Source organism: Hominimerdicola alba 8 (assembly GCF_000178155.2).
In the GTDB taxonomy this organism is placed as follows: Bacteria; Bacillota; Clostridia; order Oscillospirales; family Ruminococcaceae; genus Hominimerdicola; species Hominimerdicola alba_C.
Window position 1 is genome coordinate 1 of record NZ_ADKM02000134.1, and the last position, 187709, is coordinate 187709.

Annotated in this window: 155 protein-coding genes, 5 tRNA genes, 1 riboswitch and 1 other annotated feature; of the genes, 114 read left to right on the forward strand and 46 right to left on the reverse strand. The window is 48.3% G+C overall.

Annotation, left to right across the window (positions count from 1 at the left end; translation table 11 throughout):
• Nucleotides 1–500: 500 nt before the first annotated feature.
• The 3 genes from CUS_RS17265 to CUS_RS18890 form a co-directional block, all read right to left on the reverse strand.
• Nucleotides 501–3527: a glycoside hydrolase family 9 protein gene (locus CUS_RS17265; protein WP_002853199.1), complete on the reverse strand. Its 3027-nt coding sequence runs from the start codon at nucleotides 3525–3527 to the stop codon at nucleotides 501–503.
• 624 nt (nucleotides 3528–4151) lie between these two features.
• A complete protein-coding gene (locus tag CUS_RS17270) occupies nucleotides 4152–6611 on the reverse strand; it encodes a glycoside hydrolase family 9 protein (RefSeq protein ID WP_002853289.1) in 2460 nt (819 codons plus the stop codon).
• Nucleotides 6612–7145: 534 nt separating this feature from the next.
• Nucleotides 7146–12812 (reverse strand): leucine-rich repeat protein, encoded by a 5667-nt coding sequence (locus CUS_RS18890; protein WP_050792258.1) that lies wholly within the window; start codon nucleotides 12810–12812, stop codon nucleotides 7146–7148.
• A 565-nt stretch (nucleotides 12813–13377) separates the two neighbouring features.
• On the opposite strand from CUS_RS18890, the gene CUS_RS17285 reads away from it, so the two are divergent.
• The gene (locus CUS_RS17285) at nucleotides 13378–14001 is read left to right on the forward strand and encodes a sporulation protein YunB (protein ID WP_002853225.1); all 624 of its coding nucleotides are present in this window, start codon (nucleotides 13378–13380) and stop codon (nucleotides 13999–14001) included.
• A gap of 86 nt (nucleotides 14002–14087) precedes the next feature.
• Complete coding sequence (ligA, locus tag CUS_RS17290; RefSeq protein WP_037277920.1) at nucleotides 14088–16067, forward strand: NAD-dependent DNA ligase LigA; 1980 nt, start codon at nucleotides 14088–14090, stop codon at nucleotides 16065–16067.
• Nucleotides 16068–16120: 53 nt separating this feature from the next.
• On the opposite strand, the gene CUS_RS17295 is transcribed toward ligA, so the two are convergent.
• From CUS_RS17295 to CUS_RS17305, 3 genes are all read right to left on the reverse strand, one after another.
• On the reverse strand, nucleotides 16121–17314 hold the full coding sequence (locus tag CUS_RS17295) for an ATP-binding protein (RefSeq protein WP_002853380.1): 1194 nt from the start codon (nucleotides 17312–17314) through the stop codon (nucleotides 16121–16123).
• A 573-nt stretch (nucleotides 17315–17887) separates the two neighbouring features.
• The gene (locus CUS_RS17300; RefSeq protein WP_002853309.1) at nucleotides 17888–18247 is read right to left on the reverse strand and encodes a hypothetical protein; all 360 of its coding nucleotides are present in this window, start codon (nucleotides 18245–18247) and stop codon (nucleotides 17888–17890) included.
• Nucleotides 18244–18519: a hypothetical protein gene (locus CUS_RS17305; protein ID WP_002853459.1), complete on the reverse strand. Its 276-nt coding sequence runs from the start codon at nucleotides 18517–18519 to the stop codon at nucleotides 18244–18246. Before CUS_RS17305 ends, CUS_RS17300 begins: the two co-directional genes overlap by 4 nt.
• A gap of 357 nt (nucleotides 18520–18876) precedes the next feature.
• Here CUS_RS17305 and CUS_RS17310 point away from each other — a divergent pair, with 357 nt between their 5' ends.
• The 24 genes from CUS_RS17310 to CUS_RS17425 all read left to right on the forward strand — a co-directional run bounded on the left by CUS_RS17310 (nucleotide 18877) and on the right by CUS_RS17425 (nucleotide 44579).
• Nucleotides 18877–22590, forward strand: coding sequence for a phosphoribosylformylglycinamidine synthase (locus tag CUS_RS17310; protein WP_037277952.1), 3714 nt, complete (start codon nucleotides 18877–18879; stop codon nucleotides 22588–22590).
• A 207-nt stretch (nucleotides 22591–22797) separates the two neighbouring features.
• Nucleotides 22798–23454: a CatB-related O-acetyltransferase gene (locus CUS_RS17315; RefSeq protein ID WP_002853183.1), complete on the forward strand. Its 657-nt coding sequence runs from the start codon at nucleotides 22798–22800 to the stop codon at nucleotides 23452–23454.
• 28 nt (nucleotides 23455–23482) lie between these two features.
• Entirely contained in the window at nucleotides 23483–23962 is a 480-nt protein-coding gene (locus tag CUS_RS17320; protein WP_002853483.1) for an Lrp/AsnC family transcriptional regulator, read from the forward strand.
• The gene (locus tag CUS_RS17325) at nucleotides 23959–25143 is read left to right on the forward strand and encodes an aminotransferase class I/II-fold pyridoxal phosphate-dependent enzyme (RefSeq protein WP_002853240.1); all 1185 of its coding nucleotides are present in this window, start codon (nucleotides 23959–23961) and stop codon (nucleotides 25141–25143) included. The genes CUS_RS17320 and CUS_RS17325 overlap by 4 nt, the downstream gene beginning before the upstream one ends.
• Nucleotides 25127–26026: a 4-(cytidine 5'-diphospho)-2-C-methyl-D-erythritol kinase gene (gene ispE / locus CUS_RS17330; protein ID WP_002853388.1), complete on the forward strand. Its 900-nt coding sequence runs from the start codon at nucleotides 25127–25129 to the stop codon at nucleotides 26024–26026. Before CUS_RS17325 ends, ispE begins: the two co-directional genes overlap by 17 nt.
• Before the next feature lie 21 nt (nucleotides 26027–26047).
• A complete protein-coding gene (locus CUS_RS17335; RefSeq protein WP_002853390.1) occupies nucleotides 26048–27013 on the forward strand; it encodes a hypothetical protein in 966 nt (321 codons plus the stop codon).
• Between the two features lie 2 nt (nucleotides 27014–27015).
• The gene (locus CUS_RS17340) at nucleotides 27016–27915 is read left to right on the forward strand and encodes a radical SAM protein (protein ID WP_321576464.1); all 900 of its coding nucleotides are present in this window, start codon (nucleotides 27016–27018) and stop codon (nucleotides 27913–27915) included.
• 737 nt (nucleotides 27916–28652) lie between these two features.
• Nucleotides 28653–29987: a hypothetical protein gene (locus CUS_RS17345; protein ID WP_227945352.1), complete on the forward strand. Its 1335-nt coding sequence runs from the start codon at nucleotides 28653–28655 to the stop codon at nucleotides 29985–29987.
• A 79-nt stretch (nucleotides 29988–30066) separates the two neighbouring features.
• Nucleotides 30067–30771 (forward strand): response regulator transcription factor, encoded by a 705-nt coding sequence (locus CUS_RS17350; protein WP_002853197.1) that lies wholly within the window; start codon nucleotides 30067–30069, stop codon nucleotides 30769–30771.
• A 14-nt stretch (nucleotides 30772–30785) separates the two neighbouring features.
• The gene (locus tag CUS_RS17355; RefSeq protein ID WP_002853318.1) at nucleotides 30786–32312 is read left to right on the forward strand and encodes a HAMP domain-containing sensor histidine kinase; all 1527 of its coding nucleotides are present in this window, start codon (nucleotides 30786–30788) and stop codon (nucleotides 32310–32312) included.
• Complete coding sequence (locus CUS_RS17360; RefSeq protein ID WP_002853244.1) at nucleotides 32302–33279, forward strand: DUF1385 domain-containing protein; 978 nt, start codon at nucleotides 32302–32304, stop codon at nucleotides 33277–33279. The genes CUS_RS17355 and CUS_RS17360 overlap by 11 nt, the downstream gene beginning before the upstream one ends.
• Nucleotides 33273–34151 (forward strand): peptide chain release factor N(5)-glutamine methyltransferase, encoded by an 879-nt coding sequence (prmC, locus tag CUS_RS17365; protein WP_002853433.1) that lies wholly within the window; start codon nucleotides 33273–33275, stop codon nucleotides 34149–34151. The genes CUS_RS17360 and prmC overlap by 7 nt, the downstream gene beginning before the upstream one ends.
• Before the next feature lie 4 nt (nucleotides 34152–34155).
• On the forward strand, nucleotides 34156–34704 hold the full coding sequence (locus tag CUS_RS17370; protein ID WP_002853382.1) for a histidine phosphatase family protein: 549 nt from the start codon (nucleotides 34156–34158) through the stop codon (nucleotides 34702–34704).
• A gap of 19 nt (nucleotides 34705–34723) precedes the next feature.
• Nucleotides 34724–35101, forward strand: a complete 378-nt coding sequence (locus CUS_RS17375; RefSeq protein WP_431767929.1) for a hypothetical protein — start codon at nucleotides 34724–34726, stop codon at nucleotides 35099–35101.
• A gap of 143 nt (nucleotides 35102–35244) precedes the next feature.
• The gene (recA, locus tag CUS_RS17380; RefSeq protein WP_002853276.1) at nucleotides 35245–36444 is read left to right on the forward strand and encodes a recombinase RecA; all 1200 of its coding nucleotides are present in this window, start codon (nucleotides 35245–35247) and stop codon (nucleotides 36442–36444) included.
• A gap of 3 nt (nucleotides 36445–36447) precedes the next feature.
• On the forward strand, nucleotides 36448–37083 hold the full coding sequence (locus CUS_RS17385; protein WP_002853456.1) for a regulatory protein RecX: 636 nt from the start codon (nucleotides 36448–36450) through the stop codon (nucleotides 37081–37083).
• A gap of 3 nt (nucleotides 37084–37086) precedes the next feature.
• Entirely contained in the window at nucleotides 37087–37491 is a 405-nt protein-coding gene (locus CUS_RS17390) for a hypothetical protein (RefSeq protein ID WP_002853473.1), read from the forward strand.
• A gap of 92 nt (nucleotides 37492–37583) precedes the next feature.
• Nucleotides 37584–38915 (forward strand): 30S ribosomal protein S12 methylthiotransferase RimO, encoded by a 1332-nt coding sequence (gene rimO / locus CUS_RS17395; protein ID WP_002853301.1) that lies wholly within the window; start codon nucleotides 37584–37586, stop codon nucleotides 38913–38915.
• A gap of 12 nt (nucleotides 38916–38927) precedes the next feature.
• On the forward strand, nucleotides 38928–39521 hold the full coding sequence (pgsA, locus tag CUS_RS17400) for a CDP-diacylglycerol--glycerol-3-phosphate 3-phosphatidyltransferase (RefSeq protein WP_002853324.1): 594 nt from the start codon (nucleotides 38928–38930) through the stop codon (nucleotides 39519–39521).
• Between the two features lie 5 nt (nucleotides 39522–39526).
• Nucleotides 39527–39750 (forward strand) — a binding site (T-box leader).
• Between the two features lie 87 nt (nucleotides 39751–39837).
• The gene (gene epsC, locus CUS_RS17405; RefSeq protein WP_037277960.1) at nucleotides 39838–40485 is read left to right on the forward strand and encodes a serine O-acetyltransferase EpsC; all 648 of its coding nucleotides are present in this window, start codon (nucleotides 39838–39840) and stop codon (nucleotides 40483–40485) included.
• Between the two features lie 3 nt (nucleotides 40486–40488).
• A complete protein-coding gene (locus tag CUS_RS17410) occupies nucleotides 40489–41166 on the forward strand; it encodes a hypothetical protein (protein WP_002853282.1) in 678 nt (225 codons plus the stop codon).
• Nucleotides 41167–41306: 140 nt separating this feature from the next.
• Nucleotides 41307–42719 (forward strand): cysteine--tRNA ligase, encoded by a 1413-nt coding sequence (gene cysS, locus CUS_RS17415; protein ID WP_002853443.1) that lies wholly within the window; start codon nucleotides 41307–41309, stop codon nucleotides 42717–42719.
• A gap of 13 nt (nucleotides 42720–42732) precedes the next feature.
• Nucleotides 42733–43596 carry a peptidylprolyl isomerase gene (locus CUS_RS17420; protein ID WP_002853340.1) on the forward strand — a complete coding sequence of 288 codons (864 nt, stop codon included), beginning with the start codon at nucleotides 42733–42735 and terminating at the stop codon, nucleotides 43594–43596.
• Nucleotides 43597–43784: 188 nt separating this feature from the next.
• Nucleotides 43785–44579: a PfkB family carbohydrate kinase gene (locus CUS_RS17425; protein ID WP_227945229.1), complete on the forward strand. Its 795-nt coding sequence runs from the start codon at nucleotides 43785–43787 to the stop codon at nucleotides 44577–44579.
• Nucleotides 44580–44718: 139 nt separating this feature from the next.
• Here CUS_RS17425 and CUS_RS17430 read toward each other — a convergent pair whose 3' ends face one another.
• The gene (locus CUS_RS17430) at nucleotides 44719–46395 is read right to left on the reverse strand and encodes a putative bifunctional diguanylate cyclase/phosphodiesterase (protein ID WP_002853416.1); all 1677 of its coding nucleotides are present in this window, start codon (nucleotides 46393–46395) and stop codon (nucleotides 44719–44721) included.
• Nucleotides 46396–47551: 1156 nt separating this feature from the next.
• On the opposite strand from CUS_RS17430, the gene CUS_RS17435 reads away from it, so the two are divergent.
• Nucleotides 47552–48283, forward strand: coding sequence for an ABC transporter ATP-binding protein (locus CUS_RS17435; protein ID WP_002853253.1), 732 nt, complete (start codon nucleotides 47552–47554; stop codon nucleotides 48281–48283).
• A 13-nt stretch (nucleotides 48284–48296) separates the two neighbouring features.
• Nucleotides 48297–49223 carry a SufB/SufD family protein gene (locus tag CUS_RS17440; protein WP_002853227.1) on the forward strand — a complete coding sequence of 309 codons (927 nt, stop codon included), beginning with the start codon at nucleotides 48297–48299 and terminating at the stop codon, nucleotides 49221–49223.
• Nucleotides 49224–49271: 48 nt separating this feature from the next.
• Here CUS_RS17440 and CUS_RS17445 read toward each other — a convergent pair whose 3' ends face one another.
• From CUS_RS17445 to CUS_RS17460, 5 genes are read right to left on the reverse strand one after another with little or no spacing between them, the layout of a single operon-like run.
• The gene (locus CUS_RS17445; RefSeq protein ID WP_002853333.1) at nucleotides 49272–51512 is read right to left on the reverse strand and encodes a DEAD/DEAH box helicase; all 2241 of its coding nucleotides are present in this window, start codon (nucleotides 51510–51512) and stop codon (nucleotides 49272–49274) included.
• A complete protein-coding gene (locus CUS_RS20130; protein ID WP_002853208.1) occupies nucleotides 51499–51657 on the reverse strand; it encodes a hypothetical protein in 159 nt (52 codons plus the stop codon). Before CUS_RS20130 ends, CUS_RS17445 begins: the two co-directional genes overlap by 14 nt.
• A gap of 11 nt (nucleotides 51658–51668) precedes the next feature.
• Complete coding sequence (locus CUS_RS17450; protein WP_002853430.1) at nucleotides 51669–52160, reverse strand: hypothetical protein; 492 nt, start codon at nucleotides 52158–52160, stop codon at nucleotides 51669–51671.
• A complete protein-coding gene (locus CUS_RS17455; protein WP_002853466.1) occupies nucleotides 52157–53473 on the reverse strand; it encodes an ATP-binding protein in 1317 nt (438 codons plus the stop codon). Before CUS_RS17455 ends, CUS_RS17450 begins: the two co-directional genes overlap by 4 nt.
• Nucleotides 53470–54984, reverse strand: a complete 1515-nt coding sequence (locus tag CUS_RS17460) for a TerB N-terminal domain-containing protein (protein ID WP_002853320.1) — start codon at nucleotides 54982–54984, stop codon at nucleotides 53470–53472. Before CUS_RS17460 ends, CUS_RS17455 begins: the two co-directional genes overlap by 4 nt.
• Before the next feature lie 232 nt (nucleotides 54985–55216).
• Nucleotides 55217–55324, forward strand: a riboswitch (TPP riboswitch).
• A 58-nt stretch (nucleotides 55325–55382) separates the two neighbouring features.
• On the opposite strand from CUS_RS17460, the gene thiS reads away from it, so the two are divergent.
• The 7 genes from thiS (at nucleotide 55383) to thiC (ending at nucleotide 61744) form a co-directional block, all read left to right on the forward strand.
• Complete coding sequence (gene thiS / locus CUS_RS17465) at nucleotides 55383–55577, forward strand: sulfur carrier protein ThiS (protein WP_002853258.1); 195 nt, start codon at nucleotides 55383–55385, stop codon at nucleotides 55575–55577.
• Entirely contained in the window at nucleotides 55578–56213 is a 636-nt protein-coding gene (gene thiF / locus CUS_RS17470) for a sulfur carrier protein ThiS adenylyltransferase ThiF (RefSeq protein WP_002853391.1), read from the forward strand.
• Nucleotides 56214–56231: 18 nt separating this feature from the next.
• Entirely contained in the window at nucleotides 56232–57005 is a 774-nt protein-coding gene (locus CUS_RS17475; RefSeq protein ID WP_002853432.1) for a thiazole synthase, read from the forward strand.
• 12 nt (nucleotides 57006–57017) lie between these two features.
• Nucleotides 57018–58268 carry a 2-iminoacetate synthase ThiH gene (gene thiH / locus CUS_RS17480; protein ID WP_002853279.1) on the forward strand — a complete coding sequence of 417 codons (1251 nt, stop codon included), beginning with the start codon at nucleotides 57018–57020 and terminating at the stop codon, nucleotides 58266–58268.
• On the forward strand, nucleotides 58261–59490 hold the full coding sequence (gene thiE / locus CUS_RS20580; protein WP_002853274.1) for a thiamine phosphate synthase: 1230 nt from the start codon (nucleotides 58261–58263) through the stop codon (nucleotides 59488–59490). Before thiH ends, thiE begins: the two co-directional genes overlap by 8 nt.
• Nucleotides 59491–59619: 129 nt before the next feature.
• Nucleotides 59620–60429 carry a bifunctional hydroxymethylpyrimidine kinase/phosphomethylpyrimidine kinase gene (gene thiD / locus CUS_RS17495; RefSeq protein WP_002853445.1) on the forward strand — a complete coding sequence of 270 codons (810 nt, stop codon included), beginning with the start codon at nucleotides 59620–59622 and terminating at the stop codon, nucleotides 60427–60429.
• 1 nt (nucleotide 60430) lies between these two features.
• A complete protein-coding gene (gene thiC / locus CUS_RS17500) occupies nucleotides 60431–61744 on the forward strand; it encodes a phosphomethylpyrimidine synthase ThiC (protein WP_002853354.1) in 1314 nt (437 codons plus the stop codon).
• A 49-nt stretch (nucleotides 61745–61793) separates the two neighbouring features.
• On the opposite strand, the gene CUS_RS17505 is transcribed toward thiC, so the two are convergent.
• The 10 genes from CUS_RS17505 to CUS_RS18895 all read right to left on the reverse strand — a co-directional run bounded on the left by CUS_RS17505 (nucleotide 61794) and on the right by CUS_RS18895 (nucleotide 74704).
• Nucleotides 61794–63449 carry a S41 family peptidase gene (locus tag CUS_RS17505; protein ID WP_002853413.1) on the reverse strand — a complete coding sequence of 552 codons (1656 nt, stop codon included), beginning with the start codon at nucleotides 63447–63449 and terminating at the stop codon, nucleotides 61794–61796.
• 12 nt (nucleotides 63450–63461) lie between these two features.
• A complete protein-coding gene (locus tag CUS_RS17510; RefSeq protein WP_002853452.1) occupies nucleotides 63462–64250 on the reverse strand; it encodes a hypothetical protein in 789 nt (262 codons plus the stop codon).
• Between the two features lie 4 nt (nucleotides 64251–64254).
• Nucleotides 64255–65046, reverse strand: a complete 792-nt coding sequence (locus CUS_RS17515) for an ABC transporter permease subunit (protein WP_037277925.1) — start codon at nucleotides 65044–65046, stop codon at nucleotides 64255–64257.
• Nucleotides 64997–65959 carry an ABC transporter ATP-binding protein gene (locus tag CUS_RS17520; protein ID WP_002853406.1) on the reverse strand — a complete coding sequence of 321 codons (963 nt, stop codon included), beginning with the start codon at nucleotides 65957–65959 and terminating at the stop codon, nucleotides 64997–64999. The genes CUS_RS17515 and CUS_RS17520 overlap by 50 nt, the downstream gene beginning before the upstream one ends.
• Before the next feature lie 146 nt (nucleotides 65960–66105).
• Nucleotides 66106–66990 carry a sensor histidine kinase gene (locus CUS_RS17525; RefSeq protein ID WP_002853298.1) on the reverse strand — a complete coding sequence of 295 codons (885 nt, stop codon included), beginning with the start codon at nucleotides 66988–66990 and terminating at the stop codon, nucleotides 66106–66108.
• Complete coding sequence (locus tag CUS_RS17530; RefSeq protein WP_002853383.1) at nucleotides 66990–67670, reverse strand: response regulator transcription factor; 681 nt, start codon at nucleotides 67668–67670, stop codon at nucleotides 66990–66992. The genes CUS_RS17525 and CUS_RS17530 overlap by 1 nt, the downstream gene beginning before the upstream one ends.
• Before the next feature lie 404 nt (nucleotides 67671–68074).
• Nucleotides 68075–68992 (reverse strand): leucine-rich repeat protein, encoded by a 918-nt coding sequence (locus CUS_RS17535; RefSeq protein WP_002853229.1) that lies wholly within the window; start codon nucleotides 68990–68992, stop codon nucleotides 68075–68077.
• Between the two features lie 280 nt (nucleotides 68993–69272).
• Nucleotides 69273–71027: a glycoside hydrolase gene (locus tag CUS_RS17540; protein WP_037277928.1), complete on the reverse strand. Its 1755-nt coding sequence runs from the start codon at nucleotides 71025–71027 to the stop codon at nucleotides 69273–69275.
• Between the two features lie 55 nt (nucleotides 71028–71082).
• Nucleotides 71083–72348, reverse strand: coding sequence for a hypothetical protein (locus CUS_RS17545; protein WP_172634543.1), 1266 nt, complete (start codon nucleotides 72346–72348; stop codon nucleotides 71083–71085).
• A 325-nt stretch (nucleotides 72349–72673) separates the two neighbouring features.
• Nucleotides 72674–74704, reverse strand: coding sequence for a cellulase family glycosylhydrolase (locus CUS_RS18895; protein WP_002853181.1), 2031 nt, complete (start codon nucleotides 74702–74704; stop codon nucleotides 72674–72676).
• A 243-nt stretch (nucleotides 74705–74947) separates the two neighbouring features.
• Between CUS_RS18895 and CUS_RS17555 the strand changes: the two genes are divergently transcribed.
• From CUS_RS17555 to CUS_RS17730, 37 genes are all read left to right on the forward strand, one after another.
• Nucleotides 74948–76111 carry a D-alanyl-D-alanine carboxypeptidase family protein gene (locus CUS_RS17555; RefSeq protein WP_002853405.1) on the forward strand — a complete coding sequence of 388 codons (1164 nt, stop codon included), beginning with the start codon at nucleotides 74948–74950 and terminating at the stop codon, nucleotides 76109–76111.
• Nucleotides 76112–76225: 114 nt separating this feature from the next.
• Nucleotides 76226–77557, forward strand: coding sequence for a glucose-6-phosphate isomerase (locus tag CUS_RS17560; protein WP_002853246.1), 1332 nt, complete (start codon nucleotides 76226–76228; stop codon nucleotides 77555–77557).
• An 85-nt stretch (nucleotides 77558–77642) separates the two neighbouring features.
• The gene (locus tag CUS_RS17565) at nucleotides 77643–78047 is read left to right on the forward strand and encodes a hypothetical protein (RefSeq protein ID WP_002853399.1); all 405 of its coding nucleotides are present in this window, start codon (nucleotides 77643–77645) and stop codon (nucleotides 78045–78047) included.
• 159 nt (nucleotides 78048–78206) lie between these two features.
• Complete coding sequence (locus tag CUS_RS17570) at nucleotides 78207–78665, forward strand: YceD family protein (protein ID WP_002853201.1); 459 nt, start codon at nucleotides 78207–78209, stop codon at nucleotides 78663–78665.
• A gap of 45 nt (nucleotides 78666–78710) precedes the next feature.
• Nucleotides 78711–78893 carry a 50S ribosomal protein L32 gene (gene rpmF, locus CUS_RS17575; protein ID WP_002853327.1) on the forward strand — a complete coding sequence of 61 codons (183 nt, stop codon included), beginning with the start codon at nucleotides 78711–78713 and terminating at the stop codon, nucleotides 78891–78893.
• A gap of 142 nt (nucleotides 78894–79035) precedes the next feature.
• Nucleotides 79036–80367, forward strand: coding sequence for a ribosome biogenesis GTPase Der (der, locus tag CUS_RS17580; protein WP_002853418.1), 1332 nt, complete (start codon nucleotides 79036–79038; stop codon nucleotides 80365–80367).
• Nucleotides 80368–80377: 10 nt separating this feature from the next.
• Nucleotides 80378–81058, forward strand: a complete 681-nt coding sequence (plsY, locus tag CUS_RS17585; protein ID WP_002853362.1) for a glycerol-3-phosphate 1-O-acyltransferase PlsY — start codon at nucleotides 80378–80380, stop codon at nucleotides 81056–81058.
• The gene (locus tag CUS_RS19975) at nucleotides 81055–81219 is read left to right on the forward strand and encodes a hypothetical protein (RefSeq protein ID WP_002853409.1); all 165 of its coding nucleotides are present in this window, start codon (nucleotides 81055–81057) and stop codon (nucleotides 81217–81219) included. Before plsY ends, CUS_RS19975 begins: the two co-directional genes overlap by 4 nt.
• A 287-nt stretch (nucleotides 81220–81506) precedes the next feature.
• Nucleotides 81507–82451 carry a hypothetical protein gene (locus CUS_RS17590; RefSeq protein WP_002853359.1) on the forward strand — a complete coding sequence of 315 codons (945 nt, stop codon included), beginning with the start codon at nucleotides 81507–81509 and terminating at the stop codon, nucleotides 82449–82451.
• 236 nt (nucleotides 82452–82687) lie between these two features.
• On the forward strand, nucleotides 82688–83692 hold the full coding sequence (locus CUS_RS17595; protein ID WP_002853373.1) for an NAD(P)H-dependent glycerol-3-phosphate dehydrogenase: 1005 nt from the start codon (nucleotides 82688–82690) through the stop codon (nucleotides 83690–83692).
• Between the two features lie 12 nt (nucleotides 83693–83704).
• On the forward strand, nucleotides 83705–84100 hold the full coding sequence (locus CUS_RS17600) for a secondary thiamine-phosphate synthase enzyme YjbQ (RefSeq protein ID WP_002853343.1): 396 nt from the start codon (nucleotides 83705–83707) through the stop codon (nucleotides 84098–84100).
• 159 nt (nucleotides 84101–84259) lie between these two features.
• On the forward strand, nucleotides 84260–84970 hold the full coding sequence (pyrH, locus tag CUS_RS17605) for a UMP kinase (RefSeq protein ID WP_002853251.1): 711 nt from the start codon (nucleotides 84260–84262) through the stop codon (nucleotides 84968–84970).
• 21 nt (nucleotides 84971–84991) lie between these two features.
• Complete coding sequence (gene frr / locus CUS_RS17610) at nucleotides 84992–85546, forward strand: ribosome recycling factor (RefSeq protein ID WP_002853336.1); 555 nt, start codon at nucleotides 84992–84994, stop codon at nucleotides 85544–85546.
• Nucleotides 85547–85554: 8 nt separating this feature from the next.
• The gene (locus tag CUS_RS17615; protein ID WP_002853478.1) at nucleotides 85555–86283 is read left to right on the forward strand and encodes an isoprenyl transferase; all 729 of its coding nucleotides are present in this window, start codon (nucleotides 85555–85557) and stop codon (nucleotides 86281–86283) included.
• A 3-nt stretch (nucleotides 86284–86286) separates the two neighbouring features.
• Nucleotides 86287–87171, forward strand: a complete 885-nt coding sequence (locus CUS_RS17620) for a phosphatidate cytidylyltransferase (protein WP_002853325.1) — start codon at nucleotides 86287–86289, stop codon at nucleotides 87169–87171.
• A 69-nt stretch (nucleotides 87172–87240) separates the two neighbouring features.
• Nucleotides 87241–88398, forward strand: a complete 1158-nt coding sequence (dxr, locus tag CUS_RS17625) for a 1-deoxy-D-xylulose-5-phosphate reductoisomerase (RefSeq protein WP_002853485.1) — start codon at nucleotides 87241–87243, stop codon at nucleotides 88396–88398.
• Nucleotides 88395–89450, forward strand: a complete 1056-nt coding sequence (locus CUS_RS17630; protein WP_002853376.1) for a M50 family metallopeptidase — start codon at nucleotides 88395–88397, stop codon at nucleotides 89448–89450. The genes dxr and CUS_RS17630 overlap by 4 nt, the downstream gene beginning before the upstream one ends.
• Nucleotides 89451–89452: 2 nt before the next feature.
• Entirely contained in the window at nucleotides 89453–90388 is a 936-nt protein-coding gene (locus tag CUS_RS17635; RefSeq protein WP_002853217.1) for an ADP-ribosylglycohydrolase family protein, read from the forward strand.
• 13 nt (nucleotides 90389–90401) lie between these two features.
• Nucleotides 90402–91439: a flavodoxin-dependent (E)-4-hydroxy-3-methylbut-2-enyl-diphosphate synthase gene (ispG, locus tag CUS_RS17640; RefSeq protein WP_002853288.1), complete on the forward strand. Its 1038-nt coding sequence runs from the start codon at nucleotides 90402–90404 to the stop codon at nucleotides 91437–91439.
• Between the two features lie 17 nt (nucleotides 91440–91456).
• The gene (locus CUS_RS17645) at nucleotides 91457–95953 is read left to right on the forward strand and encodes a PolC-type DNA polymerase III (protein ID WP_002853408.1); all 4497 of its coding nucleotides are present in this window, start codon (nucleotides 91457–91459) and stop codon (nucleotides 95951–95953) included.
• Between the two features lie 122 nt (nucleotides 95954–96075).
• Nucleotides 96076–96999: a DUF5104 domain-containing protein gene (locus tag CUS_RS17650; protein WP_037277931.1), complete on the forward strand. Its 924-nt coding sequence runs from the start codon at nucleotides 96076–96078 to the stop codon at nucleotides 96997–96999.
• A gap of 132 nt (nucleotides 97000–97131) precedes the next feature.
• Entirely contained in the window at nucleotides 97132–97644 is a 513-nt protein-coding gene (locus CUS_RS17655) for a hypothetical protein (protein WP_002853417.1), read from the forward strand.
• 22 nt (nucleotides 97645–97666) lie between these two features.
• Nucleotides 97667–98866 carry an ATP phosphoribosyltransferase regulatory subunit gene (hisZ, locus tag CUS_RS17660; RefSeq protein ID WP_002853314.1) on the forward strand — a complete coding sequence of 400 codons (1200 nt, stop codon included), beginning with the start codon at nucleotides 97667–97669 and terminating at the stop codon, nucleotides 98864–98866.
• Between the two features lie 23 nt (nucleotides 98867–98889).
• Nucleotides 98890–99522 (forward strand): ATP phosphoribosyltransferase, encoded by a 633-nt coding sequence (gene hisG / locus CUS_RS17665; protein WP_002853330.1) that lies wholly within the window; start codon nucleotides 98890–98892, stop codon nucleotides 99520–99522.
• Nucleotides 99523–99535: 13 nt separating this feature from the next.
• Nucleotides 99536–100828, forward strand: a complete 1293-nt coding sequence (gene hisD, locus CUS_RS17670) for a histidinol dehydrogenase (protein ID WP_002853206.1) — start codon at nucleotides 99536–99538, stop codon at nucleotides 100826–100828.
• A gap of 164 nt (nucleotides 100829–100992) precedes the next feature.
• The gene (locus tag CUS_RS17675) at nucleotides 100993–101589 is read left to right on the forward strand and encodes a hypothetical protein (protein WP_002853211.1); all 597 of its coding nucleotides are present in this window, start codon (nucleotides 100993–100995) and stop codon (nucleotides 101587–101589) included.
• Between the two features lie 18 nt (nucleotides 101590–101607).
• Complete coding sequence (locus CUS_RS17680; protein WP_002853316.1) at nucleotides 101608–102252, forward strand: hypothetical protein; 645 nt, start codon at nucleotides 101608–101610, stop codon at nucleotides 102250–102252.
• 45 nt (nucleotides 102253–102297) lie between these two features.
• Nucleotides 102298–102876, forward strand: a complete 579-nt coding sequence (gene hisB / locus CUS_RS17685; RefSeq protein WP_002853426.1) for an imidazoleglycerol-phosphate dehydratase HisB — start codon at nucleotides 102298–102300, stop codon at nucleotides 102874–102876.
• Entirely contained in the window at nucleotides 102876–103481 is a 606-nt protein-coding gene (gene hisH, locus CUS_RS17690; RefSeq protein ID WP_002853322.1) for an imidazole glycerol phosphate synthase subunit HisH, read from the forward strand. Before hisB ends, hisH begins: the two co-directional genes overlap by 1 nt.
• On the forward strand, nucleotides 103478–103966 hold the full coding sequence (locus tag CUS_RS17695) for a hypothetical protein (RefSeq protein WP_002853454.1): 489 nt from the start codon (nucleotides 103478–103480) through the stop codon (nucleotides 103964–103966). The genes hisH and CUS_RS17695 overlap by 4 nt, the downstream gene beginning before the upstream one ends.
• 9 nt (nucleotides 103967–103975) lie before the next feature.
• Nucleotides 103976–104731, forward strand: a complete 756-nt coding sequence (hisF, locus tag CUS_RS17700) for an imidazole glycerol phosphate synthase subunit HisF (protein WP_002853374.1) — start codon at nucleotides 103976–103978, stop codon at nucleotides 104729–104731.
• Complete coding sequence (locus tag CUS_RS17705; RefSeq protein ID WP_002853266.1) at nucleotides 104731–105483, forward strand: AAA family ATPase; 753 nt, start codon at nucleotides 104731–104733, stop codon at nucleotides 105481–105483. Before hisF ends, CUS_RS17705 begins: the two co-directional genes overlap by 1 nt.
• A gap of 5 nt (nucleotides 105484–105488) precedes the next feature.
• A complete protein-coding gene (locus CUS_RS17710; protein ID WP_002853414.1) occupies nucleotides 105489–105851 on the forward strand; it encodes a hypothetical protein in 363 nt (120 codons plus the stop codon).
• 118 nt (nucleotides 105852–105969) lie between these two features.
• On the forward strand, nucleotides 105970–106461 hold the full coding sequence (locus CUS_RS17715; RefSeq protein WP_002853268.1) for a hypothetical protein: 492 nt from the start codon (nucleotides 105970–105972) through the stop codon (nucleotides 106459–106461).
• Entirely contained in the window at nucleotides 106454–106816 is a 363-nt protein-coding gene (gene hisI / locus CUS_RS17720; protein ID WP_002853458.1) for a phosphoribosyl-AMP cyclohydrolase, read from the forward strand. The genes CUS_RS17715 and hisI overlap by 8 nt, the downstream gene beginning before the upstream one ends.
• Nucleotides 106816–107154: a phosphoribosyl-ATP diphosphatase gene (hisE, locus tag CUS_RS17725; protein WP_037277936.1), complete on the forward strand. Its 339-nt coding sequence runs from the start codon at nucleotides 106816–106818 to the stop codon at nucleotides 107152–107154. Before hisI ends, hisE begins: the two co-directional genes overlap by 1 nt.
• A gap of 110 nt (nucleotides 107155–107264) precedes the next feature.
• Entirely contained in the window at nucleotides 107265–108032 is a 768-nt protein-coding gene (locus tag CUS_RS17730) for a hypothetical protein (protein WP_002853465.1), read from the forward strand.
• 37 nt (nucleotides 108033–108069) lie between these two features.
• On the opposite strand, the gene CUS_RS17735 is transcribed toward CUS_RS17730, so the two are convergent.
• From CUS_RS17735 to CUS_RS17755, 5 genes are all read right to left on the reverse strand, one after another.
• Entirely contained in the window at nucleotides 108070–108963 is an 894-nt protein-coding gene (locus CUS_RS17735; protein WP_002853260.1) for a DMT family transporter, read from the reverse strand.
• A complete protein-coding gene (locus tag CUS_RS17740; protein ID WP_002853254.1) occupies nucleotides 108956–109363 on the reverse strand; it encodes a DUF3783 domain-containing protein in 408 nt (135 codons plus the stop codon). Before CUS_RS17740 ends, CUS_RS17735 begins: the two co-directional genes overlap by 8 nt.
• 12 nt (nucleotides 109364–109375) lie before the next feature.
• The gene (locus CUS_RS17745; protein ID WP_002853479.1) at nucleotides 109376–110014 is read right to left on the reverse strand and encodes a hypothetical protein; all 639 of its coding nucleotides are present in this window, start codon (nucleotides 110012–110014) and stop codon (nucleotides 109376–109378) included.
• Between the two features lie 138 nt (nucleotides 110015–110152).
• A complete protein-coding gene (locus CUS_RS17750) occupies nucleotides 110153–110557 on the reverse strand; it encodes a flavodoxin (RefSeq protein WP_002853434.1) in 405 nt (134 codons plus the stop codon).
• A gap of 216 nt (nucleotides 110558–110773) precedes the next feature.
• Nucleotides 110774–111001 carry a helix-turn-helix domain-containing protein gene (locus CUS_RS17755; protein ID WP_002853264.1) on the reverse strand — a complete coding sequence of 76 codons (228 nt, stop codon included), beginning with the start codon at nucleotides 110999–111001 and terminating at the stop codon, nucleotides 110774–110776.
• Between the two features lie 219 nt (nucleotides 111002–111220).
• On the opposite strand from CUS_RS17755, the gene CUS_RS17760 reads away from it, so the two are divergent.
• The 6 genes from CUS_RS17760 to CUS_RS17780 all read left to right on the forward strand — a co-directional run bounded on the left by CUS_RS17760 (nucleotide 111221) and on the right by CUS_RS17780 (nucleotide 117675).
• Nucleotides 111221–112072: a hypothetical protein gene (locus tag CUS_RS17760; protein WP_002853437.1), complete on the forward strand. Its 852-nt coding sequence runs from the start codon at nucleotides 111221–111223 to the stop codon at nucleotides 112070–112072.
• A gap of 383 nt (nucleotides 112073–112455) precedes the next feature.
• Entirely contained in the window at nucleotides 112456–113475 is a 1020-nt protein-coding gene (pheS, locus tag CUS_RS17765) for a phenylalanine--tRNA ligase subunit alpha (RefSeq protein ID WP_002853286.1), read from the forward strand.
• A gap of 72 nt (nucleotides 113476–113547) precedes the next feature.
• Complete coding sequence (locus CUS_RS19980; RefSeq protein WP_002853410.1) at nucleotides 113548–113700, forward strand: hypothetical protein; 153 nt, start codon at nucleotides 113548–113550, stop codon at nucleotides 113698–113700.
• Nucleotides 113701–113949: 249 nt separating this feature from the next.
• Entirely contained in the window at nucleotides 113950–116361 is a 2412-nt protein-coding gene (gene pheT / locus CUS_RS17770; RefSeq protein WP_002853250.1) for a phenylalanine--tRNA ligase subunit beta, read from the forward strand.
• Between the two features lie 127 nt (nucleotides 116362–116488).
• Entirely contained in the window at nucleotides 116489–116740 is a 252-nt protein-coding gene (locus CUS_RS17775) for an IreB family regulatory phosphoprotein (protein WP_002853386.1), read from the forward strand.
• Between the two features lie 95 nt (nucleotides 116741–116835).
• Nucleotides 116836–117675 carry a polysaccharide deacetylase family protein gene (locus CUS_RS17780; protein ID WP_002853272.1) on the forward strand — a complete coding sequence of 280 codons (840 nt, stop codon included), beginning with the start codon at nucleotides 116836–116838 and terminating at the stop codon, nucleotides 117673–117675.
• Nucleotides 117676–117853: 178 nt separating this feature from the next.
• Here the strand turns inward: CUS_RS17780 and CUS_RS17785 are convergent, their stop codons facing one another.
• Complete coding sequence (locus CUS_RS17785; protein WP_002853392.1) at nucleotides 117854–120376, reverse strand: CotH kinase family protein; 2523 nt, start codon at nucleotides 120374–120376, stop codon at nucleotides 117854–117856.
• 358 nt (nucleotides 120377–120734) lie between these two features.
• Between CUS_RS17785 and CUS_RS17790 the strand changes: the two genes are divergently transcribed.
• Nucleotides 120735–122114 carry a hypothetical protein gene (locus CUS_RS17790; RefSeq protein WP_002853407.1) on the forward strand — a complete coding sequence of 460 codons (1380 nt, stop codon included), beginning with the start codon at nucleotides 120735–120737 and terminating at the stop codon, nucleotides 122112–122114.
• 241 nt (nucleotides 122115–122355) lie between these two features.
• On the opposite strand, the gene araA is transcribed toward CUS_RS17790, so the two are convergent.
• The gene (araA, locus tag CUS_RS17795) at nucleotides 122356–123822 is read right to left on the reverse strand and encodes an L-arabinose isomerase (protein ID WP_002853486.1); all 1467 of its coding nucleotides are present in this window, start codon (nucleotides 123820–123822) and stop codon (nucleotides 122356–122358) included.
• 41 nt (nucleotides 123823–123863) lie between these two features.
• On the reverse strand, nucleotides 123864–125333 hold the full coding sequence (locus tag CUS_RS17800; protein ID WP_002853300.1) for an alpha-N-arabinofuranosidase: 1470 nt from the start codon (nucleotides 125331–125333) through the stop codon (nucleotides 123864–123866).
• Nucleotides 125334–125591: 258 nt separating this feature from the next.
• Here CUS_RS17800 and CUS_RS17805 point away from each other — a divergent pair, with 258 nt between their 5' ends.
• The 15 genes from CUS_RS17805 (at nucleotide 125592) to CUS_RS17875 (ending at nucleotide 146922) form a co-directional block, all read left to right on the forward strand.
• Nucleotides 125592–126440 (forward strand): helix-turn-helix domain-containing protein, encoded by an 849-nt coding sequence (locus CUS_RS17805; protein ID WP_002853256.1) that lies wholly within the window; start codon nucleotides 125592–125594, stop codon nucleotides 126438–126440.
• 577 nt (nucleotides 126441–127017) lie between these two features.
• Nucleotides 127018–128628 (forward strand): family 43 glycosylhydrolase, encoded by a 1611-nt coding sequence (locus CUS_RS17810; protein ID WP_002853419.1) that lies wholly within the window; start codon nucleotides 127018–127020, stop codon nucleotides 128626–128628.
• A 66-nt stretch (nucleotides 128629–128694) separates the two neighbouring features.
• Nucleotides 128695–130305, forward strand: coding sequence for a glycoside hydrolase family 43 protein (locus CUS_RS17815; protein WP_002853450.1), 1611 nt, complete (start codon nucleotides 128695–128697; stop codon nucleotides 130303–130305).
• Nucleotides 130295–130606, forward strand: coding sequence for a hypothetical protein (locus tag CUS_RS17820; protein ID WP_037277939.1), 312 nt, complete (start codon nucleotides 130295–130297; stop codon nucleotides 130604–130606). Before CUS_RS17815 ends, CUS_RS17820 begins: the two co-directional genes overlap by 11 nt.
• A 22-nt stretch (nucleotides 130607–130628) precedes the next feature.
• Entirely contained in the window at nucleotides 130629–133589 is a 2961-nt protein-coding gene (locus CUS_RS17825; RefSeq protein ID WP_002853248.1) for an extracellular solute-binding protein, read from the forward strand.
• Nucleotides 133590–133603: 14 nt separating this feature from the next.
• Complete coding sequence (locus CUS_RS17830) at nucleotides 133604–134593, forward strand: carbohydrate ABC transporter permease (protein WP_002853335.1); 990 nt, start codon at nucleotides 133604–133606, stop codon at nucleotides 134591–134593.
• Entirely contained in the window at nucleotides 134586–135452 is an 867-nt protein-coding gene (locus tag CUS_RS17835) for a carbohydrate ABC transporter permease (protein ID WP_002853209.1), read from the forward strand. Before CUS_RS17830 ends, CUS_RS17835 begins: the two co-directional genes overlap by 8 nt.
• A gap of 16 nt (nucleotides 135453–135468) precedes the next feature.
• Complete coding sequence (locus CUS_RS17840; RefSeq protein ID WP_002853305.1) at nucleotides 135469–137517, forward strand: YIP1 family protein; 2049 nt, start codon at nucleotides 135469–135471, stop codon at nucleotides 137515–137517.
• Nucleotides 137507–139768 carry a DUF5696 domain-containing protein gene (locus CUS_RS17845; RefSeq protein WP_002853439.1) on the forward strand — a complete coding sequence of 754 codons (2262 nt, stop codon included), beginning with the start codon at nucleotides 137507–137509 and terminating at the stop codon, nucleotides 139766–139768. The genes CUS_RS17840 and CUS_RS17845 overlap by 11 nt, the downstream gene beginning before the upstream one ends.
• Before the next feature lie 2 nt (nucleotides 139769–139770).
• Complete coding sequence (locus CUS_RS17850) at nucleotides 139771–140853, forward strand: carbohydrate ABC transporter permease (RefSeq protein ID WP_002853372.1); 1083 nt, start codon at nucleotides 139771–139773, stop codon at nucleotides 140851–140853.
• Nucleotides 140780–141802, forward strand: coding sequence for a carbohydrate ABC transporter permease (locus CUS_RS17855; protein ID WP_100084624.1), 1023 nt, complete (start codon nucleotides 140780–140782; stop codon nucleotides 141800–141802). The genes CUS_RS17850 and CUS_RS17855 overlap by 74 nt, the downstream gene beginning before the upstream one ends.
• Nucleotides 141803–141865: 63 nt before the next feature.
• Entirely contained in the window at nucleotides 141866–143482 is a 1617-nt protein-coding gene (locus CUS_RS17860; RefSeq protein ID WP_002853179.1) for an ABC transporter substrate-binding protein, read from the forward strand.
• A 115-nt stretch (nucleotides 143483–143597) separates the two neighbouring features.
• On the forward strand, nucleotides 143598–144650 hold the full coding sequence (locus tag CUS_RS17865) for a LamG-like jellyroll fold domain-containing protein (protein ID WP_037277942.1): 1053 nt from the start codon (nucleotides 143598–143600) through the stop codon (nucleotides 144648–144650).
• Between the two features lie 119 nt (nucleotides 144651–144769).
• The gene (locus CUS_RS17870) at nucleotides 144770–145732 is read left to right on the forward strand and encodes a glycoside hydrolase family 43 protein (protein WP_002853232.1); all 963 of its coding nucleotides are present in this window, start codon (nucleotides 144770–144772) and stop codon (nucleotides 145730–145732) included.
• A gap of 14 nt (nucleotides 145733–145746) precedes the next feature.
• A complete protein-coding gene (locus tag CUS_RS17875) occupies nucleotides 145747–146922 on the forward strand; it encodes an ABC transporter ATP-binding protein (RefSeq protein WP_002853231.1) in 1176 nt (391 codons plus the stop codon).
• A 126-nt stretch (nucleotides 146923–147048) separates the two neighbouring features.
• On the opposite strand, the gene CUS_RS17880 is transcribed toward CUS_RS17875, so the two are convergent.
• Nucleotides 147049–147840, reverse strand: a complete 792-nt coding sequence (locus CUS_RS17880) for a hypothetical protein (RefSeq protein ID WP_002853326.1) — start codon at nucleotides 147838–147840, stop codon at nucleotides 147049–147051.
• 533 nt (nucleotides 147841–148373) lie between these two features.
• Here CUS_RS17880 and CUS_RS17885 point away from each other — a divergent pair.
• The 3 genes from CUS_RS17885 to CUS_RS18900 all read left to right on the forward strand — a co-directional run bounded on the left by CUS_RS17885 (nucleotide 148374) and on the right by CUS_RS18900 (nucleotide 153585).
• Entirely contained in the window at nucleotides 148374–149762 is a 1389-nt protein-coding gene (locus tag CUS_RS17885) for a 3' terminal RNA ribose 2'-O-methyltransferase Hen1 (protein WP_002853481.1), read from the forward strand.
• A gap of 223 nt (nucleotides 149763–149985) precedes the next feature.
• Nucleotides 149986–152559, forward strand: coding sequence for a polynucleotide kinase-phosphatase (locus tag CUS_RS17890; RefSeq protein WP_002853245.1), 2574 nt, complete (start codon nucleotides 149986–149988; stop codon nucleotides 152557–152559).
• Nucleotides 152560–152940: 381 nt separating this feature from the next.
• Nucleotides 152941–153585 carry a type II secretion system protein gene (locus tag CUS_RS18900; protein WP_002853355.1) on the forward strand — a complete coding sequence of 215 codons (645 nt, stop codon included), beginning with the start codon at nucleotides 152941–152943 and terminating at the stop codon, nucleotides 153583–153585.
• Between the two features lie 241 nt (nucleotides 153586–153826).
• Here CUS_RS18900 and CUS_RS17900 read toward each other — a convergent pair.
• Nucleotides 153827–153900 (reverse strand) — tRNA-Met (locus CUS_RS17900).
• Nucleotides 153901–154304: 404 nt separating this feature from the next.
• Here CUS_RS17900 and CUS_RS17905 point away from each other — a divergent pair.
• The 7 genes from CUS_RS17905 (at nucleotide 154305) to CUS_RS17935 (ending at nucleotide 163382) form a co-directional block, all read left to right on the forward strand.
• Nucleotides 154305–154991 carry an alpha/beta hydrolase gene (locus tag CUS_RS17905; RefSeq protein WP_002853422.1) on the forward strand — a complete coding sequence of 229 codons (687 nt, stop codon included), beginning with the start codon at nucleotides 154305–154307 and terminating at the stop codon, nucleotides 154989–154991.
• A gap of 99 nt (nucleotides 154992–155090) precedes the next feature.
• On the forward strand, nucleotides 155091–155849 hold the full coding sequence (locus CUS_RS17910; RefSeq protein ID WP_002853421.1) for a DUF4261 domain-containing protein: 759 nt from the start codon (nucleotides 155091–155093) through the stop codon (nucleotides 155847–155849).
• Nucleotide 155850: 1 nt separating this feature from the next.
• The gene (locus CUS_RS17915; protein ID WP_002853270.1) at nucleotides 155851–156498 is read left to right on the forward strand and encodes an HAD family hydrolase; all 648 of its coding nucleotides are present in this window, start codon (nucleotides 155851–155853) and stop codon (nucleotides 156496–156498) included.
• An 86-nt stretch (nucleotides 156499–156584) separates the two neighbouring features.
• A tRNA-Arg gene (locus CUS_RS17920) sits at nucleotides 156585–156658 on the forward strand.
• A 510-nt stretch (nucleotides 156659–157168) separates the two neighbouring features.
• Complete coding sequence (locus CUS_RS17925) at nucleotides 157169–157930, forward strand: alpha/beta hydrolase (protein ID WP_037277944.1); 762 nt, start codon at nucleotides 157169–157171, stop codon at nucleotides 157928–157930.
• A gap of 24 nt (nucleotides 157931–157954) precedes the next feature.
• The gene (locus tag CUS_RS17930; RefSeq protein WP_002853281.1) at nucleotides 157955–158452 is read left to right on the forward strand and encodes a hypothetical protein; all 498 of its coding nucleotides are present in this window, start codon (nucleotides 157955–157957) and stop codon (nucleotides 158450–158452) included.
• 214 nt (nucleotides 158453–158666) lie between these two features.
• Entirely contained in the window at nucleotides 158667–163382 is a 4716-nt protein-coding gene (locus CUS_RS17935; protein WP_002853424.1) for a fibronectin type III domain-containing protein, read from the forward strand.
• 128 nt (nucleotides 163383–163510) lie between these two features.
• Here CUS_RS17935 and CUS_RS17940 read toward each other — a convergent pair.
• The 3 genes from CUS_RS17940 to CUS_RS17950 form a co-directional block, all read right to left on the reverse strand.
• Nucleotides 163511–163599, reverse strand: a tRNA-Ser gene (locus tag CUS_RS17940).
• A gap of 229 nt (nucleotides 163600–163828) precedes the next feature.
• Complete coding sequence (locus CUS_RS17945; RefSeq protein WP_002853312.1) at nucleotides 163829–164629, reverse strand: TIGR02452 family protein; 801 nt, start codon at nucleotides 164627–164629, stop codon at nucleotides 163829–163831.
• A gap of 23 nt (nucleotides 164630–164652) precedes the next feature.
• A complete protein-coding gene (locus tag CUS_RS17950) occupies nucleotides 164653–166380 on the reverse strand; it encodes a sensor domain-containing diguanylate cyclase (RefSeq protein WP_002853435.1) in 1728 nt (575 codons plus the stop codon).
• A 310-nt stretch (nucleotides 166381–166690) separates the two neighbouring features.
• On the opposite strand from CUS_RS17950, the gene CUS_RS17955 reads away from it, so the two are divergent.
• Nucleotides 166691–167185 carry a CarD family transcriptional regulator gene (locus CUS_RS17955; RefSeq protein ID WP_002853436.1) on the forward strand — a complete coding sequence of 165 codons (495 nt, stop codon included), beginning with the start codon at nucleotides 166691–166693 and terminating at the stop codon, nucleotides 167183–167185.
• Between the two features lie 35 nt (nucleotides 167186–167220).
• Here CUS_RS17955 and CUS_RS17960 read toward each other — a convergent pair whose 3' ends face one another.
• Genes CUS_RS17960 through CUS_RS17970 form a run of 3 tightly spaced genes read right to left on the reverse strand, consistent with a single transcriptional unit; the run spans nucleotide 167221 to nucleotide 170151 of the window.
• Nucleotides 167221–167880, reverse strand: coding sequence for a hypothetical protein (locus CUS_RS17960; RefSeq protein ID WP_002853401.1), 660 nt, complete (start codon nucleotides 167878–167880; stop codon nucleotides 167221–167223).
• Nucleotides 167881–167909: 29 nt separating this feature from the next.
• Nucleotides 167910–168836: a 1-phosphofructokinase gene (gene pfkB / locus CUS_RS17965; RefSeq protein WP_002853280.1), complete on the reverse strand. Its 927-nt coding sequence runs from the start codon at nucleotides 168834–168836 to the stop codon at nucleotides 167910–167912.
• A 13-nt stretch (nucleotides 168837–168849) separates the two neighbouring features.
• Entirely contained in the window at nucleotides 168850–170151 is a 1302-nt protein-coding gene (locus tag CUS_RS17970) for a glycoside hydrolase family 27 protein (RefSeq protein WP_002853323.1), read from the reverse strand.
• 234 nt (nucleotides 170152–170385) lie between these two features.
• Between CUS_RS17970 and CUS_RS17975 the strand changes: the two genes are divergently transcribed.
• The gene (locus CUS_RS17975) at nucleotides 170386–171267 is read left to right on the forward strand and encodes a serine hydrolase domain-containing protein (RefSeq protein ID WP_002853283.1); all 882 of its coding nucleotides are present in this window, start codon (nucleotides 170386–170388) and stop codon (nucleotides 171265–171267) included.
• A 160-nt stretch (nucleotides 171268–171427) separates the two neighbouring features.
• Complete coding sequence (locus tag CUS_RS17980; RefSeq protein ID WP_037277947.1) at nucleotides 171428–172549, forward strand: aldo/keto reductase; 1122 nt, start codon at nucleotides 171428–171430, stop codon at nucleotides 172547–172549.
• 153 nt (nucleotides 172550–172702) lie between these two features.
• On the opposite strand, the gene nrdR is transcribed toward CUS_RS17980, so the two are convergent.
• Entirely contained in the window at nucleotides 172703–173149 is a 447-nt protein-coding gene (gene nrdR, locus CUS_RS17985; protein WP_002853378.1) for a transcriptional regulator NrdR, read from the reverse strand.
• Nucleotides 173150–173532: 383 nt separating this feature from the next.
• Here nrdR and coaBC point away from each other — a divergent pair, with 383 nt between their 5' ends.
• From coaBC to CUS_RS18010, 5 genes are all read left to right on the forward strand, one after another.
• Nucleotides 173533–174720 (forward strand): bifunctional phosphopantothenoylcysteine decarboxylase/phosphopantothenate--cysteine ligase CoaBC, encoded by a 1188-nt coding sequence (coaBC, locus tag CUS_RS17990; RefSeq protein ID WP_002853471.1) that lies wholly within the window; start codon nucleotides 173533–173535, stop codon nucleotides 174718–174720.
• A 10-nt stretch (nucleotides 174721–174730) separates the two neighbouring features.
• The gene (locus tag CUS_RS17995; protein ID WP_002853193.1) at nucleotides 174731–176842 is read left to right on the forward strand and encodes a glycoside hydrolase family 36 protein; all 2112 of its coding nucleotides are present in this window, start codon (nucleotides 174731–174733) and stop codon (nucleotides 176840–176842) included.
• 94 nt (nucleotides 176843–176936) lie between these two features.
• A complete protein-coding gene (locus tag CUS_RS18000) occupies nucleotides 176937–178271 on the forward strand; it encodes a CCA tRNA nucleotidyltransferase (protein WP_002853262.1) in 1335 nt (444 codons plus the stop codon).
• Nucleotides 178264–178758 (forward strand): VanZ family protein, encoded by a 495-nt coding sequence (locus tag CUS_RS18005; protein WP_002853277.1) that lies wholly within the window; start codon nucleotides 178264–178266, stop codon nucleotides 178756–178758. Before CUS_RS18000 ends, CUS_RS18005 begins: the two co-directional genes overlap by 8 nt.
• Nucleotides 178759–178912: 154 nt before the next feature.
• Entirely contained in the window at nucleotides 178913–180895 is a 1983-nt protein-coding gene (locus CUS_RS18010; RefSeq protein WP_002853328.1) for a putative bifunctional diguanylate cyclase/phosphodiesterase, read from the forward strand.
• An 88-nt stretch (nucleotides 180896–180983) separates the two neighbouring features.
• On the opposite strand, the gene CUS_RS18015 is transcribed toward CUS_RS18010, so the two are convergent.
• Together CUS_RS18015 and CUS_RS18020 are read right to left on the reverse strand one after the other, a co-directional pair.
• On the reverse strand, nucleotides 180984–181721 hold the full coding sequence (locus CUS_RS18015) for an ABC transporter ATP-binding protein (RefSeq protein ID WP_002853185.1): 738 nt from the start codon (nucleotides 181719–181721) through the stop codon (nucleotides 180984–180986).
• Nucleotides 181722–181774: 53 nt separating this feature from the next.
• On the reverse strand, nucleotides 181775–182554 hold the full coding sequence (locus tag CUS_RS18020; protein ID WP_002853415.1) for an ABC transporter permease: 780 nt from the start codon (nucleotides 182552–182554) through the stop codon (nucleotides 181775–181777).
• A gap of 562 nt (nucleotides 182555–183116) precedes the next feature.
• Here CUS_RS18020 and CUS_RS18025 point away from each other — a divergent pair.
• Together CUS_RS18025 and CUS_RS18030 are read left to right on the forward strand one after the other, a co-directional pair.
• Nucleotides 183117–184349 (forward strand): RtcB family protein, encoded by a 1233-nt coding sequence (locus CUS_RS18025; protein ID WP_002853352.1) that lies wholly within the window; start codon nucleotides 183117–183119, stop codon nucleotides 184347–184349.
• 3 nt (nucleotides 184350–184352) lie between these two features.
• Nucleotides 184353–184538: a hypothetical protein gene (locus tag CUS_RS18030; protein WP_002853423.1), complete on the forward strand. Its 186-nt coding sequence runs from the start codon at nucleotides 184353–184355 to the stop codon at nucleotides 184536–184538.
• 153 nt (nucleotides 184539–184691) lie between these two features.
• On the opposite strand, the gene CUS_RS18035 is transcribed toward CUS_RS18030, so the two are convergent.
• From CUS_RS18035 to CUS_RS18055, 5 genes are all read right to left on the reverse strand, one after another.
• On the reverse strand, nucleotides 184692–185159 hold the full coding sequence (locus CUS_RS18035) for a GNAT family N-acetyltransferase (RefSeq protein WP_002853184.1): 468 nt from the start codon (nucleotides 185157–185159) through the stop codon (nucleotides 184692–184694).
• 99 nt (nucleotides 185160–185258) lie between these two features.
• Nucleotides 185259–185331: transfer RNA gene (locus CUS_RS18040), tRNA-Thr, on the reverse strand.
• Nucleotides 185332–185394: 63 nt separating this feature from the next.
• Nucleotides 185395–185467 (reverse strand) — tRNA-Thr (locus tag CUS_RS18045).
• An 87-nt stretch (nucleotides 185468–185554) separates the two neighbouring features.
• Nucleotides 185555–186532, reverse strand: coding sequence for a dockerin type I repeat-containing protein (locus tag CUS_RS18050; protein WP_002853411.1), 978 nt, complete (start codon nucleotides 186530–186532; stop codon nucleotides 185555–185557).
• 140 nt (nucleotides 186533–186672) lie between these two features.
• On the reverse strand, nucleotides 186673–187563 hold the full coding sequence (locus CUS_RS18055) for a DUF445 domain-containing protein (RefSeq protein WP_002853345.1): 891 nt from the start codon (nucleotides 187561–187563) through the stop codon (nucleotides 186673–186675).
• Nucleotides 187564–187709 lie beyond the last annotated feature (146 nt).

Genomic DNA, 187709 nt, shown 5'->3' on the forward strand with positions numbered 1-187709 from the left:
CACGATAGCACCGCTGTTAACGGCTGTGGTTGCAGGTACTACAGCTGCTGCTGCGGGTACCATAACTGCCATTGCACACAGAACTGCTGCGCACTTGCTTGCTGCTTTTGTCATTTTCATTTTGATGACCTCCATATAAAATAATTTTACCTTTTCCGAGTTACCCCTCTCGGAACTTAACAAGTTAAAAATATGATATAATGTGTATTTTTTTATATAGGTCATATCTTTAACTACATAGAATTATAACACATCTCTAAAACGTTTTCAATGGTAATTATCTAATAAATACATCTAACTAATTAATCTGATTTGGGCTATATAAAACAAATTCTGTCCGAATTTCAACAAAAATACGCATAAACTGAGTATTTTCATGTGTGATTATATGAAGTATATGTACACAAACTAATGAATAATGTAATTTTCAAAACAAAAAAACGGCAGCCTCCGAAAAGACTGCCGTTTATATTAGTTTTGCTTAAAGACTTCTGTTAAAATTACTTAACTTTAACGGTAACTACAGAGTTCTTCAGTGCATTAACAACATCGAATTTGCCGTTAACTCTAGCAGCGATAGCTACCTTGTAGCTCATGCCGGGAGTCATGTTCTTAGGCGAAGTGTAGCTGGTGGTGGTGATGTTGGAGGTCTGAACTCTCCACTTACCTGCCAGATATACAGCTATGCCATACTTGTCAGCATTCTTAACCTTGTCCCAAGTGAAGCGCATCTGATGATACTGCTCGCTGTACTCTACCTTGATGTTGGTAGGCCATGTAGGATCAGGAACAGGAACAGGAGACTCGGATGCTTCATCGATCATGAAGTTGGTCATCCAAACCAGAGGTGCGTTCCAGTTGATAGTTACTTCGTTTACAGACCAAGCCTCTGCGTTGTCTACATAGCACTTCTGGTTAGCCAGTGTGCCTCTCTTGTAGCCCAGACCGCCGATGTAAGGATCCTGCATACCTGCGCCGGGACCACCTGACAGAACGCCGTTAGGAGCCTTCGGGAAGGTAGGATCAACACCCTGAGCCCAGAATCTGTGGTGAGGCCATTCCATAGTCTTGTCGCCGTAGCCGCTTACATAAGAGAAGCCAAGACCGTTACGGCCGTAGATGTAGTCAAGTGCTTCAGCAGCACCGTTGAGGTACTTAGTACCGCTGTGGTCAACATCATAAGCATAAGCCAGTACCATAGCGTTGTTGATAACGAAGGAGTTGGAACCCCACTCGTAACCTGTTACCTTGATGCCCTTGCCGATATTAACGCCGTCCTCGAAAGTAGCCTCCTTATAAGGAATGCCCATGCCTTCCTTGCTCATCTGAGTCAGATAAGTGTCACCTGCATTGGTGATGGACTTCTTGATGGCAGCCTTATCGGTAGCAGAAGTCTTATCGCTCAGGTACAGAGAAAGGGTACCCAGACCGCTTGTGCAGCCCCAGTTGAACGAGCTGAACGAACCGTTGTTCTCGCCGCCGCCCAGGTTGGTGGTCAGGCTGAATGCCTTGTCGTTGCCTGTGTTGTCGTTAGGATTCTTGTACTGCTTGAGGAAGTTATAGTAAGTGCTGTCGCCTGTAGTTGCATACAGTTCGCAAGCTGCCCAGTAAGCATCGTCGCCAACGTAGGTGTCGCCGTAAGCGCCGCCGCCGATAGCCTGATCCAGAGGAGCGAAATAAGGATCGGTCTCAGAATTGCCCTTTGCAATGTTCCACTTAGACTGCTTAGCAATGATAGCATTCCAGCTGGTCTTTGCATTCTGCAGGCACTTGTTAGCGAAGCTGTCATCAACGCCCTTCCACAGACGTGCAGCCTGTGCAGCGCAAGCGATCATGTTGAATGTAGCTGCATAAGTAGCGGGCTTAACGATACGAACTGTGCCCCAGCCCTTCTCGCCGTTCTCCATTACTTCCTTATCATAGTCCCAAGGCTTGGTAGCCAGACCGGTCCACTTGTGGTCATGCAGCTTGTGATATACGAAGCCGTTTTCGTCGATCATCTTGAACATCCACTCGAGTTCAACTCTTGCTTCGTCCAGTATATCAGGATTATTGTCCTTGTTTTCAGGGATAGATATTGTGCCGTTTGTCCACTTATCAGCTGTGCCGTTCTTCTTGGTGAACTCATAAGCATTCTGCAGAGTCCATACGGAGATACCGCCGTTAACTACGTACTTACCGTGGTCACCTGCATCATACCAACCGCCTGTACCGTCGATGGTCTTGCTCTTCTCTACGTCAGAAGCATCAGAATTGTAGGATTTTACCCACTTGCTCTGAACATAAGCGGTGTCAGGGTTGTGACCATACTTGCTGTGAGCCAGTGCAGTCTTGTCGCCCGAAGTGATGTACTGAGACTCTATCGGAACGCCTGAACGGTTCTGATAGTAGTAGTTCATCGAATCCTTCAGCAGCTGTGTGTTGTAAACTTCATCAGAGATAACGAAGTTGGAAGACTGGTTCATTACGAACTGCTTCTTTGTCTGAGGATTTGTCCACATCAGCTTGTCGCCGCTGAGCTTGGTATCGTTAACGTTCTTTGCAAGCAGAACCTGTGTGCCGCTTACGCCAACGGTATCCTTAACGAAGATGTAGTATTCACCTGTAGTCTTGAAATCAGAGAAATCGATGATATGAACGTTAGCACCTGAATCCTTCAGTCTGGTAATAGTTTCATTGCCTACCGTTACAGTAGTGGTCTTGCCTGTACCCGAATCAGGGTCAGCACCGAATACCTTGGTCTTGCCTGTATAAACAGTCTGACCGCTGGTGTTGCGGATCTCGAAAGTCAGAGGTGAAGAAGCATCGGTAACGTAAGATGCCTTCTTGGACAGGTTAGGATAGTAACCGATCTGGTTCAGACGAACGTTGCTCTCAGGTCTTACGACACCCATCTCATTCTCGGTGTTCCAGTTCCACTTGTCGGAAGTTACATCGATCAGTGACAGGTTATCGAACTTCAGAACAGTGCCGTTCTCGAAGCAGTCAACATCCTGATACTGACCCTTGCCGCCGTAGTGGAATGCCCACTCAGCAACTTCAACAGTTTCCTTAGCAGTGAACTCAGCATCAAAGCTGTTGTCGCCCTGCTGGATCTTTACGCAGCTCCACTTTGAATTGAAGTCGCTGTCGCTGCAGTTATTGTGCCAAACTTCAACAGTTCCGCCGTAGTTACCGATCTTGGTGTACATCTCACCGGACTTGGAAGCGTTTACTTCCCAGTGTACCTTGTAGGTGTGACCTGCCTCGATGTGCAGACCTCTGTGACGCAGCTGAAGATCCCATCTGGACTCAGGACCGTCGTTGTTAACGATCTCTACATTGTAAGTACCGCCGCTGATGTCAAATTTCTGCTTAGCGGGGTTGGTCTCACAGGTGTGCCATGGAAGACCTACGCCTGCATCGAAGTCGTTCTGACCGAGCTGCTGACCTGCGAAAGCGCTCAGAGGTGCTATCGAAGCAGCTGTGGATAAGGTAACTACCGATGCCAGAAGACCGCTGGCAAAACGTCTCATTGATTTGTGCATTGTTTTAACCCTCCCTGAAAAATTAAAAGATTGTTTTACGTACTTGCAGCTTACCCGGCTGCATTTTCCTGATTGGTACGATCGCATTCTCCCCCGAAAATACAGAGAAGAAAACGTTTGAGAAGTGGCTCATGTCAGCCCTTTCTCTTACCATCTATATTATAATATATCTAACAAAAAAGGTCAATAGCTTTTAAAAAATTCATTTAGATTGACAATTGAAAGCTCCTAAAATTGGGCATTCCATACAACACGAAATGTAAACAAAGCGTGAATGGTAACCATTCTGACAACAGGCTGTTAACCCTCTGCAAACATCGTGTTAATCGTTTAAGTATTTGAAGATATATTAATATTTTTGCAAAATCTTTCTGCTTCTGCTATCGTCCCTCGGCGGTCTGAAAATTCAATGTGCAGCTTAACATATCCTCGTATGATTTAACATATTGGATACAAATAATTTTATATATTGCGGCGTTGTTTTCATATAGTGGTGCAGACTTTATCTTTGACATTTTCAAAACAGCACGACATCTCTTCTTACGAACAGGGGAGTGCAGAAAAAGCGGCAGTCTTTTGAAAGACTGCCGCCGATAACGTTTAAGTTGATGGGATATGCCCTTATCACTTTACAGTGACCTTGACTGCGTTCTTGATAGCGTTTACAGTGTCCCACTTGCCGTTTACTCTAGCAGCGATAGCTACCTTGTAGCTCATGCCGGGAGTCATGTTCTTAGGCGAAGTGTAGCTGTTGGTGGTGATGTTTGAAGTCTGTATCCTCCACTTGCCTGCGAGATATACTGCGATACCGTACTTGTCAGCGCCATCTACCTTGTCCCATGTGAAGCGCATCTGATGATACTGCTCGCTGTAAGCTACCTTGATGTTGGTAGGATAAGTTACAGAAGGTGTAGGATCGGGCTGAGGTGTTACAGTGCCGTTTCCTCTTGTGAATGTGTAGTCGGACTTTGTAGCCTTAGTGCCGTCAGGCTCGGTGCCCCATACATGTACGCCGTTTACATACATCGGCATCTGCTGGTTGAGCGAATCAGCCTTCTTGAGGTCGGTAGCGGTAGCTATGCCGCCCTTGTAAGACCAGTCGTTTGTAGGATCCCAAGCGCCTGTGGTAGGCTTGCCGTTAACAGCATCGGGAATGGAGATCCTGAACTGAACTTCATCGCGGTGTTCGCTCTGACCTGTAGGCTGTATTGCTCTGCCGTCCTCAAACTTGATCGAAGCGTAGAGCGTGTTGCCCGACTTGTCGCCTGCGTAAACATAAGGACCTGTAACGGTAGCATAGCCCTGCTGACCTGCCTGATACTGCTGTGACTTGCCTTCTACCTTGATATCATCGATAGTCAGACCTGCATCGAATATCTCGGAAGCGTCGAAGTAATATCTGTACTCGATATCCTTAGCTACTCTTGCGGGCCAAGCGGTGTGGTTCATAGCCCAAGCCTTTATCTCGGTGTAGCTGTTGCCCTTGCCGTTGAGGACTGCCGCAACTTCCCATTCTGCCCACTTTGGAGTTTCCTGTGCAGGGAAGTTCGAGAGCGGCTTGCCGCCGTGATCGTCTATCATAGCGCAGAGTGCTGCGGTGTAGCCTGCGTTGTAGTCGATAGCTACCTCAGTGTATTCGTACTGACCAACGCCTATCTTTTCGATATCGTAGTTGCCCTGACTGTCAGGACCGCCTATAAGTGCGCCGTAGAGGGTGTGTGCATATTCTGTCTGCCAGCCCTCATCGCCGCCCGAACTCTGACCCAGACTGTTCCAGTGGTCATCATGTATGCCTGAAGCAGTTCTGTGGTGGATAGCTATCGGGTTCTTATCGCCCATGCCGAGAACGTAGCAAAGACCGAGATCATTGTCTCCCAGACAGTAGTTCATCTGTGACTCAGCCCAGTCATTGTACTTCTTCACCTTAGCAGAGTCGTCCTTGAAGATGGTGTCACTTGCCAGCTTAGCGATCCATGCAGTGTTGGTAGCGTGGCGCAGCGAACCCCAGTTTGTCAGGTGAGAAAGTCCGTCAGAGGTTATGTTGCCCTCGAACTTCTTGATGTTGCTGTCTGCTTCGCCCATCCAGTAGCGGATATGCTTGTCTATGTGGTTCACCCACTCCTGCTTGCCTGTGATCTGCGCGTACAGCAGAGCGGCTGCCTGTGTGGTATCGTCCCAGCAAAGACCCCATGAATACTTCCAGTTGGTGGACTGGCTCTCGGTGGGGAAGTTGGGGATATATTCATTCTCGACCTTTTTCAGGTAAGAGGTATCGCCTGTAGCCTTGTACAGCCAGAGTGCTGCATACATGCAGTCATCGAGCCATGTGGAAGTAGGATACATGCTGCCCATGCCGCCTCTGTCCTTAGTATCTCTTATCTTGTCAGCGCCCGCAAAGAGGTCTTTTGCATGCTTGAGGTACTGCGCTGCTGTGGTTGGGTCGGAATCCTTGAATATCAGATAGCCCTCAGCCAGTGCCGCAGCGGAAATGCCTGCAACAGAAGCGTTCTCGATTATATCGTAGGGGCGCTCCCAATCGCCGCCGTTGAGGTGATGCTTGCGAAGATATACCTCAGCGCTGCACCAGATGTTGTGGTCGGTAGAACCGCCCTCAAAGTCACCGATAGTGCCGACCATCTTGCCGTTGCCCTGATCGCACGCCATAACGTAATCAAGACCCCATTTGAGGTTGTTGCGGTAGAGTTCGCCCATACCTGCCTTATCAACAGCGTCCTTATACTCAATGTAGCCCCAGCCCATCATAGCGGCTGAGTAAGCATTTGTCAGTGTGAACTTGAAGTGGTCGCCTGCGTCGAACCAGCCGCCCTTCACGAAATCGGTTTCTTCGCCGTCCTCGTTCACCATCGAGTCGCCTCTCCACTGAACGTTGTTCCATTCGGGAAGTTTGCCCGATTGCTGCACTTCGTAGAAGAACATGGACTTCTGGAGTGCTTCTGCGTAGTTATATGCGGAAGCTGCGTTTGCCTTTACCATCGGAACAGAAGCGTTCTTAGGTAAAGCGGTCGCCATACCTGCGGTCAGTACAAGTGCGGATACTGCTGCGGTGATCTTTTTAAATACCATCTTATAACTCCTCCTATAAATTGAATAACTGAAAACGTTTTCGATACTAAAAAACTATCGTATCTGAACAATACAACTATAACATATTCGGGGCTGTTTGTCAATAAGGCGTAAAATAATTTAACTTTCTTCTACAAATTTATTTAATATTTACCTACTCCCTTGCTGGGCAGATATTTTCCCTGTTTGCCGTGATATCTTCGGTGCTGCGCGGTATACTATGCTGTCAAAGCCTTTGTGTCAGCACCACTTTAACGTTTTCGGAAAAGTCGGTCTGTGCGATATTGAAGTTGTCTTGTGCAGCATTTTCACCATACTATTTATATTATGACTATCCCTTTAGCACACCAACTAAAAATGCGGTGAACAAAAGGATAATTGAGCACCATACGCCAAGAACCTTAAGTTCTGTATAGCCTCTGTTTTTGTGGTGTGTCAGCGGGATAACCACAATTTATATTAAATGACATTATCTCTCTGCAAGTATAAAGACCTCCCGCGCTCGCTGCGGGAGGTCTTGTATCGGTTATGATATCATTTGAGGAACTTGATCCCCTTGACATGCGCCGCCAGCTTTGCAACATCGGTTACGTTCAGTTTGCCGTCACCGTTTATGTCTGCTGCTATGAACCTGTCATCGGCTATCTGCTTTATTCCTTTTATGTGTGCTGCCAGCTTTGCAACATCGGTGACATTTATCTTCCCGTCGCCGTTTATGTCGCCCAGCATTGACTGCTGATGTTCGTTGGATCCATCTCCGCCCTGTTCGCCTTCAGCTATCCCGAACTCCAGGGAAACTGTACCGTTGTAAACTCCCTTGCCCTTGACGGTTATCTTGCCTTTGCCGACGCCCATGTTGTTGTAGTAGCTTACGATGTAATCAACGCCCTCAGTCAGTACCGTGTCACCGTTCATCACAGTGACTTCGGGTTCGACTGCAACGCCTGTGTACTTATAATCCTCAGAAGCTATCGAGATGCTGCATCTTTCAAGATTTTTCACGGTTATCAGGAAAGATTTCTGCAGCTTGCCGCTGTATCTGCCCATACCTTCCGCTGTAACGAAAGCTGTGCCGATGTTAACGTTGTTCGAGAAGCTGATAGTGTAGTCAACGCCGTATATCAGTGTTTCGCTGCCGTTGGTTATGGTCACATCGGGTCTGATCTCTGTGCCTGTGTATTCGATAGTGCTTTCAGAGAATGACATTGTAAGTTCGCTGATATCTCTGACTGTTATGTAGAAGTTTTCGGTGAGCGTTCCGCTGTATCTGCCCATGCCTGTAGCGATGACAGTGGCAGTTCCGACCTCTGTGTTGTTCTGATATGAGAGTGTGTAGTCAGTGCCGTTAACGAGTGTGACATCACCTTTCTTTATAACGACCTCAGGTTCTATCGCTGAACCTGTGTAAGCAAAGGTATCATTTGGCAGTGTCATGGTTATGCCTGCCACGCTCGCACTCTTTATTATGAATGTTTTTGAGAGCGTTCCGCCGTACTTGCCTTTGCCTGTTGCGGTGACGGTCGCTGTGCCGATGTTGGTGTTGTTCTGGTAACTCAGTGTGTAGTCTGTACCGCTGACCAGTGTAGTGCTGCCGTCCTTGATGGTCACATCAGGCTTTATCTGTGAACCTGTGTATTCAAACGAAGCTGCCTGCATCGTCATTGTGCAGCTGCCGAGATTTCTCAGACCGATGGTGAATTCTTTGGTGATGCTGCCGCTGAAATTGCCCTTGCCCGTTGCAACTACCTTAGCAGTGCCCGCATTGATATTGTTTGAATATGACAGCGTGTAGTCAGTGCCGTTCACCAGCGTGGAACTGCCGAATTTTATGGTGACATCGGGCTTTATCTGCGAACCTGTATAATCAAAGGAAGATGCCGACAGCGTCATGGTGCAGCTGTTTATATCTTTCGCCTTGATGGTGTAGGTCTTGCTTACTGTGCCGCTGTATATGCCTTTGCCTGCTGCGGTGACGGTCGCTGTGCCGACTTTTGTGTTGTTCGAGTAAGAAAGTGTGTAGTCGGTACCGTTCACAAGAGTGGTACTGCCGTTCTTGATGGTGACGGTGGGTTGTATAGCGTAGCCTGTGTAATCAAATGAAGTGGGCGATATAGTCATTGTGCAGTCGCTTATGCTGTTTGAACCGATGGTGAAGGTCTTGGAGATAGAACCTGAGTAATTGCCCTTGCCTGAAGCTACAACAGTAGCGACACCTACCCCGATATTGTTCGAGAAAGTCAGCGTGTAATCTGTGCCGTTCACAAGAGTCGTATTTCCGTCTTTCAGTGTAACAGTCGGCTGTATCGCATACCCTGTATATTTAAATGAAGATGCGTTCAGCGAGATGGTGCAGCTGCTTATCTTCTTTGCGCTGATGGTGAAGGTCTTGGACAGCGAACCGCCGTATTTGCCCTTGCCCGAAGCCGTTACAGTAGCCGTACCCGCCTTGATATTGTTGGAATATGAAAGTGTGTAATCTGTACCGTTAACAAGAGTGGTACTGCCGTTTTTTATGGTAACTGTGGGCTGTATCGCTGAACCTGTGTAAGTGAAGCTGGTCGCTGAAAGCGTCATGGTACAGGTGTCGATATTTTTCATGCCAATGGTGAAAGTCTTCGAGATAGTTCCCGTATACTTGCCCTTGCCTGTAGCGGTAACAGTAGCAGTGCCGATATTAGTATTGTTGGAATATGAAAGTGTATAATCTGTTCCATTTACAAGAGTCGTACTGCCGTTCTTGATGGTCACAGTCGGCTGTATAGCCGAACCTGTGTAATCAAAAGAAGTTGCACTGAGGGTCATTGTGCAGTCGCTTATCTTCTTTGCGGTTATGGTGAAAGTCTTGGAGATCGTACCTGTATAATTTCCCTTACCTTTGATGGTCACAGTCGCGGTGCCGATGTTTGTGTTGTTGGAATATGAAACCGAGTAATCTGTACCATTCACAAGAGTCGTACTGCCGTTCTTTATAGTGACAGTCGGCTGTATAGCCGAACCTGTATACTCAAACGAAGTTCCTGATAAAGTCATAGTACAGCCGTTGATATTAGTGGCGCTCTTAGCCGATATCGTGAAAGTTTTCGAGATAGTTCCCGTATACTTGCCCTTGCCTGTGGCGGTAACAGTAGCAGTGCCGACGTTAGTGTTGTTGGAATATGAAAGTGTATAATCTGTACCGTTAACAAGAGTCGTACTGCCGTTCTTGATGGTCACAGTCGGCTGTATAGCCGAACCTGTGTAATCAAAAGAAGTTGCACTGAGGGTCATTGTGCAGTCGTTTATCTTCTTTGCGGTTATGGTGAAAGTCTTGGAGATCGTACCTGTATAATTTCCCTTGCCTGTGGCGGTAACAGTAGCAGTACCGATATTAGTGTTGTTGGAATATGAAAGTGTGTAATCTGTGCCATTAACAAGAGTCGTACTGCCATTCTTGACAGTGACAGTCGGCTGTATAGCCGAACCTGTGTACTCAAATGAAGTTCCTGATAAAGTCATAGTACAGCCGTTGATATTAGTTGCGCTCTTAGCCGATATCGTGAAAGTTTTCGAGATAGTTCCTGTGTACTTGCCCTTGCCTGTAGCGGTAACGGTAGCAGTGCCGACATTAGTATTGTTGGAATATGAAAGTGTATAATCTGTACCATTCACAAGAGTCGTACTGCCGTTCTTGACAGTGACAGTCGGCTGTATAGCCGAACCTGTGTAAGTGAAACTGCTCGAAGAGAGCGTCATGGTACAGCCGCTTATCTTCTTTGCGGTTATGGTGAATGTCTTAGATGTAGAACCGCTGTATTTGCCCTTGCCTGTGATGGTCACAGTCGCGGTGCCGATGTTTGTGTTGCTGGAATATGAAACCGAGTAATCTGTACCGTTCACAAGAGTCGTACTGCCGTTCTTGACAGTGACAGTCGGCTGTATAGCCGAACCTGTGTACTCAAATGAAGTTCCGCTGAGTGTGACTGTGCAGCTGCTTATGCTGTTAGCAGTTATGGTGAATGTTTTGGATACAGTCCCCGTGTACTTGCCCTTGCCCGTAGCGGTAACAGTAGCAGTGCCGACATTATTATTGTTGGAATATGAAAGTGTGTAATCTGTACCGTTAACAAGAGTGGTACTGCCGTTCTTGATGGTCACAGTCGGCTGTATAGCCGAGCCTGTGTAGGTGAAACTGCTCGAAGAGAGCGTCATGGTACAGCCGCTTATCTTCTTTGCGGTTATGGTGAAAGTTTTTGAAGTTGAACCGCTGTACATGCCCTTGCCTGTGATGGTCACAGTCGCGGTGCCGATGTTTGTGTTGTTGGAATATGAAACCGAGTAATTGGTGCCGTTAACAAGAGTCGTACTGCCGTTCTTGACAGTGACAGTCGGCTGTATAGCCGAACCTGTGTACTCAAACGAAGTTCCGCTGAGTGTGACTGTGCAATTGCTGATGGGTGTCAGCGTGCCGAAAGTCAGCAGGTTAACAAGGTTGCCCGAATACTTGTTTGTGCCGTTGGAGTCAAGCGCCGCAGTGCCCTTGCCTACTATCTTTATGTATTTGAATTTCAGGTCGTTGTAGAACGCGCTTGCCTGAATATTCGTGCAGCTTGCGGGGAAACACAGCGTTTCCGCCTCGACAGCGGCACCGATAGGGGAGAGGGTCTGTAGTGCGGTGCAGCCCTTAAAAGCCGTTCCGCTGACTGCCTTTATGTTGCCCACAGTCACCGCAGTTATGCCCGTATCGCCCTGAAAACAGCCTACAGGTATGCACTCAACGCCCGATGGCAGGTTTATCTTGTTTTTGTAACTTGACCACGAACTTGCTGCTTTGGTCATATCTGCTCTTGGATATATGGCGAGCTTTGTGCAGCCCGCAAAAGTGTTGCCGCTTGAATAGTCATATGCGTCAGAGGTCGAAGTGTCCTCTGTGCGCTTGTATGTGTATGTTTCAACATTATCGGTAAAAACGGTATTACCGTCTAGGTATTTCAGGTCGTCCGAAACCACCAGCTTTTCCAGCGAAGTGCAGTTCTGAAAAGCGTTTGAAGCTATGGTCGTGCAGGCTGCGGGCAGTGTCACAGCGGTCAGACTGCTGCAGTTGATGAATGCTGACGAACCTATCACAGCGCAGTTGGAATTTGATGCTGTTTCGTTTCCGAACCAGACAGTGTTCAGACCTGTACAGCCGTTGAAAGTGTAGTTTGGCAGCTGCTTTATATTTGATGGTATGGTCATGTTTTTCAGTGATGTGCAGCCGTTGAACAGTTTTACGCCCATGTAGCCCAGTCCGTTCGGCAGCGAATTGTTAGAAGTGTTGCCGTCAACTATCATCTGTGTCAGGGCGACATCGTCCTGAAAAGCGCCTGTATTTATGCTCTTGACCTTTGTACCTTTGCCGAAATCGATAGTCTTGAGAACTTTGTCGTTCCAGAAAGCCTCCTGACCTATCAGCGAAATGTTTGAATTGTCAGCAAACTTTACACTTGTCAGCGCATTGCAGCTCATAAAAGCACGCTGACCGATACTTGTCAGCGATGCAGGCAGCGAGAGTGTCGTCAGCGAATTGCAGCCGCCGAAAGCTGTGCTCCCGATAGTAGTGGTCTTTCCGTTGAAATCTATGCTCTTGATGCCCGAACCTGCGAATGCGCCGTCATCAATGTTTGTGACATTGTTCAGCTGCAATACGCCCGAAGTGCTGCCCACAAATACGGAGCAGTTTGCAAAAGCCATCTTTCCGATGCTGGTTATGCTGCTGCCGAAAGTTGCATATTTCAGTTTCGCACATGCAGAGAACATGCTTGTGCCGACCTCGTTTATGAAACCGTCATTGAAAGTAACGCTCTCAAGGTTTTTCACCGTTGTGCTGAAATAAGTCGATGAAGGCGGATTAAGTATTACCTTGCACTTGCTCAGGTCAACAGAAGAATCCTTTGCTTTCAGGCTGTTGAACAATTCTGTCTTGTAGCCCGAAAAGTTGAAACTGATTGAAGTCGCAGATGTACTGCTGCTGAAATATGAAGATGTCGGTACGAGCAGTATCGTCATCTTGGTCGTATCAAGTGTTGCTGTCAGCAGTCTGTCGTTTGAATAGACCGTGTAAGTTGCCGCCTGTGCGGTTATCGGTGCCGCCAGCGGCAGAAACTCCGCGATCTCAGGCACAGGTGCCGCAGCAAAAGTCATCAGCAGTGCCGCGATGCCTGCCGCTATCCTCTTTTTCATCATGGTCGATACCCCTTTTCCTAAATGTTTGAATACCCTAAAATAAATCAAATTTCCACATTATATTATAACATATTTTCATAAAATTTTCAACTCAAAAAATCTTTTCGCTGTGGTAAGAAAACAAAAATTGTCAGTTCACACAATTTGCCTTGTTTTTTTGCGTTTCGGCAGACCGCCTGCATTCGGCTGATATTTCATATTTTACGCAATTTGCAAAAGTTTTTGTAAATTATGCCAAAGCCTTTTTCTGTTACAAAAAACATTTCCTATATAAAAGTCTGCATGTCTGCCTTTGATGCTCTTTCGTATGTCATAATGCACGAATATCACCGCAATATTTCGTTGCTGTGACAGGTGTTTAATGCCGCTTGTGCGGTGGAACTGCCGCGCAGGATATATTATATGTATGTGACAGATGCAGAAAGAAAAAACGATGGACCCATGCGGGTCTGTGGTGCATTCGGGAAAATTCCCCTCCGTTGTTCGGGAGATACGGTGCGGGAATATCTTAAATGACAGGCACATATCCCGCTGATCGCGAGTAGTATAGTGCGGGGGTGGTAACGTGAGCCGCAGACGCGCATCAAAAAAGTGCAGGGCATCATACATCATACTTGCTGTCATAGTGGTCATTGTGGTGACAGTGACCTGTATGGCGCATGAACTCAACGAACATCTGGCAGAGATAACCGAGTATCGCGGCAGAAAAGCCGCCACAGAGGTGCTTACCGCCGCAGTTGAAAGGACTATGGCGCGCTGCGGCGATACTCAGCTTTACAGGCTGGGCTACGATGACAGCGGGCAAGTCATATCGGCGCGGCTGGATGTAAATGCCGCCAATCGCCTGAAAAATATCCTCACCGAAGAGGTCGGGCGCGGTATTGATAAGCTGGGCGAAGACGGCATCTCAATACCGTTCGGTACACTTCTGGGCGTGCCGTTTTTTACAAGCAAGGGCGCGGCTTTTGAACTGGGCGTCCAACAGCTTGGCGCGGTCACAGGTGACTTCTCTTCGACTCTTGAAAGCGCGGGCATCAACCAGACACGGCTGACGGTCATGATAACTGTAACGGTGGAGATACGCGCGATCCTGCCCGATGGTCACACAGATATAACCGCGCAGGAAGAGTATGTCATAAACGACTGCATGATCGTAGGTGATATCCCCGAAACATACATGATGCACTGAAAATTTAACTGTACAAAAAATAGCCTTGTAATTATCGCGCAGATGTGGTATAATAAGCACAACAAATCATGAAAGGCGGCATTGAAATGGCTGACAAGGATAACGCAAAAAAACGCATAGACGAGTTGGTGGCAACGCTCAATTACCACGCACATCTCTACTATGTCGAGGACAGGAACGAGATATCCGACTACGACTATGATATGATGCAGAACGAACTGAAAAAACTGGAGGCGCAGTATCCCGAATTTATCCGCCCCGACAGCCCCACACAGCGCGTGGGCGGCAAAGCAGTTTCTCGCTTTGAAAAGGTTCAGCATAAGGTGCAGATGGGCTCTTTGCAGGACGTTTTCTCGTTTGAAGGGGTAAGGGAGTTCGTGGACAGGGTGCGCGAAACGGTCGATGACCCGAAATTCGTGGTAGAACCCAAGATAGACGGTCTTTCGGTGTCGCTGGAATATCATGACGGTCAGCTGACTGTAGGCTCAACACGCGGCGATGGCTTTGTTGGCGAGAATGTCACCGAAAATCTCAGAACTGTCCGTTCTATACCCGTTTCGATAGACAGCACCCTGCCGATGCTGGAGGTGCGCGGCGAGGTCTACATGCCCCGCAGTGTCTTCCTCAAACTGGTGAAAGAGCAGGAGGACAATGACGAACAGCCCTTCAAAAATCCCAGAAATGCGGCGGCAGGCTCGCTTCGCCAGAAGAACCCGAAAATAGCCGCCAAGCGCAAGCTGGATATCTTCGTGTTCAACGTACAGCAGGTCGAGGGTAAAGAACTGACCGCTCACAAGCAATCGCTGGATTACCTTAAAGAACTGGGATTCAAAACTGTTCCTGACTACCGCCTGGTGTCAACTGCCGATGAGATAATAGCGCGTATAGGCGAGATAGGCGAGAGCAGATTTGAGTTGCCGTATGACATCGACGGTGTGGTGATAAAGGTCGATGACTTCAGCCAGCGCGAAAGAATTGGCTCTACTGCGAAAGACCCCAAGTGGGCGGTGGCATACAAATTCCCGCCCGAAGAAAAGAACACTAAACTGCTGGATATCGAACTGAATGTGGGCAGAACGGGCGCTGTCACACCTGTTGCGATATTTGAGCCTGTTTTTCTGGCGGGTACGCAGGTATCCCGCGCCACACTGCACAATCAGGATCTTATCAACGAGAAGAACATAAACATCGGTGACATCATAAAGGTGCGCAAGGCGGGCGACATTATTCCCGAAGTGCTGGGCGTGGTGGAAAAAAATTCCGACGGCGCGTTCACTCTGCCCGATGAATGCCCTGTCTGCAAGACAAAGCTGATAAGGTCGGAGGAAGAAGCCGCAGTGCGCTGTCCGAACGTTGAGTGTCCCGCGCAGATATTCCGCAGTATCGTGCATTTCGCATCAAAGGGTGCCATGAACATCGATGGTCTGGGACCTCAGATAGTGCGTGTACTGCTTGATAAGGGGCTTATAACTTCTGTGGCAGACCTCTACCATATCACCGAAGAAAAACTGCTCGAACTGGATAATTTTAAGGAGAAGTCAGCACACAATCTGGTTACTGCCATCGAAAAGTCGAAGTCCAATTCTCTGGACAGACTGATATTCGGTCTGGGTATACGCGGCATCGGTCAGGCATCTGCGAAACTGCTCTGTGCGAAATTCGGAGGAATAGACAGCATCATGCGGGCAACAGCCGCCGAGATAGCCGAGATAGAGGGCTTTGGCGACATCATGGCAGACAGCGTATACAGCGCTTTCCACGAAGAGCACATGCTGTCACTGATACAGCGTCTTAAGGACTGCGGCGTTAATACCGACTACGAAAAAGTTCAGCAGGACGACCGCTTTGAGGGCAAGACTTTCGTGCTGACAGGCACTCTGCCGACCCTTAAAAGAAACGAAGCCAAAGAACTTATTGAGAAGTTCGGCGGCAAGGCGAGCGGCTCGGTGTCCAAGAAAACAGACTACGTTCTCGCGGGCGAAGAAGCGGGCAGCAAGCTGACAAAAGCTGAACAGCTGGGCATAAAGATCATCACCGAAGAAGAATTCATGGAGATGATAAAGTAAAAGCATAAACAAAGACCCGAAGCCGTGAATGACTTCGGGTCTGATTTTTTGTACTATTCTTCTGTGCCCTTGATGTATTCGACAAACTGCTTTGCCACTCTGGGAGAGCGCCCGCCCTTGCCCAGCGCGAACTGTTCCGCCCTGAGTTCAAGTTCTTCGCGGGCGGTCTTCAGCTGATACTGGTCAGCCAGCTTGTCCACCAGATCGAGATACAGCTTTTTGTCGGGTTTCTGGAACGTTACAGTCAGTCCGAAACGGTCGGACAGCGACAAAAGTTCCTGCATGGTGTCTTTAAAATGTATCTCGTCGCCCTTGCGTGCCGTGAAAGTTTCCCTTACCAGATGGCGGCGGTTCGAGGTCGCATATATCACCAGATTTGATGCCGTCGAAGCCACACTGCCTTCCAGAATTGCTTTCAGCGCCGCATAGTCGTTGTCGTCCTCCGTGAATGACAGGTCGTCTATGAAAATGATGAATTTCAGCGGGTTGCGGCTTATCGCTTCAACGATGTTCGGTATCTCGTGCAATTGCTTCTTTTTAAGTTCGATGAGCCTCAGACCCTCACAGGCGTACTCGTTGGCTATCGCCTTTACCGTTGAGGATTTGCCTGTGCCGCAGTCGCCGTACAGCAGTACATTGTTGGCAGGTTTGCCCGCCAGCAGAGCCTTAGTGTTCGCTATCACCTGACTGCGCTCCTCCTCATAGTTGTGCAGTTGTGAGAGCCTTATGGGGTCGGGGTATTCCACAGGTGTCAGCACACCGTCCTTGATGACGAATATGTGGAACTTCGAGTAAACGCCGTAGCCTACCTTATTTATAGCATGTACCCTCTCGGCATATACCTGCGAAAGGTCCTGCGGGCTGACCTTGTATTCCGGCAGAAAACCGTCATAGCTTATGCGCCTGATAAATTCGTCACAGGGTATGGCAGACAGTTCATCGAGAAAAGCCAGTTCGCTTGCAAGACAAGCCTCCAGCATCGTACCTGTGGGCTTGCCCTCGCCCTTTTTCAGCAGATAAAGGTTCTCGTCCTCCAGCATTATCTTCTTGATGTATTCGGTCAGGTCATCGCTGTAGTTATAAAGTTCTGCACACATGTCGCAGTACCATTCCACCGCCATATCGGTGTTTTTCTCTTCAATGCAGAGCATTGTCTGCATCATGCTTTCGATAACATTGTCCTCCCGCAGTTTTCTGAATACCACCAGACTGCGCACCTGCGTCAGTAAACGCTTAAAGTCTGTCATTTTATTTTCCTCCATTTTATCTTGAACAGTATTTTTACCGGAACAGTCCGTTTTTTATCTCCGATAGTATTTTATCCTGCCGATGCACTGCATCAGACAGCAAGCCGCCGGTTTTGAACGATATTTGTCAGTTCTCGTTCTCAGCGACAGTCTTTCAGACATCGCTTTATCACCAGAACAGTCCGTTTTTTATCTCCGATAGTATTTTATCCTGCCGATGCACTGCATCAGACAGCAAGCTGCCGGTTTTGAACGATATTTGTCAGTTCCCGTTCTCAGCGACAGTCTTTCAGACATCGCTTTATCACAGGAACAGTCCGTTTTTTATCTCCGATAGTGTTTTATCCTGCCGATGCACTGCATCAGACAGCAAGCCGCCGGTTTTGAACGGTATTTGTCAGTTCCCGTTCTCAGTGACAGTCTTTCAGACATCGCTTTATCACCGGAACAGTCCGTTTTTTATCTCCGATAGTATTTTATCCTGCCGCTGTTCCGCATCGGACGGTGAAGCGGCAGTCCTGAACGCTGTTTATCGGCTCTCACTTTCGGTGACAGTCTTGCGGACGGGCTTTATCACCGGAACAGTCCGTTTTTTATCTCAGCTATCTCATAGCCGCCGTTTCGCAGGAGTTCATACCCGTTAACCGTACAGGTCTTTCGGCTGACAAAAGCGCCATCGCCCAGCAGTGACAGCACCAAAGCTGCGCCGCTCGGTCTGTCGGTCATCAGGCTGACTTCCTCGCCGCCTTTCACAGCCCTTATCACTTCGGGAAAGCTGTCATCTCCGTCATCGCCCCCGCGCGGAAAATGCACTTCGACAACGGCAGTTTTATCTTTTTCGGGCGATAGTTTCATGCTTATCCCGCCGTTAAAGCAGATAAGGCAGACATACCTCCCACCGCCGACAGTCAGCACGCGGGTCTTTTTCTTCACAGCACCACCCACTTCTCACCGACAGCCGACCTTTCAGCCGACTGTCCGCGTCCAAGCACCGCCATTGCACCAACGGTATTATCAAGTTTATAAATATAGCGGAGCGATACCAGCCGCGCATCTTCCTCACAGTGTTGACCGCCGCATAAAAACTGCCAATAGCCGTCATCATCATGGGAAACATAAAGTATCTGCCGCCCGCCGTCAGTCACATGACAGCAGGTGAACACAGCAGTGTCCTGCGGGTCATCAAACGGAAAGATATCTGCCATATAAACACCACCTGCTTACATTATATAACATTTTTGTCTATAAGTCAACAGTGACTATCCGCAGTCTGTGCGGCTCTGAAAACACCTGAAAAGACAGTTCTGAAAAACAGATATAATGTTTGATGTGGTTTTCCCGCTGACACACCACAAAAACAGCGGCTATACAGAACTTAAGGTTCTTGGCGTATATTTTTCCCCCGCCGCAGGCGGGGGAAAATATGGGGCGCTAAAGGGATAATCATAATGTTTAATAATTAAGTCATTGACAAGCACCCCCAAGATGTAGTATAATATAGCATATATATGCACATTCTGTAATGCAGGATGTCAAAAATGATCTGTAAAGGAGCTGCTGATATGTCAGTATACAGAATTTATGTTGAAAAAAAGCCCGAATTTGCGGTAGAAGCCAATTCTCTGCTGGGCGGTATCAAGTCGGCACTGGGTCTTGAGGGACTCAAGGGTCTGCGTGTGATAAACCGCTATGACGCTGAGGGTCTGCCCCGCAAGGATTTTGAACTCGCTATACCTGTGGTGTTCTCCGAACCCGCAGTAGATGTCACCTACGACCATCTCCCCGCTGTTGGCGAGGACGAACAGATCTTTGCTGTTGAATATCTTCCGGGTCAGTTCGACCAGAGAGCCGATTCCTGCGCACAGTGCATCTCACTGCTGACAGCAGGCAAGCGCCCTGTCATCAAGTCTGCACGTATCTATATCGTTTCAGGCAGCCTGACAGATGAAGAACTCGACCAGATAAAGCACTACATGATAAACCCTGTTGAGTCGAGAGAGGCTTCCCTTGACGAGTTTGAAACACTGGATATCAAGTACGATATCCCCACTACAGTCGATACTGTTGACGGCTTCATTTACTCCACTGAGGACGACCTCAAGGCAATGCTGAGCGAACTGGGTCTTGCGATGGATCTTGACGATATCAAGTTCTGCCAGAAGTATTTCAAGGAGCAGGAGAACCGCAACCCCACCATCACTGAGATCAGAATGATCGATACCTACTGGTCGGATCACTGCCGTCACACCACATTCTCAACCATAATTGACAATGTGTCCATCGAACCCGATTATATCGCGGCTACCTTTACCGATTATATAAATGCCAGAAAAGACCTTTACGCAGGCAGGACGGACAAGCCCATCACTCTGATGGATCTTGCATGCTTCGGCGCTAAGCAGCTGAAAAAAGCAGGTCTGCTGAAAGACCTTGACGAGAGTGAGGAGATCAATGCCTGCTCGGTAAAGATCAAGGTAGATGTTGACGGCGTAGATGAGGACTGGCTGCTGATGTTCAAGAACGAAACTCACAACCACCCCACCGAGATCGAGCCTTTCGGCGGTGCGGCTACATGTCTGGGCGGCGCTATCAGAGATCCGCTGTCGGGTCGTTCCTACGTATATCAGGCAATGCGCGTGACAGGTGCGGGCAACCCGCTCGTCCCTGTTGAGGATACTATCGCAGGCAAGCTGCCCCAGAGAAAGCTGGTAGTCGGCGCGGCTAACGGCTATTCTTCATACGGCAACCAGATAGGTCTGGCTACAGGTCATGTACATGAGATATATCATCCCGGCTACGTTGCAAAGAGAATGGAGATAGGCGCGGTCATCGGCGCTGCTCCCGCATCTAACGTAAGGCGTGAAAGACCTGCTCCCGAAGATATCGTTATCCTGCTGGGCGGCAGAACAGGACGTGACGGCTGCGGCGGCGCAACAGGTTCTTCTAAGTCCCATACACTGCACTCGCTGGAAACATGCGGTGCTGAGGTGCAGAAGGGTAATGCTCCCGAAGAGAGAAAACTCCAGAGATTGTTCAGAAATCCCGAAGTTACTTCGATGATAAAGCGCTGCAATGACTTTGGTGCAGGCGGCGTATCGGTGGCTATCGGTGAACTGGCTGACGGTCTTCAGATAAACCTCGACCTCGTTACCAAGAAGTATGACGGCCTTGACGGCACAGAACTTGCTATCTCCGAATCGCAGGAGAGAATGGCTGTGGTAATAGCTAAGGAAGACCTCGAAAAGTTCATGGCTGAGGCTGCTAAGGAAAACCTCGAAGCTACTATGGTTGCAAGAGTGACCGAAGAGCCAAGACTGAGAATGAACTGGAACGGCAACACTATCGTTGACCTTTCAAGAGAATTCCTCAACTCCAACGGCGCTGAAAAGCACACCGATATCGAAGTTCCCACACCTGTTTTCGCAAACGATGACGGCGGCGAGGATACTGCTGACCGTTGGGAAGCTATGATATCCAACCTCAATATCTGCTCGCAGAAGGGTCTGGTAGAGCGCTTCGACTCCACCATCGGTGCAGGCACAGTGCTCATGCCTTACGGCGGTAAATATCAGAACACACCTACACAGGCTATGGCTGCAAAGCTGCCTGTACTGGGCGGCGAGACCACCACTGCTTCTGTTATGGGCTGGGGCTTCAACCCATATCTTTCCAGCGTAAGCCCCTATCATGGCGCTATGTCGGCAGTTGTTGAGTCCATCTCTAAGGTCATCGCGACAGGCGGTACTTATGAGCACTGCTGGCTGACTTTCCAGGAGTATTTCGAGAGAACACAAAACACTCCGTCACGCTGGGGCAAGCCTTTCTCCGCTCTGCTGGGTGCATATAAGGCTCAGATAGAACTGGGCTGCGGTTCTATCGGCGGCAAGGACTCGATGTCGGGTACATTCGAGAACATAGATGTTCCTCCGACACTGGTATCTTTCGCAGTTTCCACTGCCAAGACCGATAAGGTCATCTCGCAGGAGTTCAAGAAGGCAGGTTCTAAGGTAATACTGATACGCCCTGAGTACGATGCAAACAACATCGTTAACTTTGACAGCCTGAAAAAGGTATTTGAAAAGGTCGAGAAGCTCATCGCTGACGGCAAGGTGCTGGCGTGCTGGTCTGTGGCTTACGGCGGCGTTTCCGAAGCTGTGGCTAAGATGGCATTCGGTAATAAGATAGGCTTTAAGTTCACCGATAAGATGTCCTCAGCCGAACTGTTCCGCGCTTGCTACGGCAGCTTTGTTATCGAACTGGCTGACGGCACTGAAACTGATGAGAGGGTCATCGGCGTTACCACCGAAGCGTATACTATCGAGAACAACGGCTACACCATCGACCTGAACAAGTTACAGGCTTTGTGGGAGGGCAAGCTGGAACCCGTTTACCCTGTTCACGTAAACGAGCCTGCTGACAAGCCAAACAAGTACAGCTTCAAGGCGGAAGAGAGAAAATCTCCCGCTATAAAGGTCGCAAAGCCTAAGGTGCTGATACCTGTATTCCCCGGCACAAACTGCGAGTACGACACCGCAAGACAGTTTGAGAAGGCTGGTGCTGAAGCTGAGATATTCGTGGTAAGGAACCTCTCCGAGCAGGCTATCAAGGAGTCTGTTGACGCTATGGAGAAGAAGATAAAGCAGTCGCAGATAGTTATGCTGCCCGGCGGTTTCAGCGGCGGTGACGAGCCTGACGGAAGCGGTAAGTTCATCGTTTCGTTCCTCAGAAACCCCAAGCTGACAGATGCTATCCATGACCTGCTGAAAAACCGCGATGGTCTGATGCTGGGTATCTGCAACGGTTTCCAGGCTCTTGTAAAGCTGGGTCTTGTGCCTTACGGCGAGATCGTTGACATGCGTGACGATTCGCCTACACTGACCTTCAATACCATAGCAAGACACCAGTCGAAGATGGTCAACACACGTATCGCTTCCAACAAGTCGCCCTGGCTGGCAGCTTGTGAGGTCGATGATATACACTCCATCGCAATTTCTCACGGCGAGGGCAGATTTGTAGCCACCGCTGAGGAGATAGCTAAACTGGCGGCAAACGGTCAGATAGCTACACAGTATGTTGACTTTGACGGCGAGCCTACTTTCGATATACACTGCAACCCCAACACTTCTTTCGATGCTATCGAGGGTATCACTTCGCCTGACGGCAGAGTGCTGGGTAAGATGGGTCACTCCGAAAGAATGGGCAACGGTGTCTGCATCAACGTGCCCGGTGCTAAAGACCAGAAGATATTCGAGAGCGGCGTAAATTACTTCAAATAATATGATGCGCACCGATGCGCTGATTGACAATTTATTTACACTGTGATATAATTATAGCAATCCAACTATTTAAATTCACAAAATCCAGTCGCAAAAGCTCGGATCTATGGATTTTGTGACTGGATTTTGTCTGAATTTTAAGGCGGATTGCTATAAGGCAGTACCGTTTTTGCGGTGCTGCCTTTTGATTTGCGGAGGTGTTATGCTGTGAAAGACGGAAAAACTCCTGACCCGAACGTGGTACACCCCATCAGCGGATATGATAGGGAGATATACATAAAACCGACCATTACCGCCCCTAACATCATCGTGGGTGATTTTTCATATATCGCAGACAGTGATTTTGAGTCGCATGTGACTCATCATTATGAATGGAACGGTGATAAGCTGATAATAGGGAAGTTCTGCCAGATAGCGGCGGGGGTCGAGTTCGTTATGAACGGCGCAAATCACCAGATGAACGCAGTTTCAACTTTTCCGTTCTACACGCTGGAGGGTTGGGATATGCAGCCGCCGGCTACAGCTGATATGCCGCTCAAAGGCGATACTGTCATCGGCAATGATGTCTGGATAGGTCAGAATGCCGTCATACTGCCCGGTGTGCATATCGGTGACGGCGCGGTGATCGGGGCGAACAGCGTGGTGGGCAGTGATGTCACACCATATACTATCGTAGTGGGTGACCCCGCAAAGGCTATTCGCAAGCGTTTTGATGATGAAATGATAGAATTGCTGGAAAAATTCAGCTGGTGGGATAAAAGCATTGAGGAAATCAATGCTCTCATACCGATGCTGACATGCAGTGATACAGAAAAAGTCAGAGAGTTTATAAAGCAGTCCTTGTGCGGCGGAAGTTCGCTGTGATGACTGTGTTTTCAAGGAGGTACTTCAAATGGAAAAACTGCTCAAACTGTTAAAGAACAACGCCAGACTGTCGAATGCCGAACTTGCTGTGATGCTGGGCAAGTCTGAGGCTGATGTTGCGGCAGATATAGAAAAGCTGGAAAAAGACGGCATCATCACAGGCTATACCGCCATCGTTGATGAAGCTGTCTATGACCCGAATTCCGTGACTGCGCTGATAGAACTGAAAGTTACCCCGCAGTCCCAGTCGGGCTATGACGATATCGCAAAAGCTATCGCCGCTTACGAACAGGTCGAGTCGGTGCGCCTCATGTCGGGTGCGTATGACATACTTGTGTCGGTGACAGGCACAAATATCCGCGAAGTATCCCGCTTTGTGGCTGAGAACCTCGCCGCCATAGATGCTGTGCAGTCCACCGCGACACACTTCCTGCTGAGAAGCTATAAGGTCAACGGCATATCCGTTACCGCAAATGAAAAAGACGAGAGAGGCTTGATGTTCCCATGATAGATTATAATAAAGTGCTTTCGCCTGCCATCGTTGGCATGAAGCCCTCAGGCATACGAAAGTTTTTTGATATCGCACAGCAGTTGGAGGGTGTTATCTCGCTGGGCGTGGGCGAACCCGATTTCAAGACCCCTTATGTTGTCAGGCGTGAGGCGATAAATGTCCTTGAAAAAGGCAGGACTTCTTATACAGCCAATGCGGGTCTTGCCGAACTGCGCGAGGAGATAGCAAAATATTTCCATAAGCGCATCGGCGTTGACTATGACCCGAAAGATGAGATAATCGTGACCGTCGGCGGTTCTGAGGGCATCGACCTCTGTCTGCGCTCGGTGGTGACTCCCGGTGACGAAGTGCTGATAGTTCAGCCGTCATTTGTCTGTTACAGCCCCATAGTCACCCTCTGCGGAGGCGTGCCTGTGCCCATCGAAACAAAGGCAGAGAACGAGTTCCGCCTGACTGCCGCTGAACTGCGCGGGAAGATAACCGACAAGACAAAATTGCTGGTACTTCCTTTCCCGAACAACCCCACAGGCGCTATCATGCGCAAAGAAGATCTCGAAGCCATAGCGGAAGTCCTGCGCGATACGAATATACTGGTGCTTTCTGACGAGATATACTCCGAACTCACCTACAGCGGCAAGCATGTTTCGATAGCTTCACTGCCCGATATGCGTGAGCGCACCATCGTGATAAACGGCTTTTCAAAGGCGTATGCCATGACAGGCTGGCGGCTGGGCATCGCCGCCGCACCGAGAGAACTTATCTCGCAGATGCTCAAACTGCACCAGTATGCCATCATGTCCTCACCGACTGTAAGCCAGTTTGCGGCAATAACCGCACTTCGCCAGTGCGATGACGATATAGTTAAAATGCGCGATGAATACGATATGCGCCGCCGCTATCTGGTGGACGCTTTCAATAAACTGGGTCTTGACTGTTTCACGCCGCAGGGCGCTTTCTATGTGTTCCCTTGTATCAGGAGCACAGGTCTTTCCAGCAGCGATTTCTGCGAAAAGCTGGTGTACAGCAAAAAGGTGGCAGTCGTGCCGGGCAACGCTTTCGGTGACTGCGGAGAGGGCTTTGTGCGCGTATCTTACGCCTACTCACTCAGCCACCTGAGAGAAGCGATAAAGCGTATAGGAGAGTTTTTAGAGGAGCTTAAAAATGGCACTGTACAATAATCTGAAAGTCAAGGCTTACGGCAAGGTAAATCTCTTGCTGGATATAATCGGCAGGCGTGAGGACGGCTATCATATGCTCAATACCGTCATGCAGACGGTCAGCCTGTACGATACGCTGGAACTGTCGCTGGACGAGTCTGCCCCTGAAGGCATAGAGATAGTCTGCGATAAAGAGGGCTTTCCGCTGGACGAAACCAACCTTATCTGGAAAGCGGCAGAACTTTTCAAAGAGTTTGCGCATATACGCTTTGGCGGCAAGCTGATAGTAAATGTCGAGAAGAATTTGCCGTCACAGGCAGGCATGGGCGGCGGAAGTGCTGACTGCGCCGCTATGCTGAAGGCTATGAATACGTTTTTCGGTACACTTATCGACGAGGACGATCTCTGCGATCTGGGTGCAAAGCTGGGGGCTGATGTGCCTTTCTGCGTAAAAGGCGGCACAAGGCTGTGTCAGGGCGTGGGCGAGATAATGAACCTTCTGCCCTCACTTGACTGCGGATTTGTCATAGTAAAGCCCGATGTGAGCGTGTCAACGCCCGAAGCCTACAGGCGCTATGACCTGCTGAAAGACCCGCCGAGAAGCAACCTCGATTATTTCCTGAAGTCGCTGTCAACGGGCAGCGTGTTCTCGACAAGCATATACCTGTTCAATGTTTTTGAAACTGCCATAGACCTGCCAGAGATAGCGCAGGCGAAGCAGGCGCTCAAGGAGGCAGGTGCGCTCAATTCGCTGATGACAGGCAGTGGGTCGGCAGTGTTCGGCGTGTTTGAAACTGAGGAATATGCAAAGACGGCGGCAGAAAAGCTGAAAGACCGATACGCTTACTGCGAGGTCTGCAAGCCGCTGAAAAGTTCCTATGAACTTATGTGGGTCAACAGATAAACATGAAAGGTCGGCTATGAGATGAACAATAGATGCAAATTCTGCGGTTACAGATTTAAGGACAAGGGCGAGCAGATATGCCCCGAGTGCCTGACTGCCCGCGAGGAGGACATAACCTGCGGCAGTTTCGGTGAGGACGACCACAGCCATGCGGTCTATGATGACAGATATTTTTCTTCACAGACTTATGCACGCAACGATACGTTCCGTGACGGCAGAGCGGAGTTCCTGAAAGATGAGCGCCGCGCCGAGAACCGCACTGCGGCTTCAAAGTACGAAAAGCGCAACGGCGGCGACATCAGTATGGAGATGAACACAGGCAGGGCGCAGCCATTTGGTTACGGTTACGATCCACAGAATATAAGACCGAGCGAACGCGGCTATACTCCGCCCGCTAACGGTCAGGGCAAACCAAACGGCTGCGGCAAAGGCTGTCTGGTGTTTATCATACTGATGGTCATTTTAGTTTCGTGCTTTTTCTATATGGTAGACCACCCGAAAGCAGTCGAGAAACTTTTCGGCGGCAAACTGAACACCGAAAATACCGTTCAGACCGAACAGGGAGAAATGAGCTGCTTTTTTGTCAGCAGTGTCAGAGATGAGATAGACTCAGATTCGGAAGACCTTAATACATTTACAAAGAAGAATCTCTTCCTTATCGAAAACGGCGAAATGGTGGAGAGCAGTGATGCTTCTGCAAGGAAACTGTACTCATACCAGTGCGAATTCCGCTTTAAGTATGAAGATAATTCGCCTGTCAGCAGAGATGACCTCGATATAAAAAATGTCCACTGTGCCGCTTTTGATGCTGATGACAATATCATAAGCAGTTACGATGGATTTGTGGCTGATAAGGTGCTGATAACAGTAGGTTCGCAGTCTTCCATCAGACCAACACTTCTTTGCGATTCTGAGTGCAGCCGTGTGGTGATCTCTATTGATGCTGAGTTCAAGGGCGAGTCTGTAAACTACGATTTTGAGATATGAGCATGAACGATATACTTAAGTGCTGCACTCTTTGCCCGCGAAGATGCGGCGCTGACAGGCTTGCAGGCAAAACAGGCTTCTGTCATGCGGGTGCAAAAGCAAAGATAGCCCGCGCCGACCTCCATTATTGGGAAGAGCCGCCCATCAGCGGCAAAAACGGTTCGGGAACGGTGTTCTTTTCGGGCTGTAATTTGCAGTGCTGTTTCTGCCAGAACCATGAGATATCAGAAGGCTGCAAGGGCTTTGAACTGAGTGATGAAGAACTTGCGGAAACATTCCTTATGCTGCAAGGCAAGGGCGCTGAAAATATCAATCTGGTGACAGCAGCACCGTATGTGCCGCAGATAATCAACGCACTGGATATAGCCGGCGACAGGCTGACTGTACCGATAGTCTATAACAGCGGCGGCTACGAGAACGTAGAAACGCTGGAAATGCTTCGCGGTCGGGTGGATATCTTCCTGCCCGACCTGAAATATTATTCGTGTAAACTTTCGGCTGAGTATTCGGGCGCGGCAGACTATTTCGAGCAGGCATGCAGGGCGCTCATTAAAATGTGGGAACTGGTGGGCGCACCGCAGTTCGATGAAAATGGTATGCTCAAAAAGGGTGTTATCGTCAGACATCTGGTGCTTCCCAACTGTCGGCATGACTCAGCAAAGATAGTGGGCTGGCTGGCAGATAATTTCGCGCCGCATGAGATACTTATAAGCCTTATGAGCCAGTATGTGCCGATGCACAAGGCGCTTGACATCAAAGCGCTGTCAAGGCGCACTTCCACATTCGAGTATAACACCATCTGCGAAATGGTCGAAAAATGCGGTTTTGACGGCTATTTTCAACAGCGGGCGGCGGCTGAGGACAAGTATGTTCCCGAATTCTTTGATGAAAAATACTACTGAGCTTTTGTAATTCACAATTCATAATTCATAATGTATAATTGTTGACATAAACGAAAGTTTCGTTCGTTTTGGCAAAATATGATTAATTTGTAGGGTGGGAGCTTTTGTAATTCACAATTCATAATTCATAATGTATAATTGTTGACATAAACGACAGTTTCGTGCGTTTTGGCAGAATATGATTAATTTGTAGGGTGGGAGCTTTTGTAATTCACAATTCATAATTCATAATGTATAATTGTTGACATAAACGAAAGTTTCGTGTGTTTTGGCAGAATATGATTAATTTGTAGGGTGGGAGCTTGCTCCCACCTTTTGCTATTCGCACCCGCTTACGGGGAACATCTCTGGCTATGCACACCCTTGCGGGAAACACCTCTCGAATTGTAGGGCGGGTGGCTTGCCCCCGCCGTGTGACACGCACAGAACCGAGATAGAACGGCGAACCATCATGGCGATATCCCGATAATTCGGCGTTGTAACATGTCATGGTGGCGTAACATGGCGGGAGTTATGCCGACACGGTCGCATACGCCCCTGCCCTACACAGAGTTTTCCACACATGGAAAACGGCAAACTTTCGCCCATGTCAATAATTATGAATTATGAATTGTGAATTATGAATTAACAGAAGCGCTGTGCGAAAAATAAGTGAAATCACTTGCAAACAGACGGTGAATGTGTTATAATAATTGTGTATGAAATGTTCGTTGAGGGGATGTGATCTGTTGCGCAGAATGCGTATAAGTCTTGCGGCGGCGGTGATGGCTGCAAGCGTGGCTATGAGCGGCTGTACAGGGTTCAGCTTTACTGTTGACGGTCTGCTGAATGCACCTAAACTAACCGAAGAACAGGGCGAGATACACGAGGCTCTGACTGCGGCGGTAGGCGGCAGTATCACACTGAAATACCCCAGAAACGGAGATAATCGTTCAGCTTTTGTGATCGCTGACCTCGATGGCGAGGTGGGCGAGGAAGCGCTGGTATTCTATGAATACAGCACAGGCGGCGGCTCGGACGACGGCATAAGGGTCAACCTGCTGGACAAGGACGAAGAGGGCAAATGGTACTCGGTGAAAGAACTGGCAGGTGCAGGCACTGATGTTGATAGGGTCATAATCACCCAGATGGGCGAGAAAAGCCGCTGTAACGTGCTGGTGGGCTATCAGTCGGTGACGGGCGGCGAAAATTCACTGGAGATATACAGCTGCTACGAGGGTGACTTCAAGCGGGTCGGTACAGATACCTATTCGGTGCTGGATACGCTGGATATAAACTATGACGGCTACCGTGAGATAGTCACTATACAGCGCCAGAATAACGCAGATACGGGCGCTGTCACCGCAAAAGCATCTCTGCTCGATATGGCTGACGGCGAACTGGTGAAAACTGAGGGCATAGAGATGTGCGCTAATGTGCAGAACTATGTCAATACCTGTTCGGGTCTGCTGAATAAACAGCATGAAGCTATTTTTATAGACGGCTTGAATCAGGACGGCAGTTTGCAGACCGAGATAGTCTACTACAGATATTCCAGCCTGCAAAACCCCATGCAGCTGAGTCCGCAGAAACTCCTGCCGCTGTGTACGCGCCCCACAGGTTACTACAGTACAGATGTGGACGGTGACGGCATAGTTGAGATACCCTCTACCAGACCGATGACAGGGTACGAAAATGCCATCATAGACGAGATGGTCTATATGACAACATGGAACATATACGAAGATTTCTTTAACCTGACCGAGAAGTATCGCGGATATTATTCGATATCCAACGGCTATTTCTTCGCTTTCCCAAACAGGTGGAACGACCTTGTGACGGTCAAGCGTGAGGCTGATACTTCCGAACTGGTGTTCTATAAGTATGAGGGGGATATAAATGCCTCGAATACCGAGATAATGCGTATCGCGGCGGTGGCAAGGCGCGACAGTCAGGAGTATGTTGATGACGGATATCGGCTGATAGCGAATAAAGGTCAGCTTGATTATTATGTCAAACTTCCCGAAGATACGCGCGAACCGCTGATACTGACCATAGATGAGGTAAAGAACAATTTTTATATAGTTGACTGACACCCCGTTCGGCGTCAGGTAACTATGATATACGATAACGGAAAAATATACTGAATACTTACCGAGAGGAGAGTTTGCAATGAAAAAAGTGCTTGTTTGCGAAGACGAAGATTCTATCCGCGAGTTTGTGGTGATAAATCTGGTGAGAAGCGGCTATGAAGTGGTCGATGTGAACTGCGGCGAGGACGCACTCAAGGCTTATGAAGAGAATGAGGGTGCTTTCGATGTGGCACTGCTGGATATAATGATGCCCGGTATCGACGGTATGCAGGTCTGCAAGAAGATAAGGGAGAAAAATTCGGGCATGGGCATAATCATGCTGTCGGCAAAGAGTCAGGAGATGGATAAGATATCCTGCCTGATGAGCGGCGCTGATGACTATATAACCAAGCCTTTCTCCATATCCGAACTGATCGCGAGAGTTGATGCTGTTTGCAGGCGAGTCAACCGCTCGGCAGTAAAGCCCGAAGAAGCATCTACCATAACATCGGGTCCTTTCGTGCTTAATCTGAAGAGCCGCACTGTGCTGAAAAACGGCAGACAGATAGACCTGACACAGGTCGAGTACCAGATAATGGAATACTTTTTCAAAAACCAGAACGCCGCGCTTGACCGCTCCAGCATACTAAACCACATCTGGGGCGAAAGCTATTACGGCGATGACAAGATAGTCGATGTTAACATCAGGCGTATCCGCATGAAGATAGAGGACGAACCCTCCAACCCGAAGTATATACTGACCATATGGGGCTTCGGCTATAAGTGGTCGGGCGGAAACGGTTAAGGGGTCTGCATAAATTGAGTGTTGATACAAAGCGTAAATATCGCGGCGGCGAAAGCATAACAAGGCACTGGCTGGTCAACAGCATGGGCATAGTCACGCTGATACTGCTGGTGGTGGAGATAGTGCTGATATTCATTGTGCGCAGTTACTACTACAGTTCAGCCAAGCAGTATGTGACTTCCAAGATGAATATAATCACCACATCGGTGATGAATTCCTCAGATGATACCACCAACTATAACGCCGAGATACGAAATATCGTTGAAACATATGAAGATAAGGACAGGATAGAACTTATGGCGATAACCGCTGACGGCAATGTTGATGTCACATCATCGGGCTTCTCTTTGCAGGGCGGCGACAGCATGAGCGATTATAAAGAAGCCAAGTCCTCAGCGGCAGGCACAGCCTCGCAGATAATCAGACTGCCCACAGGCGAAAAGGTGGTGGCTGTTACAGCTGTCATCTCTCCGAAAGGGTGCGACTACGAAGCACTGAGAATGCTCAGTTCCATGAAGAACATTGACCGGCAGATAGGCATGCTGATCGTGGTGATAACGGCGATAGTCACAGGCATAATACTGCTGATGTTCTTTACAGGCATGTATTTTATCAGGCAGATAGTCATACCTATAAGAGGTATCGCAGATATCACCCATAAGTACGCTAAGGGCGATTTCTCAAAGCGTATCGAGAAGAAGAGCGAGGATGAACTGGGTGAACTGTGCGACTCGATAAACAACATGGCGGAAGAACTTTCAAATACCGAGCAGATGAAGAACGAGTTCATATCATCGGTATCGCATGAACTGAGAACACCGCTGACAGCCATCAAGGGCTGGACTGAAACTGTAGCTACCATGTACGGCGATGTGGAAACTTTCAAGAAAGGTATGCGCGTCATAAACAGTGAAACGGAACGCCTTTCGCAAATGGTCGAGGAATTGCTTGACTTCTCGCGCATACAGGATAACAGACTGCTTTTGCAGATGGATACCATAGATATACTGGCTGAACTGGGCGAAACGGTGCTGATCTATCAGGAAAGGGCGAGGGTGCTGGGCATAACGCTCAACTACTTTGAGCCTGATATGCTCCCTTTCGTTTACGGCGATAAGAACAGGCTCAGACAGGTGTTCATCAATGTGGTGGATAACGCCATAAAGTATTCAGATAAGGGCGACACCGTATCGGTGGAGGCTTATGAGGAAGAGGGAGATATCTGTATCTCCGTGTCTGATACGGGTATAGGCATATCAAAGGAAGACCTGCCGCGCATCAAACAGAAATTCTTCAAGGCGAACCACACACGGCGCGGTTCAGGCATCGGTCTGGCGGTGGCAGATGAGATAATAGCAAGACACGGCGGTACGCTGACAATAGACAGCGAGCAGGGCGTGGGTACGACAGTTATGATAACCCTGCCGTTCATTGAGCAGGAACACAAGTCGGAGGAGAGCGACACAGTCGATGTGGAACTGATATCCTCAGATGACAAGCCCGAAGGGGCTGTAGAAAGGAATAATACCGATGAGCAATAATGCTAATGCGGGCAAGGAAAAATTCAAGTCGAAGATAGGCGGTCAGGCGGTCATAGAGGGCGTTATGATGCGCGGAATAGATAAGATGTCTATGGCGAACCGCCTGCCTAACGGCGAGATAGATATCGATATATGGGAGATAAAAGGCGGCAAGAATCAGGCGTGGTACAGGAAAACGCCTTTCGTGCGAGGTATCTTCAATTTTGTGACCTCGATGCTGGACGGCTACAAGTGCATCTCCCGCTCGGTAGACAAGCAGATGACCGATGACGGCGAAGCTGATGAAGAGCCTACAAAGTTCGAGAAGTGGCTGGAAGAAAAGCTGGGCGATAAGCTGATGCCCGTAGTTTCAGGCATCTCTATGGTGATAGGCGTTGTGATAGCGCTTTTCCTGTTCATGTGGGTGCCGTCGGCTGTCATCAAGCTGGTCGAGCATATAGCGGGCACAGAGTTCAACGCGGTGCTCAAGAACGTGATCGAAGGTCTGCTGAAAATAGCAATATTCGTGGGCTATACAGCGCTGACTTCACTTATGCCCGATATGAAGCGCCTGTATGAATATCATGGTGCCGAGCATAAGACCATAGCCTGCTACGAAGCCGAAACAGAACTGACACCCGAAAATGTCAAGAAGTTCGTGCGCTTCCACCCGAGATGCGGCACCAGCTTCATTTTTCTGGTGCTGTTCACAAGTATATTTGTCAATACCATCTTCCGAATATCATGGGCAAGCCTGCCGCTGAGAGTGCTGTGCAAGCTGGCGCTCCTGCCTGTGGTAACGGGCATCGCTTATGAACTCATAAGACTGGCAGGCAAATATAATAACGCCTGCACAAGGATATTCTCCGCGCCTGGACTGTGGATACAGCGCATAACCACCCGCGAACCCGAAACTGACGAGATCGAGTGCGCTATCGCGGCGCTGAAAGCCGTTATCCCCGAAAACAAAGAGGAAGACAGATGGTGACTTACAGAGAACTGCTGAAAAAGCAGACGGCTGTTCTCGAAAAGGCGGGCAACGACAATGCGCTTTTCGATGCCTGCGAACTGATGGGCAAGGCGCTGGGCGCTGACTGTCGGGGCGGTGCATTTGAAAGTCTGCTGGCGGGCGAAGCTGAAACTTCGGTGAAAGCTGAGTTTGAGGGGCTTTGCCAAAAACGTGTGAATGGTGAACCGCTGCAGTATCTTCTGGGTGAGTGGGAGTTCTACGGACTGACACTGAAAGTCGGTAAAGGTGTGCTTATCCCCCGACAGGATACCGAAACACTGGCAGACCTTGCGGTGGCTAAGTACAAAAAAACGGATAATATAGTTGTTGCAGACCTCTGTTCGGGCAGTGGGTGTATAGCGCTGGCGCTGGAAAAACACCTTAAATGCCGCGAGGTCTGGGCGGTTGAAAAAAGTGAAGCGGCGGCAGGTTATCTCAAAGATAATCTGGCGCTGAACCATTCGGCGGTGAAACTTGTCATGGGCGATGTGCTGGATAGTGATACCGCGAATAAGATACCTGCGGCTGACCTGATAGTCTGCAACCCGCCTTACCTGACGGCTGATGATATGGCGGCTCTGCAAACGGAAGTCACTCATGAACCTAAAGAAGCCCTTTACGGCGGTGAGGACGGTCTTGACTTTTACAGGGCTGTCACCCGCATCTGGAAAGACCGCCTGAAACAGGGCGGCACTCTTATTTACGAGATAGGCGCAGGTCAGGAAGACGACGTTATGCAGATAATGGTACAGCATGGCTTTGAAAATGTGCGGTGCAGACCCGATCCATGCGGGATAATGCGCTGTGTTATGGGTACAAAAAATGAACACCTCACCGAAAGGACAGAGTAGCTGAATGCTTTATATAATCAGACACGGTAAGACTGACTGGAATTTATTGCATAAATTGCAGGGCAGAACTGATATACCCCTGAACGAAGAGGGACGGCAGATGGCGCGTGAAGCGGCAGAAGAGTACCGCGATGTGCATTTCGATGTCTGCTACTGTTCGCCGCTTGTAAGGGCGCGTGAAACTGCCGAGATACTGCTTGAAGGCAGGTCGGTACCCATTATGACCGATGACAGGCTGGCGGAAATGTGCTTCGGTGAATACGAGGGCGCTGAATACAGTTTCTCTGCAAACGACAGCCCGATAAATACGCTTTTCCACGAACCCGAAAATTACAGGGGCGCAGGCAGTGCCGAAACGCTTGACGAACTTTTCGCAAGAACAGGCAGTTTTCTCAAAGAAGTCGCGTACCCACTGGTGGAACAGGGCAAAGATGTGCTGATAGTCGGGCATGGCGCGATGAATTCATCGATAGTATGTCAGGTGAGAGGTCTTGAACGTAAAGATTTCTGGAGTGCGGGCATTGAGAACTGCAAGCTGATGAAACTGAAATGACATCGCCGTAAGTCGGCGGGTGAAACTTTTGAAGAACCGAAAGAAGTACCTTAAACGCCGCGCAAGACTCAGGCGGCTGATAAACGAAGGCTTTGAATTTGAAACAGGGTATGTCTGTGAGGTATGCGGTGAAAAGCTGTATGACTTCCCGACATACGATGCGAGGGGTTGTTTGAAATGCGGCGGCTGGGCAGAAGATGTCTGCGGTGACCCCGATTGTCCAATGTGCGGCAAAAGACCCGCATCGCCGCTCGGTGTGTATTTTGAGAGCCGACAGACAGCGGCACATGCGCTTTGCCGCAAGCGCAGTTTGCAGGATAACTATTTTCACAAGTCGAACGGCGCTGTGAAACACAGAAAAAGGCGTTTGCAGTACAAAAAAATACTCAATAATTGAAATACGTACAACTTTTGGTACGCAAAGACGCAAAAATCGAAAAAATCACTTGCAGTCCGTACAAGCGGACAGTTAATGTGTTATAATATAAGCAGGAAAGAAAGATTTCCGAAAAAATATATGTTTGAAAGGAAATATCGAAAATGGCTATTGATAAGAAGAAAAAGGAAAAATCACCACAGGTACACAACATAACAGACGCGGACGAAAAGAAGAAGGCACTTGAAACTGCCATCGCGTATATAGAGAAGCAGTTCGGCAAGGGTGCTATAATGAAGCTGGGCGATGCAAGGGCAATGGACGTTGAGGCTATCCCCACAGGTTCAATGACACTTGATATGGCGCTGGGTATAGGCGGCGTACCGAGAGGACGAATCATCGAGATATACGGACCTGAGTCTTCGGGTAAGACCACTGTTGCGCTGCACATAATCGCTGAAACACAGAAAATGGGCGGCGAGGTCGCATTCATCGATGTCGAGCATGCCCTTGACCCTGTGTATGCGCAGAATCTCGGCGTTGATATCGACAGTATGCTGGTATCACAGCCCGACAGCGGCGAACAGGCGCTGGAGATAGCCGAAGCGCTGGCTCGTTCGGGCGCTATCGACTGCATAGTTATCGACTCGGTGGCTGCGATGGTCACAAAGGCTGAAATTGACGGCGAGATGGGCGACACCCACGTAGGTCAGCTGGCAAGACTGATGTCGCAGGCGATGAGAAAGCTGACAAGCGTTGTGTCAAAGTCCAATACGACCTGCGTATTCATAAATCAGGTGCGTGAGAAGATAGGCGTTATGTACGGCAACCCCGAAACCACTCCGGGCGGTCGTGCGCTCAAGTTCTATGCTTCGGTAAGAATTGAAGTAAGACGCGGTGAGCAGATAAAGGACGGCGGCGAAGTTATCGGTAACCGTACACGCTGCAAGGTAGTCAAGAACAAGGTAGCACCTCCTTTCAAGGAGTGTGAGTTCGATATCATGTACGGCAAGGGCGTTTCCCGCGTGGGCGAGATACTCGATGCTGCGGTAGATCTGGGCATCGTCAAAAAGGGCGGCGCATGGTTCAGCTACGAAGACTACAAGCTGGGTCAGGGACGCGACAACTCAAAGCAGTTCCTGCTGGATCACCCCGATGTCATGGCTGAGATAGAGGAAAAGGTAAAGAAGCAGGCTGCTGAGGCGCTGGCAGCTGCCAATAAGAAGAGCGATAAGAAGTCAAAGCTGGAGGAAAAGGCTAACGCAGGCGCATCAGCCGATGTCGATGAAGATGAGCCTACAGCACCGTCTGAGGAAAATTTTGAGGAGTTCGCACCTGTTGACATCGACAGCTTCGGTGAGTGATAAATGCTTAAAATAACGAACGTTTCCAAATATAAGGGAATGACCATGATGATCGAGTTTGAGGACAGGGAAGCCGAGTTCTTGAATCAGGAGATCGTCCGCAGATATAATTTAAAGGCAGGCTTAAGTCTGCCTTTGTCTGCGTGGGAGGATATCAGAGCCGAAGAAGAGTACCGCAAAGCTCGTGAAAGGGCGCTTTATCTGCTGGATTACCGCGACTATTCCTATGTTGATCTGTTCCATAAGCTGGAAAAAAACTACAGCGAGGATACCTGTTATCGGGTAATGGACAAAATGGTGGAGCTGGGTACGATAAATGATAACCGCTACGCTGAGGGTCTGGCGAGGCATTACGTTGAAGTGAAATGCTTCGGAAGCAGGCGGGCTTTTCAGGAGATGCGCGGCAAGGGTCTGACGGCTGAGGTCATCAAACGTGCGCTGGCAGTTTATGATGAAGATGAAGATACGACATGGTACGACAGACTCTACGAATTGGTCGAACGAAAGTACCTCAGATACCTTGATGACGAAAAAGGCGTGAACAAGGTGAAGAATGCACTGGTGCGATACGGCTACAGCTATGACCTGATAAAAGATGTGCTGAGAGATATAGGGGAAGAGTACAGCGAGGAGGAATAGGGTATGGATAAGATAAGGTATAATGATGAGCAGGAAGCCTTCGAGATAGACTATGAACTGTGGGGGCAGAAGGTCACTGTGCTGTTTTATATGGAAGAACAGCAGGAGATAATCGAAAATCTCTCAGAGATAGCCGATAAGCTGGGCAAACTTGACCGCAATAAGTCAAAAATTGCCGAAGTCATCAAGCGTGACGGCTGTTATGATAAGAAGAAGTTCCCGCTGATGACCATAGCACAGCTGGAAGAACAGATGAAGATAGACAGTGCATTTGTAGATATGGACGAGGACGGTGTGGTGCTGGGCGCTACCGTTGTCACCCAAAACGGCGCACTGGGCGAGGGTGTTATGGTAGAAGTGCTTGAAGACGGCGCGCTGGAAGTGTCTGCTGAGGGTAAATTGCTGTAAATTTCTCGCAGGTCTTTACAAATCGGGAAAATGGTGCTATAATATAGGAATGTATTGATTAAAAGTTTGTTTTTGATTGGAGTTCTTATCGTATGTCTACAAGAGTGGGTATGGTATCACTCGGATGTCCCAAAAATCAGGTGGACGCCGAGCATATGCTGTTCGACCTGAAAAAAGAGGGCTATCAGATAGTCGCAGATGCGGCACTGGCTGATGTTGTAGTAGTCAACACCTGCGGCTTTATCGAAAGCGCAAAGCAGGAAGCCATCGACACTATATTGGAATTCTGCACCCTTAAGCAGGAGGGCAGGATAAAAGCCGTGATAGCCACAGGCTGTCTGGCTGAGAGATACCGCGATGAAATGAAAAAGGAGATACCTGAGCTTGATGCAGTGGTGGGGCTTGGCTCAAACTCAAAGCTGCCTGAGATAATCAGGGATATCTATCGCGGTGAAGAGCAGATATGTGCTTACGGCAGCAAGACCGACCTGCCGATGGAGGGCGGAAGGATAATATCCACCGAACCCTTCTACGCATATATTAAAATAGCTGAGGGCTGTTCCAATAACTGTACCTACTGCGCTATCCCCGCTATCAGAGGAAAGTTCCGCAGCAGGAAGATGGAGGATATACTCGAAGAAGCAAGATGGCTGGCTGAAAACGGTGTTACCGAACTGGTGGTCATCGCACAGGATACCACAAGGTACGGCGAGGATATCTACGGAAAGTCAAAACTGCCCGAACTGCTGAGAGAACTCTGCAAAATAGATGGTTTCAAATGGATAAGAACACTTTACAGCTATCCCGAACGTATCAGCGAAGAGTTCATAGATGTGCTGGCAAGCGAGGAAAAGCTGGTGAAATATATCGATATGCCGATACAGCACTGCAACGGTGATGTGCTAAGGTCGATGAACCGACCTGGCAACGAAGCGTTCTTGCTTGAACTGATATCGAAGCTGAGGGCGCGTATCCCCGATATCGTGCTGAGAACTACGCTGATAGCAGGTTTTCCGGGTGAAACTGAGGCGCAGTTTGAAGAACTCTGTGAGTTTGTGAAGAATGTGGGCTTCGAGCGGCTGGGTTGTTTTGCTTATTCCCCCGAAGAGGGCACTAAGGCTTTCTCGATGGAGGGTCAGGTCGATGAACAGACCAAAGAGCGCCGCGCTGATATAATCATGCGTGAGCAGATGCTTGTGGCTGACAGATATAATCAGGCACAGCTTGGCAAGACCATCGAGGTGGTTTGTGAGGGCTTTGACCGCTATGCTGAATGCTATTTCGGCAGAGGTACGGCTGATGCCCCTGAGATAGACGGCAAGATATTTTTCACCTCTGAGAAAAAAGTGCAGGTGGGTCAGTATGTAAAGGTCGAACTTTTCGATACAATGGATTATGACCTGCTGGGTACAGTAGTTGAATAGGAGGTCGGTAAAATGAAGAGTATGAATCTGCCAAATAAACTGACAGTGCTGAGAGTGGTGCTGATACCGTTCTTTATGTTCTTCCTGCTGTGTTTTGAACTGGGAGAGCGTACACATACCATACTTGCGCTGATAGTTTTCATAGCCGCATCGCTGACTGATATGCTTGACGGTAAGATCGCAAGGTCGCAGAATCTTGTGACGACTTTCGGCAAGTTCCTTGATCCGCTGGCGGATAAACTGCTGGTAATGGTGGCGCTCATCAGCTTCACATTTGAACGGTGGATAGACCCTATAGCGGTAGTCATAATCCTTGCAAGAGAATTCATGGTGACAGGACTCAGACTGGTGGTCGCAGGCGAGGGCGTTGTGGTAGCCGCAGGCATCTGGGGCAAGGCGAAGACCGCTTTCACTATGGTGGCTATGATAGTCATAATGTTCCTGCAAATACTTTACCCCGAACTCAAAGGTGCGCCGGATCTGAACTGGCATTCACCGGTATTCCTGATAAATGAAGCGCTTATTTGGATAGCTGTCGTGCTGACAGTGGTATCAGGCGGCATCTATCTCAAGGCTTACGGCAAGTATATCGACCCCAACGAATAGAATAAAAAAATGCGTATCAGCAAAAGTACCCGCGTTTGCGTACTACAGAGAGGAGCCGTTCGGTGCAAGGCTTCGTTCGGGCGCGGTGAAGTGCGGCTGACAGCAGGGAGTGAGGAAAGATGACGAGTATTCCTCCCCGTTACCCCGCGTTAAGGGGAAACAAGGCTGTGTAAAGAAATGCACAGCAAAGCGGAGTGGGACCGCGTGTGAGAGATCATTCGCCTCCGAATGCGTAAGTTTTGCGCGTTCGGAGGCTTTTTTGTTTCAGCTTTCTGCTCATTTGGAGGAAACACTTATGGGAAATATCATCGGAAGCATCATAAAAAATTATAAGGCAGAGATACAGTCGATAAAAGACAGAGATCCTGCCGCTGCAAGCACGCTGGAGATACTGACTTATGCAGGTCTGCATGCGGTGGCTATGTACAGGGTGGCTCACTGGTTCTATATAAGGGATCTGAAATTCATCGCCAGAGTCATCTCGCAGACCGCCCGCTTCCTGACGGGCATCGAGATACATCCCGGTGCCAAGATCGGCAAGGGTCTGCTGATAGATCACGGCGCAGGTGTGGTAATAGGTGAAACCGCCGAGATAGGCGATAACTGCCTGCTCTATCAGGGGTGTACGCTGGGCGGCACAGGCAAGGATCAGGGCAAGCGCCACCCCACACTGGGCAATAATGTGATGGTCGGGTGCGGCGCTAAGGTGCTGGGACCTTTCAAGGTGGGCGATAACTCCAAAATTGCCGCAAATGCGGTCGTGCTTGAAACTGTTCCGCCGAACTGTACCGCTGTGGGCGTGCCTGCAAGGGTCGTTAAGCAGAATGGCAAGCGCACCCTCGACCTCGACCAGATACACATACCCGATCCTGTTTCGCAGGAACTCTGCAAAGGCCGAATGGAACTGGAAAGGCTCAGAAAACGTGTGGAAGCACTGGAAAAACGCCTTGAAAAGGAGGGCTGATGTATGGAACATTATGACCTTATAGACCTCATGCTTTCAAAACCCTATATATTTACAGGCGAGAGCCTTACAGCACTGAGGTTTTTCCTTAATGGTTATTCCTATTGCAGACTGGAACACAAGATGATCGACAGCGAGCCGCAGTTCAGCCTTTTTCCGCTTCCCTGGAAATTTTTCGGGCTGTATGTGAGATGTCAGATACCCGTTGACTGCGGTGAGCGCGAGTGGTATTATCAGATGATGTCATACTATGGCGATAAAGAGGGCTACCGCATGTTCTGTAAGTTCTACAGCGAGTTCAGGCGATTAGAGGTGTCTTCCATGCGCCGCATGTCGCTGAATTATGACCAGATATCCCTTTATTACGAACTTCTGGATAGAAAAATGGAAACGCATCAGGGCGAACCTGAGTATGAAGTATTTGACAGAGCGAGTAAATTATCGCCGCAGTCTGTGTATATCATAAATCTGTCAGATGGCACTTCGCTGGTGGCGCTGGAAGATGTCAGTCATGTCAGGCTGATGCTGTGCTTTTTCAAGAGCGAACAGCGCGCAGAGAAATATGTCTACAGTCTTTTTACCTCATTTGATGCAAACTGGTTCGAGGTCACCGGGGTGAGCGAGCCTAAGTTTACCAAGCCCTTGACCGCAGACAGTGATTATATCGATTCCGAACTTTGAAAATGATAATATGAGTGACCCCCTTTAGCACATCACTTCATACGCAGGTATTATAATTGACAGTGCTTCACGTAAGGCTGTTTATTGTGGTGTGTCAGCGGGACAGCCATAAACGATAATATAAATTGGAGGACTTAAAAATGAGAATTTACAACACACTTTCGCACAAGGTAGAAGAATTTGTGCCGAACACAGCAGGCAAGGTGGCAATGTATACCTGCGGACCTACCGTGTACCACTTCGCGCACATCGGCAACCTGAGAAGCTATATAATGGAGGACGTTCTGGAGAAGTACATGCGCTGGCAGGGTCTTGATGTCAAGCGCGTCATGAACATCACCGATGTGGGACACCTGACATCTGACGGCGATACAGGAGATGACAAAATGCTCAAAGGCGCAAAGCGCGAGCATAAGACTGTCATGGAGATAGCAAAGTTCTATACCGATGCTTTCTTCACCGACTGCGCTAAGCTGAATATCAAGACCCCGGATGTGGTCGCACCTGCCACTACCTACATCGATGAGTTCATCAAGGTCATCTCTTCACTTATAGAGAAAGGCTATGCTTACGAGGCAGGCGGAAATATCTACTTTGATACTTCCAAGCTGGACGAATACTATGTGTTCCACAATTTCAGCGCTGAAGACCTCGAAGTAGGCGTGCGCGAGGGCGTTGAGGAAGATACCAACAAGCGCAATAAGGCGGATTTCGTGCTGTGGTTCACAAAGTCCAAGTTTGATGACCAGGAACTTAAGTGGGAATCTCCCTGGGGTGTGGGCTATCCCGGCTGGCATATCGAGTGCAGCTGCATCTCCATGAAAAATCTGGGCGAATATCTGGATATCCACTGCGGCGGCGTTGACAATATTTTCCCGCACCACACCAACGAGATAGCACAGTCTGAGGCTTATATAGGTCACAAGTGGTGCAACTACTGGTTCCACGTACACCACCTCAATACCGACACAGGCAAGATGTCCAAGTCAAAAGGCGAGTTCCTGACTGTTTCACTGCTGGAAGAAAAGGGTTATGACCCGCTGGTCTACAGGTTCTTCTGCTTGCAGTCCCACTACAGGAAGTCACTGGTATTCTCATGGGAAAACCTGGATAATGCCAAGACTGCTTACGAAAAGCTGACAGCGCGTATCGCTTCACTTATGTCGGGTGACAAGGGCGAAGTCATTTCTGCTGACTTTGATGCGCTCAAAGCAAAGTTCACCGCCGCTATGGACGATGATATAAACACTTCCAACGGCATAACCGCACTGTATGATGTCCTCAAAGCTGATACCACACCTGCTACCAAGCTGGCGCTGATAGAGGACTTCGACAAGGTGCTGTCTGTCGGTCTTATCAAGGCGGCTGAAAAGCAGAACGAAGAGAAGTCGGGCGGCGATATCCCCGCTGAGGTAATGGCGCTGGTCGAGGAAAGACAGGCGGCAAGAAAGGCTAAGGATTTCGCGAAGGCTGACGAGATACGCGATAAGATAGCAGCACTGGGCTACGCTGTAAAGGAAACTCGTCAGGGCACTGAGATAACCAAGCTCTGATCGGGGTGGTACGATGGAAAAGAAAACGGAAAAGAAAAATTACTATCAGGTCAAGCACAGTGAGCGTTTTAAGACCTATTTCAGGTTCTCACTGATAGCTATGTGCTTTGTGCTGGTGTTCACGCTGTTTCAGGCTTGCCAGCGTGCAAAGGACGGCGGTGGGCTTGACCCCGATGATGTTGAGCTGATACAGTATCAGCTGCCGAAAGATGATGCGCCTGTTGTGGTATTTGAAACAAGCGAGGGCAGCTTCACAGCAGTGCTGTATCCCGATGAAGCCCCGGAATTCTGCAAGTATTTTGAGGGTCTTGTGAATGATGGCTACTATGACGGCACCTACGTTTTTGCAGTGCAGGATGGTGTGTATTTCATGGGCGGCTCAAAAGCATCAGATGGCACTGACACCGACTCAACTGACAAGAAACAGCTTGAACCTGAGATACACAAGAATTTATGGCCATTCAAAGGCACGCTCATCTCCTACGGTGACAAGGGCGGTTCGATATTTGACAGGAAGATAATGTCGGGCAGCCGAATACTGTTTGTTGACTCTGTGGAATTTACTGAAGATTTCATCAAAGAACTTGACTCGGCGGGCGGCAATAACGACCTTGTGGAGGCTTTCAAGAAAAAGGGCGGCATACCAAATTTCTCACAGCAGTATACCATATTCGGGCAGGTATATGACGGCTTTGAGGCGTATGATGCCATTTGCGGCAAGGAAGTGACCGACAGCGAGAGCATGCGGCCAAAGCAGACCATCACCATAGAACGGGCATATATGTCAACATATGGTGAGCATAAAAATGACAGCTTTTTCGACATCTCGACCGATACCCTTTCATCGGCTGACCGAACTGTCACCGACGGCGAATAAAATACAGCAATAAACAGACCTCTGCGTGCATAAGGGCGGCGCTGATATAGAAGTTTTAAGCCATGGTATTTCTGATGCAAAGTCAGAAGTACTATGGCGTTTCTATTGACAGTGCATAGATGACGTGCTATAATGGTAACTAACATAAATCGGAATTTACTTTTCCAAAACAGAAAGGTCGGATAAATGTGAATATTATTGCTATGACTTGTATGTGCGTAGATGTTTTTGATGATACCGGAGAAATCCGACCCGGTGGTGAAGCATTGAACTTTGCTGCAATTGCATCAAAATACAATCATATTTCAGTTGATCTTCTTGGTGCAATTGGTGACGATGATTATGGTAAGGCAATATTGAGATCTATTGAAAATAAACCTATCAACAAAGAGTTTATCCACATTATTTCAGGCTCTGCTACTGCAAACCATCGGATTTATCTTACTGAGAAAGGTGATAGATATTTCAAAGATGATTCATGGAACGGTGGTATTCATGACACATATCTTCTTAGCGATTCTGACAAGAACAGAATTGCAAGTGCTGATGTTATCTTTATAACCTTTGATTCTCCTAATTTTGATGATGTATTAGAACTTAGAAAGAGTTGTCGTTTTCAGCTTGCCGTTGACTTCAACGTGCTAAGAGATTTTAAGAAAATAGAAACTATTGTACCGTACATTGACTTCTTTTTTATCAGTGGTGAGAAGAGTATTCTTTTACAATTTCAAAAATGGTCTGAACGGTATGACAACATATTTAACATTACACTTGCAGAAAATGGCAGCGTTACTTATTATATGGGAAAAGAATATAGAGTGGATGCTGTGCCTGTCAATAATGTAATTGATACAACTGGGTGCGGTGACAGTTATCATGCTGGCTTTCTTTGTTCATATTTGAGAGATTGTGATATTATAAATGCAATGAATGAAGGTTCAAGAGTCGCTTCTAAAACATTAAGTCATATTGGCGGCTTTTAACGGGTATATGTTAATCTTGCAACATCAAATTATGATTTGTCTTAGCAGTTGTATAAAATACAATGCCCCGAAGCACTTTGAAGTGCTTCGGGGCAAAACTTCTATATGCGTACCCGTCTTAACGCAGAGGTCTTTGTGTTTATTTACGTATTCCGATGCCGTCAAGCCGTTTTTCAAACTCGTCTTTAGGCAGTGGTCTGTCATAGTGATATCCCTGAGCAATGTCACAGCCGTAGCGTTTCAGTATTTCGACCTGAGTTTTGGTTTCAACACCCTCAGCGATACATTCAAGCCCCATCTCCCGCGCCATAGCGACAACGTATTTGAACATGACTGTTCGCGGGCTGGACTCATCGTCATCATCTATAGGCACGATGCTCTTGTCTATTTTGATGACGTTCCAGGGGACTTCCTTTATAAGGTTCAGCGATGAATACCCGCTGCCGAAATCATCGACCGAAGCTGATATTCCCCGTTCCTGCAACCCATTGACCACACGTTTAAGGTCTTTGAACTCCACATCGGTAGTAGTTTCTGTCAGTTCTGCCTCGATAAGATGGTGTGGAATATTATGCCTGTCGATTATTTCCATCAGGTGTTTCAACAGGTCAACATCGAGTATGTGCTTGCGCGAAAAGTTGACAGAGATGCGCGGCAGCTGTCTGCCCTCATCGAGCCACTGCCGTATATCGCGACAGACATGGTCTATCATGTAGAAATCCAGCTTGCATATATCCGTATTCTGTTCCAGTATTGGTATAAACTCGTCAGGCGGTATCAGCCTGCCGTCATGCTTCCATCTGCACAGCGCCTCTGCACCTGTCATTCTGCCATCTCTGACATCGACTTTCGGCTGATAGTAAACGAGAAATTCCTCTTTTTTCAGCGCTTCGGGGAATATGTGCTGTATGGTGGCGTTGTGTTTTTTTGTGTTGACAAGTTCCTCGCTGTAGAAGATTATATCTTCCCGCCCCGCGCTTTTTGCAATGTATGATGTTGGCATTACCTTGTCAAGCAGGTCGGAGATGCCCGCATATCTGTAGTCAGCTTCCACTATATAGATGCCCGCAGTGGCGCTGAGCATTATGCTTTCGCCGTAATCTTCACCGAACCTGACAACAGCACCGCTAAGATGACCGAACACAGCATCTACCTTGTCGGCATCAAATATGGTTATAAAATTATCACCGCCGATTCGGCAGACAGGTATTTCACAGCCCGTCAGCGCTTCAAGATCGTCAATGAAGCGGCGCATAACAGTGTCGCCGTTCTTTCTGCCTATCTGATTGTTGACCGCCTGAAAATGCCGCAGGTTGAAGTGTGCCACAGCCTTTCCCTGAAGATCGTTCTTTCCGCCAAGACTTTCGACCTGAGTACAGAAATATCGCAGATTGTGGTAGCCCGATTCGTCTATATATGCGAAACGGTTCGCGACTTGCTTTAGCATCTGGCGGCTGTTGAACACAAACAGTATCGATATCATCAGCGCGAGCCTGTTCCTAATCCTGTCACACCACTCAGCACCGCCGTTCAGGTGGAAAAATTCATATATCACAACGCCGCCGCCGTCCGTGACCCTTCTGTCAACGATGACATTATCATCATGCACGCCGTTTTCATACAGCACCAGTTTTACTCTGTTATCAGAACCCTCAAGTTCAATGTTCTCATAAAATGTGATCTCCAGCTTTGCCACATCGGATATCCTGCATATGTCACCGACAGCTTCTCTGATAACATTCGGGTCGAGAGCATCTTCTGAATCATTCAGCTTTTGAAGAAAATGCCTGAAAGCAACAACAATGTCTTCTGTCATAACGCCACCTCCTCTCTGCATCGCTTTAAATGAACATAATGCGTATAATACATTACCATTTAAACACATTATAGCATAATCAATCAGATTTTTCAAGAGCATTATAAATTTCATTCACAAATTTACACCTTTTTATATTGTTATCCCGCAGACACACCACAAAAACAGCGGATATAAGGTTCTTGGCGTATGGTGCTCAATTATCCTTTTGTTTACCGCATTTTTAGTTGGTGTACTAAAGGGATAGTCATATTTTTATATTGTTATCCGATGGCATACCGAACCAAACAGCATACTGACAGGGCATAAAGTGGTTGGCGGGTAATTTTTTCGACACATGTAGGGGAAAATACAAACGCTCGGCCATCTTTATAAACACTGCGTTTAAGGGAGAGCCGATCATTAATATGAAGCACCTTTCACAGCAAATTACGAACGAACGGGAAGTGCCCGTACAGGGTCTTGCGCTTTTAAACTTCGTCATTACACCGCGTTTCGGCGTCTGCACCTCTTATGCGCTTTGGCGTGGGCAGAGGCGGTGGGGTGCGAACGTTCTTCGGTTGTTATGTCGGGTGCGTTTTCAAGATGCTGTGGGGAGCACAGGAGTATTCCCGCTGATGGTCGTACCGTAGTTCCGATAAAGGCGGCGAACAGCGTGCATGCTCTCCTACTATCAGTTAAAAACGGTCAAAAGTTGTACGTTTTTGTACAACTTTTAATGAAATATGCCTTGATCAAAACAAAAAACAGTTGTTTGCACAGACTGTTGTGCGCAATTTTATTGCATATGCACATGATATGGCGGTGGCTTTTTGAATAAGGTAATTATTTTAATAGACCACTAAGAATTATAGCGATCCAACTATTTAAATTCACAAGATCCGGTCGCAAAAGCTGGGATCTATGGGTTTTGTGACTGGATTTTGTCTGAATTTTAAGGCGGATTGCTATAGTATGGCGCGGCAGTTGGACAGCTATAAAATTTATTTAGATATAATGTACGCTTGTTAAGAAAAAAACTATTGTAATAAGTCAGAAAATGTGGTATAATAGCAAAGTAAGTTTGCAGAAACTTTTTACTGTTGCAAATGCAACATACATCACGCTTAAAGTATGCTAAAATAGTATATATTAAAGACGAAAGGACATTTTTAAAATGCTGGAGCTTAAAAACATCACTTTCAGCGCTGACGACAGCGGAAAGACTTCCGACATAATTCGCGGTATAAGTCTGATGATACCCGATGATAAATTCATAGTTATAACAGGACCGAACGGCGGCGGCAAATCCACCCTCGCAAAGATAATCGCGGGCATAATCAAGCCCACTGACGGCAGGCTGATATTCAACGGCACCGATATAACCGATATGAGCATAACAGAAAGGGCGAGATCAGGCATTGGCTTTGCTTTTCAGCAGCCCGTAAGGTTCAAGGGGCTGACAGTGCTTGACTTGCTGAGGATAGCGGCAGGCAAAAATCTGTCAGTTTCAGACGCATGCACCTATCTTTCGGAAGTTGGTCTGTGCGCCAAAGATTACATCAGGCGCGAGGTCAACGCTTCGCTGTCGGGCGGTGAGCTGAAGAGGATAGAGATAGCTACCGTCATGGCAAGAAATGTCAAGCTGGCTGTTTTCGATGAACCCGAAGCAGGCATCGACCTGTGGAGCTTCAATAACCTGATACGCATTTTTGAGAACATGCGCAAGGCTGAGCAGAGCAGGACAGTGGTAGTCATCTCCCATCAGGAAAGACTGCTTAAAATAGCAGACGAGATAATAGTACTGTCGGACGGTCAGCTGATAAAACAGGGTCCTGCCGAAGATATACTGCCCGAGATAATGAGCAGTAACTATGCACAGACTATTTGTCCGAAGATAGAAGATTAAGGAGGCGATGGAGATGTTGAAGATGGATGCTGTACAGAAACAGCTTTTACAGGAAGTTGCAGAACTTCACGATATTCCCGAAGGCGCATACAATCTCCGCGCCAACGGTGAGTCGGTGGGCAGGAATTCCACTGCCAATATCGAGATAATCGGTAAGACCGACAAGAGCGGTATCGACATAAAGATAAAAGACGGCACTAAAAATGAGAGTGTACACATTCCCGTTGTGCTGAGTGAGAGCGGTCTGAAAGAAACTGTATACAATGATTTCTATGTCGGTGAGAACTGCGATGTGCTGATAGTTGCAGGCTGCGGCATCGACAACTGCGGCACTCAGGATTCTGAACATGACGGTATCCACAGGTTCTTCGTAGGTAAGAATTCAAAGGTGAGATATGTTGAAAAGCACTACGGTTCGGGTAATGGCACAGGCAAGAGGGTACTGAACCCTGTTACTGAGGTATATCAGGAAGAGAACAGCGTCGTTGACATGGAAATGGTGCAGATAAAGGGCGTTGACAACACCGACAGAAAGACTATAGCCGAACTTAAGGCAGGTGCAAAGCTGAATGTCCGTGAAAGACTGATGACACACGGCGAACAGCAGGCGTTCAGCACCTACAGCGTTTCGCTGAATGGTGACGGTTCAAGCGCCGATGTAGTTTCCCGCTCGGTGGCAAGGGATAATTCCTACCAGAAACTCGACCTTTGCGTTAACGGCAACGCGGCATGCAGCGGTCACACCGAATGTGACTCTATCATCATGGACAGCGGCAGGATACTGGCAGTGCCATCGCTGGAAGCCAACAGCGTTGATGCGGCACTTGTACACGAAGCGGCTATCGGCAAGATAGCAGGCGAACAGCTTATCAAGCTGATGACTCTCGGTCTGACCGAAGCTGAGGCGGAAGAGCAGATAATCAACGGTTTCCTTAAATAAGCAAAAATTCAAGTGCACACGGAAAATTCTCCGTGTGCGCTTTTTGTGTCAGAAGCCCTCTTTGTCGCACCAGCTGTTGACTGCCGCCAGCATGCCGTCGATGTCAAGCACACCGTAGGCAAAGCCCTTGCGAACCAGTTCGGCAGGCAGATGCTCGTCATATTTCTCGAATAACGGTATCTCTTTCGGATAGACCAGTTCCATCGGGTCGATTGGCTTGTTCGCTTCCTCCCTCAGTGTGCGGAAGAATTCTTCTTTGGTGGCTTTCATCGTGAACTGGATAAAGTAAGGTCGGCAGGAATCCAGTCCGCGCATCTTCACCTTTTCTCTGCACCGCACATTCAGAAATCTCTCCAGTGCAAAGAAAGCATAAGTACCCACCCATGGGAAAAGCGCCCACATGTCGCCCCCCAGATTTATCAGATTGTCAGTGGTGACTCCCGAATTTCTCGTTGAGATACGCGCCTGTTCAAGTCTTGCCACAGCGTTCCTCATAAGGTATGGATAACTCTTGTCCTCGCACAGCACCTGTTTCATGCGCTGTAATATCTTTGTGTTTATATCTCCGGGACAGTCCCCGAAATATGCAGGGACTTTGCCTTTGACGGGTTCGCAGTATACCAGATGACGCTTGTGGTCAAGTTCGGTGACTATCCATACCTGACCCGCGATGGCTATTTTTTCACCAACGGGCGGCGGCATCACCAGCGTGCCCAACTCCTGCGACTCGCACCTGACCGTGTACTCCTCGTTCTCCTGAAAAACAGCGTAGAATTTGAAGTTGTTCACCAGCCGTTCCCCCGCCAGACCCACTATCAGCCCGCCCTCTTCGGTGCGCTGTATGTGTTCTTTCTCTATCAGGTGGCGCAGGAGTATCTTATAGTCGTCGGCGGTTATGCGGTGGAAATATTTCAGCGTAAGCACCCGCTGTGCCAGCTGTGCGGGTGTCAGTTCGCCGCAGGAAGCCAGTGTTGACATGGTCTGGTGATACAGCAGGCTGAACGGCAGGCGGTCAAATCTCGGCGGTTCGACCCACCGCTCTTCCAGATATACCTGCACAAGCGCTATGCCCTGCAACAATTTCCACGGGACTGTTGATGGCAGCATAGTTCGCGGTTCGGGCATATCCTCACGCATCACGAACCACATCTCAGGCGGCAGGTCGCGTCTGCCGGTTCGCCCCATTCTCTGCAAAAATGATGATACCGTAAAAGGCGCATCTATCTGAAAAGCCCGTTCCAGCCTGCCGATGTCTATGCCGAGTTCAAGGGTAGCAGTGGTGACAGTGGTCATCTGCACATCATCATCTTTCATGGCGGCTTCGGCAGTTTCACGGTATGATGCAGACAGATTTCCGTGATGTATCAGAAATCTGTCCCGCTCGTGGTTTGCTTCACAGTAAGACCTCAGCGTGGTGGTGACTGCTTCGCACTCCTCGCGCGAATTTACAAAAACCAGACACTTCTTCCCCCGCGTGTGTTCAAAAACATATCCGATGCCTGGATCGGCGTGCTGAGGTGCTTTGTCGGTGGCTTCTTCAAGTTCGGGCAGTGCTTTTATGTCCTTTTTATTGGACGCTGCCTGCACATCGCTGACATAGAAATGCTCCATCGAGAGCCGCCAGCGCGTGCCTTTGGCTTCTATTTTAGGTATCGCAGTTCGCCTGCCGCTGCCCGCGCCCAGAAATTCTCCCGCCGCTTCGGGGTCGCCTATCGTGGCAGAAAGCCCTATCCTTCGGGGATTGACCCCTGCCTGCCTGCAAAGCCGTTCTATTATGCAAAGTGTCTGTCCGCCTCTGTCGCCCCTCATCAGCGAATGCACCTCATCTATCACGATGAACCGCAGGTCGCCAAACAGCTTTGCTATGGCGGCGTGCTTGCGCATCAGCATGGCTTCCAGTGATTCGGGAGTTATCTGCAATATTCCCGACGGCTTTTTCAGCATACGCGCCTTATGCGACTGTGCCACATCGCCATGCCAGTGCCACACAGGTATCCCCGCATCTTCGCAGAGGTCGTTAAGGCGGGTGAACTGGTCGTTTATCAGCGCTTTCAGCGGACCGATGTAAATAGCCCCCACCGAGCGCGGCATGTCCTCAGAAAACAGCGTAAGTATCGGAAAAAATGCCGCTTCCGTCTTGCCCGATGCTGTAGAAGCCGTCAGCAGAAGATTGTCATCGGTGTTGAATATCACATCGCCCGCCGCCGCTTGTATGGCACGCAGGCTTTCCCAGTTGTTTCGGTATATAAAGTCCTGCACGAATGGTGCATAGCGGTCAAAAACGTTCATTTTCTGCCCTTTCCCTTAAAAGCTGTATCTTCATTCTTCTGCGGAAACGCCTGCGCTGAACATTATTGCGGTTCAGGCACCAACAGGCATATAAACGGTCGAAACCGTCTTCTTCGGTCATATTGCGGTGTATGTTGTTTTTCATTCCATATCCCCCTAAAGTCCGAATAAATATTCATCAGCCTCTTCGCGCGACCTGAACACCGTTACATCTTTATCGCTGTACTTTTCGAGCAGTTCATATATCTTCGGCAGATTTTTTTCGCGGAATTCTTTTATATGGTCCTCAAAATCGGGGTCAAGTTTTTCCTCGAACCAGGGCATATCGGGGCGCGGCGTGCCCAGCCGTTCCTTAGCGCCCGCCAGACAGACTTCTGTTGGCAGGTCAAACAGGAACACCTTATCGCATTTTTTTATGCGCTTTTCCATAGTGCGCTGATAGTTGCCGTCTATTATCCAGCTTTTTGTACACATGACAGTTTCCAGCCTGTGGTCGAAGACCTCCCGCGAAACAGTTGTGTGGTCGGGACGGTGGTAGATAAGGTCAAGGTGGAACAGCGCAAGCCCTGTCAGCGCGGAATATCTGCGCGCAAATGTGCTTTTGCCCGACCCCGGACACCCGATGACTATCACCCTGTCGGTGTTCATATGTCAAATTCGGCAAAATCGCCGCCCGCAGTTTCTTCCTCAGCCGCAGGCTTTGAATACTCAAAGCCGCCTGAGGTGATAGTTTCCGAAATGTTTATCTCAGGGTTCTGGAAAGCGATGTCGAGAAGTTCGATGAAATCGCGTATCACCTCACGGGGCGTGATGTGGCTGTCAGCCCCTATCCGCCCGAATTCGGTCTTGATGAAGACTATCATATCCTCCTGCGTTATGCGCTGTTCATAGCCGAAAAGCTGTGCGTGTATGTCAGCCAGCTTTTCGGTCAGCACAAGCATCTCCTCATAAGTCAGCGGGACAAGGTGTATCACAGGTGCGAGCATATCCCGTATGCCCTCGCGTCCGAAGCGCCCCTCAGCAAGGCGCGAGCGCAGTGCTTCATAGCTGTATACGCCCCGTCTGGTATCCTCTATGCACTGCGGAGTGCCGCCCATTATTATGCCGAGATACTTCGCCTTTCCCTGTAAAGTGTCGTTGTACATCGTAAGTATCTTTTCGTAGTTGTACTGTCTGGTGATGGCGTTGGGTATCTTGTATATGTTCACCAGTTCGTCCACCAGCACCAGCAGACCGCTGTAGCCCGCCATTTTCAGGAACATGGCGAACAGCTTTATGTACTCATACCAGTCATCGTCCGTGATGATGATGTTTACGCCAAGTTCGCCCTTAGCTTCTGTTTTGTTTACATATTCGCCCCTGAACCACTTGACTACTTTTGCTTTCTGTTCGTCATCACCCGAAACAGCCGCGCGGTAGTAGATAGTCAGCAGTCTTGCAAAGTCAAAGCCGTGAACCATCTCATTCAGTGCGTTTATCACCTGATATATCTTCTTCTCCACTTCTGCCGCAAATTCGGGCGAAGTCGGTTCGAGTCCGCTGTCAGCCGCCGCTTCTGCCTGCACACCGCTTATCCAGCGGTCGAGTATGAGCGTCAGCGCACCGCCGTCGGGACGTGTTTTGGTGGACATGTTGCGTATAAGTTCCTTGTAGGTCGCAAGACCCTGACCCTTTGTGCCTTGCAGACGGCGTTCGGGTGAAAGGTCGGCATCTACCACCACGAAATTCCTGTCCATCACATGGCTTCTGATGGTCTGCAAAAGAAAACTTTTGCCGCTGCCGTATTTGCCCACGATAAATCTGAAAGACGCACCGCCGTCCTCGATTATGTCAACATCGTGCAGAAGCGCATCTATCTCGACTTCTCTGCCCACTGTTATATACGGCAGACCTATTCTCGGCACAACGCCGCCTTTCAGTGAATTTATCACAGCCGAAGCTATCCTCTTTGGTATCTTCACGGAAGTATCATTCCTTTCAGTTCTTCTTCGTAATCCTCTATGACAACAGGCGTGTCACCGTCAAATGTCAGTACTGTATCTGCAAAAGCGTCATACAGCTTTTCATTTATGCTGTCAGCCATAAGTGACGGCATAGAACCGGTTTTCTGTGCCGCCTGACGGCAGTCGCCGCCGTATAAAATCGCCTGCATGAAAGCGTATTCTCCGTCATTCAGCGGCGTGCTGTTCTGCACAGCATCATCATGCTCCTCCTCTGCCGTGACAGTCGGTTCGGGCTGAGATGTCGGCTCATCATCGTACTCTTCTTCAACTATCAGCTTGTCACGTGTGATGGCGGCGGCGCGGCGTATGCTTCCCAGCTTTGAGAGGTCTATCTCGACTTTTGCGGCTTCTTCACGCTTTTTGCGTTCGGTCAGTTTATCTATCTGCTCGCTTATCACCTTTTGCATCTGCTTGGTTATGTCGGGGCATTGCAGGCTCTTTTTGAAGCCCAGCTTTGTCCGCATCATGCTGTCCACCGCCCGCAGGAGGTCGCCCAGTTTTTTCTTGCTGTGGGGCTTGCCCGAATATTCCTCGCAGTACCACAGCCCGTTTGAGAACACGTATCTGCGCACTTTGTCTATCTCATATACCGTGTGCTTTGTGACGCGGTGGTGGCAGAATACCGACATCGCGAACATGCTGTGGGTCGTGGTAGATATATTTCCGAAAAACTTGTAGAACAGGCTGTTCTGCCTGTGTGCGGCGTAGTAGGCGTTCAGTTCCAGATAGCTTCCCGCCGCCACTGCCGCAAAATCTTCGGGACAGGTCTTGTAGAAAGTCGAACGTTCTGCGTTGTAGGAAGAAAGTGTGTTCATTGCAGAAAACAGTTCTTCCTCAGAGTGTTCGGCAGGACTTTTCAGTGTCATAAGAGCCTTGTCAAATATTATGTTCTCACTGCATTCCAGAAGTGATATGTCAAGGTCGTAATATATCACCATGTCAAACAGCCATTTTTCGATGTAAGTCTTCAGCTTCGGCTGTAGTTCACCGTAGTGTTCGAGTATCATCTTCATGTTGCTGTAAGCGTCTATGCGTTTTTGTACGCCTATAAGATTTATCATCTCATAGCAGTAGATGAATATGTATGACAGGCTTATATCGGGGTATTCTCCCTTTCTGACCATAGTGCGCCAGCCAAAATAAGTGCGCTGCTGCGGCAGTGTCATATCTGAATATGTAGGTGAGTATTTTTCAAACGGAACAAAGTCAGTGCAGCTGTCTTCATAGCCAGCCATGAAATTTCCCTGTTTGTAGAAAAGCCACTCGCGCGATTTCCACTGTGCTTCGGGCAGGTAGACCATTCGGCGCATCTCCATCAGCTTAGGCGGAGTATCCTGCTTCGGTATAACATCCTGCACAAGCTGAGAAGCACGTTTTAAAATGGGTTCATCTTTATATATCTTATCACTGAGTTCTTTCAGCTTAGTGTCACCCATGATAAGTTCTATAAGGTCTTCGATATTTTTCAAGAATTGCACCTCCCGCACAATAGGTATACACACATATTATACCATATATCCCCGCCGATTTCAAGTCTTGACGGTACATCTTAACGGACTCGAAAAGCAAAAGCGGCAGTTCGCTGTATATTATAGCGGATATAACACCACTCTGAGAGCTGTCACGGCACGCTCGCCAAAAGCAGATATTTCAGCAAAAGCGCTTGACATTTTGAAAAAAAGGAGTTATAATATAACGGTAAACGAATAAACGGGGAGCTTGTAGGCAGGCTGAGAGGATAGCGACAGAGCTATCGACCCGCGACCTGATTTGGATAATGCCAACGTAGGGACATAACAAACCGAACTATCGGGGGACTGTTTTTGCGCGCAGTCCCCCTTTTTGTTGGCTGATGGGAGGTAAAGAAATGGTAAAGGTAAACGGCGATATCACTTCGTTTGACGGAAAGACCGTCACTGAACTGCTGGCTGAAAACGGCTACGACCCCAAAAGGGTAGCTGTTGAACTTAACCTCGATATCCTGCCGAAATCGCAGTATGACAGCACTGTGCTCAAAGACGGCGACAGCGTTGAAGTCGTCAGCTTTGTGGGGGGCGGTTAGATGATACCCACATGCGAGGATATGTATGGTGCGCTTGAAGCGCGTCACGGCAGAGAACTTCAAAAAAAACTGTCTGAGGCAAAAGTCGCCGTCTGCGGGCTGGGTGGCTTGGGCTCTAATGCGGCAGTGCATCTGGCGAGAGCAGGCGTGGGCGAACTGATGTTGTTTGATATGGATAAAGTGGATATCACTAATCTCCATCGTCAGCAGTATTTTACCGACCAGCTGGGTCAGCCGAAAGCGGCGGCACTTGCCGAAACACTCGGCAGGATAGCGCCATACTGCAAGATAACTGCCCATGAAGTCAAGCTGACCGAAGATAATATGGCTGAACTTCTGAAAGACTGCCATATAGTCTGCGAATGCTTTGACAAGGCAGACCGGAAAGCCATGCTTGTAAATTTCGTGCTGGAGAATTTTCCTGATAAGTATATGATCGCCGCTTCGGGCATGGCAGGGCTTGCCAGTGCCAACGAGATATGCACCAGACGGATAACGAAACATTTCTATCTCTGTGGTGACGGTCACACTGATGTGAATGAAGCAGGCACGCTGTTCGCATCAAGGGTGGCAGTTTGCGCGGCACATCAGGCTAATATGGTCATAAGGATAATAGCGGGCGAAACTGAGCCCTGAGGAAAGGATAAGATAAATATGGAAAACAATGACAAGCTGATAATAGGCGGGCATGAGTTCAATTCGAGATTCATACTCGGTTCGGGCAAGTACTCGCTTTCACTTATAAAAGCGGCTGTCGAGAATGCAGGCGCTGAGATAATCACGCTGGCAGTAAGACGCGCCAACACCAAAGAACACGAGAGCATACTCGACCATATCCCTGAGGGTGTCACACTTCTGCCGAATACTTCCGGTGCAAGAAATGCCGAAGAAGCTGTGCGCATAGCAAGGCTCGCCCGTGAACTTGGATGCGGCAATTTCGTAAAGATAGAGATAATGCGCGATACAAAGTACCTCCTGCCCGATAACGCAGAAACTATCAAGGCGACAGATATTCTGGCAAACGAGGGCTTTGTGGTAATGCCATACATGTATCCCGACCTCAATACCGCCCGCGACCTTGTTAATGCAGGTGCGGCTTCGGTAATGCCGCTGGCATCACCGATAGGTTCAAATAAAGGTCTTGCCACAAGGGATTTCATACAGATACTCATTGATGAGATAGACCTGCCTATCATCGTTGACGCAGGCATCGGCAGACCATCGCAGGCTTGCGAAGCTATGGAGATGGGCGCGGCGGCTGTAATGTCCAACACCGCACTTGCAACTGCGGGCGACCTGCCGATGATGGCTGACGCTTTCCGCAAGGCGATAGAAGCAGGCAGACAGGCTTACCTTTCGGGTCTGGGCAGAGTGCTTGTCAGGGGCGCATCACCCTCCGATACGCTGACGGGCTTCCTGAGGGACTAAGGGGGCGCTGACATGGAGAACAATTATATCTTCGACTCTGAGGGGCTTTCGGAAGAAGCACTGAGGCGCAAGCACAAGCTGGAAAATGACCCCTCCTGCCGCACCGACCACATGAAGTATATGGAAGGTCAGGAGCAGATAAAGAGCGATATCCGCGAGAAAGTCATGGCACATTTTAACAGCTATGATGCCTCTGCCTACACTGCAAAAGATGTTTCACGCGCCTTACAGCAGGCAACTATCGGCGTTGAAGAGTTCAAGGCACTGCTTTCGCCCGCCGCTGAACCTTTCCTTGAACAGATGGCTGAACGTGCAAGGGTGGAAACAAGAAAGCATTTCGGCAACACGGTCTACCTGTTCACACCGCTGTATATAGCCAATTACTGCGAGAATTACTGCGTTTACTGCGGCTTCAACTGCTATAATAAGATACGCCGCATGAAACTCAACATGGAGCAGATAGAGCATGAGATGAAAGTCATCGCGGACAGCGGCATGGAGGAGATACTTATACTCACAGGTGAGAGCAAAGCGATGAGCGATGTAAGGTACATCGGAGAAGCATGCAAGCTGGCACGCAAGTATTTCAGAATGGTGGGCGTTGAGATATACCCTGTCAATGTTGAGGACTACCGCTATCTCCACGAATGCGGCGTTGACTATGTCACCGTCTTTCAGGAAACTTATGACAGTGACAAGTACGAAACGCTCCATCTGGCAGGTCACAAGAGGGTGTGGCCTTACCGCTTTGAAGCGCAGGAAAGGGCGCTCATGGGCGGCATGAGAGGTGTTGCAGGGTCGGCATTGCTGGGACTTTCCGATTTCAGGAAAGATGCACTTGCCACTGCACTGCACATGTACTATCTGCAAAGAAAATACCCGCAGGCTGAGATATCACTGTCATGTCCCAGACTGCGCCCGATAGTCAACAACGACAAGATAGACCCGCTGGACGTCCGTGAAAAACAGCTTTGTCAGGTGCTTTGCGCTTACAGACTTTTCCTGCCGTTTGCAGGCATCACCGTTTCTTCCAGAGAGTCGAAGAGTTTCCGTGACGGCATCGTGAAGATAGCCGCAACTAAGATATCTGCGGGCGTTTCCACAGGTATCGGTGACCATGAGAGCAAGTACACAGGCAAGGAGAATGCCGAAGAGGGCGACGAGCAGTTCGAGATAGCCGACAGCCGCAGTTTTGAAACGATGTACAAGGATATGTCGGACGAGGGGCTTCAGCCTGTGCTGAACGACTATCTGTATGTGTAAGGTAGTCTGCGTAACTGCGCTGACACTTTGCGAAAACGCCCATAAACAGCTTGAGAAGATAGCTGAGAGCGGCGCTGATATGCTGGTGCTTCGGGCAAAAGAACTGACTGAGGACGAGTATAAAAAGCTGGCGGCGCGGGTCATGGAGATGTTTGCTGAGAGCAGTACGAAAGTTGTGCTTCACAACTTTGTGGGTGCGGCGCTGGAACTTGGCGCGGAATGTATCCACCTGCCGCTGGGGGTACTGCGCGGGCTTGATGATGACACAAAGTCAAAATTCAGGCTGATAGGCGCTTCATGCCACTCGACGGAAGATGCGCTGGAAGCGCAGACTCTGGGGGCAGGTTATGTGACGGCGGGTCATGTTTTTAAGACCGACTGCAAGAAAGGTCTTGCAGGGCGCGGGCTTGACTTTGTGCGAAAAGTCAGCGGTGCGGTGGATATACCTGTTTACGGTATAGGCGGCATCTCGCCCGAAAATGCGGGGAAGGTCATTCGTGCGGGCGCTGACGGAGTGTGTGTGATGAGCGGCTTCATGTCGGGCGAACCGCACATGCTTACAGAAAAACTCAGGGAAGTGATGAATATGAGGATAACAGGCGATAAGCTGAGGCTTTACGCAATTACAGACCCCGCGCTCGTTAAAGAGCGGGGGATAGTCAGCTGTGTGGAAAGTGCGCTCAAAGGCGGCGCGAACATCATTCAGCTGAGGGACAAGCAGTGCGGTCATGAGGGGCTTGTGGCGCAGGCAAGGGAACTTCTGCCTGTATGCCATAAGTACGGTGCGCCGCTGATAGTCAATGATGACTGGCAGGCTGCCATAGAAGCAGGCGCAGACGGTGTCCATGTGGGCATAGAGGACGCACCTGTTGACGAGATAAGGGCGAAAGCAGGCGGCGGCTTCATGATCGGGGCGACTGCAAAGACTGTCGCGCAGGCGCAGAACGCTCAGGCGGCGGGGGCTGACTATTTAGGCGTTGGGGCACTGTTCCCGTCGCCCACAAAGACAAATGCGATACCTGTCAGCAAGGCGCTTTTCAGTGAGATAGCAGGCGCTGTGAGCATACCATGTGTAGCCATCGGCGGCATAAGCCTTGAAAATATAGGCACGCTTGCGGGCATGGGTGCAGAAGGATTTGCGGTAGTTTCGGCGGTTTTCGGGGCTGACGATATCGAAAGCAGGACGGCGCGGCTGAAAGAACTGATAAGCGGAATGTTCTGATAAAATGCGCAGATGACCGACCGCAACGGCGGAACGTTCTGCGCTGAATGATATAAAGAGCGGCATATCGGGGGCACCACCTTATGTCGCTATACAAAACCAATGCTAGTAAACGAGAGGAGTAATACTATGAGAACAGCATTGAGCATCGCGGGAAGCGATTCCAGCGGAGGCGCCGGGATACAGGCAGATATCAAGACAATGACGGCAAACGGCGTTTTCGCCATGACAGCCGTTACTGCCCTGACTGCACAGAACACGACGGGCGTTTCGGGGATAATGGAGGTAACTCCCGCTTTTCTTGCCGAACAGCTTGACCGTGTATTTGAGGATATTTTTCCCGACGCTGTAAAAATAGGCATGGTATCATCGGCGGCGCTGATAGAAGCCATAGCTGACAAGCTGACAGAGTATAAGGCGAAGAACATCGTGCTTGACCCTGTTATGGTGGCTACCAGCGGGGCAAGGCTCATCAGTGAGGAAGCTATCGATACGCTGAAAAAAAGGCTGATACCCCTTGCTGAGGTCATCACGCCCAACATTCCAGAAGCGGAAGTGCTGGCGGGTACTGAGATACGTTCGGCTGATGATATGGAGAAAGCGGCAGAGCAGATATTCGCGGAGTACGGCTGTGCTGTGCTTTTAAAAGGCGGTCATCAGCTCAACGATGCCAACGACCTGCTGGTGGGCAGGGGAGTGAAAAAGTGGTTCGAGGGCAAACGCATCGACAACCCCAACACTCACGGCACAGGCTGTACGCTTTCAAGTGCCATAGCATCAAATCTTGCAAAGGGCTATGCGCTGGACGAAGCTGTTGAGAGAGCAAAGAGGTATATCTCAGGTGCGCTGGCGGCTATGCTCGATCTGGGGCATGGCAGCGGACCGATGGATCACGCATTTGCGATAGACAATGAATTTACAGCAGAAAGGAAAAATTGACATGAGAGAATATGCAACACAGATGGAAGCCGCAAAGAAAGGCATCATCACACCCGAAATGAAGATCGTAGCCGAAAAGGAGTATATCGACCCCGAAGAACTCCGCGCACTGGTGGCTAAGGGCGAGGTGGCTATACCCTGCAACATAAACCACAAGGCTATTTCCCCTGAGGGCATCGGCACAAGAATGCGCACAAAGATAAACGTTAATCTGGGCATATCGGGCGATGCTAAGGACTACGAAAAGGAAATGCAGAAAGTCGAACTGGCACACAAGTTCGGTGCTGAGGCGATCATGGATCTTTCAAATTACGGCAAGACCAACACTTTCAGGCGCGAACTGATAGCAAAGTCGCCTGCTATGATAGGCACTGTGCCGATGTACGATGCTATCGGCTATCTGGAGAAGGATCTGCTGGAGATAACCGCTGAGGATTTCCTGAAAGTTGTACGCGCACATGCAGAAGAGGGCGTGGACTTTATGACCATTCACGCAGGTATAAACAGACGCGCTGTTGAGGCTTTCATGCGCGAGGGCAGAAAGATGAACATAGTTTCGCGCGGCGGCTCACTGCTTTTTGCGTGGATGATGATGACAGGCAACGAGAACCCGTTCTACGAGCATTATGATGAAGTGCTGGAGATACTCCGTGAGTTCGACTGCACTATCAGTCTGGGCGATGCACTGCGTCCCGGCTGTATAGATGATGCTACCGATGCAGGTCAGATCGCCGAACTTATCGAACTGGGTCACCTGACACAGAGGGCTTGGGAGAAAGATGTTCAGGTAATGGTCGAGGGTCCCGGTCACATGGCTATGAACGAGATAGAAGCAAACATGCGTTTGCAGAAGCGCATCTGCCACAATGCGCCTTTCTATGTGCTGGGTCCTGTTGTTACCGATATTTTCCCCGGCTACGACCACATCACGACTGCCATTGGCGGCGCTATCGCGGCTTCCAGCGGTGCTGATTTCCTCTGCTATGTTACACCCGCAGAGCATCTCAGACTGCCTGATGTCAACGATGTAAAGGAGGGCATTATTGCCAGCAAGATTGCCGCTCATGCTGCTGACATAGCTAAGGGCGTTCCTCACGCAAGGGACAAGGACAACGCTATGGCAGAAGCAAGGCACAAGGTCGAGTGGGAGGAGATGTTCAAGATAGCTTTTGACCCCGAAAAGGCAAGGGAGTATTTTGAAAGCACACCGCCCGCTGACAGACACACATGTTCGATGTGCGGCAAGATGTGCGCCGTTCGCACCACTAATATGATACTCGAAGGCAAGACCGTAGAGTTCTGCTCGGAAAAGTAACAGTACAAAAAATAGCCCCCGTACTCAGCTGAGTGCGGGGGTTTTGTGTTTACCTTTCCAATTCTGCAAGATATTCAAGGGAATAGTCCATAAGGTAGTCTTTGCCGTCATCAAACAGGGCGGTGAGCGCCTGATTGTTGTAAGGGACTTTAATATCCACCTCAATGCCCGACTGATAGTCTGTGCCGCTGTCGATGAATACAGAGCCGTCCTTATTCAGCATGAGGGAACTTGAAAAGCTGAACATTCCTAAGTCGAGATCTGTCGGTGTTACGCCCTGCGCCGAGCCTGAACTTTCGGTAAAGCCGATTATCGTGGTGTTGTCAAAGCCCGACATCAGCTTGGTTATGTGGTCGGCGGCACTGACGGAATGGGCTGTCACCAGCACGATTATCCTGCCTTCGTCACCGAGAATATTTTCGCCGTCAAAAACTATATCGTGGTCGGTCTTCCACTTGCCGCCGCCTTCACTTTTGTAGCAGTGAGAGGTGTCGTCCCAGTAGGCATCGGTCACGTAGTAGTGTTCACCCTCAGGGGCGAACAGCTGTGCTATCGCCTTGACCATACTGCCCGAACCGCCGTTGTTCTCGCGAATATCAATTACTATATCACGAACGCCCTGTTCTTTCAGTGCAAGAATGTTCTCGCGTATCTCTTTCTGCATGGCGGCATGGTCATCTTTTTCGGAAATGCTGTCAAATGACATGGTCTTTATGCGCAGGCAGGCGGTGGTGTCATTCAGCTTTGTGACAGTCATGTGTCCCACGTTAAGACCCTGATTGATAGTTTCATAAGCATCTTTACAGCGCGAATAGTAGTCATCGTTCAGCTTTGGCAGAGTTATGGTCTGCTGAACGCCGTCATCGTCGGTATAGACCAGTTCGGCGGTTTCGCCGCCTGTGCCTGCGGCGAAAAATCCCTCGTAGAACTTTGCGTTGTCCTCGTCGGCATAGTTCTGCATCTCATAAAGTTCAGACTGCTTGTCGGCTTCGGCGGGGGAGATACCGTTCCAGCTGATGACGGGTGTGCCGTTGTGTATTCCTTTAGCTTTCAGGCTGTCATCTACCTGCACCGCCGCGAAAGAACCGTCAGCCAGCTTTGTTATGACCAGCCCGTAGTCATTTCCGCCTGCACATTTTTTTGCGGCTTTGTTGGTTTCTTCATCGGTGATGTAGTTTACATGCAGGTCATGGAACTCAGCGCAGAATTTCGCCCAGACTATCTCGTTGCGCACCTTGTCGTGGGCTTTTTCGGCTTCCTCGAACTGTGGGAGGTATTTGGCGTAGAGTGCGTCCCAGTCTATCTCTTTTTCTTCCGAAAGAACATAGTGGGCTTTCATTTTGTTGAAGCCGTTATTGAAATTCTTCACCAGATCGGGGGTGCGGTAGCCGCCGACAAGGGTGCAGAGTGGAAGTGCTGTCAGCCCCAGCACAGCCGCCGTGACGGAAGCTATCTTTCGCGGCTTTTTTTCGGGCTTTGCAAGACCGATGACGAACACTGCTGCCGCGATATATGCGGGAAGCATCAGCTTTTCAAAGCCCGCGAGGTAGGTGAGTATCGCGGTGAGAAAGGCGGGGACGAGCCAGCAGATGCGCCAGCGCGAACTCATGACCTTTTCGGCGTAGTTCGCCAGTGCCCAAAGCAGTACACTGCAAAGGGGCATAAGTGCGATGATGACAAGGTCGATATTTTTAATACTATCCATTTTTTTGCCCCCTTATTCTATATCGTCTTTGTGGAAGTAGCTGTATGCCGCCCAGAGGTATGCCGCGCCTGCCGCCAGCGAAGAAATGATGATGCGTACAGCAAGTGCAGTGTCGATATTGGGGTCGTAGATGACCTGTGCATCACGTTCAAGCCCGAAAGTCGCCCAATAGTCGAAGTGCAGAAGGTTCTGTATGCTTGTGAATGCCAGCACTGCGCCTGTGGGGTCAGCCTGCGCGGGCAGAAGCGTAAGAATGCACATGTAGCCGTAGCAAGCCAGAAAAGCATAACCCGGACGTTTGATGATGTATGTCAGCAGTATGTAAAAGCATATCTGTCTGAAAAACGGGAATGCCATCAGCAGTATGCGCGTAACTGCCGCGCTGACGGGTATGCTGTTGCCCCAGCCTGTCAGCAGGGAGTATAAAGTCAGCGGTAATACCATCATCAGAGATCCCAGCAGTATGTTGAAAACGACAGTGACCGTCACCCTCGCGACGAATGACTGCTTTCTCAGTCTGCCAGACATAAGTTCATAATTGGCAGTTTTGTCCTTGAAATCATCACCTGTGAAGAATGAAACGAAAAATCCCGAAAATCCCAGAAACAGCGTTGCGATCATGCCGCAGCGGGTGAAAAAGTCTGAGGCTGTCAGAAGCATTCCCTCGTCAAGGTCATCTGCGCCGTTGAGATATTCAGACACGCCGAAAAGCACCGCCAGCGCCAGACATGCGATAAGTACCCAGAAGTAAACTCTTGTGCGCAGTATCTGGTATATCTGCGCCCTTATAAGGTCTTTCATGCGCTCACCCCATATCTTTCTTTCTGAATGCCAGATAGCCCAGCACCCCGAATATCACTATGCCCAGCATTCCTGCCGCCATGCCGTGTAAAGCGGTGGAAGTCCGGAGCAGGTCTTTTACTACCATTATATCTTTCTCTTCGGCAAAGCCGTAGCCGTAATTTTCAGGGCAGAGAAGTGTGGTCATATTGTAGAACGACATGCAGTACATGGGTATTATCTTGCCTGAGAACATCTCCTGAATTAACAATGATAGTATCATTTCCAGAAATGTCAGCACATAACCCAGTGCGCACACCAATACGGGGCTTTTGAATATAAAGCTGACCATAGCGTAGAACATTGTAAGGCGCATTATGGGTAGAAGTGCCGATACCCAGCGCAGTATGACATCTGAAACGGGGACTGTGTAGCCCCAGCCGTATATGGCGCTGATGATAAGTGTCGGCACAGCAAACAGTATCACTGTCAGCAGAGTGTTCACCAAAAGGCTGACAATGATCCTGCCGCAGTATACGTATATTCGCTTTGTGCCTGAAAGCATCTCATAGTTCATGGTCTTGTCTTTCATGTCGCCTGCGCATATTATGGCAGTGTAAAGCATCACGAACATCGGCAGGCATTCTGAATACATTTCAGCCGAATTTACGGCGAAACAGCTTCCGTTCAACTGTTCGCTGCCGAAGCCTTCTGCCGCAAAGAAAAGCACAAGTATCGCTGCGCTTACGATGAGTATGATATAGGTACTAATGCTTCTTGACAGCTGATATATCTGCGCTTTTATCACGTTGAACATCGTCATCACCTACCAGTTTCATATAGTATTCTTCGAGATTTGCATCGTGCATGTGTATCTCGGTGGGTATGATATTATTCTCGAAAAGGGTCTTTGATATGAGCCTTATATCCTCTGTTTTTTCGTAGAGGTGAACCGAGCCGTCTTTCTGCACAGTGAAGTCTTTCAGCCTCAGCTTGTTTTCAAGCACAGCAGGCATCAGCGAATTGTTGTCGGTGCTGATGCGTAAGTATTCGTGGCAGGTGCGTTTCAGGTCATCTGCGGATATATCCTGCACTATCTCGCCGTGACGAATGAAGAGATAATCGGTACACAGCAGAGAGAGTTCACTCAGCAGGTGAGAGGATATGAGTATGGTAACATGCTCTTCGCGGTTGAGTTTCAGCAGAAGTTCGCGTATCTCAACGATGCCTTCGGGGTCAAGACCGTTCACGGGTTCGTCAAGCACCATTATTTCGGGCTTTGTCAGCATAGCGCCCGCGATGCCCAGTCTTTGCTTCATGCCCAGTGAGAAATTCTTGACGACTTTTTTGCCTGTATCGGCAAGTCCCACCATCTCAAGGACTTCCTTGATGCGCCACTTATCGGGCAGACCTTTTTGCAGGCGGAGTTTCTCCATGTTCTGCATGGCGGTCATATTCTGTTTTGCGTATGGCGTTTCTATCATAAAACTCATCCTGCTTCGCGAGTGTGCAAGACCTTTCTCATCGCGCTCACCGAATATCTCCATACTTCCTGAGGTGGGTATGGTCAGCCCGCCCAGCATTTTCATTATGGTTGTCTTGCCTGCGCCGTTTGGTCCAACAAGACCGCATATCATGCCCTTGCGTATCTTAAAGCTGACCTCCTTTACGACTGTGTTTTTCATGTACTGTTTTGTCAGCGATGATGCTGTCATTATCGTATCAGACATTTTTGTTCGCTCCTTTCGGGTATCTGGAAATTTCCTTGATATTATAGTAAAATACAAACATAAAGAATTTCTTAAATAAAATCAGTGTTTACAAAAAGTTCACAAATATATGGGCAACAAAAAAGCGGTCAGCCCGTACCGCTTTTTTATGTTCTGAATTTTATCGTGATGGTCAGCATATTGCCGCTGACATCGGCACTTACCTCGCCGCCCTGTTTTTCAGCCAGCAGTCTGACGATATAAAGTCCCAGACCTGCACCGCCGCCGCCGCGTGCTTTATCTCCGCGATAGGTGCGCTCGAAAAGCCTTTCGGCAGAGATGTCCCCGCTGTGTACAGGGTTGGAAATGCTGACACTGCCGTTCTCGCTGAGTTTCAGCATGAAACTTTTGCGGGAGTATTTCAGTACATTCCCCAGCAGATTGCCCAGCATTCGTCTGACAAGCCCTTCATCAGCCTGCACGAAGACTGTCTTTGGCGGGAAGCTGATATCGGGTTCAAGTCCCGCTGAGGTGATAACGCCCTCGTTTTCGGCAATAAACTGCATCAGCAGGCGGGTCATATCCACCTTTTCGAGAGTGACCTCAGCGCGGTCGCTTTCAAGCACAGCAAGCTCAAAAAACTCATCTGTCATGGTTTTAAGCTGACCCGTCTTTTCGAGGCATATCTCGGCATAGCTTCGGCTTTTGGGGGAGAGGTCGGTGTCACGCAGGATAAGCTGTAGGTCGCCTTTGATGACTGCCATCGGGGTGCGCAGGTCGTGCGCTATATCCGACACCGACTGTTTCAGAGCGAGTTCAGCCTGTTCAGCATCTATCTTTAGGCGGCGCTGATTGTCGATGGTATGGTTTATGGTGTTTGCAAGGTCATTTGCGTCCTTATCGAAAAGCTGTATAAGCAGAAGCCTGTCATAATCGGCATGGTTGGTGCGTTCAAGTCCCCGCGTCATATTGCGCAGCTGATGTTTCAGCGCCAGCAGGTAGCTGAGAAGTGCGATGCTGACAACTGACAGAATAACTATCGCCCAGACCATCAGCCTTCACCTTTAAGGCGGTAGCCGATGCCCCATACCGTGTCGATGAAGTCGCGCCCGCCTGCTTTTTTCAGTTTGCTTCGCAGGTTGCTGACATGTACGTTTATGGTGTTGTCCTCATAGTAGTAGGTGTCGTTCCAGACGCTTTCATAGAGTTCTGCTTTGGTGTAAACTTTCTGCGGGTGTTCCATGAAAAGGCGCAGCAGCATCAGTTCTTTTGCGGTAAGTCTGACCGCTGTGCCGTCTAGCGTTACGGAGTTTTCGGTGTTGTTGAGGACTATCCCGCCTACTTCAAGGCTGTCAGAATGCTGACTGCCTGCCGTCCGCCTAAGGACGACTTCGATGCGCACCAGCACTTCATCAATGTCAAATGGCTTGATAATGTAGTCATCAGCCCCCAGCCGCAGGACTTCCAGCTTTGTTTCCATCATCGACTTTGCAGAAATAACGATAACAGGTGTCTGCGAAGTTTCACGAATCTCAGCTATAAGGCGCTCACCGCTTTTGTATGGCAGCATAAGATCCATCAGAACCAGATCAAAGTTTTCAGCTTTAAGCAGCCGTGAAGCCTCACTGCCGTCAAATGCCTGAACTGCTTCGTATCCGCTGTCGGTAAGCAGTCTGAAGAGTATGTTGTTTATCTCGCGGTCGTCTTCTATGACAGCTATTTTGTATTTCATTGTCATCTCCTGCCTTTCAGAAAGCATCATATATCAGATCATGTTCTCCGATGTTTATAGCAATCCGCCTTAAAATTCAGACAAAATCCAGTCACAAAATCCATATATCCGAGCTTTTGCGACTGGATTTTGTGAATTTAAATAGTTGGATTGCTATAGTATAACATTTTTTTCGTGCCTTGTAAAGACCGCAAAAAAACTCCCGAATGTGGCAGCATTCGTGAGCGGGAGATGTGTTATTTTATGTGGTTATCCCGCTGATACATCACAAAAACAGCGGCTATACAAAATTTAAGGTGCTTGGCGTATATCTTTCCCCTGCCGCAGGCGGGGGAAGATATTGGGCGCTCAATTATCCTTTTGTTTACCGCGTTTTCAGTTGGTGTGCTAAAGGGATAGTCATATTATTTTATTTTTCTGATGCCTTTGACATGTGCTGAAAGCAGCGATATGTCGGTGACATTGACATAGCTGTCCTTGTTGACATCTGCACGCCTTAAGCAAGCTGCTGAAAGCATCTTTATGCCTTTTACCTGTCCCGCAGCAAGCGAGATATCTGACACATTTATCCTGCCGTCGCCGTTGACATCGCCCTTTTTGTTTGTTTCGCCGTCGGTGGTGTCATCATCGGCGGGTACAGGGGTGGAGAATGTGGTGTCAGGTGTATCGGGGTCGAGTATCTCATAAGGGACAGACGAATTGACCGCATATATGTAAGCCTGCGAGTTCATGAAACATTTCAGCTTGAAACCCTTTATATCCACGTACTCGGCGTTTTCGTCATCGCTTATGGTGAAGCCGAAGGCGGCTGTGCCTATCTCGCTGACACTGAATGGAAGAGTCACCGTTTTTAGTGAAGTACAGCCGAGGAATGCTTCGCTCTCAAATTCAATGCCGTTATCGGGTACTGTAAGTGATGATAGGGATGTGCAGTCAGCAAACGCAGCTTCGCGCACATATTTCAGCGAATCGGGCAGGACTACTTTTTTCAGCCCTGTGCATCCGCTGAATGCGCAGATGCCTATTTCCTTTACACCGTTCGGTATGGTCACGGAAGTTATGCCGTCAAGCATGGAGAAAGCATCATCTCCGATGGCTACGACTTTTGCGCCGCCTATCTTTGAGGGTATCTCCAGTGCGCCATAGACTGCGTCACAGGCGGTTATCTTCACGCCGCCGCTGACTTTTTCATATGTGAATTTTCCGTAGTTTTCTGCCGATGCGGTGAATGCGGTGTCAAGTCTGACTGTGGGTGTCACGGTATATCCACCGAAAACGAGTACCGCAGCCGCTGTGAAAGCTGCGAGTTTTTTATTCTTCATTGAAAAGACCTCACTTATATTACAAATATGTGTTATCCCGCTGACATGCCATTTCTGACACTGTTTTATGAGCGGTCAGGATATTTGGCGGGAAGATATACGCCAACCACTTTAAGTTCTGTAAACCGCTGTTTTTTGTGATGTGATAAAGGAATAAAATATATTACAAAACGGATACAAGCTATATTATAACCGATATCCCGCCTTATGTCAATTGCCGTAAAGACAAAAGAAAACCCGAAAACTTCGGAGTTTTCGGGTATTTTGGTCAAATATGGAGTCATTCGCCGCCCGATGTTTCGGCATCGGTGGGCAGTTCGTCGGTCGGTTCTTCTTCGGTAAGCAAAGCATCGGGAGAATAGCGAGGTGCGGGTTCAAGGCGGCGCTTGCCCTTTACCTGTGCGGATATCAGCGAGATATCTGTTACATTTACACTGCCATCGCCGTTTACATCGGCGCGCAGCTGTTTTTCGGCGGAGAGCGGCTTGACTGTTTTCACATGGGCGGCTGCAAGGGACACATCTGTGACATTTATCGCGCCATCGCGGTTGATGTCGCCAAAAATGCCGCTGACCTTCTGCATGACTCCGCTGACTGTGAAAGTGGTCACCGAGTTGGGGGCAAGTTCTGTTGAAAAGCCTGTTTTATAGAGTTTCGGAGTGCTTTCAAGCATCTGCCAGTGTTCGCCGCTGTCAAGTCCGCCTGAGGTGCGCACAGCCGCTACCTCGCCCGAACTGAGGATATCAAAGCCATCAAACGTAAATTTCACAGGCTTTTCTTCGGCGGTGCAGTTGAGCGCCACTATGTTGAGCGTACCTGTGCGCAGGTCGTAGGCGGCTATGGTGTCGTCGTTGACTTTGATGAATGTCTGTCCTGCGCGGAGATATCGGCTGAACTGACCGTAGGCGTAGTAGCGCTGTGTCAGTGTCAGCCCTGAATTATCGGACTTTTCGTGTACCAGTCCAAGACTGCTGCCGCTATCGGTGACTGCCTGATACATGACCCATGCGGAGGCTTCTGCGCGGGTGAGGTCAGCTATCATCTGTCTGCCAAGACCGAGTGCCGATGACATTTCGCCGGCATTTTCACCCGCTGTGTAAAGACCGTCAGCTTCGGTGATGCGAACGGGAGTTTCGTCTGCTGCCGAGATAAGCTGTTCTGCCGAAGCGGTATCTGTGCTGTGGATATTCACCTTATTAACGGTTTGCCGCGCTTTTGCATCAAGTGCGTTAAGACCTGCGGCTGCGGCGGACATGTCTGCTTCGTCAGCGGCAGATATCTGCACTGTGCCAAGTCCCTTGCTGTTGAGGGCTGTACGCAGTGAAAGTATCAGCTTTGACTGCGCTTTTCCCTGTGAGATATGGCAGCCCTCCTGCAACTCGCTGTCTGCTTTCCAGTGGAGCGATGACGGTTCGTACATGGGCGCGATACTGTTTACATTCACGCCCGATGTTTTCAGTTTTGCCGCGATACCTGCAAGGTAGGTGGCGTAGTTGTCATAGCAGTCGTTTCTGATATTATCGCTGCCTGAGTAGACTGCACCTGCGGTACAGCCGCTTACGGTCATGAAATATGGCGGCGAAAATGAATATAGTTCCACCTTTGCAGAACTTCCCGCAGCTTCGGCAGACTTTTTCAGTGCATTTATCTGCGAGGTATCGCGGGCGGTGAGCGTGTAGCTGAGTTTTTCGGCATCAAGCAGATCTGCGTTCCACCATGATGGTATCACTGTGTCATTGTCGGTAAAATGGTTGTGTTCCGGCGAATCGCCGCCGCCGACATTATAGCGGATAATGTTCATTTTCAGACCGTCATCACCGTAGAGAAGGTCTGCCGCCTGACGGCAGATATCGTTTTTTCTGCCGAGCCTTTCGCCCCATCGATAGAGGTCAGTGCCCCAGCCCTCACAGACCGCGAAGCTGTTTTCGGCTGAAACGGTTATGACCTCCCGTTCTGCCGCGCCTGCTGACAGCGGAAGCTGTTCGGTCAGCAGCAGGGCGGTCAGCATTACGGATATCAGTTTTTTTGCTATCATTTTATACCTTTCCAAAAAAACAACTGCCTTATCATGCGATAAGGCAGCGTGTATTTTAATTGAATGCCTGTAGAGCCTTAAGTCTTTCGTCGTAAACGGTCTTTGCTGAGCCGTATGCGGCAGATGCTGTCTTAAGTTCGTTCTCCTTATCGCTGACGGTCTGCTTTGCGCCGTTGAGAGCGTTCTCGGCGTTTTTGTAAGCCTCTTCCTCAGCGGTTATGCTCTTGCCCTTGATGGTGTTGTTGTAGTACTCGTTGAATTTATCGGCAAACTCTGAAACGCTCACCGTTTCACCGGGACCTTGCTCTTCTGTGGCGAAGAGGATATTGTGTACGTTATTGTTCTTATTGCTGAAAGCGAAGCCCATTGCGACAGCGTCATCTTTCATAAGTCTGTTGAAGTCATCGCCGCCGTTCTCTTTCTGCTCGTTGTACCAGGCGTCAAACGGGTCTTCATAGCCGAATGCGAGGTCTTCTTCAAGACCTGTGTTATTGGCACTCTGACCATTGTTTGAAGCCACGTCGTTATTGAGCACTGCCAGTGCCATCAGTCTGTAGCTTACCCTGAGTTCGGATCTGCCCTCATCAGCCCTCAGCTGATTTGCCTTGTTCAGAAAATCTATGCTGCGCTTGACATTTTCTATCGAAGCGGCATCCTTTGCGTTGCCTGTTTCGACAGCGGAAGAATACTCGGATGCGTTGAAAGCGTTCATGCCATCGCCGTTTCCGATACTTTCATAGAAGCCGTAAAGACCGCGCTTATAGTTCTCGTTCTGGTTTGCATCATAGCCGCGCTTTACTTCTTCAAGTTTAGCCTTTGCAGCTTCAAACTCGCTCTGGAGCCTGTCCCTGTTGCCTTTTGCCTCATCGAGAGCCGCCTGTGCGCCGTCCAGCCTTGCAGATGTTTCATTCAGCTTTGCTTCGGCAGATGCCAATGCTTCCTGTGCTTTCTGCTTTTTGTTTTCTGCTGTATCAGCTTTGGAAGAAGCGGTGGTGGTTGCGGCTGTGGTCGTTTCGGTCTTGCGGCGGTTGTCCAGCTTTTCGGTGGACTGTGTAACAACAGGCGCATTTTCGTCGATCTCAGGTGCTTCGGAAGCATCACCGCCGAGAGTTGTCAGCAGGTCATCATCGGTGGCGAGCAGAGCTTCGCTTTCAGACGAACTGTCAACTACCCTTGCATCAGCTGCATGCGCTCCGCTTTTTTCGGAACGGCTGACCATTGTGGGATCCTGCTTCATACTGTACTTTACTACGACGCTGGTGAACAAAGCGACCAGAACCACTGCAAGCCCTATCCCCAGCTTGATGTTATTATTTGCCACATGTTCATTTTCCATATGTTGATCTTAACCTCATTCTTTCTCGTCTGTGTATAAACACTTATATATCTACCTTTGATATTATAGCACAAAATCTCAAACTTTTTTAAAACAAACTATTACGTGAAAATGAACGTAAACCTTTTCGGTGTTAGATTTTTTACCTCGTATTCACGGTGTTGCTATCTATTATGCACAAATTAGAATTAATTTGATTAAGTTAACTGTAGAAAGATGCAAAAATTAGGTTGAAAAAATTAGTTTATGATAAGGTAACAAAATGTAACAAGACCCCATCTGCATATCGGCAGACGGGGTCTTGGTCATCTTATTCAGCGTCTTTCAGATATTTGCTCTCAGCAGTGAAGGTGACTTTCAGTTCACTTTCGGCTGTGAGTTTGGTGCGGTCGATGGCAGGGTCGCTCTTGGTATTGCCGTAGTCGTTGTATATCTCGATACGGTAGTTGTTTTTGCCCTCGATATCGCCTTTCTGGAGTTTTGTCTGGTCAACTGCCAGTTCGGTGCCGTCAACGAATACCTTTACATTGGTTATCTTGAGGTCTTTCAGCTTGTCGGCACAGTCGATGAGGTCTACCACGAAAACAGCCGCACTCTCGATCTTCATGCCGTCAGCCGCAAAGGTATTATAGACGAGTGTGTTCTCACCGTTTACCACATCGGTCTGAACAGCGCCCTCGCCCGGTGTGAAAGTGGTCTGTGGTTCCCAGTTGCCGTCGGCAAAACCCAGGACAGCAACAGCATCTATCTTTTCAGCGGGGGCATCGGGGTCATCAGGTTCTTCCTTATAAGGTGTAACGTGGGGAACTTCATAGTCCTCCTCAGCGTTGATCGCTCTCAGCATTCCCTCGATGATGGTGGGGTAATCCACCTTGCCTGTTTTGCGGTCAAACAGTCGGCAGCCGCCCTTGCCCTTAGCACCGTTATCCCAGTATACGGGAATAGCGCCGTTCTGCTTGGCATACTTGACAACGTTCTCGCACCACTGTCTTCTGAACTCGGTGTTGTCGGGATCGGCGTAGGTCTTATCGGTGGGGCTGAACTCACCGATTATGACGGGGTAGCCCTCATCGGTGAACTTTTTCAGCTTTGCCATCTGTCGCTTAAGACCGCTCAGCGTGCCTGTGGTATCCAGCTTTGCCCTGTTGGTGAAATCTGCGCCCCACTGGGTATATCTGGTGCTTTCGTTCAATGCGAAGTTGTATGGGTCATAATAGTGGACAGATATAGCTATCCTGTTTGAAGGTGCAGTGCAGAGTTTGTCGGTCGGTATCTCAAAACCGTAGTCACCGACAGTGTAATCGATGTTGGTGTTCCAGCCCGGTACGAGCAGCCATCTTTCGGTGTTCTCGCCGCCCGCGCTTCTGACAGCGTCAACAAAGGTCTGGTTGAACTTGTTGATGTTCTGATAGGATTCGAGGTCGGGGTCGCCCCAGTTGGCTTCGGTGCTCTCATCGGTGGTGAAATTCTTGTAAGCGACATCACGCTTGCGTGCGAATTCCTCATTCATCGACTCGAAAATGACATGTTCATCATAATCTTTGAACATCTCAGCTATCTGAGTCCAAACAGCGGCGTACTTAGCCCTTATCTCAGCCTGCTGTTCTTCGGGGGCATCGCAGTACAGCCAGCCGCCTGCGATCGTGTGGTAGCCGTCACTGTGCATGTTGACGATGACATAGAGGTCTTCTGCCACCATGTAGTCAACGGACTCCTTGACCTGCGCGAGCCATTCTTCGTTTATCTTGTAATCGGGTCCCTCACCGATATTGTCGAGCCAGCCCACAGGCATTCTGACAGAGGAGAAACCGAGCGTTTTGATGGTCTTTGCAAGGTCTGCATTCATGGGGATATTGCCCCATGCGGTCGGGTCGGGTGTCATTTCGTAAACAGATTCTCCGTTTGCGTACTTAGCGGGTTGACCGTCAACATCTATCAGCGGCTTGCCAGTGGACTTTACAGCCTCGTAGGTGTTGCCGAGATTCCAGCCAAGACCCATAGCCTTAGTGAAAGCAGCCTGACCAAAGTCATCAGCGGACGGTTCATTTTTTTCGGGCAGCGGTTTAACGCCCTTGACATGGGCTGCCAGCAGCGAAACATCGGTGACATTTATTTTGCCGTCGCCGTTTACATCGGCAGCGGATTTTTTATCTTCCGATAAAGACTTAATGTTCTTTACGTGGGCAGAAAGCAATGAAACATCGGTGACATTTACTTTGTTATCGCCGTTCAGGTCGCCTTGTAAAGAACCCTCTGCACTTACAGAAAACATGCTGAATGCCTGACATGACATAGCGCACACCGCAGCAAGGGCGGTCAGCTTTTTGATAGCATTTTTCATTTTTCTCTCTCCTATCATAAAATGTTAAAATATTAAACGTCAGCCACGACACACAGCCGCGACCCTTCCAAACGATTACATTATACCATACTTTTTGCCTAAATGCAAGAGAGTAAAGTCGATTATTTTTGTAAAATTTATGCGCTGTGAGTAAAATATGAAACTGTCTTTTATGTGTGATGGCAGATGTCAGTCATTAAAGCGGCATGTCCGCCATATCATTATAAAAAAGGAGGAAACGCTATGGAGATACGAAAAAAGCTGACGATAATGTTTATTTGCCTGACAGTGCTGTGCGGGCTGCTGCCGGATCGTGTATGTGCGGAAACTGTTCCGGTGGAGGATCTGCTTGCTTCCATGCCCGCAGATGAGATAATAGCGGTCGAGTGCAGCACAGGAAAGGTGCTGATGGAGAAAAACTCCGATATAACGGCTGAGGTATCACATCTTGCAAAACTGATGCTGGTGCTGCTGACAGCTGAGAAGATAGAGAACGGCGAACTGTCTTTGGACGATGTGGTCACTGCATCGGCAAATGCCAATTCACAGCCTGCACCGCAGATATGGCTCGACAAGAACGAGAAGATAACTGTCGATGAACTTCTCAAGTCCATAACCGTCAGCAACGCGAATGATGGTGCTGTAGCGCTGGCAGAACACATCTTCGGGACTTCTGAGAGTGCTGTGGCTGAGATGAACCGAAAAGCAGAACTGCTTGACATGCGTTCGACCACATATGCAGATGTCTGCGGGATAGATGAACACACTCTCTCAGATGCGGCAGATACGGCTGTTTTGGCATCTGAACTTGTAAAGCATGAGATGTTGATACCATATTTTACATCGTGGCTGGAATATGTACGTGACGGTAAAGCTGAACTTGTGAACCTGAACCGTCCGGTGCGCAGCTACAAGGGTATCACGGGCATGAAAGCGTGCAGCACATCGGCAGCGGGGGAGTGTGCGGTCGTAACGGCACAGCGCAGCGGCATGGATATCGCGGTGGTGATAATAGGCGGCGATAAGCGGGAAAATGTCGATGATATGTCAAAAAAACTCCTTGATATGTGCTTTGAAAGCTACTCGCTGTATTCCCCCGAACCGACTGCCGAAATGCTGAAAAAGATACCCGTCAACGGCGGTGAACAGAAAAAAGTGGCTGTCACTTTCGGTGAACTGCCCGATGCTGTCATACCAAAAGGGTCTTCATCGGGGTTCGAGATGAAGTTTGAAAAGGAAGAACAGCTGACTGCACCTGTAAGGAAAGGTCAGGTCTGCGGGCGGCTGACCTGCATGATGGGCGGTCAGGAGATGTACTCGGCAGAACTGGTAGCGGCAAAAGATGTCAAGAAGATCAGCTTTGCATTTAATTTGAAACAGTTGTTGATTAATCTGCTTAAATTTTAAGGCGGGTTTTGTACTGATTGTACAAAAGTGACAAGTCTTAGTGAAATTGCTTGCAAAGTTTAGAAAAATATTGTATAATAAACAAAAGTAAATTACAAGAAAGGCTGATCTGAAATGTCACTTACTTTGAGAACAAAATATCTTGAGGGCTTTGTCGCTGACCATGAGTTCGATGCTATCGCTCCTGCTGTCACCGCTGCCCACAATACCCTTGCTGCCAAGAACGGCCCCGGCAACGATTTTCTGGGCTGGGTCGAGCTTCCTACCGATTATGACAAGGAAGAATTCGCAAGGATAAAGGCTGCTGCCGAGAAGATAAAGGCTAAGGCTGATGTGCTGATAGTTATCGGTATAGGCGGTTCATATCTGGGCGCGAGAGCGGCTATAGAACTGCTGAAGTCGCCATTCTACAACAACCTGAAAAAGGATACCCCTGATATCTACTTTGTCGGCAACAACATAAGCGCTACCTACCTCAACGAGGTGCTGAGCATCTGTGAGGGCAGAGATATATGTGTAAACGTTATCTCCAAGTCGGGTACTACCACCGAGCCTGCACTTGCATTCAGAGTTTTCAAGAAGCTGCTGGAAGACAAGTACGGCAAGGACGAGGCTAAGGAGAGAATATTCGCTACTACAGACAAGGCTAAGGGTACTCTTAAAGAACTGTCTGACGAAATGGGCTACGAAACATTCGTTGTGCCTGATGATGTCGGCGGAAGATTTTCTGTACTGACCGCTGTTGGTCTGCTGCCTATAGCTGTTGCAGGCTGCGATATCGACGCATTGATGCAGGGCGCAAGAAACGCTCAGAAGAAGTATGCGAACGATGACGGCAACGACTGCTACAAGTACGCTGCTGCAAGAAATATCCTTTACAGAAAGGGTAAGAAGGTCGAGATGCTGGTTTCCTACGACCCCGCATTCACACTGATGGGCGAGTGGTACAAGCAGCTGTTCGGCGAGAGCGAAGGCAAGGACGGCAAGGGTATTTTCCCATCTGCTGCTACTTTCTCCACAGACCTGCACTCGCTGGGTCAGTTCATTCAGGACGGTTCGGACATAATGTTTGAAACTGTTGTGAACATAAAGACCCCGAAGCAGGACTTCTTCATTGAGGAAGATGCTGAGAACAGAGATGGTCTGAACTTCCTGTCAAACCAGAATATGTCTGTTGTAAACAGCAAGGCATTCGAGGGCACTATACTCGCTCACACTGAGGGCGGCGTGCCTAACCTTGTTATCGACATGGACAAGATAGACGAGGAAAACCTGGGCGAACTGATATACTTCTTCGAGAAGGCATGCGCTATTTCGGGCTATATGCTGGGTGTTAACCCGTTCAATCAGCCGGGCGTTGAAAGCTACAAGAAGAACATGTTCGCACTGCTGGGCAAACCGGGCTATGAGGATCAGAAGGCTGCGCTGGAAGCAAGGCTTGGCTGATAGAAAAAAGGAATTATGCGGCTGACACCGCTTATGGCAGATGCCGCTTAAAATAAATGCTTTTAAAGCAGAATGGAGAGTTATTATGATCAATTTAATTCCGGGCAAAAAGGGTACAGGCAAGACTAAGATACTTGTTGACTCCATTGTAAAGGCTGCCGAGAAGGCAACGGGCAACGTTGTCTGCATCGAGAGAGGCATGAAGCTCACTTACGATATTCCCCACAGTGTAAGACTGGTGGATGCTGAGGACTATGCTATCAGCAATTATGAGAGATTTTATGGTTTTGTTGCAGGTCTGCTGGCAGGCAACCACGACATTCAGGAGATCTTTGTTGACGGTATCCTGAAGATCGGCGGCAGAGATTATGATGAACTGGGCAGCATGCTGGAGTCCATAGCTGTACTGGCTAAGGATATCAACATCGTGTTCACCATATCGGCTGATGTTGAAGATCTGCCTGCAAAGGTAAGAGCTTTCATCAAGTAATATTTTGAATTTTTCGGGTGTGCTGCTCCTGTCATAAGGCGGGGCGGCATTTCCCTGTAAAATGAAAATTTATTTTGAATTAACAAAAAAATTCAGAAAAACTATTGACAAATCGCAGATTTCGGGTTATAATGGAGTTTGTGATGTTTGAGGTGTACTATGAAAATACATCTGAAAGAGCTTTTCGACATAGTCGGTGAGGTCAAGGAGTTTGACTATGAGATCACGCCTGAGCAGGTCGGAGAGTATTCATCGTATGATTTTACAGCACCTATAGCAGTCAGCGGCAGGGCAGAGAACCGCGCGGGCGTTGTAACGCTCGATTTCGGGGTGAAGTTTGGACTGTCACAGGTCTGCGACAGATGTCTTAAAGAGTTTGAGCGGGAGTATGCTTACGAGTTCTCGCATATTCTGGTCAGACAGCTCCACAGCGGGCGTGATGACTATGATGAATATGTTGTCTGTGAGGATAATGTGCTCGAACTGGATGAGCTGGTAATCTCAGATATGCTGCTGTCACTTCCCACGAAGATACTCTGCAAGGAGGATTGCAAGGGGCTGTGCTTCAAATGCGGCAAGGATCTGAATGAAGGCGACTGCGATTGTCCGAAAGACTGACCGTCTGGGGACAGGTGTTATTATTACCGAAGAGGAGGTGCCAAAATGGCAGTACCAAAGAGAAAAGTTTCTAAGGCAAGACGTGATAAAAGACGTTCGGCTGTATGGAAGCTCGATGCGCCTGCACTGAGCAGATGCTCAAACTGCGGCGAGCTGACTTCGCCCCACAGAGTTTGCAAGAACTGTGGTTTTTACAAGGGCGTTGAGGTCATCAAGAAGGACGCTTAAGCCTTTTGGTGCCTTGACAGTCTTAGAAGACGAGCTTTACAGGCAGAGGAACTTTGTTTCCTCTGCCTTTTATTTTTGCTTGATTTTTTTTGACCGATATGATATAATAAAAAGAGTCTGTATTTTGAAAGGAGAGGATATTATGGTGCTGCCTGTTGTTGCCGTTGTCGGCAGACCCAACGTGGGCAAATCAACACTTTTTAATAAACTTATAGGTCAGCGGCTTTCGATAGTCGAGGACACACCCGGCGTTACAAGAGATCGTATCTACGGTAAATGTGAATGGCTGGGAAGAGAATTCATGCTGGTAGACACGGGAGGTATCGAGCCTGAGAGCGATGATATCATTCTGTCGCAGATGAGAAGACAGTCTGAACTGGCTATAACTTCGGCAAACGTGATAATACTTGTCACAGATATCAAGAGCGGTGTTACCTCGACTGATATGGAGGTCGCACAAATGCTTATGAAATCAGGCAAACCTGTGGTGCTGTGCGTGAATAAGGTCGATAACGTGGGCGAACCCCCGATGGAACTTTATGAATTTTATAATCTCGGTCTGGGTGAGCCTTTCCCTGTGTCATCGGTACACGGTCACGGTACAGGCGATATGCTTGACGAGGTGCTGAAATATCTGCCTGAGATATCTGCTGAGGAAGATGACGATGAGGCTGTAAAGGTAGCTGTTATCGGTAAGCCGAATGTGGGCAAATCTTCGCTGATAAACCGCATATGCGGCGAGGAGAGAGTGATAGTATCGGATATTGCGGGAACTACCCGCGATGCAACAGATACGGATATCGAAAATGAGTTCGGCAAATTCGTTTTTATCGATACTGCGGGTATACGCCGCAAGTCGAAAGTGCTGGAAACGGTTGAGAAATACTCGGTGCTGAGGGCTTATATGGCGGTGGACAGGGCTGATGTGGCTGTCATCGTCATAGATGCGACTGTCGGTTTTACCGAGCAGGACAGCAAGGTTGCGGGGTACGCTCACGAAAAGGGCAAGGCTTGCGTTGTGGCTGTCAATAAGTGGGACGCGCTGGAAAAAGACGGTAAAACGATGAATGAGTTCCGCAAAAAGCTAGAGAATGATTTCAGCTTTATGAGTTATGTGCCGTTCGTTTTCGTGTCTGCAAAGACAGGTCTGCGCGTGGACAAGCTGTTTGAGATGATAAGATATGTCAAGGAAAAGAACTCTGTGCGCATAGCGACAGGCAAACTGAATGAAGTGCTGGCGTATGCCACACAGCGTGTTCAGCCGCCTTCCGACAAGGGCAGAAGACTCAAGATATACTACATGACGCAGGTTTCCACAAACCCGCCGACATTTGTTTTCTTTGTGAACAGGGCTGAACTGTTCCACTTCTCATATCAGAGGTATCTTGAAAATCAGATACGCGAAACATTCTCGCTGGACGGCACGCCTATTGTTTTCAAGATAAGAGAACGCGACAGAGATGATGTAAAGTAGGAGCATAAACATGAAAGACGTTTTGGCTATATTATTCACAGTTTTCTTTTCGTATCTTCTGGGAAGCCTGAATTCAGCGATAATCGTGTGCAGGCTATGGAAAAAGCAGGATATACGCGACTACGGCAGTAAGAACGCGGGGCTGACGAACGTGCTCCGCGTTTACGGCAAGGGTCCTGCGCTGGCGACACTGCTTTGCGACCTTGCGAAAGGTGTTATCGCAGTGGTAGTCTGTCGTGTGGTGGTGCATAAGGTCATGGGGGTAGAGTTCTTTGATGACCCGCACTTTATCGGTTATGTGGCAGGTCTGTGCGTTATGCTGGGACATTGTTTCCCTGTGTTTTATGGTTTTCACGGCGGAAAGGGCGTGCTGCTGGCGGCGACGACCTTGCTTGCCATCGACCCGCTGACATGTGTCTGTGCGCTGGCAGTCTTTGGCGTACTGCTGGCGGCAACGAAATATGTGTCGGTCGGCTCGATATTCGCTGCTGTTGCTTACCCGACATTTACCTTTATTTTGCAGAGATTTGTATACAATGGCGGCTGTGCAGTCGTGCCAAATACGCTGATGGGCGTGTGCATTTGTGTGCTGATAATCTCACTGCACCACGCTAACATCAAGCGCCTTATGAATGGTACTGAGAATAAATTCGGACAGAAAAAGGCTGCTGTAAAAGAGGGCGATAAATGATCTCGACCCGCGAACTTACCGAAAAGGAGTTCCTTGACACCATGTCGGGCGGCATGAAGAATGTTACCGACACGGCTGAGCGGCTTACAGATATATGGGCTTATGCCTCGCAAAGCGGGGTGCATGAGGTGTTCGGGCATTACTATAGCAATCCGCCTTAAAATTCAGACAAAATCCAGTCACAAAATCCATAGATCCAAGCTTTTGCGACTGGATTTTGTGAATTTAAATAGTTGGATTGCTATAGCTTGATCTTGGTGAGAAATACGGTCTTTGATAGAAATATCCCAATTTGGTTGTGTGCTAAAGGGATAATCATAATCAGCAATACACATCAAAATTGGGAGATAGAAATAAGTCTATAAAAGCTGACATGCGTACAGGGGCGCTGAAAGACTGCGCTTTTGTACGCATGGGTGTATCAAGGGATAGATATAGGGAGAACGACATGAACAAAACACTAAAAGCAATACACAGGATATTATTCTGGCTGAACCCGACCGCGATCGTGGTGACACTGGTGATCTACCTGATGAAGTGGAACAGCTACCCGCAGGAGATAGGCGTGCATTTTGGCCCTGACGGTAATTTTGACGTTATCGCGGCAAAATACTACGGACTTTACTGGCAGTTGATGGGCGGGCTGGCAATAGGCGGCGCGGCACTGGTCAATTACCTTGTCAGCAGGAAAAATGTGGGTCTGAAAATGAATGAAAAGGGCGACAGGCTTTTCAGGACGGTTATGACTTTCACAACTGATGCTGTGCTTTTGTTTGTCACTGCTATGTTCGTAAATGCTTCGAGGGGTGTCATCATACAGCAGGGCATAGACAAAAATGTTATGACCCTTTTTATGACGATAGTTTTTTTCGCTTTTCTTATAGGGCTTACCGCTTTGATAGTTATTTATGCGACCCACAAGGATAAAGCCGAAAAGAAGGACGATCCCAATAAGGGCATAAGGCTCAGCCGTATCGCCGCATGGCTCATTGAGGTGTGCGCTCTTTTGATTTTCTTTTTAATAAGCGAAAGAATGCCGAGCGATGAAAGATATGCCTTTGACCCCGACTATGCAGGTCTGGCGTATTTTGGAAATTTAGACAGGTACATGAGCAAGTGGCTGATACTTGTGCCGCATGCTGTGCTGATCGCGTTTCTTGCGACATGTGAGGTCATAGCTGTCAAAGCTGTGAAAAAAGAGCATTTTGCCGCTGTAAAGCTGGCTGACAGGTCAAAGGTGACTACGGCGCTGATGGCATTCTGGTGGAATATTAACCTCTGCTCTGAAATAAGTATAGGCATCGTATCGGTGACTGTGTGGGCAGGTTTCTGCGTGCTGTGGGCGGTGCTGTATCTTATGGGAAGGAAAAAAGGCAGTTCGGCGGAAAAGTGATAATATTCGCCTTATGCACACATAACTGTCACTTAATTGGGATATAATCTGGTAAACGATCAATATTTTTTGTGGTTATCCCGCTGACACACCACAAAAACAGCGGCTATACAGAACTTAAGGTTCTTGGCGTATGGCGCTCAATTATCCTTTTGTTTACCGCATTTTTAGTTGGTGTGCTAAAGGGATAGTCATAATATTTTTTGACAACGATCAATAAACGGGAGGTATGACAAATGGCAACTATTACTATTCTCGGCTCGGGCGGATTCGGGCTCTCGCTGGCTATAATGTGCGACAATGCGGGGCATGATGTCACGGTATGGAGCAAGTTTCAGGACGAGATAGACACCATCAACCGTACAGGAGAACTGAAAAGCAAACTGCCCGGCGTGCTGATCAACAAGACTATCAAGCTGACTACCGATATTTCGGCGGCTAAGGGGAAGGATATGGTCATTGTGGGCATACCCTCTAACTTCGTTCGCAGCGTTTGTGAGGAAGCTGCGCCTTACATAGACAAGGATACTATAATCGTGAACACCGCAAAGGGTCTTGAAGCGGGCAGTCTTAAACGAATGACTGAGGTAGAAAAGGAATGTTTTCCCGACAATATAATCGCGGTACTGACAGGACCTTCACATGCGGAGGAAGTTGCGCGCGGCATACCCACAACTGTCTGTACGGCATGCGAGAACAGGGAAGCGGCAAATTTCATTCAGCAGACCCTCTCGAACAACACTTTCAGGGTGTATGTGAACGATGATGTCATCGGCTGTGAGATAGGCGGTTCGCTGAAAAATGTAATCGCGCTGGCGGCAGGCGTGTGCGACGGTCTGGGGCTGGGTGACAACACCAAAGCGGCGCTTATGACCAGAGGTATCCGCGAGATAGCAAGGCTGGGCATCGCGATGGGCGCTGAACGTGATACTTTCGCAGGACTTAGCGGCATCGGTGACCTGATAGTTACCTGCTGTTCGATGCACAGCCGCAACAGGCGTGCGGGCATACTTATCGGCAAGGGTACCGACCCTGCTGAGGCAGTAAGACAGGTCGGCACTGTTGAGGGATATTCCTGCACGAAGAATGCTTACGATCTGGCTAAGAAAATGGGTATCGAGATGCCCATAACCGAAGAACTGGCAAAAGTGCTGTTCGAGGGTGCGCCTGTGGGCGAGAGCATAAAGAAGCTGATGAGCAGACCATCAAAGAATGAAACAGAAAGCCAGTTTTTAAGTTGACGGGGGTGCGCGATGTTAAGAAAGTATAATATCAAGACAGATGAAACGGGACTTTACAATATTACCAGCTATGTGCGCCAGACTCTCAACGAGTCGGGGGTGGAAAGCGGCATTGCTGTGGTATTCTGCCCGCACACCACTGCGGCGATAACTATAAACGAGAATGCCGATCCCGATGTGCAGACCGACCTGTTGTTCGCGCTGGACAAGACCTACCCCGACAGACCTCAGTTCAGACATATGGAGGGCAACTCGGCGGCACACCTGAGATCAAGCTGTGTGGGCGCATCTGAAACTGTCATCATCGAGGACGGCAGTCTTCTGCTGGGTACATGGCAGGGCATATATTTTGCTGAGTTTGACGGCCCGAGAACGAGGACTTTCTATGTCAAGATCGTAAAAGGCTGAGATAATTTTGCGGCGGCAGCTGCGGAGGATCGCGTTCTCCGCAGTTTTTTTCTGAGAATTTACATTAAACCCCTTTACAAGAGGAAAAAAATATAGTATAATTTTATTGTGAGTAATTATGCGCAAAGGTGCAAAAATATGTTTTAAGGAGTGTTATCTATGGGTGCTAAATATAAGCGTATACTCCTCAAGCTGAGCGGCGAAGCTCTGGCGGGGGAAAAGAAGATCGGTCTGGATTATGAGATAATCAACACTTTAGGCAAGAGCATAAAGAAAGTCGTTGATGCGGGTGTCGAGGTCGGCATAGTTGTCGGCGGCGGCAATTTCTGGAGAGGTCGTTCGAGCGGCGCTATGGACAGAACAAGGGCTGACCACATCGGTATGCTGGCAACTGCCATGAACGCACTGGCTGTGGCTGACGGTCTTGAAAACTGCGGTATGGAAGTCAGAGTGCAGACTGCTATCTCGATGCCGCAGGTGGCTGAACCTTATATCAGGAACAAGGCTATGCGCCATTTTGAAAAGGGCAGAGTGTGCATATTCGGATGCGGAACAGGTAACCCATTCTTCTCCACCGACACGGCTGCTGCACTCAGGGCTGCCGAGATAGAGGCGGATATATTCCTGAAGGCTACTATGGTAGACGGCGTTTATGACAAGGATCCCCATAAGTACTCTGATGCTGTCAAGTATGACACACTGACATTCAACGAAGTGCTGGAAAAAGGCTTGCAGGTAATGGATTCAACTGCGGCGGCACTTTGCAAGGACAATAATATCCCGGTACTGGTGTTCGATCTGGCAAGACCTGACAACATCTATGATGCCTGCATGGGCGAAAATGTGGGCACACTGGTATCGGCTGAATAAATCACGAAAGGAAGACAGATCATGAATGAAATAAAAAACAAGGCTAAGGAAAAAATGGAGAAGTCGGTAAACGTTATGCTTTCCGATTTTGCGGCAATAAGAGCGGGCAGGGCTAACCCCGCTGTTCTCGACAAGGTAAAGGTAGAGTACTACGGTGCGCCTACCCCTGTTAACCAGATGGCGGCTATATCCGTTGCTGAGGCAAGGATACTCGTTATAACTCCGTGGGACAAGAGCACTCTCAAGTCCATCGAGAAGGCTATACAGGCTTCCGATATCGGCATCAATCCCCAGAACGACGGTCAGACTATCAGACTGATATTCCCTCAGCTGACTGAGGACAGACGTAAGGAGATAGTAAAGGACGTTAAAAAGGGCGGCGAGGACTGCAAGGTGGCAGTACGTTCCATAAGACGCGACGCTATCGAGAAGATCAAGGCAAAGAAGAAGAATAACGAGATCACTGAGGACGAACAGAAAGACGGTGAGGAAGCTATCCAGAAGCTGACTGACAAGTTCGTTAAGGAGATCGACGCTCACGTTGCTGAGAAGGAAAAAGAGATACTCTCTATCTAAGGTGACTGATGGCTAAGAAGATAAGCTGTTTAGGCGAAAATATCATACCGCCCGCACATGTGGGCGTTATCATGGACGGAAACGGCAGATGGGCGAAAAAACGCGGTCTGCCGAGAAAGTTCGGACACCGCGAGGGTGCAAAGACTTTCCGCACGATAACAAGGCACGCTAAGGCGGTGGGCGTTGATTATATCACATACTATGCGTTCTCTACCGAAAACTGGAAAAGACCAAAGGACGAGGTAGAGTCGATAATGGATCTGTTCGAGAAGTATCTTGACGAAGTAAAGGACTTTATCGAAGAGAACATACGCATACGGTTCATCGGGGACAGGTCAGTGCTAAGACCCTCTTTGCAGGAGAAGATGCTGGATACAGAGGAAACCTCGAAGGATTTTGATGCGATGACGCTGGTGCTTGCCATCAACTATGGCGGGCGTGATGAGATCTGTCACAGCGTAAAGACGCTGGCAGAAAAGGTAAAGCGGGGTGAACTCGACCCGAAGGACATCACTGAGGAGATGATAGAGAGAAATCTCTACACAGAAGAGATACCTCCGCTTGATCTGGTAATAAGACCCAGCGGTGAGCAGAGGCTGTCAAACTTTATGATATGGCAGGCGGCTTATGCTGAATTTTACTATACCAATATCCTCTGGCCTGATTTCAAGAATGCTGATTTCGACAGGGCGATACTGGATTTTTGCGAAAGAAACAGAAGATTCGGAGGAGTTTAAGGAATGTCTACCCGAATAATTTCCGCTGCGGTGGCGCTGGTGATAGCCATCGTCCTCGTGGCACTTCATGCGACGCCGCTGATGAATCTGGCGGTGGGCGCACTGTCGGTGATCGCTGTTATGGAACTTTTCAAGGCAGTGGGATACGACAAATTCAAACACCAGATGATAGCATGCCTGACATTTGCGGGCATCGATGCTGTGATACCTTACTTTATGTTCAGGCTCGAAACGCTGTATTTTTTCAGCTATAAGCTGTATATGGGTATTTTTATCCTTTTCATGTGCATACTGTATCTGCGGGATCATAAGAAATTTGATTTCAAGGATTTCTTTGGCATGACGGGCATCACGGTGCTGATAAGCTACTCGTTCAGCACTCTGGTAAGGCTGGCGCAGGATAACTCACTGGTCGCAGGTGTTGAAGCAAAGTCGCAGGGCAGGGCACAGGTCTACCTGATAATCATTGCGCTGGCGGCGGCGTGGCTGGCTGACAGCGGTGCTTACTTTGTGGGCACTTTCTTCAAAAAGACAGGCAGAGAGGTACATCACCCCTGGCCTGAGATAAGCCCCAACAAGACACTGGAAGGTCTGGTGGGCGGCGTTATAACCAATGGTCTGATACTTGTTGTGACCAGCATTATTTTCGATGTGGTCAACAAGGGGTTCAGCGTGCGGTATATCATGGTTTTCCTTGCGGGCATGGCGGCTGCGCTCATAGGTCTGGTCGGTGACCTGACTGCTTCTATGGTGAAGCGTCAGACAGGCATCAAGGATTACGGCAAGATAATGCCTGGTCACGGCGGTGTTATGGACAGGTTCGACAGTGCACTGCTTGTTGTGCCGTTCATCTGCTATCTCGCGTCACAGGGATTGCTTATTGCATAAATATTTTCGAGGGGCAGGTCTGCAAACGGGCTTACCCCTTTTGAACGTTTTTGACAGAGGTTGTTTTTTATGAAAACTATCACTATTTTAGGCTCGACAGGTTCCATCGGCACACAGGCATTGGAGGTCTGCCGCGAGCATAAAATTAAGGTAAAGGCGCTGGCGGCGCACTCGAATGTGAAGATGCTGGCTGAGCAGGTCATAGAATTCGGGGCTGAGTATGCCTGCATTTATGACGAAAATAAACTGGGTGAACTTGAAAAACTGCTGTGCGGAAGAGGTGTTGATCTGCTGACGGGCATGGAGGGTCTGAAGACTATCGCACAGCTTGACGGTGTTGACATTATGCTGAACTCGGTGGTCGGCATGGTGGGGCTTGTACCCACGCTGACAGCCATCGAACATGGCACAGACATCGCGCTTGCAAACAAGGAAACACTGGTGGCGGGCGGTAAGCTGGTCATAAATGCGGCTAAGGAAAAGGGCGTTATGATATACCTCGTTGACAGTGAGCATTCGGCTATATTCCAGTCACAGCAGGGCAACAGCATGAACCGTGTCAAGGGTATAATACTTACGGCTTCGGGCGGACCTTTCTACGGAAAGACCACCGAAGAACTGCGCGGCGTGACAGTCGAACAGGCGCTTAACCACCCAAACTGGTCGATGGGCAACAAGATAACTATAGACTCTGCTACGCTTATGAACAAGGGGCTTGAATTTATCGAAGCTATGTGGCTTTTCGACTTAAGACCGGAACAGATAGAGATAGTCGTACACCGCGAGAGTGTGATACATTCGGCAGTGGAGTATGAGGACAATTCTGTGATAGCACAGCTGGGCGTGCCTGATATGAAGATACCCATACAGTACGCACTGCTTTACCCCAACAGGGTACACTGCGATGTAAAGCACCTTTCACTTACAGACTACGGCAGGCTGACCTTTGCAAAGCCCGATTACGACACTTTCAAGTGCCTGACCGCCTGCATTAAGGCGGTGACTGCGGGCGGGATACTCCCAGCGGCAGTCAACGGCGCGAATGAACAGGCTGTGGCGGCTTTCCTGGCTGGTAAGATCAGCTTCCTTGCGATAGGTGAACTGGTGACTGAGGTTCTGGAAAATACCGAGAACAAAGAGATACATAATGTCGATGATATCCTTGCGGCTGACAGTGCGGCCAGGGAATATGTCGCGAAAAGAATAGAAGAAGGGCAGTATCAATGAGTATAATCATAGCGATCGTAATTTTCAGTCTGATAATAACTATCCATGAATTCGGGCACTTTATCGCCGCTAAGCTGAATGGCGTAAAGGTCAACGAATTTGCGATAGGCATGGGTCCCGCACTGCTGAAAAAGCAGAAGGGCGAAACGCTGTATGCGCTGAGGGTCTTCCCGATAGGCGGCTACTGCGCTATGGAAGGCGAAGACAAGGACAGTTCCGACGGCAGGGCTTTCGGCAACAAGGCTGTGTGGCGGCGAATGATAATCGTGGCCGCAGGCGTGTGCATGAACATGATACTTGGTCTGATCCTGCTGATGGTGCAGACAGGCATAAGTGATGCCATAGTCACCACGACAGTATCAAAGTTTGAAGATGGCGCTGTCAGTCACGAAACGGGTCTTGAAGTGGGCGATGAGATAATCGCCATCAACGGCATGAGGATATTCACCTCGATGGATATGTCATACAAGTTCACCAACGATGAGGACGGCGTTTATGACATGGTGGTAGTGAGAAACGGCGAGCGTATCAGCCTGAAAAATGTGAAGCTGTCAACGACTGTCGGTGAGGACGGCAAGGAAGTCGTTCACTATGATTTCTGGGTAGAACCTGGAAAAATAACACCCAAAAGCGTGGTAACGCAGGCTTTCAGGCAGACCGCAACAGATGCAAGACTTATCTATATATCGCTGGCTGATATGCTGACAGGCAAGTATTCGCTGAAAGATATGAGCGGTCCTGTGGGCATAGTTGACTCGATAGGCGATGTGATAGACAGCGAACGCGATCAGGAAACGGGCAAGATAAACTGGAAAGGTCTTATCGATTCTGTGCTGTCGCTTTCATCGTTCATTACGATAAATGTCGGCGTGTTCAACCTGCTTCCTCTGCCCGCACTTGACGGCGGAAGATTTATCTTCCTGCTGATAGAGGCTGTTCGCAGAAAGCCCGTTCCCCCTGAGAGAGAGGGCATGGTACACACTATCGGTATGGCAGCACTGCTTTTGCTGATGGTAGTGATAACGGTAAGCGATATCACTAAGCTGGTATAGAAATGAAAAACGAAAACAAGATCAAAGGCGGTATCTTCGGCATGCTGGTGGGGGACGCACTGGGCGTTCCTTACGAGTTCCATAATGCAGAGGATATACCGCCGTATGACAAGATAGAAATGACACCGCCTGAGGGATTCAGGCGGGCGCATGCGGGCGTTGCACCCGCAACGTGGTCTGATGACGGTGCACAGGCGCTTTGCTTGCTGGAAAGTCTGGTGGAAAAGGGAAAGTTCGACCTTGACGATTTTTCGGACAGAGTGCTGGCGTGGTATGATGACGGTCTTTGGGCTGTGGGCGGAAAAGTCTTTGATGTGGGCATACAGACAAGCATGGCGCTGAATGCTTACAGGGGCGGCGTAAAGGCTGAAAAGGCCGGTTTTGTCAGACCCGACGGCAAGGGCAACGGCGCACTTATGAGAGTGCTTCCGCTGGCACTGTGGCATGAGGGCAGTGACGAACAGCTGGTAGAAGACGCGCACAGACAGTGCCTTATCACGCATGGGAACATCACAAATCAGGTGTGCTGCGGGCTTTATGTGCTTATGGCGAGAAGTCTGCTGGAAGGCGCTGATATTGACAAGGCGCTCTCTGAGGCGGTGGCTGAGTTAAGGCGCATATATGCAGATAAGCCGAAATATGCGGACGAATTTGAGTTTTCGATAAGACCCGATGAAAAGGATATCTGGGTCGGCAGGGGCGGCGGATTTGTAGTGGATACACTGCGGGGCGCGGTGATGCTTATGAGAAACTCCACAAGCTATGAAGAGGTCGTTAAAGGCGCGGTGGCGCTGGGTGATGACACCGATACCACTGCCTGTGTCGCGGGCGGTTTGGCGGGAATTGTCTACGGTGTGGACGGCATACCCGAAAGATGGCTGAACGGTCTGCGCGAAAAAGAAAAGGTCGATGAACTGCTGGAAAAACTTCTGAGATAAAGGAGAGCTTAAAATGAGAAATGTCAGACCCGTTAAGGTCGGCGGCTTGACGCTTGACGGAAAGCATATATATATCCAGTCGATGCTGAACGTGCCGTCTACCGACATCGAGGGTTCGGTAGAACAGGCGGTAAGGCTTGAACAGGCGGGCTGTGAGATAGTCCGCGCCGCCATACCGAATATGGAGGCTGTGGCGCTTATCCCTGCGATAAAGGAGAAAATAAGCATCCCGCTGGTGGCAGACATACATTTTGATTACAGGCTGGCACTTGCGGCGGCTGATGCAGGCATAGATAAGATACGCATTAATCCCGGAAATATCGGTGATATGGACAGGGTGAAAGCTGTCGTGAAAAAGTGTACCGAAAAGGGCATACCGATAAGGATAGGCGTGAACGGCGGTTCGCTGGAAAAGGAACTGCTGGCGAAATACGGCAAGCCCTGTGCCGATGCGCTGGTCGAGAGTGCGATGGGGCATGTCAGGATACTGGAACAGTGCGACTTCAATGAGATAGTCATTTCGATAAAATCATCTGATGTGAATATAATGGTCGAGGCTTACCGCAAACTGTCGAAGATGTGCGATTATCCGCTTCATCTGGGCGTTACAGAGGCGGGTACCGAGCGCATGGGCATAATAAAGTCGGCGGTGGGGATAGGTTCACTGCTGATGGACGGCATCGGTGAAACCATAAGAGTTTCGCTGACAGATGAGCCTGAAAAAGAGATATACGCGGCGAAAGATATACTCAAAGCCATCGGCAGAGGGAGCGGCGTGCAGATAGTTTCATGTCCGACCTGCGGAAGGACGCGCATCGACCTGATAGGTCTGGCAAAGCAGGTGGAGGAAATGACTAAAAACGTGAATAAGGATATCAAGGTGGCTGTCATGGGCTGTGTTGTCAACGGCATCGGTGAGTCGGGCGAGGCTGATATAGGCATTGCGGGCGGTGTCGGACAGGCTGTCATATTCGCACACGGCAAGAAGCTGTATACGGTATCCGAAGACAAGGCGCTGAAAGCGCTGATGGACGAGATAGACAAGCTATAGGATAGGACGGTAGGTCAATGGCAACAGTAAAGATAAGTGAATACTTCGACGATTTCGCAGACGCCATATCTGCCGATATCGGTGAGGGCAAGATACTAAAGCTGATATTTGACGAAGGGCTGACAGGCATCGAGTGCGTGGCGGCTTTTCAGAAATTGGTCGGCTTTGACTCGGTGTCGCTGTTTGAATCGCGCATGCGCAAGGCGCTGAACAGCAGTTTCAGGCTGAGTCCCAAGTTTACGCCCGATATGCTGTCGGCAGGATATTTTGCGGATATCTGCAAGTTCATGAAGAGCAGATTTCCGTTTGTCAACGGCTTTTTCGATGACGCTGAGGTAGTCATGGACGGCAGCGTGTTCAGAGTGACGCTGAAACACGGCGGCTATGAACTTATGAAAAAGGCAGGCGTGAACAACGCTTTCAGCGGGCTGGTGTGGGAACTTTTCTCCACAAAGGCGGATATTGAACTTGACGGTGTGCTTTTCAATGATATGGAAGAACATGAAAAGGCACAGCAGGCATTCTTTGCATCGCTGCCGCAGCCTGATATCGCGGCGTATGAGCAGAAGTCTGCGGCGGCGAAACAGCAGGGCGGCGGCGCACCTGCACAGACAGAGTTCCGCAAGGTCGATGTTGACTTTACGAGCCTGCATCTGCTGGGCGAGGGCGCAACTGTGCTGAAAGGCGGTCCTATAATGGGCGACAGCCGTGTACACAGCATGGCAAACCTGCCGATGGAAGCGGCGGCGCTGGAGCATTTCAATGACAAGGTAACTGTCTGGGGCGATGTTTTTCAGGTGGACACCAAAGAAACGAAGACAGGCATGCTGATAGCCACCATCTTCTTTACCGACTATACCAACTCTGTTGCGATGAAGCTGATAGGCTCAAACAAAAAGGGCAAGTTCGTCAGACTGACGAGAGAAAGTCTTGAAGCGATGCTGGGCAGTCTGAAAAAGGGCGCTACCATCATGGCGAGGGGCGAATTGCAGGAGGACGACTTCGACCACAACATCTACCTTATGGCTGATGATATAATGCTGGTGGGGCGTGAAAAGGAAAAGGACACTGCTGAGGAAAAGCGCGTTGAACTGCACTGCCATACCAACATGTCGATGATGGACGCACTGGCAGCCCCCGAAAAGCTGGTGGCTAAGGCTGCGGGCTGGGGTCACAGGGCGCTGGCGATCACCGATCACGGTGTGGTGCAGGGCTTCCCTGAAGCGGGCAACAAGTGCGCGGATATACGCAAGTCGGGGCAGGAGTTCAAGATAATCTACGGCTGTGAGGCTTACGAGGTCAACAATGATGCGAGGATATTCAAGGGTGTTGACAAGCGCGAACTGACTGATGAGATAATTTGCTTTGACCTTGAAACTACAGGTACTAATCCCAGAGATGACAAGATAATCGAGATAGGTGCGGTCAAGCTGAGGGGGCTGGAGATAGTCGATAAATTCGATATGCTGGTAGACCCCGGCTGTCCGCTGACAGAGTTCATCTCAAACCTGACAAATATCACCGATGATATGCTGAAAGGTCAGTCCGACATAAAGACTGCACTGGAAGCATTCGTGGAGTTCTGCGGCGAAAAGCCCTGTCTTGTGGCGCACAATGCACCTTTCGACACGGGCTTTATAAAGCATGCCTGTGAAAGGGAAGGCATAAAGTTTGAGTTTTCGAGCATAGATACTGTGCCGATGTCACAGCTGATGCTCCCTCAGCTTGAAAAGCACAAGCTGAACTATGTGGCTGAGCATTTCGGGTATGGCGATTTCCAGCATCATCGCGGCTGTGATGATGCTGAGGTGCTGGGCAAGATATTCATTGAACTTGCAAAAATGCTCATGGAACAGTTCCCGCTGGTGCTGATAACTGTAGACATGATAAACGGTCTGCTGGGTGAAACCGACCGTGTTACCGAAACTAAAGATGTTTATCACCAGATAATACTGGTAAGAAATAATATAGGACTGAAAAACCTTTATAAGCTGATATCATACTCAAATCTCAAATACTTCAAGCGCCGCCCGCGCATACCCAAAAGCGAACTGACAAAACTGCGCGAGGGTCTGATACTGGGAAGCGCCTGCGAGAGAGGCGAGGTCATACAAGCCTATCTGGAGGGCAAAAGCTATGATGAGATAAAGCAGATAGCCAGCTTTTATGACTATCTGGAGATACAGCCCGACGGCAACAACATGTTCATGCTGACCGCCGAAAAGCCGCCTTATGACAGGATACGCACCGAAGAAGATGTCAAGGATATAAACCGCTTTATCGTAAGGCTTGGAAATGACTTGGGCATACCTGTCTGTGCGACGGGCGATGTGCATTTCCTAAACAGGGAAGATGCTAAGTTCAGGGCGATCATACAGGCTTCGATGGGCTTTACCGACTGCGACAATCAGGCACCGCTGTACCTGAAATCAACAAACCAGATGCTTGACGAACTGGCATATCTTGGCAAGGAAAAGGCTTACGAAGTGGTGGTCACCAACACTAACAACGTGGCTGACATGATAGACCCTGACCTGAAGGCTTTCCCTGTGGGGACATATACGCCTTTCATTGAGGGTGCGGTGTACGAATTGCAGATAATCTGCTGGCGCAAAGCGTGTGAACTTTACGGCGACTGCGACCCGATGTCAATAGAAGTGCCTGAGGGCGAAGATGTGGACGTTTCGGCATATTTTGAGGAACATGTACACCCGCTGGTGTTCAAGCGCCTTAAGCGTGAACTTGACTCGATAATCAAACACGGATTCTCGGTGCTGTACATGATATCGCAAAAGCTGGTGGCGTACTCTAACCAGTGCGGCTATCAGGTAGGTTCGCGTGGTTCGGTCGGTTCGTCATTCGTGGCATCGATGTCGGGCATATCGGAGGTAAATCCGCTTGAACCGCACTATATCTGCCGAAAGTGCCACTATTCCGAGTTCTTTGAGAACGGTGAATACGGTTCGGGATTTGACCTGCCGCCTAAGGACTGCCCTAACTGCGGCATACCGATGCACCGCGACGGTCACAAGATACCGTTTGAAACATTCCTTGGATTTGACGGCGACAAAGCGCCTGATATCGACCTTAACTTCTCGGGCGACTGTCAGTCTAAGGTACATAAATACACCGAAGAACTGTTCGGTGAAGACCACGTTTTCAAGGCGGGAACTATCGGCAAGGTGGCTGATAAGACCGCTTACGGATATGTGAAAAAATACCTCGATGAGCGCGGCAAGACAGCCTGCCCCGCTGAGATACAGAGGCTTGTAAACGGCTGTGTCGATGTTAAGAGGACGACTTCACAGCACCCCGGAGGAATGGTCGTTATACCGGGTGACTATGAGGTCTATGACTTCACGCCTGTTCAGCACCCTGCTGACAAGGCTGACTCGGACATGGTCACGACTCACTTCGACTTCCATTCACTGCACGATACCATTCTTAAGCTGGACGAGCTGGGTCACGATGTACCTACAATGTATAAGTACCTCGAAGACTTCACACATATGGACATAAACGAGTGCCCCATGTCGGACCCTGCTGTGTACTCGCTGTTCACATCGCCCGAAGCGCTGGGCGTTAAGCCTGAGGACATCAGGTGTGAAACAGGCACGCTGGGCATACCTGAGATGGGTACGCCTTTCGTAAGAGGAATGCTGCTGGAGTCAAAGCCGAAGAACTTCTCGGACCTTTTGCAGATATCGGGGCTTTCACACGGTACTGATGTATGGCTGGGCAATGCGCAGGAACTTATCAAAAACGGCACTTGTGATATTTCCAACGTTATCGGTACCCGTGACAGTATCATGGTGTATCTGCTGGAACATCACCTTGAACCAAAGCTGGCGTTCAAGATAATGGAGATAACCCGTAAGGGTAAAGCGCCAAAACTGCTGACAGAAGAGATGAAGCAGGATATGAGGGCGCATGATGTGCCTGAGTGGTACATTGACAGCTGTCTTAAGATAAAGTACATGTTCCCGAAAGCGCACGCGGCGGCATACGTAACGGCGGCGATAAGACTGTGCTGGTTCAAGGTGCATGAGCCGCTGGCGTTCTACGCTACGTATTTCACGGTGCGCGGCGAGGACTTTGATGCTGAAACTACGCTGAAAGGCATCTACATGGTGCGTGATAAGATAGACAAGCTGAGCAACATGTCAAAGGAAGAGCGTTCGGGCAAGGACAGCGGCGTGCTGGATATGCTGATGCTGACAAATGAGATGATGTCGCGCGGCTATGAATTTCTGCCGATAGACATAAACAAGTCACACGCTTTCATCTACCAGATAGAGGACGGCAAGATAAGACTGCCGTTCTGTGCGATAAACGGTGTCGGCGTGAATGCGGCAATAGCCATATACGAAAAAGCGCAGAAGAACGACTTTATCTCGATAGAAGAGTTCCAGAGCGACAGCGGTGTTACCAAAGCAGTCGTTGAAGCGCTGGAGAACATCGGTGCGTTCGGTGACTTGCCGAAGTCGAGCCAGATATCGCTGTTTAATTTCTGAGAAAAAACGGAGAAATATATTTGATGGGTAGTGGTCTGAAAAAATCTTTATTGCTTGCTACGGTAACGGTGAGTGCGGTTTGTTTATCATCGTGCAATATAATTAAAGGTGTTAAATATGTAGTGAAAGACAGAATGAACGCTGATAATTCCTATGCAGATTTTCGCGATGAATGGAATGATTATCACTCACCAAGACCTGATGCGGGAAAGATAATTAAAGATGTTATGACAGCCGCCGAGAGCGGGGATAAAGAAAAACTGCGCAAACTGTTCTCGGAAGAAGTACAGCAAAAAGATGGTTTTGAAGAGCAGTTAGATGAATTTATAAAGAATGTGCCTGACGGTCTTGCAGAACTGGAATATGAGAAAGATAGGTTAGATAGTGGCTGGGGGACTGATAACGGTAAGCTCACAATGCCTATAACACGGCATTACAAGCAGATAAACTGCAACGGAAAATACTATTATGCGTTTATGAGCGGCTATGCAAAATGTGAACCTTACCCCGAAAAAGAGGGGCTGTCATATTTTTATATCTTTGATGAGGCTGCCTGCGCGGCTTTTGATTATTGGGAACTTTCTAACGGCGCGAAGGACGATACGGCGAATGCTCCCGAATTTGACTATTCGTCACATATTTTGATAGCACGGAAGGATATTGATCTTGGGCTTGATGAATACGTGACCCGTTACAGACCGTATCTTCTGGGTTCGCCGCCCGAGTATGAACTGACCTCAAGAAGTGTTGACGGAAATGCGTGGCTGTTTGTTGATTTTGGAAACAATGTTTCAGCAGATGATTTTATGAATAAGTCACATGAAGTAAAAGACATAAACGACATCAGGGATCTTTTTGGGTTTGAAAACGGGATCCTGAGAAATGACTATTGCTATGAACTGGCATCTGATGATGAAAACAAGCAATATGGGATAGTTTCCTGTGATGCGTCAGGCAGGATAAGTTATTGTTATATCACCGATGCAGAGGGCAGCGAAAGAGTTTTTGATGACGAGTACGCAGAAAACTCGGATGGGCGTTCATAGTTAATTTACAAGTTGGTTCTGCTTTTTTGCACAAATCGGTTGACAAATCTTTGTCAGTATGCTAAAATATATCATGTTGATACTATGATACTATGTTAGCACTTTACTATGATAAAATGCAGGAGAGGTCTTATGGACAAGGAGCAGATAAAAGCTGCAAAGGCAAAGTTCAGACAGATCAAGGATCTCAATGCCAATAAGATAGTCCTCAGGCTCAAAAAGGGCGGGCTGGTCTTCCTTGTCGCAGGAGTTGCCGATGATAAAAAATATATCATTGCAAGTTACAGACATGAAGTCATCGACGGAAGACCCTGGATACGCTGGTGTGTTTCAGCGCATATGGAGTGGAACGGCGCAGTTACAGACGGCGAGAAAGTCATGGTCGAAATGCAGAATGAGGCTGCTGACTTTGAAGAATGGCTGAAACTGAAAAATGAAGGTATCTTCAGAACGTACCTTAGCTACTATGAATACGATATCCGTGAGGAATTTCAGTGGACGCTGGACGGCGATGACGGATTTTTTCCAAAGAAATGCCGTTTTTGGGGATATGTTTATGATGACCCCGCCGCTATGGGCAAGGGCATAGAGGAAGAATTCGCTGAGTATTGGTTTGAGTGCAGACGTATGGCTGACGATAAATAATTTTACATAAAGGAAAGATAGTATGAAAAGATATGACCTTATAACCCCTGAGGGTACAAGAGATCTGCTGTTTGAGGACTGCCTTGCAAGGCGCAAGGTGGAGAAGACTCTGGCGGCGCTGTTTGAGGGCTTCGGCTACAGTGAGGTAGTTACTCCCGGTATCGAGTTTTATGATGCTTTCAGCGGCAGTGCGAGAAATTTCAGACAGGAGAGCCTTTATAAGCTGACCGATTCAAAGGGCAGGCTGATAGTTCTGCGCCCCGATTCCACCATACCGATAGCAAGGCTGGCAGCAACAAGACTGAAAGAGTCTGACACGCCGCTGAGACTTTACTATAATCAGAGCGTTTTCTCGAACAATGCACTGCTCAAAGGCAGGTCTGATGAGGTGGTACAGGCAGGTATCGAACTGATAGGCGGCGATAACGAAAAGCGTGCCGATCTGGAGGTGCTGTGTACTGCTGTTGAGGCGCTGGCTAGTTTCGACAAGGAGAATTTCAGGCTGGAGATAGGTCATATCGGTTATTTCAAGGAACTGGTGGCTCAGCTGAACCTTGATGAAGATGTCATAGAGGAGATAAGACTGCTCATATCTTCAAAGAATTTCCCTGCGCTCAACGACCTGCTGGACGAGATAGGCGACAATGACATCACCCGCGCACTGAAACAGCTTCCAAGCCTGTTCGGCGGGGTAGAAGTTCTTGACAAGGCGAGCGATATATATGCAAACGACAAGATAACAGGCATTCTCTACAACCTGAGGCAGGTGTTCAACAGGCTGTCAAGTCTGGGATATGAGGGCAAAATATCCGTCGATCTCGGTATCGTGAGCCACACCGATTACTACACAGGCATCGTGTTCAAGGGATATCTGTCCGAAGTTGGACAGTCGGTGCTTAAGGGCGGCAGATACGACAATCTGATAGGTTCTTTCGGCAAGGAAATGCCCGCAGTCGGCTTCGGCGTGAATGTTGACTCGGTGGCACTGCATCTTGAAAGGATAGGAGCAAGTCCCGCAGGCAAGCCCGTTGACGCTGTTATCTTTGGTGACAAGGGTTTTGTGGTAGAAGCTATGGCTTATGCACAGAAGCTGGTGCGTGAGGGCAGCAAGGTCGAGCATTCGCTGTTCAACTCCTATGAGGAAACTGTGGAGTATGCAAAGTCAAAGGGCATAAAGAAAGTCATCAGAGTCGGTGAGGATATCACCGAAAATGAGATATAAGGGCGATCGGGAGGAAATGTGAGATGAATAAACCTTTGAGAATTGCTCTTACTAAGGGCAGACTGGAAAAAGATACTGTTGGTCTTCTGGAGAAGATAGGATATGACTGCACAGCCATTCGCGAAAAGGGCAGAAAGCTGATACTGCCTGTACCTGACGGCAATCTGGAGGTCGTGCTGGCTAAGGCTAACGATGTTATAACTTATGTTGAGCATGGCGTGTGCGACATGGGCGTTGTCGGCAAGGATACCATTCAGGAGATGCAGGGCAAGTTCTATGAACTGGTCGATCTGGGCTTTGGCAGATGCAGATTTGCGCTTGCTACAAAAAAGGGTCAGAGTTTTTACGGCGGTTACAACGTAAAGACCCTCGCGACCAAGTACCCGAACATCACACGCAAGCATTTTGAGAGCAAGGGCATGGATGTTGACATAATCAAGATAGAGGGTTCGGTAGAACTGGCACCTCTGCTGGAACTGGCTGACGGTATCGTTGATATAGTTGAAACAGGCACTACACTGAAAGAGAACGGTCTGGAGATAATCGAGGACAACATCTGCCCCATATCTGCAAGACTGATAGTAAATACAGTTAGCATGAAGATGCGCCAGAGCGAGATAGAGAATTTTGTCACGCTGGTGGAAAAAAATCTGTAAGGAGGAGAAAGAAATGTCATTTATCAAGAAGATCTACGTAAACGGCAAGGACGAGGTCGAGTTTTTCAAGCAGCTGGAAAAGAGAAGCGGCGAAACTGACAAGAAAGTTTCCGCAGTCGTAAACGAGATAATCGAAACTGTAAGAGAGGGCGGCGACAGCGCAGTAAAGGCGTACACCGAGAAATTTGACGGCAAACTGCCCCAGTATTACGAAGTCCCCCGTGAAGTAATAAACGATGCAATGACTGATGCAGACCCCGCTTTTGTTGAGGCTCTGCTCAATGCCATCGAGAACATCACAGATTTCCACCAGAGGCAGAAGTCACAGAGTTTTGTCAATGCAAAGGCTGACGGTTGTATCATGGGACAGAAGGTCAGAGGTCTTGACAAGGTGGGTCTTTACGTTCCCGGCGGTACGGCGGCTTACCCTTCTTCTGTGCTGATGAACGCTGTTCCCGCAAAGATAGCAGGTGTTAAGGAGATAATCATGGTGACACCTCCACTCAAGGACGGTACACCTAACAAGGATATACTGGTTGCAGCAGGTCTTTGCGGCGTTGACAGAGTTTTCATGTCAGGCGGCGCACAGGCTATCGCGGCACTGGCTTACGGCACTGAGGAGATACCTAAGGTCGATAAGATAGTAGGTCCGGGAAACATCTACGTTGCAACTGCAAAGAAACTGCTTTACGGCGTAGTTGATATAGACATGGTGGCAGGTCCCAGCGAGATACTGGTAATGGCTGACGAAACAGCAAAGCCCAAGTTCGTTGCGGCAGACCTTATGTCGCAGGCTGAACACGACAGACTGGCATCTGCGATACTCGTTACCACCAGCGAGAAGCTGGCTGATGAAACTATCGCTGAGATAGAGCGTCAGATGGAATATCTGGAGAGGAAAGATATTATCAGGTACTCGCTGGAGAACTACGGTGCTATGATAATCTGCAACACTAAGGACGAGGCTGTTGATATGGCTAACCGCTGTGCACCCGAACACCTTGAAGTTCTGTTTGAGAACCCACTGGAATATGTGGGCAGGCTTGACAATGCAGGCTCGGTATTTCTGGGGCAGTATGCTTCCGAACCGCTCGGCGACTACTATGCTGGTCCGAACCACGTTCTTCCCACAAGCGGCACTGCAAGATTTTTCTCGCCGCTGGGCGTAAACAGCTTTGAGAAGCGTTCAAGTTTCATCTACTATACTGAGGACGCTCTTCGCAAGGCTAAGGACGATATCGTGCTGGTGGCTGAAAAAGAGGGTCTTACTGCACACGCTAATGCTATAAAGGTGAGATTTGAATAACATGCGGTCGGTACACCGTAACTGAAAGCATCTCATGGGCGTTTGATAATGTCGGCGGTCATCTTTGCTGCGCATCGGCGCGGGAAAGATGACATCGCCGTATATGCGCACATAATGCAGAGTTCTGTGTGCGATGACCGAAAAGATATAAGAGAGGGAGAAAAATGGGACTGCTGGAAAAGTTCGCACTGAAAGCGGCTGTCAGCATGGTGAGGGCAGGTGCTAAAAAGAACGGCTCTGAGGCGAGTCAGTTTGAAAGACTGTCAAAATCTGCAACAAGCACTTCGTTCGCTAAAGATGAAGTGGCAATAAGGACGCTGTTGGAGAATACCACAGGCGGCGTGCGCAACAAGAGACAGGTGACATATCCGAAGTATGATTTTGAGGTGACATTGCTGGAGGCTAAAACTCTGCTCTCCGACAACAGGACGAAAAATCCGTATACGGCTGAGGTGCGTTTCTTCATAGCATTGCCAAATGCTGAAACGCTTCTTACCGAGCGATATGACAGCATCGGTGAAACTATAAACGGCGCTGTTGCAGGTGCGGTAAAGAAATTCGCGGCGATACTGAATGATATGTTTGAACTGATAGACGGTGCTGATGATGACCTGATAGAGAATTATTTTGACGGCAGACAGCATATATACAGGTATGCGACAGAAAGCATGATAGGCTGTGTCGGTGCCCCTGCTTTGCAGGAAATAAACGGCTTTTTCGGTCAGATAGAGGACGAACTGCCCGCATATCTGGGGGCTTAGAAGCACTATTGGCTGAGTATGGAAGCGCTGTTCAGCGGCGACCACATGTCGGCTAAGTGCAAGATAAACAACGAAGAGATAAGCAGGCTGTCAGAACTTGTCGAAGAGAAGGCACGCAGGTATTTCACTGAGGAAAGCTATGGGCAGGTGCAGGAGCAGAAGCTGATAGTGCAGTCTGACAGGACATATGTCATGGTGAAGCCGAAATACAATGATGCGTACAATAATATGTACAAGTATATCCGTCAGTGCATACCGCTGATGGGGCAGTCATCGGTGCTGGTGTCTTATAACGAACTGTTCAGAAAAGTGCAGGCGATAACGGGCGATACACATTCGGCGTGGGAGGTAATGACTTTCCTGCCTGAGATATATGTGCAGTGTTATTTCAAGATAAAGGGCACAGGGCTGGTAAACATGAAGATAGGCGAAAGACAGCTTGAACTGACTGATTTCCAGATATCGCCGCTGAGGGTCATAAAGTCTGAGGTGGAGTCTTTCCTTGAAAAGAACAAGCCTTGCGATGAGTTCAACCAGAACATATTCTCGATGAGCGCACGTTTTGAAAGCGCGATGAATGCTCTCAAAAGCGGTGTAAAGGAAGAAGAACTTGCCTTTGGCACGCTTAGCGTAGAAGCACCCGATGACTATGTTATATGGTGAAAAACGACCGACTGACGGTTCATTTGTTAGAAAATGGTGATTTAAATGAGAAAAGCAGAGATAAAACGAAAGACCCGCGAAACGGACATAGAGGTGTTCGTTGACCTTGACGGCAGCGGGAAAGTCGATATAAATACGGGCATCGGTTTTTTTGACCACATGCTCACAGCCTTCGGTGTACACAGCGGCATTGACCTGACTGTAAAGTGCGATGGTGACCTTTATGTTGATGCCCACCATTCGGTGGAGGACACAGGCATTTGCATCGGCAAGGCTTTTGCGGAAGCGCTGGGCGACAAGGGCGGTATCGCGCGGTACGGTTCAGCTTATGTGCCGATGGACGAAGCGCTGAGTTTCTGCTCGCTGGATATAAGCGGCAGACCTTTTCTGGTATTCAGTGCCGAGTTCCATGATGACAGGTGCGGCAATTTCGACACCTGCCTGACGGAGGAATTCTTCCGCGCATTTGCCTTTAATTCGGGCATAACACTGCATATCAGAGAAGAATACGGCAAAAACGACCACCACATCATCGAAGCGATGTTCAAGGCGGTGGCGCATGCTTTGAAGGACGCGATGACCGAAACGGGCAAGGGCGTGCTTTCGACAAAAGGAGTGCTGTGATGATAGCGATAGTTGACTATGGTGCGGGCAATATTTTTTCGGTGAAAAATGCGCTCGACCATCTGGGTTATGAAAATAAGCTGACTGACAAAAAAGAGGATATCATCTCTGCTGACAGAGTGATACTGCCAGGTGTAGGGGCTTTCCCGTGGGCGATGAACATGCTGAAAGTCAGCGGGCTGGTGGATACTATAAAGGAACAGGCACAGGTGAAGCCTTTCATGGGCATTTGTCTGGGCATGCAGCTTATATTTGATAAAGGTTACGAGTTTGAGGAGTGCGAAGGGCTTGGAATGGTCGGTGGATATGTTGACAGGATAACCGACCCCGGACTGGTGATACCTCACATGGGCTGGAACAAGCTGGAATACAACCGCGACTGCCGTCTGTTTGACGGGCTGGGCAACGAGGAATATGTATATTTCGTACACAGCTACAAGGCTTTCTGCGAGGACAAAAATTTGTACGCTTACTGCACATACGGCTCGAAAGTGCCTGCGGTGGTGGGCAATGGAAAGTTCGTTTACGGCTGTCAGTTCCACCCGGAGAAAAGCGGCGAAACGGGTCTGAAAATACTGAAGAATTTTGCTGAGCTGAATGTATGAGCTGGCGTGAGATAAACACACAGTCAGATATTGACGATTTTATGGAAAAAAACGGCAGTCTGCACGATTCGGTCATAGTTTCGGTAAATTATGTAAGCGGCTGTCATAACACAGACGGCGATATGATGATAGTTTCTGCGCCTGACAATGCTCTTCTGCTCACTGTTGACAGCGGGTGGCTTGGCAGGATAGAGATGCTTTTCAGCGGAGTGGTCTACCATGCTGTGCAGGGATATTGTGAAAGATCTTCATCTGAGATACACGAATGTGTGCTGGAGTTCCGCACAGACCTCATGGGAAAGACCCGTGATGACAGGCTGATAGTCTGGACAGATTTCAGACAGCTGAACGATCTTGAAAATTTCGGCATAGACCTGAAAAAAGCAAATGACTCCTTTGTTATCGCAAGGTCTTTGAGATGGCGATATGCAGAAGAGTCCGATGAAATGGACTGCATTGATGAGGATTACAACAGATTTTTATAGGAGGCAAATATGCTTGCTAAAAGAATAATACCCTGCCTTGACGTGCGTGACGGCAAGGTGGTAAAGGGCGTTAATTTTGAAGGAATAAAAGAAGTCGGTGACCCCGTTGCCTGTGCGATGGAGTACAATCAGCAGGGCGCTGACGAGATAGTTTTTTATGACATAACCGCGTCCCATGAGGGCAGGGGAGTTATGCTGGACGTTGTGCGCGAAACAGCGAAAAAAGTGTTCGTACCGCTGACTGTCGGCGGCGGCATCAAGACTGTTGATGACATACGCGACACGCTCAGGGCGGGTGCTGACAAGGTGTCTGTGAACTCGCAGGCGGTGCAGAACCCTCAGCTTATAAAGGACGGTGCTGATATTTTCGGCAGTCAGTGCATCTGCGTGGGTGTTGATGCTAAGGCTGTCGGGGAGAATAAATGGACAGTTTTCATCAACGGCGGACGCATCGACATGAAGATAGACCTGATAGAATGGGTGAAAAAGTGCGAACAGCTGGGCGCAGGCGAGATATGCCTGAACTCCATAGACACTGACGGCGTGCGCGGCGGATTTGACCTGCCGATGCTTAAAGCTGTTGTGGACGCTGTGCAGATACCTGTCATTGCATCGGGCGGCGCTGGCAAGCTGGGCGACTTTGCTGAGGCTTTCCTCAAGACCGACTGTTCTGCGGCGCTGGCGGCAAGCCTGTTCCATTTCCACGAACTGACTGTGGGCGAAGTCAAGGCTGACTGCCGCAGCAAGGGCATCATTGTGAGGTAATGGGCGGAGGATATATCCGCAGTGTCGAACTTTTCGGTATGGAGGACGAGCGGAGTTACATCGCTGACCTGCCTGCCGTGAAGCACCTTGCCGATATAGGCGGGCTGAGTTTTGATAACAGTGTGACTTTTCTGGTGGGCGAGAACGGCACAGGCAAGTCTACCTTACTGGAGGGCATAGCTGTGGCGTTCGGTTTCAACCCTGAGGGCGGCAGCAGGAATTTCAGCTTTGCCACCAATGAAACGCACTCGCCGCTGCATGAACATCTGAGGGTGATAAAGAGTTTTTCCCGCCCGAAAGACGGATTCTTCCTGCGGGCGGAGAGCTATTACAATGTTGCTACCAACATTGATGAGATGGACAGACAGATCGCATCAAGTTCGCCCATAATAGACAGCTACGGCGGCGTTTCACTGCATGAGATGTCGCATGGTGAGAGTTTTTTTGCTCTGGTGATGAACCGTTTCAGGGGTGATGGGCTTTACATACTGGACGAGCCTGAGGCGGCGCTTTCACCGCAGCGGCAGATGGGTCTGCTGATACGCATGAATGAACTGGTACAGAAAAACTCCCAGTTTATCATAGCTACACACTCTCCTATACTGCTGGCGTACCCCGATGCGCTGATATATGAGCTTGACGAGCGGGATATCACCCGCAGGCGCTATGAGGAAACACAGACTGTCAGCGTCAGCAAGGCTTTTCTGAACGACCCGAAGAGAATGATAGCAAAGCTGTTTGGAACGGAGTGAGAAGCATGTATTTTTCATCGGAATATGCTGATGTTCAGCTGTGGAAAGGCAAGTCACTGCTGACATGGAAAAAGCGGGCGACATTTGATAATTACCGCGCACCTGCCACCGCCGCGCTCGAACTTATCCGTCAGCATGGCTGTGATATGGTCATAGATGCACGAAACGGCTTTGAGGACGAGAAGGAAGATGTCGAATGGGGCTTTGCTTTTCTTCTGCCTGAAATGGCTAAGTCGGGGTGCAGGAAAGTCTGGTTCATCATGAATGAGGTAAATGATATTGCCGAAGAGATGGATATGTGGACTGCGGAGTTCCTGAAATACTTTGAAGTCGGAAAAGTCGATGACCCTGAGAAGATAGGTGACTGATATGATAGCATACAAGACAACGCGCGTTTTTTTCGGTGGCTATGAAAAATGCGGTTTCAGGCGGAAAACAGAGTTATCGGCTATGTTTATCACCATACTGTGGACATAAGGAGTTATTATGGGATACAGCGAAGCAAAATGCCCTCACTGCGGCAAGATGAACCGTGAGATGTGCAACGCATACATGTACGGCAGTCCCATACGCACCTGCCGAAAGTGCGGTCAAAAATACCTGAACAGGCGCTATCGCGAGCCTGCGGTACAGGGGTTCGATCAAAGGACTACCGACCCGAACCTCTATAAAAAATCGGGGATAATATGTGCGGCACTGCTGGTGCTTGCAGTTATTTGGTACAGGTTCACCACGAGAAATCTGGGGTACTATACCAACTATCAGGTGGGTTTTCTTGTGATGCTGCCGATCGCGACAGTCGGAAGTATCATACAGTATATCCGCATAGTGAGCGGCTCGATGGACAAGGCAAATCATAAGTTCCTTGCCGAGAGCGAGGAACGCATGAAAGATAAGGAGTATGTGGCTGAACTGCTGGCGAACGGCTACAAAGTTCCCGAAAAATATCTTGATAATGACGGAGGAGAAAATGGCTGAGAATAATAAGATAAAGATCGATATAAACGATCTGGACAAGTATTTTGTGAAGAGTGAGCTGATACCTGCGATATGTTATGAGGTCAACACAAAGACGGTGCTGATGCTTGCCTACATGAACAAGGAGAGCCTTAAGAAAACACTGGAAACAGGCTACACATGGTTCTGGAGCAGGTCGAGGCAGGAATACTGGAACAAGGGCGCTACCAGCGGACATCTGCAAAAGGTAGTATCCATCTACGGCGACTGTGACGATGATACGCTGTTGGTGAACGTTGAACAGACAGGCGTTGCCTGCCATACAGGTTCATACAGCTGTTTTTTCAAGGAAATGTATAATGAGGAGGAAAAATGATGACAGTTTATCAGGAGATATTTGAGGTGCTCAAAGCACGCAAGGAGCAGTTCGATAAGGGTGAGGCACCTGAAAAGAGCTACACATGCTACCTGTATCAGCAGGGCGTTGACAAGATCTGCAAGAAGGTCGGTGAGGAGGCTGCTGAAACTATAATCGCGGCTAAGAATGGCGACAATGACGAACTGAAAAACGAGATAAACGATCTGCTGTACCATGTGATGGTGCTTGCAGTAAATCAGGGTCTTGACTGGGCTGATGTTGAGAAAGTTCTTGACGAGCGCAACGAAAAGATCGGCAACTTAAAGCAGTTCAAGACTGTTGACAAGAATACTTAAAACGAAAGCTCTCCCATAAAAAGGAGAGCTTTTCTGCACACTATCTGCCTTTTGCGAATATGATGTAGGGAAGACAAAACTTCAATATTTCATTCGCGGGAGGTATTTTTATGAGTGAGAATGTTTTCAGACCAAACAGCAGTTTTAAAGAAGCTGTCTGCATCGATGCCATGCGAATATTCGATTCGTGCAGTGCGCAGGACTGTCTTGAAGACCTGACATTCGTTTTCAGCACAGAGGATCAGGCGATCATCGACGATGCGGCATACATCAAGACACAGTCGATTGATGTGACGGACGTTAACTTCGGCATAAGCCCTGTGGCTTTCAATCAGGGTTTCTATTCGGTAGATGTGACTTACAATTTCCGCGCACAGATAGAGGTCTACAATGGCGACAACACGCCGCCTGTGGTGGTCTACGGTACTGCACCTTTCACTAAGAAAGTGATACTTTACGGCAGCGACGGCGGCACACAGAGATTTGTTTCTGACAGCGGACTTATCACCACACAGGAGTCACCGACCACAGGCTGTGCGTGCTGTAGGTCGCTCTGCACACTGCCAACTGCTTCTGTCAGTCTTGTCGAACCCATGTGCCTTGATACCAAGCTGAATAATGCTGACCCGGAAACGGGTGAGCGCACAGTTTTCATCACCATTGGTCTGTTTGCGATAATCTCGCTGTCACGCCCTGTACCGCTGATGGTGCCTGTTTACGACTACTGCGTGCCGGGCAAGGAATGCACATCTTCAAGTGGTACACCCTGCGAGATGTTCGAGCAGATAGATTTTCCCACCAACGAATTTTTCCCAAGAGGACTGGAAACGGGCGGCTGCATGAACGGCTGCAATAACGGCGAGCAGAGAGAAAGCTAAAAATATAGCCGCTGTACGGTGGGTACAGCGGCTTTTGCTATGCAGTCTTGTTTTCGGCATCGCTTGCTTTGTGGAGGAAGTTGTTGTATATAAACACCAGCACTGCCATCGTGATGATGATGATATATCCGACAAAACTCCATTTATCGGGGAACTGATGGAGAAAGATCATGCCGAGTATGGTCGTGAATATCAGCTGTGAATAGTCGTAGACTGATATCTCTTTTGCGGGGGCGTGGGAGTATGCGGCTGTTATGGAGAACTGTCCGCCTGCCGCTGAGATGCCCGCACCCAGCAGGCAGAGAAACTGCGCCAACGTCATAGGTTTGAACTGGAATATCAGGAACGGCAGTGTGAACAGGCATGAAAAGCCCGAAAAGTACGCAACTATCACAGGTCCTTTCACGCCATGCTGACCTAAATAGCGTACACAAGTATACGCAAGACCCGCGCCCATTCCGCCGAGAAAACCGCATATAGCGGGGAATAGATCGACATTTGAGAAGCTGGGCTTGATTATGAAAAGGCTTCCGCCGAATGCGCCCAGCACAGTTAAAAGCTGGAATCTGGTCAGCTTTTCTTTCAGGAAAATGTACGAAAATACGATGACGAAAAAGGGCGACATCTTGTTTAGCATAAGTGCATCGGAGAGATTCATTTTGCCCAGCGCGTAGAAATTGCCTATCATGCCGATAGTTCCGCCAAACGCCCTTACAAACAGTACAGCGTGATTCTTTTTGTCGCCTATCTCGAACTTAGTGCCGCTTTTTTTTAGCGAACCGATGGCGATGAACAGTGCGAAAAGGTTGCGGAAAAAAACTTTCTGCATGGTGGGCAGGTCGCCCGATTTTGTCACGAAAAGCCCCATCAGCGCAAAGCAGAACGCCGACAGAACTATGTAAATGACGGCTTTGTACTTCTTTTTAACCATTGCCGTCACGCTTTCTGCGGTCAGTCATATACTCATGTTCAGCCGCAAGTTCTTTTGCAAGTGCACAGACCGTCCAGTCGCGGTTGTGCTGTGTTACCATAGCTTTCAGCGGGATACTGCATCCCTTATCTCTCAGTTCGTTGACTGCCTTGTTAAGTTCATTCGGTGTAAGACCCGAAAATATCAGCAGTTCTTCCGAAACATCGAGGCGCTGTTCGCTTTTTGCGTATCCTTTTATGCCGCATATGAAGCCGATGCTGTCAGCGCCGCAGTCCTTGTCAGCCGCCAGAAAACTGCCGCCCAGCGCAGACATGACCTCACTGATGACAGCCGCCTTTTCCTCTGAAATATTCACGCCCGCCGCAGTTTTCGGCGCCGGTGAACTCAGCCTTGCTTTCATTTTTACCACTTCCTATAATCCATGTTTGTGGAGTTTATCCCACTCCATATCTTCCTCACTGTAATAATCGTCATCATCGGTGATGACATTGTAATTCTTTTTGGGGTATTTTATCTCTTCGTGCAGCTTGTCTATCAGCGTCAGCTTGGCTTTAGTGTCGATAAATCTCAGCACGAGAATGCCGTCTTTTGGCTGATATTCACGGCGTTCGCCCTTGCGGTCGATCTTGTAAAAAGCCGATCTTTCAGCCGCTTTAAGGTGAAAGCACATGTTGCCGCGAGGATCCTGCCCGCTTTTTTCAACCTCATCGTAATAGATGGTGACTTCAAGCATATCACCCAAAAGACCCAGCTTTTGCAGATGCTCTGTCTTGTCGGGATATATCCGCGTATACAGGCGGGTATCCCGCGAAAGGCTGTAATACCTGTACAATAACACCCCGACCGCCGCGTTTGCCACTGCGACCGCCATCAGCAGAACTTTTATCAGTATGACCTTGACGATGACAGCCAGCACAAATATTATGCCCGCAAGTATAAGGTTTCTATACATCTGCCGCGATATTTTGCGGTGTTCGGCGAGATCGTTTATCGCTTTAGCCTGCTTTTCTGTGCGTGACAGCTTTGGCGGGAACTCATAGATAAGCGCCATTAAAGACACCCCCTTCACATAAAATTTTATTATAGCATATTAATATGAATTTTTCAACTTTCCGCGCCGCAAAAAAACGCGCCCCCACAGCTTAGTATGGGAACGCGCCTGACTTATGAAAAATGAAAAAGACTTGGCTTACTTTATCTGCTCGCCCAGTGCCTTGCACTTAGCCAGAGCATCATCATCGGGGGTGTTGTTAGCGGTGAAGCCTTCGCCGCCTACTACCTCAGCGCCTGCGTTCTTTACTCTGTCAGTCCAGATACGCATCCATTCGCCGTCGCCCCAGTCATAAGAGCCGAACAGAACTACCTTTTTGCCTGCGAGCTTGCTCTCATTAGCGGTGTACCAGGGTTCTACTTCGGTATCTTCCAGTTCTTCTGCGCCCATAGCGGGGCAGCCCAGTGCTACTGCATCAAACTCGGAAACATCGCCCGAAAACTCGGAAAAAGTAACTGCCTCAACGCCTGCACCCTCTGCTACTGCCTTAGCCATAGCTTCGGTGTTGCCTGTGCCGCTCCAATAGATAACTGCTGTTTTCATTTTGTGAAACCTCCGTTTTTAAGTATAGTATGGGCAAAAAACTGCCCATTATGCAAATAGTTAGCTTTAACAAACTTATAGAGTTAGTAATTTCTAACCATATATACTATACCATCTGCACCCCCTGTTAGTCAAGGGTGACTTGTGACTTGCTTGACGGATAAACGTAAACAAAGTGTAAACAAATACCCATCGTTGCAGAACGATGGGCGGGAGTCAATCTCTGAAATCGAAAAGCTGGCGCGGCTTTATCTCAAGGACTTCACACAGCTTGAATATAAGGTCAAAGGAAACGCCGACATTTCCGAGTTCTATGGCGCTGATGTGGGAGCGGTCAATGTCGGCTAGTTCTGCTAATTGCAGCTGTGTAAGTTTTTTCAGTTTACGGTAATATACAACATTTGCACCGAATAATTCATAGTATTTTTTGTATTCAGGTTTCATATGATCACCTCTATATTATTATATGCCTAATGTTATCAATCGTAAACCTTGTTAAAATAGCGTGGCGCTACTCACGCAAGTAATAAAATGCGTCTGAATAGTAAAATGCTATTGACACAAGTCAAAATACGTGTTATAATAACATCATCTTAATATGTCGTGAATTGTTTTCCGCGTCGTAGGCGGGGGTAACGATCAGTTTGAAAGGGGAGTTCTTTTATGAAAAAAATACTTGCACTGACACTAACTATTATAATGACCTGCACCGCGTTGGGTTCATGCGGCGAAACAGCACAGCAGTCCGCAGAAAGCAAGGCGGCGACCACCACAACAACTACAGCTACCGAAACAACAACGACAGAAGTTACCTCCTCGGAAACTCACAAAGAAAAAGAAACTACAACTACTAAGGTGACAGAAGCTGAAACCACGACGACTACCACTGAAATAGCTGATGAGAGTACAGCTGAAACAAAAGTTTCCACAGTTGAGCAGGTGTCTGAACCGGAAGTTGTGTACGCTGATTTAAAAGAGGCTTTTATTGGCTATATTGAAAAATACTTAGACAAAAAGGTTACAGGTATTTCGTACAGAGATGGTGGATATGAAGCAACCGTTGATGGCAATGAAGTGATTTTTTTGGAATTACCACACTTTTTATCAGAAGAGGAAGCGTTGGCATTATATTCCAATGATAAATATTTTAAAGTGGCATATGAAAATCGTTTTGATTACAGATTTATAATCTATTATAATGATATAGATTATACTCCAATCGATAAATCGAATTTTGAAGATGCAAATCAAGAAAAATCATTGTATAAGGATTACATCACTTTAGTAAGAGAAAACACCCCTCTTAAAATTATAGGTGCTGATTTTAACACTAATAGTGGTGAATTTGAATTAACGCTTGAAGATGGCAGCAAAACTGTCCTTGCAAGTTTAGGAACTAGTGGATACGAAGAAGCGAACGCTTTATACAACAGCTATGATTTCAAATTAGTTATCGAAGAGGAAAATTGGGCTGGATTGAGAATGTATGTAACTTGTGTTTGGGAAGAGCAGTAATCTATGGAATTGTAATTGTAAACTTTCTGTAAACCTCTTGAAATCCCTCGAAAACTGTGCTAATATAATATAGTAAAATAATATCACATAAACACTGTGACCAAGAGAGTAAGCATTCAATACGACTTACAGAGAGAGCCGCCGCGAGGTTTTTCGTGGGCTGCAAGCGGCTTATTTCGCAGAGTGCCGAAGTTCACTTGTGAGTGGCTGCGCCGAAGGCTTTTGCTTGTAAGCGCGGACGTTGTGCCTGCGTTAAGGGGAAGGGGAATGTTGGTTCTCTAGGGGTGGTCAACGTCTGTGAAAACAGCCGTAACAAGATACGTTAATGTCGGTCTTGTCCTGATTTTGGGACAAGACCTTTATTTTTGTTAGGAGGATAAGAAATGAAAGAACAGCTGCAAAACATTGAAGCAAGCGCTAAGGAAGAACTTTCAAAGGTCAGCGACATCAAGACGCTGGAAGACCTGAGAGTCAGATTTCTGGGCAAAAAGGGTGAACTGACTGCCATTCTGAAACAGATGGGCAAACTCTCCGCTGAGGAAAGACCTGTTATAGGTCAGCTGGCTAACAAGGTCAGAGGCGATATTGAAGCCGCTCTGACAGCACGCCGCGATGAACTGAAAAGCAAGGCTGAGGAGATGCGCCTGAAAGCTGAAACACTGGACGTTACTCTGCCCGGCAAGAAGCAGAAGATAGGCAGGGCTCACCCGCTGGACGTTACCCTTGAACAGGTCGAGGAAGTTTTTCTGGGCATGGGCTTTGACATCGTTGAGGGTCCTGAGGTAGAAACAGACCACTACTGCTTTGAGGCGCTGAATATGCCTAAGCATCACCCTGCAAGAGATACACAGGATACTTTCTATATAAATGAGAACGTTCTGCTGAGAACACAGACTTCCTCCGTTCAGATAAGAACTATGGAGAACAGAAAGCCTCCTATCAGGATAATCTCGCCTGGCAGAGTTTACCGTTCCGATGCGGTGGACGCTACACATTCGCCGCTGTTCCATCAGATAGAGGGTCTGGTCATCGACAAGGGCATAACTATGGCTGACCTCAAGGGCACTCTTGAACTGCTGATGAAGCGTCTTTACGGCGAGGAAACTCAGGTAAGGTTCAGACCTCACCACTTCCCGTACACCGAGCCATCTGCGGAAGTTGACCTTATGTGCTTCAACTGTCACGGCAAGGGCTGCTCGATGTGCAAGCAGGAAGGCTGGGTAGAACTGCTGGGTTCGGGTATGGTACACCCTAAGGTGCTTGAAGAATGCGGCATCGACCCTGAGGTATACAGCGGTTTCGCATTCGGCATCGGTCTTGAAAGAATAACAATGGGTCGTTACAGCATAAATGATATGCGTCTGCTTTATGAGAATGATATGAGGTTCCTGGAGCAGTTCTGATGAATTTTCAAAAATAATAGCTTAGAACTTATTTCGCCGCAGTACAGATACAGAACATTTCGGAGAATATAAATGAACGACTACAAAAACAACTGGTTTTATAAGACATGCTCAAAACAGGGCGGAAAGAACATCGTGTTTATCGTGGTGGGCGTGCTGCTGGTCTTAACAGCACTTTATACTTCACAGAGAGGTATCTGTGCGCACCCTCAGCATATGCGCTGATAAGGTACGATAAGATCAAGGATATACATGCAAACTCTGTGAGGGTCAGCAAGGCAGGTCAGCAGAGCGTTTTTGTGAACATAGAGTTCACTTACGGCTGACCGAGCATCGACATAAATATCAAAGACTATGGCACGTTTTTAAAAGCGCCTGCCGAGTTCACTGCACTTGTGCAGCAGCATGCGGCGGCGATGATGCAGAACAGCGGTATGTTCTGAATCAGGGATTTACAGATCGGAGGAAATATAAATGGATCTTTCAATGAAATGGCTCGCAGATTATGTTGACTGCGATATGCCTATAAAGGATTTTGTTTCGGGTATAACCCTTTCAGGCTCAAAAGTTGAGTGCTATAATGAAGAGGGCGATTATCTGGAGAATGTTGTGGTAGGTCAGGTAAAGGAGATAGTTCCTCACCCGAATTCCGACCACATGTTTATCTGCCAGCTTGATGTCGGTGAGGGTTCGCTCGTGCAGATAGTTACAGGTGCGCAGAACGTTAAAAAGGACGACTTCGTGCCTGTTGCAAAGCACAAGTCTACCGTACTTCATGACGGCAAGCCCGTGAAGATAACAAAGGGCAAGCTGAGAGGCGAGGCTTCAAACGGCATGCTCTGCTCGCTGGGCGAACTGGGGCTTAACATACATGATTTTCCTTATGCCATCGAGGACGGCATATTCATACTGGGAGATGACTGCGACAAGACCATCGGCAAGGATATCCGCGAGGCGATAGGCTTCAACGACACTGTTGTTGAGTTTGAGATAACCTCCAACAGACCTGACTGCATGTCGGTCATCGGTCTGGCAAGGGAAACTGCGGCAACTTTCGGCAAGGAACTGAAAGTCGCTAAGCCCGAATTCAAGGGCGTTTACGGCGATGTTAACGAAATGCTCAAAGTCAAGATACACAACACCGACCTCTGCAAGAGATATATCGGCGCTATCGTCAAGAATGTAAAGATAGGTCCTTCACCCAGATGGATGCGCGAAAGACTGAGAGCAAGCGGCGTTCGTCCGATAAACAACTTTGTTGATATAACCAACTATGTAATGCTGGAATACGGCAGACCGATGCACGCTTTTGACCTGCGCTATGTTGAGGGTGCAGAGATAAATGTCCGCAACGCTAGGGCAGGCGAGAAGATAACCACTCTTGACGGCATCGAGAGAGAACTGAGTGAGGAGATGCTGGTCATTGCTGATGCTAAGAAGCCCGTTGCAGTAGCAGGCGTCATGGGCGGCGAGTACAGCGGTATCATGGACGACACCACCACCGTTGTTTTCGAGTCGGCTTGCTTTGACGGCGCAAGTGTTGCCACAACCGCAAAGAAGCTGCGCATGAGGACTGACGCATCTTCAAGATATGACAAGGGTCTTGACCCGCACGAGTGCTATGAAGCACTGATGAGAGCCTGCCAGCTGGTAGAAGAACTGGGCGCAGGTGAGGTAGTAAAGACTGTTATCGATGAGAATTATCAGAGCGAAACTCCTCTTAATGTTGAGTTCAGTGCTGACTGGATAAACAATTTCCTCGGTACTGATATACCCGAAGCTGAGATGGTACGCATACTTGAAAAGCTGGAGTTCACCGTGAAGGACGGCAGAGTTTATGCACCCTGGTTCAGAGTTGACATCGGCTGTAAGGCTGACATCGCTGAGGAAGTTGCAAGGATATACGGCTACAACAGCATACCCGATACCATCATCAGGGGCGTTGCAAATGCACAGCGCACACCAAAGCAGAACTTCGAGAAGAAGGTCAAGGCGGCTATGCTGTCGATGGGGCTGAACGAGATAGAAACATTCTCTTTCATCTCGCCAAAATACTTTGACAAGATAGCTTTGCCTGCTGACAGCAAGCTGAGAAACACTGTTACCATAATGAACCCTCTTGGTGAGGACACCAGCGTTATGAGAACTACAATAGTTCCTTCTGTACTGGAAGTTGTGGGCAGAAATTACAGCTACCGCAATCCTGAGTGCTACGTGTTCGAGATGGGCAACGAGTATATCCCTGTTGAGGGCGAAGTTCTCCCTACCGAGCCTGTAAGACTGGGCATCGGCTTCTATGATACCGAGAGCGGTGCAGATTTCTATACACTCAAGGGCATGGTAGAGGGTCTGATGAATGCAGTGGGCGCTGAGAACATCGAGTATGAAAGACCATCTGATGACTGCGAGTTTGATGAGGTTTCCGCTTTCCATCCCGGCAGATGTGCTGTTGTAAAGGTCGATGGCAGACAGATAGGCATATTCGGTGAACTTCACCCGAAGGTGATGGAGAACTACGGCATCGAAGCAAGGACATATGTTGCAAAGATAAACATCCCCGAACTGATGGAACTTTCCTGCGATACAAAGACCTACAAGCCTCTGCCTAAGTTCCCTGCGACCACAAGAGATCTGTCGGTGGTATGCGATGAGGAAGTGCCTGCGGCTGTTCTTGAAAAGCTGATACGCAAGGCTGTCGGCGGCATTCTTGAAAGCGTAACACTGTTTGACGTTTACAGGGGTGAGCAGATAGAGGCGGGTAAGAAGTCTGTATCCTACTCGATCTCGATGAGATCTCTCGAAGGCACACTGACTGACGATCAGGCTGACAAGGCTATGGAAAAGGCTGTCAAGGAACTGAGTGCTATCGGTGCTGAACTCAGGTAAGTAAATTGTAAAAAAAATATTGCCAAATTTGTGCAATTCTGATAAAATTTATTCTACCCCTTGTTATTTTTGAAAAAATGGAGTATAATATAATCAAGGACAATTAGCAAGGAGTTGAGCATTTATTATGACAGACAGAACATTGGAATTTTCGTCATTGCACCCTGATAAAGAGAACCTGCTCAAAGATACGCTGACAGAGGTGTATGATGCGCTCAAAGAAAAGGGCTATGACCCTGTAAATCAGATAGTAGGCTATATCCTTTCTGAGGATCCGACCTACATAACCACATACAACAATGCGAGAAGCAAGATACGTCACATAGACAGGGACGAACTTTTGCAGGCGCTTGTGAAAAATTATCTGAAAACAGAGTAACAATGTGATTTTTCGGGGACGGGATTTATTTCCGCCCCCGTTTTTGTTTATTCTGCGCCTGACTGCAAATAATATGCAGAAAGGAGGAATGCAGAATGAACAAGCTGATTCTGGCAAGGTTTGCCGCAGTTTTTACGGCAGGTGTGCTGACTGCCTGCGGCATGACGGGCAGAAAAGAAAATGGCGGTGATGACATCGGTGCATCATCGGCGGCGGCAGAACCCGTGATGATAACGGCAAAAGGTGTAAAGTCGGACTACTCGGCGCTGTCGGGCGAGTGTCACGGTTACGGTCAGGGCGTGCAGGTGGACGAAAAGAACCGAACGCTGGGCGCGCTTGACTTCAACCACACCTACGGAAAATACAGTGCAAAAGCCATAAATGAGGACGACAAGAAGATAACACTGACTTTCGACCAGGGATACGAGAACGGTTATACTGCGCAGATACTCGATACACTGAAAGAGAAAAATGTAAAGGCGGTGTTCTTTCTGGTGCAGGACTATGCCGAGCGAAATCCCGAACTGGTACGGCGTATGATAGATGAGGGGCATACGGTGGCGAACCACTCGGTACACCATTACTCGATGCCATCGCTGAATGAGGAAACCTGCCGCACTGAGATAACTGACTTCCACGAATATATGAAAGAGAATTTCGGGGTGGAGATGACGCTCTTCCGTCCGCCGATGGGTGAGTTTTCTGAGAAGTCGCTGGCGGTAACTGCTGACTGCGGCTATGAAACTGTGCTGTGGAGTTTTGCTTATGCCGACTGGAATGCAGATGACCAGCCCGAACCCTCTGCGGCACTGGATAAGCTGAGAAAAGCCGCTCATGAGGGGGCGATATATCTGCTTCATTCGGTGTCTTCCACCAATGCGCAGATACTCGGTGACCTGATAGACGGTCTGCGTGAAGACGGCTTTGAACTATAGCGATCCGCCTTAAAATTCAGACAAAATCCAGTCACAAAACCCATAAATCCCAGCTTTTGCGACCGGATCTTGTGAATTTAAAAAGTTGGATCGCTATAGAAGTCTGAATTTACAACAAAAGCCCTTTCTTACGAACTTCTGTAAGAAAGGGCTTTGTTATATCGGTTTTGTCTTACTGTCAGCTGAGTGGCTTAATGTTCTTTACATGTGCCGCGATCGCAGAAACATCGGTGATGTTTACCTTACCATCGCCGTTTACATCAGCGCGTGTGATGGCTTCGGCGTTGAGTTGCTTTATGTTCTTGACATAAGCTGCCGCAGCAGAGATATCTGTTACCGTCACAGCACCGTCGCCGTTTACATCACCGCGCGGAAGTTTTTCAGTGCCGAATGCTTCGTTGAGGGCGGTTTCGAGAGCATCCAGCGAGGTGTTCTGCGGCTTGATTCCTGTGCCTCCGTTGGTGGCGTTTCTCAGTGCTCTGGTGTGAGCACTGTCAACTGCCTTGCGCTGTTCTTCACTGAGAATGTCAAGGTCGGCGTTGTCATATCTTTGCAGAAGTTCCAGCGCTCTCAGCATGGTGGGGTAGTACTCTTCGCGTGAAGGCGCAGTGCCCTTGCCGTGAAAGAACTCGTTCATCCAGCCGATACACTGGTCGGCAGACCACATAGCCGAGCCTGACGGGAAGCGTTCAAAGTACTTCGGCAGGTTCTTGTAATAGCCGTCCTTGATCTCAGCAAGCTGTTTGTCGTAGTTCTCGGCGCTGAAAGTATCAGCGGCGGTCGCCATCGAACTGCGGAATATCTCTTTGAATTTTTCGTTCTGAAGTGCCTTGTAAGCGATGACAGCCAGTGTGTCGCCGCCTTTTTTGCCTGTTTCATATATCTGTATCAGCTTGTTGTTGGTTGAATTCTCGCTCTTGTTGCCCCAGAGGTACACGCCCATCTCGGTATCGTAGAACATAGTTCTCCAGCGGCAGTCGCTGTAATCGGGGTTATTCTCATCAGCCTCGCGGGAACGCCACAAGCGCCAGTTCTTTACCGACCAGTCCTCATTGGTGATGTATATCTCAGCCGCCAGATAGTTTGCCAGATCCTGCACATCGAACATCTCGGTGAACTTCTTGTACTGTTCGGGGTCGGTCAGGTCAGCGCTCCTTATCCAGCTGTCCATCTCGTTCCAAAGTTCGATGTCGGCATCTTCGCCTTCATCAACTTTCGGGCTGTTGTCCTCATACTTGGTGGATATTATCACCACATTTTTCTTCTTGACATCGAAGTGGTCTTTTACATAAGAGTCCGAGTAGTCCTCCTGCATCGTGTAAAGTCCCCAGTATTCGCCGTTTATGAACGCCACAACAGGTCTGCCTGTCTGTGTCGAAAGTTCAAGACCGCCGCTCATTCTCTGCAAAAGCTGGTCCTTGAACTTGGTGTAGTTTGCATCATTACCGCCGTTTCTCAGCACGAATTTATCAAAGTCGTTTATCTCTCTGCCCTCACCGTCACGGGAAGTCAGTCCCGCAAACAGGGGATAGTCGAACTTCTTGGCGCCGTACTCTTCGCGGGCGTAGAAACGCAGGCTCTTCTGATAATCCTGTCTTGAATAGCCGCCTTGTATCCTCATGCCGCAGTCCTGTGAAAGTACAGTACTGCCGTCGTCGATGAAGTCTATATGCACAGGACGCTCCCACTCTTTGCCCCTGTTCATGGCGTTTTCTTTGAGGTAAATGCCTTTTTGCTTGTCGAAGAGATTGTCGCTGTCAGTAACTATCGACATAACGCCCACGCCGTTATAGGTGGTATCATCATAGCCCACAAAGTAAGACTTTGTTACCACTCCGCTCACCTGACCGTCCTTTATTGCCGCCGCCCTTATGACCACAGCTTTATCGACTTTGACAGAGGGCTTTCTCTTCTGTTCCCATGTGTACCAGTCGGTGAACAGCGACCTGTCCATTGCGGAAAGCACGTTGGGCCGGTCGGTCACATTCTCGATGGTTATAGCGCCCTCATATCTGGTGGAATTTTCAGTCGGGGTACTGCCGTCGGTGGTATAGTATATCTCGGCGCCGTCAGCGGCAGTAAGTTCAAGTTCAAAGCTGTCCGCGAACATTCCGCTGTCGCGGGAGAAAGCAGGTGCATCGGGGGCTGAGAACAGCTGTTCTTCCGAGTTGACAGCGTTAGGTGACGGGTTCGCGATGACAAAATCGGTGCCGTCAGCAGGTATGCGCGCATAGACGGTGTCATCAGCAAGTTCAGGTGCATCTGCTTTATCGATAATGGAAGTGCCGTCGGAAAGAATAACAGTTTCGCCCTTTGCAGAAAGCCCGAACAGCGCTATGGGCTTTTCGGGAGTGCTTTCAGCCTCGATGTTTTTGCCGCAGTAGACTACCAGGCAGCCGCCCGCAGGTATCTTTGTACCGTCGGGTATCTTTGCCTTTGCAAGTTCGGCTTCGTCATCACTGAGGTACAGCCCGCCGATGTCTGCGTCCGAAGAGGTGGGGTTGTAAAGTTCTACCCAGTCGCAGAACTTGTCCTTTGAGTCCTTTAGGTCGGTGAGATTGCCGTTCGCACCCGTGTTGCCTGTGCAGACTTCACTTATAAGTACAGCAGGCGAAACCTCAGCCGCAGCGGGGAATGCAGATACAGTGCCCGAAACTGTCAGCAGCGCCGCGATGAATGCAGCTGTCATTTTGTTTTTCATTATATTCACTCCTATCAAAATATGAAATTGTTCGTAGTACAGATCAATGTTGAACTTCCTGCCCATTATAGCACATTATCAATATAATTTCAAGCGTTTTGGCAAAAATATTATAGAATTTGAACAGTAAATGCTAATATACATCACGCCTGAGAAAAGGTAACACATGTCGGTTCATATTGTGTAAGTTGTTTTGGACAGAATGTCTTTATTTATGTATTTCGGGGCGGTATTTTTACTAAAAATCAAAAAAAATGTGGGTTTTCTATTGACAAAGAATGTAAATGAGTGTATAATGTACAAGGGAAGAAATTAGTTTGGATTGTTTATCAAACTATACTTTAGGAGGATGATCTACATGAAAAAGAAGATATTTACAGCTGCACTTGCTGCCGCTGTAGCTATGGCAGCTGCTCCCGCAGTTCTGGCGGTAGAGCAGACAGATGCCATCACAGGTGACCTGAATGTTACCGATTTCTTTGGCGCTAAGACAGATGCCGTTCAGCTGAATGACGGCGAGAGTGTTACATTTAAGTTCAACAACAAGTCCAACGGCACCAACAACTGGGATAACTTCGTTATGTGCGTTGCAGGTGAGGTCGGTGAGGCTTACACGGGCGCAGATCAGGAGATACTGGTCGTTAGAGCCGATAACTGGGGCTGGGGCGGCGGTTACTCTGACTTCGTAGCACCCGATGCCAGCGGCAATAAGCTGAATTTTGAAACCGATATCAACTGGGATCGCTGGGCTGATGAATGCCAGAGCGGTATGGATGTTGAGATAACTGTCAGCAAGGAAGGCAACACCCTTGCTTACAATGCGAAGATAGGTGAATACACCGATAAGCTGACCGCTACTTCGGGCGTTGATCTGCCAAACAGCGTTTATATATTCTTTACAGGTGAGAACTGTGACCTGACAGGTTTCAGCACCTCTAAGGGCGGCGCTAATCAGGAGGATATCAACAACCAGACTCAGGCCGGTCTTAAGGTAGTTGACAGTCTTTCAGGCGAACTGAACGTTGCTTCATTCTTCGGCAGCAAGACAGATGCGGTTCAGCTGAACAACGGCGAGAGCATCACATTTGATTTCAATGCCAAGTCCAACGGTTCCAACAACTATGAGAACTTTATACTGGGCGTTACTGGTGCAGCAGGTGAAGAATATACAGGTGCTGACCAGGAAGTTCTGGTACTGAGAGCTGATGCTTGGGGCTGGGGCGGCGGTATGTCCGACTTCGTAGCACCTGATGCTGAGGGCAACAAGCTGGCTTTCGAGTCTGATGTTAACTGGGATGAATGGCAGGCAGGCGCTCAGAACGGCTACAAGGTAACTGCTACACTGAGCAAGGACGGCGACAAGCTGACTTACAATGCTAAGATCGGTGATTATACCGTTAAGTCCACTGCTGTATCAGGCAAATCTCTGCCCGATAGCCTATACGTATTCCTGACCGGTGAGAACTGCGATATCACAGGTATCTCCACCAGCAAGGGAGGTGCTCAGGAGAACAACACTGAGTCTAAGGCTGCAAATTCCAGTTCTAAGGCAAGCACCACAACTTCTTCTAAGGCTTCGACCACTACTACCACAACAACTTCAAAGGCTTCTGATGCTACAGCAAACAGTTCTGCTGCTGAGTCTGACAACACCAAGACAGGCAACTCTGTTGCCGGCGGTTTCGTTGCTGTTGCACTGACTGCCGCTGCTGCTGTTGTACTTCGCAAGAAGAAGTGATACATAGCAAAGATATATCGGAGCGCTGAGCATATCAGCGCTCTTTTTTGTACATAAATTCGGATAGAAAAACAAAGCAGACATGCTCTCACCGAGCCTGTCTGCTTTGTTTTTCGGTAAATAATACCTTATAATGGGAAAGGTTGGTTTGGAATAAACGATCTGATATACCTCAAGCAGCCACAGTCAGGGAGGTGCTGCGGCTGCAAGTGGTATATGCGCCGATGTGTGACCGCGACGCTTATTTTTTGAGTTTTGCCATCATGTCCAGAAGTTCAAGCTGCTGTTCAAATGCGTTCAGTTCAGTTTTTTCATCGATGATAACCAATTCGGTATCAGTCAGCTTCGCGAACAGCCTGATGTCTTCGGTGGTCAGCGCTGTGGAAACTACGGCGTGGTGAGCGCCGCCAGCGTATATCCATGCAGCTGCACCTGTCTTGAAGTCGGGGACTATCTTCCACATCAGCCTTGCTACGGGAAGTTTGGGCATCTCTTTCGGCTGCTTGACAAGGTCTATCCTTGCGCACACGAGTCTGAAACGGTCGCCCATGTCAACCATCGAAACTGCTATGCCTTCGCCTACGATACCGTCAAATACCAGTCTGGCAGGGTCGCTCTTGTTGCCGATGCCCAGATGGTGTACCTGTATCTTTGGCTTGGAAGCTGCAAAAACAGGAGAAACTTCCAGCATGTGAGCAGCCAGTTCCAGTTCTTCGCCGCTTGTCAGGTCATAGGTGTAGTCCTCCATGAAGCCTGTTGCGCCCTCTCTGCCTGCGGCTATCTTTTGCAGGACAGCTGCAAGCGCAGCAGTCTTGTAGTCGCCCTCAGGACCAAATCCGATCCCCTTAGCCATGATGTTCTGAGCTGCGATGCCCGGAAGCTGGTTCAGCCCGTGAAGATCCTGGAAAGTATCGGTGAAAGCAGCCGCATTTTCCTTAGCGATGAACTTGTCCAGAGCAACTTCGTACTTTGCCTGTTCTCTTACTGCATCGATGTTTTCGGTGTCCATCTCATACTTGTCGGTGTACTCAGCCATTTTTGCATCTATCTCAGCATCGGTGACTGAGTTTGCGATCTTCACCAGATCACCTATACCGTAGTAGTTGACATTCCAGCCGTACTTTATCTCGCTCTCGACTCTGTCGCCGTCTGTAACTGCAACATCGCGCATGTTGTTGCCGAACATTGCGACTTTCATACCTTTGCAGAAGTCCACACCCTCAGCCGCGTGAGCGAAACGGCGTATCTGTGCGATGACATCATCATGCTTGTAATAGCCCGCAACGACCTCGCGCTTGATGCCCAGTCTTGTGCAGATGAAACCGAACTCTCTGTCGCCGTGCGCCGACTGGTTCAGGTTCATGAAATCCATGTCGATGCTGTCATACGGCAGTTTCTCATTGTACTGTGTGTGCAGGTGCAGCATGGGCTTTTTGAGGGCTTTCAGCGCTCTTATCCACATCTTCGCAGGCGAGAAAGTGTGCATCCACATGATGACTGCTATGCAGTCCTTATCGGCACTTGCCTTCACGCAGAGATCTTCAGCTTCGTTTGATGTCTTGACTATGGGGGTATGAACGATCTCGGCTATATCTCCGATCTTTTCGTTCAGGAACCTGACCATCTCAAGGCTGTCCTTTTCAGCCTGTGCGAGAGTTTCCTCGCCGTACAGATCCTGACTGCCTGTTAAAAAGTAAATTTTTTTCATAATGAACTCCATTCTATATATCAATGATCGGTCAGCTTTGCTCAAAAAAGTCTTACGCTTACTACCGACAGTTTGGGCAGAGTGAATTTTACACCCTTTTCGGTGATCTCAGCCTTGTGCTCAGCGGGAACGATCCTCTCGCCGTCCTCAAAGTCATTGTAAGCGTGAACATCACCGTATGTCAGCACTTGTGCTTCTGCCTTTGTGAAGCTGTTGCCAACCAGTTCGCACTCTATCTCAAAATCTTCTTCAAGAGAAGCGTTAGAGAAAGTCAGTGTCACATGACCGTCTTTGTCGATCGATGCAGACTTGGTGACTGCGGGTATCTTTCCGCCTGCTTCTTCGTTCTCGCAATAGCTGTAGAGCAGTTCTGCGTCCTGATGTGTCTTATACATGTTGAAAACGTGGTAGGTCGGGGTCTTGACCAGCTTTTCGCCCTCAGTCAGCAGAAGTGCCTGCAATACGTTTACCGCCTGTGCAAGGTTAGCCATTGCTACTACATCCGAATGCTCGTTGAAAATATTCAGGCTGACAGCCGCAACTATAGCATCACGCATGGTATTCTGCTGGAAGAGGAAACCCGGATTTGTACCCTCCTGAACATCGAACCAGCAGCCCCACTCGTCAACTATCAGCTTCATGTTGTCGCTGTGCTGCTTCATTATATTGTTGTGCTTCTCTATCAGTGTGCCGATGTGCATGGCATTTTTGATCGTCTGATAGTATACCTCATCAGTGAAATCTGTGGCGCTGCCCTTGTTGAAGAAATCACCCGATGGTATGGTATAATAGTGCAGCGAAATAGCTTTTGCGTGGAAGTCGTTGATGCCTTCCATCAGCTTTGTGGTCCAGTTGTAGTCATCAACATTTGGACCGCCTGCGACCTTGTAAAGTTCGTTTCCGCCGAAATTGCGGCAGTAGGTCGAATAGCGTCTGTAGAGATCGGCATAATATTCGGGGCGCATATTTCCGCCGCAGCCCCAGTTTTCATTGCCGATGCCGAGATATTTGAGTTTCCATGGCTTTTCTCTGCCGTTCTTTCTTCTCAGGTCAGCCATTGGCGATACTCCGTCAAAAGTGATGTACTCGATCCAGTCAGCCAGTTCTTCGACAGTACCGCTTCCTACGTTACCTGCCAGATAAGGCTCACAGCCCAACTCTTCGCACATGTTGAAAAACTCGTGTGTGCCGAATGAGTTGTCTTCGGTAACGCCGCCCCAGTGAGTGTTGACCATCTTGGGACGCTCGCTCTTCTCACCGATGCCGTCTTTCCAGTGGTATTCATCAGCGAAGCAGCCGCCCGGCCAGCGCAGGACAGGCATTTTTATTTCCTTGAATGCTTCGATGATGTCGTTTCTGACACCGTTTGTATTGGGAATATCAGAATTCTCACCGACATATATGCCATTGTAGATGCACCTGCCGAGATGCTCTGAGAAATGTCCGTATATCTCACGGTTGATATGTGACTTTTTGTCTAATGTGTTTACGACTGCTTTGAGTTTTTTCATGTTTCTACCTCCTGAGTTTGGTTCTGCGTGTATTTGCGGAATTATCCCCGCAGATATTATAACCGTAGCAGACTGCATATTGGATGTTCGCCTGTGTGCGTACATTACATAAGCTGAGTCTGTACAACTGTCCGACTGTCATTGCAAAAGAAAATATGTAATTACAAATAAAAAGTCTTGACAAATTTATACATACATATTATAATGATATCAGCAAAAAGTCAATGGACAATACACTTGATGATATGGAGGATTATCTTGAACGAGATCATTTTATCTACCGACAGGCTGCCTGTTATGTGCAGTTGTGACTATATCGCGCTGACCGAGCCGTACTTCATGGCTGAGAGAACGCCTGATTTCAACGTTATCATATATGTGGTCGAAGGCAGTATGTGCATCACTGAGGGAAAATGTGACTATGAACTCGAAGCGGGGGAGCTGCTCTTTCTTAAAAAGGGGCTTCACCATTATGGCAAAGATGCTGTGCCGCGCGGCACAAAATGGTATTTTGCGCACTTCTATCTCGATGAACCGGTGGGTGACCGACCTGAGTTCATACCCGATCCCGATCCTTTAGGTGCGGGTGAAAGGGTCGAGTTGAATGTTATCCTGCCAAAACGTATATCAGTATCAAAAAACGGACAGATACATAATTTATTTGCGGAACTTGTGAAGTACAGCCAAAGTGAAGACCCATACAAACGCCTGCGCGTGAACGGAATGCTGTATTCTCTGCTGACAGAAGCCGTTTTGCAGCGCTACACCGAAAGTGCGATGCCGCGCCTTTCTGACAGGATATGTGCATGGCTTGGCGAACACTGCAATGAGTCTTTTTCGGCAGCACGTCTTGAAAAGGAATTTTTCCTCAGTTATAAACGCATGGCTGCTGTATTCAAGGCTGAACAGGGCGAAACTATGCAGCAGTTCCACACAAAATGCCGAATGACTAGGGCGTGCTATCTGCTTCGCTCGACAGCAATGCCTGTCCGCGAAGTTGCTAACGCTGTCGGTTACAATGACCCTCTCTATTTTACACGATGCTTCCGCAGCTGTGAGGGACAATCGCCATCGGATTACAGAAATTCCGTCAGAGCAGGATATTAAGGTTGGGCATATTGACATGGATAATTATACTTGTCATACATCTGAAATTTATTTCGTCAAATTCACGATACAGGTGAATATATATGCGACTGAACTTGTAGACATTCATGTGAAAAAGGCAGACATGTTTGCAGACTTAAGCGTTTTCGAGCTATTCAAAACGTGCTTTTGGGGCTGATAAATGGTCTGAAATACAATTTGTATGGTAAAATGTGGTAACTTGTTATTACAATTTGTGAATGTTCAATATTATATATTCTAACAATTTGTGCAGATTAAGCATTGACAGAAAAGGGGAAATTCTGTATAATAATGACAAGATAGTCAATTTGGATATTTTGCTTGACATTCAGATGAAAAAAGTGTATAATATTTCATTAGAAGATGGTTACTATAGTTTGGCAATATTATGACAAAAGACAATATGTTTGATTTCTATCAATAATAAAGCGTTTCATTTGTGAAAAATAATGTTATAACAAATTTTCTGATTTGTAATTATATTGAACTAAAATTTGTTGTCTTTTCAATACAATGTTGTGTACGGACATTTTGGGTAACTGAAAGGGTTGGGTAAATGAAAAGTATATCTGCATTGGTACTTTCTGTGATGCTGGCGGCTGCGATGGTTTCCTGCGGCTCGGAAAGTTCGGGTACGGCGGCTTCGGAGAGTTCACAGACTTCTCAGACCGAGCATGCCGAAGAAAGTGAGAAAGAAGTGTCTGCCGCGAACGGTGAGGCAGGCGCACCTATAGAACTGACAAAATGTGTTGGCAATCCCATCGCGGGCTTTGATGATAAGGGCGAACTGACATACGGCGGCGATCCGTCTGTGCTGGTGGTGGGTGATACACTATATTTATATGTGGGTCATGACATTTCGACCAACGACAGCTATGTTATGCCCGAATATCTCTGCTATTCCACTAAGGATATGAAAGAGTGGAAATATGAAGGCTCGGTGCTGAAAATGGCAGATGTAAAGTGGGCTGAAAAGAATTCCGCATGGGCGGGTCAGGTCGCAAGGCACTATGATGAAACGGCGGGGAAGGATAAGTACTATTTCTACTACTGCTCGTGGAACAGTGCTGACAGCGGCAAACAGTCCATCGGCGTTGCGGTGGCTGACAGCCCTACAGGTCCGTTCGAGGATATCGGGAAGGCACTGGTCAATGGCTCTTTAACAGAAGAACAGACCTCTGACTGGAACGACATCGACCCGACCGTCTGGATAGAAGACGGTGACGACGGGGAAGAACACAGATATCTCGCATGGGGAAATTCAAAGCTGTATGTCTGCGAACTGAACGAGGATATGATATCGGTCAAGGACTATGACGGTGACGGCGAGATAACCTTTAAAAAAGATGTCGTGGCGAAGATGCCGCCCGCGTCATACACGGAAGCGCCCTGGATATACCGCAGACAGGACGAGAACGGCAAATATTACGGTGATTATTACCTGTTTTACGCCTACGGCTGGCGTGAGCAGATGGCATACGCCACCACAGATGACCTGATGGAGGGCAAGTTCGATTATCAGGACGTTATAATGAAAGCCTCTGCGACCTCGAATACTAATCATATGGCGGTGGTCGATTTCCTGGGAAAAACGTGGTTCATCTACCATAACGGTTCACTGGCGGGCGGCAGTGGTTTCAGAAGAGTTGCCTGCGTTGAAGAACTTAAATTTGTTGATGACGGCGCTGTTGATTATCTGGAAGAAACTGCGGCGGGCGCATTCGGTACAGCATCGGCGCTTATCGCGCAGAACGGCGAAAAGCTGGCGCACAAGTGGTTCAATAATTCTCTGGCAGATGATGCTTACCCGTACACCGATGCAGAACTTGGGAGCGGTCTTGAAAAGACAAATGAACTTGACGAGCAGTGGGCGATAGTTCAGGGCAAGTCCGACAAGGACGATCCTTACGCAGTTTCGATAGAATCAAACAACAAGGCGGGACTTTACGTTACGTTCAAAGACGGCGGCGTGGTGCTGAGTCAGGACTATGACAACAGTATGTCGCAGGCGCAGACTTTCAGGACGGTCACAGGGCTGTCAGGAAAAGGTGTTTCCTTTGAATCGGTGGCTGAACCGGGCATGTACCTGACGCTTTCGGGCGGCGCGGCAAGCCTTACGGACGGTTCAGACCCGCAGGCTGTCAGCTTTGATATAGAAGATGTGTGAATGGAGCAAACAAATGGAGCATAATGTTAGTTTAAATATATCGGCATATTCTGAGGAGGATATTTTATGCGCAAAAGAGTTCTTTCGGCAGCTGCGGCACTGCTTGCGGTCACTATGATGATGTCGGCTTGCAGCAGTGCTAAGGCAAATGACGGCAGCAAGGCAGACACCGCCGAGAGCAGTGCAGCGGTCAGCAAAGAGCCTTCGTATGATTATGATTTTACGGTGGATATGAGCGGCTATGACATCGGGCAGGTATCTTCGGGGACTTCGGTGCATGACCCCTCGATACTGAAAGCCGACGGTAAGTACTATATATATGGTTCACATATGGCGGCAGCTTCCTGTGACGACCTGCTCAGCTGGAAGTTTATGGCGAACGGCTACCGCGCTGATAATTCGGTCTTCGGGCAGATTTATTCGGTATATGACGAGGCGTTTGCTTACGCGGGCGCACCTTCAAGCCTTATACCGACAGATGATGCGGGACGCGGCGGTGAACATGTGTGGGCGCCTGATGTCATCTACAACAAAGCAATGGGCAAGTACGTTATGTACTACTGCACAACTTCCACATGGAACGCATCTAATCTCTGCTACGGTATCAGCGATACACCTGAGGGTCCGTTCGAGTGGCAGGGTGCGCTGGTCTATTCGGGATTTGATATGTCAAATATCGAAGCTACCGATGTTTACGACTATGTTGATGAAGACTATGCGGTAGAAAATTACATAAAAGGCGGCAAGTACAACTTTGATGACTGCCCCAACGCCATCGATCCCGCGATATTCTATGACGGCGAGGGCAAGATGTGGCTGGTCTACGGTTCGTGGAGCGGCGGTATCTTCCTGCTGGAAGTCGATGAAGCAACAGGCAGGGTGATACATCCTGAGGCTGACCCCGACAACAACGTTGACCCGTATTTCGGCAGAAAGCTGGCGGGCGGCGGTCATGAGTCGATGGAAGCACCATATATCCTTTGGGACGAGGACAGCGGTTATTACTACCTGTTCGTTTCCTACGGCGGACTTAACCGCGAGGGCGGCTATCAGATAAGAGTTTTCCGCAGCGACAAGCCTGACGGCAAATATGTTGACATGTACGACCGCGAACTTGAAGCGAAAGTGAACAACTCCTACTTCGGGCTGAAACTTTCGGGCAACTACATGCTGCCCAGCCTGAAACAGGCTTACATGGCAACAGGTCATAACTCGGCGCTGGTCGATGATGACGGAAAGAAATACGTGGTATATCACACCCGTTTTGACAATGGTTCAGAAGCGCATTCACCGAGAGTTCACCAGTTTATTGTGAATGCTGAGGGCTGGCCTTGCATGCTGCCTTATCAGACGCAGGGCGAAACTGTCAGCGAAAAAGGCTACTCGATGGACGATGTCGCGGGCAGATACTATTTTATAAACCAGGGTACTGAGATAAATGCGGACATCGCTGAGCCTGTCATACTCTACCTTGACCCGAACGGCAATGCTGTTACCGAAAAGGAAACAGGCACATGGGAAATGACAGAGGGCAGCTGTTACATGACAGTCACTCTGGGAGAAACCACCTACAGCGGAGTCTTCTGTGCGATGATGGACGAAGCTGACACACAGGTAATGACATTCTCGGCAGTAGGCAATAATGAGAGCGTATGGGGTGTTAAATATGCCGAATGAGGAAGTTTCCCCTAAAAGAAAGCCGCCCCGCGAGGGGTTCAGGCGCAGGATAAATCCTTACTATGCGGGCATGACAAAAAAGGAGATAGCCATTGACACATCAAAGACTGTGTTCAAGTGGCTTTGCGGGACAGCTTTCCTGTACATTTACTGGGCTGCGATGCTGCTGCTGTTTTCGATACTTCTGCTCAATGTCTGGAAAGTCACGCTGGTAAGGCTTCTTATCTACGCGGGCGTTCTTTGCGGTATCAGTTCAGCTGCTTATGCGGGCATACTGGTACACAGAAAATTCTATTACTGAGCATTTTACTAAGGAGGACACAATGGGTGCAAGGAATACAAGGAGAAGGCTGACGAAGATCCTTTCTCTGGCGCTGGCAGTGACACTGCTTGCAACTATACCCGATGCTGCTGTAACGGCGGATAATGCTGCCGCAGAGGGAACATCTGCAACTTATGACACACAGTTCACGGGCGACCGTATATCCAACAATTATACGGGCGTGAGCAGCGGCTACACTTCGTCAAAATATTCTGGCGGCGACCTGTTCTTCCCATTTTCCTCAGCGAGCGGAGGAAAACTGACCTCCGACACAAAAGGCTTCACGCAGGCTGACAGCGTAATAGACGCTGCGGCAGGCGATGATATGACGCTTAAAGTCAATGTGCCGCAGGACGGTCTTTATGCTGTCAGCTTTGATTATCTGTCATATGATAATTCGGTGCTGCCCATAGAGTTTGCGATGTCGGTGGACGGTGAATATCCGTTCTACGAATGCAGAAATGTTGAACTGAGGTCAACATGGGTGCCCAAAGCAGAAACCTCCTGTGACAGATATAACGATGAAGTGGTGACAGTACCAGATAAACTGATACAGTGGGAACACAGCTATTTCAAAGACAGCAGCTACCGTCATTCGGATGCGCTGCTGCTACAGCTGAAATCGGGCAGCCACGATATAGGTATCTCAGTGAAGAGCGGCAGCTTCTTGATGGGTGGTATAACACTTTCTTCACCTGAGAGCATTGAAGAATACAAAGGTGCGTCTGCTGCATCGGGCAGTGCGCTGATAGAGATCGAGGGCGAGGATTATTCATTTTCAAACGAGTCGTCTGTACATGCCATCGCGGAGGTTGACCCGAGAGTCACACCATACAAGGTGCAGGATTCGGAACTCAATACCATCGACCATGAAGCATTCGATACGGCAGGGCAGAGCGTAAGCTACACTTTTGATGTGGAGCAGGCGGGCAATTATTATATAGCGATGAATTACCGCCAGTCCGACAAGAACGATTTCCCTGTTTTTGTTGATGTTGCGGTAGACGGAAAGATACCGAACACCGCTTATCAGGCTTATCAGCTGGATTATTGCAGCAACTACAAGATAAGCACCATGACAGACGACAACGATGAAAAGCTGTCGGTGTATCTTGAAAAAGGTCAGCATACACTGACTTACACCATCACCCTTGACCCGATATGCTATGTCATCGAGTCGGTGGAAGAGATCATGGCAGGTGTCAACGACCTCTCGCTGGAGATAACAAAAGTCGCAGGCACAAATTCAGACAAGTACAGGGATCTGAAACTGTCAAGATACATTCCAGGTCTGGAGGACACCCTGAACAGCTACGCTGATGAACTGACAGAGCTTGAAGCGAGCGCAAGGCACTTTACTGTGAACAACAGGAACGTTGCGGTGATGTCTTCGATGCTGATAGCGGCAAATCAGCTGAGGTCGCTGGCTGAAAACCCCGATGAGATACCCTATCGTATCGGTGAACTTACTTCAAGTACAAATTCCGTTAACCAGTATCTCGCCAACACTATCGACCTGCTGCTTGAAAACGGTCTTTCGATAGACAGGGTGTGGGTGTATCAGGAGGAAGCCGAACTTCCCGAAGCACCGGGATTCTTCAAGACGATATGGATGAACATAAGACGCTTCTTTGCGTCATTCTTTGATAAATCTTACTCTGCATCGAATATCGAGCCTGAGCATTTACAGGTATGGGTCAACCGCTCAAGCCAGTACGTTCAGGTGATGCAGAAGATGATAGATGAATACTTTACCCCCAAAACGGGTATAGATGTCGATATAAGCATAATGCCCGACCAGTACAAGCTGGTGCTGGCAAATTCATCGGGCAACGCGCCTGATGTAGCTACCGGCATAAACTACACTATCCCTTATGAACTGGCTATAAGAGGCGCTCTGGTGGATATGGCACAGTATGATGATTTCAGGCAGACCGCATCTGTCTACGAGCCGGGATTTTTCCTGACGGGAACAATCGGAGATTCGGTATACTCGATGCCCGAAACGATGAACTTCTGGGTGCTGGTATACAGGACTGATGTGCTGGACAAGCTGGGGCTTGAAGCACCCGACACCATGCAGGATGTCATAGACATGCTGCCCGAACTACAGATGAGAGGTCTGAACTTCTACTACCCCACAGCAGGCATGAGAGCCATGAGAAACTTTCACGGCACGACACCTTTGCTGGTGCAGAACGGCGGTGCGCTCTACTCAGGTACCGCGCAGGAAGGCACTACACTGGGAAGTGAAGCATCTGTAAACGGTTTCACTCAGCTTACCGACCTGTTCACCGTTTACGATATGCCTGTTGATATCGACAACTTCTATCAGCATTTCAGAAACGGCGATATACCGATAGGTATCTGCGATTACGGCACATATAACCTTATAAGCAATGCCGCTCCCGAACTGGCTGGTTCGTGGGATATAAAGGTAGTTCCGGGTACAGAACAGGCTGACGGCACTATAGACAGAAGCACCTGCGGCTGCGCTGAATCGACAGTCATTTTCAAGAGCGATAATGAGCGTCAGCAGAAAGCGTGGGAGTTCGTGAAATGGTGGTCATCTACCGAAGTTCAGGCTGAGTTCGGTCAGACCATTCAGATAACCTACGGCGATGAGTATATGTGGACGACCGCGAATGTGGAAGCCTTCGCTCAGCTGCCGATGGACAATGCCCACAAGCAGGTAGTGCTTGAATTTGCAAAGAACGTTGTCGATGTTGCCCGCGTACCCGGCACTTATATGCTGGAACGCGAGATGTCGAACGCATTCAACTCGATAGTCGTTGACGGTGACAATGCTCAGTCGCGCATAGACGAAGCGGTAAAGGTCATAAACCGTGAGATCGACCGAAAGCTGGAAGAATTCGGCTATACCGACAGCGAGGGCAAAACGGTGAAAGACTACGTTATCCCCGATATTGAAAGCATCAAGGTGATACTTGGTAGAAATTGATCAGGTGAAAATCAATGGCATTACAAGCTAAAAAAACAGAAGAAACAAATAAGATAAAAACACGAAGGAAGCGGAACAAGATATCCCGCCGTGAGAACAACTGGCATGGCTGGTTGTTCATCGGACCTTATGCGCTGATCTTTTCGATCTTCATACTGATCCCTGTTATCCTTGCGGTCATCTTGTCCTTCACCAACTTCAATGCCATACAGTTCCCTAAATTTGTGGGTTTCCTGAATTACATAACGATACTCACGAACGATGCGGAATTTATGAAGTATGTGCTTCCCAACACGATAATATATGCGGTGGTCGTAGGTATAGGCGGCTATGTGCTGTCCTTCCTGCTGGCGTGGGCGCTGTGCAACCTCACAAAGCCCGTCAGGACTGTCTTTGCGCTGATACTTTATTCGCCCAGTATGACAACGGGCGTTGCGATGACGGTCCTGTGGAAGGTCATCTTCTCGGGTGACCAGTCGGGTCTGCTCAACAGCTGGCTGATGGAACTGGGCGTTATAACCGAACCTGTCATCTGGCTGACAGACACCCGCTTCCTGCTGCCGATAGTTATCATAATCGGTCTGTGGTCGTCAATGGGCATCGGCTTCCTCAGTATGATAGCAGGTATACTCAACACAGATGCTTCGCTTTACGAGGCGGCATCTATCGACGGCGTTTCAAACCGTTTTCAGGAGATGTTCTATATCACCATACCCCAGATGAAGCCGCAGATGCTCTTCGCCGCAGTTATGGCGATAGTAGGCGCATTCCAGAACGGTATGATAACTTCGATGCTTGTGGGCAACCCCTCACCGGGATACGCTTCGCAGCTGCTCGTCAACCACATCGAGGACTATGGTTTCCTGCGTTACGAGATGGGCTATGCGGCGGCGATATCTGTTGTGCTGCTGCTTATAGTGCAGTTCTTCAGCAAGGGTGCAAACCTGCTGCTCACCGATAAAGACCCCTACGGCAAGAAAGGAGTGGAAGAGGAAGATGAATAAGGGCAAAAAGATAAATCCCAAGAAATTTGAGATAGGTCAGCTTAAGATAATTCTTCTGATACTTCCGCTGGTCATATTCATGGGTATGCCGATAGTTTTTATCATCAACCACGCTTTCAAGCCGATGGAAGAACTTTTCGCATTCCCGCCCACATTTTTCGTAAGAAGAGCGACGCTTGAAAATTTCACCAAGCTGATGCGCTTCTCAAATTCCAGCGGTATACCGCTGAGCCGCTACCTGTTCAACAGCGTGGTGGTAACACTGATAACAGTAGGCATGGCACTGCTGCTGACCACGATGTCGGCATTCGCGCTGGCAAAGATAAAGTTCAAGGGACGCAATCTGCTGACCCAGATAAACCAGATAGCTATCATGTTCGTCAGCACCGCAGTGCTGATACCGAGATACCTTGTTATCTGTCAGCTGGGACTTATAGATAATCTGCTGGCACACGTACTGCCGCTGGTGGCGATGCCTGTGGCACTGTTTCTGGTAAAGCAGTTCGTTGAGCAGGTGCCTGATTCGCTGCTTGAAGCGGCTTACATGGACGGTGCGACCGACCTCGATGTTTACCTGAAAGTCATTATGCCGATGATAAGACCCGCAGTTGCGACAGCATCTATACTGGTCTTCCAGCAGGTGTGGACTAACATGGAAACTTCCAGCTACTTCTTCAGCGATGACAGCATGAAAACGCTGACATTCTACATGAACACCCTTGTCAATGTGAACAATACAGTCGCAGGTCAGGGCATGTCTGCCGCAGCCTCGCTGATAATGTTCTTGCCGAACCTGATACTCTTCATAATCTTACAGAATAAGGTAATGAACACGATGGCAAGTTCAGGCATCAAGTAAGGGGGTCAATGGGAATATGCAAAAGCTGAAACGCCTTGCGTCGGCGCTGGTGCTTGCAGTCATCTGTATAATGATGCTGCCTGTCACAGCCTTCGCAGACACCCCATATGTGACCTACACCATCGACGGCTACGGTCAGATAAGGCAGACACAGTCGGCTTACCTCGCTTATGCCACCATCACAAAGTTCGATGATGAGGCACTGGCAGAACCGAGTGATATATGTCTGTCAGAGGACGGGCTTATCTACATAGCCGATTCAGGCAACGCGAGGATAGTCGTAGGCACACCCGATGGCGGACTGGTGAAAGTCATCGGACAGGGTACACTGAAAAATCCGCGCGGAGTGTATGTCACAGAAAACGGTGATGTTTATGTGGCTGACCGTGATGCGGGCAAGATATTCATCTTCGGCAGGGACGGCAGTCTGATAAACGAGTACGGCAAGCCGAACAGCCCTCTTTACGGTGACGAAGTTTCATTTCTGCCTATAAAGATAGTTGTTAACGACGCGGGCATAATGTTCGTGGTGTGCGAGTCAAACACCAACGGTATAGTTGAGATATCTCCCACTGACGGCGGAACGTTTCTCGGCTATTTCGGTACGAACTATGCGGCGACTGATCTTAAAACAGTCATCTACAGGGCTATACTGACCGATGCACAGCGCGCAAAGATGGTCAGCAATATCCCTGCAACGCCTACCAATCTGGCGATAGATGACAAGGGTCTGATATTCACCGTCACACGCGGCAATGAAACAGATACCCTCAAGCGCCTGAATATCGCAGGCACTAACATGATAAGCAATCACGACAGGACATACGCTGATACTCCGTCGGCAGTGGCGGCAGGCAACCACGATAACGTGTATGTGGCTGACCAGCAGGGCTATATTTTCGAGTACAACAACGAAGGCGAGATGCTTTTCGTGTTCGGCGGACCTGATGACGGCACGCAGCGCGTTGGACTGTCAACGATGGTCAGCGGTATCGCCATAGACTCTGAGGACAGGATCTTCGTTCTCGACTCAGACAAGGCGCAGGTGCAGGTCTATGAACCGACAGAGTTCACCGATCTGCTTCACAACGCACTGTACCTCTACTCAAAGGGCAGATATACAGATGCAAAAGAACCGCTGACAAAGATACTCAAAATGAACTCGATGTTCGACTACGCCAACAAAGCGATGGGCAGATGCCTTTTTCAGGAGGAGAACTACAAGGAAGCGCTTCGCTATGCAAGGCTCGCTAAGGACTATTCGGGTTACTCCGACGCTTTCTGGGAGATAAGGAACGTCTGGCTGAAAAACAATGTAATGACGCTGATACTGGTCATCGTACTGCTGGTCATAGCTGTCAGGGTGCTGAAAACGCTGGACAGCAAAAAACAGATATTCAAAAAACAGAAAAAGGCGTTAAAGAAGTTCAGGAAAAAGAGTTTCGTTTCAGATGTGGCGTATGCGGGCTACTTCATGAAAAAGCCCTCTGACGGTGCTTACGGCATCGCGGCTGAGGGTCGTGACAACTGGCTGGCTTCCACATTCCTGCTTGTGATATTCATAGCCGAATTCGTTATAGGCAAGTACACCTGCGGCTTCCTTGCAAAGACAGTCATGGAAGGCAGATACGAGATAATGAGCGATATCGGCACTATCATCATCGGCATCATCGCACTGACTGCCTGCACCTATCTGGTATGCACCATAAATGAGGGCGAGGGCACTGTCAAGAAGATATACACATTCTTCTGCTACAGCCTTATGCCTTACATAGTGTTCATGCCCATAGCCTATATACTGTCACATGTGCTGACAAATAATGAGATATTCCTGACCACTATGGTCAGCATACTGACCTACGGCTGGATAGCTGTGATAGCAGTCATCGGTCTTAAAGAGGTCAATAACTTCACGATGGGGCAGACATTCAAAGTCATCTTCCTGACAGCATTCGCGGCGCTGATACTGGCACTGCTGATATTCATAATCTACGTTTTGTGGGCTCAGGTATTTGAGTTCATCTACGCACTCTTTGGTGAGGGGGTATACAGACTTGGCAACTAAAAAGCTGAAAAGAGCACTGCCGTTCATCATAGCGGGCGCGGTCATTCTTGTGATAGCTGTGGTGCTGGTCGCTGTACTCCTGACGGGCGGTTCCGGAAAAGATGTGCTGAAAGGCACACATCAGCACACAAGCGCCATACCGACTCTCGGTGCGGCAGTAAACGCCAAAGAGGATTATGTGCAGATAGCTGAGAGCGACACTTACAAACTCTACTACTACGAGCCGCAGTTCGCTGTAAGGCTTGAAAACAAGAAGACAGGCAAGGTCATCGAGTCGGTGGTCAGTGATGACAAGGACAATGGCAAGAACAACGAAGCATGGACAGGCTACATGAAAAGCGGCATCGTGCTGAGTGCCATCATCGGAACAGTCAACACCTATCAGGTGGATATGCTGACTGTCCCTAACACCATAACCACACACAGCATAGACAACGGCATCTACGCCGAGATAAAGTTTAACGGCAATTATAACTTCGAGATAGGCGTTGAGGTGAAACTCGACGGCGATGAACTGGTGGTAAGAGTTCCCGATGAGTCCATAAAGGAGAACAAAAAAGGAACTTATATCAGTACAGTCAGCCTCTTCCCGATGATGGGCAGTACTTATCTCGATGAACAGGAAGGCTACATGCTGGTTCCTGACGGAAACGGCGCACTTATCTACCTCGATGACAAAGAGGGAAGATATGCCACAGGTTTTTCGGGACTTATCTACGGTATCGATGACGGTATGACCAACCGCACAGCTTCATCTACCCTTTGGGAAGAGTATGAAACTGTCACCGCATCGAACAGTGTGCTTGCACCTGTTTTCGGTATGGCACACCTTGAAGATGAACTTGCTTATCTCGGCATAGTTGAGTCGGGCGATGAAAGATGCAGTATCGAAGTAGTGCCGAACGGTGTAATGATAAACTACAACAGATGCTTCGCAAAGTTTTTGCTTAGAGATGTCTTCACTCAGCCGCTCAATCAGTCGAATTCGGGTACTGTACCCGCAGTTGAATCTGACAGGCTGCATTCAGACCTTGCAGTGCGATATCACATGCTTTCGGGCGAAGATGCAGACTATTCGGGCATGGCTAATGCTTACAGGAACTATCTGCTGGACAGCGGCAGGATAAGCAAGCGTGATCTCAGCTATAACACAAGGGTCGATTTTCTCGGCACTGAGCGTGAGGAGTTCCTGATGGGCACCAAAGCTGTCACCATGACCGACACCGATCAGGTGGAAGACATTCTCAAAGAGTTGAATGCAGACGGCGTGGGCAGTATACTTTCGGTATACAAGGGCTGGCAGAAGGGCGGTCTTTATAATGTGCCCATAACCTCTTACAATGCCGACAGTCATATAGGCGGCGACGGTGCACTGAAAAGTCTGATAAAGGATCAGGCTGCAAACGGCAACAGCATATATTTATATGATGATGCGCTGTCTGTTAATGCCGATACCAACAGCACGACCTACAACGTGATGAAAATGGTCAACAAGAGGACTTTTAAGAATGAGGTCAACGGCGAGGTATATGATCTTTTCTACTACCTGATGCCGGGCAGGAGCAGTACCGATCTTGGCAGGCTGACCGATGATATGAACGATGACGAGATCGGAAATATAGCGGTGGCAGGCATAACCGATACGCTGTTCTCCTACAGCTACAAAGGCAATTATTATTCGCGTACCGATACGATGGATATCTACAGCGATGCAATAAGCAAGGCAGATGAAAAATGCTCGCTGCTGGCAGAAACACCCAACGCATATATCTGGAACAGCGCAGACGCTTTCCTTGATATGCCGCTGAGTTCTTCCGACTACCTTTACCTCGATGAGGAGATACCTTTCCTTTCGATGGTGCTCAAAGGTATCGTCCCCACATATTCCGAGTATGTGAACTTCGAGGCTAACAAGACCGAGAATTTCCTTAAAATGGTGGAGTCGGGCGTATATCCTTCGTTCTATGTAACAGCTGAGGATCCCTCAAAGCTGTTCTACACCAATTCCAACGACCTCTATTCGCTGGAATACTCCGGTTACCGCGAAACGATCGCGGAATATGATGCGGCACTGAGAGCACTGGCTCAGAAAACAGGCGATGCCTGCATCACCGACCACGAGATACTTGATAACGGACTTGTTAAAGTGACCTACGATAACGGTGTCAAGATATATGTAAATTACACCGAGTCGGAGCTCAGCGCCGACGGACTGACAGTGAAGGCGCTGTCCTACGAGGAAAGTGAGTGAACATGGCAGAAACGACTAAACTGACCCGAAAAGAAAAGAAAGCGCTGAAAGAGCGCATGAAACATCTCAGATCGGGCAAGCTCGAAAAACGATATGCCCGTATGGGATATCTCTTCATGATACCCTGGTTTATCGGTGCGGGCGTATTTCTTGCATATCCGCTGATAAGTTCATTCTGGTATGCACTGAACAATATCCGTATCACCCCGCTCGGCAGAGTGTTCACGTTTGTCGGTCAGGGCAACTTCACACAGATACTCATACAAGACCCGGACTTCCTCGTTCAGCTGGTCGATTATCTGACTTCGACCATACTATCAACGCCTATCATAGTGGTCTTCGCACTGCTGATAGCGATGATGCTGAATATGCGGATAAAGGGCAAGGGCTTCTTCCGACTGATATTCTTTCTGCCCGTCATAATCGTCAGCGGACCTATACTTAAAATGCTGACGGCTGAGGGCGCAGGCAGTATCTCTGCGATAGATGTCCAATCGCTGACTGCGGCGATAGGTTCGGTTCTGCCTTCGATGCTGGCAAAGCCTATCTCGGATGTGTTCAGCAACATGATAACGACCCTCTGGTATTCGGGCGTGCAGATACTCATTTTCCTGTCGGGTCTGCAAAAGATAGACAAGTCGATGTACGAGGCTGCAAAGATAGACGGCGGTTCGGGCTGGGAATGCTTCTGGAAGATAACTTTGCCGAACCTTAAGTCGATGATACTGCTCAATACCATCTATACCATCGTTTTCATTTCTTCAAACAGCCAGAACCCCATAATAGTACTGATACAGAATTCAATGTTCTCAGGCACCAAAGAGAAAGGCTACGGCTACGCATCTGCGATGGCTTGGCTGTACTCGGTGGTGGTACTGCTTCTGGTGGGACTTTTCGCACTGCTGCTGACGACCAGAAAGGATCAGTACGAAAAGCAGGTAAAGCGCAACAAGAAGCTGAAGAAGAAAGAGGCGAGAAACTTAAAGAGGATAGAAAGGAGGAACAGCCGAAATGCCAAGAGGATCGAAAAGCAAAGAGCAAAGGGAAAGATCACGACACATACCACAAGCCGAAGCGACTACTAAGCCATTCTATCAGCGCATTACCAAAGACAAGGTACGCCGCTTTATGATGGGCACTAAGGACCGCGAGGGCTTCCTGAAACAGTTTTCGGTCTACGCACTGCTGATCTGTATCGGGTTTATCTACCTATACCCCATACTGCACATGATATCCAGCAGTCTTATGACCCTCGATGACCTGCTTGACTCTTCGATAAAATGGCTGCCAAGTTCCTTCAACCTCGAAAATTTCAGGCAGGCTGCCGCCAGCATGGATTTCTGGCGGGCACTGTGGCAGAGCGTGGTGCTGGCAGGTGTGCCGACCATCTGCAATCTGCTGTCCTGTTCTGTAATTGGCTACGGTCTTGCAAGATTTGATTTCCCGGGAAAAAAGATAGTCATGGCTGTCATTATACTGAGTTTTGTTCTGCCCAGCCAGATAACCATGATACCGACCTACGTGCTCTACTCAAATCTCGGCATACAGAACACCATATGGGCGTTCGTACTGCCTGCACTGTTCGGTCAGGGCTTCAATGCACCGATATTCATACTGATATTCTGGCAGTTTTTCCGCCAGATACCTAAAGTGCTGATAGAGGCTTCGAGAATTGACGGCGCGGGATACTTCAAATCATTCTACAAGGTGGCACTGCCCAGTGCAGCACCCGCATTCATAACAGTGGCGCTGTTCTCTTTCGTGTGGTACTGGAACGAGTCTTATCTGACAGAACTCTACGTTCACGGTATCTACGGTGATTCAAGCTGGACGACACTGGTGATACAGCTGGATAATTTCTCTGATAACTATTCAAGCTACCAGCAGACAGCCACCAACGCGGCAACTAATCTTAATGAGTCGATAAACATGGCAGGTACTCTGCTGAGTATACTGCCGCTGATGATACTGTACTTCGTTCTCCAAAGACATTTTGTTGAGAGTATCGACAGAACAGGTATCACAGGCGAATAAACCGAAATATAATAAGAAAATAAAAAGGCAGAAAATGACCTGAGTTTATCAAAGGAGGATCTTATGAAAAAGAAAATTTTTGCAATGACCGCAGCACTTTGTCTGACACTTACATCGTTCGCAGGCTGCGGCGGCAACGGTAAAGGCGGTAAAAGCGGTGGTGCTAAGGAAGCAGTAGCAGGCTATACGGGCACTGATACCGTCAGCAATGAGTATGAGAGCGTTACTGTAGACGGCAGCGCTCACGAATACAAGAAGGCTAAGGACATCACAGATCAGGAGATAGAACTGACATATTTCCACTTCGATCAGGACGAAACTGTTCAGCTGTTGGCTGACAGATTTATGGAGATATATCCGAATATCCATGTAAATGTCAAGTTCGAGAAGGTAGCTGACTACAACACCACACTGGGTACACTGGTCAGCAACGGCGAGACCCCCGACATCATAATGCACTCTGACTGTGACTATGCGCTTTCAAACCAGCTGCTTGCCGATATTTCAAGCTACTGGAACAGCGATGAAGAAACACAGGGTCTTGCTGACACTGTAAATTCCGCACAGCTGGGTACATATCACCTTGAGGGCGGTCAGCGTTACAGCGTGCCTGTAAAGTTCTTCCCCGGTGCTATGTTCATCGACAGAAATGTACTTAAGACGCTGAACCTTGAAATACCCACACAGCAGTGGAAATGGTCTGATATGATACAGCTCATCAAAGATGCAACTGTTCTCAACTCGCCCGACGGAATGGCTTACTACGGTCTGGGCTACTATAACAGACTTGATTCCTACTACGGCATAGCTGCAAGACAGGATATCATCGGTGAGTTCGGCTTCACAGGCAAGACCTTCGACCTGAGTGAATGGGCAATAGGTGAGCAGGAGTTCTCAAACCTGAAACTCGGCGGCTACATCGCACCTCAGACCGAAACACAGGCTATGGAAGACTGGATGGGCGACTGGGAAGGCTGGGCAGGTGCATCGAGCCACTGCGCGGTATTTACTGAGGCTTTCTGGACATTCCAGAACACATGGAACACTCCCGGCTACAAGGAGAACTACAATATGGATATCGTTCCTTACGTTATCCCTGCTGTATCTGATGCTGATGCGGGAGCAGATCACCACTCGATAGCTACTATCGACTACGGCGGAATAACCACCAGCTGTGCATATCCCCGTGAGGCTTATGAACTGTTGAAGTTCATGTCCTTCGGTATAGACGGCTGGCATACCAGATGTGAGATATACGGCGATGAGAGCATCACCAATGCTTCGGGCACTGCACTGAAATATGATGTTATGCCTGTGCCGATCACTAAGGATCAGGGCGTGTGGGACGCATATATAGACGTGTTCTGTGCAGGCATGGACGATGAGCACGTACAGCTTTGGAGAGATTACTTCAACTCCTGCATGCAGCCTATCTCCTACGGCTGGACTAATATCGCAGGTTACTGGAATTTCTGCGATGAATACTTCAACTCCATCGGAATACATGACCTTGTTGACAACGGCACCGCACAGGCTGCTGACTATGTTGATGAAGCGAACCGCAAGGCAAATTACTATCATGCTCAGGCAATGCTTGACTATTTCGGTCCGACAGGCTATAATGTACTAAGTGAGTCTGAGCAGTCAGAGTATCAGCAGATGGTAACTGATAATCAGTAACACTATGGGCGAAGACTGCGGCAGCAAAAGAATGGACGTACATCTGCCGCAGAAGAGCCTGCAATATATAATGTGTTGTGTTTTGCCGTTTGAGCAAAACAGAAAGGAGTTTATCATGAAAAAGTTTTTAGCAATGACCGCAGCGCTTGTACTGACTATGTCGCTTGCAGCGTGCGGAAACACAGAAGACAGCAGTTCTTCAAAAGAGAAGAAGACCACCACAACGACAGCTGCACCTGCTGATGACAGTGCAGAGGTGAGTGCTGCTGAGGGTGATGACGGCGGCGAAGCTGCTGCACCTGCTGAGTCTGCTGCTGAGGAAGTACCTGCTGTTGAGGCTGAGGCTATAACAGCAACTCCTCTGGTTTATCTGGGTTTTGAGGACACAACAGGTCTGAAAGCGGTTGAGCAGACTGAAGATGTTACAGGTCTGACAGGTGCTAATTTCGGTATCGGTGCAAGTTCGCACGAAATAATGATCGCTGAGGGTCAGGGCGCTGTAGGCAACTCGCTTTACATCGACGGCAAGTACGGCGTTGATTTTGATATGCCTGAGATCGATGATGACAGCTATACCATTTCTTTCTGGTTCAATGCCGATCGTGTTGCAACTTACGGTCCTGTTGTTCAGATGGGCAGAAATATCGGTATGGCAAGCACTCCATCTGAACCTGTTACATGGATCAACTTTACCAAGACTGACTGGGGCACTGACAGCGCAGCTATCTTCCCTGTGGCATGGAACAGAAACTCATCTATAGGTACTGAGGTCGCTGCTGACGGCGTATGGCCCTGGATCTATGCTATGGACGATATGGAACACGGTAAGCGTGAGTGGTGCATGGTGACTGTAGTTGCTGACGGCAAGCGCTACACCGCTGATGACGGCATGGAAAGGATACAGACAAAGTTCTATATCAACGGCGAGCTGATGTGGGATGCTAATGCTGAGAATATGTATTATCAGGGTCTTTCGCCTGAGATATTTGCGGGCGAAGGCAATGAAGGTCACATCGGTATAAACTACTGGGATACTGTCTACAAGGGCTTTATCGATGAATTGTACATCTATGATGACGCACTGACTGACGGTATGGTAAAGGGACTGTTCGAGCAGGGCAATCCTCCTGCATCGCCTGTAGCACCTGCACTGACTGCTGCTGAGTAATATGGATAGCCGAGTGGGGCTGTAAAAGCCCCACTTTTCGGAGGACATAAAGGCTGTTTATGTCCCCCGAAAAGTGAACACACCCGCGACGATAAGATCACGAAAGGAATTTTGATGTTATGGACGAAAAACTGATCTTCAACAAACCCTGGATATTGCAGAGGGCTGACCCGTATGTTTACCGCCATACTGACGGAAACTACTACTTCACAGCCTCAGTACCCGAATATGACAGGATAGTGCTGCGCAGGGCAGACAGCCTTTCAGCCCTGCCCGATGCAGAGGAGAAAGTAATCTGGAACTGCCACGCGAACGGTCCTATGAGCAAGCATATCTGGGCGCCCGAACTGCACTATGTATTCGGCAGATGGTACATCTACTTTGCAGGCGGCGAGGTGGAGGATATCTGGAAGATACGTCCATACGTGCTGGAATGTCAGGGTGATGACCCGATGACAGGCGAGTGGGTCGAAAAGGGAAAGATGACCCGCGCTGAGGCGGACGAGTTTTCCTTTGAAGCATTCTCGCTGGATGCAACTGTGTTTGAGTGCGGCGGCGTGAATTATTATGTCTGGGCTGAAAAGGTCGGTGTCGGCAAGATGATATCAAACCTCTACATAGCCCGCATGAAGAACGGATATACTCTCGATACCGTACAGGTATTGCTGACCACCCCCGACTATGACTGGGAGCGTCACGGTTTCTGGGTGAATGAGGGACCTGCGGTAATAAAGCGCGGCGGCAAGGTATTCCTGACCTATTCAGCCAGCGACACGGGCGAAGCCTACTGTATGGGCATGCTGACAGCTGATGAGAATGCCGACCTGCTCGACCCCGCAAGCTGGTCAAAGGAGAGATATCCCGTACTTAAGACCGACCGCAGCAGGGAAGTCTTCGGACCCGGTCATAACTCCTTTACCACCGACAGCGAGGGCAGAGATATACTGGTCTACCACGCAAGAACTTATGCTGAGATAGTGGGCGACCCGCTCTATGACCCCAACAGGCACGCAATGCTGATGCCGATAAAATGGGTCGATGGCAAGCCTGTGTTCAGCTTTGATAATGTAACCGACAACTAATAGGAGGGTCTGTAATGGCAAGTCTGTCTTTGAAACATATCTATAAAATATACCCCAACGGCTTTGAGGCTGTTAAGGATTTCAACCTTGAGATAGAGGATAAGGAGTTCATCATCTTTGTCGGACCGTCCGGCTGCGGCAAGTCAACCACGCTGAGAATGATAGCGGGTCTGGAAGATATCTCTGACGGCGAATTTATGATAGATGGCAAGATAATGAACGATGTTGAGCCAAAAGACCGCGATATCGCGATGGTTTTCCAGAACTACGCGCTGTATCCTCACATGACGGTGAGGGATAACATGGCGTTCGGTCTGAAACTGCGCAAGACACCGAAGCATGAGATAAAGAAGAAAGTCGGTGATGCTTCGACAATACTCGACTTAAGCGAACTGCTCGACCGCAAGCCTGTGGCTCTTTCGGGTGGTCAGCGCCAGAGAGTTGCGATGGGTCGTGCCATAGTGCGTGAGCCGAAAGTCTTCCTGATGGACGAGCCGCTCTCAAACCTCGATGCAAAACTGCGTGTGCAGATGCGTACCGAGATATCGGCGCTTCACCAGAGGCTTGGTGCTACCATAATCTACGTTACCCACGACCAGACCGAAGCTATGACACTCGGCACACGTATCGTAGTTATGAAAGACGGCGTGATACAGCAGGTGGCATCTCCGCGCGACCTTTACAACAAGCCTGATAACCTCTTTGTGGCAGGATTTATCGGTTCGCCTCAGATGAATTTTGTAAACGCTGAATGCCGCGCTGAGGGCGATGATGTCTACCTTGATTTTGACAAGTTCAGCATCAAGCTGCCAAAGCCTAAGGGCGATGCGCTGAGAAATGGCGGTTACATCGGCAAGGAAGTCATCATGGGTATACGCCCTGAGAAGATATTCGAGAGCGAACACGCGATGTCTGTATTCCCTGAGGACTGCAAGATAGAGGTAACTGTCAACGGTTATGAACTGCTGGGTTCGGAAGTCCTGCTGTATTTCAATCTGCTGAATGAGAAGCCCGCCGAGATACAGCGCCAGTTCACCGATGATGCTTATGCTAATGTCAAGAAAGTACACTGGACTGCAAAAGTCGATGCAGCGACCACTGCACGTTACGGAAGCACCATCACTCTTGCACTTGACCCAAACAAGATACATGTTTTTGACAAGGAAACCGAGAAGACGATTGTGAATTGAGCCTAAACCTTTCATGATAAACTCAGAAAAGCCCTCCGACTGCGTGTTTGCGGATCGGGGGGCTTTTTGCTGTTGGTATATACTTAAGCAAAAAAACAGCCGACACTGCGGTCGGCTGAGATTTTATTAGCTTTCGTTGTTCCTGTTGCAGATGGCTCTGATAACTTTGAGATAGTCATCAGTCTTTCTGACAGAGTAGGTCAGATGACCCTCGCCCCTCAGTGTCTTGAAATTCGCGGAGGGATAAGCGTCTATCAGGTGTTTGAAGCATGACTTGAAATTCTTCTCGTCAGATGCGTAGACGAAGAAGATATTCTCCTGTATCTCATCAGGCAGGGGCGGGAAGTTGAACGTGTATCTTGCCTCAGTTTCGTTCTTGATGCTGCCGTCGGTGATGACAGGCGCAGTCTTTACCATAGACTCGATAACAGGGCGCATGGTTTCTGTGTCGTCTTTGGTGAACTGGTCAACTGACTTCCAGTTGACAACTTCGTCAACGCTCTGATTCTTCATCTTGTTCATCATCGACTTGTGCTTGAAGCCCATTATAGCCTTGTAGAGTTTCGGCTGTTTGAGGAAAGTGCCGCCGTCAAAGAAAGCCGACTCGATGGTTATGTGCTGTCTGAGCGACTGCGAGATTATCTCCATGCCTATCTCAGCACCCATAGCCTGACCGTATATCAGACAGACATCATTGATACCGTTCTTTTGGAGGAAGCCTACTATCTCCTTAGCTTCCTTGTGGCTGGTAGTGAAATCCTCACTGCCCTCGTAGTGACCGTTGTATTCAGGTACTATTATAAAATACTCATTGGTAAGCTCCTCGTAAAGGTACGAAAGAGATTCGGCAGAGCAGAAAGAACTGGTCAGCATGATTATTATTGGATTATTTCTGTTGCCGTATGTATTAAATCGCATATTCATTCTCCTTTACTATAGTATAATGATTTAGCCTATTTATATGTTATAAAAAACTGCCAATTAATCACATCTATGTTGTATATATTATACCATAAATGATAAGATTAGTCAATCACCTTTAGCAAATTATATCGTTTTGTACAAATTTTTTTTCACGATGCTTTCACATTGACGATTTTTTATTGTCATTTCTTTTAAAATTATACTAAAATCATGCGCAAAATTGGCTAATATTAACCTACGCTTTACTCTTCTGAATGCGCTTTCTGAACATAAATGTGACTGAACGGGCGTGATTTCGGGGCGGACAGTCTTAGAGCCAATTAACATATAGTTTGTTGTAATTATGCTAATTATTTTAGAAGTTCTCACCATAAATGCGGTTGACAAAATTGGTAAAATGTGATATAATATAAAGTTAAATACGCATTATACTTGGGCTGATATCTGTGATATTACGAAAAGTCCGTAAATAAGCCGTTTTAACAATACATCAAAATAAAAAGACATACCGAAAGGAGAGATAAGGATTGTTACTGACGATCACTTATAAAGGCAAAAACACGCAGGAACTAGGCTTCCTGCTGCACAAGAACCCCGACCGCGCACAACAGTTTGAACTTGCGTACGGCAAGGCGTATGTATTCTATCCTGAGGTCAGCGATGAAAGCACCACAGCGGCACTGCTTCTCGATATTGACCCCCTTGACCTTGCGCGCGGCAAAGTCGGCAGCCGTGACGGAGGTCTGTTTGATTATGTCAACGACCGCCCATACGCAGCCACATCTTTTCTCAGTACTGCGATGGTGCGCATTTTCGGCACAGCCATGAACGGCAAGTGCGATAAGCGTCAGGAATTGGCTGACACACCCCTCGACCTGACGGCGCGGCTGGCATCTCTTAAAGACAACGGCGACACCGAACTTGCTAAACAGCTTTTCGAGCCGCTGGGCTACAGGGTCACAGTCAGCCGCACACAGCTTGACGAAAAATTCCCCGAATGGGGCAGTTCGCCTTACATCGACCTTACCATCAGCGGCAAGGTGAAGCTGAGCGAACTGCTCAACCACATATATGTGCTGATACCTGTTTTCGATAAGCAGAAGCACTACTACATGGCTGAGGACGAGATAAAGAAGCTGCTTGAACACGGCGAGGGCTGGCTTGCCGATCACCCGCAGAAAGAAAAGATAACCCGCCGCTATTTCACCGCACGCAAGAGTTATGCCCGCCGCGCGATGGATATACTTAATGAAAACGAGGGCGCTGATACTGTCGAGGAAGAGCAGGAAACTCCTGAAAAGGAAGTTTTCACACCGCTGAATACACAGCGTATGGAAACTGTAAGAGATGCTGTGCTCGCCAGCGGTGCGGCAAGCGTTATCGACCTGGGCTGCGGTGAATGCAGACTTACTTCGCTGCTGCTGAACGAACAGCAGATAAGGCGTGTAGCAGCCTGTGATGTTTCTGTCAGTGTGCTTGAAAAGGCGGCACAGCGCCTTCATCTTGACAGAATGCAGCCTGCCCGCCGCAATAAGCTGACGCTCATGCAGGCATCGCTGACCTACCGTGACAAGCGCTTTGAGGGTTATGACTGTGCTTGCGTGGTGGAAGTGATAGAGCATATCGAACCTATGCGCATACCCGCATTTGAGAGGGCGGTCTTCGAGTTTGCCGCACCGCGAACTGTCATACTTACCACGCCTAACCGTGAGTATAACGCAAATTACGAACATATGGAGGAAAACGCCCTCCGACACGGTGACCACCGATTTGAGTGGACGCGGGAAGAGTTTCGTGCATGGACAGAGCACATCTGTGAAAAGTTCGGTTATTCCTGCGAGATAAGCGGTATCGGCACAAATGATGAAAAACTCGGCACACCGACACAGATGGCGGTATTCACAAAAGCAGGGTGAGCATATGGACAGAAACAACGATTTGCAACTGTCCGGTGAAACGTTCCCCGAAAGAAAACGGCTTATGATAAGCATGTTATAAATTTCTGCCCCATATTTTTGCAGGAGCGAAAAGGCTGTTGGCGGAAAACATCGATATGATATACAAATTCTCGGCTGATACGTGAAAATATCGCAGCATGCGGTGTTGAAAAGCCGAAGTTTAACGGAAGGAAATGAACAAATGGATAAATATAAGATAGAGATACCCGATACTTGCCTTGTGGCTATGGTGGGCGGAACATCTTCGGGGAAGAGCAGTTTTGCGCTGAAACACTTCAAGCCCACAGAAGTGCTGTCCTCTGACTTTTTCAGAGGAATGGTCAGCGATGACGAAAACGACCAGAACGCTTCGGGCGATGCTTTTGACCTGCTCTACTACGCGGCAGAAAAGCGGCTTGCCAACATGAAACTGACTGTGATAGATGCCACCAACATCAGGCAGAATGACCGAAAAAAAGTCATCGAACTTGCACGTTCGCAGAATGTACACGCGGCGGCGATAGTGCTGAATATGCCTGAAGATATCATGCTTGAACGCAACAAAGCCCGTCCCGACAGAAACCTGCCCGAACGGGTCATACACCAGCACAGCCGCGAAGTAAGACGCAGTATCAGAGGGCTTAAGCGCGAAGGCTTTCGGTTCGTTTATGTGATAAACTCTCCCGAACAGCTTGAAAACACCGAAGTGGTGCGCACGAAACTCTGGAACGATAAGCGCGATGAACATGGTCCTTTCGACATTATAGGCGATATTCACGGTTGCTGTGATGAACTGGAACTTCTGCTTGACAAGCTGGGCTATGTCAGAACAGATGGTGTATACTCTCACCCTGAGGGAAGAAAAGCCGCATTTTTAGGCGACTTCTGCGACAGGGGAGAACGCAGTGCCGATGTACTTCGCCTGGTGATGGATATGGTGAAGAGCGGAAATGCCATCGCAGTTCCCGGCAACCATGATGTTAAGCTGGTCAAGTACCTGCGCGGCAAGAATGTAAACCTGACTTACGGGCTTGACAAGACGGTGGCTGAACTGGAAGAACGCAGTGAGGAGTTCAGGAATGAGGTCTGCGAGTTTCTTGACGGACTGATAAGCCACTATGTCCTCGATGACGGCAGGCTGGTCATTGCCCATGCAGGTCTTAAACAGGAGTATATCGGCAGAGGTTCTGCGCGTGTGCGCGAATTCTGCCTTTACGGTGACACCACAGGCGAGGTGGACAGCTACGGTCTGCCTGTGCGCCTTGACTGGGCGGCTGACTATCGCGGCAGAGCGATGGTGGTATACGGTCATGTGGCAGGAAAAGAGGTCAGACAGCTGAACAACACATTCTGTATCGACACGGGCTGTGTGTTTGGCGGCAAGCTGACGGCTATGCGCTATCCCGAAAAGGAAACAGTTTCGGTGGACGCACAGGCGCAGTATTATGAGCCCGTGAAACCCCTTGATACGCCTGAATACGAAGATATTGGCGATATGCTGACAGTTGGCGACTTCAATAAAAAGCTCCACATTAACACCGAGCTTATCCCGTCTATAGATATTCAGGAGAACAATGCGGCGGCGGCGCTGGAAACTATGTCCCGCTTTGCGGCTGACCCCCACTGGCTGATATACCTGCCGCCAACCATGTCGCCATGTGAAACCAGCGATGTTGACGGATACCTCGAACACCCGCTGAAAGCGTTTGAGTATTACCGCAGTCATGGGATAAGGAATGTGGTCTGTGAGAAAAAGCACATGGGTTCACGTTCGGTGACAGTACTTTGCAGGTCTGCTGAAACTGCGCTCAAACGCTTCGGCATAACTGACGGGAGCATGGGGATCATCTATACACGCACAGGCAGACGCTTTTTTGATGACCTCTCCATCGAAACGGCTCTGCTGGACAGGCTCGCCGCTGTGCTTGAAAAGACAGGCTTCTGGGCTGACTTTGATACCGACTGGGTGTGCCTTGACACTGAACTCATGCCCTGGTCTGAAAAGGCGCAGGGGCTTATACGCTCGCAGTACGCCCCCACAGGCAACGCGGGCGCACACAGCCTTTCGGCGGCGGTTGAAGCGCTTGAAAAAGCCTGCATGCGCGTCAACAGAGAAAGGGAAGTTGACAGCAGAGTATCGGGGCAGAACGTTGACCCCGCCGAACTGCTTGACCGCTACAAGACTAAACTGACCGACATGCACAGCTATGTCAAGGCGTACCGAGAGTACTGCTGGACGGTGAATAACATCGATGATTTCCGCATCGCGCCGTTCCATATTCTCGCTGTCGAGGGCAAGGTGTTCTCGGAGGAAAAGCATGTATGGCACATGGAGAATATCAGGAAATACATAACGGGCATAGACCCTGTTTTCATGGAAACGCCTTATCTCTGCGTTGATACCGAAGACGGTGAAAGTGTGCAGGCAGGTGTTGACTGGTGGCTGTCGCTGACATCATCGGGCGGTGAGGGCATGGTGGTCAAGCCCGAAACTTACACCGCATGGCAGGGCGGCAGACTTCTCCAGCCTGCGGTCAAGTGTCGCGGAAGAGAGTATCTGCGTATCATCTACGGTCCCGAATACCTTGAACCCGCTCACCTTACCCGACTGCGTGTCCGCTCGCTGAACCGCAAGCGTTCGCTGGCGCTTAGGGAGTTCTCGCTGGGTATAGAGTCGCTGAAACGCTTTGTCAAGGGCGAACCGCTCTACCGTGTACATGAATGCGCATTTGGTGTGCTTGCGTTTGAGAGTGAGCCTGTAGACCCAAGACTCTGACGGGGACAGCATCGGTAAGCTGCATAAATAATATCGGCGTGACTACAGCGGTCACGCCAATTTTTTTTATTATATAATATGAACCTTTATGAGTAACTGCCAACAAAGAAAGATATACTGTATTTGGTTTCGTTAAATAAACTAAATATTTGGGCAGCTGTCGTGAATTACATGATAGAGTTTTGTATATTTGTACAAAAACAAAAGTTAATTGTTTGAATATTATCTGTATACTTGACAAACCACACCAAAAATAGTATAATATGTTTATAGAGAGAAACAAAAAGATCTTATTATTTGACTGCGCCGAAGTGGTGCAATGATTTGTGCATGATTCGATGAAATGTGGTTATTTGAATTTATAAGAAAGCAGAGATCGATATGACGGAAAGGAATAGTTTAAATAAACAAGGTTTTACTTTAGTAGAACTGGTAGTAGTTATCGGTATAATTGGTGCTCTTGCAGTTATAATAATCCCCAGTATAATTGGATATGCAAAAAAAGCCAGCCGAAAGGCTGATATGGAAACTGCAAGGCTCATTGGACAGTGTGCGATGCAGGTGATGCTTGAAGATCCTGATGCTGAGGCATCATTTTACAACATGCACAGCAGTTCATCAAGGAAAACGGTCACTCAGGATGGTGAAACATACGATATCTGGCTTGTAGTAAGGTTGGACGGCAATGTAAATAATAAATCAGGAAACAGTCTTGGCGGTTCTAAGTGGCAGGGTGTTCAGCGTGAAACTGAACCTTTCGCAGAAGCGATGAATGAGCAGAAAAACATGATACAAGGTTCTAACAAGCGCAACACCAGAAATCGCGGCGATAAGGAACTTCTGATAGCTCCGATGAGAAGTTCTGAGTTTAAGGGCAAAACTACCGACAGATGGTTTGTGGCTTACCGCCTTGATGAAAAGGGAAAGCCCACTGATGTCATCGAAGTTTGGGCAGCTGATTCCAGCGGAACTTACGGTTCGGGGATGAGTTACAGGCTGTGGCCATCGCCTCCTGAGGGCTATTGATCTATAGCGATCCAACTTTTTAAATTCACAAAATCCAGTCGCAAAAGCTGGGATTTATGGTTTTTTTGACTGGATTTTGTCTGAATTTTAAGGCGGATCGCTATAGTATAGGGTGAAGATTTTTATAGATATTATGAAGGGGTTGCCTGCATGCTTATGTGTGCAGGCTATTCTCTTTGCTGCGAAAAGTTTTATGAACGAAAAATACGGCATCTGAAAAAATCAGATGCCGTAACATGGATTGCGGGAACAGGATTTGAACCTGTGACCTCCGGGTTATGAGCCCGACGAGCTACCAAGCTGCTCTACCCCGCGATATTATATTTTACCCTCAGCGTAACCATTATTAGAACTCTTTTGTGTTGTCCTCTTGTGTTGTCCTCTCGCTGAGTACTTGTATATTATATCACAACATCTGCCGATTGTCAATAGATTTTATTGCGAAAAATCAAAGTTTACTCATTGTTAACATTTGTTCTTGCCGTATTTGAATGCCGGTGCAGTGGGAAATTCGGATAAAGCGCGGTTTGGGGACTAGTGTAAGAAAAGTTTACTCAGATTGAATTTCTGTGAATTTGGTTAACTTATCTTCCCTTGCTTTGAAAGCTGTTCCGAATTCGATGGGGAAAAAGATAAATACTATTAAATATGATATGTATGTGCTGAAGTTGCGTTTTAATGTGATTTGTGGTATCATATTACAAAAGGGGGCATTGAAAATGAAAATTAATATATTTACTGTGGGCGGCAAGACTGTCACGGTACATGACAATAACAGCGGCAGACTTGTACTGCTGAATAATTATGATGGTGACGGAAGTGCTGAACTTGCGGCGCTTGAAAGACTTGGCTGTCCTTCGCCTGATCTGATAGCTGTCAGCGGGGTGAACTGGGAGCATGACCTCAGCCCTTTTAAAGCGCCTGCCATCAGAAAGAACGAACCTGATTTTACGGGCGGTGCAGAAGAATTTCTTGCTCTGCTGACAAATGAGATACTTCCGCAGGCTGAGAATATGCTCAGCAGAAAGCCCGTATTCAAGGCGATAGCAGGCTATTCTCTTGCGGGACTTTTCGCGCTGTGGTCGCTTTATAGGTGTGACAATTTCGAGGGGGCGGCGAGCATTTCAGGCTCACTGTGGTTTGAAGGGTTCAGAGCGTTCGCGGAAAGAGAGAACTTAATGCGCGAACCCGCTGTTATTTACCTGTCGTTGGGCGATAAGGAAGCGAAGACCCGTCACCCGCTGATGCGAACGGTACAGGAGAATACTGAGGCACTGGCGGCACATTATAATGAAATGGGTGTAAAGACTGTCTTTGAAATGAACGAGGGCAACCATTTCAAAGAACCCGAACTTCGCACTGCAAAAGGTATCTCGGCAGTGCTTTCAAATGCGGGAAATGTTTGACAAACAGGCGCTTGTGTGGTATAATTATTCGATAGGCGCGGCTGAAAACTCCACCACAAGGGGATAAGCCGATAAAGTCTGACAACGGAGGAAGAGAAAATGGCTGAAAATACCAATAATACAGAGAAAAAAGAGGGAAATGTGCTGGCGGGCTTTGTGCTCTACAAGGACGCTAATATGGACTGGGCGAGGTTCAGAAAGTCGCTGAAAGATGACTGGGGTATCGAAACTGAAGACGAGGTCAAGGACGGTGCGCTGGTATTCCACACTGAGGGCATGGTGGTGGCTTGTTCGCTGATGCCCAACCCTGTACCCAACAAAGAGGCTGAGGAGTGCGCCAAGAACAACATCATGTGGAAAGACGGCGCTGAGGAAGTAGCAAAGCATCAGGCGCACGTTATGATGGCTGTTATGAACAAGTTCGATGCGATGGAACAGGCTCTTCTTTTTGCGAAGATAGCCTACAGTCTGCTTAAACTTGACAACGCTATCGGCATATACAAGAACCCGACTGTTTACGAGAAACAGTTCTACATGCAGTTTGCTGAGAGCATAAAGCAGGGTGAGATGCCTGTGCCGATAATGCTCTATACAGGCATGTATCTGGCTAAGGACGGTCTTTGTGCTTTCACACAGGGCATGACTTTCTTCGGCAAGAATGAACTGGAAGTGGTTGACAGCAAACAACAGCCCGACAAGGTCATCAGCTTTATGTTCTCGATAGAAGAGTATGTGCTGAGTGAAGATGTTGAACTGAAAGACGGAGAAACTATCGGCTTTTCCGAAGAGCAGAAACTCCCCATCAGTGTAGGCGATGGCATAAGTGTAAAGGGCACGACCGCAAAGATAGGGTTCTGACATGAATATCAACGAATACAAGGCGGCTATCTTCGACCTTGACGGTACGCTGATACGCTCAAACGGTGTGTGGAGCGAGATAGACCGTGAATTTCTGGGCAAGCGTGGATTTGAAGTGCCTGCCGACTACTACAAGGCGGTGTCCACCAAAAATTTCCGCACTGCGGCAGTTTACACAAAAGAACTTTTCGGGCTTCCCGAGAGCATCGAGAGCATCATGCAGGAATGGCAGGATATGGCAGTTTACGAATACACCCATGTGATCGGTGAGGTCGATGGCGCGGTGGATTATCTGCGTTATCTTGCTGAAAAAGGTATGAAACTGGGGCTTGCGACCGCGAGTTCGGCGGCGCTGTATGTACCTGTGCTGAAAAGGCTGGGCGTGTACGAACTGTTCGGCTTTTTTGCGACTACCGAGCAGGTAAGGCGCGGAAAAGGCTTCCCCGATGTTTATGAACTTGCCTGTGAAAAACTGGGTGAAACGCCCGAAACTTCGGTGGTGTTCGAGGACATCATCGAGGGCATACGAGGTGCAAAAGCGGGCGGCTTCAAGGCTGTTGCCTGCCTGAACGACCACTATGCCGCCGACCGCGATGCGCTTATAGCAGAGTCGGATATGCACTTTGAAAGCTATCGGGAATTATTTTGAATGTGAATTTTGTGTTAAATTTCGCTTTGGCTATTGACAACTCTGCGGATATATGATATAATAACAGAGTTGTCAGAGTTCAACACGCGCCAGTAGCTCAGCTGGATAGAGTGACTGGCTACGAACCAGTAGGTCGGGGGTTCGAGTCCCTCCTGGCGCGCTTGACGAATACAGGCACTTTGAAGTATTTCAGGGTGTCTGTTTTTTTATGCTTAATAATTCAATATCGCAAATTTTCCTATATGCACCAAAAATGCAGACCTGAGTTTTTTCAGATCTGCATTTGTTTTTTATTTGATCCATGTTAGCAAGACCACAGATTTAAAAAGAATAGTGCCCCGAAGTAATAAAAGCATATCTAACTTTCAAATTCAGCAAATTCTTCTTCTGTAAGATACCTGACAATTTCATCGGGATAACCGATACACTCAAATCAAAGTGCATAAGCATCGTCAATATCCTTAGGATCGGTTATCTTGACAAGCGGTCTGTCATCTGAAAACTATACTTGCTGACCGTGTTCTCACCTGTGAAACGGCGGGTTTCTTCATATATGCGCCCTATTTTTTGTTTTGAATATTGACGTTTCGGGATTTGTATGATATAATCAATATGTAGTTAGCTATAACTAATTCAAGCGATATGAATGTTTATGAAAGGAATGATGCAGATGAAATATTTTGAATTCGGTAAAGAGAACGACATCACTCTTCTGCTTCTGCATGGCGCTGATACAACATGGCAGCTTAGTTTTGAGAAGTTCATAGATATCGCAAAGCAGAGATATCACATCATTGCGGTGGCAGAGGACGGGTTCAATACAGATGAACCGAATACATATGCGGTAAGTGTCATCGCGGAAGCTGAAAAGATAACGGAATATCTGGTGGAGAATTTTGATGGCAGAGTGGATATCATTCTCGGTGAATCACTGGGCGGAATGATAATGACCGAAATACTGCTTGATGAGCGCATAAAAGTCCACACAGCGATCGCAGACGGTTTTACGATACTGGAATATCCGAATTTCAGGCATGATCTTCCGAAAAGGATCTTCGCGGCTTTGCTGGCAGATGTGCAGCTGTTCGCATTCAGGCACATGGGGCTGTTCAACTGGATACTTGGCGAGGATATTGACTCCATGATATACAAAAATACATCAAAGACCACGCTATTCAACCTTGAATATTCGATGATGCCATACCGTTACAAGTATGAAGCATTTGATCTGGCTGACAGCTACATATGGCATGGAGAAAAAGAGCCAGGACTCAGGCAGGTCGTAAAAAAACTTGGCGGAACAGATCATCGTTTTTCGCACAAGGTCTTTTTAAATAGGGGACACGGCTCATTGCTGAAAGAACCCGCTCGGCTCATGCGGGAGATAGACCTTGCATACAGAGGCTATAACGGCAGGATAAAAACGAGATAGTAAATTTCAGGGAGGTATAGTATAATGTTGCTGACTGTTTTTCTGGCTGTAGTTTTTTGTTCAGCTATGACCACACTGCTTATTTCGGCAGTGACGATGGTGCAGGATATAAAATTCTTTTCTTCTGCCCCGAAAGAAGCGCTGGGACTGCTGAAACAGCGAGATGAAGAGTTGTTCTATGGCGCTCGGACTATGGGGTGGATACTTATGACGATCAGCATCGTGATGATACTTGGCGTTGGTGTTATCTCGATATGGGACGGTTTCAGGAACGGGTTTACATTCGGGAAATTTTTTCTGCGCTTCGTGATGATATTTACGATATACAAAATATACGACATGACATTCTTTGATGGGTATATCCTATGCAGAGCGTGTTTCTTCCAACACTATTTCCCGGAGGTGGAAAGTGTTTATAACGGCAGGAAGTACGGCTATAACATCAAAAGCCAGCTGTTGAAGCTGTTGGTGATATTCCCTGCGGCATCAGCACTGGCGGCGTGGATATGCAGCTTGTTCTGAACGAAGTGAAAGCCGTTCTGTGGTAACAGAATTTTTGGGAAAAATAGTTAAATAAAAAACTTATACGTTCTGATACTTGACACTTATTAATAATCATTGTATAATATACTTACAATTTAAACATATGTGTTTCTTTTATATATTTATGAAAAATATTTGTGAAATACTGTTTAAAATGATGTTACACGATATTGTTGATAAGGAGGAGTAGTTCATGACAAACTATCTTGTTAAGCGCACGATCGCAGGCATAATGGCTGTCTTGACTGTAGCGGGTGCTGTGCCTGCAAACGTTGGGGGCTTTTTGACAGGAGGCAGTGTGATATCTGTCGGCGCATTGTCAGGTGAAATGTCAGAAAGTGATGACGGATTGGTGTGTGAGGTAATAGACACTTTTGGAGTAAACGGTACAGACCACACCTACGAAGGCGCGGATTTTAATGTTACCGCAGCCTATTCAGAACGTAATGCGGGCATGTACACCTACGATGACTATTACTATATAAACATTGCTTCAAAGACAGACAAGGTCATACAAAAGGTCGAACTGAGGGCGTATACCGTCACGGGTACAAAAGGTTTCAAAGCTGTCAGCGGAGAAGAAAACGACTGCACAGCTGATACATCAGGTGTATCAAAAAAGGGAGATATCGTCACCATAACAGATATAGGTTCATCATCACTTAAGGTGTGGGGCGGTATTTTTACATTTGATCAGGTGAGGGTATATTATGAAGCACCATCTGCACAGCACACTTATGGTGAACCAAACTGGCAGTGGACTGATGACCTGCGTGCGACCGCTGTTTTTGCCTGCAATGATAATGACAGCACTGTGTCGGTCGAAGCTGAGGTAGGCGAACCGAAAGTCACAACAGCCCCTACATACACAACAGAGGGCGTGATGACCTATACCGCATCGGCAGAATTTAGCGGAAAGACATATACTTCATCAAAGCAAGTGCCGATAGCTAAGCTGACACTTGTACCGTTTGTTGAAGCAGAACCGAACTGCACCACAGACGGTCATATCGCATACTGGTATGACCCTGTCAAAGAATTATATTTTAAAGATGCCGAAGGCACCGAACCGATCAGCAGAGAAGCGCTTGTCATAGCTAAAAAGGGTCACGATTATGCTGAACCTGACTGGTCATGGACTAACGATCACAAAGCGTCTGCGGTGTTTATGTGCAGGTATGCTGATGATGTGCAGACGCTTGAAGCAGAAAACGTAGTTTCCGAACTGACGGTCCCGCCGACATATTCAACAGATGGTCTGAGGACTTACACTGCGGCAGTGACCTTGAATGGAAAGACATACACCTCGACCAAAACTGAGTTTATCAGTCGTATTGCATTGACTCATCAAGAAAGAGTTGACCCGACCTGTGAAACAGCGGGAAATATAGAATACTGGGTCGATGAGGTAAACGGAAAGTATTTTTATGATGCAAATGGTGCAAAGCCGATCTCTGACAAGAATGATATCATCATACCCGCCGTCGAACACAGCTATGGTAAACCGCAGTGGGATTGGTCGGAAGACTTCACTTCTGCAAGTGCAAAATTTGTATGCGCGAACAGCACAGAACATGACCGAATCGTCAAAGCAGTAATAGAGAAGTCGGAAACTCCCGCAACATACACAGCAGATGGCGTGATAACCTACACCGCAAAAGTGACCTTCGGCGGAAGCGAGTACACCGACATCAAGACCGTGACGATCGAACACACCGTACTTAAGCATGTCGTGAAAGTTGACCCGACATGTGAAAATTCGGGAAATATCGAATACTGGGTCGATGAGGTAAACGGAAGGTATTTCTATGATTCAGAAGGCACAAAGCTGATCTCTGACAAGAATGATATCATCATTCCCGCCACAGAACACAGCTATGGTAACCCGCAGTGGGATTGGTCGGAAGACTTCACTTCTGCAAGTGCAAAATTCGTATGCGCGAACAGCGAAGCGCATGACCAGACTGTCAAAGCAGTCGTAGAAAAGTCGGAAACTCCCGCAACATACACAGCCGATGGCGTGATTACCTACACCGCAAAAGTGACTTTCGGCGGAAGCGAGTACACCGACATCAAGACCGTGACGATCGAACACACCGTACTTAAGCATGTCGCGAAAGTTGACCCGACCTGTGAAACGGCAGGTAATATAGAATACTGGGTCGATGAGGTAAACGGAAAGTATTTTTATGATGCCGATGGCACAAAGCTGATCGAAAACGCAAAAGATATCATCATTCCCGCCACAGAACACAGCTATGGTAAACCGAAGTGGGATTGGTCGGAAGACTTCACTTTGGCTAGTGCGAAATTCGTATGCGCGAACAGTGAAGCGCATGACCAGACTGTAAAAGCATTCGTAGAAAAAATGGAAACTCCCGCAACATACACAGCTGATGGCGTGATAACCTACACCGCAAAAGTGACTTTCGGCGGAAGCGAGTACACCGACATCAAGACCGTGACGATCGAACACACCGTACTTAAGCATGTTGCGAAAGTTGACCCGACCTGTGAAAATTCTGGAAATATAGAATACTGGTTCGATGAGGTAAACGGAAAGTATTTTTATGATGCCGATGGCACAAAGCCGATCTCTGACAAGAATGATATCATCATTCCCGCCATCGAACACAGCTATGGTAAACCACAATGGGATTGGTCGGAAGACTTCACTTCTGCAAGTGCGAAATTCGTATGCGCGAACAGCACAGAACATGACCAGACTGTCAAAGCAGTAATAGAAAAGTCGGAAACTCCCGCGACATACACAGCCGATGGCGTGATAACCTACACCGCAAAAGTGTCTTTCGGCGGAAGCGAGTACACCGACATCAAGACCGTGACGATCGAACACACCGTACTTAAGCATGTTGCGAAAGTTGACCCGACCTGTGAAACAGCGGGAAATATAGAATACTGGGTCGATGAGGAAAACGGAAAGTATTTCTATGATGCCGATGGCACAGAGCCGATCGAAAACGCAAAAGATATCATCATTCCCGCCACAGAACACAGCTATGGTAAACCACAATGGGATTGGTCGGAAGACTTCACTTCTGCTAGTGCGAAATTCGTATGCGCGAACAGCACAGAACATGACCGAATCGTCAAAGCAGTAATAGAAAAGTCGGAAACTCCCGCGACATACACAGCCGATGGCGTGATAACCTACACCGCAAAAGTTACTTTCGGCGGAAGCGAGTACACCGACATCAAGACCGTGACGATCGAACACACCGTACTTAAGCATGTTGCGAAAGTTGACCCGACCTGTGAAACGGCGGGAAATATCGAATACTGGTTCGATGAGGTAAACGGAAAGTATTTTTATGATGCCGATGGCACAAAGCCGATTGAAAACGCAAAAGATATCATCATTCCCGCCACAGAACACAGCTTTGGTAAACCACAGTGGGATTGGTCGGAAGACTTCACTTTGGCTAGTGCGAAATTCGTATGCGCGAACAGTGAAGCGCATGACCGAATCGTCAAAGCAGTCGTAGAAAAGTCGGAAACTCCCGCAACATACACAGCCGATGGCGTGATAACCTACACCGCAAAAGTGACTTTCGGTGGAAGCGAGTACACCGACATCAAGACCGTGAAGATCGAACACACCGTACTTAAGCATGTTGCGAAAGTTGACCCTACCTGTGAAACAGCGGGAAATATAGAATACTGGGTCGATGAACAGAATAATATGTACTTCTCTGATAGTGAGGGCAAGAACGCCATCGCTTGGGAGAGCACAGTTCTTGCGAAGACGGGGCATGACTTTGATGTAAGACCTGTCTGGAACTGGAATGAAGAAATGACTGAGGCAACTGCAAAGTTCATCTGCAAGAATGACCCTAACCACATCGAAGAGGCTGAGGCAGTAGTTTCGACCACTGTAGTAACGGGAAAAGTGGGCAGAAACGGTTCGTTTACGGCAGTTGCAACGGTATTATTCAATGGCAAAAATTACACAAATTCGTACACTAAAAAACTTCCTGCAACGACTGTTGAAAAGATCCCAGCAAAAGCGGCTACTTGCTATGAGTCGGGCAATATCGAGTATTATGCAGGCTCCGACGGGAAGTATTATGTACGCGACGGTGAGGAGTACAAAGAGATCGAACTTGAAGATACCATTGATCCGATCGGTGAATATCACACTTTCGTCGCACCTGAGTTCATCTGGAATGAAAATCATACCGCTACAGCTAAGTTCACTTGTGAACACTGTGGTCACGAAGAATTCATGGATGCAGAAGTCTGTGTTGAGAAGATATCTCCATCTTACAGCAAGAACGGCAAATATGTCTACATGGCTTCGGTAAAGATAGATGAAGTCGTGTACACTGACAGCAGGGAAGTGATCATAGCCGCTCCTGCCCCTGTAGATGTTGCATATACATCGGGCGAAAGGTCAGTAAAGCTGACATGGAACACCGTCAAAGGTGCTGAGAAATACGCTGTTTGTGTGATGGCAGACGGCAAGTGGAAGAAAGCTGCTGAGAGCGTTGCAGACACTTTCACTCTCAGCGGGTTGAAGCCTGACACCAAGTATCAGGTGACTGTTATACCGATGGTACAGAATGTATGGTGTACAGATTTCAGCCGAGCCATAACTGTAGAAGCAAAATCAGAAATGCCTGTTGATTTCCCGAAAGCGGAAGTCAAAGTCAGCATCAACAAGTTCAGACTGGACTGGACAGCAGTTGAAGGTGCGGAAAAATACGGCATCGCTGTCTATCAGGCGGGAAAATGGGTAGTCAAGGCATCTGTTGATGGCAGTGCGACCTCTTACACATCGCCAAAGATAAGCGCCAATACCTATAAGATGGTAGTTTGCGCAAAAGTAAACGGAAAATGGGACACAAGAGCCATTAATTCAAGGGCTTTCAGCGTGGTCATAAAGTAAGCAGGTCGGAACATTACAAGAGAAAACGGTACGATAAAACAGCCCCGAACATATCAGAAGTTCGGGGCTGTTGAATTATAATGAGCGAAAAACAAAAAAGCAGCCCTCAAAAAGAAGACTGCTCTAAGCGCAGATGGAGAGATTTGAACTCTCGCGACGGTATTGCCGCCCTACCGCATTTCGAGTGCGGACCCTTCAGCCACTTGGGTACATCTGCGTGCTAACCATATAGCTTTAATATTATATCATATATGGGCAGAAATGTCAAGAAAGAAGAGTGAAATCGGTGAAAAGTTAAGAAAAAATTCACACTAATCAAGAATAACAAAGTATCTTTGTGCTGAAAAGCACAGAATATATCTTGTGTGGAAACTGTGTTTGATATCACACACAGTTTTCGGTCGATAATAAAAACGCGGCAGAACCTATATTCTGCCGCACTTGTGTTATTTGAATACATTTTTGAAAGCTGTGATATTCTTTCCGTCGGGTCTGCCGTAAATGGCGAAGACCACCTTATCGAAGCAGCGCCCAAGCCCGTCATCCAGCAGTGCAGTCCTGAAGTGACCCGCGACCACATTAGGGTCATTGCCGAACGCGCCGCAGCCCCATGCGCCCAGCACAAGTTCCTTGCAGCCGTTTTTTGCTGCTGCCCTCAGCATTATGCGTATACGCCGCAGCATCGTGTTGCTGACCATTTCTTTGGACGCAAGTAACGCTGCTCCGCGCAGGTTAGGTGCAGGCAGCGTCATGACCGATACCTCGAAAGGCTCTTCCATGAGTTCGCCGCTGTCTTTGCGGAATACCAGAACATCGGGCGAAAACAGCATGTAGTCGGACTCTACCCGGCTGATATGTGTGTTGTTATAAATGTACATTTCTTTGGATTTTTGCGAGGTGATGGAAGCGTACAGCGTTGAGCATCTGCACAGTGCTTCTTCCTGCGTAGTTGCGCCCATACGGAAACCTCCGCCTGCGCAGTGGGCGTTTGCAAAGTTCATCACCATCGGTCTGCTGAGCCTTGCGGCTGCCGCGAATGAACTTTCTGCCGTGACCTCTATCTCGCATGACCTGTCACCGAAAAAGCCCGAAATATCTTCACTCAACAACTTTTCGCCGTCTTCGGGAGATATGACTTTGACCGCAGTAAGATCCTTTTTGGGAAATTCCACCGACTTGCCGTCAAGCTGATAACAGCCATCGCGGGTTATTTTTATTGTCTGGTTGGCTATTCGGATATTGTTCACATCTGACCTCCAAAATTGCGTTTTTAAACAACAACGAACCTGTTCTTGCCGCTGTGTTTTGCGTCATAAAGTGCCGAGTCTACGCGGATAAGCAGTTCATCAAGAGTATCTTCGGGCTTGGCGGCTGTCACACCGATGCTTATCGTGCGGTGACCTGCCAGCGGGAATTCCAGCGCGGCAAAATCAGAACACATGTCACGCGCGGCAGGAATTGTGTATACAAGGTCGTAAGGCATCATCACCATGAACTCCTCACCGCCCCAGCGTCCTGCGCATGCACTTGGATTGTGTACATCGATGCCCTTATGCAGCATGTTCGCCAGCCCTACTATAACATTGTCGCCCTCATTGTGACCGTAGGTGTCGTTGACCGATTTGAAATTGTCGATATCTATCATTATCAGCGTAAGCGGTTCGCCTGAACGCAGGCGCTCCCCGATGCGGCGCTGTATCTCGGCGCGGTTGAGCAGTCTGGTCAGACCATCGGTGACAGCGGCTTCTTCAAGGTCGCGGAATGCCGCATTGATGTAGTTGGCAAGTCTGTTTATCAGCGCCATTTTGCCTGTGAACTCGCCGTCTTCGACATACAGTTCAGCCGTTTTGCCCGCAGGTGCATCGCCTTCACGCATGCCAACAAGCACCATAGTCACGTTATGCTGATTAACATGACCGTTGGTGCGGCAGAATTCGCCCGATGTGTAGAAACCGTATGTGGGCGCTATGTTCTGGAAAGGCTGTGATTCTTTTGATATCTCGCTGTTGCCCCAGAAACTGCGCCTTGCCGCACAGGAGAATATCTCCACTGTTTCGGGCTTGAATTCGTATATCTTTCTGCCCTCTTCCCGCACGCTTTCCAGTATAGTTCCAGGATCGCCGTAGGCAAGCTGTGCGGTCACATCAGACTCCATATCGCTGGTCATTATCAGCGAACCGTCAGGCAGACTTTCAGTGGGCGCACGCAGAATATTTATGCCGTTATGCAGGTACAGGAACGGAAATTCCAGCGTGTGGTTGAAGAAATGCTCGTCATTTTTTATGTTGAGGTACTTGCGGTAGACTTCATATGCAGGAGTGTGGTCTATCTCGTAAAGGCGGCTTCCCTCCGAACGGGTGACATGGAAGACCTTGCCAAGCGGCTTCCAGCCTGTCACGTAGGTCGAAGTTATGTGCAGGTTCTCGCCGCCAAGCAGTCTGAAAACAACGCCGTGATCGGTAAAACCGTTGCCTTTTGAGAAAACTATCGAAGATTTTGCATTGATATCGGGCGCAAAAGCACCGCCGCCGAAGATCTGTATGTCCTCAGCCGCTTTGCTAAGCCCCCTGCAAAAGCCAGTCATCGACATATCCTTGATCGTCGTCACAAGTTCTATTGCCTTGACCCAGCTGTTTTCTTCAACCTTTTTTAGCAGATCTGCGGTCACTTCCTCTGCATTTTCATCGCTGAGGTCGTACTGCAAGATCTTCATTTTGCTGGTGGGATATTCAAAAACTGTACAGATGATGCTGATATCGTGACCCGACCAGCACCCGCTGATAATGTTGCCGTTGGTGGAACAGCCGAAATATTCAGCATACGGCATATCCTCACTTATGACATCACAGACAGCCTGTATCTCATCGCGGTCAACGGTTTCTGTATATATCTGGAAAACAACGTCGGAAACTGCCCCGTTGTTGCACCACTGCTTTATTTTTGTCAACTCACGCCTGAGCTTTTCGGTATTCACATAATCGAACTGGAACTGCTTCATAAAAAAATCCTTCCCGAAAGGTGCATTTTACTGAGTGCAAGCACCGATAATTTATTTATAATATCATAACATATTCGTGCAAAAATTGCAAGCATATCTGACACAAAATTAACTGTAAAATTAAGGCGTTCTGCACAAATTAGGCTTATCATGCGCATTTTGCCCAAGTTTATCTGCGGTTTTAGTCTGAAAAAATTGTGAAAAAACGCCTTTGTAAAATTGACAGCAAGGTGGTATACTTATAAACAGGGGAAGTGTTTCTCTTTATAATTATAATTCGGTTTTTCCCTAGATATTGGAAGGTGATAATATGTTTGATACAGGTGAGATCATAGTTTACGGCAGCAGCGGGGTCTACCGCGTGGCTGAGATCGGCGGCATAGCGATAAAAGGCTGTGAAGGCAGGGATTACTACACTCTCGAACCCGTTTTTGGAAGCGGGACAAGCTATGTGCCTGTAGATACAGGCGTGTTTATGCGCAAGGTGATGACTGCTGACGAGGTGAACGATCTTATTGACCGCATACCCGCCATCAGCGGAGATGGTTTCAGTTCGACCAGTCCGCGTCTTGTTAAAGAGCATTACAGCGCTTCGATGAAGACCCATGACACGGATAAGATGATCGGCATGATAAAGCAGATATGGGAAAAGGGTGAACACAAGAAGCTGAGCCGAATAGAACAGCAGTATATGGAGCAGGCTGAAAACCTGATAAACAGCGAGTTTTCCGTAGCACTCGGCATACCGCGCGAAGAGGTCGCGGGGTACATAAGGGCGCGGATAGGTAAAAATAACGGACAGTAAAAAGCGGGTGGCGCATAAGAACGTCACCCGTATTTTTATGCTTTCAGTTCGTCATCGAATACATAGCCGATTATAAATCGCTTTTCGCGGTAAGCATCGGCTATATCCGACATGGTGCGTGGTGCAGTGTCATTGCCGTAAAGGTTATACAGGTAAAATCTTCCTGCACGCCAACGGTAGGCGACTGTGTGAAGTCCGCCGCTGAAAAAGTCCAGACCATTCAGTTTCGCAGTGGAACGCTTGTTGTTCCAGAAAGAAATTATGCCGCAGCTTGCGCGCTCGGTTTTTGCGAGTTTTGCAAAATTCTCGCCGTTTCGGGAAAAACGGTATGGCATATCATGCTTTTTGAAGAAATACCACAGTTTTTTCGGGGCAGTCCCCCAATAGCCGTTCGGGAAAAGATAGTGCATCTTATTAAGTTCAAACTCAAATACCACCTGCGGGAAAGTGACTTCTTTGCCCAGCATTTTTGCGCAGTTGTAGCATGCGATAAGTTCACAGCCGTTCCAGCTGAGTGGATATGTGCCATATCGCATGCTGCAGAGCGGCTCAGTCCGCTGACCGTTCAAAAGTACGTTTTTATTCCCTGCAAAGGTCTTGCTGTTGTGTTCGAGGTTCAGCATGGTCTGTCTGTTCCTGCCATGCAGTGCGGCGGCGGGTATAGATGTTTTTGCGGCAGTAAGCCAGTTTTTCATGCGGGTCACCTCCGTCCGATATCTCTTTGTTACAGCGTTTTGATAAGCGTGTCTATCAGATCTTTTTTTGCCAGTCCGCTTGAAAATGCAGTCGCGCCGCCCGCCGCTGTACCCAGCTTAAGGGCAAAGCTGTAGTCGAGCGGCTGAGAGTCAGCCGAATTTTCCTGCGAAAGCACGCCCGCGATAAATCCTGCGACCATCGAGTCGCCCGCACCGACGGAATTTACGACCTTTCCCTTGCAGACCCCGCAGCTGTGTACTTGATCGAACTCGTCCACCAGCAGAGCGCCGTCACCTGCCATCGAAACAAGAACGTTTCTTGCGCCCATCTCACGGAGTTTGCGGGCATATTTCTCAATATCCGTCAAGCTGTTCAGCTTAACTCCGAATAACTCACCCAATTCAAAATTGTTGGGCTTTACCAGAAACGGCTGATATTTCAGCACATTCATAAGCAGTGCGCCTGTTGCATCAACTGCAGACTTTACGCCCCGTCCTGAAATTCGGGCTAAAATGCGCTCATAGATATCTGCGGGCAGGCTCTTCGGGATACTGCCCGCCAGCACCAGCAGGTCGCCTTCACCGACCTTGTCGAGTTTGTCAAAAAGTTCGTCCAGTGCATCGCTGTCAATGTCGGGACCCTGACAGTTTATCTCGGTTTCTTCGGCTGAATTGATCTTCACGTTTATGCGTGAACTGCCATTTTTCAGGCGGACAAAATCAGCATCAACTCCCATCGCGGCAACGCCCTTTTCGATGGCTTCACCCGTAAAGCCCGCAGTGAAGCCCAGCGCTTTTGAGCGAAAGCCAAGTTCTTTCAGCACTGCCGAAACATTGATGCCCTTGCCGCCGAAATAGATCTCCTCAGCGGAAGAACGGTTGACTTCACCGAGCACCACCTGTGCGTGGTGAACAACGTAGTCGATAGCGGGGTTGAAAGTCACGGTGTAGATCATGATCTGCTCCCCCTTACCCGATGTAGAACGCAGCAGCATCGTGCGGCGCGAGTGACGCTTTCAAGGCGTTTTCTGAGCTGTATGTCTTGCCCGACCATAGTTCGGTCATGTCGGCAGAGCGGTATATTTCAAGGTCGCTCAGCGGAATGCTGACCTCACACGGCTTTTCACCTGCATTGAAGATCGCAGCATACTGTCCGCCGACCGCACACACAGCAGTCCACAGTATCAGTTCTGTGCCGCCGATCTCCCGCCGCCATACCATGTGGGCGTGGCGCGATAACTTGTTCATGCCGATGATGCCTTCATTTGTCAGCAGGTCAAGTGTTGATGCGTCACATTTTGCAAGGTCGCCGCCTATCATCAGCGGTGAGCGGAAGATGCTCCAGAGGGTCATCATGGTGCGCTGCTCGGCTTCGGTGAATTTAGTACGATTATCAGGACTGTAATCCTGCAATATCGCGCCGACAGGCAGCATATCGGCATCGGGATAATGCCCTGCACCTGTGTGTACACACCACTTCTCGCACCGCTCGAACATATTGTACAGCGCCTGCCAGTTATCCCAGAAATCATCAGTGATGCGCCACATGTCGGCAGTCTGCTTGTAAAGTTCCGCTTTGTCCAGCAGGGCTGGTCCCGGCGAAAGACTCAGCACCATGTCACGACCGCAGCTGTGCAGGCTTTTGCTCAGCATTACGAGTTCTTCCTCTTCGTGCGGTAGTTCGCGGCAGATGTCGTCACATTTTATGAAATCCACGCCCCAGCCTGCATACAGCGCGAAAATGCTGTCGTAATAGGCTCTCGCTCCATCTTTTGAGGGGTCAACGCCGTACATGTCGGTGTTCCACGCGCAGATGCTTGCCGTCTTTGCAATGTCGCGTGCTGTTTTATCGCTGCCCAGAATAGCTGTGTTTCGGTGGACTGCCTGTCTTGGTATGCCGCGCATTATGTGTATGCCGAATTTAAGTCCCAAAGAGTGGACAAATTCAGCCAGCGGCGCAAAGCCTTTCCCGTCAGCCGATGACGGAAAACGCCCTGTATCGGGGATAAGGCGCGAATATTCGTCCATGCAGAGTTCAGTGAACGGATTGTACTCGTGGTTCTTGGCTTTTGGCTCAGACCACTGTATATCGACCACCACATACTCCCAGCCGAATTGTTTCAGATTTTTTGATATGAATTCGGCGTTGGCGCGGACGGTTGCCTCGTTTACTGCCGCACCCCAGCAATCCCAGCTGTTCCAACCCATCGGCGGGACTTTCATATTTTTATTTATACTGCTAAGTGTGGGAATTGTCAAATAATCGGTCATAAAAAATACCTCCATTTATACCTTTTGGGATAATTATAGCATTTTCACAACGGGCTGTCAATGCAGTATTGTAAATTTTGTTCAGCTGATAAGAGTCAAACAAATGCGTATTTGTAGTATATGTACTGAAAATAAATGAAAATTTGGCAGTAATGCACAGTGCATGAACTTACTTGACTCTCTTCGGCAAACGTGGTAAAATATCAGTTGATCTCCGAAGAAAGGGGCTTTTCTATGTATCGGGATTTTTTTGAGATGGTCGGGCAAGCGGGCATATCGCTGCATGGGGCAGAAGTCTTCCACAACGGCGAAATAGTGCTTAAACGCAGCTTTGACGGTGATATAGCTCACCCTATCTACTCAGCGACAAAGTCTGTGACGGCGGCGGCTGTTCTTATGGCGGCAGGCGAGGGCAAACTTTCGGTGAAGGATAAATTGTACTATTATATGGACAGCAAATATCTTTCTGTCATGCCTGACGGTTTCAGGCAGCTTTCCTTTACCGACTGCATGACGATGTGCGCTGCGCCATACCCTTTCCGGCCGCAAAACGCCGCAGAACAGACCGAAAGCGGTCGGAAAGATGACTGGCTCTACAGCATTTTCAGGCTTGATACCGACTATTCTGACAGGAGATTTCACTACTCGAATATTCCTGCGTATCTGGTCAGTGCCGCCTGCGAGAACGCGGTGGGGCAGTCTTTGGCAGACTGGCTCAGACCGCGACTTTTTGAGCCGCTGGGGTGGGGGAGCCCGATATATCAGTTATCTCCCGAAGGACATTTTTACGGCGCTACAGGCATGTATCTTACGGTGTCACAGCTTGCTCGTCTTGGTCAGCTGTTTCTGCAAAAGGGAGAATTTATGGGCGCTCAGCTTATACGCCGCGATCTTGCCGAAGCTGCTGTCACACGACATGTGTTCTCACAGGACGGTGAAGGCTACGGCTGGTTCTTCTGGGTCAGAGACAATACTTTTGATATCAGCGGTAAATGGGGACAGCGCTGTGTGGCGAACCCGAAAACAGGACTGATGGTGACCTATCTGTCCGATAATCACGACCGTTCGGGTGAATTGGCTGATATCGCACGAAGATTTGTTGCTTCTGCCGAGTAAGAGCATAAACGCAATTTTTGATTATCAAGGTGTCCTCCCGTGACGGACATTCAAATCCCAAAATAATGCCATCTGCAAGAAATATTATACAAAAAGTACTGTACAAGAGTCTGTAAATGTGTTATAATGAATGAAAATATTTGACAGGGAGGCTGTGAATATGGATATTGATATGAAAAAAATGCCGAAACTCGGCTTCGGGCTGATGCGTCTGCCGCAAAAGGACGACGAAGTTGACCGGGAGAGGGTCTGTGACATGGTCGATGCTTACATGCAGGCGGGGCTGAATTATTTCGATACAGCTTACGTTTATCATGGCGGAAAGTCCGAAATTGCGGCAAAAAAGTGCATTGTTGAGCGCTATCCGCGTGAGGATTTTTATATTGCCACCAAACTGCCCGCGTGGAGTATGAAAACACTTGAAGACAGGGACAGGATATTTGAGGAGCAGTGTGAGCGCGCTGGTGTTGATTATTTTGATTTTTACCTGCTTCATTCGCTCGAAGACGGCAATAATTACGACACTTACGAACGTCTGGATTGCTTTAACTGGGGCATCCAAAAGAAGCAGGAGGGCAGGATACGCCATTTCGGTTTCTCGTTTCACGGTACGCCCGAACTGCTTGAAAAAGTGCTCGATGCGCACCCTGAGGTCGAGTTCGTCCAGATACAGCTCAACTACCTCGACTGGGAGAACCCTGTGGTACAGTCAGGCAGACTGTATGAAATTTTGCACGAAAGAAAAATACCGATAATTGTGATGGAACCGGTCAAGGGCGGCACGCTGGCACAGCTGAAGCCTGAACTTGAAGCGAAGTTCAAGGCGGTCAGACCGAATGATTCTGTGGCATCGTGGGCGCTGAGGTTCGTGGCGAGTCTTGACGGAGTCATGACCATTTTGTCGGGTATGTCAACCGAAGAGCAGATGGCTGATAATCTGCGTACTTTCGGCAATTTTGAGCCGCTTTCTGCTGATGAACAGTCGCTTGTCACCGAAGTTCGCGACACCATACTCGATACTCCGCTGATAGGCTGTACTTCATGCCGCTACTGTGTTGACGGCTGTCCGATGAGCATAAAGATACCTGATATTTTCCGTTGTGTGAACACACTGCGCCTTTATCCCGATGACTGGCGTGCTAAGAATTTCTACGGAAATGTAATAAACGGCGCGGGCAGGGCGGGCGACTGCATTCAGTGCGGTCAGTGTGAAGGTGTCTGTCCCCAGCATCTCGAGATAATCACGCTCTTGCAGGAAGCGTCCGAACAGTTGGACAAATAGCGGCTGATAGATCTGATCGACTTGATGCGATCCCGCTATCTTATGCGCAGCGCATTGATGGAAAAGTCCAATAAAAAAGACATAGCGCCTCGCAGATGAAATTTCTGCGGGGCGCTTGCCATCAGTATTATAGTTTGGAGTCGCCGCAGCGCATCACTTCTGCGACAGTTCGGAGATTATCTGAATAAACGAGTCAACATCGTTAAAGTCCTTATAAACGGACGCAAAACGCACATAAGCCACATGGTCGAGCTTTTTCAGACCATTCAGAACCATGTCGCCTATCTCACCCGTCGTGGTTTCTGTCTGCATCTTGTTGGCATACGTGTTCTCGATGTCGTCCACCAGTCCCGTCACCTGCTCGACGCTGACAGGGCGCTTTTTAATGGCGTTTTGCAAACCTTTTATCAGCTTTGTCCTGTCAAACGGCTCAAAAGAACCGTCCTTTTTATAGACCATCAGCAGCGGCTTCTCAACGACCTCATATGTGGTGAAGCGTCTGCCGCATTTGGGGCATTCGCGGCGTCTGCGTTTTTTGCCCTCACTGGGGCGCGAATCTATTACACGGGTATCCTCATGACTGCAAAAGGGGCATCTCATACCTAAAACTCCTGTTCGTAGGCAGTATAACTGCCATGATGTACAAATATTTTCTCTGGATTTAATTATAGCACACAATTCTTTAAATTTCAAGGGGTTTTGAAAATTTAGTATGATTTTTTTTGGACACGCCTGTTAATTATTGCAAACCGATTTTTTTATTCACAAAATACAGTCGCAAAACCTTTGACATATGGTTTTTGTGACTGTTTTTTGTTTTTAATTTTAAGGCGGATCGCTATGTGTGACTTTTGGCGTTTTTGCAATGTGATTTGCATTTTCCTTGAAAATGTGTTATAATATTAAATGAAATTTTCTGCGGTATGACGGGTGAATCTTCTGCCGCCGCAAAGCGAGTTTATCTCTCGAAAGGAGTATAGGATATGTTAAAAGGAAAGTGTGCCGTACTGGGTGTGACAGGCTCTATCGCGGCTTATAAAATACCGAATTTAGCGCGTTTACTGAAAAAACAGGGCTGTGATGTCGAAATACTTATGACACCGAATGCCTGCAATTTTATAAATCCCATCACTTTTGAAAGTCTGGTGGGTCACAAGTGTCTGGTAGATACGTTTGACAGAAACTTCCAGTATAGTGTTGAACATGTAGCGCTGGCGAAAAAGGCGGATGTTGTGATGATAGCGCCCGCGTCCGCAAACGTTATCGGAAAGATAGCTTCGGGCATCGCTGACGACATGCTGACCACAACAGTAATGGCATCTAACTGTACAAAAATAATCTCTCCTGCCATGAACCACAATATGTTCCACAACCCGATAGTTCAGGATAATATCGAAAAACTGCGTAAATTCGGCTATCAGATAGTCGAGCCTGAACAGGGTATGCTCGCCAACGGCGACAGCGGTGACGGCAGAATGCCTGAACCTGAGGTGCTGTACGAGTATATTCTTCGTGAGATCGCCTGCGAAAAGGATCTTGCAGGCAAAAAAGTGCTGGTGACCGCTGGCGCGACCCGTGAATCTATCGACCCTGTGCGTTTCATCACAAACCATTCAAGCGGCAAAATGGGGATCGCAGTGGCAAAAGCAGCGATGCTTCGAGGTGCTGATGTTACTCTTGTAGCAGGTCATGTTGAAGCGAAACTGCCGCCTTTTGTGCGCTATGTGCCGGTTGAGAGCGCGGAAGATATGTTCAGGGCTGTTACACAGCTGTCCGATAATATGGACATTATTGTCAAGGCGGCTGCTGTGGCAGATTACACGCCGCTCACCACCGCAGACAGCAAGCTGAAAAAGTCTGATGCTGATATGAGTATTCCTCTGAAACGTACAAAAGACATTCTCAAATCTCTTGGTGAACGCAAGCGTGATGGTCAGATCATTTGCGGCTTCTCTATGGAAACTGATAATGTGCTTGAAAATTCGTCTAAAAAATTGGTCAGCAAAAATTGCGATATGATATGCGCGAATTCTCTGAGAACAGCAGGGGCAGGCTTTGGAACTGATACAAATGTCATAACAATGATTACGAAAAGCGGTGCGGAGGAGCTGCCGCTAATGTCAAAAGAAGAAGCTGCTCATAAGATACTTGATAAATTACTGACATTATAAGGCTGCATATATGAAAAGGATACAAATATTTGAAAACGGAATAAATGTCGTCTTTGAGATAACGGATGAGGAGCAGATCAGGCTGCTTCACTTTTCTTCATTGCCGTTTGATGAAAGCACTTTGACCTCGAAAACAGGTACGGTAGGCTTTTCAATGGTTGAACTGCAAGTCAGCGGTATCGATCGCGCAGGCGAACGTCATGGCAATAAGTACATCGTTACAGCACCCGGATACCGTTTGAAATATAAAGATTTTAAAGATGTGAACAACTCTGTCGGCAGAAAGCTGGAGATCACATGTTTTGATGCGGAAACAGGACTTGAAACTGTATCTCATATGCAGTTCTATAATGGTACACAGGTTGTCAGAACATGGACTGATGTCAATAATTGTGGTACAGAAACATGGACGATAGAGTATGTTTCATCGTTCTCGCTGACAGGTCTTGAAAAAGAAGGTTTACTGCCGCAGAATGAAAAAATACGAATTGGAATATGTCACAATTCGTGGCAGCGTGAACTTCAATGGCAGTTCTGCGGATTGGAAGAGGTTGGTCTGGGGTTGGCGCAAAATCCGAATTTTCAGCATTCTTCAAAGGTGCTGGGTGTGACGAATGTGGGCAACTGGTCGTCAAAGGAATATATTCCGATGGGATATGTTGAGAATTCCGAAGTTGGTTCTGCTCTGATGTGGCAGATCGAACACAACGGTTCGTGGCACTGGGAGATTTCCGACCGTGAGGGTCACCTTTATTTGCAGCTGTCCGGTCCAAGTGAGATCGAGTCACACTGGTCGAAAGATCTGGCACCTGAACAGAGTTTCAGATCTGTATATTGCGGCGTGTGTGCTGTTAGCGGCGGATTTGATGAAGCGGTCGCAGAAATGACACGATACCGCCGGCTTATCCGTCGCAAAAACCGCGATAATGAACGTTTAGCTGTCATTTTTAATGACTATATGAACTGTCTGTGGGCTGACCCGACTGCTGAAAAAGAGTTCCCGCTTATTGATGCAGCGGCTGATGTCGGATGTGAATATTTTTGCATAGATGCAGGCTGGTATGCTGACGGCATTTGGTGGGACTGGGTAGGCGAATGGCAGGAGAGTCGAAAAAGGTTTCCGAATGGTCTGCGGGAGGTCACTGACTATATTCGCAAAAAAGGGTTAGTTCCGGGCGTTTGGCTGGAAATTGAAGTAATGGGCATAAAATGTCCTCTTGCCGATAAACTGCCAGACGACTGGTTCTTTGTAAGACACGGTAAGCGAGTGTTTGACAGAAGCCGCTATCAGTTAGATTTTCGCAATCCTGCGGTGCGGGAACACTGTCATGAAGTTATCGACAGACTGGTCAGAGAATATGGCGTTGGGTACATAAAAACGGACTATAATATAGAACCGGGAATAGGTACCGAAATTGGTTCTGACAGCTTCGGTGATGGTTTGATGGAACATGAAAAAGCCTATTTAGCGTGGCTGGAAGAGGTTTTTGACCGACACAAGAGTCTAATAGTCGAAAATTGCTCCAGCGGAGGTCTGAGAATGGACTACGCAATGCTTTCGCGCTGTTCGATACAATCGACCTCAGACCAGGACGACTACCGAAAATATGCGACTATCGCCGCAAATGCGCCCTCAGCGCTGTGTCCTGAGCAGGCTGCTGTGTGGAGTTACCCGCTCACGAACGGTGACCGCGAAGAGGTCGTTTTCAATATGGTCAACGCTATGCTTCTGCGAATTCACCAAAGCGGTGATCTGGCTGATCTTTCAGCTGAGCGCCGTGAACTTGTGCGTGAAGCGATCGGCGTTTATAAGAATATTCGCACCGATATCAAGGTTGCTGTGCCGTTCTTTCCACTGGGAATGTCCAAATTTACGGATAATTGGTCAGCGCTCGGACTTAAGTCGGAAGGCAAGACCTATCTTGCTGTATGGCGGCGTGAAGGTGATGACCACTGCATGATACCTCTGGCAGGACATGTGCCTGAAAATGCCGAGATATCCTGTATTTACCCATCATTCAATAATTATAGATATCGGTATTATCCCAATAATCGGACTCTTTCTCTTCGTTTTGACAAGCCTTATACAGCACGTCTTTTTATGATAGAATACTTATCATAAATTGCTTTAATATAGATATACAATTATTGCTGTGATGACCTGACCGATTATTGCTGACTTTTAATATAATACAAAAACAGAGAAGGGAGATAAAATGGACATAAAAATACCAAGATATGTATCTGCTGTACTTGATGTGCTATCAAAAAATGAATATGAAGCATACATTGTCGGAGGCTGTGTAAGAGATAGTCTGATGGATAAATCCCCCCATGACTACGATGTTTGCACTAACTGTACTCCTTCGGAGATGGTCAGGATATTCAATAATTTTCACACCATTGAAACAGGTCTTAAGCATGGTACGCTTACTGTGATGTCTGAGCACATGCCCGTCGAAATAACCACTTATCGAAGTGATGGTGAATACACCGATCATAGACGACCTGATACAGTAAAATTTGAAACTGAACTTCGCGAGGATCTTCGCAGGCGGGATTTTACGATCAATGCGATGTGCTTCAATCCTGATGAAGGCATCGTTGATATGTTTGAGGGAGAAAAAGACCTTGAATTGCGCGTTATCAGATGCGTTGGCAAAGCTGAGGAAAGGTTTGAAGAAGATGCTCTGCGGATAATGCGCGCGCTTAGATTTGCGGCGGTTCTTGATTTTTCTATAGAAGAAAATACATCTTTGGCGATGAGAAAGAAGGCTCATCTGCTAAACGCAATTTCTGCTGAACGTATTTTTACCGAACTCAAAAAGCTGATCTGCGGCAAAGCTGCACGCAGGATCCTTCTTGAATACAGTGATCTGATCGCGCTGATCATTCCCGAAATAGCGCCTTGTATCGGCTGTGCTCAGAACAATATCCACCACTGCTACGATGTGTATGAGCACATCTGCCGAAGTGTCGAAAGCATTGAACCAAATGACGAATTACGCCTTACAATGCTGTTTCACGACATCGGCAAGCCGCAGAAAAAGACCACCGATGAGGACGGTCAGGATCATTTCAAGCTCCATCAGCTGGCAAGTGCAGATATCGCTGAACAGGTGCTCACTCGTTTGAAAAGCTCCAAAAAGACTCTTGATATGGTGACTTCACTGGTGCGCGAACATGATAACCGTGTCCCGCCGAAACGCCGTTCACTTAAGCGATTTATAGCAAAATATGACTATGATTTCTTTGAAGCATGGCTTAAAGTCCGCCGCGCTGATACTCTTGCTCAATCCGACTATATGCGTGCCGAAAAGCTGGCAGAACTTGATGAACTTGCTCGTCTTGGTGAAGAGATAAAGGCTGATATGTGCTGTCTTAAGGTCACAGACCTCGCAATTAATGGTCACGATGTCATGTCAATGGGGTATAAGGGTGCTGAGATAAAGACAGTTCTCAATTTTGCCCTTGATGCTGTCATAGATGAAGTATCAGAAAATGAACATGACACACTTATGGATTATGTTAAGGAGAATTTCCATGTCTGAGCGCACAGTCCTTGTCATAAGATGGTCACTTCTGGCGGTGATGTGTATCGTTATTTTTGTGTTTTCGGGCTTTCCGGGACATGACAGCACTGAGCAGAGCGGTGGTATCGTTGATGCTCTTATCCGCGTGCTGGTTGACGACCTTGAAACAAAGTCGCCTGACGAGATACACGGCATGAAGGAGATGCTGACGATATTTGTACGCAAAGGTGCCCATTTTACCGAATATGCACTGCTCGCGTGCCTTGCTTTCAGTGCTTTTCTGAGGTTGAAAAAACGTGGTCTGCGATGGCTTGCGGCAGTCGGATTTACATGCTTTTACGCTTGTACTGACGAGTTACATCAGACATTCGTTCCCGGTCGTGCAGGCATGGTAAAGGACGTTATTCTGGACACTTGTGGCGGAGTATTCGGTGCGGTCATCGCATGTGTCATCTCGCTTATCGTGGCGGCACGTATTGTTCTGAAAAGAAACTCAGTCGAATAAATGCTTTAAAAATTCGGCTTTATGTTGTGAAAAAAATATTAAATTTGTGCAGTCTGCATATTCTTTTTTGCGATTAACCAAACATTCTTGACAAACGCATTCATCTGAGATATAATTAATTATAGGTATTTGTTAGAATGAATGGTGGTTAAATATGGATAATAAACCTAAATTTACTGATAAAATGCTGACGATGCTGGGGTTCAGACCACACAGCGAGTATGTCAAGAACTATTTCTACAGCACTAATATGAAAGCGAGCATCTACATGTCCGTCATTGTGATCGTGCTGGAGATATGGATGATAATACGTTTGACAAAAACGATAATCGTTAACAATTTGCAGGACAGATTATCTTATTTTTTTGAAAATTACTACTTATATTATTTCATTCTGCTTGCATCAGGTCTTGCGATGCTTATTTTTGCGGTGCGTTACGTGCGGGGGAAGACAGATAATAAAAAGATAGGTTCTGCGATAAAATGGGTCTTCTCGCTTGTCAGCATCTATTTCGGCATCAAGATATCAATGCACGATTATGCTAAAGGTGAGCAGATACTCACTTTTCTGACGATGGAACTGTTCGTTGTATGCTTGTTGACATGGCGCCCTATAGTGGGATTTGGTATTCTCACGACTTCGTATGTCTACTTTTTCCTCAGGCTGGATAGTATGGTCGCAGTTAATACGGGTGAGGTCGGATTGACTCTCGGTTCACAGATAAACAGCTTTACCATGTGGCTCTCGACCATGATGTTCTGTATCTCAAACTATAATAAGACACTCTCTCAGGCGCTCAAAGAGGAGAGCCTGCAAAATGTAAATGCCCATCTCAGCCGCATTTCGGTGCATGACGAACTTACGGGTATCCACAATATGGTCTACTTCCGCAGCGAAGCTGAGAAGCTGCTGAATTATGTGACAACTGACAGGGATAAGGTAGTTTTTCTGTTTTTTGACATTGAAAATTTCAAGTCTTATAACGAGAAATACGGTTTTCACGGCGGCAATGAACTTCTGAAAAAGGTAGCGGATATGATCGTCGATGCCTACCCGAACTCGCTTGTGTCCAGATATTCGGACGATCACTTTGTAGTTCTGACCAGTGACGAGGGCTGTGAAGCTAATGCCGAACGCCTTTCAAATGAAGTCAGCTGCATGCAGGACGAAGTGCATCTTCAGCTAAAATGCGGGGCTTACAAGCCCGCAGGCGAAGAGTCTGATCCGAGCCTTGCATGTGACAAAGCGCGTTTTGCCTGCAACAGCATCAAAAAGCACTTTTACAGCAATTTCCGCTTCTACGATAAGACACTTGAGGACAAATTCCAGCTCAAGCAATACATCGTCAACAGCATCGACAACGCCATCACAGGTGAACATATCAAAGTTTTCTATCAGCCTGTCGTATCCACAAAAACGGGCGATATAGTCGGGCTTGAAGCACTTGCCAGGTGGGACGACCCGCAGTATGGTCTTCTGCCGCCCGGTGCATTTATTGAGATACTGGAGGAATACAGGCAGATACACAAGCTGGACATCTGCATAATTGACAATGTCTGCCGCGATTACCGCCGCGCTACCGATAACGGCGAAACTTTTGTGCCCGTGTCACTGAACTTTTCGCGTTTGGATTTTGAACTTTGTGATATCGTAAGTGAATTGGATGCGCGTGCGAAGAAGTATAACGTTCCGCCCGAATTTCTCGATGTTGAGATAACCGAGAGCGCGTTGTCCGATAATCAGGGATCTTTGCAGGAAGCTATGAAAAAACTGCGTGAACTGGGCTATAAGGTATGGCTGGACGATTTCGGCAGCGGTTATTCTTCTATGAACGTGCTGAAAGACTACAGCTTCGATGTTCTTAAAATAGACATGAAATTTCTGCGCGGTTTTGAGAGCAATCCCAAGACACGCCCGATAATACAGAACATTGTCAATCTCACCCAGACCCTCGATATGATCAGCCTTACTGAGGGCGTTGAAACACGGGAACAGTTCGATTTTCTGGCTTCCATCAACTGCGACCGCGCACAGGGCTATCTTTTCAGTAAGCCTCTCCCGCTGGAAGAACTTCACAAGGAATTGGCAGAAGGCAAGCTGAGATTATCCGATGAATTTAAAGCTGTTCAGCACTGAATTAAATAAAGCTGTTCAGCACTAAATTAAATAAAGCTGTTCAGCAATGATAAAAAAGACTTCTTCAAGTTGGAAGAAGTCTTTTTCGTTACTTAGTCTTTTCTTCATAAATGGCGGCAACTTCATCGATGTCGCCCGCAGCTATCAGCTGACCGTGTTCAAGGAGTATCGCCTTGTTACAGATACGCTTGACCTGTTCCAGCGAGTGCGACACGAACAGCACCGTCACATTCGACTTGAACATGCTCATTATCTTAGCCTCGCTCTTTTTGCGAAATTTAGCATCACCGACCGACAGGACTTCATCAAGTATAAGTATGTCTGGTTCGACCTGCGTGGCTATTGCAAAGCCGAGCCTTGTTTTCATGCCCGAAGAATAGTTCTTTATCGGCACATCAATGAACTTCTCCAACTCAGCGAATTTAACTATGTCATCGAACTTTTCGTCAACGAATTCCTTTGAGTATCCCAGCACCGCACTGTACAGATATATGTTTTCAGCACCGGTGTACTGCGAGTCAAAGCCTGCACCAAGTTCCAGCAGCGGCACAAGCCTGCCGTGTCTTATGACCTGACCCTCAGTGGGCTTGAAAACGCCCGCTATGACTTTCAGCAAGGTACTCTTGCCCGCGCCGTTAAGCCCCAGAATGCCCACACGGTCGCCCTTTTCGACTTTGAATGACACATTTTTCAGCGCCCAGAACTCGTTGTATTTCAGTTCGCCTTTCAGCATTTTTATCATGTATTCTTTCAGACTGTCCAGTTTTTCCTGACTCAGGTTGAACTTCATGCCAACATCGTTGACCTCTATCGCATATTTAGCCATTATGTTATCCTTTCGTAAATGCCCTCTTTGCTTGTGACAAAGAGGGCATATTTTTATATGTGAAGTATGAATTTATCCTGATTTTTCTTGAACATCAGCACGCCTACCAGAACGCTCAGAACACTCAGCACAGCGGGCATTATCACCCATGCGGGTTCATGGAACATGTTCTGTCCGTAAACAGCAGCGCGGAAATCCTTGATGATGGCGAACAGCGGGTTTATCTTGAACACCCACTGATAAGTGCCCAGCTTTTCCACCTTGTAGAAGATGGCGCAGGTGTACATTATAAGCATCAGCGCAACGTCCCAGAGATATTCAAGGTCGCGGAAGAATACAGACAGTGTTGAAAGTATCATGCCCGCACCGAATGTCAGCAGCAGCAGCATCGTCAGCGGGAGTATCGCTGTCAGCACCCAGAGATTCGGGTATACACCGAATACCAGCGTCGCACCCACCAGTACTATCAGCGATATGGCAAATATAACGAAGTTGAAAAGTACGCTGGAAAGCGGATAGATGTATTTTGGCACATAGACTTTCTTTATCATGCCCGCATGCTGCCTTATAGACTTCATAGCCGACTTCGTACCCGTTGAGAAGAAGCTGTATAACAGTCTGCCCGTCAGTATATATACAGGGAAAGTCTTGTCGTCTTTGCCGAAGAATGTGCCAAAGACTATGGTCAGCACACAAGTGGTCAGCAGCGGTTCAAGCAGCGTCCACAAAATGCCCAGATAAGAGCGGCGGTATTTCAGCTTGATACCTTTTTTGACCAGTTCGCGCAGTAAAAAACGGTATTTCTTGAAAGTTTTGAGTTGTTTTTTCAGCATATATTACCTCTCGATCAGCCATAACGACACACAATGTCCGTATGGCACTTATATATATTACCACATCGGCATTTTAAAGTCAATTATACTTTCGCACAAAAAAGCCATTGTGCTTAAAGATGATTATGTGGAAAATCGGGCGTTTGTGACCTTTTTATGGTTTGGTTGCGCAGTTTTTTCAGACCTGTCACTCGTTCGCAGAAAAAATTATATCATCACCTATTGACAAATCGGAGGAAATCGGCTATAATAAGCCATGTCAAGAGGACAACAAGTTGAAATTAAGAAAGGAAGGTGAGTCAGATGAAAAGAACAAACAGTTATTTCAGTACAGACAAAAATTTCACAGCCAATAATTCCATAAGACAGGTGACTTGCCGATACAGTCAGCGATAATTCGCAAAGACTCCCGAATATCCGAGTTTACGGCACGTTCCCCGTCTGTGGGGGCGTGCCTTTTTGTATATTTATTTGGGCTGTAAAGGCAAAATACTTGATAGGTGTGATATAAGATAAACACTGTAAATCTACATAACTTGACAAGACAACAAAGGAGAATAATATGTTTGAATTGAACGGAAAATACGGCACCGCGAAGGTGTTCACCGATATATGCGATGAAACTGCCATCGCACAGATAATAGAACTTATGAACCAGCCGATGTCTGAGGGTCAGCGTGTGCGCATAATGCCCGATGTACATGCGGGTGCAGGCTGCACCGTTGGTACTACCATGACCATAACCGATAAAGCTGTGCCTAATCTGGTGGGCGTTGACATTTCCTGCGGTATGGAAACTGTCAGACTGAAAGAGAAGCACATCGAAGTACAGCAGCTTGACAAGCTGATATACCGCGAGATACCATCAGGTTTCAATATTCGCAAGAAGCCCCACCGCTTCAACGCAAAAGTCGATCTGACCGAGTTGTACTGCTTTGACCACATCGACCACAACAAGGCGATACACAGCTTGGGTTCGCTGGGCGGCGGCAACCACTTCATCGAGGCTGACAAGGGAAGCGACGGCGGGATATACATCGTCATACATTCAGGTTCGCGCCATCTGGGTCTTGAGGTGGCAAAATACTATCAGGAGGAAGCATACAAGCGTCTGAACGGCTGTTCAAAGACCGACATTGACGAACTTATCGCCCGCCTGAAAGCTGAAGGCAAGGAAAAGCAGATACAGCAGGAGATAACAACGCTTAAAAACACCAAGCGTACCGATGTCCCGAAACAGCTGGCTTACACTGAGGGTGAACTGTTCGAGCAGTATATCCACGATATGAAGATAGTCCAGCAGTTCGCTACCCTGAACCGTCAGGCGATGATGGATGAGATAATTCGCGGCATGGGTCTGCATGTTACAGACCGGTTCACCACACTGCACAACTACATCGACACCGACAGCATGATACTGCGTAAGGGCGCTGTTTCGGCAAAAGCGGGAGAAGTTCTGCTGATACCCATAAATATGCGTGACGGAAGCCTTATCTGCACAGGCAAGGGCAATCCCGACTGGAACTGTTCTGCACCTCATGGCGCAGGCAGACTGCTTTCGCGTTCGGCGGCAAGGGCACAGCTGACCCTGACAGAGTTCAAGCGCGAAATGAAGGGCATCTACAGCACATCTGTTAACTCAGGTACTCTTGACGAAAGCCCGATGGCGTACAAGAATATGGAAGATATCGTCAACAACATCGGTGATACCTGCACAGTTGAAGAGGTCATAAAGCCTATTTACAACTTCAAGGCCGGCGAATCGGAGGAACACGGGAATTCCCGCAGGAGGTAAGATATGGAAGAAAAGTTCGTACCCTACGAAAAAATGAGTCCCCGTGAGCGCCGCAAAGAGGACGCCAAGCATCGCCGCACATGGGGTGGTCTGAACCCCCGCACACGCAAGGCGGATAGCGGCAAGATATACAAGCGCGGCGACAAGCACAAGCGTACCGAACTGAATTGGTACACAAAACTCAGATGAAAAAAACACCCGCAGAATGGCTGTTCTGCGGGTGTTTTATAGCAATCCGCCTTAAAATTCAGACAAGATCCGGTCACAAAACCCATAAATCCCAGCTTTTGCGACTGGATTTTGTGAATTTAAAAAGTTGGATTGCTATAGTAAACGACATATTTACAGTATGCACTCCATGCAGGTCTTTTGCACCGTCATGCCCATCGCTTCGTAGAAAGCCCGCGCTGTGGGGTTCTTTTCCCAGACATTCAGGGTGATGTTGTAACAGCCTGCATTTTTTGCGAAAGTTCTGACAGCTTCATACAACTCTTTACCGATGTGCCTGCCGCGTGCATTTTCATCAACGCATATGTCATCTATGTACAGCGAGCGTATGTTTGTGGTGGCAGTGTCGGAAGTCGGCTCTTTTATCACGCAGAAAGCGTAGCCGCGCAAAACATCTTCCTTATCGCACCAGCCGAAAACAGGCGTGCTGTCGTCGGCAAGTATTGCCCTGAGTTCATCTTCGCTGTACTTAGTACCGCCGTCAACAAAAAGGTCGGGGCGACCGTCAGCGTGTACTTTGCAAACCTGTCTCAGCAGTGACATTATCTGCGGTGTATCTTTTTCCTGCGCTCTTCTTATCATATCTGCACCTCACTGTGTTCTTTTTTACATATTATACCACATCATAAGCGATCTTTCAAGTGCAAAAGAAAAAGCCCCCGAAAAAAATCGAGGGCTAAGAGCTGATACCCGGATTCGAACCGGGGACCTCATCCTTACCAAGGATGTGCTCTACCACCTGAGCCATATCAGCGACCGTATTTACGCCCGAACTGAGCGCAATTTCAATAAAAAAGCCCCCGTATTCGAGAGCAAGAGCTGATACCCGGATTCGAACCGGGGACCTCATCCTTACCAAGGATGTGCTCTACCACCTGAGCCATATCAGCTTACCATCGGTCAGCGAGTTCATCGTCAACCGACTTAAATATTATACACTATATCTGTGGATTTGTCAAGCCCTTTTTCGATTTTTTTTAAAAAATTTTTTTTACGTTTTTGACATGTGCCGCGATCTTAGATATATCGGTGACATTCACTGAGCCGTCGTTGTTCACATCAGCGACCTTAGTCTGATAGTCATCGGCAAAGCCCCTGACCTGCTTCACATAGCCCGCTGTTGCTGAAACATCTGTCACGTTTATTTTGTTGTCGCCGCTGACATCACCGACCTTGCACAGTTCAATATCCTGAAATTCTTCGGGGCGCGCTCTTTTGCCGAACTTGAAACCCTTGAACTCTTTTGTGACATATCCTTTACCTGCAAAGCTGATGTCGTAAATGCCGCGCTTTAATGACAGACTGAAGCTATCATCAGATGTGCCCGCATAGCTTTGTGCTTCGGGGTCGCCGCTCAGCTTTGCGCTTATCGTATATCCGTTCATCGGCTGGTCGGAAAACTGCTTTCTGCCGCTGATGACATTGCCAAAGACTGTCTTATCGCCGCCGCTGTAGCCATCTCTCCTGACGGTGAAAGTCACTTCCGCACTTTCGGTGACAGTAGTATTACCCGCATCGAAGGCGGGGGAGTCCTTAGTTTCGCCAAAGACAGAGAAAAGTTCTATCCTGAAATTGTCATTGTCAGTGCCGTCATCAGCACCGTATATTATCTTCTCGCCGTCCAGTGCGATATCTTTGCCATCAATGACGACCTTGTCAACACTGACTTCGCCCACTTCAAAATAGCAGTCACTCAGGTCTATTACAAACATTCCCAGACCGTTCATCGTGCTTTTTCCACCTTTGTTGTCGGCCGGCATGGTAACTTTCAGGGTGTTCTGTCCTTCGTCTATCTGTACCTTGCTCTGCCAGCTTTGCAGGCTCAGGTCACTGTTAGCAAGTCCCAGTGAGGCGATGAAGCCGCTTTTTTCGGCATCTTCTGCACATACAGCGGGCAGCGCTCCGCAGGTCATTGCCAGTGCTGTAATAAAAGCGGATATTTTTCTCTTTTTCATTGTTTGTCCTCCGTTTTTTACACGTTTTGTTTTTATACCATTTTACAACAAAATACAGACTTTGTCAACCGTTAAGATATTGGAAACATTTCAGTACAAAAAAAGACACTCCCGCTGTTTTGCGGAAGTGCCCCACGCTGTCATTTTATGATCAGATTGAAAAGTCCCAGAACAAAGCCTATCAGTGCGCCAAGATTAACTATCATGCTCAGTTCCTTGTTCATCACTGTTATGACCAGCCGTTCCATTTCATCTATCGGCATATCATTTATCTTATTCTCGACCATTGCGGCGAGGTTCAGCTTCTCGAACAGTTTGTCAACGTACTTGTCAACAGTTTTGCGGTAAACTTTTCCTATCATCTCCGCAAGACGCTTTTCATCGACCTTTACAAGTTCCAGCAGTTCAAGACCCGTCTTGTCGCCGCCGTCTGTCAGCTTGCTCTCAATGACAGGCTGAACACAGCCCATGCCCTCGCGGTCTATCATACCGCGTATCTTGCCCACCAGCGGGGCAGTCAGTGAATGTATCCTCTCTTCGGATATCAGCTTTGATATCATCGAACTGCCTATCTTTTCCTTGATGGACTCATTAGCCTTCTCAACAACTATCTCAGGCAGCTGTGAAGCGGATATCTCATCGACTATCTGCCTGCTCAGCATCTCGCTCAGCTTGACTTTGCCGCCCTCATAGACATCTTCTTCGCAGTGGGTCAGCTTGCATATCTCGTCTTTCAGCTTGTTTTTCAGTTCTGCGGTAATGACCTCAGTTACACGATGTTCTATCTCACCGCCCAGCAGTTTCGCTTTTATGTCGTCTTTTGTCAGCAGATTATTGCCGACCACATTGCCCACCGCCTTAGCCAGACGCGGTTTGCCTTTTGGTATCGCACCGGGCGTGAAAGGCAGTACTTTGCCGAACACCCTCACTTCATGACGCGGGAAGAACAGCATCTTCACTGCGATGTAGTTGGTGAAATACCCGATGACAGCGCCTATCAGCGGCGCTGAAAGCATTTTCAGAATTTCCATTTTGTCACTCTCCGTTTGTTTTTCTCTTTATATTATAGCGATCCATCTTTTTTAATTCACAAAATCCGGTCGCAAAAGCTGGGATCTATGGGTTTTGTGACTGGTTTTTGTCTGAATTTTAAGGCGGATTGCTATAGGTCATATCG

Excerpts from the sequence above, each read along its gene's own strand:
- hisH (WP_002853322.1), top strand. The coding sequence starts at position 102,876 with ATGATAGCGATAGTTGACTATGGTGCGGGCAATATTTTTTCGGTGAAA.
- CUS_RS17925 (WP_037277944.1), top strand. The coding sequence starts at position 157,169 with ATGAAATATTTTGAATTCGGTAAAGAGAACGACATCACTCTTCTGCTT.
- CUS_RS17540 (WP_037277928.1), bottom strand. The coding sequence starts at position 71,027 with ATGATAGCAAAAAAACTGATATCCGTAATGCTGACCGCCCTGCTGCTG.
- CUS_RS17305 (WP_002853459.1), bottom strand. The coding sequence starts at position 18,519 with ATGGCAGATATCTTTCCGTTTGATGACCCGCAGGACACTGCTGTGTTC.
- CUS_RS17445 (WP_002853333.1), bottom strand. The coding sequence starts at position 51,512 with ATGAACGTTTTTGACCGCTATGCACCATTCGTGCAGGACTTTATATAC.
- thiE (WP_002853274.1), top strand. The coding sequence starts at position 58,261 with ATGTGTAAGGTAGTCTGCGTAACTGCGCTGACACTTTGCGAAAACGCC.
- CUS_RS17870 (WP_002853232.1), top strand. The coding sequence starts at position 144,770 with ATGGACGAAAAACTGATCTTCAACAAACCCTGGATATTGCAGAGGGCT.
- CUS_RS17345 (WP_227945352.1), top strand. The coding sequence starts at position 28,653 with ATGCGTATAAGTCTTGCGGCGGCGGTGATGGCTGCAAGCGTGGCTATG.
- CUS_RS17615 (WP_002853478.1), top strand. The coding sequence starts at position 85,555 with ATGGCTAAGAAGATAAGCTGTTTAGGCGAAAATATCATACCGCCCGCA.
- CUS_RS17350 (WP_002853197.1), top strand. The coding sequence starts at position 30,067 with ATGAAAAAAGTGCTTGTTTGCGAAGACGAAGATTCTATCCGCGAGTTT.
- CUS_RS17855 (WP_100084624.1), top strand. The coding sequence starts at position 140,780 with ATGCCAAGAGGATCGAAAAGCAAAGAGCAAAGGGAAAGATCACGACAC.
- CUS_RS17835 (WP_002853209.1), top strand. The coding sequence starts at position 134,586 with ATGAATAAGGGCAAAAAGATAAATCCCAAGAAATTTGAGATAGGTCAG.
- pheS (WP_002853286.1), top strand. The coding sequence starts at position 112,456 with ATGAAAGAACAGCTGCAAAACATTGAAGCAAGCGCTAAGGAAGAACTT.
- CUS_RS17505 (WP_002853413.1), bottom strand. The coding sequence starts at position 63,449 with ATGGATAGTATTAAAAATATCGACCTTGTCATCATCGCACTTATGCCC.
- CUS_RS17830 (WP_002853335.1), top strand. The coding sequence starts at position 133,604 with ATGGCATTACAAGCTAAAAAAACAGAAGAAACAAATAAGATAAAAACA.
- pfkB (WP_002853280.1), bottom strand. The coding sequence starts at position 168,836 with ATGATCTACACCGTGACTTTCAACCCCGCTATCGACTACGTTGTTCAC.
- CUS_RS17620 (WP_002853325.1), top strand. The coding sequence starts at position 86,287 with ATGTCTACCCGAATAATTTCCGCTGCGGTGGCGCTGGTGATAGCCATC.
- thiH (WP_002853279.1), top strand. The coding sequence starts at position 57,018 with ATGGAGAACAATTATATCTTCGACTCTGAGGGGCTTTCGGAAGAAGCA.
- CUS_RS17755 (WP_002853264.1), bottom strand. The coding sequence starts at position 111,001 with ATGAAACCTGAATACAAAAAATACTATGAATTATTCGGTGCAAATGTT.
- CUS_RS17735 (WP_002853260.1), bottom strand. The coding sequence starts at position 108,963 with ATGGTTAAAAAGAAGTACAAAGCCGTCATTTACATAGTTCTGTCGGCG.
- CUS_RS17760 (WP_002853437.1), top strand. The coding sequence starts at position 111,221 with ATGAAAAAAATACTTGCACTGACACTAACTATTATAATGACCTGCACC.
- hisI (WP_002853458.1), top strand. The coding sequence starts at position 106,454 with ATGGCTGAGAATAATAAGATAAAGATCGATATAAACGATCTGGACAAG.
- CUS_RS17745 (WP_002853479.1), bottom strand. The coding sequence starts at position 110,014 with ATGGCGCTTATCTATGAGTTCCCGCCAAAGCTGTCACGCACAGAAAAG.
- CUS_RS17510 (WP_002853452.1), bottom strand. The coding sequence starts at position 64,250 with ATGAAAGACCTTATAAGGGCGCAGATATACCAGATACTGCGCACAAGA.
- CUS_RS17955 (WP_002853436.1), top strand. The coding sequence starts at position 166,691 with ATGTTTGATACAGGTGAGATCATAGTTTACGGCAGCAGCGGGGTCTAC.
- CUS_RS17320 (WP_002853483.1), top strand. The coding sequence starts at position 23,483 with ATGGAAAAACTGCTCAAACTGTTAAAGAACAACGCCAGACTGTCGAAT.
- pgsA (WP_002853324.1), top strand. The coding sequence starts at position 38,928 with ATGAAGAGTATGAATCTGCCAAATAAACTGACAGTGCTGAGAGTGGTG.
- CUS_RS20130 (WP_002853208.1), bottom strand. The coding sequence starts at position 51,657 with ATGAAAAACAACATACACCGCAATATGACCGAAGAAGACGGTTTCGAC.
- CUS_RS18020 (WP_002853415.1), bottom strand. The coding sequence starts at position 182,554 with ATGCTGAAAAAACAACTCAAAACTTTCAAGAAATACCGTTTTTTACTG.
- CUS_RS17865 (WP_037277942.1), top strand. The coding sequence starts at position 143,598 with ATGAAAAAGTTTTTAGCAATGACCGCAGCGCTTGTACTGACTATGTCG.
- plsY (WP_002853362.1), top strand. The coding sequence starts at position 80,378 with ATGAAAGACGTTTTGGCTATATTATTCACAGTTTTCTTTTCGTATCTT.
- CUS_RS17475 (WP_002853432.1), top strand. The coding sequence starts at position 56,232 with ATGGAAAACAATGACAAGCTGATAATAGGCGGGCATGAGTTCAATTCG.
- CUS_RS17860 (WP_002853179.1), top strand. The coding sequence starts at position 141,866 with ATGAAAAAGAAAATTTTTGCAATGACCGCAGCACTTTGTCTGACACTT.
- CUS_RS17555 (WP_002853405.1), top strand. The coding sequence starts at position 74,948 with ATGGAGATACGAAAAAAGCTGACGATAATGTTTATTTGCCTGACAGTG.
- CUS_RS17310 (WP_037277952.1), top strand. The coding sequence starts at position 18,877 with ATGTCAGTATACAGAATTTATGTTGAAAAAAAGCCCGAATTTGCGGTA.
- CUS_RS17705 (WP_002853266.1), top strand. The coding sequence starts at position 104,731 with ATGGGCGGAGGATATATCCGCAGTGTCGAACTTTTCGGTATGGAGGAC.
- CUS_RS17645 (WP_002853408.1), top strand. The coding sequence starts at position 91,457 with ATGGCAACAGTAAAGATAAGTGAATACTTCGACGATTTCGCAGACGCC.
- ispE (WP_002853388.1), top strand. The coding sequence starts at position 25,127 with ATGGCACTGTACAATAATCTGAAAGTCAAGGCTTACGGCAAGGTAAAT.
- rimO (WP_002853301.1), top strand. The coding sequence starts at position 37,584 with ATGTCTACAAGAGTGGGTATGGTATCACTCGGATGTCCCAAAAATCAG.
- CUS_RS18005 (WP_002853277.1), top strand. The coding sequence starts at position 178,264 with ATGTCTGAGCGCACAGTCCTTGTCATAAGATGGTCACTTCTGGCGGTG.
- CUS_RS17740 (WP_002853254.1), bottom strand. The coding sequence starts at position 109,363 with ATGAAAGCAAGGCTGAGTTCACCGGCGCCGAAAACTGCGGCGGGCGTG.
- CUS_RS17970 (WP_002853323.1), bottom strand. The coding sequence starts at position 170,151 with ATGACCGATTATTTGACAATTCCCACACTTAGCAGTATAAATAAAAAT.
- hisZ (WP_002853314.1), top strand. The coding sequence starts at position 97,667 with ATGAAAAGATATGACCTTATAACCCCTGAGGGTACAAGAGATCTGCTG.
- ispG (WP_002853288.1), top strand. The coding sequence starts at position 90,402 with ATGAGAAATGTCAGACCCGTTAAGGTCGGCGGCTTGACGCTTGACGGA.
- thiD (WP_002853445.1), top strand. The coding sequence starts at position 59,620 with ATGAGAACAGCATTGAGCATCGCGGGAAGCGATTCCAGCGGAGGCGCC.
- CUS_RS17930 (WP_002853281.1), top strand. The coding sequence starts at position 157,955 with ATGTTGCTGACTGTTTTTCTGGCTGTAGTTTTTTGTTCAGCTATGACC.
- CUS_RS17390 (WP_002853473.1), top strand. The coding sequence starts at position 37,087 with ATGGATAAGATAAGGTATAATGATGAGCAGGAAGCCTTCGAGATAGAC.
- CUS_RS18030 (WP_002853423.1), top strand. The coding sequence starts at position 184,353 with ATGGAAGAAAAGTTCGTACCCTACGAAAAAATGAGTCCCCGTGAGCGC.
- CUS_RS17435 (WP_002853253.1), top strand. The coding sequence starts at position 47,552 with ATGCTGGAGCTTAAAAACATCACTTTCAGCGCTGACGACAGCGGAAAG.
- CUS_RS17440 (WP_002853227.1), top strand. The coding sequence starts at position 48,297 with ATGTTGAAGATGGATGCTGTACAGAAACAGCTTTTACAGGAAGTTGCA.
- CUS_RS17420 (WP_002853340.1), top strand. The coding sequence starts at position 42,733 with ATGGAAAAGAAAACGGAAAAGAAAAATTACTATCAGGTCAAGCACAGT.
- araA (WP_002853486.1), bottom strand. The coding sequence starts at position 123,822 with ATGAAAAAAATTTACTTTTTAACAGGCAGTCAGGATCTGTACGGCGAG.
- CUS_RS17570 (WP_002853201.1), top strand. The coding sequence starts at position 78,207 with ATGAAAATACATCTGAAAGAGCTTTTCGACATAGTCGGTGAGGTCAAG.
- CUS_RS18025 (WP_002853352.1), top strand. The coding sequence starts at position 183,117 with ATGTTTGAATTGAACGGAAAATACGGCACCGCGAAGGTGTTCACCGAT.
- ligA (WP_037277920.1), top strand. The coding sequence starts at position 14,088 with ATGGCTGACAAGGATAACGCAAAAAAACGCATAGACGAGTTGGTGGCA.
- CUS_RS18010 (WP_002853328.1), top strand. The coding sequence starts at position 178,913 with ATGGATAATAAACCTAAATTTACTGATAAAATGCTGACGATGCTGGGG.
- rpmF (WP_002853327.1), top strand. The coding sequence starts at position 78,711 with ATGGCAGTACCAAAGAGAAAAGTTTCTAAGGCAAGACGTGATAAAAGA.
- CUS_RS17710 (WP_002853414.1), top strand. The coding sequence starts at position 105,489 with ATGTATTTTTCATCGGAATATGCTGATGTTCAGCTGTGGAAAGGCAAG.
- CUS_RS17980 (WP_037277947.1), top strand. The coding sequence starts at position 171,428 with ATGGATATTGATATGAAAAAAATGCCGAAACTCGGCTTCGGGCTGATG.
- pyrH (WP_002853251.1), top strand. The coding sequence starts at position 84,260 with ATGGGTGCTAAATATAAGCGTATACTCCTCAAGCTGAGCGGCGAAGCT.
- CUS_RS17910 (WP_002853421.1), top strand. The coding sequence starts at position 155,091 with ATGGCTGAAAATACCAATAATACAGAGAAAAAAGAGGGAAATGTGCTG.
- CUS_RS17840 (WP_002853305.1), top strand. The coding sequence starts at position 135,469 with ATGCAAAAGCTGAAACGCCTTGCGTCGGCGCTGGTGCTTGCAGTCATC.
- CUS_RS17560 (WP_002853246.1), top strand. The coding sequence starts at position 76,226 with ATGTCACTTACTTTGAGAACAAAATATCTTGAGGGCTTTGTCGCTGAC.
- hisF (WP_002853374.1), top strand. The coding sequence starts at position 103,976 with ATGCTTGCTAAAAGAATAATACCCTGCCTTGACGTGCGTGACGGCAAG.
- CUS_RS17335 (WP_002853390.1), top strand. The coding sequence starts at position 26,048 with ATGAACAATAGATGCAAATTCTGCGGTTACAGATTTAAGGACAAGGGC.
- CUS_RS17790 (WP_002853407.1), top strand. The coding sequence starts at position 120,735 with ATGAAAAAGAAGATATTTACAGCTGCACTTGCTGCCGCTGTAGCTATG.
- CUS_RS18015 (WP_002853185.1), bottom strand. The coding sequence starts at position 181,721 with ATGGCTAAATATGCGATAGAGGTCAACGATGTTGGCATGAAGTTCAAC.
- CUS_RS18035 (WP_002853184.1), bottom strand. The coding sequence starts at position 185,159 with ATGATAAGAAGAGCGCAGGAAAAAGATACACCGCAGATAATGTCACTG.
- hisG (WP_002853330.1), top strand. The coding sequence starts at position 98,890 with ATGAATAAACCTTTGAGAATTGCTCTTACTAAGGGCAGACTGGAAAAA.
- CUS_RS17370 (WP_002853382.1), top strand. The coding sequence starts at position 34,156 with ATGCTTTATATAATCAGACACGGTAAGACTGACTGGAATTTATTGCAT.
- CUS_RS17775 (WP_002853386.1), top strand. The coding sequence starts at position 116,489 with ATGACAGACAGAACATTGGAATTTTCGTCATTGCACCCTGATAAAGAG.
- der (WP_002853418.1), top strand. The coding sequence starts at position 79,036 with ATGGTGCTGCCTGTTGTTGCCGTTGTCGGCAGACCCAACGTGGGCAAA.
- CUS_RS17630 (WP_002853376.1), top strand. The coding sequence starts at position 88,395 with ATGAGTATAATCATAGCGATCGTAATTTTCAGTCTGATAATAACTATC.
- cysS (WP_002853443.1), top strand. The coding sequence starts at position 41,307 with ATGAGAATTTACAACACACTTTCGCACAAGGTAGAAGAATTTGTGCCG.
- CUS_RS17590 (WP_002853359.1), top strand. The coding sequence starts at position 81,507 with ATGAACAAAACACTAAAAGCAATACACAGGATATTATTCTGGCTGAAC.
- CUS_RS17935 (WP_002853424.1), top strand. The coding sequence starts at position 158,667 with ATGACAAACTATCTTGTTAAGCGCACGATCGCAGGCATAATGGCTGTC.
- CUS_RS17265 (WP_002853199.1), bottom strand. The coding sequence starts at position 3,527 with ATGCACAAATCAATGAGACGTTTTGCCAGCGGTCTTCTGGCATCGGTA.
- prmC (WP_002853433.1), top strand. The coding sequence starts at position 33,273 with ATGGTGACTTACAGAGAACTGCTGAAAAAGCAGACGGCTGTTCTCGAA.
- CUS_RS17785 (WP_002853392.1), bottom strand. The coding sequence starts at position 120,376 with ATGAAAAACAAAATGACAGCTGCATTCATCGCGGCGCTGCTGACAGTT.
- CUS_RS17820 (WP_037277939.1), top strand. The coding sequence starts at position 130,295 with ATGCCGAATGAGGAAGTTTCCCCTAAAAGAAAGCCGCCCCGCGAGGGG.
- CUS_RS19975 (WP_002853409.1), top strand. The coding sequence starts at position 81,055 with ATGATCTCGACCCGCGAACTTACCGAAAAGGAGTTCCTTGACACCATG.
- CUS_RS17960 (WP_002853401.1), bottom strand. The coding sequence starts at position 167,880 with ATGAAAAACTGGCTTACTGCCGCAAAAACATCTATACCCGCCGCCGCA.
- CUS_RS17565 (WP_002853399.1), top strand. The coding sequence starts at position 77,643 with ATGATCAATTTAATTCCGGGCAAAAAGGGTACAGGCAAGACTAAGATA.
- CUS_RS17995 (WP_002853193.1), top strand. The coding sequence starts at position 174,731 with ATGAAAAGGATACAAATATTTGAAAACGGAATAAATGTCGTCTTTGAG.
- CUS_RS17890 (WP_002853245.1), top strand. The coding sequence starts at position 149,986 with ATGGATAAATATAAGATAGAGATACCCGATACTTGCCTTGTGGCTATG.
- CUS_RS17975 (WP_002853283.1), top strand. The coding sequence starts at position 170,386 with ATGTATCGGGATTTTTTTGAGATGGTCGGGCAAGCGGGCATATCGCTG.
- CUS_RS17750 (WP_002853434.1), bottom strand. The coding sequence starts at position 110,557 with ATGAAAACAGCAGTTATCTATTGGAGCGGCACAGGCAACACCGAAGCT.
- CUS_RS17780 (WP_002853272.1), top strand. The coding sequence starts at position 116,836 with ATGAACAAGCTGATTCTGGCAAGGTTTGCCGCAGTTTTTACGGCAGGT.
- CUS_RS17695 (WP_002853454.1), top strand. The coding sequence starts at position 103,478 with ATGAGCTGGCGTGAGATAAACACACAGTCAGATATTGACGATTTTATG.
- CUS_RS17295 (WP_002853380.1), bottom strand. The coding sequence starts at position 17,314 with ATGACAGACTTTAAGCGTTTACTGACGCAGGTGCGCAGTCTGGTGGTA.
- CUS_RS17430 (WP_002853416.1), bottom strand. The coding sequence starts at position 46,395 with ATGACAGAAGACATTGTTGTTGCTTTCAGGCATTTTCTTCAAAAGCTG.
- nrdR (WP_002853378.1), bottom strand. The coding sequence starts at position 173,149 with ATGAGATGCCCCTTTTGCAGTCATGAGGATACCCGTGTAATAGATTCG.
- hisB (WP_002853426.1), top strand. The coding sequence starts at position 102,298 with ATGAGAAAAGCAGAGATAAAACGAAAGACCCGCGAAACGGACATAGAG.
- recA (WP_002853276.1), top strand. The coding sequence starts at position 35,245 with ATGGCTATTGATAAGAAGAAAAAGGAAAAATCACCACAGGTACACAAC.
- CUS_RS17730 (WP_002853465.1), top strand. The coding sequence starts at position 107,265 with ATGAGTGAGAATGTTTTCAGACCAAACAGCAGTTTTAAAGAAGCTGTC.
- CUS_RS17825 (WP_002853248.1), top strand. The coding sequence starts at position 130,629 with ATGGGTGCAAGGAATACAAGGAGAAGGCTGACGAAGATCCTTTCTCTG.
- CUS_RS17410 (WP_002853282.1), top strand. The coding sequence starts at position 40,489 with ATGGAACATTATGACCTTATAGACCTCATGCTTTCAAAACCCTATATA.
- frr (WP_002853336.1), top strand. The coding sequence starts at position 84,992 with ATGAATGAAATAAAAAACAAGGCTAAGGAAAAAATGGAGAAGTCGGTA.
- CUS_RS18890 (WP_050792258.1), bottom strand. The coding sequence starts at position 12,812 with ATGATGAAAAAGAGGATAGCGGCAGGCATCGCGGCACTGCTGATGACT.
- thiC (WP_002853354.1), top strand. The coding sequence starts at position 60,431 with ATGAGAGAATATGCAACACAGATGGAAGCCGCAAAGAAAGGCATCATC.
- hisE (WP_037277936.1), top strand. The coding sequence starts at position 106,816 with ATGACAGTTTATCAGGAGATATTTGAGGTGCTCAAAGCACGCAAGGAG.
- CUS_RS17515 (WP_037277925.1), bottom strand. The coding sequence starts at position 65,046 with ATGTTCAACGTGATAAAAGCGCAGATATATCAGCTGTCAAGAAGCATT.
- CUS_RS17520 (WP_002853406.1), bottom strand. The coding sequence starts at position 65,959 with ATGTCTGATACGATAATGACAGCATCATCGCTGACAAAACAGTACATG.
- CUS_RS17270 (WP_002853289.1), bottom strand. The coding sequence starts at position 6,611 with ATGGTATTTAAAAAGATCACCGCAGCAGTATCCGCACTTGTACTGACC.
- CUS_RS17525 (WP_002853298.1), bottom strand. The coding sequence starts at position 66,990 with ATGGTCTGGGCGATAGTTATTCTGTCAGTTGTCAGCATCGCACTTCTC.
- pheT (WP_002853250.1), top strand. The coding sequence starts at position 113,950 with ATGGATCTTTCAATGAAATGGCTCGCAGATTATGTTGACTGCGATATG.
- CUS_RS17340 (WP_321576464.1), top strand. The coding sequence starts at position 27,016 with ATGAACGATATACTTAAGTGCTGCACTCTTTGCCCGCGAAGATGCGGC.
- CUS_RS17385 (WP_002853456.1), top strand. The coding sequence starts at position 36,448 with ATGCTTAAAATAACGAACGTTTCCAAATATAAGGGAATGACCATGATG.
- CUS_RS17915 (WP_002853270.1), top strand. The coding sequence starts at position 155,851 with ATGAATATCAACGAATACAAGGCGGCTATCTTCGACCTTGACGGTACG.
- CUS_RS17530 (WP_002853383.1), bottom strand. The coding sequence starts at position 67,670 with ATGAAATACAAAATAGCTGTCATAGAAGACGACCGCGAGATAAACAAC.
- CUS_RS17680 (WP_002853316.1), top strand. The coding sequence starts at position 101,608 with ATGGAAGCGCTGTTCAGCGGCGACCACATGTCGGCTAAGTGCAAGATA.
- CUS_RS18900 (WP_002853355.1), top strand. The coding sequence starts at position 152,941 with ATGACGGAAAGGAATAGTTTAAATAAACAAGGTTTTACTTTAGTAGAA.
- CUS_RS17815 (WP_002853450.1), top strand. The coding sequence starts at position 128,695 with ATGCGCAAAAGAGTTCTTTCGGCAGCTGCGGCACTGCTTGCGGTCACT.
- CUS_RS17635 (WP_002853217.1), top strand. The coding sequence starts at position 89,453 with ATGAAAAACGAAAACAAGATCAAAGGCGGTATCTTCGGCATGCTGGTG.
- CUS_RS17810 (WP_002853419.1), top strand. The coding sequence starts at position 127,018 with ATGAAAAGTATATCTGCATTGGTACTTTCTGTGATGCTGGCGGCTGCG.
- CUS_RS18895 (WP_002853181.1), bottom strand. The coding sequence starts at position 74,704 with ATGAAAAATGCTATCAAAAAGCTGACCGCCCTTGCTGCGGTGTGCGCT.
- CUS_RS17675 (WP_002853211.1), top strand. The coding sequence starts at position 100,993 with ATGGGACTGCTGGAAAAGTTCGCACTGAAAGCGGCTGTCAGCATGGTG.
- thiF (WP_002853391.1), top strand. The coding sequence starts at position 55,578 with ATGATACCCACATGCGAGGATATGTATGGTGCGCTTGAAGCGCGTCAC.
- coaBC (WP_002853471.1), top strand. The coding sequence starts at position 173,533 with ATGTTAAAAGGAAAGTGTGCCGTACTGGGTGTGACAGGCTCTATCGCG.
- CUS_RS17600 (WP_002853343.1), top strand. The coding sequence starts at position 83,705 with ATGTTAAGAAAGTATAATATCAAGACAGATGAAACGGGACTTTACAAT.
- CUS_RS17595 (WP_002853373.1), top strand. The coding sequence starts at position 82,688 with ATGGCAACTATTACTATTCTCGGCTCGGGCGGATTCGGGCTCTCGCTG.
- CUS_RS17880 (WP_002853326.1), bottom strand. The coding sequence starts at position 147,840 with ATGCGATTTAATACATACGGCAACAGAAATAATCCAATAATAATCATG.
- CUS_RS17655 (WP_002853417.1), top strand. The coding sequence starts at position 97,132 with ATGGACAAGGAGCAGATAAAAGCTGCAAAGGCAAAGTTCAGACAGATC.
- CUS_RS18050 (WP_002853411.1), bottom strand. The coding sequence starts at position 186,532 with ATGAAAAAGAGAAAAATATCCGCTTTTATTACAGCACTGGCAATGACC.
- CUS_RS18055 (WP_002853345.1), bottom strand. The coding sequence starts at position 187,563 with ATGGAAATTCTGAAAATGCTTTCAGCGCCGCTGATAGGCGCTGTCATC.
- CUS_RS17325 (WP_002853240.1), top strand. The coding sequence starts at position 23,959 with ATGATAGATTATAATAAAGTGCTTTCGCCTGCCATCGTTGGCATGAAG.
- dxr (WP_002853485.1), top strand. The coding sequence starts at position 87,241 with ATGAAAACTATCACTATTTTAGGCTCGACAGGTTCCATCGGCACACAG.
- CUS_RS17715 (WP_002853268.1), top strand. The coding sequence starts at position 105,970 with ATGGGATACAGCGAAGCAAAATGCCCTCACTGCGGCAAGATGAACCGT.
- CUS_RS17950 (WP_002853435.1), bottom strand. The coding sequence starts at position 166,380 with ATGAAGCAGTTCCAGTTCGATTATGTGAATACCGAAAAGCTCAGGCGT.
- CUS_RS19980 (WP_002853410.1), top strand. The coding sequence starts at position 113,548 with ATGAACGACTACAAAAACAACTGGTTTTATAAGACATGCTCAAAACAG.
- CUS_RS18000 (WP_002853262.1), top strand. The coding sequence starts at position 176,937 with ATGGACATAAAAATACCAAGATATGTATCTGCTGTACTTGATGTGCTA.
- CUS_RS17360 (WP_002853244.1), top strand. The coding sequence starts at position 32,302 with ATGAGCAATAATGCTAATGCGGGCAAGGAAAAATTCAAGTCGAAGATA.
- CUS_RS17535 (WP_002853229.1), bottom strand. The coding sequence starts at position 68,992 with ATGAAGAATAAAAAACTCGCAGCTTTCACAGCGGCTGCGGTACTCGTT.
- CUS_RS17450 (WP_002853430.1), bottom strand. The coding sequence starts at position 52,160 with ATGAACACCGACAGGGTGATAGTCATCGGGTGTCCGGGGTCGGGCAAA.
- CUS_RS17875 (WP_002853231.1), top strand. The coding sequence starts at position 145,747 with ATGGCAAGTCTGTCTTTGAAACATATCTATAAAATATACCCCAACGGC.
- hisD (WP_002853206.1), top strand. The coding sequence starts at position 99,536 with ATGTCATTTATCAAGAAGATCTACGTAAACGGCAAGGACGAGGTCGAG.
- CUS_RS17905 (WP_002853422.1), top strand. The coding sequence starts at position 154,305 with ATGAAAATTAATATATTTACTGTGGGCGGCAAGACTGTCACGGTACAT.
- CUS_RS17800 (WP_002853300.1), bottom strand. The coding sequence starts at position 125,333 with ATGAAAAAACTCAAAGCAGTCGTAAACACATTAGACAAAAAGTCACAT.
- CUS_RS17850 (WP_002853372.1), top strand. The coding sequence starts at position 139,771 with ATGGCAGAAACGACTAAACTGACCCGAAAAGAAAAGAAAGCGCTGAAA.
- thiS (WP_002853258.1), top strand. The coding sequence starts at position 55,383 with ATGGTAAAGGTAAACGGCGATATCACTTCGTTTGACGGAAAGACCGTC.